186 protein-coding genes and 2 tRNA genes (2 of these 188 only partly in view) are annotated in these 230686 nt (G+C 65.7%); 97 read left to right on the forward strand and 91 right to left on the reverse strand.

All coding sequences use genetic code 11. The annotated features are described in order from the left end of the window. A protein-coding gene (locus V6F88_RS24285; RefSeq protein ID WP_332612778.1) for a DMT family transporter crosses the window boundary here: on the reverse strand, positions 1-178 show its 5' portion. It extends 737 nt beyond the left edge of the window; only the first 178 of its 915 coding nucleotides appear in the window; its start codon is at positions 176-178; its stop codon lies off the left edge, out of view. Positions 179-487: 309 nt separating this feature from the next. Between V6F88_RS24285 and V6F88_RS24290 the strand changes: the two genes are divergently transcribed. Beyond that, positions 488-1009: a hypothetical protein gene (locus tag V6F88_RS24290; RefSeq protein WP_332612780.1), complete on the forward strand. Its 522-nt coding sequence runs from the start codon at positions 488-490 to the stop codon at positions 1007-1009. A 79-nt stretch (positions 1010-1088) separates the two neighbouring features. Here V6F88_RS24290 and V6F88_RS24295 read toward each other — a convergent pair whose 3' ends face one another. The 7 genes from V6F88_RS24295 to V6F88_RS24325 all read right to left on the reverse strand — a co-directional run bounded on the left by V6F88_RS24295 (position 1089) and on the right by V6F88_RS24325 (position 7758). Then, on the reverse strand, positions 1089-2078 hold the full coding sequence (locus V6F88_RS24295) for an ABC transporter ATP-binding protein (RefSeq protein ID WP_332612781.1): 990 nt from the start codon (positions 2076-2078) through the stop codon (positions 1089-1091). After that, positions 2075-3055, reverse strand: a complete 981-nt coding sequence (locus V6F88_RS24300) for an ABC transporter ATP-binding protein (protein WP_046803502.1) — start codon at positions 3053-3055, stop codon at positions 2075-2077. The genes V6F88_RS24295 and V6F88_RS24300 overlap by 4 nt, the downstream gene beginning before the upstream one ends. Positions 3056-3062: 7 nt before the next feature. Beyond that, the gene (locus V6F88_RS24305) at positions 3063-3977 is read right to left on the reverse strand and encodes an ABC transporter permease (RefSeq protein ID WP_104143527.1); all 915 of its coding nucleotides are present in this window, start codon (positions 3975-3977) and stop codon (positions 3063-3065) included. Further along, positions 3977-4966: an ABC transporter permease gene (locus V6F88_RS24310; protein ID WP_046803504.1), complete on the reverse strand. Its 990-nt coding sequence runs from the start codon at positions 4964-4966 to the stop codon at positions 3977-3979. The genes V6F88_RS24305 and V6F88_RS24310 overlap by 1 nt, the downstream gene beginning before the upstream one ends. A gap of 64 nt (positions 4967-5030) precedes the next feature. Then, entirely contained in the window at positions 5031-6602 is a 1572-nt protein-coding gene (locus V6F88_RS24315; RefSeq protein WP_332612782.1) for an ABC transporter substrate-binding protein, read from the reverse strand. A gap of 260 nt (positions 6603-6862) precedes the next feature. Beyond that, positions 6863-7369, reverse strand: coding sequence for a MarR family winged helix-turn-helix transcriptional regulator (locus tag V6F88_RS24320; protein WP_332612783.1), 507 nt, complete (start codon positions 7367-7369; stop codon positions 6863-6865). Between the two features lie 26 nt (positions 7370-7395). Continuing rightward, the gene (locus V6F88_RS24325; protein ID WP_332612785.1) at positions 7396-7758 is read right to left on the reverse strand and encodes a hypothetical protein; all 363 of its coding nucleotides are present in this window, start codon (positions 7756-7758) and stop codon (positions 7396-7398) included. Between V6F88_RS24325 and V6F88_RS24330 the strand changes: the two genes are divergently transcribed. The 14 genes from V6F88_RS24330 to V6F88_RS24395 all read left to right on the forward strand — a co-directional run bounded on the left by V6F88_RS24330 (position 7739) and on the right by V6F88_RS24395 (position 25065). Next, a complete protein-coding gene (locus V6F88_RS24330) occupies positions 7739-9976 on the forward strand; it encodes an indolepyruvate ferredoxin oxidoreductase subunit alpha (protein WP_332612786.1) in 2238 nt (745 codons plus the stop codon). The two genes, V6F88_RS24325 and V6F88_RS24330, sit on opposite strands and share 20 nt — an antisense overlap. 13 nt (positions 9977-9989) lie before the next feature. Then, entirely contained in the window at positions 9990-11534 is a 1545-nt protein-coding gene (locus V6F88_RS24335) for an indolepyruvate oxidoreductase subunit beta family protein (RefSeq protein WP_332612787.1), read from the forward strand. Positions 11535-11584: 50 nt separating this feature from the next. Continuing rightward, complete coding sequence (locus V6F88_RS24340; RefSeq protein WP_332612789.1) at positions 11585-12562, forward strand: PDR/VanB family oxidoreductase; 978 nt, start codon at positions 11585-11587, stop codon at positions 12560-12562. 30 nt (positions 12563-12592) lie between these two features. Continuing rightward, the gene (locus V6F88_RS24345; protein ID WP_046803509.1) at positions 12593-13912 is read left to right on the forward strand and encodes an aromatic ring-hydroxylating dioxygenase subunit alpha; all 1320 of its coding nucleotides are present in this window, start codon (positions 12593-12595) and stop codon (positions 13910-13912) included. Continuing rightward, positions 13909-14400: an aromatic-ring-hydroxylating dioxygenase subunit beta gene (locus V6F88_RS24350; protein ID WP_313464295.1), complete on the forward strand. Its 492-nt coding sequence runs from the start codon at positions 13909-13911 to the stop codon at positions 14398-14400. Before V6F88_RS24345 ends, V6F88_RS24350 begins: the two co-directional genes overlap by 4 nt. A gap of 9 nt (positions 14401-14409) precedes the next feature. Continuing rightward, positions 14410-16044: an AMP-binding protein gene (locus V6F88_RS24355; protein WP_332612790.1), complete on the forward strand. Its 1635-nt coding sequence runs from the start codon at positions 14410-14412 to the stop codon at positions 16042-16044. Continuing rightward, positions 16041-17210, forward strand: coding sequence for a thiolase family protein (locus V6F88_RS24360; protein WP_332612791.1), 1170 nt, complete (start codon positions 16041-16043; stop codon positions 17208-17210). Before V6F88_RS24355 ends, V6F88_RS24360 begins: the two co-directional genes overlap by 4 nt. Further along, positions 17207-18448, forward strand: a complete 1242-nt coding sequence (locus tag V6F88_RS24365) for an SDR family NAD(P)-dependent oxidoreductase (protein ID WP_332612792.1) — start codon at positions 17207-17209, stop codon at positions 18446-18448. Before V6F88_RS24360 ends, V6F88_RS24365 begins: the two co-directional genes overlap by 4 nt. A 97-nt stretch (positions 18449-18545) precedes the next feature. Continuing rightward, the gene (locus V6F88_RS24370; RefSeq protein ID WP_332612793.1) at positions 18546-19331 is read left to right on the forward strand and encodes a cyclase family protein; all 786 of its coding nucleotides are present in this window, start codon (positions 18546-18548) and stop codon (positions 19329-19331) included. A 45-nt stretch (positions 19332-19376) separates the two neighbouring features. After that, positions 19377-20105: an SDR family NAD(P)-dependent oxidoreductase gene (locus tag V6F88_RS24375; protein ID WP_332612794.1), complete on the forward strand. Its 729-nt coding sequence runs from the start codon at positions 19377-19379 to the stop codon at positions 20103-20105. A 192-nt stretch (positions 20106-20297) separates the two neighbouring features. Next, complete coding sequence (locus V6F88_RS24380) at positions 20298-21449, forward strand: ABC transporter substrate-binding protein (protein ID WP_332612796.1); 1152 nt, start codon at positions 20298-20300, stop codon at positions 21447-21449. 18 nt (positions 21450-21467) lie between these two features. Then, complete coding sequence (locus tag V6F88_RS24385) at positions 21468-22508, forward strand: branched-chain amino acid ABC transporter permease (protein WP_332612797.1); 1041 nt, start codon at positions 21468-21470, stop codon at positions 22506-22508. After that, entirely contained in the window at positions 22505-24298 is a 1794-nt protein-coding gene (locus V6F88_RS24390; protein WP_332612798.1) for a branched-chain amino acid ABC transporter ATP-binding protein/permease, read from the forward strand. The genes V6F88_RS24385 and V6F88_RS24390 overlap by 4 nt, the downstream gene beginning before the upstream one ends. Beyond that, on the forward strand, positions 24298-25065 hold the full coding sequence (locus tag V6F88_RS24395) for an ABC transporter ATP-binding protein (RefSeq protein WP_332612799.1): 768 nt from the start codon (positions 24298-24300) through the stop codon (positions 25063-25065). The genes V6F88_RS24390 and V6F88_RS24395 overlap by 1 nt, the downstream gene beginning before the upstream one ends. Here V6F88_RS24395 and V6F88_RS24400 read toward each other — a convergent pair. Continuing rightward, positions 25062-25997, reverse strand: coding sequence for a glycosyltransferase family 2 protein (locus V6F88_RS24400; protein ID WP_332612800.1), 936 nt, complete (start codon positions 25995-25997; stop codon positions 25062-25064). The genes V6F88_RS24395 and V6F88_RS24400 overlap by 4 nt on opposite strands. Positions 25998-26253: 256 nt before the next feature. Between V6F88_RS24400 and V6F88_RS24405 the strand changes: the two genes are divergently transcribed. Then, positions 26254-27261, forward strand: coding sequence for a LysR family transcriptional regulator (locus tag V6F88_RS24405; RefSeq protein WP_332612801.1), 1008 nt, complete (start codon positions 26254-26256; stop codon positions 27259-27261). A gap of 56 nt (positions 27262-27317) precedes the next feature. Here V6F88_RS24405 and V6F88_RS24410 read toward each other — a convergent pair whose 3' ends face one another. The 4 genes from V6F88_RS24410 to V6F88_RS24425 all read right to left on the reverse strand — a co-directional run bounded on the left by V6F88_RS24410 (position 27318) and on the right by V6F88_RS24425 (position 30067). Next, positions 27318-27446 carry a hypothetical protein gene (locus tag V6F88_RS24410; protein WP_006226408.1) on the reverse strand — a complete coding sequence of 43 codons (129 nt, stop codon included), beginning with the start codon at positions 27444-27446 and terminating at the stop codon, positions 27318-27320. A 207-nt stretch (positions 27447-27653) separates the two neighbouring features. After that, the gene (locus V6F88_RS24415) at positions 27654-28619 is read right to left on the reverse strand and encodes a sugar kinase (RefSeq protein WP_332612803.1); all 966 of its coding nucleotides are present in this window, start codon (positions 28617-28619) and stop codon (positions 27654-27656) included. Beyond that, a complete protein-coding gene (locus V6F88_RS24420; RefSeq protein WP_332612804.1) occupies positions 28612-29259 on the reverse strand; it encodes a bifunctional 4-hydroxy-2-oxoglutarate aldolase/2-dehydro-3-deoxy-phosphogluconate aldolase in 648 nt (215 codons plus the stop codon). Before V6F88_RS24420 ends, V6F88_RS24415 begins: the two co-directional genes overlap by 8 nt. A 22-nt stretch (positions 29260-29281) precedes the next feature. Beyond that, the gene (locus tag V6F88_RS24425) at positions 29282-30067 is read right to left on the reverse strand and encodes an IclR family transcriptional regulator (protein ID WP_332612805.1); all 786 of its coding nucleotides are present in this window, start codon (positions 30065-30067) and stop codon (positions 29282-29284) included. 292 nt (positions 30068-30359) lie between these two features. On the opposite strand from V6F88_RS24425, the gene uvrA reads away from it, so the two are divergent. The 3 genes from uvrA to V6F88_RS24440 all read left to right on the forward strand — a co-directional run bounded on the left by uvrA (position 30360) and on the right by V6F88_RS24440 (position 38015). Continuing rightward, positions 30360-36131 carry an excinuclease ABC subunit UvrA gene (gene uvrA, locus V6F88_RS24430; protein WP_332612807.1) on the forward strand — a complete coding sequence of 1924 codons (5772 nt, stop codon included), beginning with the start codon at positions 30360-30362 and terminating at the stop codon, positions 36129-36131. 5 nt (positions 36132-36136) lie between these two features. Further along, positions 36137-37303, forward strand: a complete 1167-nt coding sequence (locus tag V6F88_RS24435; RefSeq protein WP_332612808.1) for an aminodeoxychorismate synthase component I — start codon at positions 36137-36139, stop codon at positions 37301-37303. 76 nt (positions 37304-37379) lie between these two features. Continuing rightward, positions 37380-38015: an aminotransferase class IV family protein gene (locus V6F88_RS24440; protein WP_332612809.1), complete on the forward strand. Its 636-nt coding sequence runs from the start codon at positions 37380-37382 to the stop codon at positions 38013-38015. On the opposite strand, the gene V6F88_RS24445 is transcribed toward V6F88_RS24440, so the two are convergent. Beyond that, positions 37996-38928 carry a LysR family transcriptional regulator gene (locus tag V6F88_RS24445; protein ID WP_332612810.1) on the reverse strand — a complete coding sequence of 311 codons (933 nt, stop codon included), beginning with the start codon at positions 38926-38928 and terminating at the stop codon, positions 37996-37998. The two genes, V6F88_RS24440 and V6F88_RS24445, sit on opposite strands and share 20 nt — an antisense overlap. Before the next feature lie 135 nt (positions 38929-39063). Here V6F88_RS24445 and V6F88_RS24450 point away from each other — a divergent pair, with 135 nt between their 5' ends. From V6F88_RS24450 to V6F88_RS24460, 3 genes are read left to right on the forward strand one after another with little or no spacing between them, the layout of a single operon-like run. Beyond that, positions 39064-40302: an aromatic ring-hydroxylating dioxygenase subunit alpha gene (locus tag V6F88_RS24450; RefSeq protein ID WP_332612811.1), complete on the forward strand. Its 1239-nt coding sequence runs from the start codon at positions 39064-39066 to the stop codon at positions 40300-40302. A 2-nt stretch (positions 40303-40304) separates the two neighbouring features. Next, a complete protein-coding gene (locus tag V6F88_RS24455) occupies positions 40305-40778 on the forward strand; it encodes an aromatic-ring-hydroxylating dioxygenase subunit beta (protein WP_332613038.1) in 474 nt (157 codons plus the stop codon). A 24-nt stretch (positions 40779-40802) separates the two neighbouring features. Further along, positions 40803-41114 carry a non-heme iron oxygenase ferredoxin subunit gene (locus tag V6F88_RS24460; RefSeq protein WP_046803552.1) on the forward strand — a complete coding sequence of 104 codons (312 nt, stop codon included), beginning with the start codon at positions 40803-40805 and terminating at the stop codon, positions 41112-41114. Between the two features lie 8 nt (positions 41115-41122). On the opposite strand, the gene V6F88_RS24465 is transcribed toward V6F88_RS24460, so the two are convergent. From V6F88_RS24465 to V6F88_RS24480, 4 genes are read right to left on the reverse strand one after another with little or no spacing between them, the layout of a single operon-like run. Beyond that, positions 41123-41965 (reverse strand): tRNA threonylcarbamoyladenosine dehydratase, encoded by an 843-nt coding sequence (locus V6F88_RS24465; protein ID WP_332612812.1) that lies wholly within the window; start codon positions 41963-41965, stop codon positions 41123-41125. 10 nt (positions 41966-41975) lie between these two features. Next, a complete protein-coding gene (locus V6F88_RS24470; protein ID WP_332612813.1) occupies positions 41976-43439 on the reverse strand; it encodes an efflux transporter outer membrane subunit in 1464 nt (487 codons plus the stop codon). Between the two features lie 5 nt (positions 43440-43444). Further along, on the reverse strand, positions 43445-45403 hold the full coding sequence (locus V6F88_RS24475) for a MacB family efflux pump subunit (protein WP_332612814.1): 1959 nt from the start codon (positions 45401-45403) through the stop codon (positions 43445-43447). Between the two features lies 1 nt (position 45404). Continuing rightward, positions 45405-46592: an efflux RND transporter periplasmic adaptor subunit gene (locus V6F88_RS24480; RefSeq protein WP_332612816.1), complete on the reverse strand. Its 1188-nt coding sequence runs from the start codon at positions 46590-46592 to the stop codon at positions 45405-45407. A 414-nt stretch (positions 46593-47006) separates the two neighbouring features. Here V6F88_RS24480 and V6F88_RS24485 point away from each other — a divergent pair, with 414 nt between their 5' ends. The 6 genes from V6F88_RS24485 (at position 47007) to purU (ending at position 52251) form a co-directional block, all read left to right on the forward strand. Continuing rightward, on the forward strand, positions 47007-48215 hold the full coding sequence (locus tag V6F88_RS24485; RefSeq protein ID WP_332612818.1) for an MFS transporter: 1209 nt from the start codon (positions 47007-47009) through the stop codon (positions 48213-48215). Positions 48216-48218: 3 nt separating this feature from the next. After that, complete coding sequence (locus V6F88_RS24490; RefSeq protein ID WP_332612820.1) at positions 48219-48881, forward strand: gamma-glutamylcyclotransferase; 663 nt, start codon at positions 48219-48221, stop codon at positions 48879-48881. A 170-nt stretch (positions 48882-49051) separates the two neighbouring features. After that, positions 49052-49681: a pyridoxamine 5'-phosphate oxidase gene (gene pdxH, locus V6F88_RS24495; RefSeq protein WP_332612823.1), complete on the forward strand. Its 630-nt coding sequence runs from the start codon at positions 49052-49054 to the stop codon at positions 49679-49681. Between the two features lie 39 nt (positions 49682-49720). Further along, on the forward strand, positions 49721-50245 hold the full coding sequence (locus V6F88_RS24500) for a flavin reductase family protein (RefSeq protein WP_332612825.1): 525 nt from the start codon (positions 49721-49723) through the stop codon (positions 50243-50245). Beyond that, the gene (locus tag V6F88_RS24505) at positions 50242-51351 is read left to right on the forward strand and encodes an NAD(P)/FAD-dependent oxidoreductase (RefSeq protein ID WP_332612827.1); all 1110 of its coding nucleotides are present in this window, start codon (positions 50242-50244) and stop codon (positions 51349-51351) included. The genes V6F88_RS24500 and V6F88_RS24505 overlap by 4 nt, the downstream gene beginning before the upstream one ends. 45 nt (positions 51352-51396) lie before the next feature. Beyond that, complete coding sequence (gene purU / locus V6F88_RS24510) at positions 51397-52251, forward strand: formyltetrahydrofolate deformylase (RefSeq protein ID WP_046807880.1); 855 nt, start codon at positions 51397-51399, stop codon at positions 52249-52251. Positions 52252-52287: 36 nt separating this feature from the next. Here purU and V6F88_RS24515 read toward each other — a convergent pair whose 3' ends face one another. Then, positions 52288-53232: a LysR family transcriptional regulator gene (locus V6F88_RS24515; RefSeq protein WP_332612829.1), complete on the reverse strand. Its 945-nt coding sequence runs from the start codon at positions 53230-53232 to the stop codon at positions 52288-52290. 114 nt (positions 53233-53346) lie between these two features. Here V6F88_RS24515 and V6F88_RS24520 point away from each other — a divergent pair, with 114 nt between their 5' ends. The 4 genes from V6F88_RS24520 (at position 53347) to V6F88_RS24535 (ending at position 58782) form a co-directional block, all read left to right on the forward strand. Continuing rightward, positions 53347-55095 carry an acyl-CoA dehydrogenase family protein gene (locus V6F88_RS24520; RefSeq protein WP_332612831.1) on the forward strand — a complete coding sequence of 583 codons (1749 nt, stop codon included), beginning with the start codon at positions 53347-53349 and terminating at the stop codon, positions 55093-55095. Between the two features lie 51 nt (positions 55096-55146). Next, on the forward strand, positions 55147-56130 hold the full coding sequence (locus V6F88_RS24525) for a Bug family tripartite tricarboxylate transporter substrate binding protein (RefSeq protein WP_332612833.1): 984 nt from the start codon (positions 55147-55149) through the stop codon (positions 56128-56130). Between the two features lie 11 nt (positions 56131-56141). Beyond that, entirely contained in the window at positions 56142-57278 is a 1137-nt protein-coding gene (locus tag V6F88_RS24530) for a CaiB/BaiF CoA transferase family protein (protein ID WP_332612834.1), read from the forward strand. A 97-nt stretch (positions 57279-57375) separates the two neighbouring features. Then, entirely contained in the window at positions 57376-58782 is a 1407-nt protein-coding gene (locus tag V6F88_RS24535) for an APC family permease (protein ID WP_332612835.1), read from the forward strand. Positions 58783-58887: 105 nt separating this feature from the next. Here V6F88_RS24535 and ggt read toward each other — a convergent pair whose 3' ends face one another. Beyond that, the gene (gene ggt / locus V6F88_RS24540; protein WP_332612836.1) at positions 58888-60654 is read right to left on the reverse strand and encodes a gamma-glutamyltransferase; all 1767 of its coding nucleotides are present in this window, start codon (positions 60652-60654) and stop codon (positions 58888-58890) included. Positions 60655-60775: 121 nt separating this feature from the next. Between ggt and V6F88_RS24545 the strand changes: the two genes are divergently transcribed. Further along, complete coding sequence (locus V6F88_RS24545; RefSeq protein ID WP_332612838.1) at positions 60776-61681, forward strand: LysR family transcriptional regulator; 906 nt, start codon at positions 60776-60778, stop codon at positions 61679-61681. Between the two features lie 166 nt (positions 61682-61847). On the opposite strand, the gene V6F88_RS24550 is transcribed toward V6F88_RS24545, so the two are convergent. After that, positions 61848-62840: a tripartite tricarboxylate transporter substrate binding protein BugE gene (locus V6F88_RS24550; RefSeq protein WP_332612839.1), complete on the reverse strand. Its 993-nt coding sequence runs from the start codon at positions 62838-62840 to the stop codon at positions 61848-61850. A gap of 245 nt (positions 62841-63085) precedes the next feature. Between V6F88_RS24550 and V6F88_RS24555 the strand changes: the two genes are divergently transcribed. Further along, a complete protein-coding gene (locus V6F88_RS24555; RefSeq protein WP_332612840.1) occupies positions 63086-63985 on the forward strand; it encodes an AEC family transporter in 900 nt (299 codons plus the stop codon). Between the two features lie 110 nt (positions 63986-64095). Here V6F88_RS24555 and fumC read toward each other — a convergent pair whose 3' ends face one another. After that, entirely contained in the window at positions 64096-65490 is a 1395-nt protein-coding gene (fumC, locus tag V6F88_RS24560) for a class II fumarate hydratase (RefSeq protein WP_332612841.1), read from the reverse strand. A gap of 163 nt (positions 65491-65653) precedes the next feature. Here fumC and tsaE point away from each other — a divergent pair, with 163 nt between their 5' ends. Continuing rightward, positions 65654-66193, forward strand: a complete 540-nt coding sequence (gene tsaE / locus V6F88_RS24565; RefSeq protein WP_332612842.1) for a tRNA (adenosine(37)-N6)-threonylcarbamoyltransferase complex ATPase subunit type 1 TsaE — start codon at positions 65654-65656, stop codon at positions 66191-66193. After that, the gene (locus V6F88_RS24570) at positions 66121-67503 is read left to right on the forward strand and encodes an N-acetylmuramoyl-L-alanine amidase (RefSeq protein WP_332612843.1); all 1383 of its coding nucleotides are present in this window, start codon (positions 66121-66123) and stop codon (positions 67501-67503) included. Before tsaE ends, V6F88_RS24570 begins: the two co-directional genes overlap by 73 nt. A 125-nt stretch (positions 67504-67628) precedes the next feature. Here V6F88_RS24570 and V6F88_RS24575 read toward each other — a convergent pair whose 3' ends face one another. Then, positions 67629-68264, reverse strand: a complete 636-nt coding sequence (locus V6F88_RS24575; RefSeq protein ID WP_319307652.1) for a VTT domain-containing protein — start codon at positions 68262-68264, stop codon at positions 67629-67631. A gap of 102 nt (positions 68265-68366) precedes the next feature. On the opposite strand from V6F88_RS24575, the gene mutL reads away from it, so the two are divergent. Together mutL and miaA are read left to right on the forward strand one after the other, a co-directional pair. After that, a complete protein-coding gene (mutL, locus tag V6F88_RS24580) occupies positions 68367-70478 on the forward strand; it encodes a DNA mismatch repair endonuclease MutL (protein WP_332612848.1) in 2112 nt (703 codons plus the stop codon). A 2-nt stretch (positions 70479-70480) separates the two neighbouring features. Further along, positions 70481-71455 carry a tRNA (adenosine(37)-N6)-dimethylallyltransferase MiaA gene (gene miaA, locus V6F88_RS24585; protein WP_332612849.1) on the forward strand — a complete coding sequence of 325 codons (975 nt, stop codon included), beginning with the start codon at positions 70481-70483 and terminating at the stop codon, positions 71453-71455. Positions 71456-71615: 160 nt separating this feature from the next. Here miaA and purM read toward each other — a convergent pair whose 3' ends face one another. After that, a complete protein-coding gene (gene purM, locus V6F88_RS24590; RefSeq protein WP_332612850.1) occupies positions 71616-72665 on the reverse strand; it encodes a phosphoribosylformylglycinamidine cyclo-ligase in 1050 nt (349 codons plus the stop codon). 391 nt (positions 72666-73056) lie between these two features. Here purM and hda point away from each other — a divergent pair, with 391 nt between their 5' ends. The 4 genes from hda to V6F88_RS24610 are packed head-to-tail and all read left to right on the forward strand — an operon-like array spanning position 73057 to position 76336. Then, entirely contained in the window at positions 73057-73758 is a 702-nt protein-coding gene (gene hda / locus V6F88_RS24595) for a DnaA regulatory inactivator Hda (protein ID WP_046806465.1), read from the forward strand. Further along, a complete protein-coding gene (locus V6F88_RS24600) occupies positions 73755-74453 on the forward strand; it encodes an HAD family hydrolase (protein WP_120153950.1) in 699 nt (232 codons plus the stop codon). Before hda ends, V6F88_RS24600 begins: the two co-directional genes overlap by 4 nt. Then, positions 74453-75844 (forward strand): polynucleotide adenylyltransferase PcnB, encoded by a 1392-nt coding sequence (gene pcnB, locus V6F88_RS24605; protein WP_332612851.1) that lies wholly within the window; start codon positions 74453-74455, stop codon positions 75842-75844. The genes V6F88_RS24600 and pcnB overlap by 1 nt, the downstream gene beginning before the upstream one ends. Positions 75845-75847: 3 nt before the next feature. After that, positions 75848-76336: a 2-amino-4-hydroxy-6-hydroxymethyldihydropteridine diphosphokinase gene (locus V6F88_RS24610; RefSeq protein ID WP_332612853.1), complete on the forward strand. Its 489-nt coding sequence runs from the start codon at positions 75848-75850 to the stop codon at positions 76334-76336. A gap of 33 nt (positions 76337-76369) precedes the next feature. Here the strand turns inward: V6F88_RS24610 and V6F88_RS24615 are convergent, their stop codons facing one another. The 4 genes from V6F88_RS24615 to V6F88_RS24630 are packed head-to-tail and all read right to left on the reverse strand — an operon-like array spanning position 76370 to position 80113. Further along, positions 76370-77266 carry a sugar kinase gene (locus V6F88_RS24615; RefSeq protein WP_332612854.1) on the reverse strand — a complete coding sequence of 299 codons (897 nt, stop codon included), beginning with the start codon at positions 77264-77266 and terminating at the stop codon, positions 76370-76372. Continuing rightward, positions 77263-78096: an HpcH/HpaI aldolase/citrate lyase family protein gene (locus tag V6F88_RS24620; RefSeq protein WP_332612855.1), complete on the reverse strand. Its 834-nt coding sequence runs from the start codon at positions 78094-78096 to the stop codon at positions 77263-77265. The genes V6F88_RS24615 and V6F88_RS24620 overlap by 4 nt, the downstream gene beginning before the upstream one ends. Continuing rightward, complete coding sequence (locus V6F88_RS24625) at positions 78093-79286, reverse strand: CaiB/BaiF CoA transferase family protein (protein WP_332612856.1); 1194 nt, start codon at positions 79284-79286, stop codon at positions 78093-78095. The genes V6F88_RS24620 and V6F88_RS24625 overlap by 4 nt, the downstream gene beginning before the upstream one ends. Continuing rightward, positions 79283-80113 carry an FAS1-like dehydratase domain-containing protein gene (locus V6F88_RS24630; RefSeq protein ID WP_332612857.1) on the reverse strand — a complete coding sequence of 277 codons (831 nt, stop codon included), beginning with the start codon at positions 80111-80113 and terminating at the stop codon, positions 79283-79285. Before V6F88_RS24630 ends, V6F88_RS24625 begins: the two co-directional genes overlap by 4 nt. A gap of 182 nt (positions 80114-80295) precedes the next feature. On the opposite strand from V6F88_RS24630, the gene V6F88_RS24635 reads away from it, so the two are divergent. Then, positions 80296-81189, forward strand: coding sequence for a LysR family transcriptional regulator (locus V6F88_RS24635; protein WP_104143472.1), 894 nt, complete (start codon positions 80296-80298; stop codon positions 81187-81189). 30 nt (positions 81190-81219) lie between these two features. Here V6F88_RS24635 and paaG read toward each other — a convergent pair whose 3' ends face one another. From paaG to V6F88_RS24650, 3 genes are read right to left on the reverse strand one after another with little or no spacing between them, the layout of a single operon-like run. After that, a complete protein-coding gene (gene paaG, locus V6F88_RS24640) occupies positions 81220-82038 on the reverse strand; it encodes a 2-(1,2-epoxy-1,2-dihydrophenyl)acetyl-CoA isomerase PaaG (RefSeq protein ID WP_332612860.1) in 819 nt (272 codons plus the stop codon). Beyond that, positions 82035-83183 (reverse strand): acyl-CoA dehydrogenase family protein, encoded by a 1149-nt coding sequence (locus V6F88_RS24645; protein WP_332612862.1) that lies wholly within the window; start codon positions 83181-83183, stop codon positions 82035-82037. Before V6F88_RS24645 ends, paaG begins: the two co-directional genes overlap by 4 nt. Positions 83184-83214: 31 nt before the next feature. Further along, complete coding sequence (locus tag V6F88_RS24650) at positions 83215-84405, reverse strand: acyl-CoA dehydrogenase family protein (protein WP_332612863.1); 1191 nt, start codon at positions 84403-84405, stop codon at positions 83215-83217. Positions 84406-84622: 217 nt separating this feature from the next. Here V6F88_RS24650 and V6F88_RS24655 point away from each other — a divergent pair, with 217 nt between their 5' ends. From V6F88_RS24655 to V6F88_RS24675, 5 genes are all read left to right on the forward strand, one after another. Next, a complete protein-coding gene (locus V6F88_RS24655) occupies positions 84623-85027 on the forward strand; it encodes a Zn-ribbon domain-containing OB-fold protein (protein ID WP_332612864.1) in 405 nt (134 codons plus the stop codon). After that, the gene (locus V6F88_RS24660) at positions 85024-86196 is read left to right on the forward strand and encodes a thiolase (protein ID WP_332612865.1); all 1173 of its coding nucleotides are present in this window, start codon (positions 85024-85026) and stop codon (positions 86194-86196) included. The genes V6F88_RS24655 and V6F88_RS24660 overlap by 4 nt, the downstream gene beginning before the upstream one ends. A gap of 63 nt (positions 86197-86259) precedes the next feature. Then, positions 86260-87780 (forward strand): class I adenylate-forming enzyme family protein, encoded by a 1521-nt coding sequence (locus V6F88_RS24665; protein WP_332612867.1) that lies wholly within the window; start codon positions 86260-86262, stop codon positions 87778-87780. Positions 87781-87888: 108 nt separating this feature from the next. Further along, positions 87889-88812 carry a Bug family tripartite tricarboxylate transporter substrate binding protein gene (locus V6F88_RS24670; RefSeq protein ID WP_332613041.1) on the forward strand — a complete coding sequence of 308 codons (924 nt, stop codon included), beginning with the start codon at positions 87889-87891 and terminating at the stop codon, positions 88810-88812. 19 nt (positions 88813-88831) lie between these two features. Beyond that, entirely contained in the window at positions 88832-89800 is a 969-nt protein-coding gene (locus tag V6F88_RS24675) for an NAD(P)H-dependent flavin oxidoreductase (protein ID WP_332612869.1), read from the forward strand. 15 nt (positions 89801-89815) lie between these two features. Here the strand turns inward: V6F88_RS24675 and V6F88_RS24680 are convergent, their stop codons facing one another. The 6 genes from V6F88_RS24680 to V6F88_RS24700 all read right to left on the reverse strand — a co-directional run bounded on the left by V6F88_RS24680 (position 89816) and on the right by V6F88_RS24700 (position 98693). Further along, positions 89816-91282: a type VI lipase adapter Tla3 domain-containing protein gene (locus V6F88_RS24680; RefSeq protein ID WP_332612870.1), complete on the reverse strand. Its 1467-nt coding sequence runs from the start codon at positions 91280-91282 to the stop codon at positions 89816-89818. A gap of 176 nt (positions 91283-91458) precedes the next feature. Next, a complete protein-coding gene (locus tag V6F88_RS27935; RefSeq protein WP_442880388.1) occupies positions 91459-92283 on the reverse strand; it encodes an effector protein Tle3 domain-containing protein in 825 nt (274 codons plus the stop codon). A 36-nt stretch (positions 92284-92319) separates the two neighbouring features. Continuing rightward, complete coding sequence (locus V6F88_RS27940; RefSeq protein ID WP_442880389.1) at positions 92320-93789, reverse strand: T6SS effector phospholipase Tle3 domain-containing protein; 1470 nt, start codon at positions 93787-93789, stop codon at positions 92320-92322. Positions 93790-93886: 97 nt separating this feature from the next. Then, the gene (locus tag V6F88_RS24690) at positions 93887-96397 is read right to left on the reverse strand and encodes a type VI secretion system Vgr family protein (RefSeq protein ID WP_332612872.1); all 2511 of its coding nucleotides are present in this window, start codon (positions 96395-96397) and stop codon (positions 93887-93889) included. Positions 96398-96560: 163 nt separating this feature from the next. Next, positions 96561-97556, reverse strand: coding sequence for a Bug family tripartite tricarboxylate transporter substrate binding protein (locus tag V6F88_RS24695; RefSeq protein WP_332612873.1), 996 nt, complete (start codon positions 97554-97556; stop codon positions 96561-96563). A 231-nt stretch (positions 97557-97787) separates the two neighbouring features. Continuing rightward, positions 97788-98693 carry a LysR family transcriptional regulator gene (locus V6F88_RS24700; protein WP_332612875.1) on the reverse strand — a complete coding sequence of 302 codons (906 nt, stop codon included), beginning with the start codon at positions 98691-98693 and terminating at the stop codon, positions 97788-97790. Positions 98694-98843: 150 nt separating this feature from the next. On the opposite strand from V6F88_RS24700, the gene V6F88_RS24705 reads away from it, so the two are divergent. Genes V6F88_RS24705 through V6F88_RS24715 form a run of 3 tightly spaced genes read left to right on the forward strand, consistent with a single transcriptional unit; the run spans position 98844 to position 101855 of the window. Further along, on the forward strand, positions 98844-99758 hold the full coding sequence (locus tag V6F88_RS24705) for an SDR family NAD(P)-dependent oxidoreductase (RefSeq protein WP_332612877.1): 915 nt from the start codon (positions 98844-98846) through the stop codon (positions 99756-99758). A gap of 7 nt (positions 99759-99765) precedes the next feature. Next, entirely contained in the window at positions 99766-100626 is an 861-nt protein-coding gene (locus tag V6F88_RS24710; RefSeq protein ID WP_332612878.1) for a MaoC/PaaZ C-terminal domain-containing protein, read from the forward strand. After that, complete coding sequence (locus V6F88_RS24715) at positions 100623-101855, forward strand: CaiB/BaiF CoA transferase family protein (protein WP_332612879.1); 1233 nt, start codon at positions 100623-100625, stop codon at positions 101853-101855. Before V6F88_RS24710 ends, V6F88_RS24715 begins: the two co-directional genes overlap by 4 nt. 82 nt (positions 101856-101937) lie before the next feature. Here the strand turns inward: V6F88_RS24715 and V6F88_RS24720 are convergent, their stop codons facing one another. Beyond that, a complete protein-coding gene (locus tag V6F88_RS24720; protein ID WP_332612880.1) occupies positions 101938-103461 on the reverse strand; it encodes a fumarate hydratase in 1524 nt (507 codons plus the stop codon). 162 nt (positions 103462-103623) lie between these two features. Next, on the reverse strand, positions 103624-104391 hold the full coding sequence (locus V6F88_RS24725; RefSeq protein WP_046806488.1) for a crotonase/enoyl-CoA hydratase family protein: 768 nt from the start codon (positions 104389-104391) through the stop codon (positions 103624-103626). A 277-nt stretch (positions 104392-104668) separates the two neighbouring features. Here V6F88_RS24725 and glyQ point away from each other — a divergent pair, with 277 nt between their 5' ends. Genes glyQ through def form a run of 8 tightly spaced genes read left to right on the forward strand, consistent with a single transcriptional unit; the run spans position 104669 to position 112121 of the window. Further along, positions 104669-105580 carry a glycine--tRNA ligase subunit alpha gene (gene glyQ, locus V6F88_RS24730; RefSeq protein WP_046806489.1) on the forward strand — a complete coding sequence of 304 codons (912 nt, stop codon included), beginning with the start codon at positions 104669-104671 and terminating at the stop codon, positions 105578-105580. Beyond that, complete coding sequence (glyS, locus tag V6F88_RS24735; protein WP_332612884.1) at positions 105581-107719, forward strand: glycine--tRNA ligase subunit beta; 2139 nt, start codon at positions 105581-105583, stop codon at positions 107717-107719. Beyond that, positions 107716-108255 carry a D-glycero-beta-D-manno-heptose 1,7-bisphosphate 7-phosphatase gene (gmhB, locus tag V6F88_RS24740; protein ID WP_314357448.1) on the forward strand — a complete coding sequence of 180 codons (540 nt, stop codon included), beginning with the start codon at positions 107716-107718 and terminating at the stop codon, positions 108253-108255. The genes glyS and gmhB overlap by 4 nt, the downstream gene beginning before the upstream one ends. Before the next feature lie 4 nt (positions 108256-108259). Beyond that, positions 108260-108988, forward strand: coding sequence for a lysophospholipid acyltransferase family protein (locus tag V6F88_RS24745; RefSeq protein WP_046806492.1), 729 nt, complete (start codon positions 108260-108262; stop codon positions 108986-108988). Next, positions 108975-110006 carry a M48 family metallopeptidase gene (locus tag V6F88_RS24750; protein WP_332612888.1) on the forward strand — a complete coding sequence of 344 codons (1032 nt, stop codon included), beginning with the start codon at positions 108975-108977 and terminating at the stop codon, positions 110004-110006. Before V6F88_RS24745 ends, V6F88_RS24750 begins: the two co-directional genes overlap by 14 nt. A 20-nt stretch (positions 110007-110026) precedes the next feature. Then, complete coding sequence (locus tag V6F88_RS24755) at positions 110027-111169, forward strand: 2-aminoethylphosphonate--pyruvate transaminase (protein ID WP_332612889.1); 1143 nt, start codon at positions 110027-110029, stop codon at positions 111167-111169. 11 nt (positions 111170-111180) lie between these two features. Further along, positions 111181-111576: a lactoylglutathione lyase gene (gene gloA, locus V6F88_RS24760; protein WP_046806494.1), complete on the forward strand. Its 396-nt coding sequence runs from the start codon at positions 111181-111183 to the stop codon at positions 111574-111576. 11 nt (positions 111577-111587) lie between these two features. Next, a complete protein-coding gene (gene def, locus V6F88_RS24765) occupies positions 111588-112121 on the forward strand; it encodes a peptide deformylase (RefSeq protein ID WP_332612891.1) in 534 nt (177 codons plus the stop codon). Here the strand turns inward: def and V6F88_RS24770 are convergent. After that, positions 112118-114427, reverse strand: a complete 2310-nt coding sequence (locus V6F88_RS24770; protein ID WP_332612892.1) for an acyl-CoA dehydrogenase — start codon at positions 114425-114427, stop codon at positions 112118-112120. The two genes, def and V6F88_RS24770, sit on opposite strands and share 4 nt — an antisense overlap. A gap of 148 nt (positions 114428-114575) precedes the next feature. Here V6F88_RS24770 and V6F88_RS24775 point away from each other — a divergent pair, with 148 nt between their 5' ends. Then, entirely contained in the window at positions 114576-115805 is a 1230-nt protein-coding gene (locus V6F88_RS24775) for a nucleoside recognition domain-containing protein (protein WP_332612894.1), read from the forward strand. A 51-nt stretch (positions 115806-115856) separates the two neighbouring features. Here the strand turns inward: V6F88_RS24775 and pyk are convergent, their stop codons facing one another. Beyond that, positions 115857-117299 (reverse strand): pyruvate kinase, encoded by a 1443-nt coding sequence (pyk, locus tag V6F88_RS24780; RefSeq protein WP_332612895.1) that lies wholly within the window; start codon positions 117297-117299, stop codon positions 115857-115859. A gap of 105 nt (positions 117300-117404) precedes the next feature. Between pyk and V6F88_RS24785 the strand changes: the two genes are divergently transcribed. After that, the gene (locus tag V6F88_RS24785) at positions 117405-118547 is read left to right on the forward strand and encodes a glycerate kinase (protein ID WP_332612896.1); all 1143 of its coding nucleotides are present in this window, start codon (positions 117405-117407) and stop codon (positions 118545-118547) included. An 88-nt stretch (positions 118548-118635) separates the two neighbouring features. On the opposite strand, the gene rsmA is transcribed toward V6F88_RS24785, so the two are convergent. From rsmA to V6F88_RS24800, 3 genes are read right to left on the reverse strand one after another with little or no spacing between them, the layout of a single operon-like run. Further along, positions 118636-119421 carry a 16S rRNA (adenine(1518)-N(6)/adenine(1519)-N(6))-dimethyltransferase RsmA gene (rsmA, locus tag V6F88_RS24790; protein WP_332612898.1) on the reverse strand — a complete coding sequence of 262 codons (786 nt, stop codon included), beginning with the start codon at positions 119419-119421 and terminating at the stop codon, positions 118636-118638. 18 nt (positions 119422-119439) lie between these two features. After that, complete coding sequence (locus V6F88_RS24795; protein ID WP_332612901.1) at positions 119440-121032, reverse strand: peptidylprolyl isomerase; 1593 nt, start codon at positions 121030-121032, stop codon at positions 119440-119442. After that, a complete protein-coding gene (locus V6F88_RS24800; RefSeq protein WP_332612902.1) occupies positions 121029-123419 on the reverse strand; it encodes an LPS-assembly protein LptD in 2391 nt (796 codons plus the stop codon). The genes V6F88_RS24795 and V6F88_RS24800 overlap by 4 nt, the downstream gene beginning before the upstream one ends. Positions 123420-123587: 168 nt before the next feature. Between V6F88_RS24800 and V6F88_RS24805 the strand changes: the two genes are divergently transcribed. From V6F88_RS24805 to V6F88_RS24830, 6 genes are all read left to right on the forward strand, one after another. Then, entirely contained in the window at positions 123588-124628 is a 1041-nt protein-coding gene (locus V6F88_RS24805; protein ID WP_332612903.1) for an aminoglycoside phosphotransferase family protein, read from the forward strand. After that, positions 124628-125314 carry an N-acetylmuramate alpha-1-phosphate uridylyltransferase MurU gene (gene murU, locus V6F88_RS24810; protein ID WP_332612905.1) on the forward strand — a complete coding sequence of 229 codons (687 nt, stop codon included), beginning with the start codon at positions 124628-124630 and terminating at the stop codon, positions 125312-125314. Before V6F88_RS24805 ends, murU begins: the two co-directional genes overlap by 1 nt. A gap of 148 nt (positions 125315-125462) precedes the next feature. Then, positions 125463-126161 carry a DUF6776 family protein gene (locus tag V6F88_RS24815; protein ID WP_332612906.1) on the forward strand — a complete coding sequence of 233 codons (699 nt, stop codon included), beginning with the start codon at positions 125463-125465 and terminating at the stop codon, positions 126159-126161. Between the two features lie 128 nt (positions 126162-126289). Beyond that, the gene (locus V6F88_RS24820; RefSeq protein ID WP_332612908.1) at positions 126290-127915 is read left to right on the forward strand and encodes an FAD-dependent monooxygenase; all 1626 of its coding nucleotides are present in this window, start codon (positions 126290-126292) and stop codon (positions 127913-127915) included. Beyond that, the gene (locus V6F88_RS24825) at positions 127912-128172 is read left to right on the forward strand and encodes a hypothetical protein (protein WP_332612910.1); all 261 of its coding nucleotides are present in this window, start codon (positions 127912-127914) and stop codon (positions 128170-128172) included. The genes V6F88_RS24820 and V6F88_RS24825 overlap by 4 nt, the downstream gene beginning before the upstream one ends. Then, on the forward strand, positions 128169-128633 hold the full coding sequence (locus V6F88_RS24830; RefSeq protein ID WP_332612911.1) for a MarR family winged helix-turn-helix transcriptional regulator: 465 nt from the start codon (positions 128169-128171) through the stop codon (positions 128631-128633). The genes V6F88_RS24825 and V6F88_RS24830 overlap by 4 nt, the downstream gene beginning before the upstream one ends. Here V6F88_RS24830 and V6F88_RS24835 read toward each other — a convergent pair. From V6F88_RS24835 to V6F88_RS24900, 14 genes are all read right to left on the reverse strand, one after another. Continuing rightward, positions 128630-128956: a 4a-hydroxytetrahydrobiopterin dehydratase gene (locus V6F88_RS24835; protein WP_332612913.1), complete on the reverse strand. Its 327-nt coding sequence runs from the start codon at positions 128954-128956 to the stop codon at positions 128630-128632. The two genes, V6F88_RS24830 and V6F88_RS24835, sit on opposite strands and share 4 nt — an antisense overlap. 10 nt (positions 128957-128966) lie before the next feature. Beyond that, positions 128967-129614, reverse strand: a complete 648-nt coding sequence (locus tag V6F88_RS24840) for an OmpA family protein (RefSeq protein ID WP_046807634.1) — start codon at positions 129612-129614, stop codon at positions 128967-128969. 108 nt (positions 129615-129722) lie between these two features. Beyond that, a complete protein-coding gene (locus V6F88_RS24845; RefSeq protein ID WP_332612915.1) occupies positions 129723-130331 on the reverse strand; it encodes a hypothetical protein in 609 nt (202 codons plus the stop codon). Between the two features lie 12 nt (positions 130332-130343). Then, the gene (locus V6F88_RS24850; RefSeq protein WP_332612916.1) at positions 130344-133478 is read right to left on the reverse strand and encodes a T6SS effector BTH_I2691 family protein; all 3135 of its coding nucleotides are present in this window, start codon (positions 133476-133478) and stop codon (positions 130344-130346) included. Further along, positions 133475-134422 carry a hypothetical protein gene (locus tag V6F88_RS24855; RefSeq protein WP_332612918.1) on the reverse strand — a complete coding sequence of 316 codons (948 nt, stop codon included), beginning with the start codon at positions 134420-134422 and terminating at the stop codon, positions 133475-133477. The genes V6F88_RS24850 and V6F88_RS24855 overlap by 4 nt, the downstream gene beginning before the upstream one ends. Continuing rightward, on the reverse strand, positions 134419-137151 hold the full coding sequence (locus tag V6F88_RS24860) for a type VI secretion system Vgr family protein (RefSeq protein WP_332612919.1): 2733 nt from the start codon (positions 137149-137151) through the stop codon (positions 134419-134421). Before V6F88_RS24860 ends, V6F88_RS24855 begins: the two co-directional genes overlap by 4 nt. A 16-nt stretch (positions 137152-137167) precedes the next feature. Continuing rightward, the gene (gene tssH / locus V6F88_RS24865; protein ID WP_332612920.1) at positions 137168-139861 is read right to left on the reverse strand and encodes a type VI secretion system ATPase TssH; all 2694 of its coding nucleotides are present in this window, start codon (positions 139859-139861) and stop codon (positions 137168-137170) included. A gap of 25 nt (positions 139862-139886) precedes the next feature. Further along, positions 139887-140978, reverse strand: a complete 1092-nt coding sequence (gene tssG, locus V6F88_RS24870) for a type VI secretion system baseplate subunit TssG (RefSeq protein ID WP_046807639.1) — start codon at positions 140976-140978, stop codon at positions 139887-139889. Beyond that, complete coding sequence (tssF, locus tag V6F88_RS24875) at positions 140942-142780, reverse strand: type VI secretion system baseplate subunit TssF (RefSeq protein ID WP_332612922.1); 1839 nt, start codon at positions 142778-142780, stop codon at positions 140942-140944. Before tssF ends, tssG begins: the two co-directional genes overlap by 37 nt. Positions 142781-142832: 52 nt before the next feature. Further along, positions 142833-143318, reverse strand: coding sequence for a type VI secretion system baseplate subunit TssE (gene tssE / locus V6F88_RS24880; protein ID WP_046807641.1), 486 nt, complete (start codon positions 143316-143318; stop codon positions 142833-142835). Positions 143319-143385: 67 nt separating this feature from the next. Further along, entirely contained in the window at positions 143386-143889 is a 504-nt protein-coding gene (locus V6F88_RS24885) for an Hcp family type VI secretion system effector (RefSeq protein WP_006226591.1), read from the reverse strand. Positions 143890-143934: 45 nt separating this feature from the next. Next, positions 143935-145434, reverse strand: a complete 1500-nt coding sequence (gene tssC, locus V6F88_RS24890) for a type VI secretion system contractile sheath large subunit (RefSeq protein WP_332612924.1) — start codon at positions 145432-145434, stop codon at positions 143935-143937. Continuing rightward, positions 145427-145942 (reverse strand): type VI secretion system contractile sheath small subunit, encoded by a 516-nt coding sequence (gene tssB, locus V6F88_RS24895; RefSeq protein ID WP_006226593.1) that lies wholly within the window; start codon positions 145940-145942, stop codon positions 145427-145429. Before tssB ends, tssC begins: the two co-directional genes overlap by 8 nt. A 72-nt stretch (positions 145943-146014) precedes the next feature. Then, positions 146015-146770: a tetratricopeptide repeat protein gene (locus tag V6F88_RS24900; protein WP_332612927.1), complete on the reverse strand. Its 756-nt coding sequence runs from the start codon at positions 146768-146770 to the stop codon at positions 146015-146017. Between the two features lie 156 nt (positions 146771-146926). On the opposite strand from V6F88_RS24900, the gene tssJ reads away from it, so the two are divergent. From tssJ to V6F88_RS24925, 5 genes are read left to right on the forward strand one after another with little or no spacing between them, the layout of a single operon-like run. Further along, positions 146927-147544, forward strand: a complete 618-nt coding sequence (tssJ, locus tag V6F88_RS24905) for a type VI secretion system lipoprotein TssJ (RefSeq protein WP_332612929.1) — start codon at positions 146927-146929, stop codon at positions 147542-147544. A gap of 60 nt (positions 147545-147604) precedes the next feature. Next, the gene (tssK, locus tag V6F88_RS24910; protein WP_332612931.1) at positions 147605-148951 is read left to right on the forward strand and encodes a type VI secretion system baseplate subunit TssK; all 1347 of its coding nucleotides are present in this window, start codon (positions 147605-147607) and stop codon (positions 148949-148951) included. 13 nt (positions 148952-148964) lie between these two features. Then, on the forward strand, positions 148965-149744 hold the full coding sequence (gene icmH, locus V6F88_RS24915; RefSeq protein ID WP_052946138.1) for a type IVB secretion system protein IcmH/DotU: 780 nt from the start codon (positions 148965-148967) through the stop codon (positions 149742-149744). Beyond that, positions 149741-158296 (forward strand): type VI secretion system tip protein TssI/VgrG, encoded by an 8556-nt coding sequence (gene tssI / locus V6F88_RS24920; protein WP_332612933.1) that lies wholly within the window; start codon positions 149741-149743, stop codon positions 158294-158296. The genes icmH and tssI overlap by 4 nt, the downstream gene beginning before the upstream one ends. 25 nt (positions 158297-158321) lie before the next feature. Continuing rightward, entirely contained in the window at positions 158322-158822 is a 501-nt protein-coding gene (locus tag V6F88_RS24925) for a hypothetical protein (protein ID WP_332612935.1), read from the forward strand. 39 nt (positions 158823-158861) lie between these two features. Here the strand turns inward: V6F88_RS24925 and V6F88_RS24930 are convergent, their stop codons facing one another. From V6F88_RS24930 to V6F88_RS24950, 5 genes are read right to left on the reverse strand one after another with little or no spacing between them, the layout of a single operon-like run. Then, positions 158862-161180, reverse strand: coding sequence for a phospholipase effector Tle1 domain-containing protein (locus V6F88_RS24930; protein WP_332612937.1), 2319 nt, complete (start codon positions 161178-161180; stop codon positions 158862-158864). After that, positions 161173-161952: a hypothetical protein gene (locus V6F88_RS24935; protein WP_332612939.1), complete on the reverse strand. Its 780-nt coding sequence runs from the start codon at positions 161950-161952 to the stop codon at positions 161173-161175. Before V6F88_RS24935 ends, V6F88_RS24930 begins: the two co-directional genes overlap by 8 nt. Further along, entirely contained in the window at positions 161945-162937 is a 993-nt protein-coding gene (locus tag V6F88_RS24940; protein ID WP_332612941.1) for a DUF4123 domain-containing protein, read from the reverse strand. Before V6F88_RS24940 ends, V6F88_RS24935 begins: the two co-directional genes overlap by 8 nt. Before the next feature lie 5 nt (positions 162938-162942). Next, entirely contained in the window at positions 162943-165873 is a 2931-nt protein-coding gene (locus tag V6F88_RS24945) for a type VI secretion system Vgr family protein (protein ID WP_332612942.1), read from the reverse strand. Positions 165874-165932: 59 nt separating this feature from the next. Next, entirely contained in the window at positions 165933-166832 is a 900-nt protein-coding gene (locus V6F88_RS24950) for a hypothetical protein (RefSeq protein ID WP_332612944.1), read from the reverse strand. Positions 166833-167058: 226 nt separating this feature from the next. On the opposite strand from V6F88_RS24950, the gene V6F88_RS24955 reads away from it, so the two are divergent. The 5 genes from V6F88_RS24955 (at position 167059) to V6F88_RS24975 (ending at position 175039) form a co-directional block, all read left to right on the forward strand. Beyond that, positions 167059-167910 (forward strand): M15 family metallopeptidase, encoded by an 852-nt coding sequence (locus V6F88_RS24955; protein ID WP_442880390.1) that lies wholly within the window; start codon positions 167059-167061, stop codon positions 167908-167910. 69 nt (positions 167911-167979) lie between these two features. Beyond that, positions 167980-169404, forward strand: coding sequence for a hypothetical protein (locus V6F88_RS24960; protein ID WP_332612945.1), 1425 nt, complete (start codon positions 167980-167982; stop codon positions 169402-169404). A gap of 119 nt (positions 169405-169523) precedes the next feature. Next, entirely contained in the window at positions 169524-173261 is a 3738-nt protein-coding gene (tssM, locus tag V6F88_RS24965) for a type VI secretion system membrane subunit TssM (RefSeq protein WP_332613046.1), read from the forward strand. Further along, a complete protein-coding gene (tagF, locus tag V6F88_RS24970) occupies positions 173258-174241 on the forward strand; it encodes a type VI secretion system-associated protein TagF (protein WP_332612947.1) in 984 nt (327 codons plus the stop codon). The genes tssM and tagF overlap by 4 nt, the downstream gene beginning before the upstream one ends. Before the next feature lie 3 nt (positions 174242-174244). Then, entirely contained in the window at positions 174245-175039 is a 795-nt protein-coding gene (locus V6F88_RS24975) for an OmpA family protein (RefSeq protein ID WP_332612949.1), read from the forward strand. Positions 175040-175129: 90 nt separating this feature from the next. On the opposite strand, the gene tssA is transcribed toward V6F88_RS24975, so the two are convergent. Beyond that, the gene (gene tssA, locus V6F88_RS24980; protein ID WP_332612951.1) at positions 175130-176257 is read right to left on the reverse strand and encodes a type VI secretion system protein TssA; all 1128 of its coding nucleotides are present in this window, start codon (positions 176255-176257) and stop codon (positions 175130-175132) included. A 185-nt stretch (positions 176258-176442) separates the two neighbouring features. Here tssA and V6F88_RS24985 point away from each other — a divergent pair, with 185 nt between their 5' ends. Together V6F88_RS24985 and V6F88_RS24990 are read left to right on the forward strand one after the other, a co-directional pair. Further along, entirely contained in the window at positions 176443-176697 is a 255-nt protein-coding gene (locus tag V6F88_RS24985) for a hypothetical protein (RefSeq protein ID WP_104143413.1), read from the forward strand. Between the two features lie 16 nt (positions 176698-176713). Continuing rightward, a complete protein-coding gene (locus V6F88_RS24990; RefSeq protein ID WP_046804224.1) occupies positions 176714-176983 on the forward strand; it encodes a PAAR domain-containing protein in 270 nt (89 codons plus the stop codon). 99 nt (positions 176984-177082) lie between these two features. On the opposite strand, the gene V6F88_RS24995 is transcribed toward V6F88_RS24990, so the two are convergent. Both V6F88_RS24995 and V6F88_RS25000 read right to left on the reverse strand, forming a co-directional pair. Then, positions 177083-177158: transfer RNA gene (locus V6F88_RS24995), tRNA-Lys, on the reverse strand. Positions 177159-177320: 162 nt separating this feature from the next. Beyond that, positions 177321-178067, reverse strand: coding sequence for an SDR family NAD(P)-dependent oxidoreductase (locus V6F88_RS25000; protein WP_332612953.1), 747 nt, complete (start codon positions 178065-178067; stop codon positions 177321-177323). Positions 178068-178181: 114 nt separating this feature from the next. Between V6F88_RS25000 and V6F88_RS25005 the strand changes: the two genes are divergently transcribed. Together V6F88_RS25005 and V6F88_RS25010 are read left to right on the forward strand one after the other, a co-directional pair. Further along, positions 178182-178826, forward strand: a complete 645-nt coding sequence (locus V6F88_RS25005; RefSeq protein ID WP_332612954.1) for a TetR/AcrR family transcriptional regulator — start codon at positions 178182-178184, stop codon at positions 178824-178826. An 11-nt stretch (positions 178827-178837) separates the two neighbouring features. Continuing rightward, the gene (locus V6F88_RS25010; RefSeq protein ID WP_332612956.1) at positions 178838-180433 is read left to right on the forward strand and encodes a sensor domain-containing diguanylate cyclase; all 1596 of its coding nucleotides are present in this window, start codon (positions 178838-178840) and stop codon (positions 180431-180433) included. A gap of 126 nt (positions 180434-180559) precedes the next feature. Here V6F88_RS25010 and V6F88_RS25015 read toward each other — a convergent pair whose 3' ends face one another. Continuing rightward, positions 180560-182635 carry an AsmA family protein gene (locus V6F88_RS25015; protein WP_332612957.1) on the reverse strand — a complete coding sequence of 692 codons (2076 nt, stop codon included), beginning with the start codon at positions 182633-182635 and terminating at the stop codon, positions 180560-180562. 355 nt (positions 182636-182990) lie between these two features. Between V6F88_RS25015 and V6F88_RS25020 the strand changes: the two genes are divergently transcribed. Further along, complete coding sequence (locus V6F88_RS25020; protein WP_332612958.1) at positions 182991-184916, forward strand: LTA synthase family protein; 1926 nt, start codon at positions 182991-182993, stop codon at positions 184914-184916. A 20-nt stretch (positions 184917-184936) separates the two neighbouring features. Here the strand turns inward: V6F88_RS25020 and V6F88_RS25025 are convergent, their stop codons facing one another. Then, complete coding sequence (locus V6F88_RS25025) at positions 184937-185542, reverse strand: DNA-3-methyladenine glycosylase I (RefSeq protein WP_332612959.1); 606 nt, start codon at positions 185540-185542, stop codon at positions 184937-184939. Between the two features lie 223 nt (positions 185543-185765). On the opposite strand from V6F88_RS25025, the gene V6F88_RS25030 reads away from it, so the two are divergent. Beyond that, positions 185766-186227 carry a YkgJ family cysteine cluster protein gene (locus V6F88_RS25030; RefSeq protein ID WP_046804230.1) on the forward strand — a complete coding sequence of 154 codons (462 nt, stop codon included), beginning with the start codon at positions 185766-185768 and terminating at the stop codon, positions 186225-186227. Positions 186228-186246: 19 nt separating this feature from the next. Here the strand turns inward: V6F88_RS25030 and V6F88_RS25035 are convergent, their stop codons facing one another. After that, on the reverse strand, positions 186247-187032 hold the full coding sequence (locus tag V6F88_RS25035; protein ID WP_332612960.1) for a helix-turn-helix domain-containing protein: 786 nt from the start codon (positions 187030-187032) through the stop codon (positions 186247-186249). A gap of 106 nt (positions 187033-187138) precedes the next feature. On the opposite strand from V6F88_RS25035, the gene V6F88_RS25040 reads away from it, so the two are divergent. The 7 genes from V6F88_RS25040 to V6F88_RS25070 all read left to right on the forward strand — a co-directional run bounded on the left by V6F88_RS25040 (position 187139) and on the right by V6F88_RS25070 (position 198218). Continuing rightward, positions 187139-187576 (forward strand): Fur family transcriptional regulator, encoded by a 438-nt coding sequence (locus V6F88_RS25040; protein WP_332612961.1) that lies wholly within the window; start codon positions 187139-187141, stop codon positions 187574-187576. Continuing rightward, positions 187573-187992, forward strand: a complete 420-nt coding sequence (locus V6F88_RS25045; RefSeq protein WP_332612962.1) for a hypothetical protein — start codon at positions 187573-187575, stop codon at positions 187990-187992. The genes V6F88_RS25040 and V6F88_RS25045 overlap by 4 nt, the downstream gene beginning before the upstream one ends. Before the next feature lie 283 nt (positions 187993-188275). After that, a complete protein-coding gene (locus V6F88_RS25050; protein ID WP_332612963.1) occupies positions 188276-189187 on the forward strand; it encodes a LysR family transcriptional regulator in 912 nt (303 codons plus the stop codon). A gap of 160 nt (positions 189188-189347) precedes the next feature. Next, the gene (locus V6F88_RS25055) at positions 189348-190976 is read left to right on the forward strand and encodes a methyl-accepting chemotaxis protein (RefSeq protein WP_332612965.1); all 1629 of its coding nucleotides are present in this window, start codon (positions 189348-189350) and stop codon (positions 190974-190976) included. 182 nt (positions 190977-191158) lie between these two features. Continuing rightward, complete coding sequence (locus V6F88_RS25060; RefSeq protein ID WP_332612966.1) at positions 191159-191446, forward strand: MSHA biogenesis protein MshH; 288 nt, start codon at positions 191159-191161, stop codon at positions 191444-191446. Between the two features lie 411 nt (positions 191447-191857). After that, positions 191858-194878 carry an autotransporter family protein gene (locus V6F88_RS25065; protein WP_332612967.1) on the forward strand — a complete coding sequence of 1007 codons (3021 nt, stop codon included), beginning with the start codon at positions 191858-191860 and terminating at the stop codon, positions 194876-194878. Between the two features lie 298 nt (positions 194879-195176). Beyond that, complete coding sequence (locus tag V6F88_RS25070; protein ID WP_332612969.1) at positions 195177-198218, forward strand: autotransporter outer membrane beta-barrel domain-containing protein; 3042 nt, start codon at positions 195177-195179, stop codon at positions 198216-198218. Positions 198219-198314: 96 nt separating this feature from the next. Here V6F88_RS25070 and V6F88_RS25075 read toward each other — a convergent pair. From V6F88_RS25075 to mnmC, 6 genes are all read right to left on the reverse strand, one after another. Beyond that, a tRNA-Lys gene (locus tag V6F88_RS25075) sits at positions 198315-198390 on the reverse strand. A gap of 135 nt (positions 198391-198525) precedes the next feature. Continuing rightward, on the reverse strand, positions 198526-199323 hold the full coding sequence (locus tag V6F88_RS25080; RefSeq protein ID WP_332612971.1) for a MetQ/NlpA family ABC transporter substrate-binding protein: 798 nt from the start codon (positions 199321-199323) through the stop codon (positions 198526-198528). Positions 199324-199422: 99 nt separating this feature from the next. Next, positions 199423-200076 carry a methionine ABC transporter permease gene (locus V6F88_RS25085; RefSeq protein ID WP_006226291.1) on the reverse strand — a complete coding sequence of 218 codons (654 nt, stop codon included), beginning with the start codon at positions 200074-200076 and terminating at the stop codon, positions 199423-199425. Next, entirely contained in the window at positions 200033-201121 is a 1089-nt protein-coding gene (locus V6F88_RS25090) for a methionine ABC transporter ATP-binding protein (protein WP_332612974.1), read from the reverse strand. The genes V6F88_RS25085 and V6F88_RS25090 overlap by 44 nt, the downstream gene beginning before the upstream one ends. A gap of 228 nt (positions 201122-201349) precedes the next feature. Beyond that, positions 201350-203575 carry a glycoside hydrolase family 31 protein gene (locus tag V6F88_RS25095; RefSeq protein WP_332612975.1) on the reverse strand — a complete coding sequence of 742 codons (2226 nt, stop codon included), beginning with the start codon at positions 203573-203575 and terminating at the stop codon, positions 201350-201352. A 269-nt stretch (positions 203576-203844) separates the two neighbouring features. Then, positions 203845-205719 (reverse strand): FAD-dependent 5-carboxymethylaminomethyl-2-thiouridine(34) oxidoreductase MnmC, encoded by a 1875-nt coding sequence (gene mnmC, locus V6F88_RS25100; RefSeq protein WP_332612977.1) that lies wholly within the window; start codon positions 205717-205719, stop codon positions 203845-203847. Between the two features lie 145 nt (positions 205720-205864). Between mnmC and V6F88_RS25105 the strand changes: the two genes are divergently transcribed. Continuing rightward, positions 205865-206749, forward strand: a complete 885-nt coding sequence (locus V6F88_RS25105) for an inositol monophosphatase family protein (protein WP_332612979.1) — start codon at positions 205865-205867, stop codon at positions 206747-206749. A gap of 2 nt (positions 206750-206751) precedes the next feature. On the opposite strand, the gene V6F88_RS25110 is transcribed toward V6F88_RS25105, so the two are convergent. Beyond that, positions 206752-208491 (reverse strand): AMP-binding protein, encoded by a 1740-nt coding sequence (locus tag V6F88_RS25110; protein ID WP_332612981.1) that lies wholly within the window; start codon positions 208489-208491, stop codon positions 206752-206754. 76 nt (positions 208492-208567) lie between these two features. Between V6F88_RS25110 and V6F88_RS25115 the strand changes: the two genes are divergently transcribed. Next, on the forward strand, positions 208568-209764 hold the full coding sequence (locus tag V6F88_RS25115) for a M20 aminoacylase family protein (protein ID WP_332612983.1): 1197 nt from the start codon (positions 208568-208570) through the stop codon (positions 209762-209764). 2 nt (positions 209765-209766) lie between these two features. Here V6F88_RS25115 and V6F88_RS25120 read toward each other — a convergent pair whose 3' ends face one another. Then, a complete protein-coding gene (locus V6F88_RS25120; RefSeq protein WP_332612985.1) occupies positions 209767-210660 on the reverse strand; it encodes a LysR family transcriptional regulator in 894 nt (297 codons plus the stop codon). 120 nt (positions 210661-210780) lie between these two features. Here V6F88_RS25120 and V6F88_RS25125 point away from each other — a divergent pair, with 120 nt between their 5' ends. The 4 genes from V6F88_RS25125 (at position 210781) to pagP (ending at position 214588) form a co-directional block, all read left to right on the forward strand. After that, a complete protein-coding gene (locus tag V6F88_RS25125; protein ID WP_332612987.1) occupies positions 210781-211875 on the forward strand; it encodes a YeiH family protein in 1095 nt (364 codons plus the stop codon). A gap of 105 nt (positions 211876-211980) precedes the next feature. Continuing rightward, positions 211981-212391, forward strand: coding sequence for an acyl-CoA thioesterase (locus V6F88_RS25130; protein WP_332612989.1), 411 nt, complete (start codon positions 211981-211983; stop codon positions 212389-212391). A 10-nt stretch (positions 212392-212401) separates the two neighbouring features. Further along, positions 212402-213874 carry a magnesium transporter gene (mgtE, locus tag V6F88_RS25135; protein ID WP_332612991.1) on the forward strand — a complete coding sequence of 491 codons (1473 nt, stop codon included), beginning with the start codon at positions 212402-212404 and terminating at the stop codon, positions 213872-213874. 159 nt (positions 213875-214033) lie between these two features. Further along, complete coding sequence (gene pagP / locus V6F88_RS25140) at positions 214034-214588, forward strand: lipid IV(A) palmitoyltransferase PagP (RefSeq protein ID WP_332612992.1); 555 nt, start codon at positions 214034-214036, stop codon at positions 214586-214588. Between the two features lie 16 nt (positions 214589-214604). On the opposite strand, the gene V6F88_RS25145 is transcribed toward pagP, so the two are convergent. The 9 genes from V6F88_RS25145 to V6F88_RS25185 form a co-directional block, all read right to left on the reverse strand. Then, positions 214605-215216, reverse strand: a complete 612-nt coding sequence (locus V6F88_RS25145; protein ID WP_332612994.1) for a gamma-glutamylcyclotransferase — start codon at positions 215214-215216, stop codon at positions 214605-214607. Between the two features lie 162 nt (positions 215217-215378). After that, positions 215379-215837, reverse strand: a complete 459-nt coding sequence (locus V6F88_RS25150) for an Lrp/AsnC family transcriptional regulator (RefSeq protein ID WP_046804345.1) — start codon at positions 215835-215837, stop codon at positions 215379-215381. Positions 215838-215915: 78 nt separating this feature from the next. Further along, positions 215916-216698, reverse strand: coding sequence for an SDR family oxidoreductase (locus V6F88_RS25155; RefSeq protein WP_332612996.1), 783 nt, complete (start codon positions 216696-216698; stop codon positions 215916-215918). Positions 216699-216837: 139 nt separating this feature from the next. After that, the gene (locus tag V6F88_RS25160; RefSeq protein WP_332612998.1) at positions 216838-218532 is read right to left on the reverse strand and encodes a thiamine pyrophosphate-binding protein; all 1695 of its coding nucleotides are present in this window, start codon (positions 218530-218532) and stop codon (positions 216838-216840) included. Between the two features lie 59 nt (positions 218533-218591). Then, positions 218592-219578 (reverse strand): tripartite tricarboxylate transporter substrate binding protein, encoded by a 987-nt coding sequence (locus V6F88_RS25165; protein WP_442880391.1) that lies wholly within the window; start codon positions 219576-219578, stop codon positions 218592-218594. Then, entirely contained in the window at positions 219578-220330 is a 753-nt protein-coding gene (locus V6F88_RS25170) for a GntR family transcriptional regulator (RefSeq protein ID WP_332613000.1), read from the reverse strand. Before V6F88_RS25170 ends, V6F88_RS25165 begins: the two co-directional genes overlap by 1 nt. 240 nt (positions 220331-220570) lie before the next feature. Then, positions 220571-221290 carry a VOC family protein gene (locus V6F88_RS25175; protein ID WP_332613002.1) on the reverse strand — a complete coding sequence of 240 codons (720 nt, stop codon included), beginning with the start codon at positions 221288-221290 and terminating at the stop codon, positions 220571-220573. A 15-nt stretch (positions 221291-221305) separates the two neighbouring features. Next, complete coding sequence (gene secA / locus V6F88_RS25180; RefSeq protein ID WP_332613003.1) at positions 221306-224041, reverse strand: preprotein translocase subunit SecA; 2736 nt, start codon at positions 224039-224041, stop codon at positions 221306-221308. A 174-nt stretch (positions 224042-224215) separates the two neighbouring features. Further along, on the reverse strand, positions 224216-225202 hold the full coding sequence (locus tag V6F88_RS25185; RefSeq protein ID WP_332613050.1) for a M23 family metallopeptidase: 987 nt from the start codon (positions 225200-225202) through the stop codon (positions 224216-224218). A 127-nt stretch (positions 225203-225329) separates the two neighbouring features. On the opposite strand from V6F88_RS25185, the gene V6F88_RS25190 reads away from it, so the two are divergent. Beyond that, the gene (locus V6F88_RS25190) at positions 225330-225737 is read left to right on the forward strand and encodes a DciA family protein (protein WP_006217476.1); all 408 of its coding nucleotides are present in this window, start codon (positions 225330-225332) and stop codon (positions 225735-225737) included. A 203-nt stretch (positions 225738-225940) separates the two neighbouring features. Here the strand turns inward: V6F88_RS25190 and lpxC are convergent, their stop codons facing one another. The 5 genes from lpxC to V6F88_RS25215 form a co-directional block, all read right to left on the reverse strand. After that, positions 225941-226864, reverse strand: coding sequence for a UDP-3-O-acyl-N-acetylglucosamine deacetylase (lpxC, locus tag V6F88_RS25195; RefSeq protein WP_046804311.1), 924 nt, complete (start codon positions 226862-226864; stop codon positions 225941-225943). Positions 226865-227105: 241 nt separating this feature from the next. After that, positions 227106-228290: a cell division protein FtsZ gene (gene ftsZ, locus V6F88_RS25200; RefSeq protein ID WP_046804312.1), complete on the reverse strand. Its 1185-nt coding sequence runs from the start codon at positions 228288-228290 to the stop codon at positions 227106-227108. Positions 228291-228484: 194 nt separating this feature from the next. Beyond that, entirely contained in the window at positions 228485-229711 is a 1227-nt protein-coding gene (gene ftsA / locus V6F88_RS25205; RefSeq protein ID WP_006217473.1) for a cell division protein FtsA, read from the reverse strand. Positions 229712-229715: 4 nt separating this feature from the next. Beyond that, a complete protein-coding gene (locus V6F88_RS25210; protein ID WP_046804314.1) occupies positions 229716-230540 on the reverse strand; it encodes a cell division protein FtsQ/DivIB in 825 nt (274 codons plus the stop codon). A 12-nt stretch (positions 230541-230552) separates the two neighbouring features. After that, positions 230553-230686, reverse strand: partial view of a D-alanine--D-alanine ligase gene (locus V6F88_RS25215; RefSeq protein ID WP_332613008.1) — the 3' portion only. The gene runs 817 nt beyond the window's last position; 134 of the gene's 951 nt are visible here — the last part of the coding sequence; its start codon lies beyond the right edge, outside the window — the gene reads right to left on this strand; it ends in the stop codon at positions 230553-230555.

Below are 230686 nucleotides of genomic sequence, written 5' to 3' on the forward strand. Positions count from 1 at the left end.
ATGCGAACGGCGTGAGGACCGCGCCGGCCAGCGCCCAGCGGTAAAAGCCGATGACGGCAGGCGAGATCACGCCGGCGGCCATCTTCGTGACGATCATGTTGACGGACCAGATCAGGGCGGCCAACAGCGGAAACAGCAGGTAGCGGGCGGGAACGGCGGAAGGGTCGGATCGCGACATGGATGGGTGATGCGAAAGAGGAATATAAGAACAGGGCGCAAGTGTAGGGCCTGTCCGAATGACGGTGTGCCGTTGCCGCGGTACGTCATCGGGATACGGCCGCTGGTCGGGCATTGCCGGCGGATCAAGGGCTGAACACCTGACGCCGGCAAGGACATTGAGCCGCCGGCCCGCGCGGGCCTGACAGCCTTGTAACGCCGCGTCATCCAAGCGCCTGATGCAACGCAGCGCCGATCGCGCGACAATAGCGCCTGACTTTATGTATCTTGCCGTGCCGTCGCGGCTTCATCGCGCCCAGGAACCCCCTTCATGTCCGCCTCTGCCACTCCCCCAGCCTCCGTCACCCACTTCAGCACGTCCGAGCTGGACATGCTGGCCAAGACCGCCGACGCCCTCAGCGCCTATCTGGGCAAGCCGGTGCTGGCCGAAGTCATCCTGGGCGACGAAGGCACCGAGTGGGTCACCTATGGCGTGCCGATGGACGAAGGCGCGGAAGCGGACGAAGAGCAGACTCACGTCCAGATGGGCGGCGCGGGCTCGCGCCTGCTGGGCAATCGCGGCGGGCTGCCGCATGCCGATGACGACACCTACGACTGCCTGTACCTGTGGGCCGTGCAGATTTCGTTGAACGAAGGCGAACGCTTCATCAAGCTGGATCACGACGGCGAAGAATCCGCGTGGTCCGACAACCTGGAAGACGTCCTGCCCTTTGCGCTGACCGAAGAACCGCAAGCGGACCCGAGCACGGAAGACGCAGAGGACGAAGACGAGGACGAGGACGATGAGGACGACGACACGCCGTACGACTCGGTCCACGAACCCCGCCATTGATACCCGGCGGGGTCGGGTCCGGCCCGTGACGGCTTGGGCGCCATTGCAGCGCGCCCTTATCGTTCGGGCGCATCCTTCCTCAGGCGCGCCCTTCCTCTACCGCATGGCAGGCCACCACGGAAACCCCGGTCAACATGGCGACCGGCGCTTCGGCCCGGCAGCGGTCATTGGCGTGGGGGCAGCGCGGATGAAACGTGCACCCTGACGGCGGGTTCAGCGGATTGGGCACTTCGCCGGCCACCGCCGTGCGCGGCTTGCCGGCCCCGTTGATATCCGGAATCGCCTCAAGCAGCATCCGCGTGTACGGATGCCTGGGCCGCGCAAAGAGTTCATCGCGCGGCGCCACTTCCACCATCCGGCCCAGGTACATCACGCCCACCCGGTCGGCCACATGGTGCACCACCGCCAGGTTGTGCGAAATGAACAGATAAGTCAGGCCCAGCTTGCGTTGCAGGTCCTTCATCAGGTTCAACACCTGCGCCTGCACCGACACGTCCAGCGCCGACGTCGGTTCGTCGCACACCAGGAATTCCGGGTTCACCGCCAGCGCCCGCGCAATCGAGATGCGTTGACGCTGCCCGCCCGAAAACTGATGCGGATAACGCCCCTGGTCCGCCGGGTCCAGCCCCACCTGCAACAGCAATTCGCCGACGCGCGCCACACGTTCGGCGGGCGTCATGGTGGTGTGCGTCAGCATGGGTTCGGCGATGATGCGGCCCACGCGCCAACGCGGGTTCAGGCTAGCGTACGGGTCCTGAAAAATCATCTGCAAGCGCTTGCGCAGATTGCGGCCACCTGTCTCCGACATGCGTGACAGCGGCTGGCCGTCGAACCGGATGTCGCCACGCGTCAGCCCGTACAGGCCCACCAGCATGCGCGCAACCGTGGACTTGCCACAGCCCGATTCGCCCACCAACGCCAGCGTTTCCCCGCGCGCGATGTCGAACGACACGCCATCCACGGCGCGCAGCATCACGCGGGGCTTGCCCGCCAGCTTGCGTTCCAGCCACGGCGGCGACACATCGAACCAGCGCGCGGCATCCTTTACTTCAACCAAGGGCGCGTTCATGCGGCCACCATCGCTTTGTCGTCATGCAACCAACAGGCCGCGCGGGACGTGCCCGCCGGCAGTAATTCCGGGCGCTCGGTCGCGCAGCGCGGCAGGCGCTGACCGCAACGCGGATTGAACGCGCAGCCCGGCGGAATGGCGTTCAAGCGCGGCATGCTGCCGTCGATCTGCACCAGCCGTTCCGTGTGCCCGTCCATTGACGGGATGGACCCCATCAGCCCAGCCGTATAGGGATGACGCGGCTTGTGGATCACGTCGGCCACCGGCCCGATCTCGGCCACGCGGCCCGCGTACATCACCGCCACGCGGTCGGCGGTTTCGGCGATCACGCCCATGTCGTGCGTGATCAGCATGACCGCCGTGCCGTGGTCGCGGCACAGGCGTTTCAGCAGTTCGATGATCTGCGCCTGAATAGACACGTCCAGCGCCGTGGTGGGCTCGTCGGCCACCACCAGCTTGGGCTCGGCGGCCAGCGCCAGCGCGATGACCACGCGTTGCCGCATGCCGCCCGAGAACTGGTGCGGATAGTGGTCGATGCGTTCGCGCGCGGCCGGGATGCCGGTGGACGCCAGCAATTCCACCGCGCGGTTGCGCGCCTGCGACCACGTCATGTCCAGATGCGTGACGATGGTTTCCGCCAGCTGCCGGCCCACCGTGTACAGCGGGTTCAAGGACGTCAGCGGGTCCTGGAACACCGCGCCGATTTCGCGGCCGCGCACGCGGCGCATCTGCTCGTCGGGCAGGTTGTCGATGCGGCGGCCCGCCAGCAGGATTTCGCCGGCCGCGATACGGCCGGGCGGTTCCAGCAGGCCGATAATGGAGGCGCCGGTCAGCGATTTGCCGGCGCCCGATTCGCCCACCACGCCCAGCACTTCGCCGGCCTGGATGGAAAAGGACACGTCGTCCAGGGCGCGTAGCGTGCCGCGGCGCGTGGGAAATTCCACGCGCAGATTGCGGACTTCCAGAAGTGCGCTCATGGTTACCTCAATTCAGCCGCGGGTTGAGCGCATCGCGCAGCCAGTCACCCAGCAGGTTGACCGACAGCACCAGCAGCACCAGCGCCGCGCCCGGGAAAATGGTGATCCACCATTCGCCGGAAAACAGAAAATCGTTGCCGATGCGGATCAGCGTGCCCAGCGACGGCGCGGTCGGCGGCACGCCCACCCCCAGGAACGACAAGGTCGCCTCGGTGATGATGGCGGTGGCCAGGTGCACCGTGGCCAGCACCAGCACGGGCCCCAGCACATTGGGCAGCACGTGGCGGAACATGATGACGGGCGAGGCCACGCCGATCACGCGCGCCGCCTGCACGTATTCGCGGTTTTTCTCCACCAGCGTGGAGCCGCGCACGGTGCGTGCGTACTGCGGCCAGCCGGCCAGCGCAATGGCGCCGATCAGCACGGGGAAGGCGATCAGTTCGTGCATCTCGCGCGGCACCGCGGCGCGCGCCACGCCATCGATCAACAGCGCGATCAGAATCGCCGGGAACGACAGCTGCACGTCGGCCACCCGCATGATGAACGCATCGATGCGCCCACCCGCATAGCCCGAGATCAACCCCAGCACGATGCCGATCAGCATCGACAGCAGCACCGACGCCAGCCCGATCAACAGCGACACGCGCGTGCCGTACAGGATGGCCGAATACAGGTCGCGGCCCTGGCTATCCGTGCCCAGCAGGTACGTGGCCTGGCCGTTGGCCTCCCAGGCGGGCGGCAACAGGGCGTCCAGCAATTCCACCGTGGTCAGGTCGAACGGGTTGTGCGGCGCGACCCAGCCGGCGCCGAACGAGCCGATCAGCAGCGTCGCCAGCAACAGCGTCGCGATGATGGCCACGGGCGCGCGGCGCCAGGCCCAGGCAATGTCGCTGTCCCACCAGCGTTTGAGTGCGGCGCGCATCAGTGAGCCCCTCCGGCGCGAGTCATCCCGGAACGCAAGCGCGGGTCCACGACGAAATAAAGAAGATCGACCACCAGGTTGATCACCACGAACACCAGCGCGATCAGGCACAGGTACGCGGCCATGACCGGCACGTCGGCGAATTGCACCGCCTGGATGAACAGCAGGCCCATGCCCGGCCACTGGAATACGGTTTCCGTCACGATGGCAAACGCGATGATGCCGCCCAGTTGCAAGCCGGTGATGGTGATGACGGGCACCATCGTGTTCTTCAGCGCATGGCCAAAGTGGATGGCGCGGCGCTTCAAGCCCCGTGCGCGGGCGAACTTGATGTAGTCGGACCGCAGCACTTCCAGCATTTCAGATCGCACCAGGCGCAGCACCAATGTCATCTGGAACAACGACAAGGTGATGGACGGCAGGATCAGGTGCTTCCAGCCGGTAGCGGTGAACAGCCCCGACGTCCACCAGCCCACGGCGACGGTATCGCCCCGCCCGTAGCTGGGCAGCCAGCCCAGCTGCACCGAGAACACCAGGATCAACAGGATGCCGATCAGGAAGGTCGGCAGCGACACGCCCAGCAAGGAACCGGCCAGCAGCAGCTGCGAAACCAGGCTGTTGCGCTTGAGCGCGGTGTACACGCCCAGCGGCACGCCCACTACCAGCGCCAGCAAGGCGGCCACCATGGACAGCTCCAGCGTGGCGGGCAGGCGGGACTTCAGCAAGGTGGAAACGGGTTCGCTCTGGCGCAGCGAAATGCCGAAATTGCCCTGCGCGGCGTTGGCCACGAAATGGCCGAATTGAACGATGGCGGGCTCGTTCAGGCCCAGGCGTTCACGCAGTTCGACGCGCTCGGCATCGGTGGCGTCCTGCCCCAGCATGATGGTGACAGGGTCGCCGACGTATTGAAAAAGCACAAAAGCCAGTAGCGCGACGGTGAGCATCACCGCTACGGCCTGCAACAGGCGGCGCAGTATGAAAGCAAACATAGGGGAACAACCAAAAACAGACGGCGCGAGCCGGGTGGGCTCCGCGCCGTCTGGTTAGCCGGGATCAGTCAACCTTGACCCAGTCGGCAACAAGGCGATTGTCGGCACGGTGGATAACCGTGACGTTCTTGCGCATCGCCCAGGGGATGACCTGGTCATGCAGCGGGATGTGGCCGAAGTCCTTGGCGTGCCCTTGCAGCACGGTGATGATGTCGGCGTCGCGCTTGGCGGGATCGGTCTCGGTCTTGATGCGGTCGATGATGACGTCAAGTTCCTTGTTGCTGTAGCCGCCCAGGTTGTACATGCCGTCCGCGCCTTCGCCCTTGGTGCGGATCAGGTTCTGCAACGAGTACATGGCGTCGAACGTGGGCACGCCCCAGCCGAACAGGTAGGCGCTGGTGTCGAACGATTGCACCTTGGGGAAGTACGTGGAACGCGGCATGGCGTTCATCGTGGCCTTCACGCCCACCTTGGCCCACATGCCGACCACGGCCTGGCAGATGGCTTCGTCGTTGATGTAGCGGTTGTTGGGGCAGTCCAGCGTGAAGTTCAGGGTGCCGTCGTAGCCGGCTTCCTTGAGCAACGCGCGCGACTTTTCGGGATCGTACGGCACGCGCTTGTGCACCGATTCCGCCCACCCATGCACCTGCGGCGCGATCATCGTGCCGGTGGGCGCGGACAGGCCGCGCATCACGGCGCGCTTGATGGCGTCCACGTCGATGGCGCGGTACAGCGCTTCGCGCACGCGGATGTCCTGGAACGGGTTTTTGCCCTTGATATTCGAATACTGCAATTCCGGACGCTTCTGGTCCAGGCCCAGGTAGATGGTGCGGTATTCGTTGCCTTCGACCACCTTTTGCGCCTGGCGCAAACGCTCCAGATCCTGGGCGGCGGGGTCCAGCACGAAGTCGATTTCGCCGGACAGCAACGCGGCGGTGCGCGTGGCGTTCTGCTTGATCGGCGTGAACACCACCTCGGTCACGTTGCCGACCTTGCCGGCCTTGTTCCACCAGTCCTTGTTTTCTTCAAAGACGGTGCGCACGTCCACTTCGCGCGTCTTCAGCTTGTAGGGGCCGGTGCCGTTGGTGTTGCGCGCGCCAAAGGTTTCTTCTTTGTTGACGTAGTCCTGCGGCTTGGCGATGTTGTTCTTTTCGGACCAGGCCTTGTTCATGATGAACACGTTGGTCAGCTGGCGCAGCAGCACCGGGTTGGGCGCCGACGTTTCGATCTCGATGGTCAGGTCGTCGATCTTGCGCGCTTCCTTGATGCCGGTCGTGTAGGCCTTGTAGTTCGACGTGGGCGCCATCGCACGGTGAATCGAGAACACCGCGTCGTCGGCCGTGAAGGCCGCGCCGTCATGGAACTTCACCCCGGGGCGCAGTTTGAAGCGATACAGCGTCGGCGACACCTGTTCCCATTCCGTAGCCAGGCGCGGCACCACCTTGAACGTCTTGTCGTAGTCAACCAGCGGCTCGTAGATGTAGCTGTTGGCGGCGATCGTCATGCCCTCGTTTTGCGAGTGCGGGTCGAACGTAAGGATGTCGCCTTGGGCGGCCCAACGGAAGGTCTTGGCGTGCCCGATCGAGGGCACGGCCACGGCGGCGGCGATCGCGATAGCAATCAAAGTGCGGCGCATAGGGGTTAACTCCTGACATTAGTCTGAATACCGGCGCCGAGTGTGCCTACGCGTATGACCCCAGTCAATTCAGGGTTTATGCGTACCGTGGCCCCTTTTCACAGAGAGCGATCTATTAAGGGACGTATAAGCATGTAACAAAATAGTTGGATCGAACAATGTTCGAGTGCGCGGATGCAACGTCCGCCATCACCGCCGGAATCACCGCCCGAATCACCGCCCGAATCACCGCCCGAATCACCGCCCGAATCACCGCCCACTTATTCCTCGGCGTCGATCGGCAATTCCAGCGGCACGTGCTCGGTCATCAACACTTCCAGCATGTCGATCAGCAGCGCCGCCTTTTCTTCGCCGAACGGCGCCAGCACGGCCTTTTGATGCTGCAACGCCTGTTCGCACAGCGCCGCGATCAGGTGGGTGCCCTTGGTGGTGATGCACACGCGGGTCTGGCGGCGGTCGGCCCGCACGCCGGTGCGGGCCACCAGCCCCTCGGCTTCCATGCGCTGCACCACTTTGCTTAGCGTGGGTTGCTTGGTGATGGCCAGCACCGCCAGGGTGCCGATGGTTTCGCCGGGGCTGCCTTCCAGGCTGGCCAACACCCGCCATTCCGTCACCGAGAGCCCGGCCGCCTTCACCTGCAGATGAAATTCAGCCGAGATGCGCTGGCTGGCCTGCGCCAGCAGGTATGCCAGATAGCCGTCAACGAAACGGGGGCCGCCCGTGCCGCGCCCCGTCAATTGTGTGTCCCGCTGCTTGTCCAACCGCATGTTGCTTTGCTCCCACGCACCGGAATTCATGTTTGGCCGACGGCCGAAAAAACGCATTGCACCACGACGGCGCAAACGCGCGCCATGATGCACGGCAATGCTGTTGCGCAGCACAGGGTATACCCCGAATCGCGACCCGTTTTTGCACCATGGCGGGGCCGAAAACCCGCCATGAAGCTAGAGAACAACCAGTATATACATCCTTGTTTTCGCGTGATATTTTTTGATTTCCATGAAATTTCATCTTTTTTGTTGACAGCTAAAACGTTGACTCCTAAAGTATTTTTCAGACGACAATTTCGTGGCACGACGATGCTGCACGGCAGCAAGGCTTGAGGACCGGTCATCCGGCCCCACCAGGAGTTCGAGATGGCTGAAAGGTCTTTCAAGAAAGAAGTCCAGCAGTTGCGCATCGGCGCCGGCGAAGAGTTTCGCGGCGAGGGCATTCTTGCCGTCACCAAAGCGTTGCTGCAATCGGGCGTGGGCTATGTGGCGGGCTATCAGGGCTCGCCCATTTCGCATTTGATGGATGTGCTGGCCGACGCCAACGACATCCTTCAGGAACTGGGCGTGCACTTCGAGGCCAGCGCCTCGGAAGCCACCGCCGCCGCCACCTTGGCGGCATCGGTCATGTACCCGATACGCGGGGCGGTCACGTGGAAGTCCACCGTGGGCACCAACGTTGCTTCGGACGCGTTGGCCAACCTGGCATCGGGCGGCGTCACCGGCGGCGCGCTGGTCATCGTGGGCGAAGACTACGGCGAAGGCTCGTCCATCATGCAGGAACGCTCGCACGCGTTCGCCATGAAGTCACAGATCTGGCTGCTGGACCCGCGCCCCAACCTGGAAAGCATGGTCAAGGCCGTGGAAGACGGCTTTGAATTGTCGGAAGCCAGCAAGACGCCCGTGATGCTGCAACTGCGCATCCGGGGTTGCCATGTGCATGGCCGCTTCATGGCCAAGGAAAACAAGCGGCCCGCGTTTTCACTGGCCCAGGCGCTGGAAAGCCCGGCGCGCGACACCAGCCGCATCGTGCTGCCGCCCGCGTCCTTCCTGCACGAGCAGGAAAAAATCAAGGATCGCTGGCCCGCAGCCATCCGCTATATCAAAGAACACAAGCTGAACGAGCACTTTGACGGCGACCAGGACGACATCGGCCTGATCCTGCAAGGCGGCCTGTACAACGGCGTGATCCGTTCGCTGCAACTGTTGGGCCTGGCCGATAACTTCGGCAACAGCCGCATTCCGCTGTACGTCATGAACGTGACCTATCCCGTTATCGAAGACGAGGTCACGGAATTCTGCCGGGGCAAGCGCGCGGTGCTGCTGCTGGAAGAAGGCCAGCCGGATTACATCGAACAGAACCTGCACGCCGTGCTGCGCAAGGCGGGTATCGACACGCATCTGTCCGGCAAGGACGTGCTGCCGATGGCTGGGGAATACACCACGCAGGTCATGCGCGACGGCGTGCGCGAGTTCCTGAAGCGCCATCGCCCCGAATCGCTACAGACCCATCCGGCGGTGGCGGTGGATGCGGTGGCCCAGGCCCAGGCCCCCAGCAGCCAACTTGAAATCACCGAAGTCGCCCGCCCCAAGCCCGCCGCCAAGCCCGTCGAGCAGCCCATCACGTTCCACAAGCAGGTGGACGGGCTGGCGTCGGTGGTGCCGCCGCGCCCCGCCGGGTTCTGTACCGGCTGCCCTGAACGACCGATCTTTTCCGCGTTGACGCTGGCACAGGAAAAGCTGGGGCAGCATCACATTTCGTGCGACATCGGCTGCCATCTGTTCTCTATCCTGCCGCCCTTCAACCTGGGCGCCACCACCATGGGCTACGGCCTGGGCGCGTCCAGTGCAGCGGCCTTCAACGTGCCCGCCGCCAAGCGCCCCATTTCCATCATGGGCGACGGCGGCTTCTGGCACAACGGCCTGTCGTCCGGCATCGGCAACGCGGTGTTCAACAAGTACGACGGCGTCATCGTCATCGTTGACAACTTCTATGCGTCGGCGACCGGCGGGCAAGACATTTTGTCGTCACGCGCCGACAACCCCGACCGGTCCACCAACAACCCCATCGATCACGCCGTGCGCGGCGTGGGCGTGAAGTGGGTGCGCACGCTGGACCGCACCTACGACGTGGCCAAGGTGCGCGCCACCATTGAAGAAGCGCTGACCACGGACATCAAGGGTCCGAAGGTCATCATCGCGCAGTCCGAATGCATGTTGAACAAGCAGCGCCGCATCAAGCCGCTATTCAACAAGGCCGTCAAGGAAGGCCGCCGCGTGGTCAAGGAACGCTTTGGTGTGGACCCCGACGTGTGCACGGGCGACCACGCCTGTATCCGACTGTCGGGCTGCCCATCGCTGTCCATCAAGGACAGCGGCGACCCCTTGAAGGAAGACCCGGTAGCCCACGTGGAAAGCAGTTGCGTGGGCTGCGGCAACTGCGGCGAAGTGGCCCATGCCGCCGTGCTGTGCCCGTCTTTCTACCGCGCCGACATCGTGCACAACCCCACCGGCACCGACCGCTTCCTGGCGCGCATGCGCGGTGCGGTCATCGGTTTCCTGCAACGCCGCCGCGCCGCGCGGCTGGCCCAATACGCCCTGTAAGGACTAGCCCTTCATGAACCCGCCGGCAATGCAGCAAGGCAACCCCATCAAGATCGCCATCCTGGCCATGGGCGGCCAGGGCGGCGGCGTCCTGGCCGACTGGATCGTCGACATGGCCGAACACGCCGGCTGGTGGGCGCAAACCACATCGGTGCCCGGCGTGGCGCAGCGCACCGGCGCCACCATCTACTACCTGGAACTACTGCCCGAAGCGGACGTGGCGCGGGCCGGACGCCCGCCCGCGCTGGCGCTGATGCCCACCCCCGGCGACGTGGACCTGGTCGTGGCCGCCGAACTGATGGAAGGCGGCCGCGCCATCCAGCGTGGCCTGGTCACGCCGGAACGCACCGTGCTGTTGTCCTCGTCGCACCGCAGCTACGCCGTCAGCGAAAAGTCCGCGCCCGGCAACGGCATTGCCGACCCCAACAAAGTGCTGGAAGCCGGCCGCGCCGCCGCCAAGCGCTTCCTGTGCTTCGACTTGCAAGACCTGGCCGACCGCGCCGGCAGCGTCATCAGCGCCAGCCTGTTTGGCGCGGTGGCCGGCAGCGGCGCCCTGCCCTTCACGCGCGAAGACTACGAGGCCACGGTGCGCCGCGCGGGCCTGGGCGTGGAAGCCAGCCTGCGCGCCTTTGCGCTGGGCTTTGACGCCGCCCATGCCGCGCCCGCCCAACCCGCGGCCATCGACCTGACGCGCCCCGTGGCCGACGTGCCCGAACGCGCCGCCAGCCCGCGCACGCAAGCGCTGCTGGACACCATCAAGCGCGACTTTCCGGCCTGTGCCCAGCCCATGCTGACGGCCGGCGTGCGCCGCCAGCTGGAATTCCAGGACGCCGCCTACGCCGCCGATTACCTGCGCCACATGAAAGCGCTGCGCGATCTGGATGCCCGGCACGGCGGCGACGCCCAAGGCTGGGCCCTGACCTGTGCCGCGGCGCGCTACGTGGCCACCGCCATGGCTTACGACGACGTGATCCGCGTGGCCGACCTAAAAACGCGCGGCACCCGCTTCGAACGCGTCCGCCGTGAAGTGGGCGCGCGCCCCGAACAGCTGGTCATGACCACCGACTACATGCACCCACGCCTGGAAGAAATCTGCGGCACGATGCCCACCCGCATGGGCCGCTGGCTGGAAGGGTCCAAGGCCTTCGGCGGCTTTGTAGAACGCCGCCTGGGCAAAGGCCGCTTGATGCAAAGCGGCACGCTGAGCGGCTTCCTGATGCTGTATTCGCTGGCCGGCATGCGCCGCTTTCGCCGCCGTACGTTGCGACATCAAATCGAATCGGAAGGCTTGCAGCAATGGCTGGACCTGATCGCCCGGCTGGTGCCGCAGGACTATGCACTGGCCGTTGAAACCGTTAACTGCCGGCGCCTGGTCAAGGGCTATAGCGATACGCACGTGCGTGGCGGCGGCAAATACCGGCAGCTGATCGCGGCGGCGGCGCAGTTGGTTGGCCGTCCCGATGCCGCCCAGACGCTTCGCGGGCTGCGCGAAACCGCGCTGGCCAACGAAAGCTGCGCCCCGATGGAACGCCAGATGGCCGAAAAGCTGGCGGCCTGATCCAGATACCCGAATACCGGAATACCGGAATACCGAAAGAGACAAACGCCGTGCAGACACTGAAACTGATCGTCCGGGAAGTCCGGCAAGAATCGCCGTTGATCCGATCGTTCCGGCTGGCGCGCGAGGACGCGGGGCCGCTGCCCGCCTTCGGCCCCGGCGCGCACCTGAAGGTCACCGTGCCCGGTTTGCGGGAACCGCGCTGCTATTCGCTGGTGCAGCTGACGCCCGAGGCCGGCCAGTTCGCGCAGCCCACCGAATACCGGCTGGGCGTACGGCTGGAAGAAACCAGCCAGGGCGGCTCGCGCCACATGCATGCGCTGGCCGAAGGCGACACGCTTAGCGTGGAAGGCCCCAAGAACGATTTTCCGCTGCATGAATCCCCGGCGGGCGACGAACCCGTGGTGCTGATCGCGGGCGGCATCGGCATCACGCCGGTGGCCTCGATGGCCGCCGCCTTGAAAGCCGCCGGCCGCGCCTTCCATCTGCACTACTGTGGCCGCAGCAAGGACCAGCTGGCGTTCCTGGGCGAGCTTGAAGTGCTGGCGGGCGGGCACCTGACCGTACACGCGGATGACGACCCTTCCTGCCGCTTCGACCTGCAAGCGCTGCTGGCTGCCTCCAACCCCCGCCAGCACCTGTACGTGTGCGGCCCCAAGGGATTGATCGACGCCGTCATCGCCGGCGCCAAGGCCCGCCACTGGCCCGACGCCCACATCCACTTCGAGCTCTTCGTCACCGCCGCCGCGCAAGCCGGCGACCAGGCCTTTGAAGTCGAACTGCGCCAGTCCGGCCGCACGCTGAGCATTCCGGCCGACAAGACCATCGTCGACGTCATGGAAGAAGAAGGCTGCGACCCGATGTACGACTGCAAGCGCGGCGAATGCGGCGTGTGCCAGGCAACGGTGCTGGAAGGCGAGCCCGATCATCGCGACTACTACCTCTCGGACACCGAGAAGGCCAGCGGCAAGATCATCCAGATTTGCATCTCGCGAGCGAAATCCGCCCGCCTGGTGCTGGACCTGTAACGCTGCCGCCCCGACGACAAGGAAGCGACCATGGCCAAATACCGTGACAACCCCGACGCCATCCGCGCCCTGGTGCGCGACACCGAAGTGCACAAGGACCTGTTCATCGACCAGGAACTGTTCGACCTGGAAATGGAGCGCCTGTACGCCAACACCTGGGTCTACGTCGGCCACGATAGCCAGGTGCCCAACAACGGGGACTACATCACCACCACTGTCGGCAACCAGCCCGTGGTGATGGTGCGCCACAGCGACAAGACCGTGCGCGTGCTGCACAACCGCTGCCCGCACAAAGGCACGATGGTGGCCGGCGACGCCTGCGGCAACACCGGCAAGTTCTTTCGCTGCCCGTACCACGCCTGGACGTTCAAGACCGACGGCAGCCTGCTGTCGATCCCGCTGAAGAAAGGCTACGAGAACACCGGCCTGGAAAACTGCGAAGCCAGCCAGGGCATGGCCGCCGTCAAAGACGTAAAGAATCATCGCGGCTTTGTGTTCTGCCGCCTGAATCCGGAAGGCCAGTCGTTCGAGGATTTCTTCGGCGATTCCTTGTCCACGCTGGACAACATGGTCGACCGCTCGCCCGAGGGCCGGCTGGAAGTGGCCGGCGGCGTGCTGCGCTACATGCACCGCTGCAACTGGAAAATGCTGGTCGATAACCAGACCGACACCTGCCACCCGATGGTGGCGCACGAATCGTCGGCGGGCACGGCCGTGAAGGTCTGGGAGCAAGCGCCCGAAGGCACGCCCAAGCCGATGGCGGTGGAACTGTTCGCGCCCTTTATCTCGCCGTACGAGTTCTTTGAAAACATGGGCATCCGCGTCTGGGAAAACGGCCACGGCCATACCGGCGTGTCGGATTCGATTCACGCGTCGTACTCCGGCGTACCGGGCTACTGGGAATCCATGGTGGCCGCCTACGGCGAGGAACGCGCCAAGCAGATCCTGGGCGACGTGCGCCACAACACCGTGTATTTCCCCAACATCATGGTGAAGGGCCCCATCCAGACGCTGCGCATCTTCAAGCCCCTTGCCGCCGACCGCACACTGGTCGAATCCTGGACATTCCGCCTGGTCGGCGCGCCTGACCTGCTGCTGGAACGCACGCTGATGTACAACCGGCTGATCAACGCGCCCACCTCCGTTGTCGGCCATGACGACCTGGAAATGTACGAACGCGCGCAAGACGGCCTGAACTCCCGCGCCCGCGACTGGGTCAACGTGGGCCGGCTGTATACGCCCGACGAAGCCGGCCAGAAAAACGTCACCACCAACGGCACCAACGAATGGCAGATGCGCAACCAGTACCGCGCATGGGGCCGCTACATGACCGGATCGGAGTCGGTATGAGCGCAAGCGACCGCGAGTTGATCGACTTCGTCTACGCCGAAGCGCGGCTGCTGGACGAGCTGCGCTTTGAAGACTGGCTGAACCTGTACACCGAAGACGGCTATTACTGGATGCCGCTGGCGCATGGCCAGACAGACGCCAAGCTGCACGCGTCCCTGATGTACGAAGACAAGCTGCTGCTGCGCGTGCGCGTGGAGCGGCTGGCGGGCCAGCGCACGTTTTCGCAGCAGCCAAAAAGCCGCTGCCATCACCTGCTGCAAGCGCCCACCGTCGAACACGGCCACCCCGATGCCGCGCCCGAAGAAGGCCGGCATGTGGTGCGCACCGCCTTTCACTATGTTGAAACGCGCCAGGACATGCAGACGCTGTACGCCGGCTGGGCCACGCACCACCTGGTGGAACAGGACGGCGCACTGCGCATCCGTTTGAAGCGCGTTGACCTGGTCAACTGCGACGCCGCCTTCGGCAACATCCAATTGTTCATGTAGGAGCGGCTTGTGAGCACCACTGTCCACCAGGCATTCGCCGACACCGCTTCGCGCTACGGCGCGCAGCCCTTCCTGTGCATCCTGCCGGAAACGGCAAGCGTCTATGGCATAACCGCCGGCGAACTATCGTATGGCCGCGCGGCCGACGCGATTGAAACGCTACGCGCCGCCTATGTGGCGGCGGGCTACGGCCACGGCCACCGCGTGGGGCTGCTGCTGGAAAATCGCCCTGCCTTCTTCTTGCATTGGTTCGCCTTGAACGCGCTGGGCGTGTCCGTCGTGCCGATCAACCCGGACCTGCGCGCGGCCGAACTTGAATACCTGACCGGCCATTCCGAGATCGCCCTGGCCGTTGCCCTGCCCCACCGCCACGCCGACCTGCTGGCCGCCGCCGAACGCGCCGGCCGCCCCTTGCGCGTGATGGGCCCCGACGACGCACCGCCGCCCGCGCCCTTCACCGCGCCGCTGGCCGACACCGCGCCCACCGAACTGACGGAATGCGCCCTGCTGTACACATCCGGCACCACCGGCCGGCCCAAGGGCTGCATCCTGCCCAACCGCTATTTCCTGCACGCGGGCGGCTGGTATGCGCGCATCGGCGGGCTGGCAATGCTGCGCCCCGGCCAGGAACGCATGCTGACGCCGCTACCCCTGGTGCACATGAACGCCATGGCGTATTCGGCCATGGCCATGGTGCTGACCGGCGGCTGCCTGATTCCGCTTGACCGCTTCCACCCCAAGACGTGGTGGGACAGCGTGCGCGACTCCGGCGCCACCGTGTTGCATTACCTGGGGGTGATGCCCGCTATTCTGATGAAGGCGCCGCCGTCCGACCGCGACCTGCAACCGGCCATCCGCTTCGGCTTCGGCGCGGGCGTGGACCGCAAGCTGCATGCGCCGTTCGAAGCGCGCTTCGGCTTCCCCCTGCTGGAAGCCTGGGCCATGACCGAAACCGGCGCGGGCGCCGTCATCATCGCCAACCAGGAACCGCGCCACGTCGGCACCAGCAGCTTCGGCCGCGAAGAAGACGACGTGCAGGTGCGCATCGTGACCGACGCGGGCCAGCCCGCCGCCGTGGGGGAACCCGGTGAACTGCTGGTGCGGCACGCCGGCGACGACCCCCGCTACGGCTTCTTCGCCGGCTATCTGAAAGACGAGGCCGCCACCGACGAGGCCTGGCAAGACGGCTGGTTCCATACCGGCGACATCGTGCGCCGCGAAGCCGACGGCGCACTGCGCTTTGTGGACCGCAAGAAAAACGTGATCCGCCGCAGCGGCGAGAACATCTCGGCCGTGGAAGTGGAAAGCGTGCTGATGCAGCACCCGCTGGTCAAGGCCGTGGCCGTGGCCGCCGTGCCCGACCCGGTGCGCGGCGACGAAGTGCTGGCCTGCGTCGTGGCCGACGCCCTGCCCGCCGATGACGCCGCCATGGCCGATGCCGCGCGCGATATCGTGCAGTGGTGCCTGCAACAGCTGGCCTATTACAAAGCGCCCGGCTATGTGGCCTTTGTGGACAACCTGCCGCTGACCACCACCAACAAGATCCAGCGCGGCGAAATGAAAACGCTGGCGCCGACCCTGCCCGGCACGGCGCGCTGCATTGACACCAACGCCATGAAAAAGCGCCAGGAGCCCGCCCGATGAGCCGCCTGGGCTATGACGGCATCGTGGCGGCCCTGCCCGTCACCATTCCGTACGAACGCTATTCCACGCACGCTGCCCACTGGTGGCTGGGTCGCGCGCTAAGCGCGCTGATCCGGCAATCCGGCGTGGCCAAGACCGATGTCGATGGCCTGTGCGTGTCCAGCTTCACCTTGGCGCCGGACACCGCCGTCGGCCTGGTCCAGCACCTGGGCATGAGCCCGCGCTGGCTGGATCACATTCCCATGGGCGGCGCCAGCGGCGTGGCCGCCCTGCGCCGCGCGGCCCGCGCGGTGCAGGCGGGCGACGCGAACATCGTCGCCTGCATCGCGGGTGACACCAACCACGTGGACTCGTTCCGCAATACCGTCAGCCAGTTCTCGCGCTTTGCGCAAGACGCCGTCTACCCCTATGGCGCGGGCGGTCCCAACGCCAGCTTCGCGCTGCTGACGGCGCACTACATGCGCACCACCGGCGCCACGCGCGAGGATTTCGGCAAGCTGTGCGTGGCGCAGCGCGACAACGCCTTGCGCTACCCGCACGCGCTGATGAAAAAGCCGCTGAGCCTGCAACAGTACCTGGACGCGCGTGTCATCACCGACTCCATCCATCTGTTCGACTGTGTGATGCCCTGCGCGGGCGCCGATGCCTTCCTGGTCATGCGTGAAGAGCAGGCCCGCGCCTTGAACCTGTCCTTTGCCCGCATCCTGTCCACCATCGAGCGCCACAACGCCTGGATCGAGGACCCCATCCAGACGCGCGGCGGCTGGACCATGGACGTGGGCGAACTGTACGGCCTGGCCAATGCCACGCCGGCCGACATGGACTTCCTGCAAGCCTATGACGACTACCCCGTCATCAACCTGATGCAGATCGAAGACCTGGGCTTTTGCAACAAGGGCGACGCGCCGGCGTTCATCCGCGCTCACACCTTCACCGTGGACGGCAGCTTTCCCTTCAACACCAACGGCGGCCAACTGTCCGTGGGTCAGGCGGGCGCGGCCGGTGGCTACCTGGGCATGGTCGAAGCGCTGCGGCAATTGACCGGCACGGCGGGCGGTACGCAAGTGGCCGACGCGCGCCTGGGCATGGTCAGCGGTTTCGGCATGATCAATTACGACCGCGGCCTGTGCACCGCCGCAGCCATCCTGGCAAGGAGCGACGCATGACCGAGCCGCTAGCCAAGCCGCCCCGGAAGAACCCGGTTGCGCGCACCCGCCAGCCCACGCTGCCGCCCGGCTCGCGCAGCCGCGCGGCGCTGGGCCTGACGGCCGCCGCCGCCGAAGGCCGCTTTGATTTGCAGACCTGCGCCGATTGCGGCGCGGTGCAGTATCCGCCGCGCGAAGTGTGCGGCCACTGCCTGTCCGAACACCTGCCCTGGCGGCCGGCCGACCCTAACGGCACGTTGCTGGTCAGCACCACGCTGCATCACAGCAACGACCTGTACTTCCGCGAACGCCTGCCGTGGCGCGTGGGCACGGTGGTGATGGATGCCGGCCCCTCCGTGGTCGCGCACGTGCACCAGGACTGCGCCGACGGCGCCCGCGTGCGGCTGGCGCTGAAGCTGGACCGCAGCGGCCAAGCCGTGATGATCGCCCTGCCTGAAAGGAATACGCCCAACATGGAAGACGACAAGACTCTGCGCGAAACCTCGTGCGACCCGAAGTTCCGCCGCGCGCTGGTCACCGACGGCAAATCGGCGGTGGGCCAGGCCGTGGCGCGCGCGCTGCTGGACGCGGGCTGCCCCACGGTGTTCCTGGGCGATGCGCAAGCCTGGAAGCGCGACGCCGCCTTCGACGCGCTGGCACAAGACCCGCGCGTGCAATCGGTGGCCTTGGACGTGACCGATTCCAATTCCGTCGACCGCCTGGCGGCGTCCATCGGCGGCAAGGTGGAAATCCTGGTGAACACGGCCGACCTGGAACGCGAAGGCGGCCTGCTTGACCGCAAGGACGTCAACACGGCGCGCGACGCCATGGACGTGAACGTGCTGGGGCTGATGCGCCTGGCGCAGAGCTTCGGCCCCGCCCTGTGCGGCCGCGCCGCCGACGGGGTCAACAACGCCACCGCCTGGGTCAACGTGCTGTCCATCTACGCGCACATGAACCTGCCGTCGCGCGGCATGTGGTCGGCATCGAAAGCCGCCGCCTTGTCGCTGGCGCAATGCCTGCGCGCGGAAATGCGCGGCGCCGGCGTGCGTGTGGTGAACGTGTTGCCCGGCCCGGTCGATCACGAATGGGAACAGCGCACGCCGCCGCCCCGCGTCGCGCCCGCCGCCATCGCCGCCGCCATCGTGCGCGCGCTGAGGGACGGCGTGGAAGACGTGTATGTAGGCGACGTGGCGCAGGAATTCCGCGCCCGGCTGGCCGACAACCCGAAGGGGCTGGAACGCGAGCTGGGCGCCTAGGCGCGCCCGCCACGATCCCGCCGCCTCGCCCAAGACAACGCCCCAGATTCCCTCCGGCGCATCGCAACGCGACGCGCCCACACCCAGGAGCCGCAGCATGAGCCAGAACATTCTTGCCCAATTCATGACGGAACTTGTCACCGGCCGCATCGGCCTGGTGGACTTGACCGAGACGCTGACGCCGGAATTTCCCACCATCGTCCTGCCGCCGGAATTCGGCCAGGCGTGGCCTTTCCGCATGGAAGAAATCTCGCGCTATGACGAGCGTGGCCCGGCTTGGTACTGGAACAACTTTTCGTGTTCCGAACACACCGGCACGCACTTCGACGCGCCCGCCCACTGGGTCAGCGGCAAGGATCAGCCCGACAACACGGTTGACACGATTCCCATCGACGCCTTCATCGCCAGCGCATGCGTCATCGACTGTTCCTCCGAGGCCCGCGACAACCCCGACTTTCTGCTGACCATCGACGTCGTCAAGGCCTGGGAGGAAAAGCACGGCCGCATCCCCGCGCGTTCGTGGGTGCTGATGCGCACCGACTGGTCCAAGCGCGCCAAGCCCGTTGAATACCTGAACATGCAGGAAGACGGCGCGCATTCGCCCGGCCCCGACGCCGATGTGGTGCCGTGGCTGATCAAGGAACGCGACGTGCATGGTTTCGGCACGGAATCGGTGGGCACCGATGCGGGGCAGGCCCACCACCTGAACCCGCCCTACCCCTGCCACTACTACATGCACGGCAATAACCGCTACGGCCTGCAATGCCTGACCAACCTGGACCAGTTGCCGCCCACCGGCGCCGTGATTTTCTCGGCCCCGCTGAAGATCCGCAGCGGCTCGGGCAGCCCGCTGCGCGTGCTGGCGCTGGCGCCCCGCGCCTGAGCCCCGCCGGACCTGGCCTATACGGCAACCCAACCAAGGACACGCATGACACCACAACACGTAGCGCTGGTCACCGGCGGCAGCGCCGGCATAGGCGCCGAGATCTGCCGCAGCATGCTGGACGCCGGCTATGAAGTGATTTCGATGGCGCGCCGCGCGGCGGACTTCAGCCACCCGCGCCTGCACAACATGCAGGTGGACCTGCTGGATGCGGACGCCACGGCGCAGGCCGGCCAGGAAGCCGCGTCCCGATTTCCGATCAGCCACGTTATCCACAACGCGGGCGTGATCTGGCCCAACCTGCTGCCGCAAGTCACGCAGGAAGAACTGCACGGTCTGACGCAGATTCACCTGGGCGCCGCGATCAGCCTGGTGCAGGCAGCGCTGCCCGGCATGCAGGAACGCCATTTCGGCCGCATCGTGATGATGTCCTCGCGCGGCGCATTGGGCCTGCCCACGCGCACCGCCTATTCGGCCACCAAGGCCGGCATGGTCGGCATGGCGCGCACCTGGTCGCTGGAACTGGCGCCCCATGGCATCACGGTCAACGTGGTGGCGCCCGGCCCGATCCAGACGGACATGTTCTACGAGGTGATCGAGCCCGGCAGCGAACGCGAAAAGCAGCTGGCCAACGGCATTCCGGTCAAGCGCCTGGGCCGCTCCGACGACGTGGCGCGCGCCGTGATGTTCTTCGCCGACCCGGCCAACAGCTTCGTGACCGGCCAGACGCTGTTCGTCTGCGGCGGCGCCAGCGTCAGTTCCATCACCATCTAGCGGTCGTTGCGCCATGCATGCTTCGGGTTTTGACGGATAGGTAAGCACCAAGAGCCCGTCTACAGTGCTGATCCTTGCAGGTTAGAAATTTTAAGCAACAAGTAATTCTGCGATTCCCAAGATTTTCGCTGTTCCCGTTTTCTCCGCTTTTCAGCTGCACCCCCACCCTGCTCCCTATCCGGAGGTTTTGCCATGCTGTCGAAGAAGCTCCCCCTGGCCGCGGCCGCTGCCGTTGCCGCCCTGTTCGCCCTGCCCGCGTTGGCCCAAGTGAAGGTCGGCGTCGTCACCTCGTCCACGGGCCCGACCGCGCTGGTCGGCATTCCCCAGAAGAACACCGTGCCGCTGTTGCCCAAGAAAATCGGCGACCTGACGGTGGAATACATTTCGCTGGACGACGCCAGCGATTCCACCAACTCGGTGACGGCGTTCAAGAAGCTGATTTCTGAGCAGAACGTGGACGCGCTGATCGGCCCGTCGGGGTCGCCCAACGCCATGGGCGTGATCCAGTTTGCCGCCGAGGCTGGGGTGCCAATGCTGGCGCCGGTGGGCACGGCGGCCGTGGTGCTGCCGATGAACGAGCAAAAGAAGTGGGTGTTCAAGACCACGCAGAACGACGACATCATCGCGCGCGCGCTGGTCGACCACATGGCCAAGACCGGCATCAAGACGGTGGGCTTTATCGGCCTGAACGATCCGTATGGCGAGAACTGGTACAAGGTCTTCTCGGGCCTGGCCACCGAGAAAGGCATCAAGATCACCGCCAACGAGCGCTATCTGCGCTTTGACAGTTCGGTCACGGGCCAAGCCTTGAAGATCCTGGCCGCCAAGCCGGACGCCGTGCTGGTGGCCGCCCCCGGCGCCGCCAGCGTGCTGCCGCAGACGACGCTGTTCGATCAGGGCTACAAGGGCAAGTTCTACCAGACCCACGGCGCGGCGCTGCCCGACTTCCTGAAACTGGGCGGCAAGAAGGTCGAAGGCACGGTGCTGGCCGCCAGCCTGATGCTGGTGCTGCCGGAAATGCCGGACAGCAACCCGTCCAAGAAAGTCGCCACCGACTACATCGCCGCGTACGAAAAGCTGAACGGTTCCAAGCCCGCCACCTTCGGCGCCAACGTCTACGACGCCGGCCTGCTGCTGGAAAAGGCCGTGCCGATTGCCGAGAAGGCCGGCAAGCCGGGCACCAAGGAATTCCGCAGCGGCTTGCGCGATGCGCTGGAACAGACCAAGGAGCTGGTGGGCACGCAAGGCGTCTACAACATGAGCGCGGCCGACCACAGCGGTTTCGATGATCGCGGCCGCGAGCTCATCACCGTCAAGGACGGCAACTGGACGCTGGTGAAGTAACGGCCTGGACCTTTTCGCATGAATGCTCAGATCGCCTTGATACTCGGGCAGGACGGCATCACCAACGGCGCTATCTATGCGTTGTTGGCGTTGTCGATCCTGCTGGTTTTTACCGTTACCCGCGTGCTGTTCATCCCCCAGGGCGAGTTTGTCGCCTTTGGCGCGCTGACCATGGCGGCCATCCAGGCCGGCAAGCCCGTGCTGCTGGTGTGGCTGCTGCTGGCCTTTGCGCTGGCCGAAGCCGTGGCCGACCTGATGGCGCGGGCCAAGCGCCCGGGCCGCTCGCGTGGGCTTTGGCGCATCGGGGCCAAGGCGATCTACCCGCTGATCCTGGCGGGGCTGTTGTACCAACTGCCGCTGGCGCAGCTGCCGATGGCCGTGCAGGCGCTGTTGACCCTGCTGCTGGTGGTGCCGATGGGGCCGCAGCTGTATCGGCTGTTCTATCAGCCAATTGCCTCGGCGTCCACGCTGGTGCTGCTGATCGTGTCCATTGCCGTGCACCTGGCGCTGGTGGGCCTGGGCCTGCTGGCGTTCGGCGCCGAGGGCGCGCGCACCGCGCCGTTTTCCGACGCCAGCCTGGCGCTGGGCCCCATCAACGTCAACAGCCAGGCGCTCTGGGTGGTGGCGGTGTCGGTGGTGCTGATCGTGGTGCTGTACCAGTTCTTTGAACGGTCGATGTACGGCAAGGCGCTGCGCGCCGCGGCGTTCAACCGGCTGGGCGCGCGGCTGATGGGCATTTCACCCGTCTTCGCCGGCCGCGCCACCTTCTTTCTTGCCGCGCTGATCGGCACGGTGTCGGGGATTCTCATCGCCCCCATCACCACCATGTATTTCGATTCCGGCTTCATGGTCAGCCTGAAGGGCTTCGTGGGCGCCATCATCGGCGGCCTGGTCAGCTACCCCTTGGCGGCGGCCGGCGCGGTGCTGGTTGGGTTGATCGAAGCGTTCTCGTCGTTCTGGGCCAGCGCGTACAAGGAAATCATCGTATTCACGCTGATCATTCCCGTGCTGCTCTGGCGCTCGTTGAAAAGCCATCACGTCGAGGAAGAAGACGAATGAACCCCCGCATCATCCTCGTCGCGTTCCTGGCGCTGCTGGCGCTGGGGCCGCTGGCCCTGCCGCCGTTCTATATCACGCTGCTGAACTACATCGGCCTGTACGCGCTGGTGGCGCTGGGCCTGGTGCTGCTGACCGGCGTGGGCGGCCTGACCAGCTTCGGCCAGGCCGCCTTCGTGGGCGTGGGCGCCTACACCACGGCGCTGTTGACCACGCGCGCCGACTCCCTGCCGTCGTGGCTCGCCTGGCTGGGCGCCTCGCCCTGGCTGACGCTGCTGGCCGGCCTGTTGCTGACGCTGGTCATCGCCTACCTGCTGGGCGCGATCACGCTGAAGCTGTCTGGCCACTTCCTGCCGCTGGGTACCATCGCCTGGGGCCTGTCGCTGTACTTTGCGTTCGGCTCGGTGGAAGGGTTGGGCGGCCATACCGGCATCCCGGACATCCCGGCCATCAACCTGTTCGGCTGGACGCTGAACCAGGGCGGCAACATCTATTACCTGATCTGGGCGTTTCTGATGGTGGCCGTCTGGTCCACGCAGAACCTGCTGGATTCGCGCGAAGGCCGCGCCATCCGCGCGCTGAAAGGGGGCCGCGTCATGGCCGAATCCATGGGCGTGAACACGGCGCGCTCGCGCATGGTGATCTTCATCATCGCGGCGTTGCAAGCCTGCGCGTCCGGCTGGCTGTACGCGCACATGCAGCGCTTCGTGAACCCGAATCCGTTCGGACTGCAAATGGGTATCGAATACCTGTTCATGACGGTGATCGGCGGCGCGGGCCAGGTCTGGGGCGCGTTGGTGGGCGCCGGCGTGTTCACGGTGGCCAAGCAATGGTTGCAAGACTGGTTGCCCAAGGTACTGGGGCAGACGGGCAACTTTGAAGTCATCGTGTTCGGCTTCGGCATGGTGCTGTTGCTGCACCGCGCACGCAGCGGCCTGTGGCCGGTGCTGACGCGCTGGGTCCGCGTGAAGAAAGCGGTGCGCCGCGTGGACATGAACGCCGAGCCCCTGCCGCGCAAGCCCATGCCGGCGCGCGGCGAGGTGGTGCTGAAAGCGGTGGACGTGACGCGCAAGTTCGGCGGCCTGGTCGCCAACAATGCCATGAACCTGGAGATACGCGCCGGTGAGATCCTGGCGCTGATCGGCCCCAACGGCGCCGGCAAGAGCACGATGTTCAACCAGATTTCGGGCGTGGACACGCCCACCTCGGGCCAGGTCACGCTGCTGGGGCAATCGGTGGCGGGCGCCGGTGCGCGCAATATTGCACGCCTGGGCCTGTCGCGCACGTTCCAGCATGTGCGCCTGCTGGGCCGCATGAGCGTGCTGGAAAACGTGGCCATCGGCGCGCATCTGCGCGGCCATCGTGGCGTGCTCCCGGCTGCCTGGCGCCTGGACCGGGCCGAGGAAGCGCGCCTGCTGGCCGAGGCCGCGCGGCAGGTCGAACGCGTGGGGCTGGGCAAGCACCTGCACGACGAAGCTGGATCGCTGGCTTTGGGGCAGCAGCGCATTCTTGAAATCGCGCGGGCGCTGGCGTCGGACCCTTGCATCCTGCTGCTGGACGAGCCGGCCGCCGGGCTGCGCTATCAGGAAAAATGCGAACTGGCCGAGCTGCTGAAGAAGCTGCGTTCGGAAGGCATGGCCATCTTGCTGGTCGAGCACGACATGGACTTCGTGATGGGCTTGGTGGATCGCGTTGTGGTCATGGACTTCGGCGAAAAAATCGCCGAGGGTCTGCCGGCCGAGATCCAGCACAACCCCGCGGTGCTTGAAGCCTATCTGGGCGGAGTGGAATGATGAGCACGAATCTGCTGGAAGTGCGCGACTTGCGCGTGGCGTACGACAAGGTCGAAGCGGTGTCGGGCGTGAGCCTGACGGTGGGCGAAGGCCAGATCGTGACCGTGATCGGGCCCAACGGCGCGGGCAAGACCACCTTGCTGTCGGCCATCATGGGCGTGCTGCCCTGCACGGGCCAGATCGTGTTAGGCGGGAAGCAGCAAGCGCACGCCGAGATCGAGGAAATGGTGGCGGCCGGCATGAACCTGGTGCCCGAAAAGCGCGAGCTGTTTTCTGAAATGACGGTGCACGACAACCTGATGCTGGGTGGTTTCCACCGTTTTCGCACAGGCTTGCGCGACCAGGACAAGACGCTGGCCGAGGTCTACGAGCTGTTCCCGCGCCTGAAGGAACGCCATGCGCAACTGGCCGGCACGCTGTCGGGCGGTGAACGCCAGATGCTGGCCGTGGGACGCGCGTTGATGGCCAAGCCGCGCCTGCTGATGCTGGACGAACCCAGCCTGGGGCTGGCGCCGCGCATCGTGCGTGAAGTATTCAAGATCGTGGCGCGGCTGCGCGAGATGGGCGTGTCGATCCTGCTGATCGAACAGAACGCCCGCGCGGCGCTGCAAGTGGCCGACTACGCCTACGTGCTGGAAACGGGCGCCGTCACGCTGGAAGGCCCTGCCGCAGAGGTTGCGGTGGACCCGCGCGTGGTCGAGGTGTATCTGGGCCTGGGGCATGGCGCAACCGCGCCTGTCGTGCCCGCCGCCCCCACGGCGGCCTAGGCCACGCCGCGGCGCCGGTCCCGCCGGTACAGGGCATAGCCCACCGGCCACATCGCCGCCACCATGAAGGTCGCCATGGGGTTGGTCAGGCGATAGGCGCCCACTGCCGTGGGCACGCCGGAATGCTTCAGGTGCAGCCGAAAGCGCGTGTAGCGCGCGGCCGCCATGATGAATTCGCGCGGCCGGTAGCGAAAGAATTCCAGGTGATGTTGCAGCATGTCCCAGGCCAGCAGGTACAGGCCCTGGGCGTTGTTGCTGACTGACACCGCGCCCTGGGACAAGCCGCCCGGGGTGTCGTGGTACGTGCGCACCACGCGGTTGATGAAGCGGCTGAGATAGCCCGCGCGCGCAATCGCCCACCACACCAGGCTTTCCGGCACGAAGCCGGCCACGTCTTCAGGGAAGGGATATTTGCGCAGGATGTCGGTGCGCATACAGCCGAACTTCTCGCCCTTGATGCGATAGCGGAAGTACACGTCCACGGCGGTGCTGTCGAACACGTCTTGCGGATAGCGGTCGCCGACGATGCTGCCATTGGGCCGCGCGCACAGCCCCGTCACCGCCACATAGGAATCGCGGCGCGCGGGCGGGATGGCGTCCCAGGCTTCCTTGAAGATGGCCAGCGCATCGGGCGGCATTTCGTCGTCGCTGTCCAGTCCGACGATCATCTGGCCGTGGGCCTCGCGCACGCCCCGATTGAAGGCGGTTTTCTTGTGCTGGTTGTTCTGCCAGATGTAGCGGATGGGAAAATCCGCGCGCGTCTGCCAGTCCAGGATGGATTCGTGGGTGTTGTCGGTGGAGCCGTCGTCCACCACCACCCATTCGAAGTCCCTGAATGTCTGCCGGGAAAGAGATTCGTACACCCGGTGCAGCGTACCCGCCCGGTTGTAGGTGGGCGTCAGAACGGTGAAAAACGTTGGTGTATCGGTCATGCCTGCTATGCCCCTTTGCGATCTCCGTGCCACCGCTGCGGTCTTGGTCTGTCTGTTTTCGCCTGAAGTGTAGGGGATATGCCAACGTGAACCGATGCCACGGCATTCAAATTTGCAATCAAATCTGTCAACCCATGCGCTTTTTAGGCAATATCGCGCGGTTGTGGCGCGGCGTTGGCGGATTTATCGCGATCTTTTGACCAAGCGCTGCCATGCGCGCTTGGCGTAAACTCGTGCGGCCAAATCCGGAACGCCTATGGAAGCTTCGACCGTCCAGCTCAATGACATTGCCTTGTTTGTAGAGGTCGCCAAGCGCAAGAGCTTCAGCATGGCCGCGCGCGCGCTGGACATGCCCACCTCCACGCTGTCGCGGCGCATCAACGAACTGGAACGCGCGATCGGCTTGCGGCTGATCAACCGCAACACCCGGCGGCTGGACCTGACCGAAGCAGGCGCCGCCTATATGCGCCGCTGCCAGGGCCTGATCGACGAAGCCCGGCTGGCGCACGAGCAGCTGCTGTCGCTATCCGGCGGCCCGTCGGGCAACCTGCGGGTGTCGATGCCGTACAGCCTGGCCATGTGGCTGCTGCCGGAAACCATCAAGGACTTCACCGACCAGTACCCCGACGTCGAATGCGAATTCGACCTGAGCATGATGACGGCGTCCGACGCGCAAGGCACGCCGTTCGACGTGGTGCTGCGGTTTGGCCGCGATGGGGATATTTCGCCGACGACGCTTGATTCCGGCAACGGCAATGGCAACGGCACCGGCGGCGACGCGGGGCGTCCGGTGGGCGCCGTGGTGCAGGAACTGGTGTCCCTGGACAACTACCTGTACGCGTCCGAGCGCTACCTGCAACGCCATGGCGAACCCAGGACACCGCGGGAATTGACGCAACACCAGTGCCTGCGCACCACGATCGACGACGCGCATTCGTACTGGACGCTGCACGACGGCACGGTCAGTGAAGTGGTGCCGGTCAGCGGGCATCTGGCGGCCAACAACATGAGCATCGCGGGCACGCTTGCCGGCCTGGACCTGGCGATCACGCGCATGCCGAACTGCCTGGCGCTGGACCCGATCATCAAGCGCAATTCGCTACGCCGCGTGCTGCCGGGCTGGTCGGTGGACCCGATCTCGATCTACGCGGTGTACCCGTCAAGCATTCAACCAGCCAAGACGCGCGCGTTCATGGACTTCATCAAGCCCAAGCTTGGCCCTGCGCCTGCATCGGACCTTACCGCTGCATCGGACCCTACATAAAAAAATCCCCGCAAGGCACGAAGCCCTGCGGGGATTTTTCAGATCCAGAACGTCGATTAGACGCGCTTGATCTTTTCCAGCATCTTGAAAACACCCTTGGGCGACTTGACGAACAAGCGCTTGAAGGCCTTGCCCAGGCAACGGCGTTCCAGGGTGTTACGACGCACGCGTTTGCGTTCAGCCATGTTGATTCTCCTGTTGAATTTGCGGAAAAAAAGTCACCGCACAACCGGGGATCAGGCTGGCGGAAAAAATTCGGATAACTTGGCATTTTAGCCTGAAATTTCCGGCCCGCGCCAATGGTGGATGTTTGGGGCACGTTGGGACGCGACGAGATCCGTCCCCGAATCAGCCCAAACCGCATCAACCGCCTTCGCCCGTGCTACCGCCCCTCAGGCTTGCCGCACCGCCGCCGCGCCCTGCCCCGCCAGCGACGCCAGGCGTTCCCGAACCTGTTCGGCGCGCGGCAGCGGGTCCACCGCGCCATAGCCCAGCGTGGACAATGCAGCCGCCGCGTTGGCATAGCGCACCGCCTCTTCCCAACTATCGCCCTGGCAGCGGCGTGCCAGCAGGCTGCCGGCAAAGCAGTCGCCCGCCCCGGTGGCGTCCACGGCGTCCACGCGCAGGGCGGCCATCGGCGTGCGGGTCTTGCCGTCGTCGATGATGGAGCCGTCCTTGCCCAGTTTCAGCACGACCACGCCGCTCGCGCCGCCGTCGCGGATCCAGTCCAGCGTGCGTTCGGGGTCGTCATTGCCCGTCAGGTGCTGCATGTCGTCCATGCTGGGCAGGAACAGATCGGCCTGCCGCATCGTTTCGCGCAGGATGGCGCGGGCGCGATCCACGGGCCACAGACGCAGGCGCAAGTTCGAATCCAGGCTGATCTGGGTGCCCGCCGCCCTGGCCCGTTGCATGGCCGCAAATACCGTGTCGCAGGCGCTGGTGCTGATCGCCATGCTGATGCCCGACACATGCAGGAAGCGGCTGCGTTCGATCAGCCCGCTGTCCAGCAGGGCCGGCGTCATCTGACTGGCGGCCGAGCCCCGGCGCAGGTAGCTGAACGCATGGCCGTCGGGGCCGTGCTGCACGAAATACAGGCCGGTGTGCGCGTCGTCGTCATGCTGCACGCCGGACGTGTCCACGCCTTCCGCCTGCCACAGGTCCAGGAACTGCGCGCCGAAGGCGTCGTTGCCCACCCGGGTCAGATAGGCGCAGCGCGCGCCTTGCCGGGCCGCCGCGATGGCCGCGTTGGAGGTATCGCCGCCAAAGCCTTGCAGGTATTGAAGCTGGCCCTTGTGGGTCTGGTTCAGTTCGATCAGCGGTTCGCCCAGCGCGACGATATCGAAGTCGAAGTCAGCCATGGGAAGCCTCCAGGGTGCGGGTGATCTGTGCCACCAGCGCGGCCGTATCGCGCGCGGCGAAGGCCGCCTTGTCATACAGGTTGCTGCCAATGCCGACCAGGCCGGCGCCGGCCGCGAAATACGTGCCCATGTTTTCCTGCGTGACGCCGCCCGTGGGGCAGAAGATGGTGTCGGGAAACACGGATTTCAGTGCGGCCAGATGCTTGGGGCCGCCCGTGTCGGCCGGAAAAACCTTCACCACGTCTACGCCCGCGCGCCGCGCCGCCAACACTTCGGTGGGGGTGAAGGCGCCCAACAGGCACAGGGCGTCAGCCGCATGGGCCATGTCGACAATATCGGTGGCCAGGCCCGGCGACACCAGGAAATCGGCGCCCGCCACCAGCGCTTCGCGCGCCTGGGTGTCATCCAGCACGGTGCCTACGCCCAACAGCAGGCTGGGGCCGTGCTTGTCACGCAGCGCGCGCACCAGGTCGGTCACGCCGGGAATCGTCCAGGTCAATTCCAGGGTGCGGCAACCGGCCGCCACCGCCACTTCGGCGGCATAGGCGGCGGTGGCGGCGTCGGTATAGCGCAGCACGGGCACGACCCGGGCCGCCAGCAAGGCGGATAGCTTGGACGCGAGGGGAGCGGATGCGGTCATGGGATTCCTCTAAGGCTGACGGTCAGGCGCCGCCGGTGGACACCGGCAACACGGCAAGTTTGGCCACGGCGGCATCGCGCAGCCGGAGCAAGGGGTCGATATAAGCGGATTGCGGGTCGTCTTGGCGCCGGAACAGCAGGGTGCTGACGCTGACGCCCGCCACCGGCCGGCCGGACGCGTCGCACAGCGCCACGCCATAGCAGACGATACCGGCTTCGTTTTCTTCGTCGTCCATGGCGTAGCCCCGGCCTCGCGCTTCGTCCAGCACGGCGCGCAGCGCCGGCAGGCTGGTGACGGTGCCCGGCATGCGCGCCGGCAGGGGCAGGCCGCGCAGCAACTGTTCGCGGGCACCCTCGTCCAGCGCGGCCAGATAGGCCTTGCCCACCGCGCTGGAATGCAGCGCCACGGACGCGCCCACGCGCGAGACCATGCGAACGGGCCCCGGGCTTTCCAGTTTGTCGATATAGATCATTTCGTGGCCCGCCGGCACGGCCAGGTGAACCGTTTCGCCGGTGGCATCGCGCAGGGCTTGCAGGTCGGGCGCCAGTGCGGCGCGCAGGTCAAACCGCGACCACGCCCGGCTGGCCAGCGACATCAGCCGCGTGCCCAGCCGATAGGCGCCGCCCGTTTCGGCCACCATGCCCTGCTCGGCCAGCGCGGCCACGATGCGGTAGACGGTGGGACGGGGATAACCGCAAACGCGCGCCAGCGCGGCGGCCGTGGGCGGCTCGGGCGCGTCGGCAACGGCTTGCAGCACGGCCATGAATTTCCCGAACGCGGCAGCGCCCGCGACCTTGGTTTCCGACAAGAACGTCCCCAGATAAGACGAATGCGCCGTTCTTGGACGGCACATGGAACGGCGTAGACCTTCAACTTAGAAATTCGAAGAAGTCCTAAGAACGCCACAGATTCGAAATGCAGGCAGCGCGGATTTCAGACGAATCTGCGATACTGTTTATTTGTACAGCTAGACCGCCTGGCGGTGTCCATAATGTGGGCAGCCGCATCACAATATAGGCAATTATTCCATATCGCCGCGCTTGGAACCAGCGATGGGTTATCGCTCGGGCAGGCGGCTTCCTCAGGCTACGATACCGTCCATGAGCTCCCAAATCCGCATCGTTGGCGCACGCCAGAACAACCTTAAAAACCTGGACCTGACCCTCGCCACCGGCGAATTGGTCGTTGTGACCGGCGTGTCGGGGTCCGGCAAAAGTTCGCTGGCTTTCGACACCCTGTACGCCGAGGGCCAACGGCGCTACGTGGAAACCTTCTCGCCCTACGCGCGCCAGTTCCTGGACCGCATGGACAAGCCCCAGGTAGACCGCATCGAAGGCATCCTGCCCGCCATCGCCATCGACCAGACCAACCCGGTGCGCAGCTCGCGCAGCACGGTCGGCACGATGACCGAACTGAACGATCACCTGAAGCTGCTGTTTGCGCGCGGCGCGCGGCTGTACTGCCGGGGCTGCGGCAAGCTGGTCCGCCGCGACACGCCCGAATCCGTCTATCACTCGCTGGCCGAACGCGCCGCCGTTGCCGGCGACCCGCGCCTGGTGGTGACCTTTCCCATTGCCGTGCCCGCCAACTTCACCGAAGACGAAGTGCGCGGCTTTCTTGAGCAGCAGGGCTACACCCGCGTGCACGCCGAAGAAACGGCCGTACCGCGCGCCACCGTGGCCAAGCCGGCCAAAGGCGCCAAGAAGGGCAAGGCCACCAAGGACGCCGGCGAAGAACGCCGCATCCTGCACGTTATCCAAGACCGTTTCCGCTTCGCCGGCACCGAACGCGAACGCGTGATGGAAGCGCTGGACACGGCGCTGCGCATGGGCGCCGGGCATTTGGCCGTCTACGTCATGAACGCCGAGGGCCAGAACGCGGACATCTGGAAATACAGCGACCGCCTGCACTGCGCCGACTGCAACATCGAATACACCGACCCGCTGCCCAGCAGCTTTTCGTTCAATTCCCCGCTGGGCGCCTGCGAGGCGTGCCGCGGCTTTGGCCGCGTGATCGGCATCGACTTCGGCCTGGTCATCCCCGACGAAAACAAGACGCTGATGGAAGGCGCCATCAAGCCGTGGACCACGCCGTCCTACAAGGAATGCCAGGACGAACTGCAAAAGTACGCCCCGCGCGCGGGCGTGCCGCTGGGCGTGCCCTGGAAAAGCCTTAGCGAAGAACACAAGCGCTGGGTGCTGTACGGCACGCCCGACTGGAAGGGCGGCAACGATGCCTGGAAGCACCAGTGGTACGGCGTGCAGCGCTTTTTCGACTGGCTGGAAACCAAGGCGTACAAGATGCACGTGCGCGTGCTGCTGTCCAAGTACCGCAGCTACACGCCCTGCCCCACCTGCAACGGCGCGCGCCTGAAACCGGATGCGCTGCTGTGGCGCCTGGGCACCAAGGAAGAGGCCGACACCGTGCTGCCGCCCGAAGACGGCCGCTATCAGCGCTTCATGCCGGTCGGGGCCAATTGGTCGCGCGATCAGCTCAACAACATCGGCGGCCTGTCGATTCATGACGTGATGCTGCTGCCCATCGAACGGGTACGGCGCTTCTTTGACGGGCTGTCGTTCTCGGGCGCCCTGGATGCAGCCACCGACCTGCTCATGACCGAGGTGCGCGCACGCCTGAAGTTCCTGTGCGACGTGGGCCTGGGCTACCTGACGCTGGACCGCCAGAGCCGCACGCTGTCCGGCGGCGAAGTGCAGCGCATCAACCTGACCACCGCGCTGGGCACGTCGCTGGTGAACACGCTGTTCGTGCTGGACGAGCCGTCCATCGGCCTGCACCCGCGCGACATGCACCGCGTGGTCGAAGTCATGCACCGGCTGCGCAACGCCGGCAACACGCTGGTAGTGGTGGAACATGACCCGCAAGTCATGGTGGCGGCCGATCGCATCATCGACATCGGCCCCGGCCCGGGCGAACGCGGCGGCTACATCGTGTTTGACGGCACGCCCAAGCAGCTGCGCGCGGCCGACACGCTGACGGGCAACTACCTGGGCGGACGCCAGCGCGTGGAAGCGCCGCGCCCCATGCCGGTGGCGGCAAACACGCCGCGCCTGCTGCTGGAAGGCGTCAACGCGCACAACCTGAAAAACGTGTCCGTCGAACTGCCGCTGGGCCGGCTGGTCTGCGTGACCGGCGTGTCCGGCTCAGGCAAGTCCACGCTGGTGCAAGACGTGCTGTACCCCGCGCTGCTCAAGCAGAAGGGCAAGCCGTCGGAAACGCCCGGCGCGTTCGACCGCCTGTTGGGCGCCGAGCAGATCGCCGACGTGGTCATGGTGGACCAGACGCCCATCGGCAAGACGGCGCGCTCCAACCCCGCCAGCTACGTGGGCGCGTTCGACGCCATCCGCAAGCTGTTTGCCCAGGCCCCGCTGGCGCGCGAACGCGCCTACACGGCCGGCACGTTCAGCTTCAACGGTGGCGACGGCCGCTGCCCCACCTGCGGCGGCACCGGCTTCGAACACGTCGAAATGCAGTTCCTGTCCGACGTCTACCTGCGTTGCCCCGACTGCGACGGCAAGCGCTTCCGCCCCGAAGTGCTGGAAGTGCGCGTCGAGCACCTGGGCAAAAGCGCGTCCATCGACGAAGTGCTGGCCATGACGGTCAGCGAAGCGCTGGACTTCTTCAAGGGCCTGCGCGACGTGCAGACCGGCCTGGCGCCGCTGGCCGACGTGGGCCTGGAATACGTGCGGCTGGGGCAACCCGTGCCCACGCTGTCCGGTGGCGAGGCGCAGCGCCTGAAGCTGGCCGGCCACCTGGCCGAGGCCGCGCGCAGCGGCATTTCCACGGCCAAGGTCGCCAAGAAGGGCAGCCTGTTCCTGTTCGACGAGCCCACCACCGGCCTGCACTTTGACGACGTCGCGCGGCTGATGCGCGCGTTCCGCAAGCTGCTGGCCGCCGGCCACACGCTGCTGGTCATCGAACACAATCTGGACGTGATCCGCGCGGCCGACTGGCTGATCGACCTGGGCCCCGAAGGCGGCGACGCCGGCGGCCTGCTGATCGGCGTGGGCACCCCGCAAGACCTGATGGACAACCCCAAGTCGCACACCGGCGCGGCGCTGCGTGACTACGAAGTCAGCATCCTGCCGGCCGACGTGGTGGTCACCAGCGACATCGACGCGCAGGAAGTCGAACAAGCCGGCCTGACCGCCCGCATCGCCGAGCCCGCCGCCGTCTACAACGGCGCCGGCGAAGGCACGCCGTTGCAGTCGGTGATGCGCGCGCGCCGCCAAGGCAACATGGCCATCGAGATCCGCAACGCGCGCGAGCACAACCTGAAGAACATCAGCGTTGAAATCCCGCACGACAAATTCACCGTGATCACGGGCGTGTCGGGCTCGGGCAAGTCAACGCTGGCATTCGACATCCTGTTCAACGAAGGCCAGCGCCGCTACCTGGAATCGCTGAACGCCTACGCGCGCGCCATCGTGCAGCCGGCCGGCAAGCCCGACGTGGACGCCATCTTCGGCATTCCGCCCACCGTCGCCATCGAACAGCGCACCAGCCGTGGCGGCCGCAAGTCCACCGTGGCCACGATGACGGAAATCCACCATTTCCTGCGCCTGCTCTATGTGAAGCTGGGCACGCAGTACTGCCCGGATTGCAACGTGGCCGTTGAACCGCAGAATACGGACCAGATCGTGGCCCGGCTGCTGCGCGACCACAAGGGCGTGCACATCGGGCTGCTGGCCCCGCTGGTCACCGCGCGCAAGGGCTATTACACGGACCTGGCCAAGTGGGCCGGTTCGAAGGGCCATTCACATCTGCGCGTGGACGGCGAGTTCATCCCCGTGGCCCCGTGGCCCCGCCTGGACCGCTACAAGGAACACACTATCGAGCTGCCCGTGGCGGACGTGGTGGTGGACCCGGCCAACGAGGCCGACCTGCGCGCCGCCGTTAAAAGCGCGCTGGAAAACGGCCAGGGCGTGATGTCGGTGGTGTGGCCGGTGAACAAGCTGCACGAAGCGCTGAACAGCGAATTGCAGCAGCAGCATTTTTCAGTCAAGCGCGCGTGCCCGTCCTGCGGCACCAGCTTCCCGGAACCCGATCCGCGCCTGTTCTCGTACAACTCCAAGCACGGCTGGTGCACGGGCTGCTACGGCACGGGCCTGCAATTGCAGGGCTTTGACGAAGAGCAGACGGGCGAGGAAACCGCCTGGAACGCCTGGTACGAAGGCGAGGCCAAGGCGTGCACGCAGTGCGACGGGCAACGCCTGAACCGCGTGGCGCGCGCCGTGCGCTGGCGCGACAAGTCCATTGCCGAACTGGCGTCGCTACCGGTGTCGGACGCGCACACCTTCTTTACCGGACTGGTGGCGCGTGGACGCGAAGGCGAGATCGCCCGCGACATCCTGACCGAGATCCGTGGCCGCCTGAACTTCATGCAGGAAGTGGGCCTGAACTACCTGGCGCTGGACCGCGCCGCGCCCACGCTGTCCGGCGGCGAAGCGCAGCGCATCCGTCTGGCCGCGCAGCTGGGTTCCAACCTGCAAGGCGTTTGCTATGTGCTGGACGAGCCCACCATCGGCCTGCACCCGCGCGACAACCGCATCCTGCTGGACGCGCTGGCGCGCCTGGAAGGCAACGGCAACACGCTGGTGGTCGTGGAACATGACGACGACACCATCCGCCGCGCCTCGCACGTGATCGACATCGGGCCGGGCGCGGGCATCCGTGGCGGCCGGGTCGTGGCGCAAGGCACCGTGGAAGACGTCATGAACGCGCCGGAATCCATCACCGGCCGCTACCTGAAGACGCCGCTGGCGCATCCGTTGCAAGGCCGCCGTCCGGTCGAGGCCGACACGCCCATGATCGAAATCCGCGGCGCGCGCCTGCATAACCTGCGCAGCGTGGACGCCAAGATTCCGGTGGGCCGTTTGAGCGTCGTGACCGGGGTGTCCGGTTCAGGCAAGTCCACGCTGGCGCGCGAAGTGCTGCTGGATAACCTGACGCAAGCCGTGTCGCAGGGCAAGGCCCCGGGCTGGGCGGGCTGCGAAAGCATCAAGGGCTGGGAAGCCATCGACCGCGTGCTGGAAGTGGACCAGACCCCCATCGGCAAGACGCCGCGCTCGTGCCCGGCCACGTATGTGGGCTTCTGGGACGACGTGCGCAAGCAGTTCGCCGACACCCGCGAAGCCCGCATGCGCGGTTGGACGGCGGCGCGCTTCTCGTTCAACACCGGCGATGGCCGCTGCCCCATCTGCGAAGGCCAGGGCATGCGCACCATTGAAATGAACTTCCTGCCCGACGTCAAAGTGCCGTGCGACGCCTGCAACGGCGCGCGCTTCAACAGCGACACGCTCAGCGTGCAGATGCGCGGCAAGAACGCCGGCGAGCTGCTGTCCATGGAAGTAGACGACGCCATCGGCTACTTCGCCGCGCACCCGAAGATCCATCGCCCGCTGCAATTGATGCAGGACGTGGGCCTGGGTTACCTGACGCTGGGCCAGCCGTCGCCCACGCTGTCGGGCGGCGAGGCGCAGCGCATCAAGCTGGTGACCGAGCTATCCAAGGCGCGCCTGACCGACGGGCTGATCAAGACCGGCCGCGCATCCCGCATCCCGCACACGCTGTACGTGCTGGACGAGCCCACGGTGGGCCTGTCGATGGCCGACGTTGAAAAGTTGATCCACGTGCTGCATCGCCTGGTGGAAGCCGGCAATACGGTGGTGGTGATCGAGCATAATCTGGACGTCATCGCCGAAGCCGACTGGCTGCTGGACCTGGGCCCCGAAGGCGGCACGGGCGGCGGGCAGCTGGTTGCCGAAGGCTCGCCGGAACATGTGATGACCCTGGCCGACCATTCCCACACGGGACGCGTCCTGACGGAATTCCTGGCTCATCAACATCCGTAGCAAGCATGCATTGTCGTTTTGAAGACCGGCTGGCCGGTCGCGCGCTGAAGTTCGAGGGCTTTTGCTCGCGAATTGAGGCGCGCAGCGCCGCCCAGGTCGGCCCCGCGCTGGCCGCCATCGAGGCCGCGCGGCAACAGGACCGCTGGGTGGCCCTGTTGCTGGACTACGAATTGGGCGAATGGCTGCTGCCCGAAGCCACGCGGGCGGCGCCGGCCGGCTCTTGGACCCCCCCGCAAGACGACGGCCGCCCGCGCCTGACCGCGCTGGTGTTCGAACGCAAGGTGGACGAAGCGCCGTGGGACGCACCCGACGCGGCCAGCGCCGACGCGGCCAGCGCCACGGCGACAAGCGTCGAGGCGGCTATCAGCCTGCCCGCGCCGCGCATGACCCAAGCCGACTACGTGCGCCAGGTCAACGCCATTCGGGGCCTGATCGAAGACGGCGAGCTCTACCAGGTCAACTACACCCAGCCGCTGGACGTGCAGCTCCAGGGGGATGCGGCCAGGCTTTACCGGCGCATCGCCGCCCGCAACCCGGTCGCCCACGCCGCCTTCATCCAGGACGGCGCGCGCACGGTGCTGTCGTTTTCGCCCGAGCTTTTTGTACGGCGAGACGGCGCGCGGCTGACGACCCGCCCCATGAAGGGCACCGCGCCACGCCATGCCGATGCCGGGGAAGACACGCGGCTGGGGCAGGGCCTGCTGGCCAGCGAGAAAAACCGCGCCGAAAACCTGATGATCGTGGACCTGCTGCGCAACGACCTGGGCCGCCTGGCCCAGCCGGGCTCGGTCAAGGTCGATGCGTTGTTTTCGCTGGAGCGCTATCCCACCGTCTGGACCATGACGTCCACCGTGTCGGCACAGGCGCCCGACGCCACCCTGGAAGACGTGCTGCGCGCGCTATTCCCCTGCGGTTCGATTACCGGCGCCCCCAAGGTCGCGGCCATGCGCCGCATCCGCCAGATGGAAACGGGCCCGCGCGGGCTGTATTGCGGCAGCGTGGGCTGGCTGGCGCCGGATGGGGATTTTTCGTTGAACGTGGCGATCCGCACCCTGGTGCTGGATGACGCCGGCCACGGCGTCTACAGCGTGGGCGGCGGCATCGTGCACGATTCGGACCCCGCCGAGGAATGGCAGGAGTGCCATTGGAAAGCCCGGATCCTGCGCGTTTGACGCCGCGCTGGAACTTCCGGTGACGGCGGTAGTAGCATAGAGCCCGGCCACACCCGCGAACTACCAGGAGCGTCCCATGCAACCCGAATTGATCGAGACCATCCTGGTTGATGCCGAACAGCGCGTGCCCTTGCTGGACCGCCACCTGAAGCGGCTGGAGGCATCCTGCAAGGACCTGGGCTACGCCTGGGCCGGGCGGCGCGCCGTGGAAGGCGACATCATGATCGCCGCCACCAGCCTGGTGACCCCGGGCGCGCATCGGCTGCGCCTGCTGGTGGCCCGCGACGGCAGCCGCCAGATCCAGACCGCCATGCTGCCGCCGCTGCCCGCCGTGCAGGAAGTGATGCTGGCGCCCGAAACGCTGCGCTCGACCGAGCCGCTGTTGCGCTACAAAACCACGCACCGCCCCTGGTACACCAAGACCATCGAATGGCTGCCGGCGCATCCGCACATCTTTGACCTGCTCTATCTGAATGAACGCGGCGAACTGTGCGAAGGCAGCCGCAGCAACGTGTACCTGCGCCTGGACGGCCGCTGGTACACGCCACCGGTGGACAGCGGCTGCCTGCCCGGCGTGCAACGCGGCGAACTGCTGGACACGGCCAACGTGCGCGAACGCGTGCTGACGCTGGCCGACCTGCATGCCGCCGACGAAATCCGGCTGTCGAATGCGTTGCGCGGCTGGTTCAACGTCACGCTGCGGGAAGCCTGACCCGCCCGTCCGGGTCCGCGAACTGCTCTACCACCACCTGCCGCAGCCACTGATTGGCGGGATCACGATGGTTGCGCGCGTGCCAGAACACATTGATGACCGATTCCGGAATCTTTACCGGACAGGGCGCCGTCGCCAGCCCGAAGGGAGCACAGGCGCAATCGGCAAAGCGCTGCGGCACCACCGCGATCATGTCCGTGGCCTGCAACACCGGCCCCACCGCAATGAAGTGCGGCACCGTCAGCCGCAAGCGGCGCTGGATGCCGGCGCGCGCGATCACCTCGTCCACCACGCCATGCCCCGTGCCCTCGGACACGATGGCCACATGCTCGGCCGCGCGGAATTGCCTGGCTGACACGCCCGAATGCGCCAGCGGATGGTCGCGCCGAAAAATGCACACATAGGGCTGGCTGAACAGCTTGCGTTGGAAAAAACCGCTTTGCAGGCCGGGCAAAAAACCCATCGCCACATCGATGCGGCCGCGCTCCATTTCGTCGCGCACGTCAATCGACGTGGTGCGCACCGTGCGGATGGTGACGCCCGGCGCAGCGGCGTCCAGCGCCCGCATCAGGCGCGGCAGGAAATAGGTTTCACCCACATCGTTCACGCCGATCACAAAGGCCCGTTCGCTGCGCGCCGGGTCGAACAAGGCGCGCGCGTTCAGCGTGCCATGCAGCGCGGCCAGCGCGTCCGCGATGGGCTGGGCCAGCGACTCGGCGTAGGGCGTGGGCACCATGCCGCGCGACGTGCGCAGGAACAGCTCATCGCCCAGCAGCTTGCGCAGACGGGTCAGCGCGTTGCTGACGCCCGGCTGCGAGATACCCAGGCTGTGCGCGGCGGCAGACACCCGGCCATGCCTGTGCAGTTCGTTGAAGACCACCAGCAGGTTCAGGTCCACGTCTTTGAGGTTCATGCGCTTGTCTCCACCAATATTGATTCTGGTGATGCGTTCTATTGAGCAGATTCTATTTATTTATTTCTGCGCGTGGCGGAAGATGAAGCGATAAAAGCTGCGACAAACGCCGCGACAAAGACCCGGAGACAAATCATGCCCCTCGGCCCCGCCTGGGCGGACGACGGTTCCCACCGTATTCCGTTTGGCGTCTACACCGACGCCGCGCTCCACCAGCGTGAACTGGAACGTTTTTTCTACCAGGCGCACTGGTGCTATGTCGGCCTGGAAGCCGAAATCCCCAACCCCGGCGACTTCAAGCGCACCGCCGTCGGCGAACGATCCGTCATCCTGCTGCGCGACAACGACGGCCAGGTCCGCGTGGTGGAAAACGTATGCGCCCACCGTGGCGTGCAGTTCTGCCGCGAACGTTCCGGCAACCGCAGCGAATTCGTCTGCCCGTACCACCAATGGAACTACGACCTGCAAGGCAACCTGATCGGTGTGCCCTTTCGGCGCGGCGTCAAGCAGGACGGCAAGGTCAACGGCGGCATGCCGCCCGACTTCAACACGGAAGAGCACGGCCTGACCAAGCTGGCGGTGGCCTGTCGCAACGGCGTGGTGTTCGCCTCGTTCGACCACGACGCCGAACCGCTGGAAGACTATCTGGGCCCCGACATCCTGCATTACTTCGACCGCGTGTTCGACGGCCGCCGGCTGGTCATCCACGGCTACAGCCGCCAACGCATACCCGGCAACTGGAAGCTGATGCAGGAAAACATCAAGGACCCCTATCATCCGGGCCTGCTGCACACCTGGTTCGTCACCTTTGGCCTGTGGCGCGCCGACAACCGGTCCGAATTGAAGATGGATCGCCATTTCCGCCACGCCGCCATGATTTCCACGCGCGGCCAGGGCGGCAAGGGCAGCGTGACCAGCGGCGTGTCCAGCTTCAAGGAACAGATGTCGCTGAACGACGATCGCTTCCTGGACATCGTGCCGGAGCCCTGGTGGAACGGCCCCACCGCCGTGCTGATGACCCTGTTTCCCAGCGTGATCATCCAGCAGCAGGTCAATTCGCTGTCCACCCGCCACATCCAGCCCGTGGGCCACGACGCCTTCGACTTTGTCTGGACGTACTTCGGCTTTGCCGACGACACGCCCGAGATGACGCAGCGGCGGCTGCGCCAGGCAAACCTGTTTGGCCCGGCCGGCTTCGTGTCGGCGGACGACGGCGAAGTGATCGAATTTTCGCAATCGGGTTTTCAACAGAAGCCGTGGCACCGCAGCGTGGCGGAACTGGGCGGCAAGACGGCCGAGAACACCGACCACATGGTGACGGAAACGCTGATACGCGGCATGTACGCGTATTGGCGCCGCGTGATGGAGGCATGAGCATGCTGGACTTTCCGCTTTATTACCGGCTGACCTGCCTGTACACCGACTACGCCGCCGCGCTGGACGCAGAGCACTGGGACAAGTGGCCGGACTTTTTCCTGGAAGACTGCGTCTACAAGGTGCTGCCCCGTGAAAACCACGAGCGCGGTTACCCGCTGGCCACCATGGCGTTCGAAAGCCGGGGCATGCTGAAAGACCGCATTTACGGCGCCACCGAAACGATCTTTCACGACCCGTACTACCAGCGCCATGTCGTGGGCGCGCCGCGCGTGCTGTCCATACAGGGCGACCGCATCGAATCCGAAGCCAACTACGCCGTCTTTCGCACCAAGCCCAACCAGCTGACCACGGTATTCAACGTGGGCCGCTACCTGGACGTGGTGCGCGACACGCCGGACGGCCTCAAGTTTGAATCGCGCCTGTGCATCTTCGACAGCGAGCTGGTGCCCAATTCGCTGATCTACCCCATCTGACCGGACAGGACCACCGCCATGACCATGACTACCCAATGGATCCAGGCCATCGCCCATGCCGATGTGCCGGAAGACGACGTGATTGCCGTGCAGGCCGGCGACCGCGAAATTGCGCTGTACGGCGTGGACGGCCAGGTCTACGCCACCGACAACCTCTGTACGCACGGCAATGCCCGTCTGTGCGACGGTTTTCTAACCGGCCATGAAATTGAATGCCCGCTGCACCAGGGGCGTTTCGACGTGCGCGACGGCCGGGCGTTGTGTTCGCCCTTGCGCGAGAACGTGGCCACTTATCCGGTCAGGATCGAGGACGGAATGGTGTTCGTGGCGCTGTAACGCCGCGTTCAGATCGCCATGCGCAACGCTTCGTTGGCCGCCGCCATTCCCATGGCCGCCGTCACCGTGACCACCGAACCATAGCCCGCGCAAGACAAGCCTTGCGGGGCCACCGCCTGACCGGCTGCGCCGACATCGTCCTCGCCTTCAGTGGGGCGCGTCCAGGCGTCGGGCAAAATGGCCGGCTGGTCGAACCACAGCGCATGCACGCCCATCTTCGGCACGCGCTTGAGCGCCTTGCCGTTCTGGTCGGACGCGCGCGGAAACCCGTGTTCGCGGCGCAGCTTGTTGCGCAGCTTGGACAGCAAGGCGTCGTTCACCGCCGCCGACAAATCCCCTGCCCGCAACGCCAGCGGATCGGTCTTGCCGCCCGCGCCGCCGCACAGCAGCATCGGCACGCCCAGCGCACGCGCGTGCAGGATCATCGCGATCTTGGCGGCGGCCTGGTCGGTGCAATCGATGATGACGGTATAGGGGCCGGGCAGCACCTCGGCCACGTTCTCGGGCGACACGAAGTCATCCACCCGCGTCAGCCGGCATTCGGGGTTGATCTCCAGCACCCGCTCGGCCATTGCGTCCACCTTGGACTTGCCCAGCGTGGACGTCAGCGCGTGCAATTGCCGGTTGACGTTGGATTCCGCGATATGGTCCAGGTCGATCAACGTCAAGGCGCCCACGCCGCAACGCGCCAGCGCCTCGACCGTCCACGATCCTACGCCGCCCAAGCCGGCCACGGCCACGTGCGCGCGCTGCAAGTGCGCGGGCGCTTGCGGGCCGTACAAACGGGAAAGGCCGCCGAAACGGCGGTCCAGGTCGGCGGCGGGGGCTGGGGTGGGGTCGGGAAAGTCCATGGCGGCTATTTTAGGGCAAGGGCCGGGCCAAAGCCGGAGCCGGAGCCGGAGCCGGAGCCGGAGCCGGAGCCTGAGTCTGAGCCTGAGTCTGATCGTCCCCGCCCAGCGCCCGGTACACCGTCACCTGGTTCACCAGGCGGTTCAAGCCGTTCTCATCGCGCGCGATCTCGGCGGTGCGGCGCTTTTCCTGCGCGTCCAGCCAGTCCTTGAGCGACACCGCCCCTGCCCGGTACCGCACTTCATACAGGCGTTCGGCATCGCGCGCCGCGCGCAGCGACACCGCCAGCTGCTCGGCCTGCAAGCTCAACTGCGTCCGGTTCGACAAGGCGTTTTCCACGTCAGCCATGGCCTGATACAGCGTCTGCCGGAAATTGACAACGCGCTCTTCGTAGTCGGCCTTGGATATCTTGATGTTCAGCTGCATCTGATTCCATTGCAGGAACGGCAGCGTCAGGCCCACGCCCAAGGCGGCGACGGGGTTTTGCAGCACGTTCGACAACGTGGGGCTGGCGCTGCCCACCGCGCCCGTCAGCGTCACGGGCGGATAGAAGCTGGCGCGGGTGGCGTCCACGGTGGCCAGCGCCTCGCGCAGGCGCAGTTCGGCGGCGCGCAGGTCGGGGCGACGGCCCAGCAAATCGGCGGGCACGCCGGCGCGGGCCTCGGGCAACGGGTACGGCGGCAGGCGCGGCGGGTTGGCCATGCTGCGGTCGGGCGGGCCGTCGAACAGGATGGCCAGCGCGTTGGTGTATTCCACGCGCTGCTGCACTAGCAGCGTGTGCGCCGCCTGCTGGCTGGCCACGGTCTGTTCGGCTTCGGCCAGTTCCAGCGCCGACGCGCCGCCCGCTGCGTACTGCGCGCGCACCAGGTCCTGCGTGCGGCGTGCGTAGGCGATGCTTTCCTCGCTGCTGGCGATGCGCTGGTTGATGAACGCCGTCTGCCAATACAGCGTGGCGGTGGTGCCCACCAGCGACAAGGCGGCGGACTGGCGGTCATGCTCGGTGGCCAGCGCTTCCCACTGGGCGGCATCGCGCTGGCGCGACAGCTTGCCCCACAGGTCCGCTTCGTAGCTGACCGTCAGCTGGGCCTGGTTGTTGCGCGTGATGAGGCGGTCGCCATACAGGTTGCGGTTGCGCGTCACGCTGGCGTCGCCGCCCAGTTGCGGCATCAGCTGGTCTTCGGTCAAGCCGGCCTGGTATTGCGCCCGGCGCACGCGGATCGCGGCGGCCGCCAGATCGTTGTTGCGCGCCAGTACGGCGTCGATCAAGCCGTTCAGCACCGGGTCGTTGAAGTTGCGCCACCACTGGCCGCCCTGGGCCAGGGGCGCGTGCAGGTTTTCCAAGCCGCCATGGGTCCAGGCGGCGGGCGTCTGGGTCATGGGGGGCTCGTAGTCACTGCGCAGCAGGCTGCCGCATCCGCCCAGGGCAACAAGCAGCGCCAGCGCGACGGGTTTGCAAATCGGGGAAACCGCTTTCATCGTCCTCATTCCCGGGCCAAGGCCTCGACGGGATCCAGGCGCGCCGCGTTGCGCGCCGGCAAATAGCCAAAAAGCACACCGATCAGCGTCGAGCACGTAAATGCCGCCACCATCGATGCCGTGGAATAAATCATCTGGAACGAGCCGCCCGTGGCCTTGGACACCAGCACGCCCAAGGCCAGCGACAGCATGATGCCCACCGCACCGCCGATCAGGCAGACCAGCACGGCTTCAATCAGAAACTGCTGCATGATGTCGCTGCGCCGCGCGCCCACCGCCATGCGCACGCCGATCTCGCGCGTGCGTTCGGTGACGGACACCAGCATGATGTTCATGACCCCGATCCCGCCGACCATCAGCGAAATCAACGCAATCAGTGACACCAGCAGCGTCATCGTGGCCGTGGTGCGCTCGATGGTCTTGCGGATGGCGTCCGTGTTGAACACGAAGAAATCCTTCACGACGTGGCGGCGCATCAGCAGCCGTTCGATGGATTTCTCGGCGGCGGCCGGCGGCGTGGCGTCGCTGACGCGCACCGTGATGCTTTTCAGATGCTGTTGCCCCAGCACACGCGACAAGGCCGTGGTGTAGGGAATCCAGACGTTCAGCGATTCGTTGTTGCCGAACACCGAATCTTTCTTGGCGGTCACGCCGATCACGCGCGCGGGCATGGACCCCAGGAACACTACCTGCCCGATGGGCTCGGTGTGCGAGCCGAACAGCGCGCGCCGCGTGCCCTCGTCGATCACCACTTCCTGCGCGCGGCGCACCACGCTGGTCTCGTCGAAGAACTTGCCTTGCGCCAGCTTGATGGCGCGCACGCGGAAGTACTGTTCGCCCACGCCCTGGATCGACCCGTTCACCGACACGTTGCGATAGCGCAGCGTGTTGCTGGTGGCGACCTCGGGCGTGACGCTGTCCACATAGGGCTCGCGCGCCAGGGCGTCGGCGTCCGCCGCGACCAGCGTGCGGATGTTGACGGCCTTTTCGTCGCCAAAGTCCTTGCCGGGAAAGACTTCCACCGTGTTCGTGCCGATGGCGCTGATGTCTTCCAGGATCTTGCGGCGCGACCCTTCGCCCAGCGCCACCACCGACACCACGGCGGCAATGCCGATGATGATGCCCAGCATGGTCAACGAGGTGCGCAGGCGGTGCGCATTCATGGACAACAGCGCCATGCGCAAGGCTTCGCCGCAGCGGTCCAGGTACGCCTGCCACGCGGGGCGCTTGGGCAGTTCGGGGGGTGCATCGCGCGCGGCGTCCCGGTGCGGGGCGTCGGGGTTGCGCTTGTCCGCCACGATTTCGCCGTCGCTGATCTCGATGATGCGCTGCGCGTGGCGCGCCACGTTCATGTCGTGCGTGACGATGATGATGGTGTGCCCGGCCGCATTCAGCTCTTCCAGAATGCGCATCACTTCCTGGCCGGTGTGCGTGTCCAGCGCGCCGGTGGGCTCGTCGGCCAGGATGATGTCGCCGCCATTCATCAGCGCGCGCGCAATGCTCACGCGCTGCTGCTGGCCGCCGGACAATTGTCCGGGCCGGTGCTCGGACCGGTCAGCCAGGCCCAGCCGCGCCAGCAGTTGTTCGGCGCGGTCCATGCGGGCTTCGCGGCGCTTGCCGGCATACACGGCGGGCATTTCGACGTTGCCCTGCGCGGTCAGGTCCGACAGCAGGTGATAGCGCTGGAAGATGAAGCCGAAATGTTCGCGGCGTAGTTCGGCAAGCTCGTCCGGACCCAGCTCGCCGGTGCCGCGGCCGCCCACGCGGTAGTCGCCCCGGGTGGGGCGGTCCAGGCAGCCCAGGATGTTCATCAGCGTGGATTTGCCGGAGCCGGATGCGCCCACGATGGCAACCATCTCGCCGGCCTCGATGGTCAGGTTGACGTCTTTCAGGACGGCGATGGTCTGGTCGCCGGCGGGAAATTCACGCCGTACGCCGGACAACGCAATCAGCGGACCGCTCATGTCAGGCCCCCGGCGCGGCAGCGGCGGCCGGGGCGGAATCCGCCGACACGACCCGCTCGCCTACCTCCAGCCCTTCCAGCACCTGCGCCTGCACGTTGTTGTTCATGCCGATCTTGACGTGGCGCACCTCGGTCTTGTTGTCCTTCAAAACAACACGCACGGCATAACGGCCGTCTTCGCCGCGCTTGCCCAGCGCCGAGGCCGGCACCACGACGGCGTCGCGCGCCTCGCCCAGCACGATGAAGACCTGCGTGGTCATCGAGATGCGCAGTTTTTCGTCGGGGTTGGGCACATCGAACAGGCCGTTGTAGTAGACGGCGGCGGTGGACGAGCTGCCGCTTGACGCGGTCAGCGAGGTGGTGGCGTCGTCTTTCTGGATGGAATCGGGCGCGGGTTCCACGGCGCGCAAGGTCGCGTGATAGCGCTGGTCGGGCTCGCCAAGAATCGTGAAGTACACGGGCAGGCCGGGCTTGACGCGGGTGACGTCGGCTTCGGAGATCTGCGCCTTGATCGTCATGGTGTCCACCTGGGCCACCTTGATGATGGTGGGCGCGCTTTGGATCGAGTTGACCGTCTGCCCTTCCTTGGTCACCACGGCCACCACCATGCCGTCGATGGGCGAGACGATGCGGGTGTAGCCCAGGTTGACCTTGGCCGTGTCCACCTGGATCTCGGCCTGCGCGATCTGCGCATCCAGCGACGCGATCTCGGCGCGGGTCACGCCCAGCGTGGCCTCGGCCGATTCATAGGCTTCGCGCGAACTGGCGTCGGCGGCCAGCATCTGGCGCTGACGCTTGAACGCCAGTTCGGCCTGCTTCAGCATCGCGACCTTGGCTGCCCGTTCGGCGCGCCGGGTCTGGAGGGCGGCTTCGGCGTTGCGCAAATCGTTCTGCTGGGTCAGGTCGTCGATTTCGGCAACCAGCTGCCCTTTCTTGACGCGGTCGCCCAGTTGCACTTTCAGGGATTTGAGCTGGCCGGTGGCCTGCGCGCCGACGCTGACGCGCTCGATGGCGTCCAGCGTGCCGCTGGCCAGTACGCTGTCTTCCAGGTTGGCGCGGGTGACCTCGGCCGCGGCGAAGGTGGGCGGCGGCGGGGCCGAGAAGAACATGGCGCGCACCGCCAGCCCCCCCAACACGACGACGACGGCGATCAACGCATAACGCTTGAACTTACTGCGGGACTTTTTCATTGCACCTGAGAATGAGTGACCGGCGGGGCGGCCATAACGTAACGCCACGCCATCGCAGCGCCACGCCATCGCGCCACGCCGGGCCGCCATCCTAAACGGGGCAAGGGTGTGTTGCGATGACCGATTGCGGCGAAACGGTGAAAAACAGTAAAGCGGGTTCCAGTCTGAACACCGGAATGAACGATTGTTCCGTTGCGTGAACGATACAACGGCGACGGCGCAGAAACGAAACCGCCGCGCCACGCCCGCCCGGATCGTGCGGCCAACGTGCCGCATCTTGATGCGTAAGGCCGCGACTTGGCCGCTAGATGGCCGCTATCTTGTTCGCGCCGCCTGAAACATTTTGCCGCGCCGCAAAATAACCGCGCCTCGACATAGACCGACGATCCGCACAGAATGATTGCAGTTAACGCCGTGTCTACCTCCAACAGATCCCCCTCCTTGCCCTCTGGTTCCCCGGAATTTTCCGGGGCGGTCCTGCTGTGTCTGTTGGCGATGATGAACCACGTGGCGCTGACGGGCGGCCGGATCACCGTGTCGCTGACCGCGCTGCAAATGGGCCTGTCCACCTTCAAGGTCGGCACGCTGGTGGCGGTGTTTGCCGTGCTGCCGATGCTGTTTTCGGTGCGTGCGGGCCGCTGGGTGGATCGCGTGGGCATCGTGCGCCCACTGGTCATCGGCACGTCTTTGGTCGCCACCGGCACCGCTTTGCCGTTTATCTTCCAGACCCAGACGGCGCTGCTGGTGGCGTCCTGCTGTATCGGCATCGGTTTCATGCTGCACCAGGTTGCCACGCAAGACCTGCTGGGCCACGCCGAGCCGGCGCAGCGGCTGCGCAATTTTTCCTTCATGTCGCTGGCCCTGGCCGGTTCCGGGTTTTCTGGGCCGCTGATTGCGGGTCTGGCAATCGACAACCTGGGCACGCGGACCGCGTTCGGCCTGTTGGCCCTGGGCCCGATCCTGTCCGGCATCGGGCTGTATGCCTTGCGCCACCAGTTAAAGGCGGTGGATTCGCAGTTGTCCGGCGCCAAGGAAGCGCAGCGCCGCCGCGTGACGGAACTGCTGGCGGTGCCGGCGTTGCGCCGCATCCTGATGGTCAACACAATTTTGTCGGGCGCCTGGGATACGCATCTTTTCGTGGTGCCGATCTTCGGCGTGGCGATCGGGCTGTCCGCCACCACCATCGGCGTCATTCTGGCGTCCTTCGCGGCGGCAACGTTCGTCATCCGGTTGGTATTGCCGCTGATCATGCGCCGGGTGCGTTCGTGGACGCTGGTGCGCGTGGCGATGGCCACGGCCGCCATCGACTTCATGCTTTACCCGCTGTTCACCGATGTTACCGTGCTGATCGTGCTGTCGTTCATTCTTGGGCTGGCGCTGGGCTGCTGCCAACCGAGTATGCTGTCGCTCTTGCACCAGCATTGCCCGCCCGGCCGCGCGGCCGAAGCCGTGGGCCTGCGCATGGCGCTGATCAACGGTTCTCAGGTGTCCCTGCCGTTGACCTTCGGCGCGCTGGGTGCGGTAATTGGCGTTGCCCCCTTGTTCTGGGCCTATTCGCTGGCCCTGATGGCGGGCGGGTGGGCCAACCGAAATCCCCCGCTCGAGTCTGACCGGAAGCCTTAAGTCGTGAACACGCAGTCCCCTCCCTCCGCCCCCGGCGTCGCCGGCGCCAGCTTGCCATTTCGCCTGTGGACGCCCGAAGAAAGACAGGCCTCGCTGGACGACGCGCTGCGCCATTGGCAGGCGGGAGACGACGTCTGGGTATATGGATATGGGTCACTGATCTGGCGCCCGGACTTTGACTTCATGGAGCGCCGGCTGGCGACCTTGCGCGGCCACCACCGGGCGCTGTGCCTGTGGTCGCGGGTCAACCGGGGCACGCCGGAATGCCCCGGCCTGGTGTTCGGGCTGGACCGGGGCGGCTCCTGCCGCGGCGTCGTCTACCGCCTGGCGGGCGACCAGGTGCCCACGTATTTCCCTGCCCTATGGGAACGCGAGATGTCCACGGGCGCCTACCTGCCCCGCTGGATCAACTGCACCACCGACGCCGGCACCGTCCGCGCGCTGGTGTTCATCATGAACCGTGACAACCCCGCATACATCCGCGCGCTGCCCCAGGACGAGCTGCTGGCCATCGTGCGCCGGGCGGCCGGCCGCTACGGCCCCTGCACGGAATACGTGGTGCAGACGGCCCAGGCGCTGCGAGCGGCGGGCATCCACGATGCCCGGCTGGACGCCATCGCGCGGCTGCTGGAAGAAGACGGACACAGGCTGCCTGAAGGGGCCTGAAGGCGCCTGAAAGCTCCTGAAGGCACCTGAAGGGCGGCCTGACAGGTGGCCCGAAGCGTGGCCGGGGCGCGCCCGGGCAGGAAACATCCCGAGGTCTGCGCGGGGTCAAAGGGCGGGTGGTAGTGCGGGCGGTATAAACTCCCTGTTATCCACCCTGAATCCCCATCCTCATGTCCGTCTCCGATCTGCGTCAAAGCTACGAAAAGAACGTCCTGTTGGAAAACCAGGCCGCCGCCTCGCCGTTCGAGCAATTTTCCCGCTGGTTCGACGAAGCCCTGGCCGCCAAGGTGCCCGAGCCCAACGCGATGACGTTGGCCACGGTTGACGCAACCGGCCAGCCCAGCGCCCGCATCGTCCTCATCAAGGGTTTTGACGAGCGCGGCTTCACGTTCTTCACCAACTACGAGTCCCGCAAGGGGCAAGACCTGTTGGCCGAGCCGCGCGCCAGCCTGCTGTTTTTCTGGCAGCCGCTGGAACGCCAGGTCCGGATTGAAGGCGTGGTGGAAAAAGTGGCCCCCGAAGAGTCGGACGCCTACTATCACAGCCGCCCCGCCGGATCGCGCATCGGCGCGTGGGCGTCCCCCCAGAGCCAGCCCATTACCCGCGAAGCGCTGGAAGCCCGTGAAAAGGACTTCCGCGAACGCTTTGGCGATCAGCCCCCGCGCCCGCCGCACTGGGGCGGTTACCGCTTGAAGCCCACCGCCATCGAATTCTGGCAAGGCAGGCCGTCGCGCCTGCACGACCGCCTGCGCTATGTCGCCGACGGCCCGGCCTGGAAGATCGAACGCCTGTCGCCCTGATGTCGGGCGCGTTTGTGCGCCCGCCCAATTACCGATTGCATGCCCGCCTCCTCCCCTGATTTTGACGCCGCTTTTTTCCGCACCGCGCTGGGCCGCTACGCCACGGGCGTAACGGTCGTGACGGCCGCCGGGCTTGATGGCGCCCCCATCGGCCTGACGGTCAGCTCGTTCAATTCGGTATCGCTGAACCCGCCGCTGATCCTGTGGAGCCTGTCGCGCACGTCGTCCTCGCTGGCGGCGTTCGAACAGTGCGAACGCTACGTGGTCAACGTGCTTAGCGCCGAGCAGATCGCGCTGGCGCGCCGTTTCGCCACGGGCAAGACGCCCGACCGCTACGCCGGCCTGACGGTGCATTACGCGCCGGGCGGCACGCCGATGCTGGACGGCCATTGCGCCGCCTGGTTCGAATGCCGCAACCGCAGCCGCTACGAAGAAGGCGATCACATCATCATGGTGGGCGAAGTGGAACGCTGCGGCCACAGCAACGAACCCCCGCTGGTCTTTCACGCCGGCGGCTTTGACCTGACGCCCGCGGGCAGCCGGTCCGAAAGGAAGACGCCATGAGCGTGGACGTAGATTGCGTCGTCATCGGCGCGGGCGTGGTAGGGCTGGCCGTGGCCCGCTCGCTGGCGCAGGCCGGCCGCGAAGTGCTGGTGGCCGAAGCCACCGAAGCCATCGGCACGGGCACCAGCTCGCGCAATTCCGAAGTGATCCACGCCGGCATCTATTACCCGGCGGGCAGCCTGAAGGCGCGCCTGTGCGTGCGTGGCAAACACCTGCTGTACGCGTACTGCGCCGAACGCGGCGTGCCGCACAAGCGCCTGGGCAAGCTGATCGTAGCCACCAACCGCGAACAGGCCGCCCAACTTGAAGGCATTGCGCAGCGCGCGCGCGCCAACGGCGTGGACGACTTGCAATTCATTTCCGGCGAAGAAGCCATGCGCCTGGAGCCCGCGCTGCAATGCACGGCCGCGCTGGTGTCGCCATCCACCGGCATCGTCGACAGCCATGCCCTGATGCTGTCATTCCAGGGCGACGCCGAAAACGCCGGTGCGCAGTGTGTTTTCCATACGCCCCTAGTGTCCGGCCGCGTGCGCCCCGAGGGCGGCTTCGAGCTGCAATTCGGCGGCGACGAAGCCATGACGCTGACCTGTAACGTGCTGATCAATTCGGCCGGGCTGCAAGCGCCCGCGCTGGCCCGCCGCCTTGACGGCGTGCCGCCCGCCACCATCCCGACCGATTACCTGTGCAAGGGCAGCTACTTCACGCTGGCCGGCCGCGCGCCCTTCACGCGCCTGATCTACCCCGTGCCGCAACATGCCGGCCTGGGCGTGCACCTGACGCTGGACATGGGCGGCCAGGCCAAGTTCGGCCCCGATACCGAATGGATCGGCACCGAAGACTACACGCTGGACCCGGCCCGCGCCGAAGTGTTCTACGACGCGGTGCGCAGCTACTGGCCGGCGCTGCCGGACAATGCGCTGGCGCCCGGCTACACCGGCATCCGGCCCAAGATCTCGGGCCCGCACGAACCCGCCGCCGACTTCGTCATTGCCGGCCCCGCCGTGCATGGCGTGCCCGGCCTGGTGAACCTGTTCGGCATTGAATCCCCCGGGCTGACCTCCAGCCTGGCCGTGGCGGAAGAAACCCTGGCGCGCCTGACCGCCTGATTCCGCCCATCCCCCCTTATCCTTACCTCGGCCTATTCCCGCACCATGCAGCACAACGACTACATCCTGACCCTGTCCTGCCCTGACCGCACCGGCATCGTCTACCGCGTCAGCGGCCTGTTGTTCGAATTGGGTTGCAACATCCTGGATTCGCAGCAATTCGGCGACGAGGAAACGGGCCAGTTCTTCCTGCGCGTGCACTTTGACCTGCCCGTGGCCGTGAACCCCGACGACCTGCGCGGCCGGCTGGATACGCTGTCGGCGGACTACGGCATGGACCTGAAACTGCATGACGCGCGCCGCAAGCAGCGCCTGTTGATCATGGTCAGCAAGCAGGGCCACTGCCTGAACGACCTGCTGTTTCGCGTGCATAGCGGGCATTTGCACGCCGAAGTGGCCGCCATCGTGTCGAACCACAACGACTACGCCAGCCTGGCGGCGTCCTACGGCATCCCGTTCCATTACCTGCCCGTTACCGCCGACACGAAGGCCGAGCAGGAAAAGCAGGTCTTGCAGATTGCCGACCAGTCCAACACCGATCTGGTGGTGCTGGCCCGCTACATGCAGATCCTGTCGGCGGACATGTGCCGCGCGCTGAACGGCCGCGCCATCAACATCCACCACAGCTTCCTGCCCAGCTTCAAGGGCGCGCGCCCGTATCACCAGGCGCATGCTCGCGGGGTGAAGATCATCGGCGCCACCGCCCACTACGTGACGTCGGACCTGGACGAAGGCCCGATCATCGACCAGGACATCGAACGCGTGGACCACACCATGACGGCGGCCGACCTGACCCAGGTGGGCAGCGATATCGAATCGCTGGTGCTGTCGCGCGCGGTGCGCAGCCATGTCGAACACCGCATCCTGCTGAACCGCAACAAGACCGTCGTGTTCCGCTAAGCCTGGCCAGGCCCGGACAGGCGGGCTGATCCAGCGCTACAGCTGCTCGTTAGCCGCGGCGCCGTCCGGGGCAAGCGCTGCCAGCTGGCCCGAAGGCGGCGGAAATTGCCGCGTCACCAGCGCCATGGCCCGACGCTGCAAAGGCGACTGCGCGCCGGCTTGCCAGATCACCTGGCTGACCGAGCGCGCCTCGTGATCGAACGCAATGAAACGCGTGCCGGCCAGCCCGCTGCGCGACAGGCAGGACGGCACGATGGACACGCCCAGCCCCTGCGACACCAGCGACGCCACGCTAAGCCAATGCCGCACCTCGTGGCGCACCACGGGCATGAAGCCCGCCGCCACGCACATCGACAACACGGTTTCGAAATAGCTGGGTGACGCCGCGCGGGCGAAGAAGACAAAGTCGTCGCCCGCCAGATCGGCCAGCCGCAAGGACGCGCGCGTGGCCAGCGGATGGGAATCCGGCAGACACACGACGAAGGGCTCCGCGATCAGGTCGCGCGCCAGCACTTCATCGGGCACCGGGTTGGCATGAATGAACCCCAGGTCCTGCTCGCCGCGCCGCACGGCTTCAATCTGCTCGTGCGAATTCAGCTCCGTCAGCACGTGCTCCACATCGGGCAGTTCGGCGCGCATGGCGTTCAGCAGCACCGGCAGGCCGCGATACAGCATCGACCCCACGAAGCCGATGCGCAGCCGCCCGCGCAGCCCCGCGTCTACCCGGCGCACCAGCGTACGCACTTCCTCGGCCTGCCGCAGCAGTGTCAGCGCCTCGCGGTACAGCACGTGGCCGGCGTCGGTCAGTTCCACATGGCGGCTGGTGCGGGCAAGCAGGCGCGCGCCCACGTTGTCTTCCAGCTGGCGGATGGCGTAGCTGAGCGGCGGCTGCGAGATATGCAGGCGGGTGGCGGCGCGGCTGAAATGGCGTTCTTCGGCCACCGCGATGAAGTAGCGCAACAGGCGCGGATCCAGATCCATGGTCTCCCCCTATCTATATTTTTTATGGATTGTTCTACACCAAAACGGTATTTGCATAGATTAATCCACCCGCGCAACATCGGCCATCTTCCCGATTTTTCGCAGGATGCCGCCATGGACGCCACTGCCCGCCCCCGTATTTCCGCCTCTGCTTTTGCTTCTGCTTCCGCCTCCGGTCTGGCTGCCACTTCCGCCTCCACTCCGGTCCCGGATTCGCGCGGCCTGAACCTGTTCACCGCCGACCCCTACGCCGCCGCCCTCAGCCAGCGCTACCTGCCCGCACCGCTGCACGCCCATCTGCTGCCCCACCTGGAACGCCTGGGCGGCCTGGCGGGTGGCGTCATGGATGAGCTGGCCGCCACGGCGGACAAGCATCCGCCCACGCTGTCGGTGCGCAGCCGGGCCGGCGCGGACGAATCGCGGGTGGACAAGCACCCCGCCTATGTGGAACTGGAACGGCTGGCCTATAGCGAATTCGGCCTGGCCGCGCTGTCGCATCGCGGCGGCGTGCTGGGCTGGCCCGAGCCCATGCCGGCCGCCGCCAAGTACGCGCTGAGCCATTTGTTCGTGCAGGCGGAATTCGGCCTGTGCTGCCCGGTCAGCATGACCGATTCGCTGGCTCGCACGCTGCGCAAGTTCGGCGACCCGGCGCTGGTCGAACGCGTGCTGCCGCAGGTCACCACGCAGGATTTCGACGCGCTGCGCCAAGGCGCCATGTTCATGACGGAACAAGGCGCGGGCTCGGACGTCAGCGCCACCGAAGTCACCGCCGACCTGCAAGCGGACGGCACCTGGCGCATCCATGGCGACAAATGGTTTTGCTCGAATCCCGACGCGGGTTTCGCGATGGTGCTGGCGCGCAGCGAAACCGCGCCCGGCCTGAAGGGCGTCTCGCTGTTCCTGTTGCCGCGCGACCTGGCCGACGGCAGCCACAACCACTACCGCATCCTGCGCCTGAAAGACAAGCTGGGCACGCGCTCCATGGCCAGCGGTGAAATCCGCCTGGAAGGCGCCGTGGCCTGGCTGGTGGGCGAGCGCGGCCGGGGCTTCAAGCACATGGCCGACATGATCAATAACTCGCGCTTGTCCAACGGCATGCGCGCGGCCGGGCTGATGCGCCGCGCGGTGACCGAAGCGATCTTCGTATCGCAGCAGCGCCGCGCCTTCGGCAAGCGGCTGGTCGACATGCCGCTGATGCAACGCCAGCTGGTCAAGATGACGGTATGGGCCGAGCAGGCGCGCAGCGTCATGTTCCAGACGGCGCGCGCGCTGGCCGACGCCGACCAGGGCACGGCCGACCCGGCGCTGGCACGCATCCTGACCCCACTGATCAAGTTCCGCGCCTGCCGCGATGCGCGCAAGGTGACGGGCGACGCGATGGAAGTGCGCGGCGGCTGCGGCTATATCGAAGAATGGACCGAGCCGCGCCTGGTGCGCGATGCGCACCTGGGTTCCATCTGGGAAGGCACCAGCAACATCGTCGCGCTGGATGTGCTGCGCGCCATCAAGAAAGAAAATTCACTGCCCGCGCTGCGCGGCCACATCGACCAACTGCTGGCCGATGGCGCGCCCTGCCCGCCCGCGCTGGCCGCGTTGCAGGCCGATGCGCTGGCCAAGACCTTTGCGCTGGCCGAGCACGCCGCCATGGGGGACCACGCCGAACTGGCCCGCCAGGCGGCGTCCCTGCTTTATCACGCCGTGTCCATGGCCGCGCTGCGCTGGGAAGCCACGGGCGCCGGCATGGAAAGCCGCGCGCAACTGGCCGACCAGGTGCTGCTGCACCGCCTGGCGCCGCGCGACCCCTACGCCATTCCCCCTAACGAAAGCGCCGCCTGCCAAGCCATCTTGCAATACGCGCTGTAACCCGCGACGCCGGCGGCACAGCCGGCGCGCCCCCTCACAGGAGACACCACCATGAAACGCCTATTTGCCCCCTTGCTGCTGGCCGTGGCCACCGCCGTGGCGCCCGCCGCGCCCGCGCTGGCGGCCGACGCCTACCCCAGCGCCAAACCCATCACGTTGATCGTGCCGTTCCCGCCGGGCGGGCCCACCGACGCCATGGCGCGCCGCCTGGCCGAAAAGCTGCGTGAACCGCTCAAGCAGAACGTCATCGTCGAAAACCGCAGCGGCGCGGGCGGCAACATCGGCTCTGAATACGTGGCGTCGGCCAAGCCGGACGGCTACACGATTCTGTTCGGCACGTCCGGCCCGCTGGCCATCAACGTCAGCCTTTACAAGCGGCAGGGCTACAACCCCGAGACCAGCTTCGCCCCGATCATCCGCCTGGGCCACCTGCCCAACATCCTGGTTGTGAACCCGTCGGTGCCGGTCAACAACGCGCAGGAACTTATCGCCTACGCCAAGCAGAATCCGGACAAGCTCAGCTACGCCTCGTCGGGCAACGGCGCGTCGTCGCACCTGGCCGGCATTCTGTTCAACCAGATGGCGGGCACCAAGATCATGCACATCCCGTACAAGGGCACGGGGCCGGCGCTGAACGATTTGCTGGGCGGGCAGGTGTCGATGTCGTTCACCGACATCCTGACCGCGCTGCCCTACATCAAGGCCGGCAAGCTGCGCGCCATCGGCCTGGCCAGTGCGCAGCGCTCTGACGCGTTGCCCGACCTGCCCACCTTGTCCGAGCAAGGGCTGACGGGCTACGACGTCAGCGTCTTCTTCGGCATCGTCGCGCCCAAGGGCACGCCGGCCGACGTGGTCGATACCTTGAACCGCGCGTTCAAGACCGCGCTGTCCGACCCGACCGTGGAACAGACGCTGCGTTCGCAAGGCATCGTTGCCGCGCAGGACCAGACGCCGCAAGGGCTGGCCACCTTCATCACCACCGAAGTCCCCAAGTGGCGCGAGCTGATCAAGAGCGCCAACGTTTCCATCGACTGAAGCAGACATCCATGGCCCCTACCCTACCGAACGCCGGCGCGCTTGCCGGCTGCAAAGTCATTGACCTGTCGCGCGTGCTGGGCGGCCCGTATTGCACGCAGATCCTGGCCGACCACGGCGCCGACGTGTTGAAGATCGAGCCACCGGGCGGCGACGAAACGCGCGGCTGGGGGCCGCCTTTCCTGGGCGACACGGCCTCGTACTTCATCGGCGTGAACCGCAACAAGGAAGGCATGACGCTGGACCTGTCGCAACCGGCCGGCCAGGAACTGCTGCGCCATCTGCTGGCGGACGCGGACGTGCTGGTCGAGAACTTCAAGCCCGGCACCCTGGAAAAATGGGGCTTGGGATTTGACACGCTGAGCCAGGCGTTTCCCAAGCTGGTGCATTGCCGTGTCAGCGGCTTCGGCGCCGATGGCCCCTTGGGCGGCCTGCCCGGCTACGACGCCTGCGCGCAAGCCATGTGCGGCCTGATGAGCGTGAACGGCGAAGCCGACGGCGACGCCACGCGCGTGGGCTTGCCGGTGGTGGACATGGTGACCGGTCTGAACGCCGCCGTCGCCATCCTGCTGGCGCTGAACGAACGCCATCGCAGCGGGCTGGGCCAGTTCCTGGACATCACTTTGTACGACTGCGCGCTGTCGCTGCTGCATCCGCACGCCGCCAATTTCTTCTACAGCGGCAAGGTGCCCAAGCGCAGCGGCAATGCGCATCCGAACATCGCGCCGTACGAAACCCTGCCCACCGCCAGTGGCCCGATCTTCCTGGCCGTGGGCAACAACCGCCAATTCGCGTTGATGGCGCAGGTGCTGGAGGCGCCGGAACTGGCCGCCGACCCGCGCTTTGCAACCAACGCCGACCGCCTGCAAAACCGCCAGGCCTTGCGTGACGCGCTGTCGGCCTTGCTGGCGCGGCAACACGCCGCGCCCTTGGCCGACCGCTTGCTGCGCGCCGGCGTGCCCGCCGCGGCGGTGCAGACGGTGGACGAGGCGCTGGCGCATCCGCACACACGCCATCGCGGCATGCTGGTGGAACAGGGCGACTACAAAGGGGTGGGTTCGCCCATCAAGCTGTCGCGCACGCCCGCCACCTTGCGCAAGCTGCCGCCCGCGCTGCAAGAGGCGCCATCAACGAATACCAACAACTAAGACATTTCGTTGCACCGCTGTAGCATCGGCTGCTACGTCCTCCCCTTAGACTTTTCGGGTCGCCTCCCGCGAGTGAAAGAAAGAGGAGAAAAAGAAGATGGCTACAACCGATGTAAAAGCCCCATCGCAATCGGAAAACGCGCCGCTCAAGCGCGTGATGGGCCCCAAGCTGCTGTTGCTGTTCATTGTTGGCGACATCCTGGGCACAGGCGTTTATGCATTGACCGGCCAGGTCGCCGCCGAAGTTGGCGGCGCCGCCTGGCTGCCCTTCCTGGTGGCGTTTGCCATCGCGCTGTTGACCGCGCTGTCCTACCTGGAACTGGTCACGAAATACCCCAAGGCGGCCGGCGCCGCGCTGTACGTGCACAAGGCGTTCGGCGTGCACTTTCTGACCTTCATCGTCTGCTTCACCGTCATGTGTTCGGGGCTGACATCCGCGGCCACGGCGTCCCAGGCTTTCGCCGCGAACCTGTTCGCCGCGTTCGGCATCAAGGCCGAGAAGACGTGGATTACGTTCGGCGCGCTGGGCTTCATGCTGGTGGTGATGCTGGTGAACCTGCGCGGCGCGGCCGAAAGCGTGAAGGCTAACGTGGTGCTGACGCTGATCGAGCTGACGGGCCTGCTGATGGTGATCCTGCTGGGCTTTTATGCCATCGCGGGTGGGCAGGCGGATTTCTCGCGCGTGATTGCGTTCGACACGCCCGAAGATAAAAGCGTGTTCCTGGCCGTGACGTCGGCCACCGCGCTGGCGTTCTTCGCCATGGTCGGCTTCGAGGATTCGGTCAACATGGCCGAGGAAACGCACGAGCCCAGCCGCATCTTTCCCAAGGTGATGTTGACGGGGCTGGGCATTACGGCCGTGATCTACGTGCTGGTGTCGATCTGCGCGGTGGCGCTGGTGCCGGTGGGCGAACTGGCCAAGAGCTCGACCCCGCTGGTGCTGGTGGTCAAGCGCGCCGCGCCGGGCCTGCCGGTGGAGTACATCATGCCGATCATCTCGATGTTCGCCGTGGCGAATTCGGCGCTGATCAACATGATGATGGCCAGCCGCCTGCTATACGGCATGTCGCGTCAGGGCGTGTTGCCGGCCTTTCTGGCGCACGTGCATCGCAAGAACCAGACGCCGTGGACGGCCATTCTGTTCACGACCGTGCTGGCCTTCGGCCTGATCATCCTGGTCTCGCTGGCCGACTCCGAAGCCATCCGCGCGTTGGGCGGCACCACGGCGCTGTTGTTGCTGGGCGTGTTCGCCTTCGTCAACGTGGCGGTGCTGGTCCTGCGCCGCGATAAGGTCAAGCATCAGCACTTCACCATCAACCGCATCGTGCCGTGGCTGGGCGCGGCGGCCTGCCTGTTCATGGTCACGCCGCTGACCGGCCGCGACGTCATCCAATATCAGGTGGCGGGCTGGTTGCTGTTGCTGGGCGTGGTGATGTGGGGCGTGACGTACATGGCGCACCGCAAGGAAGCGCGCATGGAGATCGACCCGGCGTCGCTGGATTAATGCGGCATCGTTGGAGTGGATGCGGCATCGCGGGATCGCCCCCGCATTGTTGGACTGACGAGGCGGGTGCGCATCGCGCGCCCGCCGTTGTCCGGCCTTTCGGGGTCAACCTCCTTTCGCCAAGCCTTCGCGGCGCGGGTCCACGCCGCCTTGCAAGCCGTTGGCATCGATCACGATGCCGTGGATGCCGCTGGGAAATTCAGTGATGCGCACCGGGTGGCCCATCGCTTCCAGCGCGGGCGCCAACGCTTCCAGCGCAGTGCCCTTTTCCAGTTCGGTTTCCTTGTTGCGGCTGCCCATGTTGGGCAGCGCGATGGCGGCCTGCATGTCCAGGCCCCAATCCAGCACGCCCACGATGGTCTTGGCCACGTAGTTGATGATGGCGCTGCCGCCGGGCGATCCCACCAGCATCACGGGTTTGCCGTCACGCAGCACGATCATCGGCGCCATCGAACTGCGCGGGCGTTTGCCCGCTTCGACGCGGTTGGCCACAAGCCGGCCTTCGGGGTCTTTGAACGACGAAGAAAAATCCGTCATTTCGTTGTTCAGCAAAAAGCCGCGCACGAAGATCTTGCTGCCGAATTCGCTTTCGATGGTCGTCGTCATGGACAGCGCGTTGCCCTTGGCGTCCACCGCCACCAGATGGCTGGTGGACGGCACTTCCAGCGCGTTGTCGCGGCCCAGGGTCAGCAGCTTGCCTTCGGGGTCGCCGGGCAGGGCCACCTTCATGCTGCGGTCGGGCTGAATCAACGCCCCGCGCGCGCGCAGATAGGCCGGATCCAGCAGCGCGCGCACCGGCACGTTGACGAAGTCCGGGTCGGCCACGTAGAAGTCGCGGTCGGCAAAGGCCAGCCGGCCCGCCTCGGAAAAATAATGCACGGCCTGCGTGGAGCCGGGCGCGTAGGTGGCAACCGGATACTGTTCCAACTCGCCCAGCATCTGCAACACCGCGATGCCGCCGCTGCTGGGCGGCGCCATGCCGCACAGCTGGTAGCCGCGATACGGGCCGCACACCGGGTCGCGCGTCTTGGCGCGGTAGTTGGCCAGGTCCGCCAGGGTCAGGTCGCCCGGCTTGGCGTGGCCACGCACGGCAGCCACGATGTCGCGCGCAATGTCGCCTTGATAGAAAGCGTCGGCGCCTTGCTGGGCCACGGCGCGCAAGGTGCGAGCAAATTCAGGATTCTTCAGCACATGGCCTACCGGCCAAGGCGTACCATCGGGCGCATAGAAATACGCGGCGGCGGCGGCCTGCGTGGGCAGCGCCTTGTTGCCGGCCAGCAGCGTGTGCAGACGGGGCGACACGGCAAAGCCCTGTTCGGCCAGGTCGGTGGCGGGCTGGAACAGGTCGGCCCAGGGCAGCACGCCCGCTTCTTTGTGGGCCAGCTCCAGGCCGCGCAACAAGCCCGGTACGCCCACCGACATGCCGTTGTTGACGGCCTGCGCAAACGGCAGCGGCTTGCCGTCGGCGTCCAGGAAACGGTCGGGGCGCGCGGCGGCGGGCGCGGTTTCGCGGCTATCGACGGTCTGGATGCGCCCGGACTTGGCTGAATACCACACGATGAACGCGCCGCCGCCGATGCCGGACGATTGCGGTTCGACCAGGTTAAGCACGAGCTGCGTCGCGATGGCCGCGTCGATCACCGAGCCGCCCTTGCGTAGCATGGCGTCGCCCGCCTCGGTGGCCAGCGGGTTGGCCGACACCATCATGTAATGCGAGGCGCGCACCAGTTTGCGCGCTTGGGCACCGCTGGCGGCTTCGGGGTTGATGTCTTCGGTGGCCGGCGTGCGGGCCCAGGCGGCCGGAACGGGGGCCACGCTGGCGGCCAGGGTGGCGGCAAACAAGATGGCGGCGGCGTGGCGGCAAGCGCGCATGATGAGCTCCAGGGTGGCGCCGGGGGGTCCGGCAGGCGTTCATGATGATCGGCCAGCGGGTCGCGCGCCGTCAACCGCTTAGAATCGCGGTTCCGGTTCCCGCCCCCTATCCCGTCCTGCCATGCGCCTGCGCCACATCGAAATTTTCGAAGCGATCCGTCGTACCGGTTCCCTGACCGAGGCCGCAGCCGCGCTGCATATCTCGCAGCCGGCCGCCAGCAAGCTGCTGGCGCATGCCGAGGCGCAGCTGGGCTTCAAGTTGTTTGATCGCGTCAAGGGCCGGCTGGTGGCCACGCGAGAAGCCGAGATCCTGACGCCAGAGGTCGCCCGGCTGAACCAGGATCTGAACAGCGTGCGCCGGCTGGTCGCCAACCTGCGCGACCGGCCGCATGGGCATTTGCGGCTGGGTTGCGCGCCCGCGCTGGGCCTGGGCCTGCTGCCCGGCGTGGTGCGCGACAGCCGCGACGCGCAGCCCGGCATCACGTTCGACATCCACACCCATCACAGCGCGGAACTCGTGCAGGGCCTGCTGACGCGTGAACTGGACCTGGCCATTACCTTCGACACCAACGACTATCCGGGCCTGACGCGCACCGGCCTGGGCCACACCGAACTTGTGCACTTGAGCCGCCGGCCGACCACGGGGCCCATGCGCCTGGCCGAGCTGGCCGATCCCACCGCTGAAACGCTGATCGTGCTGGATGCGGGCGACGCATCTGGCGCGTTGCTGCAAATGGCCCTGGACGCGCAGGGGCTGGCGCCGCAGGTCTCCATCCAGGTGCAGACGCATTACGTGGCCTGCGCGCTGGTGGACGCCGGTTGCGGCGACGCTATCGTCGACGCCATCACCGCGCAGGCCATGCTGCGCCCCGGCATGCACCTGCGCCGCCTGGAGCCCGCGCTGCGCGTGCCCATCAGCATCATGGTGCGCAACCAGGACCCGTTGTCGGCGTTGCATGGCGACCTGATCGAGCGGCTGCGCGCGGCCTGCGCCGCCCGCGTGGCGTCTCTGGATGGGGCGCAGTAGCGGCGTAGCGTCGTAGTGGCCCGGCGTCGCGGCATCGCGGCCGTGCGCGCGTACCGCATGCCTCGTGGGCCGCATCACGCCGCGACATAAAAAAACGGGCGCCTGTCGGGCGCCCGTTTTCATTTCAGCATCAAGGACCGGCTTGGCGGCCAGCCCCCAAGCCGCATCAATCCAGCTTGATGTTCTGCTTCTTCACCACGTCTTGAGCCCAGTCGTACTGCTCTTTGATTTCCTTGGCGAACTCTTCAGGCGTGTTGCCCGACGGCGCCGAGCCCTGGTCGTCCAGCGCCTTGATGACCTTCGGGTCCTTCAGGGCCACGACGGCAGCGTCACGCAGCTTGTTCACGACGTCCATCGGCGTGCCCTTGGGGGCCAGCAGGCCGTACCAGACGGGCTGGTTCAGCACCGGGAAGCCGGCGTCCTTGAACGTGGGCACACCCTTGACGGCGGGAATCTGCTCGGGCCAGGCGATGGCCATGGCGTTCAGCTTGCCCGCCTGGATCTGCGGCATCGAGGACGGCAGGTTGTCGAACAGGATTTCGATCTGGCCGCCGACGGCGTCGGCCACGGCCGGGCCCGAACCCTTGTAGGGCACGTGCACGATGTCGGTGCCCGTGGCCATCTTGAACGATTCGCCCATCAAGTGCAGCACGCCGCACGTGCCCGAGCTGCCATACGAGTACTTGCCCGGGTTCTTCTTCAGTTCTTCGATGAAGCCCTTGAAGTCCTTGGCCGGGAACTTCGGGTTCACGGCAACCACGTTCGCCGTGTTGGCGAAGTTGGTGACCGGCTGGAAGTCCTTGATCGGGTCGTACGGCAGGTCCTTCGGACGGCAGGCCGGGTTGACGGCCATGGTCGAGACCGTGGCGATCGACAGCGTGTAGCCGTCGGCATCGGCGCGCGCGGCTTCAGAGGCACCGATGGCGCCACCCGCGCCGCCCTTGTTTTCCACGACCATCGGCTGGCCAAGTTCCTGGCTCATGCGTTGCGTCACGAGGCGCGCGATGATGTCGGTGGAACCACCGGGCGCGAACGGAACGATCACGCGGATGGGCTTGCTGGGGTACTTGTCGGCGGCATGCGCAACAGAGGCGCCAAGCGTGCCGGCGGCGCCGGTAGCCAAAGCGATAGCCACGGCCAGGGAGCGAACTTTATTCATAGGTGTGTTTCCTCCAAGAGTGCGAGCCCGTATGTAAACGGACCGTTTTGAGATGGTCTCCGCCTGTGGACGGGCCAGCAGATAACGGTGGGAGCGCATTGCTTCTGTGCAGCGTGTGTGGCGCTGCTTTTATAAGGTGCTTGTGGCAGACGCGCCCGCCAGAATGACGGAGAATAGCAGCAAATGCTTACACCCGCATAGCGTGCCGATCCCCGGCCAACGCGCTGTTAAAACACCCTTTCCTCATGTCGGTCGCCTTTCTGGTTTTCCCTGATTTCATGCTGGTAGCGCTCGGCTGGGCGCTGCGTCACAAGCTGGGTTTTTCGCGCGAGTTTTTTGCCGGCACCGAGCGTCTCGTCTACTTCGTCCTGTTCCCCGCGCTGCTGTTCCAATCGATTCTGCGCACGCCCATCACCGCCGGCAACGCAGCCATGTTGCTACAGGCCACGGCGGCGGTGGTGGTGGCGGGTGTGGCAATGTCGTGGCTGGCCGGCTGGGTGTTGCGGCCGTCGTCGGTGGGACTGGCGTCGTCGGCCCAATGCGGATATCGCTTCAACACGTATATCGGCCTGGCGCTGTCGGCAAGTCTTGCCGGCACGCAGGGCCAGACGGTGATGGCGCTGATCATCGGCTTTGCCGTGCCCATGGCCAACGTGGCCGCCGTCTACGGCCTGGCGCGCCACAACGGCGGCAATCTGCTGCGCGAACTGGCGCGCAACCCGCTCGTCGTGTCCACGCTGCTGGGCCTCGCGTGCAATCTGGCGGGCCTGCACCTGCCCGGCCCCGTCGACACGGTGTTGGGACGCCTGGGCGCCGCCGCGCTGGCGCTGGGCATTATTTGCGTGGGCGCCAGCCTGGCCTGGGAAGGCGGCAAGGGTTACGGCACCTTGATTGCCTGGATGCTGGCCGTGAAGCTGGTCGCCCTGCCCGCCGTGGCGCTGGGCGTGGCGCTGCTGCTGGGCCTGCCGCCGCTGGAAGCGCGCATGCTGCTGCTGTTCGCCGCCCTGCCGACGGCGTCCGCCGCTTATGTGCTGGCGATGCGCATGGGCGGCGACGGGCGCATGGTGGCCGTGCTGATTTCGCTGGGCACGCTGTTCTCGGCGGTCACGATTCCGATGTGGCTGCTGCTGGCCGGGCAGCCCTGACCCGACGAAAAAAAAGGCTGCCGGGATAGCCGCCCTGACCCGACGAAAAAAGGCTGCCGGGATGGCAGCCTTCTCAGGTTTAAGCTTGGCCCAGGCTTGGGCCAGGGCGCTTAGGACTTGCGCGCGTTGGTCATCGACCCGGGCACCACCCATTCGGCGAACTGCGCTTCGGTCACGTAACCCAGCGCCAGCGCCGACTCCTTCAGCGACAAGCCTTCCTTGTGCGCCTTCTTGGCAATCTGCGCGGCCTTGTCGTAGCCGATGTGCGGGTTCAGCGCCGTCACCAGCATCAGTGACCGGTCCACCAGTTCAGCGATGCGCTCGTGGTTCGGCTCGATGCCGGCCGCGCAGTGCGCATTGAAGCTGGCCATGCCGTCCGTCAGCAGGCGCACCGATTGCAGGAAGTTGTGGATCACGAGCGGCTTGAACACGTTCAGTTCGAAGTTGCCGCTGGCGCCGCCGATATTGATGGCGACGTCGTTGCCCAAGACCTGCGCGGCCAGCATGGTGATGGCTTCGCACTGCGTGGGGTTGACCTTGCCCGGCATGATCGAGCTGCCCGGTTCGTTTTCCGGAATGCTGATTTCGCCCAGGCCCGAACGCGGCCCGCTGGACAGCCAGCGCACGTCGTTGGCGATTTTCATCAACCCCGCCGCCAGCGACTTCAACGCGCCGTGCGCGAACAGCAAGGCCTCGTGCGAGGCCAGCGCCTGGAATTTGTTGGGCGCCGACACGAAGGCGGTGCCGGTGGCATGCGCCAGGTCGGCCGACACCTTGGCGCTGAATTCGGGATGCGCGTTCAGGCCCGTGCCTACCGCCGTGCCGCCGATGGCCAGCTGATGCAGGCCGGGCAGCGTGGCGCGGATCTGCTGTTCGGCCAGATCCAGCTGGGCGACATAGCCGGACAGTTCCTGGCCCAGCGTCAACGGCGTGGCGTCCTGCAAGTGCGTGCGGCCGATCTTGACGATGTCGTAAAACGCGGCGCTTTTCTCGGCCAGCGTGGCGCGCAATTGCTTCAGCGAGGGCAGCAGGTGATGTTCGACTTCAACGGCGGCGGCCACGTGCATGGCGGTCGGGAACGTGTCGTTGGACGACTGGCCACGATTGACGTGGTCGTTCGGGTGCACCTTGCGCTCTTCGCCGCGCACGCCGCCCAGCAGTTCCGACGCGCGGTTGGCCAGCACTTCGTTCATGTTCATGTTGCTTTGCGTGCCCGAGCCCGTCTGCCAGACCGACAGCGGAAATTCGTTGGGCCACTTGCCGGCGATGACTTCGTCGGCCGCGCGGATGATGCCGTCGGCGATCTTCGGGTCCAGCTCGCCCAGCTCGGCATTGACCTTGGCGGCCGCGCGCTTCAGGCGCGCCATGGCGTTGACCAGCGGGACAGGCATCTTTTCCGTGGAAATCGCGAAAAAATGCAGCGAACGTTGCGTTTGGGCGCCCCAGAGGTGATCCTCGGGGACCTCGATAGGCCCAAACGTGTCTTTTTCGATGCGGGTCTTCATGGCGCGTACAACTCCCGTGGCGGCTGACAGTCGCAAAGCGCGGCGTCGGCCGCAAGCGACTTATTGAGAATGACAATCACTAATAAGATTAGCAGAAACCCGCATTCCTATAATTGCGGAAATCCGTAATCCCTTCACCGTTTTTTACCACTCGCCCCGCGCCATGTCCGCCCCTCTTTGCAGCCTGACCTTGCACCTGCCCGACGAAGCCGCCACGGAATCGCTGGCGCGGCAGCTTGCCCCTCTGGTTTCCGGGGGACAGACCGCGCCCGCCGGCGCCTGCATACACCTGCAAGGCGACCTTGGCGCGGGTAAAACGGCCTTCACACGCGCCCTGTTGCGGGAATGCGGCATCACCGGTCGAATCAAAAGTCCCAGCTACGCGCTGCTTGAATCCTATAAAGTTTCTAACTTATACTTCTATCATCTTGATTTTTATAGATTTAGTGATTCGCGCGAATGGTTGGACGCAGGATTTCGGGATTTACTGCGTGAAGACGCGGTGGTTTTGATCGAATGGCCGGAGCGGGCCGAGGGCCTTTTGCCCCCGCCCGACTTGCTGATTTCCCTGGCTTATGCCGATGAGGGCCGCGACGCCACCCTGACCGCGTACACCGCACGAGGACAAACATGGTTGAACGCGATTGTCCCCCCGCCAAAGACGGCGCCCTTCCCTCGGCAGGCGCCACCCGACGACGCCTGATCAGCGTCGCCGCCACTCTGCTCGTCCTGCCGGTTTTGCCGCGCCTGGCGCAGGCGGCAACGATCCTGGCTGTCCGCACCTGGCCGGCCGACGAATACACCCGGGTCACGCTGGAGCTCGATAGCGAGCTGAAGGCGGAACAATTCACGCTTGAAAATCCCCATCGGCTGGTCGTCGATATCGAGGGACTGACCCTTAGCGCGGCCTTGAACGATCTGGTTTCCAAGGTTCGCCCCGACGATCCCTATATTCAAAGCCTGCGCGTGGCCCAGAACCGCCCGAACGTGGTTCGGCTGGTGTTCGACCTGAAGCAGCCCGTGGCGCCGCAGGTATTCACGCTCAAGCCCGTGGCCGACTACCAGTACCGCCTGGTGCTGGACCTGTACCCGAAGATCGCCCAGGACCCGCTGGTGGCGATCCTGAACAAAAGCGGCCCGGACGTCGACGACCCCCTGGCGCGCATCCTGGAAGACATCCAGCGCAACCCGGTTACGCGCGCCGACCCGCCCGAACCGCCGCGCGTGCGAGGCCAACAGCCCGCCCCGCCCTTGCCCACCGCGCCCAAGTCGCCCCCGGCCACCGCCGGCCGTGGCAAGCAGCGCATGCTGACCATCGCACTGGACCCCGGCCACGGCGGCGAAGACCCTGGCGCCATCGGCAGCAGCGGCCTGCGCGAAAAAGACGTGGTGCTGCGCATCGCCCGGCGCCTGAAAGCGCTGATCGACAGCCAGCCCTACATGCGCGCCTACCTGACCCGCGACGACGATTACTTCGTGCCGCTGCACGTGCGCGTGCAAAAGGCCCGCCGCGTACATGCCGACCTGTTCATCTCGATCCACGCCGATGCCTGGGTCAAGCCGTCGGCCAACGGCTCGTCGGTGTTTGCGCTGTCGCAACGCGGCGCGTCCAGCGCGCAGGCGCGTTGGATGGCCGACAAGGAAAACGCGGCCGACCTGATCGGCGGCGTCAACCTGGGCAGCCACGACCGTCAGGTGGCCAAGGTACTGCTGGACTTGTCCACCACCGCGCAAATCAATGATTCGCTCAAGGTGGGCAACGCCTTCCTGGACGAAATCAAGAAGATCAACCGCCTGCACAAGAACAGCGTCGAACAGGCCGGTTTTGCCGTGCTGAAAGCGCCGGACATTCCTTCGGTGCTGGTCGAAACCGCCTTCATCAGCAACCCGCAAGAAGAAGCCCTGTTGCGCAGCAATTCGCACCAGGAGAAGCTGGCGCAAGCCATGATGACGGGCATTCAACGCTACTTCACGGCCAACCCGCCGTTGGCGCGCCTGGGCGACGTCAGCTGAACCCGCCGGCGTAACAACCCACAACCGCGACAACGGTCAGAATAAAAAAGGGCGATGCGCTTGACGGCGCATCGCCCTTTTTTCGACCCCGCGCAGCGTCGCGCGCCGGGGTTTCCCGAAGCTTTTTACGCCCGGCGTGACTTGATGATCTTGAACACGCCCGCGCCCACCACCGGCACGATGGCAGCGGCCAGGCCCAGCAGGACGATGGTGTTCAGGTGTTCGCGCACCAGCGGGATGTTGCCAAAGAAATAGCCGGCGGCCACCAGGCTGATCACCCAGAACAAGGCGCCCAGGATGTTGAACATCTGGAAGCGCGACATCGACATATCGGCCACGCCCGCCACGAAGGGCGCGAAGGTGCGCACGACGGGGATGAACCGCGACATGACGATCGTCTTGCCGCCATGCTTTTCATAGAACGCGTGCGTGCGCATCAGCGCGCCGCGGTCCAGAAAGCGCAGGTTCATGGAAAACACACGCGGGCCGATGTAGCGCCCTATCATGTAGTTCAGCGTGTTTCCGGAAATGGCGGCCACGATCAGCAGCACGGCCATCAACACCGGGTCGATATGCCCCGTGGCGCCGAACGCGCCCGCGATGAACAGCAGGGAATCGCCGGGCAGGAACGGCAGCACGACCAAGCCGGTCTCGGCGAATACGATCAGGAACAGCACCAGGTACACCCACACGCCATATTGCGCGACCCAGACGCCCAGCGTCTTGTCGATGTGGAGGACCATATTGAAAAATTCAAGCATTCAGCGGCCTGGAAGTCGGAAGGAAGGTTAAACCTTCGCGACTATAGCCGACCCGCCCATGACGCTAAAATCGTCCACACAGCACCACCAGACCTAAGCCTAATGACAGAACGCCGTTCCATTCTTGCGCTTCCCGACTTGCTGATCAGCCAGATTGCCGCTGGAGAAGTCATCGAGCGGCCCGCCTCCGTACTCAAGGAAATTCTTGAGAACGCCATCGATGCGGGCGGCCGCGCCATCGAAGTGCGCCTGGAAGGCGGCGGCATCCGCCGCATTGCCGTCACGGACGACGGCGGCGGCATTCCGCCGGACGAGCTGCCGCTGGCGCTGGCGCGCCATGCCACCAGCAAGATCCGCTCGCTGAACGAGCTGGAATCGGTTGCGTCGATGGGGTTTCGTGGAGAGGCCCTGGCCTCGATTGCCTCGGTGGCGCAGGTGACCATCATTTCGCGCACCCGCGACGGCGAACACGCCTGGCAGATCGATGCGGGCAGCATGCAGGTCAGCCCCGCTTCCGGCCCACCGGGCACCACCGTGGACGTGCGGCAGTTGTTCGACGCCGTGCCGGCCCGGCGCAAATTCCTGCGGTCCGAGGCCACCGAATTTGGCCATTGCGTTGATGCGATGGAACGCATCGCACTGGCGCATCCCCAGATTGCGTTCCGCCTGTTTCACCATGATCGCGCGCAGCGGCAATGGTTGCCGGCCGAACCGCCCCAACGCATCCGGGACGTGCTGGGCGCGGAATTCGCCGAGCACGGGCTGCTGCTGTCGCACTCGGTGGGCACCGTCAGCCTTGCCGGCATGATCACCCGCCCGACCGCCGCCCGCGCCCGTGCCGACCGCCAATACCTGTACGTGAACGGCCGCTACGTGCGCGACCGCACGGTCAGCCACGCGCTGCGCGCCGCGTATGCCGACGTGCTGCACGGCGACCGCCAACCTGCCTACGTGCTGTTCCTGGACATCGACCCGGCCGCCGTGGACGTGAACGTGCACCCGGCCAAACACGAAGTCCGCTTCCGCGACAGCGGCGCGGTGCACCGCTTTGTGTCGCACGCCGTGGGCCAGACGCTGGCGCAGACGGGCGGCTCGTCAGCCGTCACGCCTTCGCGGCAGGAACAGGAAGAAGACGGCGGATTCGAGACGGTGGCGTCCGGCGCTGCCAGTTCGGCTTCGGGATCCGGCCCGGGCGTGGGCTCGGGCTTGTCTCTCGGCTCGGGCTCGGGCTCGGGCTCGGGCTCGGGCTCGGGCTTGGGCTCAAACTCTGGCTTTGGCCCCGCCTCGAATATTGGCTCAGGCCTGGGCACTGGCTCCGGGCCGGGCGCGACAACAATCGCGGACACCGCCTCCGCCCACGCGCGCCCCCACGACGGCCACGAAGCCTCCGGCACCGCACCGAACACCATCCGCCCCGGCTACACCGGCCAGAATGCCGCCTACGGCCTGCGCCCGTCGCCCGCGCCGCAACGCGCGCACACGCAGGTCCCGTTCCGCCTGCATGCCGAGCCCGCCGGCAACCCCGTCGCCGACTGGCAATCGCTGTATCGCCCGCTGAACGACGACACGGCCGCCAAGGTCACACCCGTCAGCGAACCCCGGCCCGCGCCCTCCCTGCCCATGGACGAGGAACATCCGCTGGGCATGGCGCTGGCGCAACTGCACGGCATCTACATCCTGGCGCAGAACCGCCGGGGCATGGTGCTGGTGGATATGCACGCGGCGCACGAGCGCGTCGTCTACGAACAGCTCAAGCAGGCGCTGGATGCGCGCAGCCTGCCACGCCAGGACCTGCTGGTGCCCGTGGTGTTCCACGCCCAGGAAAAAGACGTGGCGCTGATCGAGGAATTTGAAGAGCAGCTCAGCGACCTGGGTTTCGAGATGCGCCCGTCCGGCCCCACGTCCATCGCCGTGCGCTCGGTGCCCGCCATCCTGGCGCGCGGCGACATCGAAACGCTGGCGCGCGCGGTGCTGCGTGATCTTGGCGCCGTGGGCGTATCGCGCCTGTTGACCGAACAACGCAACGAACTGCTGTCCACCATGGCGTGCCACGGCTCCGTGCGCGCCAACCGCAGGCTGACCATCGAAGAAATGAACGGGTTGCTGCGCCAGATGGAAGCCACCGAACGCGCCGACCAGTGCAACCATGGCCGTCCGACCTGGGTGCAATGGTCGGTGTCCGACCTGGACAAGCTCTTTCTGCGCGGACAATAAGCTTGGCCTCTTCCCTGCCCCCCGATACCCCGCTGGTGATCTGCCTGGCCGGCCCCACGGCCGCCGGCAAAAGCGCGTCCACCCTGGCCCTGGCCGAGCGCTGGCCGATGGAAATCGTCAACGTCGATTCGGCCACCATCTACCGCGGCATGGACATCGGCACCGCCAAGCCCTCGCCAGAGGAACAGGCGCGCGTGCCGCAGCACCTGCTGGACATCCTGGACCCCGCGCAGTCGTATTCCGCCGCCGAGTTTCGCGCCGATGCGCTGCGATTGATCGACGAGATCCGCGCGCGGGGCCGCATCCCGCTGCTGGCCGGCGGCACGATGATGTACTACAAGGCGCTGCGCGACGGGCTGGACGACCTGCCCCAGGCCGACCCCGCCTTGCGCGCCGAGATCGAAGCCCGCGCCGCCATCCAGGGCTGGCCCGCGCTGCATACCGAATTGGCGCGGCTGGACCCGATCACGGCGGCGCGCCTGGCGCCCAACGACAGCCAGCGCATCCAGCGCGCGCTGGAAATCTGCCGGCTGACGGGTCAACCGATGTCGGCGTTGCTATCGCGCGGCCAGCAAAAGCCCGACGACGACGCCAACCACTACCTGACCATCAGCCTTGAACCGTCGGAGCGCGCCGCGTTGCACGCGCGCATCGAACAGCGCTTTGACGCCATGCTGGCCAACGGCCTGCTGGACGAAGTGCGCGCGCTACGCGCCCGGGCCGATCTGCATCCGGGGCTGCCGTCCGTGCGCTGCGTGGGCTATCGGCAGATGTGGGCGCATCTGGACGGCGAGGTCGACCTGCCCACCGCGCGTGAACAGGGCATTGCCGCCACGCGCCAACTGGCCAAGCGCCAGATCACCTGGCTGCGCGCCCAGCCCGACCGCGTCATCGTCGATTGCCTGGCCAGCGACGCGGTGGCGCAAACCATCGACGCGGTAGCGCTGGCGCTGGCGCTGGCGGGCAAGCGCTTGTAGCAGAATGACGCTTGCCCAAGTCGCGCCTTGCGCGTGGCAAAACGTGGCGCAACGCGGCGAAACGCTGGCGACAGCACGAGTTGCTTCGGGCCCGCCCATGAAAAAACCCGCCAGCGGCGGGTTTTTCATGCTGATGCACGCGAAGCGAAACCAGTCGGGCTTACACCACGAAGGTTTGCGCCATGCCTTCGGTCTGCTCGACGATTTCACCGATCTTGTTGACCGTTTCACCTTGCTCGCGCAAGGTCGCGGCGATGGCGTCGGCCTGGGCCGCGTCCACCACCAGCACCATGCCGATGCCGCAGTTGAAGACGCGGTGCATTTCCGTGTCTTCCACGCCGCCCTGCTCTTGCAGCCACTGGAACAGCTTGGGCATTTCCCAGCCGTCGCGATGCAGCTTGGCCGACAGACCGGCTTGCAGGATGCGCGGCACGTTGTCCAAGAGGCCGCCGCCGGTAATGTGGGCCAAGCCTTTGATGTCGGTGCCGTGCTTGGCCAGCGCGGCCAGCACTTGCTTGACGTAGATGCGCGTGGGCGCCATCACCACGTCAACCAGCGGCTGGCCGTGGAAGTCGTCCGTCGGCTTGGCGCCGGCGCGTTCGATGATCTTGCGCACCAACGAAAACCCGTTGGAATGCACGCCGCTGGAGGCCAGGCCCAGCACCACGTCGCCCGGCTTGATGGACTTGCCGTCGATGATGGCGGACTTTTCCACCGCGCCCACCGCAAAGCCGGCCAGGTCGTATTCGCCGTCCGGATACATGCCCGGCATTTCAGCGGTCTCGCCGCCAATCAGCGCGCAGCCCGACAATTCGCAGCCCTTGGCAATGCCGCCCACCACCGACGCCGCCGTGTCCACCGAAAGCTTGCCGCAGGCAAAGTAGTCCAGGAAGAACAGGGGCTCGGCGCCCTGCACCAGGATGTCGTTGACGCTCATGGCGACCAGGTCGATACCCACGGTGTCGTGGCGGTTCCATTCGAACGCCAGGCGCAGCTTGGTGCCCACGCCGTCGGTACCCGACACCAGCACGGGCTCGTTGAACTTCTTGGGCACTTCGAACAGCGCGCCAAAGCCGCCGATACCGGCCAGCACCCCGGGGCGCATGGTGCGCGCGGCGAGGGGTTTGATACGGTCGACCAGGGCGTCGCCTGCGTCGATGTCGACACCGGCATCGCGGTAGGTCAAGGGGGCTTTAGGTTGATTCGTCATGAGAAATGCCGTGGGGTATGTAACAATTGCTGGGAATTTGGTGGAACGCCCCGCATTTTACGATGTTGCGGGCCTGTGCAGGGTTCGGACTGGCCGGGCGCCGCGAAAGCGGCAGGGGCGGGTCGGGCTGGCCGGGGAGCAAAAAGGGCGCAAACCCAAGCCTGGCAAAGCCCTTGAGCGCGACACCATCCCCCCAGGTGGTTTAAAGTGTTGGGTTGGCCGGGTTGGATTTTGCCAGTTTCTGGCGGGCAATACCCGAATCGGCCGCGTGTATCACCGTTTTTTGGCTTTTCCGGCAACACCGGCATGCCCATCGCGCCGCAGCGAGCCTTGCGCAGACATACCGCGCAGGGCATTGGAAGTACCGAACAAGCCTGATTGATAACCTCTCATGAACCGCCAGCTGCTGCTCGACGTTCTTCCCGCGCCAGCGCCATCGCTGAACAACTATATCGCCGGCCCCAACGGGGAAGCGCTGGCGGCCGTGCGCGCGCTCAATCCGGGTCGCGCGCTGTATATATGGGGCGCTGCGGGGTGTGGCCGGACCCATCTGCTGCGCGCCCTGACCGCGCGGCCGGACGCCGTCTTCGTTGATCCGGCCAAGGGCGAAACCATGCTGCGCCGCCTTGCCGAGGCCGATTCCAAATCGCCCATGCCGAAGTTCGTGGCCGTTGACGACGTGCACCGCATGGACGACAGCCGCCAGGCCGCCCTGTTCGCGCTGTACAACCGCTGGCGTGAATCCGCCGCCACGGGCCGCGCCTTTGCGCTGGCGCTGGCCGGCGACCGCGCCCCGCTGTCCATGCCGCTGCGCGAAGACCTGCGCACCCGCCTGGGCTGGGACCTGGTGTTCCGCCTGGACCCGCTGTCCGACGCCGACAAGCTGGCCGCGCTGTCCGCGCAGGCCGCCGAACGCGGCATGCACCTGGCGCCCGAAATCATCAACTGGATGCTGATTCATCACGAACGCGACATCCGCAAACTGGCCGCGTTGATCGACGCGCTTGACCGCTATTCCCTGGCCACCGGCCGTCCCATCACCCTGCCATTGCTGCGCGCCATGCTCGCAGATCCTGATTCGCAACGCACATGACATCCCGACGTCTCGCCCTGTTCGACCTGGACCACACCCTGTTGCCGCTGGACAGCGACTATCAATGGGCCGACTACCTGGCCCGCACAGGCCGCGCCGGAGACCCCGTCCAGGCCCGTCGCCAGAACGACGACCTGATGGACCGCTACAACCGCGGCGAACTCACCGCCGAACAGGCAGCCGAATTCATGCTGGGCCTGCTGGCGGCGCATTCGCCCTTCGACCTGGCCGACTGGCATGAAGAATTCATGCGCGAGGTCATCCGCCCGTCCATCACGGCCGACGCGCGCGCGCTGGTGCAATCCCACCTGGACGCCGGCGACCTGTGCGCCATCGTCACGGCCACCAACAGCTTTGTCACCGCCCCCATCGCGCGCGCCTTCGGCGTGCCCTACCTGGTGGCCACCGACGCCGAATACCTGCGCGGTCGCTACACCGGCCGCATCCTGGGCACGCCCAGTTTCAAGGAAGGCAAGGTAGTGCGCGTGAACGAATGGCTGTCCAATCTGGGATTGGCGCTTGCGGATTTCCCCGAATCGTTTTTCTATAGCGATTCGGTCAATGATGTGCCTCTGCTGGAAAAGGTGACCCGTCCGATCGCCGCCAACCCCAGCCCGACCTTGCGCACCATCGCAAAGGACCGTGGCTGGCAAGTGATCGACTTGTTCGACCACATGGAAGACTCGAAGTCCTAATGATCACTGAAACCATAAAAAAATTCGTCGGCCGCTTGTTCGCGCCGGCACCCCGGGGGCCGTTGCGCATTGGGCGCGACAAGCACGGCATTGATCGCCGTAACGTTTCTCGCCACGCCATCAAGGTCTGCGAAGTCTTGCGCCAGCACGGCTACGAAGGCTATATCGTGGGCGGCGCGGTGCGCGACCTGATCGTCGGACTGGAACCCAAGGATTTCGACGTGGCCACCAACGCCACGCCCGAACAGATCCGCCCGCTGTTTCGCCGCGCGCGCATCATCGGCCGCCGCTTTCAGCTGGTGCACGTGGTGTTCGGCCAGGAAATCATCGAAACCTCCACCTTCCGCGCCCCGGCGTCCGAAGAGCAGGAAACCGATGAACACGGCCGCATCTTGCGCGACAACGTGTTCGGGTCACAAGAAGAAGACGCCAAGCGCCGCGACTTCACCATGAACGCGCTGTACTACGACCCGCACACCGAGGAAGTCATCGACTACCACAACGGTGTGGCCGACCTGAAAAAACGCCAGGTCCGCATCATCGGCGACCCGGTCAAGCGTTACCGCGAAGACCCGGTGCGCATGCTGCGCGCGGTGCGCTTTGCCGCCAAGCTCAACGGCACGATCGACCCCGCCACGCGCGAGCCCATCAGTACCATGGCCGAGCTCATCGAAAACGTGCCGGCCTCGCGCCTGTTCGACGAAATGCTCAAGCTGTTGACCTGCGGCCACGCCATGGACTGCCTGCGCCAGCTGCGCGCCGAAGGCCTGCACAACGGCCTGCTGCCCTTGCTGGACGTGGTGCTGGAACAGCCCGGTGGCGAACACTTCGTGGAACTGGCGCTGGAACGCACCGACGCCCGCGTGCGCGCCGGCAAGACGGTCAGCCCCAGCTTCCTGTTTGCCTCGCTGCTGTGGCAGCAGGTGGACGTGCGCTGGAAGCAGTTGCGCGCGCAGGGCGAACACACCATACCCGCGCTGTCGCAAGCGGCCGATTCGGTGCTGGACGAACAGACGGAAAAGCTGGCCATCCAGCGTCGCTTCTCGTCCGACATGCGTGAAATCTGGTTCATGCAGCCGCGTTTCGAGCGTCGCATGGGCAAGACGATTTTCCGCATGATCGAACAACCGCGCTTCCGCGCCGCCTGCGACTTCCTGCAATTGCGCGCAGCGGCCGGCGAATTCGACAGCGTGCTGGCGCAGTGGTGGATGGACCTGGCCAATGCCGATGACGTGACGCGCGCCGACATGATCGAAGAAGTCGCGCGCCTGCCGCGCGAAGCCGGCGATGGCGGCATGGGCGGCATGGGCGGTGCCGCTACGTCGACCGGCACGCGCAAGCGCCGGCGTCCGCGCCGTTCGCCGTCGCGCGGCCCGGCCACCCCCGAGTAAACCGTGTCGCCCGCTTTGGTCCGCGCCTATATCGGCCTGGGCGCCAACCTGGGCGACAGCGCGGCCACCTTGCGCCGCGTGCTGGCCCAATTGCAGGCCACGGACGGCATCGACGCCGTGACGGCGTCGCCGTTCTACCGCAGCGCGCCGGTGGACGCCACCGGCCCCGACTTCGTCAATGCCGTGGCGGCGCTGGACACGCGGCTGCCGCCGCTGGCATTGCTGGATGCGCTACAGGCGCTGGAAAACCAGCACGGGCGGCTGCGCCCTTACAAGAACGCGCCGCGCACGCTGGACCTGGATCTGCTGACGTACGACGACCAGCAGCTGGACCACCAGCGGCTGATCCTGCCGCATCCGCGCATGCATCAACGCGCGTTCGTGCTGCTGCCACTGCAAGATCTGGCGCCGGACATGCAGGTGAATGGCCGGCCAATTTCAACGTGGATCGCCGAGATCCAGGATCAGGCGATCGAACGCCTGCCGGGTTGATCGGGCAGGCAGCCCCCAGCTAGGGGCCGGCGCCTACGCTTTAGGCGCAAACGCCATCATCGCGCGTTCCACGTCTTCCACTTGCGGCAACCCGGCCTCATTACCCAGATGCTGGATCTTGTGCGCCGACGCCGCGCGCGCAAAGGTGAAGTGTTCCAGCCAGGGCAATTCGGGCCGGTTCAAATACGACCACACATAGGCGCCGTGGAACACGTCGCCCGCCCCCGAGGTATCCACGATGCGTTCGCCCGGCACATCCAGCGATGGCAACGTATCGACGCGCCCCGCCTCGTCGTACCAGAGCATGCCGCGTTCGCCCATCGTGACCGCGCCGATGCGGCAGCCGCGGGCCTTCAGCAAGTCCAGCAGCCCGGCCGGGCTCAGCGCCAGCTGTTCGCACATGCGCTCCGCGCACACGGCCACGTCGATATGGCGCAGCAGTTCGTCGGTGTTCTCGCGCACGCCGCCGCCGTCCAGCGACGTCAGCACGCCCGCCTGCCGGCATGCGCGCGCATAGTGCAGCGCGGCGTCGGGCTGATGGCCGTCCAGATGCAACGCGCGAAATGCGCCGATATCCAGCCGGGGGAAATCGTTCAGATATTGCACGTCGCGCGCGCGCACAATGGCGCGCTTGCCGTGATTGGGCATGATGAACGACAACGATGACCGGCGCACATGCCGCGCATGCAGCGTGATGCCGTGCGCGGCGGCCATGTCGGTGTACATGTGGCCCAGCCAATCGGGCGCCAGCGAACAGATCAGGTCGGGCGGCGTGCCCAGCTTGCCGCAGGTAAACGCCGCCGTGACGGCGTTGCCGCCAAAGGACACGGCGTAGTCACGCGCCACGCTTTTTTCGTCGCCGGTGGGCCATTCGTCGGCCAGTATGGTGACGTCGATGTAGGTGTGCCCGATAAAGAGCGCATCGCTCATGTGGGAGCCTGTTCGCCGGCCTGAGCAAGCACCAGGCGCGCGCGCGCGATGACGGGTGCATCCACCATTTTTCCGTCCAGCATGAAGGTGCCCGCCGCCGTCTCGCGATGCGTGGCCACCACGCGCCGCGCCCAGGCCAGTTCTTCGCGCGCCGGCACGAACGCCGCGTGAATCACCGGCACTTGCGCCGGGTGGATGCACAGCATGCCGCCAAAGCCCATCTGCTGGGCGCGCCCCGCCGCCGCCGCCAGCCCGGCCGTGTCCTGCACGCCGGGAAACACGCCGTCCAGCGCGGGCGCGAGCCCGGCGGCGCGGTTGTGCAGCAATACCTGCACGCGGGCCTGATCCAGCACGGTTTCGGCGCCGGGGGTGTCCGGCGTCAGGCCCATGTCCAGCGCGTAGTCCAGGCTGCCGAAGGCCAGCCGCGCCACGCCGGGCGTGGCCGCGACTTCGGACGCGTTCAACAGCCCGCGCGCGGTTTCGATGATGGGGATGACCGGCAACCCGGTCTGCGCCACGTGCCGCACCTGCGCCAGCGTTTCAGCCTTGGGCAGCAGGATGCCGGCAATGTTCGGCCGGCCACGGCAGGCTTTCAGGTCGTCGTCGTGCCAGGATGTGGACGCGTCGTTGATGCGCACCCACAGGCGGGCGTCGCGATGCGTCCCCAGGAAGTCGCACAGCGCCTCGCGGGCGGACGCCTTGGCCAGATGCTCGACGGCGTCTTCCAGGTCCACGATAACGGTGTCGGCCCCGGCGGCCAGCGCTTTGGGGATGCGCTCGGCGCGCGAAGCCGGCACGAATAGGGCGCTACGAACGACGGAATGCGTCACACGACCTCCGAAGCATGCAGTTGCGCCACCTGATCGGGCGCGTATCCCAGCGATGCTAGCACCGCATCCGTGTTTTCGCCCACGGCGGGCACGGCGGCCATGCGCGGCGCGAACGCGCTGCTGCTGGCGGGCGGCAACAGCGCGGGCACCATGCCGGCCGGGCTGTCGACCTGGCTCCAGCGCGCGCGCGCCTGCAATTGCGGGTGCGCCCAGACGCCGGCCATGTCATTGACGCGGGCGTTGGCAATCTGCGCATCCTCCAGCCGCTGCGTCACCTGTTCGATCGACAGGTCCGCAAACGCCGCCACGATCAGATCGCGCAGCGCATCGCGGTTGGCGGTGCGCTGCGAATTCGAGATAAAGCGGGCGTCTTCGGCCAGCGTGGGCTGACGCAGCACCTGCGCGCAGAACACGCGCCATTCGCGTTCGTTTTGCAGGCCCAGCATGATGGTCGAGCCATCGCCCACCGGAAACGGCCCATACGGATAGATCGACGCATGCGCCGCGCCCGCGCGCACGGGCGGCTTGGCGCCCTCGAATGCGTAGTACATCGGAAAGCCCATCCACTCGACCATGCTTTCCAGCATGGACACGTCCAGGCGGCTGCCCAAGCCGGTTTTCTGGCGCAGCAACAAGGCATTCAGGATGGCCGAATACGCATACATGCCGGCCGCGATATCGGCGATGGAACACCCGGCCTTGACCGGGTCGTCCTGCGTGCCCGTTACCGACAGAAAGCCGCTTTCGCTTTGGATCAGCAGGTCATACGCCTTCTTGTCCTGATACGGGCCGCCTTCGCCATAGCCGGAAATATCGCAGACGATCAGGCGCGGATAGCGCGCATGCAGGGCCTCGAACGACAGCCCCAGCCGGGCCGCCGCGCCGGGCGCCAGGTTTTGCACCAGCACGTCGGCCGATTCCAGCAGGCGCTCCATGATGCCGCCCGCCTCGTCGCGCTTCAGGTCCAGCGTCAGGCTTTCCTTGGACCGGTTGGTCCAGACGAAATGCGAGGACAGGCCGCGCACGCGTTCGTCGTAGCCGCGCGCGAAATCGCCGCTGCCGGGGCGTTCAATCTTGATGACGCGCGCGCCCATGTCCGCCAGCTGGCGGGTGCAAAAGGGGGCGGCGATGGCGTGTTCCAGGCTGACGACGGTAATGCCATCCAACGGGCGGGATGCCGGTGTGCTCATTCGGTAAACCTCAGTTCGGCTTGATGGGCCAGCGTGCCGTCCTGCTCGGCCCACAGCTGGGCGAGGCCCGGCTCGGTCAAGCGGCCGGCCACCTGGAAAGGCGTGGGCGAAATCAGCGGACGCAGGCCGCGGTAGCTTAGATGCGTGGGGCGCAGCCGGGGATGGGCGCGCGTAAAGGCGGCAACCATTTCGGTGGCAATCAGGGGGCCGTGCACGACCAGCCCCGGGTACCCTTCAACGCCCGTGACATAGGGGTGGTCGTAATGGATGCGGTGGCCGTTGAAGGTCACCGCCGAATAGCGGAACAGCAGCACCGACGTGGGGTTGACGGTGTCGCTCCATTGCGCCTGGGGCGCGGGCTCGCTGCCCGCCAGCTTCGGTGGCGACGGCTGGCGGTAGACGATGTCCTGCTCTTCTTCGATGACGACGTCACCAGCCTGGTGATATTCGTGGCGCACGGTGACGAACAGCAGCGCGCCGGTACGGCCCGCCTTCTCTTCCACCTTGATCACCTTGGATACCCGTTCGGCCGGCACGCCCACCTTCAAAGGCTGATGCCATTGCACCCGGCCGCCCGCCCACATGCGGTTACGGTCCTGGGCTGGTGGCAAAAAACCGCCGCGCGCGGGGTGCCCATCCGTCCCCAACCCGTCCATGCCCACGGTGCTGATGAAAAACGCCCATTGCCACAAGGGCGGCAGGGCCTCGCCCACGCCCGGCGCCTGACCGCCCAGGGTGGCCGCAATGCGGGCCGCGTGGCCGGGGTCCATGGCGTCCGGCTTGCGTTCGCCGCTGCCGATCCAGGCTGCCGGATCTGTAGAAGTCATGCCCATATCCTTTGGTGGGGTTGTTGGGTGGGGGATTTGGTGGGATTTCTCGTAAGCGTCAAGGATGCCCGCAAGCCGTCCCCGTTGTGAATTCGTTTTTCCTCAAGGCGGGGTTTGCGGCGCCTGAATCGACAGCCCACGCCCAGGCCCGGCGCGGCGCGGCGCGCCGTAATATATGGCCCATGCACTTCGACCTAGCCGACCTACGCCTGTTCATCCACATCGCCGAATCCCCCAGCCTGACCCAGGCCGCGAAACGAGCGCATCTGTCCCTGGCCGCCGTCAGCGTGCGGATCAAGGCGCTGGAGAACCAGCTCAATTCCCGCCTGCTGTACCGCGACAGCCGGGGGGTGGAAATCACGCCCGCCGGGCAGAAACTGCTGCAACACGCCCGCGTCATCATGCGGCAGGTGGACCACCTGAAGCACGACTTCCAAGAGCAATCCGACGGCGATGCCGGGCACATCCGCATCTTTGCCAACACCACGGCCGTGACCGAATTCATGCCGGACATCCTGGCGCAGTTCCTGTCGGGGCACCCGGGCGTCACGGTGGACCTGCAAGAACGCCTGACGCGCGACATCGTGCGCGGCGTGCTGGACGGCACTACCGACCTGGGCATCGTGGCCGGCCCGGTCGATGCGCCCGAGCTGCAAGCCATACACTTCAGCACCGACCGGCTGGTGCTGGTGGTGCCCAACGGCCATCCGCTGCAAGACCAGGACAAGGTCAAGCTGGTGGATGCCGTGCGCTACCCGTTCATCACCATGCATGAAGGTTCCACGCTGGTGGCCTTTTTGCGCGACCAGCTGGAACGCAGCGGCCAGCGTCTACCGCAACGCATCCAGCTGTACAGCTTCGACTCCATCTGCCGCATGGTGCAAGCGGGCGTGGGCATCGGCGTGATTCCCGATTCCGCCGCGCGCCGCTATGGCGCCGACACCAAGTTGCGCGTGGTAGAGCTGGATGAACCCTGGGTGGTGCGTGAACGCAAGCTGCTTGTGCGCGACATCGACGCCCTGCCCGGCTGCGCGCGCGACCTGATCGAACAGATCCAGGTCCCGCGCGCGCCCTGACCTTCAGGGCGCGACACAAGCTCCCGTCGCTCAGGTTCCGGTGAACGCGGGCGGCCGCTTTTCGGCAAAGGCGCGCATGCCTTCCAGGTAGTCGTCCGTGTAGCCAAGCTCGCGCTGCAACCGGCATTCCAGATCGAACTGCTGGGCCAGCGTATTGCCGCTGGACGCGTGCAGCGCCGCCTTGGTGGCCGCGTAGGCCCGCGTGGGCCCGGCGGCCAATGTGGCGGTGATGTCCGACACGGTGGCGGCCACCGCATCGTCAGGCACGACACGCCAGATCAGCCCCCACGCGGCGGCCTCGGTGGCGCTGACGGCTTCGCCGAACAACGCCGCGCCCATCGCGCGCGCCGAGCCCACCAGCCGGGGCAAGAACCATGTGCCACCCGCATCCGGCAGCAAGCCGATCTTGCTGAACGCCTGCACGAAGCGGGCCGACTGCGCGGCAAACACCACGTCGCAGGCCAGCACCAGGCTGGCGCCCGCGCCCGCCGCCACGCCGTTCATCACGCACACTACCGGCACCGGCAGCGCGCGCAAACGGGTGATCAACGGGCGATAGCATTTTTCCAGCATCAGGCTCAGGTCGCGCCGCGAGCCGTCCTCGGAGGGCTTGCGCTCGCTTAGATCCTGCCCCGCGCAAAAGCCCCGCCCCGCGCCGGTGATGACCAGGCCGCGCAGACCGGCGTGCGACTCCATCACATCCAGCGCGCGCGCCAGTTCGGCATGCATGACTTCGGTAAAGCTGTTGAGGCGGTCCGGCCGGTTCAGGGTGATGACGCCCACGCCGTCTTCCAGCGTGAACCGGATCTGCGTGTAGCCGTCGGCTGCGTTGTCTTGCGTTGCGTTCATGCCCGCTCCTCCTGCATTGCCGCTTCCTCCAGCATGGCCACTTCGGCCAGCACCGCCAATTGCTCGGCCGTGTCGCCCAGCAACGGATCCACCATGGTCAGCCGCTTGAAATAATCGCCCACCTCCAGCTCGTCGGTCATGCCCATGCCGCCGTGCAGCTGCACCGCCATCTGCGCCACCTGGCGCCCGGCGCGCGCGGCTTCCAACTTGGCCGACGCGATCATGCGGCGGCGCTGCACGGCATCGGGTTCGGTCAGCGCGGCCACGGCCACATAGGCCATCGACAGAGCCAGTTCCTTGGCCACCAGCATCTCGGCCAATCGGTGTTGCAGCGCCTGGAACGAGGCCAGCGGCTGACCGAATTGCTTGCGCGTCTTCAGATAATCAACGGTGATTTCCAGCAGCCGGTCGATCGCGCCCGCTGCGTGCGCGCACAGCGCCGCCGTGCCCCACTGCAACGCCTGGGCCAGGGCGTCGTCGGCCTGCGCGCCTTCGGCCAGCAAGGCATCGGCGGACAGGCCCACCGCGTCGAAATCCAGTCGGGCGCAGCGCGCGCCGTCCAGCGTGGGCGTGTCGGTGACGCGCACGCCGGCAACGTCCGACGGGACGGCCAGCAACACGGTCTGGCCCTCGGCGCCCAATGCGCTGACCAGCCACACCTTGGCCGCCGCGCCGTGCCACACCAAATGCTTGGCGCCATCCAGCCGCCAGCCCTGCCCCGTCTTTGCCGCGCGGCAATCGCGTGGCCGCGTGTCGTAGCGTCGGCCCGGCTCTTGATAGGCCACGCTAACGATCACCTCGCCCGAGGCTATGCCCGGCAACCACCGGCCACGCGCCGCGTCGCCACACGCGTCCAGCAATGCCGCACCCATGACGGCGCTGGGAATGACGGGCTCGGACACCAGCGCGCGGCCCAGTTCCACATGCACGGGCAGCAGGCTGGCCGGCACTTCGCCAAAGCCGCCGAAGTCCTGCGAAATGGTCAGGCCCAGCACACCCAGTTCGGCCAGCGCGCCCCAGGCGCGGGCATCCAGCGTGCCGGTGGCCTGGCGCGCGCGGCGTTGGGGAAATGTCCATGCCTGGACCACCAGGCGGCGCAGGCTGTCGGCCAGCATGCGCTGTTCTTCGGTATAGATGAAATCCATGCGTGTCTTCCTGTCGGATGGCGCGGCGGGCCTACAGGCCCAGCACCAGGCGGGCGATGATGCCCTTCTGCACTTCGGTCGTGCCGCCGTAGATGGACGTCTTGCGCATATCGGCATAGCCCGCGCCCGATGCCGCGGCCATCGCCGGGCCCGGCCCGTGATCGTCGTGGTCGGCCAGCAGCCAGTCGGGGTCGTAGGGCCAGGCGTCCGGCCCCGCCACTTCCATTTGCAGCATCGCCAGATCCTGCTGGATCTCGGACCCGCGAATCTTCAGCACCGAGGCCTCGGGGCCGGGCGTGCCGTCGTTGCTGGACGCCACGCGCAGCAGCAGCATTTCCAGCGCCATGATGTCCACTTCAATGCGCGAGATGCGGTCGCGGAAACGGCTGTCGGCCAGCAAGGGCTTGCCGCGCGATTGCGCTTGCGCCGCCATGTGTTTCAAGATGCCCAGTTCGCGATGGCAATGGCCCAGCCCGGCGATGCCGGTGCGCTCGTGGCCCAACAGATACTTGGCGTAGGTCCAGCCCTGGTTCTCCTCGCCCACCAGGTTTTCCACCGGTACGCGCACGTCTTCCAGCCAGACTTCATTGACGTCGTGGCCGCCGTCCAGCGTGCGGATGGGGCGCACCGTCACGCCCGGCGCTCGCATGTCCAGCAGCAGCATCGAGATGCCGCGTTGGGCACGCGCGTCAGGGTCGGTGCGGGCCAGGCAGAACATCCAGTCGGCGTACTGCGCCAGCGTGGTCCAGGTTTTCTGGCCGTTGACGACGTAATCGTCGCCATCGCGCACGGCGCGTGTTTTCAGCGACGCCAGGTCCGACCCCGAACCCGGTTCGGAATAGCCCTGGCACCACCAGTCCTGCACGCGAGGGATGCGTGGCAAAAAGCGCGATTGTTGCTGCGCGCTGCCGTATTTCATCAGCACGGGGCCAATCATCGACAAGCCGAACGGCAGCAGGCGCGGCGCGCCGGCCTTGAAGCATTCCACTTCGAAGATCAGGCGCTGCAAGGCGTTCCAGCCCGTGCCGCCGTGCGCTTCCGGCCAGTTCGGGGCGCCCCAGCCCTGGGCTGCCAGGATGTTGTGCCAGCGCACGTAGTCGTCGCGTTCCAGCCGCTGATGGCGCAACACCTTGTCTCGGATATCGGCGGGCAGGCGGGTGGCGGCAAACGCGCGCACCTCGTCGCGGAATTGGCGCTCTTGCGGCGTCCAGGTCAGGTTCATGGTCTACCTCCTTTGCCCGGTATCTAGCCATGGCGCAGGCGGCCCCACAATCTGCCTCTTCCGAAGACCCGCTTCGCGCTGGATGTAGGGCAACGCAACGCGCCGCCGGGTGGCCCACTACCGCTTCGCAAAAGGCCTGCTTCAGCAATGAAGAATGGCAGAACCTTGGCGCAGTGCCGACACTAGCAGCCGTCATCCACTGGAATCCCATCGCACCATGACTGTTTCCGATCACAAGGAAGGCGTGTCGCAGGGCGTCGAGGCGCAGTACCGCCAGGCGCTCGACCAGGGCCGCTTTCTTATCCAGCACTGTGGCGGTTGCGACCGCGCGGTCTTCTATCCCCGCATGGTCTGCCCGCACTGCGGCGCGGACAAACTGACCTTCACGCCGGCCGACGGTCGCGGCGCCGTCTATTCCACCACCGTCGTGCGCCGCAAACCCGAGGCGGGCGGCGACTACAACGTGGCGTTGATCGACCTGCAAGAAGGCGTGCGCATGATGAGCCGAGTTGAAGGCGTTGCGCCGGCCGACGTGCGCATCGGCATGGCCGTGCGCGCCCGAGTGATTCAACAGGACGGCCACGGCCTGGTGGTCTTTGACGCTAAGCAGGAGGCGGCATGACGCTTGACGATTTGCGCGGCGCGGTGGCCGTGGCCGGGGTCGGCCATGCGGGCCTGGGACAGGCCAACGGCTTTACCGAAATGGAAATCCTGGTGCAGGCGGCGCAGCGCGCCGTGGCCGATGCAGGGCTGACCCTGCGTGACATAGACGGCATCTGCACGGCCAGCGTGGCCGCGCCGATGTGGGCCATGCCGGTGATCGAACACCTGGGCATCCGCCCCACCTTCATCGACAGCACCATGCTGGGAGGCTCCAGCTTCGTGGCGCACCTGTTGCCGGCCATGCACGCGCTGGCGTCCGGCCAGTGCAACGCCGTGCTGGTCTGCTATGGCAGCACGCAGCGCACGTCCACGCTGAGCCGCGCCGAAGTGGGCCGCGTGCGCAAGCAGTTCGACCCCCAACCCTATGAAACGCCCTACGACCCGCTAAGCCCGCTGTCCTCGTACGCGCTGGCGGCGGCGCGCCACATGCACCAGTACGGCACCCGCCGCGAGCATCTGGCGCAGGTAGCGCTGGCGGCCAACCAATGGGCGCAGCTGAACCCCGAGGCGCAGCTGCGCCAACCCACCACGCTGGATGAAATTCTGTCGGCGCGCATGGTGTCCGACCCCTTGAGCGTGCGCGATTGCTGCCTGGTTACCGACGGCGCGGGCGCCTTTGTGCTGGTGCGCGCCGACCGTGCGCGCGACCTGCCGCGTCCGCCAGTCTACGTATTGGGCAACGCCACGGCAGTCTGGAACCGGCAGATTTCGTCCATGCACGATTTGACGGTGACCGCCGCCGCGCAGTCGGGCAAGCAGGCCTTCGACATGGCCGGCGTGTTGCCGCGCGACATCGACGTGGTCGAACTCTACGACGCCTTCACCATCAACACGTTGCTGTTCCTGGAAGACCTGGGCTTTTGCGCCAAGGGCGAATCCAAGGACTTCATCGCGGATGGCGCCATCGCGCCGGGCGGCCGCCTGCCGGTCAACACCAACGGCGGCGGTTTGTGCTGCGTGCATCCCGGCATGTACGGCGTCTTCATCATGATCGAGGCCGTGCGGCAATTGCGCGGGGAATGCGGCGACCGGCAGGTGGCCGATGCGCACCTGGCGCTGGTGCACGGCAACGGCGGCACCTTATCCAGCCAGTCGACCGCCATCCTGGGCACCCAAGCCACGCTTTGATCCCCGCGTGGATCCACGCTTTGACCGGTTCACTCTTGCACTTTGACTTGCACGCCACCCTCGATGCCTCAAGCAGAAACCCTTACCCGCATCCATGAACTGCTGGCCCGCCAGGCGCGCCAGCAACCCGACGCCATCGTGCTGTACGAAGAAGGCGGCGGCACCGTCACCTATGCGCAGCTATGGCAGCGCGTACAGGCCGTGGCCGACTGGCTGCGCGGGCAAGGCGTGCAGCCCGGCCATCGCGTGCTGCTGGTGGGCGAAAACTGCACCGCGATGATCGCGGCCTTGTTCGGATGCGGCGTGGTGGGCGCGTGGCCGGTGGGGGTGAATGCGCGGCTGTCCGCCCGCGAGGTGGACAACATCCGCCAGCACGCGCAGCCCGAACTGCTGCTGTACACCACCGGCGTGTCGTCCGCCGCTGCCGCGCATGCCGCAGACGCGAACGCGGTGGACGCGGACGCCGCCGTGTGGGGGCCGGGCGTGCAGGCCGCGCGTGCCGGCACGCCCACCGCTGCTGAAACCGATGCGCTGGCCTCGGAAGTGGCCACCGTCATCTACACGTCCGGCACCACGGGCGCGCCCAAAGGCGTGCTGGTGCCGCATCGCGGCCTGCTGCATTTTGCGCGCGTGTCGGCAGCGTCGCGGCGCTTGACGCCGCACGACATCGGCTACGCGGCGTTGCCCATGTCGCACATCTTCGGCATCGCCACGGTGCTGATGGCGACCGTGCACGCGGGCGCCAGCCTCGTGCTGCGCAGCCGCTTCGACGCCGACGACGCCTTCAAGGCGCTGGCGCATCCCGGCGTCAGCATCCTGCAAGGCGTGCCCACCATGTTCAGCCGCATGATGGCCGTGGCGCCGCCGCGCGCCGAACTGCGCGCCCCCGCCCTGCGCTATCTGTACACCGGCGGCGCCGCGCTGGACCCCACATTGAAGCGCGACGCCGAACGCTACTTTGGCGTGGCGATGCATCACGGCTACGGCATCACCGAATACGCGGGGTCGATGTTCATCACGCGCATCGACGAGCCGCGCGATGACTGCTCGGCCGGCTATGCGGTGGACGGCGTGGAAATGCGCCTGGGCAGCCCCGATGCGGGTGCACCGAAACCCGGCCAGCGCGGCGACATCCTGATCCGAGGCCCCGGCGTCATGCTGGGCTACTACCGCAACCCGGAACAGACCGAGCAGGCGCTTCTGCCCGGCGGCTGGCTCGACACCGGCGACATCGGTTATGTGGACGACAGCGGCGCGCTGTTCATCGCCGGCCGCTCCAAGGACCTGATCATCCGCTCGGGCTTCAACGTCTATCCCATCGAAGTGGAGTCGGTGATCAACGCCTTTCCGGGCGTGCGCCTGTCCGCCGTGGTCGGCCGCAACACGGCGGACCAGAACGAAGAAGTGATCGCGTTCGTCGAGCCCCTGCCCGGCGCGCGCGTGGATACCGACCTCTTGATGCTGCACCTGCGCGCCCAGCTGGCGCCGTACAAGCGCCCCGCGCGAATCATTTCCATCGACACGATTCCCACGACCGTCAGCGGCAAGATCCTGAAGCAACCGCTGAAAGAAAGGCTGGCGTAGGCGCGGACTCGCTGTTCCGCTCCACGACCGGCCACTTAACCACAAGGAGACAACAGCGTGAAACTCAAGACTTTCTTTGCCGTGGCCACCGCCACGGCAGCCTTCGCCATGGCGTTCAGCGCCGGCGCGCAGACGTACCCCGACCGCCCCATCCGCCTGCTGGTGGGCTACGCGCCCGGCGGCCCGGTCGACACCACGGCGCGCGTCTTCGCCAAGTATCTGGGCGACAAGCTGGGCCAGCCCGTCGTGGTGGAGAACCGCGCGGGCGCCAGCGGCATGATCGCCTCGGACGCCACCGCCAAGGCCACGCCCGACGGCTACATGCTGGGCTTTGCCGCCAGCCCCACACTGACCATGTCGCCACTGGTTCAGCGCAGCACGCTGTTCGACCCGCGCCGCGACTTCTCATTGATCGGCCTGGTGGTCGATTACGCCAACGTGCTGCTGATCGGCCCGCAGATTCCCGCCAGGAACGTGGGCGAGCTGGTCAGCTATGCGCGCTCGCATCCCGATGCCGTGTCGTTCGGATCCGCCGGCATCGGCGCGTCCAACCACCTGTCGGCCGAGCTGCTTAAAAAGCAGGCCGATGCGTCGATGCTGCACGTGCCGTATCGCGGCAACTCGCCCGCCATGATGGACGTGATCAGCGGCAAGGTCACGTTCATGTTCGACATCACCAGCACGGCGATCCCGTTCATCAAAAGCGGCAAGGCCCGCGCGCTGGCCGTCACGTCCAAGACCCGCAACCCCGAGCTGCCCGACGTGCCCACCATGATGGAAGCCGGCATGAAGGACTACGAAGTGGTGGGCTGGTATGCGCTGGTCGGCCCCAGGAAATTGCCCGACGCCGTCTCGGCCCGCCTGACGCGCGCGCTGCAAGACGTGTCCAAGGACCCCGCGTTCCGCAAAGCCATGACGGAAGGCGGCTACACCATCAACGCAGGCGACGCCACCGCCCTGCAATCCCGCATCGACCGCGAATACGCCTTGTGGTCGGACGTTATCCAAAGCGCCAACATCCAGGCCAACTGACCCTTACCGGAGCCCACCGATGCCCGCCCCGCTTGCGCTACGCGCCCAGACCCGCCTGCCGATCATCGGCGCCCCCATGTTTCTGGTCTCTGGGCCCGAGCTGGTCGTGGCGCAATGCGCGGCGGGCATCATCGGCACCTTCCCATCCCTGAACGCCCGCCCGCAGGAGCAGTTGCAAGACTGGATCACGCGCATCGAAGGCGGGCTGGCCGCCACACGCCGCGCCCATCCCGACGCCAAGGTGGCGCCCTACGGCGTGAATCTGATCATCCACCCCAGCAACCCGCGCTGGCAGGGCGATCTGGCCATCTGCGCCGAACGCCGCGTACCGCTCATCATCACGTCGCTGCACGCGCCGGAAGCGGTGGTGCGGGCCGTGCATCCTTACGGCGGTCTGGTCTATCACGACGTCACCAACGTGCGGCACGCCAAGCGCGCGCTGGAGGCGGGCGTGGACGGCCTGATCCTGGTGGCGGCGGGCGCGGGCGGCCACGCGGGCCAGATCAATCCGATTGCGCTGGTCAACGAAATCCGTGCGTTCTATGACGGCCCCTTGGCGCTATCGGGCTGCATCAGCCATGGCAAGGACGTGCTTGCCGCCGAGGTGCTGGGCTGCGACTTCGCCTACATGGGCACGCGCTTCATCGCCACGCAGGAATCGCTGGCGGGCGATGCCTACCGCGAGATGGTGCTGCAAGCACAAGCCGCTGACGTGACGTACACGCCATACTTTTCTGGCGTGCCCGCGAACTACCTGTCGGCCAGCATTCTGGCGGCGGGATTGGACCCCGTGGCCTTGTCCCGAAATGGCGAAGCGCCCCCCGCCAACATGGACAAAAACTCACGGCCCAAGGCGTGGAAAGATGTCTGGAGCGCCGGCCAGGGGGTAGGGTCAGCGCAAGAGATCCTGGCCATCGCGACGCTGGTGGATCAGCTGGAAGCCGAATATCTCAGCGCGCGGGCGGCGTTGGTGGCGGCAGCGGGCTAGCTTGCTTCAGCCGCATCACTTTTCCGACTCCCCCAGCAAATCCATACTCGGCCCGCCAGCGATGAACTGATCCAGCAGGCGCTGCTCGGCCGCGATTCTCTCCGGGTCCACATACCGCGCGGGTGGCGGGGCGTTACGCGCGCTTTCTTGCGTCAGTTCCGCAAACCGCTGCAAAAACTCCGGTGACGGCGCTTCGCTCAAGGTGCGGGTTTGCGGGCGCAGCTGCACGCCGAAGGGATCGTTCGCCGGCTTCTGGCCCGGCGTCGGTGAACTGATGGTGATCACCGTTACCCGGTCGTCACGGCGCAGCGGGACGATGGCGCTGGTGTCGGCGTTCAGATAGCTGGCCATGGTGGCTAGCGCAATACCCACAAAGGGAGACGCCGCCCCCGTGTCGCCCAGGCGTTGCGTCAGGTCGTAGCTTTGGTCCGAAATCAGCAAGTCGAGCGAGCTGTCGGCCATCTGCAAAGCGGGAAGCAGATCGGCCAGGGCGGAACGGTTCAAGCCTGCGTCGTAGAAGACTCGCGTGGGCGCGTGAGCCAGAGGCGTCACGGCCCGCGTCCAGGCGTTTGCGATGGCCGCATGGCGAGCCTCGCCTTTCAGGGGGATGCCGTCGGAGTGCAGCGAGACTTCCACCGGGCGGTGCAGCCGCGCCAACGGCGTCAGGCGGTCCCATTGCTGGAAGCCGCGTTCGGTGATGGGCTGAGGGAACCAGGGGCTGGGTTGGAAGGAATATGGCGGGTTGCGGCGCCAGCCGGTGAAGGCGGGGTCAATGTCGTTCTTGTGCGGTTTGGTGTACTTGGCAAAGCCGCGCAACCAGTCCAGGCGCTCGGGGCGGGCAAAGACGATGGCGGTGACGGCGTCTGTCAGCTCGCCGGGTTGGCGGGGGCCGGAACCCAGGCCGATGGGCTTGTCGTCTCGGGTACCCAGGGCGGAGTGCATTGCATAGGAGTCCAACGCATAGACAAGAAGCGCCGGCATATCGGGATTCTGCTCAAAGACTCTAAACAAATAGCCCACAAATTCCTCGGGCGTGTTGTTGCAGATCACCCCCGGTCTGAGCGGCTTACTGCGGTGCCAATGTAAGCCCGCAGGCCCCATCGTTCGATCGGCCATCCCGCCCAGGAAAATTGACACCCTTTCCGGAGAAAAGCGCAATCGATCCAGCTTTGGATCGTAATCGCGTACGACCGTCAAAGAGGGGATCACCCAGCGCTCAGGAAAGCCTCGCAGCGTCAACTCCAACGCGTTGGCCTTACGCTGCGCCCAAGCCGTCGTCCTGTCTTCCGCAATGGTTGGATAGAACGTGGTGTCCAACTGCAACGCCGTTCCAACGAGCAACACATCAGCTTGCGCGGAATTTTGTTGTAGCAGTTGCGCCCACACCTGGCCTTGACGATAAACGTCAAGGCTCAAGCCAACGCGGATGATGTCCAACGTCTCCAGGCGTGGGGACGAGGAGGACGCAGAGAAAATAGGCATTACAACTCCGGGGGATTGCGGAATGGGATCAACGGGAATCCACGCATCAGGCGCTGGGGGCAATTCGCAAGCCACTTCCTTCCGCTCGGAGGACTCCCTTGAACTATCGGCCTCGGCGAGTACCTCTTGCTGAAACGTAGCAGCCAACATAAGAGCCATAGCGCAAGATATGAGCTTCATTCCGACTCCCCGTCACCAGCCGTGAGATTGCGGCCAGCATCTCTGTCCTTTCGGGTCTGCGTAGACACCAATGTGGGCAACTTCATTTGATGGATCGAGGCAGGCACGCTGCCTCCTCCCCTACGCGACAACTTCCCATCTTCGCCATAGAGCGTAATCTTCCTGCTTCGATAGAGATCGGTAGCATTGACGAGTTCGAGGTTGTCGGCGCTTTCATTTTTGTAGTACTCCTGGATCGCTTCGTCTGGAAGTTTTCCTGTATCCGCTTCTTCATCCAACTCCACCCAAGCCATCCTCCAATCCGCCACCCGACACAAATACGCATAGAACGGCTCATCATCAATACTGCGTGCCTGCCCTATCGCCAGGTCGTACGCCATCGCGCGTTGGCTATGCATCGAATTCGCGGGGATTGATGAATGAAAGGAGATCGGGCTTTGCTCGTCCGCCCCCGCGTCCATTCTTCGCCGACGCGCCTCGTTCGGGCTTTCCTGATATGTCACCTTAAAGCGACGCCCGCCCACATGGTCGACCCCGGTGATCCGGTGCCAGTCCGCTGCCCAATCGTTGTTTTCCGGTGCGGTGTACGGGTTGCGCAGCGGGTCGTTCAAGTCCGTGAGTTCGGCTTCAAGCAATGGCGCATACGCCATGCTTGCACTGCGGGAGCTATAGGTTTGCGGGACCGGTCCGGCGCTTTCCGGTAAGGTCACCACGCGGGTACCCGCCACACGTATGCCCTTGTTCGTAATGGCAATCGATGCATCTATCGGATCGTCCGGCGCGTGTACCGGTGCGATACCCGCCGATGCCTGCTCGGCCATCACCACGCCGCCCGACCTGAAGTCCGCCACAAACGGCTACGGCAGGGCTGGCGCATTGATGGGCACCGACTGGCCAGGCGCGAAGTCGGCGTTGGCCGCCCATCGCTGCGGCAAGCCCATGCCCGAACCCTCCCAGGTGCTTTCATGCTGTTGGCGCAAGACGTAGTTTTGAGTTGGCGGCAGACCAATGGGTTGGCTCTTGCCGTCCCGCGCTCGCATGGTGAAGACGCGTTGATGAAAATGGCTACCCAGTGCGGACAATCCGGGGCCGTCAATATCACCCACCCACTGCTTCGCCATGTTGCCCACCATCGTGGGCACGAAATCCACCGTCGTCCGCGGCTTGCGCGCAGGCATGGCTTGGTAAGTCAAGGTGTCGGCAACGCCTTGCCAGCCGATACCCTGCACGTTGCGCATGCCGACGGTTTTGTCCTCGGGGGAGAAATAGAGGAACACGCGGCCGCGATTGTCACGCTCGGAAAAGGCAACGTCTTTGCCGTCCAGCGTGGTCTGGCACTGCACGCCATTCCAACGCAATCCACCGATGCAGGAAGGGCTTGAGGGGTCGGCCATCTGAGCGAAGGTGGGCACCGGGTTGGGATTTGCGCCGATGAAGCCGACGATATTCGCAAGCGTTGTCACGCGCGCCTGGGTGGTCTGCTGCGCCTCGGACATCTCCATGCGCTCGAAGCGAGACTCCAGCAGGCTGTATGGCGGGTTCATCATGATGACCGCATCCACGGGGCGCTTGCCTTCGTCCTTGAGCAAAGCGTCGGCCAGCAGGGTGATCAGCGTGCCCTGGCTGTGCCCGACCACATTGATCGTGTCGTTCTCGCCGGTGGTCTTGCCGCCAGGATGGCGATAGGCGCGAATCATATTCACCAGCATGGCCAGGCGCTTGGCCGCCAGCAGCATGTACTTGCGGCTGGGCGCCATGACCAGCGGATGGTCGGGGGACCCAAATAGCGGGTTGATCGGCAGCAGGCCAAGCAGCTTGCCGGAGAAACCCTCACCCCACATATCCGGAATGGAAGTCGTGGCATTCGCGAACATCCCGCCCTGCTTGATACCGTCTTTGTCGAGCCTGTTGTGGTAGCGGTCCAGCCATTCTCCGTGCTCGGTCTTCTTGTCGATGTATTGCTCTTCTTCGCGAAAGCCCCAATAGAACGGGATGACGACACTGCGCGACGCGCCGCCGAACTTGCCCGCGGATGCTCGGCGGCGATAGTAGACGGCGTCAGGATTGGGCGCCGCGCCCTGATCCTCGGCGGGCAATCGGTAACTGGCGGGATTCAGCGCGGCGCAGCTTCTACTGCCGTCCGCGGCCTTCAAATGATCCAGGCGCTCATTCAAGCCCACGCAGATGCCGGTTTCCAGGTCGTCATACACGCCGGCCAGATCATTCACCCCGTGAATCAGAATCACCACGCAGGGCTTTGCCTGTTGTACCCGCACGATCGCAGGGCGCGCGCCGGGCAACAGCAGCGCCTCGGGCTGGCCCGTCAACGGGACGGAATGTGTTGCCATGGAACCTCCTTCGTCGAAGTGAATTGGCCCGCCGGCAGCCCGGCCAATCGCATCAGGGCCCGCCCCCGTGGCCGCGTCAATCGGCGTCGTGCAAGGTCAGCGTCGCGATGTGCATCGCGTCGCTTTCCATCAACTGCGTCGCGCCTTGCGCGTCGGTGATGCCTTGGACGGTTTCGCCATTGTTCAATGTGATCGTGTAGCGGCGGTGGGCCACCGGGCGCACGCCGTCCGGCAGAGTCACGATGAATTTTCGTTGGGTCGGGCCAAGGTCGAACCGGGGGAGTTCCGCCGCCAAGCTGGCCGCCCCCAGCATCTGATGGCTGGCCGCCTTGACCGTGAACGCACCGGGGCAGCCAAACTCAATCGCGCCATCCTGCATCTTGATGTAGGCCCCGCCGCACAACAGCGTGATGTGCTTGTCGGCAACCGCCAGGACATGCGCGGCGGCCGAGGAAATTTCAACGCTTTTCTCGGCTTGCACGCGGACGCTGCCATGCTGCGCCTGCAACAGCATCTGGCCTTGGTGGGCGATGTGCCGCATATTCCCGCCCTGTGTGAAGAGGCTGATTCCCTGCCCCGCATTCATAACGACGGATTGCCCCGCCGTCAGGTGCAGGTTCTTCTGCGCAACGGTATCCGCGTTGCCGCCCGCCGCCACGGTGATCGACGCCGGCGCGCCCACGGCAAGGCCCGCCGGGCTGCTCAACGCAATAACGGGTTGGCCGCCGTTGCTGCCCCCGGCTTCGTCGTTGGCGCCATGCCCCAGGTCCCGCACGTTGTCCGTCAGCTGCTGCTGGCGCGTTGGGTCAAGCGGCAGCGCCTCGTGGCGGGCGGCATATGCGCCCAGGTTACGGGCCAGTTCCAGAGCGCTTTCCAAGCGCTGCACCATTTCGTTACGGGATAGCTGCCCGCCCTTGGCGTGTGCTTGTCCGTCTGTGGTCAGCAATATTCCCTTTGCGGCGCGCACCGCGCCCTGTCCGTCCGTGCGCAGCTCAAACCCTTCACCACGGGGCGCCCCGCCTTTGGGCCGGGGCTGCGTCAAATAACCCAGATGCAGTTGGGAGGCGGCATGGTCGCTCATCAGCGCCGCGCTGATCTGGGCCAAGGTGTCGTCCAGCCGCAGTTCGTTCGCGCGTTGCCCTTTGTGCTCTTTGGATTTGATGGTGGCAATCGTGTTGTGCCGGGGCAGCGCGTAAGGCGGCAGGTTGGTCGCGCGGAATAGCCGCCCCATGGCAATTGGCTGGTCGCAATCACCGTTCAAGAAATTCACGACGACCTCTTGACCGATACGCGGAACCGCCATATGCCCCCACTGCGCGCCCGCCCAATCCTGCGCCACGCGTATCCAGCACGAGCTGTGTTCATTGTTGCGGCCGAGGCGGTCCCAGGGAAATTGAACCTTTATCCTGCCAAAGTCGTCGCAGTAGATTTCTTCGTTGGGCGGGCCGACAACGGTGGCCGTTTGTGAGCCATCGATGCACGGTCTGCCGCGGGGCGACGGCTTCCAGTCCGTCTTGGCAGGCACGAGTTCAGCCGTGTAGCCGTAGTGCGTGCCTGACTGGGCGTCCGGGCTGTCCTGCTCCTGGCTGACATGCTGAACCCCATGGTGACGCATACGTACCGGACGCCACTTTTGGTTCCACTCGTCGCGCGCGTGGCCTTGCAACAAAAAGGCCAGGCCGGGAACAAGACGCGGGTCGTCGCCTTCGACTGACGCGCTGCAAGCGTCGTTACGGCGCCCCAGCAAGCGGGTCCGCGCAAAGGGCTCGCCCGCCTCATCGCGCTTGTAGCGCCCGGGATAGTCGTAACGCTCGTAGCCCATGTCTTGATGGGGCTGATCCGCGGCGACAGCGCTGTGTTCCAGCTCATACCGAGGGTGCGTATAGGTGTAGTCGCGCTGTGTCTGGATAGCGGTGCGTACGCGCTCGGTATAGCTAAAGCGCTGCAAGCCGGGCGTGGGTGGGTCGCCGCCGGAGGTGGCGTGGTAAATGACCGGGTCGCCCGGGATGTCGTCGTTGAGGGTGATGCGGTCGCCGTGTATCAGACGATGCCCACCGTCGGAATGCGCGTAGTAATAGAAATAGCCTTCCTCGGCAGCAAGCCGGTCCAGGAAAGCGAGGTCCGTGTCGCCTGCCTGCACGCAATACTCGCGCGGCAGGTGTTCGAAGGTGCTGATCTGTTCGTAGTCGGTGATGCCCTGGCGTTTGATCACGTCGGCCATGATCTCGGGCACGGATAGATGCTGATAAATGCGCCAATCGGAACAAAGGGCGGCACGCGCCAAAGACGGTTCGACGACTGCCCGATAGCGGGTACGGCGAAAGCCGGTAGCGGCTTGTTCAAACTCAGTGACGATGCCGTGTACGTGGCGCGCGGCTTGCGCACCCTGCCAGATGGTGAACAAGGCCGCTTCGTCCAGCATGGCGCCGATATCCATGTCGGATTCCGTGCTGGATAGCCACAGCGTCAAGCGATACGTTTCCGACAGCGCTTCGTCCAGCGTGAACTCGACAACGTCGAAGGCAACGCCGATCGCCCTTGCCTTCACAGGCTGAAAGGTGAAACGGAAAGTCGGCTGGCTGGGCATGGCAGAGTCCGTATGGATTTCCTGCCAGGAGCCTAGCCGACCCCACGCCAAACAGATATAGAACAAATCTGAAATGCGGGGCCGCAATCCGAAGCCCCTATCCGGCATTCATCAATCTGCCCGATGCGGTCTGCCTTATTTCATCTGCTCTATCTCATCTGCCTTATTCCAGCTTGATATTCGCCGTCTTGATCAGGTCGCGCCATTTCACGATCTCGTCGCGCACGAACGCGCCGAACTGTTCGGGCGTGCCCGGCTTGGGCTCGGCGCCCGCCGCGATCAGGCTCTTGGCCGTGGCCGGGTCGGACAGCACCTTGACCATGTCGGCGTTGATGCGCTTGACGATATCGGGCGGCGTGCCCTTGGGCGCCATCACGCCGCTCCAGGAATAGGCCTCGTAGCCGGGCAGGCCCGACTCGGCGATGGTGGGCACGTCGGGCAGCATGCTGGAACGCGTGGGGTTGCCGACGCCCAGCGCGCGCACCTTGCCACCCTTCAAGTGCGGCACGGCGGACGGGCCATCGGCGAACATCACCTGCACCTGTCCGCCCAGCAGGTCCTGCATGGCCGGCGCGCTGCCGCGATACGGCACGTGCTGGATGCGGATGCCGGCCATGGCGTTGAACAATTCGCCCGCCAGGTGCGTGCCGCCGCCCGTGCCCGACGACCCGAACGACAGCTTGCCCGGGTTCTTCTTGGCGTAGGCGATCAGTTCGCCGACGGAGTTCACGGGCAGCGCTGCGTTCACCACCAGCACGATGGGAAACACCGCTGCCATGCCGACCGGCACGAAATCGGTGGTGATGTCGTAGGTCAGGTTGTTGCGCAGGCTGGGCAGCACCGCGTGGTGGATGGACGCGAAGAAGAAGTTGTAGCCGTCGGGCTCGGCCTTGGCTGCGAATTGCGCGCCGACGATGCCGCCCGCGCCCGACTTGTTGTCCACCACGGTGGGCACGGACCACATCTGCCCCAGCGGCTGCGTGGTGAAGCGCGCGGTGGTGTCCACCGGACCGCCCGCCGGAAACGGCACGATGAAGGTCACGGCATGGCCTGGCCACGTGGCGGCGCGTGCCGGCGATGAAAACAAAGTGGGCAGCACGGCCGAGGCGCACGCGGCGCCCAGCCCCGCGATGACGCGGCGGCGTTGAGGATCAATCACTGCGGTCTCCTGGGTCTCGGTGTTGTTCGCGATCAGGCGTTGGATGCTGCCGCCCGCCGCTCTTTTTCTTCGCGTGGCTCGTCTCACGCTTTTTTATTATTTTCCGAGAGCCCGGATTCGCCGCTACACATTTTCAAAAGCCCCTCTTTCGCACCCGCCCCAACGTTCGATCATCGGACAGGAATTTCCCTGAGTCCCGTCGCGGATACGACATACGGACGAGGGCCCGGCTTAGGCCGACTGCCCGCGCGCCGCGCGTTGCACATGTTCGATAAAGCACTCGGCAAAGCTGGGCAGGTCGCGGCCGCGCTGGCGGCACAGCAGGCGGTCGCGCAGCGCCCAGGCGTCTTCCAGCTTCAGCACGTGCAGCGCATCGGGGCGGCTGTAGCGCGCGGCGCAGGCGCGTGGCACCACGGCAATGCCCGCGCCCGCCTCGACCATGCGGCACACCGCCTCGAAGCTGCCCACGTGCACGCGCTGGCACAGGCGCTTGCCCAGGCCGCTGGCAATGTCTTCCAGAAAGGTCTGGATGGCGCTGTTAGGGTGGATGCCCACGAACTGGTAGGCGTCGACCAGGTCCGCGAAGTGCGCGGACTTGGACGCGGCCAGGGGATGCTCCAGCGAGGTCACCACGGTGAGCTCGTCGCGAAACAAGGGCGTGACGTCCAGCCCCGCCACGTCAATATTGCCCGCCACCAGCCCGAGATCGCCCGCGCCCGCGCGGATGGCGATGACAATGTCGCCAGAAATTTTCTCTTCGAGCTCGACGTCCACGTCAGGGTTCTCCGCCAGGAACGTGGATAAGGCATCGGCCAGGAATGAATTGGTGGCCGTGGTGTTGGCCAGCAGGCGCAAGCGCCCTTTCAGGCCGCTGGCATAGGGTTGCAGATCGGCATTCAGGCATTCCAGTTGCCGGAAGACGGCATTGGCGTGTTTAAGCAGCACCTCGCCCGCCGGCGTCAGCGCCACGCCCGTGGCCAGCCGCACCAACAGGCGCGCCTTGAACGCTTCTTCCATGTGCTTGACCCGGGCGCTTGCCGCCGGCAAGGACAGGAACGTGCGTTCCGCGGCCCGGGTCAGGTTGAGGGTTTCGCCCACGTTCAAGAACAAACGCAGGTCCGTCAGATCATGTCTCATGTTCCACCACGCAGAAGGGGGGCATTTCTAATTTTGAATTCTTCGAATGCCGCCACGAATCTACCATGGGGCATTCCCATGAACCAGACCGGTTGATGCGGAACTGTTTTCCAACGACGGCGCGTGCGCCGCAGCAAAGGAGTCAGGGCAATGAGCGGCATCGTTTCCGGAAAGGTAGTGGTCGTCACCGGCGCGGGCGGAGGCATCGGGCGCAGCATCGCGCTGGCGATGGCCCAGGCGGGCGCCAAGGTGGTGGTGAACGACATCGGCGTGTCGCTGACGGGCGAAGGCGGCGGCGAGGGCCCCGCACAAGCGGTCGTGCGCGAAATCACGGCGGCAGGCGGACAGGCGGTGGCCAACACCGACAGCGTGGCGGCGTACGACAGCGCCAGCCGCGTCGTGCAGACGGCCATCGACGCATTCGGACGCATCGACGCCGTGGTCAACAACGCGGGCAACCTGCGCGACCGGGTTTTCCACAAGATGAGCGAAGAGGAATGGCGCCAGGTGATCGACGTGCACCTGAACGGTTCGTTCTTCATGAGCCGCGCGGCCGCGCCGTATTTCCGCGAGCAGGAATCCGGCGCGTTCGTGCACATGACATCCACCTCGGGCCTGATCGGCAACTTTGGCCAGGCCAACTACGCGGCCGCGAAATTGGGCATCGTGGCGCTGTCCAAATCCATCGCGCTGGACATGGCGCGCTACAACGTGCGTTCGAACTGCATTGCGCCCTTCGCCTGGAGCCGCATGACGAGTTCCATCCCGGCGGAAACCGACGCAGAAAAGGCACGCGTCGAAAAATTGAAGAAGATGGAAGCGGGCAAGGTTGCGCCGATGGCCGTGTTTCTGGCCAGCGATGCGGCCAGCGAGATCACCGCGCAGATCTTCGCGGTGCGCGCCAACGAAATCATGTTGATCAGCCAGCCGCGCCCGCTGCGCACGGTGCACCACAGCGAAGGCTGGACGCCCGAACGCATCGCCGACATCGCCGTGCCCGCCATGCGCAAGCACTTCTACGCGTTGGAGCGTTCGCCCGACGTGATCGACTGGGACCCCATCTGAGACCGCCATGCCGCTGGATTACGCGACCGTAAAGAACTGGCGCTTTGACGAGGTCCGTCAGCGCTATGACCACAAAGACACCATGCTGTACGCTTTGGGCATCGGGTTGGGCCAGGACCCCGAGGACACCCGCCAGCTGCGCTACGTGTACGAAGAAGATCTGCAAGCATTTCCCACGATGGGCGTGGTGCTGGCGTACCCAGGCTTCTGGGTGCGCGACCCGCGCAGCAGCATCAACTGGGTCAAGGTGGTGCATGGCGAACAACGCCTGACCGTGCACGCGCCGCTGCCGGCCGCGGGCCAGGTCAGCAGCCGCAGCCGCAACACGCATGTGATCGACAAGGGCGCGGACAAAGGCGCCATCGTCATCACCGAACGCACGCTGCACGGCGAGGACGGCGCCTGCCTAGCCACCTTGCGGCAAAGCACCTTCTGCCGAGGCGACGGCGGCTTTGGCCAGGGCGATGCCAGCCCCGAGCCCCTGCCCGCCACGCCGCAGGGCGACCCGGACCTGCGCTGCGAATTGCGCATCGCCCCCAACGCCGCGCTGTTGTATCGCCTGAACGCCGACCCCAACCCGCTGCATGTCGACCCCGAGGTCGCGCGCCAGGCCGGGTATCCGCGCCCCATCCTGCATGGGCTGTGCTCGTATGGGGTGGTGGCGCACGCGATCGTGAAAAGCTGCTGCGACTACGACGCATCGCGGCTGACCAGCCTGAACACGCGCTTCTCGGCGCCGGTGTATCCCGGCGAAACGCTGCAATGCGACATCTGGCGGCTGCCGGACGGGCAGATCCAGTTCCTGGCGCGCTCGCGCGAACGCAACGTCGTGGTGATGAGCCACGGTACCGCGACGGTGCAATCATGACGCGCGCGCCCGCGCTGGACGGCATCCGCGTGCTGGACCTGTCGCGCATCCTGGCCGGCCCCTGGTGCACGCAGAACCTGGCCGACCTGGGGGCCGACGTCATCAAGATCGAACGCCCGCGCGTGGGCGACGACACGCGCGCGTGGGGGCCGCCATACCTGAAGGATGGCGACGGCCAGGACACCAGCGAGTCCGCGTACTACCTCAGCGCCAACCGCAACAAGCGCTCGGTGGAAGCGGACATGGCCACGCCGGAAGGCGCGGCGCTGATCCGCGAACTGGCTGCCGTCAGCGACATCCTGGTCGAGAATTTCAAGGTGGGCGGCCTGGCCAAATACGGGCTCGACTACGACAGCCTGAAGGCCGTCAACCCGCGCCTGATCTATTGCTCGGTCACGGGCTTCGGGCAGGACGGGCCCTTTGCACAGCGCCCCGGCTACGACTTCATGATCCAGGGCATGGGCGGGCTGATGAGCATCACCGGCGAACGCGACGACCTGCCCGGCGGCGGCCCGCAGAAGGCGGGCGTGGCGGTGACCGACATCGTTACCGGCATGTACGCCACGGTAGCGATCCTGGCGGCCTTGCAGGAGCGGCATCGCAGCGGCTTGGGGCAGCATCTGGACATCGCCTTGCTGGACAGCCACGTGGCATTGCTGGCAAACCAGAATTCCAACTACTTCAACTCGGGCGTGGCGCCCACCCGCGCGGGCAACGCCCACCAGAACGTGGTGCCGTACCAGGTGTTCGCCGCCAGCGACGGCCACCTGATCGTGGCCACGGGCAATGAATCGCAGTACCGCGCGTACTGCCGCGCCATCGGCGTGCCGGAATTGGGCGACGATCCGCGCTTTGCCACGAACCGGTTGCGCGTGACGAATCGCGAGGAACTGATCGGCATCCTGACGGGGATCATGCACGAGGGCCGCCGTGACGACTGGATTGCCAAGCTGGAAGCGGTGGGCGTGCCGTGCGGCCCGATCAACAATATTGCGCAGGCTTTTGCGCATCCGCAGGCGCAGGCGCGGCAGTTGCGTCGGGACATGCCGCATCCGTTGGGCGGCGTGGCGCCGGTGACGGCAAGCCCGTTACGCTTTTCAGGGTCGCCGGTGGTGTATCGGCGCGCCCCGCCGCTGCTGGGCGAACATACGGAGGAAGTGCTGCGCGAGGTGCTGGGCAAATCGCCGGACGCGATAGCGGCGTTCACGAAGGGTACGCGCGGCGCCTAGGCGCCATGCCATGCCGCGTCAAAAAAAAAGGCCGCTGATTTCTCAGCGGCCGTTTTTATGTCAGCGTGGATCGGTGCGAGGCTTACGCCACCGCCACCGGGATCTTGCCGATCTTGGCTTGCCATTCCTTCGGCCCCGTCGTGTGGACCGACGTGCCCTGGGCGTCCACCGCCACGGTCACCGGCATGTCCTTGACGTCGAATTCGTAGATGGCTTCCATGCCCAGGTCCGCAAAGCCCAGCACCTTGGCGCCGCGAATTGCCTTGGACACCAGGTACGCCGCGCCGCCCACGGCCATCAGGTAGGCCGAGCCGTGCTTCTTGATGGCTTCGATGGCGACCGGGCCACGTTCGGACTTGCCGATCATCGAGATCAGGCCCGTCTTCTCAAGCATCATGTCGGTGAACTTGTCCATGCGCGTGGCGGTGGTGGGACCCGCGGGGCCGACCACTTCATCGCCCACCGGGTCCACCGGGCCCACGTAATAGATCACGCGGTTGGTGAAGTCCACCGGCAGCGGCTCGCCCTTGGCCAACATGTCCTGGATGCGCTTGTGCGCGGCGTCGCGGCCGGTCAACATCTTGCCCGACAACAGCAGCGTCTGGCCCGGCTTCCAGCTGGCCACTTCTTCCTTGGTCAGCGTGTTCAGGTCGACTTGCTTGGACTTGTTGTAGTCCGGCGCCCAGTGCACTTCGGGCCATTCGGACAGCGACGGCGGGTCCAGGCGCGCGGGGCCCGTGCCGTCCAGTTCGAAGTGCGCGTGGCGCGTGGCGGCGCAGTTCGGGATCATGGCAACCGGCTTGGACGCGGCGTGCGTGGGGAAGGTGCTGATCTTGACGTCCAGCACGGTCGTCAGGCCGCCCAGGCCCTGCGCGCCGATACCCAGCGCGTTGACCTTTTCGTAGAGCTCGATGCGCAGCTCTTCCAGCTTGTTCTGCGGGCCGCGGGCCAGCAGTTCGTACATGTCGATGTCTTCCATCAACGACTGCTTGGCCATCAGCATGGCCTTTTCCGCGGTGCCGCCAACGCCGATGCCCAGCATGCCCGGCGGGCACCAGCCGGCACCCATCGTCGGGACGGTTTTCAGCACCCAGTCCACCAGCGAATCGCTGGGGTTCAGCATGGCAAACTTGGATTTGTTTTCCGAACCGCCGCCCTTGGACGCGATCTGCACGTCGACCTTGTCGCCTTGGACCAGTTCGACGTGCAGGATACAGGGCGTGTTGTCGCGCGTGTTCTTGCGGGCGAACAGCGGGTCGTCCAGCACGGAAGCGCGCAGCGGATTGTCCGGGTTCAGGTAGCCACGGCGCACGCCTTCGTCACACAGTTCCTGCAAGGTGCGCTTGGTGTCAAAGCGCACGCTCATGCCGATCTTCAGGAAAACGTTAACGATGCCGGTGTCCTGGCACAGCGGGCGCTTGCCTTCGGCGCACATGCGCGAGTTGGTCAGGATCTGCGCCATCGCGTCACGCGCGGCGGGGCTTTCCTCGCGCTCGTACGCGCGCGCCAGATGGCGGATGTAGTCCACGGGGTGGTAGTAGCTGATGAACTGGATGCCATCGGCTATCGACTGGATGAAGTCTTCTTCTTTAATGATGACGGACATGGCGATTTGCGGGTCTAGATGGAAAACTGGATATTGAAAACGCGGCTGGCACTAACTGCCAACCGCTGTGGAAAGAACAATTTTTGCCGCCGGGCCGCCCCAAGGCAAAAAACGCCCCCTCGGGGGGCAGCAAGCGAGCGGAGCGAAGTGCGGCGTGGGGGCTCATTTACCTTGCCAGACCGGCTTGCGCTTTTCGGCGAAAGCCGTCGCGCCTTCCTTGGCGTCGGCCGACGAAAAGATATGGGCGATCAACGGGCGTTGGCGGTCGAACATGCCGTCCTGTTCCCAATCAACGGCCTGCGACACGATGCTCTTGGCGGTCTGCACGGCCAACGGGCCGTTTTCAACAATGGCGCGCGCCAGTTCCAGCGCGCCGGCCAATGCGCCGCCCGGTTCGGTCAGGCGGTTGACCAGGCCGAACGAGTAGGCGCGTTCAGCGGTCAGCATTTCGCCCGTCAAGATCACTTCCATCGCGATGTGGTACGGCAGGCGGCGCGGCAGGCGTAGCATGCCGCCGGCGCCGGCCACCAGGCCGCGCTTGACTTCCGGCAGGCCGAACTTGGCGTTGTTGGCAGCCACGATCAGGTCGGAAGCCAGCGCCATTTCGCAGCCACCGGCCAGCGCATAGCCTTCCACGGCGGCGATCAGCGGCTTCTTGGGCGGGCGTTCGTTCAAGCCGGCAAAACCACGGCCTTCAACGTAGGGGCGCTGCCCGGATTTGGCGAATGCCTTCAAGTCCATGCCCGACGAGAACGTGCCGCCGCCGCCCGTCAGGATGCCGATGCGAATGTCGTCGCGGCTGTCCAGCTGGTCCAGCGCGGCGGCCATGGCCTGGGCGGTTTCCAGGTTGATGGCGTTCTTGGCTTCGGGGCGGTTGATCGTGATGATCTGGATGCCGTCGGTGACTTCCACCGTGATCAGGTCTGACATAGGACTGCTCCTTCCGGGATTTCTCGGAATCGGGTTCCGGGTTTTATATAAGACTTGGGACGTAACCCGGAATCATACGACCATTGGTTTCCAGGCGCAGCGGGGCCGCCCCCAAGCGTCCGCCAGGGGCACACTGGCCCGCCCGGGGGATGCCGTCCGGGCATAGATGTAACCGCGCGGCGGCGCCCGCCAAACGGGACGGCCCCGGGCCAGTTAAAATGCCCGGTTTCCCACGCCCACGGCAGGCCTTGCCCGGCGGTCGAATTCCAAGAATCCTATGCTCACCTTTCAGCAAATCATCCTTACGCTCCAGGAATACTGGGACAAGCAGGGTTGCGCCCTGCTGCAACCCTACGACATGGAAGTCGGCGCCGGCACCTCGCACACGGCCACGTTCCTGCGCGCGATCGGCCCGGAGCCGTGGCGCGCCGCCTACGTGCAGCCCTCGCGCCGCCCCAAGGATGGCCGCTATGGCGAAAACCCCAATCGCCTCCAGCACTATTACCAGTACCAGGTGGTGCTCAAGCCGGCGCCGCCCGACATCCTGGACCTGTATATCGGTTCGCTGAAAGCGCTGGGCATCGACCCGACGCAACACGACATCCGCTTCGTCGAAGACGACTGGGAAAACCCCACGCTGGGCGCCTGGGGCCTGGGCTGGGAAGTGTGGCTGAACGGCATGGAAGTCACGCAATTCACGTACTTCCAGCAGGTGGGCGGCCTGGATTGCACGCCCACCACCGGTGAAATCACCTACGGCCTGGAACGCCTGGCCATGTACCTGCAAGACGTGCAAAGCGTCTACGACCTGGTCTGGACCGAGGGCGCCAACGGCAACCGCGTGCTGTACCGCGACGTGTTCCACCAGAACGAAGTCGAGCAATCGACCTACAACTTCGAGCATTCGTCGGCCGACATGCTGTTTGCGCACTTCAACGACTACGAAGCCGAGGCCAAGCGGCTGATGGAAGTGCCGCTGGCGCTGCCGGCCTACGAGGCCGCGCTGAAAGCCGCGCACACCTTCAACATGCTGGACGCGCGCGGCGCGATCAGCGTGACCGAGCGCGCCGCCTACATCGGCCGCATCCGCAACCTGTCGCGCGCCGTCGCGCAGGCTTATTTCGATTCCCGCGAACGACTGGGCTTTCCCATGCTGCGCCGCAACCAGGCCGCCGGGGAGGCAGCATAAATGACGACGAACATCCGCCCCCTGCTGGTCGAACTGCTGACCGAAGAATTGCCGCCCAAGGCCCTGCAAAAGCTGGGCCAGGCCTTTGCCGAAGGCGTGCGCGCCACGCTGGAACGCCACGGCCTCTTGGCCGAAGGCTGCGCCGTGACCGCGTATTCCACGCCGCGCCGCCTGGCCGTGCACCTGTCCGCCGTGCTGGCGCAAGCGCCCGACCAGCCCTATGCCGAAAAGCTGATGCCCGCCAAGATCGGCCTGACCGAAGACGGCAAGGCCACCCCGGCACTGCAAAAGAAGCTGGCCGCCAAGGGCCTGGAAAACATAGACCTGGCCACGCTGGACCGCGAATCCGACGGCAAGCAGGACTACCTGGTGGCACGCGGCACCGCCACCGGATCGTCGCTGGCCGCCGGCTTGCAAGAAGGCATCGACACGGCATTGAACAGCCTGCCGATTCCCAAGGTGATGCGCTACCAATTGGCCGACGGCGTCACCACCGTCAAGTTCGTGCGCCCGGCGCACGGCCTGGTTGCCCTGTTCGGCGCCGATGTGGTGCCCGTGTCCACGCTGGGCATGCAGGCCGGCCGCGACACGCTGGGCCACCGCTTCATGTGCGCCGGCCCGGTGTCGTTTGCCGATGCCGATTCGTACGCCGCCACGCTGGCTGAAAAGGGCCGCGTCGTGGCGTCCTTCGAAGGCCGTCGCGATGAGATCCAGCGCCAGTTGCTGGACCACGCCGGCCGCCTGTCGGCCACGCTGGGCGATGACCCGGAAGTGGCCGCGCTGCTGGACGAAGTGACGGCGCTGGTCGAGCACCCCACCGTATATGTGGGCCAGTTTGAAGAGCAGTTCCTGCAAGTGCCGCAGGAATGCCTGATCCTGACCATGCGGCTGAACCAGAAGTACTTCCCGCTGTTCGACCCGGCCACCGGCCGCCTGACCCACCGCTTCCTGATCGTGAGCAACATGCACACGGACAACCCGGTGAACATCGTCGAAGGCAACCAGCGCGTGGTGCGCCCGCGCCTGGCCGACGCGCAGTTCTTCTTCGAAACCGATCGCAAGACGCCGCTGGCTTCGCGCGTGGAACAGCTGGGTTCCATCGTTTATCACAACAAGCTGGGCACCCAGCTTGAACGCGTCGAACGCGTGCGCGCCATTGCGCGCGGCGTGGCCGAACAGCTGGGTGGCGACGTTGCCGCCGCCGACCGCGCCGCCATGCTGGCCAAGGCCGACCTGGGTTCGAACATGGTGGGCGAATTCCCCGAGCTGCAAGGCATCATGGGCGCCTACTACGCAGCGGGTGACGGCGAGCCGGCCAGCGTCGTCGAGGCGCTGCGCACGCAGTACCGCAACCGCTACGACGCGCCCGTCACGCAAGACACGCTGACCGCCGCCACGCTGTTCATCGCCGAACGCGTGGAAACGATGGTTGGCATCTGGGCCATCGGCCTGGCGCCCACGGGCGAACGCGACCCCTTCGGCCTGCGCCGCGCGGCGCTTGGCCTGATCAGCGCGTTTGAACAGCTGGCGGCCGGCGGCTGGCTGAAGGTCAGCCAGGACGGCCCGCTGTCGCTCGACGGCCTGCTGGCCCTGGCCGCCGGCACCTTCGCCGCCGGCAAGATCCCGGCCGACACGCTGGCCGAAGTGCGCACCTTCATCTACGAGCGCTATCGCAACCAGCTCATCAACGATTTCGACCGCAACGCGGTGGAAGCCGTGATTGCGTTGACGCCGCCGCTGCACCAGGTGGCCGAGCGCGTGCGCGCCGCCGCCGCGTTCGCGCAGTTGCCCGAAGCGGCCAGCCTGGCCGCCGCCAACAAGCGCATCGGCAATCTGTTGAAAAAGGCTGAAGGCGAGATCGGTGCGGTGAACGACGCCACGCTGGTCGAACCCGCTGAAAAGGCCCTGGCCGCCACCGTCGCCAAGCTGCGCCCGCAGGCGCAAGCCCAGTTGGCCGCCGGCGACTTTGCCGGCAGCCTGTCCACGCTGGCGCAAGCCCGCGAACCGGTGGACGCCTTCTTTGCCGATGTCATGGTCATGGCCGAAGACCCGGCCGTGCGCGCCAACCGGCTGGCGTTGTTGAGCCAGCTGCATGGCCTGATGAACCAGGTGGCCGACATTTCCAGGCTGGCACAGTGAAACTGATCATCCTAGACCGCGACGGCGTCATCAATCAGGACAGCGATGCGTTCGTCAAGAATCCCGACGAATGGATCGCCCTGCCCGGCAGCCTGCAAGCCATTGCGCGGCTGACGCAGGCCGACTGGAAAGTGGTGGTGGCCAGCAACCAGTCGGGCCTGGCGCGCGGCCTGTTCGACATGGACACGCTGACCGCCATCCACACCAAGATGCGGCGCGAACTGGCCGCCGTGGGGGGCGCCATCGACGCCGTGTTCCTGTGCCCGCACGGGCCGGATGACAACTGCACCTGCCGCAAGCCGCGCCCGGGGCTGTTCGAACAGATCGGGCACCGCTACGACATCAGCCTGGCCGGCGTGCCGGCGGTGGGCGATTCGCTGCGCGATCTGCAAGCGTCGGCGGCCGTAGGCTGCGCGCCGTGGCTGGTGCACACCGGCAACGGCAAGAAGACGCTGGCCAAGGGCGGCCTGCCCGAGAACACCCGGGTCTGCGAAGACCTGTCGGCGGTCGTCGACATTCTGCTTCAGGACAATTGATTCAATGGCCCGGCTACGTTCGCTGCTGTATTTCCTGTTTTTGGCCATCACGGTCATCCCCTACGCGTTCCTGTGCATCCTGTGGGCGCCGCTGCCGCTGCATTGGCGCTACAAGCTGACGGTGGGCTGGCCGCGCCTGGCCATCTGGGGCGCCAAGGTGTTCTGCGGTATCCGCTGGCAGGTCAAGGGCTGGGAAAACCTGCCCGACGGCCCGGCGGTGATTCTGTCCAAACACCAGTCGGCCTGGGAAACGCTGTTCTTTCCCGCGCACATGCCGCGCGAAGTGTGCTTCGTCTACAAGAAAGAACTGCACATGGTGCCGTTCTTCGGGTGGGGCCTGGCGCTGCTGCGCATGATCGCCATTGACCGCTCCAAGGGCCGCGACGCCTTCGACCAGGTGGTCAAGCAGGGCCAGACGCGCATGGACGAAGGCCGTTGGCCGCTGCTGTTTCCCGAGGGCACACGCGTGCCGCCGGGCAAGACGGCGCGCTTCAAGATGGGCGGAGCGCTGCTGGCCTCGCGCACCGGCGCGGTGGTCATTCCCGTGGCGCACAACGCCGGCGAGTGCTGGCGGCGCAACGCTTTCGTCAAATATCCCGGGCTGGTCACCCTGTCGATCGGTCCCGCGATAGAATCCAAGGGACTCTCCCCCGACGAACTGAACCAGAAGGTTCAGGAATGGATCGAAGGGGAAATGCGGCGTCTGAATCCTGAAAGGTATGCCCAGCACTGATCAGCTCGAACTCTTGTTCGACATGCAAGAACACGACGCGCCCCACGGCGCGTCGCCGCTGATCGCCACGCCAACGCCAACGCCGCCGCCTCAGCCCAGGCTTGAACCGCGGCCTCAGCAGCAGCAACCCCAGCCGCAGCCCCAGCCCGTCACGCCCGTGAACCTGTTCCCCGACGCCGCCGAAGGCGACGCCGGCAAGGGCGAGCCGCTGCTGACGCTGTCGCCCAATGCCGCCTCGCGCGTGCCCACGCCCTGCCCCGATCCGCTGCCGCCCGGCGCGCGCTGGCGCGAAATCCCCACCGATCAACAGCCCATCGGCTTCGTGCTGCTGCGTTCGCGTCGGCGCAGCATCGGCTTTGTCATCACCGACGACGGCCTGCGAGTCACCGCGCCCAGTTGGGTCACGCTGGCGCAGATTGACGACGCCGTGCGCGAAAAAGCGCGCTGGATCGTCACCAAGCTACGCGAATGGCACGCCCGCAAGCAGCAGCTGGCCATGGCGCACACGCGCTGGCAAGCGGGTGGCGAACTGCCTTACCTGGGCAAGCGCATCGTGATCGGCGTGGGTGGCGACAGCCGCCAGTCGCGCCTGTCGGGCGATGCCGACGCGCCCGAGGACGGCGACACGCTGTGGCTGGCGCTGCCGTCCACGGCCGACCAAAGCCGTATCCGCGACGCCGCGCAAGCCTGGCTACAACAGCGCGCGGGCGCGTGGTTCGGCGCGCGGCTGGCGCACTTCCTGCATATCAGCGGCTTGAAGATCCGCCGCTGGCGGCTGTCGTCCGCCGCCACGCGCTGGGGCTCCTGCACCAGCGACGGCAACATCATGCTGAACTGGCGCCTGATCCATTTCGCGCCCGGCATCATCGACTACGTCATCGCGCACGAGCTTGCGCATCTGCGCGAGATGAACCACAGTCAGGACTTCTGGCGCGAAGTCGGCCAGATCCTTCCCGACTTCGAAGACGCCAAGAACATCCTGCGGCGCCACGACCCCGCTTCGCTGCCTCAGTTCTGAGGCGCACTGGAGACAAGACAATGTTGCTGCTGATTCCTGGCCCGGTCACGACCGACGCGCGGGTGAAGGCCGCCATGGCGCAAGACTACGCGCCGTGGGACAACGATTTCCGCGCAGCCTACCGGCAGGTGTGCGACGGCGTCTTGCACGTGGCCCAGGGCTCGGCGGACGAGCACGTGGCGCTGGCGCTGCCCGGCTGCGGCCACTTTGCGGTGGAAGCCGCCGTACGCACCTTCGTGCCGCCCGGCGGCCGCCTGCTGGCGCCGTCCACCGGCGCGTACGCGGCGCGCCTGCAAAAGCTGGCTAGCGACGCGGGGCGCATCGCCGTGCCGCTGGCGGTGGGCGCCACCGAACGGCTGGAGCCGGCCGCCGTGGCCGCCGCGCTGGAACAAGACCCCACGCTGACGCACCTGGCGCTGGTCTATAGCGAAACGGGCAGCGGCATCTGCCACGACGTGCCGGCATTGGCGCGCATTGCCCACGCGCTGGGCCGCCGCGTCATCGTCGACGCGGTGTCCGCCTTTGGCGCCTTGCCGCTGGATGTGTCCGCCCTGCCCGCCGTGGATGCCGTGGTGCTGACGGCCAACAAGTGCCTGGAAGGTCTGCCCGGCGCGGCGTTCGTCGTGGCCCGCCGCGACCGCCTGGAAGCCGCCCGCGGCAACGCGGGCAGCTGGTCGCTGGATCTGGCCGACATCTATCAACACACGCTGGCGCCCAATGCGGGCCCGCGCTTCACGCCCCCGGCGCCCACGCTGGCCGCGCTGGCCGTGGCGCTGGACCTGTACCGCCAGGAAGGCCGCGAGGCGCGGCTGGCGCGTTACACGGCCAACATGCGCACGCTTTATGATGGCGTCAGCGAACTGGGCTTGACGCCCTATCTGTCGCGCGATCTGCAAGGCCCCATCGTCGTCAACGTGCATGCGCCCGATTCCCCTAACTGGCATCTGCAATTGTTCGTGGACGCCCTGAAGGCGCGCGGCTACGTGCTCAGTAATTTCTTCAACACCGAACAACCCACGTTCCGGGTCGGCTGCATCGGCGCCTTTGGCGCGGACCAGATGCGGCAGGCAGTCGCCGCCATGGGCGGCGCACTGCGCGACATCGGCATTACGCGGCAACACTCGGGCAACCCCGGGTTCCTGCCACAACCCCTCATCGCCTAAGGAAGATCTCCATGCGTATGCTCCACACCATGCTGCGAGTCGGCAACCTTGATAAGTCCATCGATTTCTACACCAACGTGCTCGGCATGCGCGTCCTGCGCCGCAACGACTACCCCGAAGGCAAGTTCACGCTGGCCTTCGTCGGCTATCAAGACGAGTCCGAAGGCGCGGTCATCGAACTGACCCACAACTGGGACACCGAAAAGTACGACCTGGGCAACGGCTACGGCCACATCGCGCTGGAAGTGGACAACGCCTACGAAGCCTGTGACAAGGTCAAGGAACGCGGCGGCAAGGTCACCCGCGAAGCCGGTCCGATGAAGCACGGCAAGACCGTGATCGCCTTCGTCGAAGACCCGGACGGCTACAAGATCGAGTTCATCCAGAAGAAAGGCCGTCAAGACTGACGCGTACCGCCATGATCCACCCCATCCTGAAAATGGGCGACCCGCGCTTGCTGCGCGTGGCCCCGCCCGTCGATAAATTCGACACGCCCGAGCTGCACGCCCTGATCGACGACATGTTCGAAACCATGGCGGCGGCACAAGGCGTGGGGCTGGCGGCGCCGCAGATCGGCGTGGACCTGCAAGTGGTGATCTTCGGCTTTGACCGCAACGACCGCTACCCCGACGCGCCCCCCGTGCCGCAGACCATCTTGTGCAACCCCGTCATCACCCCCTTGTCGGACGAGATGGAAGACGGCTGGGAAGGTTGCTTGTCGGTGCCCGGCCTGCGCGGGCTGGTGCCGCGCTATCGCCACATCCGCTACAGCGGCCGCGACCCGTATGGCCGGCTGATCGAGCGCGAAGCCGAAGGCTTTCACGCCCGTGTGGTGCAGCACGAATGCGATCACCTGATCGGCCGGCTGTACCCGTCGCGCATCCAGGATTTCACGAAGTTCGGCTTCACGGAAATCCTGTTCCCCGGCATGGACCCGAACGCGGACGATTAAGCGTCGGGTTTGGGGGCTGGGTCGGAAACGGACGTCGAATCAGGGCTTGCCGCCTGGGGCGACAGCGCTTGCGGCGCAAAATCATCCACCTGCAAGACCTTGGACACCACCGCGTCCGCCGCCTCCAGCTGCGCCGCCTGCGCGTCCGTGATAGCGCCCAGCTGATGCGCCTCGCGCCAATTGCGCACGTTCGACTGGCGCAGGCGGTCGCGGATGGGCTGCACCGCGTCAACCAGCGCAAAGGCGCGGGTCAAGTCCGCCAAGGGGTCGCTACCCGCGCGGCCACCGCCCAGCAGTACGCCGGCCGCCGCGCCGCTGCCCGGCTCGCGATGCAGGTCGGCCGCCAGCCGGTCATGGATGGGCGACGGCTTCAACAGCAGTTCGGCGCAGGCGCGCGTCAAGGCGTCGTTCGGCCCGCGCGCCAGGCGCCACGGCAGGATGGCGGCGCGCAGGCCCCACGCCAGCACGCGGCCCGGCAGGTTGCGCAGCACTTCGTCCAGGCTTTTCTCGATGCTGGCGTAGCCCTGTTCCATGCACCAATGCACCAGGGGCAGATCGTCGTGCTTGCGGCCTTCGTCTTCCCAGCGCTTGAGCACCGCCGACAGCAAATAAAGCTGCGACAACACATCGCCCAGCCGCGCCGAGATCATTTCGCGCCGCTTCAGCCCGCCGCCCAATTGCGCCAGTGTGGCGTCGGCCAACAACGCAAAGCCGGACGCATAGCGTCCCAGCCGCCGGTAGTGCCCCGCCGTGGGGCCGGACACCGGCGACGGCGCCAGCAAGGCGCCCGACCAGGCGCGGCCGATCGCGCGCAGCGTGTTCTTGCCGGCGTGCCGCAGGTGGCGCCAGAACACATCGTGGAAGACCTCGATGCCACGTTCTTCGTCGGGGTTGGCCAGCGCCAGCATTTCGGGCATTAGATAGGGATGCGCGCGGATGGCGCCCTGCCCGAAGATGATCAGGTTGCGCGTCAGGATGTTGGCGCCTTCGACCGTGATGGCGATGGGCACCGCGCGATACAGCGCGCCCAGGTAGTTGCTGGGGCCGTCGATGACCGCGCGGCCCGCGTGCACGTCCATCGCGGCGTTGACCGAGTCGCGCATGCGTTCAGTGGCGTGGTATTTCATGATGCCGGACACGACGGCCGGCTTCACGTCCTGGTTCAGCGCGGCGCAGGTCAGGCGGCGCGCCGCCTCGACCAGATAGGCGTTGCCCGCCAGCCGGGCCAACTGTTCCTGCACGCCTTCGAACTTGCCAATGGGGATGCCGAACTGCTCACGCACCCGCGCGTACATGCCGGTGGTGTGCGCGCACATGACGGCGGCGGCCGCTGACAGCGACGGCAGCGAAATGCCGCGCCCGGCGGCCAGGGCGCTCATCAGCATCTTCCAACCCTGGCCGGCGCGGGCCTCGCCGCCGATCAGCGCATCCAGCGGCACGAACACATCGCGCCCTTTGTTCGGGCCGTTCTGAAACACCTGCATGGCCGGCAGATGGCGCCGGCCGATTTCCACGCCCGGCGCCTCGGTGGGCACCAGCGCCACCGAAATGCCGATGTCTTTCGGGCCGCCCAGAATGCCGTCGGGGTCGGACATCTTGAACGCCAGCCCCAGCACCGTGGCCACGGGCCCCAGCGTGATGTAGCGCTTGTGCCAGTTGAGCCGGATACCGATCAGTTCGCGGCCATCGACCACCTGGCGGCAGACAACGCCGGTGTCCACCATGGACGCGGCGTCCGAGCCCGCCTCGGGGCTGGTCAGCCCGAAGCACGGCACCTCGCGGCCATCGGCCAGGCGCGGCAACCAGTAATCACGCTGCGCGGGCGTGCCGAACTGCATCAGCAGTTCGCCGGGGCCTAGTGAATTGGGCACCATGACGGTCACGCCCGCCGTGATGGAATAGGCCGATATGCGGCGCACGACTTCGGAATGCGCGTAGGGGGAAAAGCCCAGCCCGCCGTAACGGCGCGGGATGATCATGCCGAAAAAACGCTGCGATTTCAGAAAGCTCCAGACTTGCGGCGGCAGGTCGCGCCGGTTCCAGGTGATGTCCCATTCGTCCAGCATCGTGCACAGCTGCGCCACGGGGCCATCGATAAAGGCCTGCTCTTCGGGGGTGAGGGTGGCGGCGGGCACGTCCAGCAGCTTGCGCCAATCGGGGTTGCCGGTGAACAGGTCGGCGTCCCACCAGGTGTCTCCGGCCTCGATGGCCTCGCGTTCGGTGGCCGACATGGGGGGCAAGGCGTTGCGCGCCCAGCGGTACGCGGGTTCCGAGATGCGGCGACGGCGCCAGGCATTGAAATCCATGAGTGTCCCTCACTGTTATGGCCCTAGGGCGGTTCGGCCCAAAGTACCAGAATTGGCGCCGCGCGGCCAAGCTGGCCAGGGCTGACTCTGCGACAATGAGCGTCCCCGCGCTGGTGCGCAATCAACCGCTGTCCGGGCATCGTCACGCATGCTGAACAAACTCTGGCTGGGCTTCTTCCTGACCGCCGCCGCCGCCGCGCTGTACCGCTGGCTGGCCATCGGAGACCCCGACGTCTTTCGCCTGATGGTGGCCAGCCTGTTCGACATGGCGCGCGTGTCGGTCGAAGTGATGGTGCTGCTGTTCGGCACGCTGACCTTGTGGCTGGGCTTCCTGCGCATTGCCGAAGCCGCCGGGCTGGTGGAAAAGCTGGCACGCCTGCTGGGGCCGCTGTTTGCGCGCCTGATGCCGGGCGTGCCGCGCAATCACCCCGCCATCGGTCTTATCACGCTGAACTTCGCGGCCAACGGTCTGGGGCTGGACAACGCGGCCACGCCCATCGGCCTGCGCGCCATGCGCGAACTGCAATCGCTGAACCCCACGCCCGACACCGCCAGCAACGCGCAGATCCTGTTCCTGGTTTTGAACGCGTCATCGCTGACGCTGCTGCCCGTCACGCTGTTCATGTTCCGCGCGCAGCAGGGCGCGGCCGATCCCACACTGGTATTCCTGCCCATCCTGCTGGCAACCAGCGCGTCCACGTTGGCGGGCTTTCTGGCCGTGGCCGTGTGCCAGCGCCTGCGGCTGGCCGACCCGGTGGTGATGCTGTGGCTGGGCGGCGCGGCCTTGCTCATGGGCGGTTTCATGGCGCTGCTGGCCGGCATGTCGGCCGCGGCCATCGCGTCGCTGTCTTCGGTGATGGGCAACCTGGCGCTGTTCGGCATCCTGCTGGCGTTCCTGGTCGTGGGCGCCTGGAAAAAGGTGCCGGTCTATGAAACGTTCATCGAGGGCGCCAAGGAAGGCTTCGACATCGCCAAGAGCCTGCTGCCCTATCTGGTGGCCATGCTGTGCGCGGTGGGGGTGCTGCGCGCATCGGGCGCGCTGGATTTTTTGCTGGACGGCATCCGCTGGCTGGCGCTGCAAGCCGGCTGGGACACGCGTTTCGTCGACGCGCTGCCCACCGCGCTGGTCAAGCCGTTTTCCGGCAGCGCGGCGCGCGCGATGATGCTGGAAACCATGACGCACTTCGGCGTGGACAGTTTCCCCGCCCTGCTCGCGGCCGTGATGCAGGGCAGCACCGAAACCACGTTCTACGTGCTGGCGGTGTACTTTGGGTCGGTGGGGATATTGCGCGCGCGCCACGCGGTGGGCTGCGCGCTGATCGCCGATGCGGCCGGCGTGCTGGCCGCCATTGGCGTGTGCTACTGGTTCTTTGGCTGAAGCCGGCCAGGCGGGCGTAGCGGGGCCGGGTCGCGGCCCGGCCAGCCCCGGTCAATCCACCAGCAGGATCTTCATGCCGTTGGTGCCGCCGCTGTCGCGGTAGAAATCGCCCTTGGTCAGGATCACCCAGTCGCCCGTCTTCACCAGGTTGCGCTTGCGCAGTTCGTCAATGGCGGCCTCGCTGAGTTCGGCCGGCTCGTAATCCGACGGCGCGAACGGAATGGTGTAGACGCCCCGGAACATGGCCACGCGGTTCTGCGTCAGGCTGTGCGGGCTGTAGCAGTAGATCGGCACGCCGGAACGGATGCGCGACATGATCAGCGGCGTGTGCCCGCTTTCGGTCAGGGCGATGATGGCCTTGACGCCCGGAAAGTGGTTGGCCGCGTACATCGCGGCCAGCGCAATAGTTTCATCACAGCGCGTGAAGGTCTCGCCCATGCGGTGGTGCGACACGGTGGACGTCGGGTGCTTTTCCGCACCCAGGCAAACGCGCGCCATCGCTTGCACGGTTTCAACGGGATACTGGCCCGACGCGCTTTCCGCCGACAGCATCACGGCGTCGGTGTAGTCCAGCACCGCGTTGGCCACGTCCGACACTTCGGCGCGCGTGGGCATGGGGCTGGAGATCATGGATTCCATCATCTGCGTCGCGGTGATGACCACTTTGTTCAGCGTGCGCGCGTGCTGGATGATGCGCTTCTGGATGCCGACCAGTTCGGCATCGCCCACTTCCACGCCCAGGTCGCCGCGCGCCACCATCACGCCGTCGCTGGCGCGAATCAGCGAGTCCAGGGCTTCGTCGTCAGCCACGGCTTCGGCGCGTTCGATCTTGGCGATGATCCATGCCTGGCTGCCGGCTTCGGCCAGCAGGGCGCGGGCCTCGTCGATGTCGCTGCCATAGCGCGGGAACGACACGGCCACGTAATCCAGTTCCATTTCGGCCGCCAGCTTGATGTCGACGCGGTCCTTGTCGGTGAGGCTGGGTGCGGACAAGCCACCGCCACGGCGGTTGATGCCCTTGTTGTTGGACAGCGGGCCGCCAACGGTGACGGTGGTGTGGACTTCGTCGCCTTCGACGCGATCCACCACCAGCACGACACGGCCGTCGTCCAGCAGCAGTTCGTCGCCCACGCGGCAGTCGGTCACCAGTTCCGGATAGTCGATGCCGACGATGCTGGCTGTGCCCGCCTCCTTGGGATGCACGCGCGACAGCGTGAATGGCTGGCCGACGTGCAGCTGCACCAGCTTGTCGGTGAAGCGCGCAATACGGATCTTGGGGCCTTGCAGGTCGCCCATGATGGCGACGAAACGGCCCTGCTTGGCGGCAATGTCGCGCACCAGGCGCGCGCGGTCGCGGTGATCGTCCGCGCTGCCGTGCGAGAAGTTCAAACGGGCCACGTCAAGGCCGGCGCGGATCAGCGCTTCAATGCGTTCGGGCGTCGAAGTCGAAGGGCCCAAGGTGGCAACAATTTTGGTGCGGCGCAATACAGGCATGACGGTCCACTCTCGCAAAAACAACGAAAGCGCTATGGTACGCCGCCTGCGTCGGCGCGGGTATCATGGCCCTTACTCCGACCGACATCGAGGCGACCCAAACCCGTGAAAATCGTCATTGCTCCCGACTCCTTCAAGGAAAGCGTGTCCGCGCCCGACGCGGCGGCAGCCATCGCGCGCGGCGTGAAAGCCGCCTGCCCCGGCGCCCACACGATATGCGTGCCCATGGCCGACGGCGGCGAAGGCACGGTCGAGGCCGTGCTGGCCGCCACCGGCGGCAAGGAACAGCAGCTGACGGTGAACGACGCGTTGGGTTACAAGGTCGACGCCGTGTGGGGCCTGCTGGAAGACGGCACGGCCGTGATCGAAATGGCCGCGGCGGCGGGGCTGGAACTGATCTCGCCGTCCAAGCGCGACCCGATGCGCGCCAGCAGCCACGGCGTGGGCGAACTGATGCTGGCGGCCGTGAACGCGGGCGCCACGCGCATCATCCTGGGCTTGGGCGGGTCCGCCACCAACGACGCGGGCGCCGGCATGCTGACGGCGCTGGGCGTGCGCTTGCTGGACGCCGCCGGCAACAGCCTGCCGCCCGGTGGCGGCGCGCTGGGCAAGCTGGCCGCCCTCGACACGCGCGGGCTGGATCCGCGCCTGGCCAACGTCCACATCGATATCGCATCGGACGTCGACAATCCGCTGTGCGGCCCGCATGGCGCATCGCACGTGTTCGGGCCGCAAAAAGGCGCCACGCCGGAACAGGTGCTGGCGCTGGACCAGATGCTGTCGAATTTTGCCGATGTGTGCGCGCGCCACCTGGGCGTGGACCATCGCGACGAACCCGGCGCGGGCGCGGCGGGCGGTTTGGGCTTTGCGGCCAAGGCGTTTTTGCAGGCGCACTTTCGCCCGGGCGTCGAAATCGTGGCGGAACTGGGCGGCCTGGCCGACGCCATCGAAGGCGCCACGCTGGTGTTCACCGGCGAAGGCCGCATGGACGCGCAAACACTGCGCGGCAAGACCCCGGCGGGCGTGGCCAAGATCGCGCAGCAGGCGGGCGTGCCGGTGGTGGCGTTGGCGGGGTCGCTGGGCGAGGGCTACGAAGCGCTGCACGCGGGCGGCATCACCGCCGCGTTCAGTTTGGCGCCCGGTCCCATCACCTTGCAGCAAGCACTGGCCGACGCGGAAAAGCTGCTTGCCGAGCGTGCGCGCGACGTCATGCAGCTATGGATGGCCGCGCAAAAACGGATGTTGTGATGCGCGTGGCGCGGATAGCGTGGCATGCGCCACGCCTGCATTGCGGGACACGCGCCGCGCCTGCTTGCAACGCTCCGCCGCTTCGCGCTTACTGAAGCAGGCCCGCTGCCACCAGCGCATCCGACAGGCGGATATACCGGTCCACCGAAATGTCCTCGGCGCGCGCGGTAGGCGCAATGTCCAGCGCTTCCCAGGGCACTTGCGGCGCCCAGTCGGCCAACACGCGACGCAGCATCTTGCGGCGCTGCGAAAAAGCGCGCGCCACCACCGTTTCAAAGGCGCGCACGCTGACCGGTTGCAGGCGGTCGGCCGGCAGCGGCACCATGCGCACAATCGCCGACACCACCTTGGGCGGCGGGTCGAACGCTTCCGGCGGCACATCGAACAGCTTGTGCATGCGATAGCGCGACTGCAACATCACCGACAAGCGGCTGAAATCACCAGAGCCCGCTTGCGCCACCATGCGGTCGATGACCTCGCGCTGCAACATGAAATGCTGGTCGCGAATGTGGTCGGCCCACGTCATCAGGTGGAACAGCAGCGGGCTGGAAATGTTGTAGGGCAGATTGCCCACCACACGCAGCGCGCTGCCGAATTGCGAGAAATCCACCGTCAACGCGTCGGCTTCGACCACGGTCAGGCGCGACGCCTCGAACTGCTTGCGCAGGCGCGCGGCCAGGTCGCGGTCGATTTCCACGGCGGTGAGATGGTCCAGACGCTCTAGCAGCGGCCGGGTCAAGGCAGACAACCCTGGGCCGATCTCGACCACGGCATCGTCGCGGGCGGGGGCAACCGCCCGGACGATGGACTCGACGACGCTTTCGTCGGTCAGGAAGTTCTGGCCGAAGCGCTTGCGCGCCTGGTGTTGAGACATGAAAAGCCCGTAATGCGTTTAGCGGTTGTTCTGCTGGATCTTTTGCTGCTTTTCAAGCCGGTTGTCGACGTAAGCCTGAGCACGCAGTTGCTCCAGCCAGTCTTCAAAAGCAGGCTGGGCGCGGCGCTCGAACAGAATCTGGCGCGCCTTCATGCGGGCCAGGTCGTCGGTGGCGTCGTGTTCGCGGCGTTCTTCGACTTCAATCAGGTGCCAGCCAAAAGGCGACTGGATCGGCGGGCTGATTTCGCCCGGCTTCAGCGCATTCATGGCGGCTTCGAACGGCGGCACGGTTTCACCCGGGTTCAGCCATCCCAGTTCGCCGCCCTGTGGTGCGGTGGCGTCCTGCGAGTACTGGCGCGCCATGTCTTCAAACTTGGCGCCACCCGACACCAGGCGCTGACGCACCTGTTCCAGGCGCTGACGCGCGGTTTCGTCGCTCATGACGGTGGACGTCTTGATCAGGATGTGGCGCGCGCGGGTCTGCATGACCTTGGTCGGGCCTTGCTGCGCGGGCGCTTGCGGACGCGCGGCGGGCTGCGGGGCAGGCGTGGGAGCCGGCGCGCGGGCGGTGCGGCTGGGCGCCGGCTGGGCCGTGCCGCGGTCCATCACCTTGATGATGTGGAAACCGTTGCCGCTCTGGATCAGGTTGCTGACCTGGCCCTTTTGCAGATTGCCGATGGCCTTGACGAACAGGTCGGGCCAGCCGTCCAGCGGACGCACGCCCATCACGCCGCCTTGCAAGGCTTCGGGACCATCCGAGGACGCTGCCGCCAGGCTGGCGAAATCGTCGCCGCGCTTGGCGCGGGCCAGGATGTCTTCGGCCTTCTTGCGCAGCACCGCCAGCTGTTCCGGGGAGGAGCCTTCGGGCACGCGGACCAGAATCTGGGCCAGCGCGTACAGCATCGGACCCGAGGGCGCGGCGGCCTGCTCGGGCGCGGGCTCGGGCTGCGCCTGCGGTTGCGGTTGGGGTTGCTGCTGCGCTTGCGGCGCGGCGCCAAACGCCGGGTTGCGGCGCTGGTCCTTCAGGAACGCATCGACTTCGGTGTCGGAAATGACGATGGTGGAATCCACCGCGCGCTGGCGCAGGCGATCCGTGCGGATCTCGTCGCGCAACGACTTCCGATAGGCGTCCCAGTTGGTGCCGGACTTTTCGATTTCGCCGCGCAGTTGCGCCACGCTGATCTTGTTGCGCGACGCGATGGTCTGGATGGCCTGGTCCACCTGGGCATCGTCGACCCGAATACCAAGGCGGTCGGCTTCGTGGCGTTGCACCCGTTCCATGATCAGACGCTGCAACACCTGGTGCTGCAAGGTCTGGTCGTCGGGCACCTGGATGCCGCGCGACTTCAATTCGGACGAAATGCGGACGGACGCGTCGCGCAGTTCGCGCAACGTGATCACGTCCTTGTCGACCACGGCCGCGATGCCGTCCACGAACTGCTCGCCCTGGGGCGCCGGCGCGGTTTTCTGAGCGGCGGGCGCGGCCTTGGCGCCATTGTTCGCGGCCCGGCCTGTTGGCTCGGCCGCGTGCGCGGCGGGAAGGCCGGCGCATAAGGCCAACAACAGCGCACTGCCGGACAGGCGGCGCAAAGAGTGCAACCTACGCATCATTCATACCTTTCAAATGTGGTCCCAGCCGGCACGGGCGGTGTAATGCTGGTGTAGCCGGGGATACTTCTGTTCAGCAGGTTCATCGGGTCGGTTCCCAGGGAACCCAGACCGGTCAGCTCAAGCTGGAAGAACACAGCGGAGTTCGCGTCCGTTGCCGATACAGCATAGCGCTGGTAGACCACGCGGCCCACCCAGCAGCAATCGCCCTTGTACTCGACGCCGGCGATGGCCTGCGTGACACGGGGGGATTCCGTCGTGTTGGCCACCGTGCTGGACGGCCCGGAGCGCAAGGAATAATCCACGCGACCCACGCCGTACCAACGCTTGTTGAACGGCCATTGCAACGCCAGGCTGACCTGGTTCTGGCCTTGGGGCTGATACTGAACGCCCGGTTGCGGATCGCGCTGATAACGATACGACAGCGCCACCGTGGTCAGGCGCTGCGGCGACCAGCGTGCGCTGACCAAGCCGCGCGACCACTGGTTCTGGTAAGGATTGTACTGAGCGGCCACGTCGGTGCTCAGCGTGTCGGTCAGTGCCGCGCTGGCGCCCACCAGGAAGTCGGAACGCACGTTTTCACGCGGCGTTTCGCCCGGCAGCGTGACTTTTTGATCTTCAAAATACAGGCGCTGCGCCACAGCCAGCGACATGCGCTCGAAGCCGGTATTGGCGTCCAGCCAGCGCGTGGTCAAGGCGGCCGTCAGCTGGTTGGCGTTCGAGATACGGTCCCAACCGCCGGTGTAGATGTTCTCTTCAAAGGCTTGCGAGAAGCTGAAGTCGGCCAGCGACGTGTCGTAGACCGGCATCTTGGACTGGTCGCGATACGGCACGCGCAGGTAGTACAGGCGCGGTTCGAGCGTTTGCGTGGACGCCTTGCCGAACAGCGACGTGTCGCGTTCGAAGATCAGGCCGGCGTCCAGCGACATGATCGGCACGGTGCGCGATTGCGAACGCGGCAGGCCGTCGGCCGAACCGCCGTTCAGGCCCAGCGCATCCACGCCATACCATTTGGTCTGGTACTGGGTGTAGTTCACGCCCGCCTTGGGGATGATGAACCAGCCCGGGCGCACGATCGGGTACGACACTGTCGGGTAGGACTGCAAGCGGTCGCCATCCGGATAGCGAACCGTCGAGCCGAAATCGGGACGGCGGAAACGCACGGCGGTGGATGTCCAGTCGACATCGAAACCGCCCCAGTCATAGCGCGCGCCTCGCAGGTAGAGCTCGGGTTCCTTGTCGTACGGCGGCACCAGCGGCGCGTCCGGGTCCTGCAGCGTCTGGTACTTGTAGACCTGTGCGTACGTGCTCCAGTAGTTGGACGCCCAGCCCACGCGGCCGCGCTGCGGCAGGTAGGTGGTCGACGCCTGGTTCAGGCCCAGCTGCGAGATGTCGCGGAAGTAGTCGTCGTCTGAAACCTTGGCGATGTCCCAGTCGGCGTAGAAGCCGTGCGAGAACGTCTGTTGGTGGCGCCACCAGTACATCCAGCGGTCTTCGCTGGTGACGTTGTCGTTGGGCAAATAGGTGCCGTCCAGGGTGCCCAGATAGGACGAGCCCAGGTAGCGGAATTCGCCGCCCAGCTGCATGCCGCGCTTGGAGAAATAGCGCGGCTGGACCGTCATGTCGTAGTTGGGCGCCAGGTTCAGGTAGTACGGCAACGAAATGTCGAAGCCGCCCTGGCTGGTGGTGCCGTACGTCGGCATCAGGAAGCCAGACTTGCGCTCTTTCTTGACCGGGAAGGTCATGTAGGGCGACGCCAGGATCGGCACGTCCTTGAAATACAGCACGCCGTTGCGCGCCACGCCTTCGTTTTCGTCGAAATCGATATCGACGGTGTTGGCCTTGATGTACCAGGACGGCGTTTCGCACGCGCAGCCGCTGTACGTAACCGTATGCAGCCGCATCTGCGACTTGCTGAAGATGTCGGCGTGTTCGGCAACGGCGAAACCGCCGGTGGCGCCCATCCAGAAGTTGGGCTTTTCGACCTGGCCTGAATATTTGTCGACGTTGAACTTGGCGTTGGGGCCGGTCACCAAGGTGCCGTCGCGCATCATGCGCGCACTGCCCTGGACATCGACTTCGCCGGTGTCCTTGCGGTAGTTGATGCGGTCGCCCTTGATCACGCCGTCGATGCGGCGCACTTGCGCGCTGCCGTTCAGCGTCAGGTCGGAATCGGGGTCGCCCTCGATGCTGTCGGCTTCCAGGTACGCGGGGATGCTTTCATCCGGCAGGCGGTGAATTCGCAGACCCGGCGACGTACGCAACACGGGCGCTGCGGGGGTCACGGTTGCTGCGGACGCCGCGGGAGTCGAACCTTGGCTGCCTTGAGCCTGGACGGCTCCGGCGGCCACGCTGACAGCAGAGAGGATCAACCACCGAACCTTGCGCACGAGTGAAAACAGCCCTTTTTGACAATGGGAAAACCTGGCATCGGCGGCGGAGAACGGCCGATGCTGGTGGAAACGAGCCGGTATTATAGAGAAGCCGCGCCATACGCCCAGCCTTATGTGCGCCGAACGCAAATTTCAGCAATATTGCCCTTCTGACACGGATCTTCCTTGAAAAACGATCACGACCCCCGCCTGGTGCAGATTCGCAACTGGCTGGAAAGCCTGCCCAAAGCCTTGAACCTGGCCGTGGACACATTGCGCCCGGCCTCCGCCGACGCCAGTTTTCGCCGTTATTTCCGTTTGGACGCCGGTGAGCGCACCCTGATTGTCATGGACGCGCCACCCGCGCACGAAGACTGCCGCCCCTTCCTGCACGTGGGCCAACTGCTGGCCGATGCCGGGCTGAACGTGCCCCAGGTGCTGGAACAGGATCTGGACCAGGGCCTGCTGCTGCTGTCCGACCTGGGCGAGCAAACCTACTATCAGCGCATCCAGGCCGGCATTTCCGATAGCGACTTGCAGACGCTCTACCGCGAGGCACTGGCCGCGCTGGTCCGCTTGCAGCAGGCGTCCACGGCCGGTCTGGCCACCTACGACACGGCCCGGCTGGCCGACGAGCTAAAGCTTTTCCCCGAGTGGTACGTCAACAAGCACCACGGCGTCACGCTGGACGACAAGACCGCCAACGCCCTGGAGAAGATCTTTGCCCTGCTGTCGACCAGCAACGGCGGCCAGGCGCAGGTGCTGGTGCATCGCGACTTCCATTCGCCCAACCTGATGGTGTGCGACCAGCCGCAGTACGGTCCCAACCCCGGCGTCATCGATTTCCAGGACGCGCTGGTCGGCCCCATCACCTATGACCTGGCCTCATTGGTTACCGACGCCCGCACCACCTGGGAAGAACCGCAGCAGCTGGACTGGGCCATCCGCTATTGGGAAATGGCGCGCGCGGCAGGCTTGCCCGTGGATGCCGACTTTGCCGAATTCCATCGCGCCTACGAATGGATGGGCCTGCAACGCAACCTGCGCATCATGGGCGTGTTTGCCCGCCTGAACCACCGCGACGGCAAGGCGCATTACCTGGCGCACATGCCGCGCATGAACGGCTACGTCCGTCAGGTGGCCCAGCGCTACGGCGTTTTCACCCCGCTGCTGCGCCTGCTCGACCAACTGGATGACCGCCAGGTCAGCGTCGGATACACCTTTTGATGCAAGCCATGATTCTTGCCGCGGGGCGCGGCGAACGCATGCGACCGCTGACCGATCGGCTGCCTAAACCGTTGCTGGCGGTGGGCGGCAAGCCCCTGATCGTCTGGCACCTGGAACGCCTGGCGGCGGCGGGCATCCGCCAGATCGTCATCAACCATGCCTGGCTGGGCCACGAGATCGAACGCGCACTGGGTGATGGCAGCGCGTTCGGCGCGCAGATCCGGTATTCAGCCGAAGGCACCGCCCTGGAAACCGCCGGCGGCATCGCGCAGGCGCTTCCCCTGCTGGGCGATGCGCCGTTCCTGGTCGTGAACGGCGACGTCTGGTGCGACTGGGACCCTGCCCTGGCGCCGTCCCTGGCGGCCACTGTGCCGGATGGTGGCGTGGGCTTGTTGATGGTCGACAACCCCGTGCAGCACCCGGCCGGTGATTTCCGGCTATCGCCCGATGGCGCCTTGCATGCCGACGGCGAGCCGCGTTTGACCTATGCAGGCATCGGCGTCTACCATCCTTCGTTGTTCGCGGATGTCCAGCGCGGCACGGCGGCGCCCTTGGCGCCCCTGCTTCGGCAGGCAATGGCCAGAAACCTGGCGCGCGGCGCGCGCCACGACGGCCGCTGGGTAGATGTCGGCACCCCGCAACGGCTTGCCGACCTGGACGCGGAGCTCCTCGCAGCAGCACGCTGACGCTCACATATTTCACAATATCAAGGTGCGCAACCAGGCTTGTCCGCGCACCCAAGCCCCCCGGCTAACGGGGTATTCTCTGACGCTTTGGCGCGCGCGGGCACCCGCGCGAACAAGCACATACACAGGAAGTTTTCTAGGAATGGGGATGTTTGGAAGATCGCAACGGGCTGTATTCAAGCCCTCCGTGTACCAACCCGGTCAACGCACGCGGCGCCTGCCGCGCTGGCTTGTCCTGCTGCTGGTGGGAATTGCCCTGGGTGCGGGCGGCGTGCTCTTCCTGCAAACGAACTACGGCCCGCAACGCCTGACGGTCGAGCAGTCCGAGTCCCTGCATAGCGAGCTCAGCGCGTCCAACCTGGAACGCCAGCGCCTGCAAACCCAGCTGGAAGAAGCCACGCAACAGCGCGACGCCAACAAGTCCGGCCACGAAAAGCTGACCACCGACCTGGCCGAAGCCCGCGCCAAGATCGATACGCTGAACAAAGAACTGGTCCTGTTCCAGGACGCCATGCCGCCGGACCCGCGCGGCGGCAACCTGGGCATCCGCTCGGCCACGTTCAAGCGCGCCCCCGGCCAGCTTGACTACCAGGTTCTGGTGATGCGCGAAGAGCGCACCGGCGCGCCGTTCAAGGGCACGCTGACGTTCAGCATTGAAGGCAGCTATTCCAATGGCCGCGCCGCAACCGTCACGCCGGAAGGCCCCACGCTGAATGTCGACCGCTACGACTACGCGCTGGGCCAGCTGAAGCTGCCCGACGGCTTCAACGCCCGCGTGGTGGTGCTGCGCGTTATGGACGCCAACCAGAAGCAACAGGCGATGCGCATCTATAACGTGCGCAACTAAGCGCGCCGCGCTTGCGAAAAACCCGCCCGATTCGATCCGGCGGGTTTTTTTACGCGCAACCAAAGTAGTTGCGCACGCAACCTATCAAGAATATAGTTGCGCAAACAACCAAATATCCTGGAGACAAGATGCCGCTACCCGCGCATGTACCCGTGTTGATCGCCGGCGGAGGCCCGGTCGGCCTGACGCTGGCCGCCCTGCTGGCCGAGTACGGCATCGCCTCGCTCACGGTCGAGGCGGACGACGACTATTGCAGTGGCAGCCGCGCCATCTGCATATCGCGCCGATCGCAGGAAATCCTGGGCTGGGTCGGCGCCGACAAACCCCTGATGGAAACCGGCCTGGCCTGGACGGGCGGCCGCAGCTACTACCGCGACCGCGAAGTGCTGCACTTTCAGATGCCGCACGACCCCTTGCAGCGCTATGCGCCCATGGTCAACATCCAGCAATACTCGGTCGAGAAATACGCGCATCAGGCCATGCAGCGCCACCCCGATCTGGCCGCATTGCAGTGGTCGGCCCGCGTGGCCGGGCTGCGCGCCGACAACGATGGCGTCACCGTCGAGATCGACACCGACGGCGTGCGCCAGACCGTGCGCGCCGACTGGCTGATCGCCTGCGACGGCGGCCGCAGCACCGTGCGCGAGGCCATGGGGCTGAAGCTGGAAGGCATGCAGTACGAAGGCCGCTACGTCATCGTCGACATCGAACAGGCATCGACCCGCCCCGTTGAACGCCTGGCGTGGTTCGACCCACCGTCCAACCCCGGCTCGACCTTGCTGATGCATCGCCAGCCCGGCAACGTGTGGCGCGTGGACTACCAGATCCGCGACGACGAAGACCCCGACGAAGCCGTCAAACCGGAAAACGTCTTGCCGCGCGTGCAAAGCCATCTGGACATGATCGGCGAAACCGCGCCGTGGAAAGCCCTTTGGATTTCGGTCTACAACGCCAAGTGCCTGACGCTGGCGCAGTACCGTCACGGACGCGTATTGTTTGCCGGTGACGCCGGCCACCTGGTCCCGATCTTTGGCGTGCGCGGCCTGAACTCCGGTCTGGACGACGCCGGCAACCTGGCCTGGAAACTGGCCTGGGTCTTGAAGCGCCAGGCCCCCGACAGCCTGCTGGACAGCTACAGCATCGAACGTGTCCACGCCACGCGCCAGAACCTGGCTTATGGCGCCAAGAGCACGGAATTCATGGCGCCGCCGGACTTCGGCTTCCGCTTGATGCGTGAAGCCGCGTTGCGGCTGGCGTTGGTGGACGAGACGGTGCGCCCGCTCATCAACCCCCGGCAGTCCGCGCCCATTTCGTACGACCCATCACCCTTGAACCTGCAAGACGGCGCACCGCAAGCCGGCCCCGCCGCCGCCCCGGGCCAACCCGTGCCCGATGCGCAGTTGCAAGACGGCTCCGCTGTCCGCTACCTGAGCCAGAGTTTCGGCCGGGGCTTCGTGCTGCTGGCGGTATCGCCCGGCCCCGCGCTGGCCCGTGAACTGGACGCCCTGGCCACGGCCACGCAAAGCGCGCCGCACCCCTTGCAGATCATCCAGGCGGGCGCGGGTGGTCTGGACGACGCGCATGGGCAGTTGCGCCAGCGCCATGGCGCCCCCGATGGCCTGGTCACGCTGATCCGCCCGGACGGCTACGTGCTGGGCCGCTGGTCCGCGCCTGACACCGAACAGCTACGCGCCGCGTTGGCGCCCTATTACCCTTCGATCGCCCTGCCCGCAACCCAGAAAGGCCAAGCATGAACAACGACGATCTAGACCACGTGTACACCGGCATGGCGCAAGCGCTGACACGCGTGGGCGAATCCCAGGCGCCGCTGTTTCTTTCGATATTGGGCTTGTCATTGCTGTCACGCCAGCCCGATGCGGCCACGGCGCTGGCGCTGTTGGCGCAGGCCGAAAGCGCCTGCCTGGAGCAGGCCGCTGTGGCAAACTATCCCGCCACCAGTACCGTCCACCCTACCGCCCCTACCGCCCCCCCCACCGCCCGCCCGACGTGAAACCGCCCGCCCTGGAACGATTCCTAACGTATCGCCTGCACGTGCTCAACAAGATCACGGACCGCGACACGAATCGCGCCTACCTGGAAGACTGCGGCATTCCGCTGGGCGAAGCCCGCTGCCTGGCCGCCATCGGGCGCTATGCGCCGCTGTCGGTCAATGACCTGGCGCGCGCGGCCAACCTGAACAAAGGCCAGGCCAGCCGATCGGCGCAGGCATTGGTGGAACGCGGTCTGGTGGAAAAGGCGTTGTCGGCCTCGGATGGGCGCGGCGTGGTGCTGACGCCCACGCCCGAGGGCATGGCGCAGTATCAACGCATCATTGAATTGATCGCGCGCCGAAACGACGAAATATTCGGCTGCCTGGATGCCGACGAACAACGCGCGCTGGGGCAGATGCTCGATCGCCTGATCGAGCATCTGCAAGCGCGCGAAGACGTCGCGGCGGACAGCGACGGCTAGGCGTCGGCCTTCGGCGCCGTGGCGCCCATCTGCGTGGCCGCCTCGTCCATAAACTGCGCCATGCGCACGTCCAGTTCAGTCACCCCCCCCGCATCATGCGTGGTCAAGGTCACGTCCACCCGGTTGTAGACGTTGGTCCACTCCGGATGGTGGTTCAGCTTTTCCGCGAACATGGCCACGCGCGCCATGAACCCGAACGCCGCGTTGAAGTTCGGAAAGCGGTAGCGCTTTTCAATGGCGTCGCGCGTGGCCGCGGCCTGCCAACCGGTCAGCGCGGCCACGGCGGTATCGGTGCCGATACGGGCGGGGGGAAGCATGCTCATGAGACGGACCTTATTGCTTGACGGCGTACAAGTAGATTTCCACGCGCCGATTCAGCGCGCGCCCTTCGGCGGTCGCATTGTCGCCGATCGGGTCGCTGGGGCCGCGCCCTTCCACCGCCATGCGGCCGGACGCCACGCCCTGCTTGGCCAGGTAGTCCGTCACGCTCTTGGCGCGGTTGATCGATAGCGTCTGGTTATGCGCCAGCGCGCCCGTGCTGTCGGTATGGCCGACCACCTTGGTGCGCAATTCGGGATGCTGGTTCAGCGAACGGGCCACGCTGTCCAGCACCGGCAGCAACGCCGGCTTGAGCTGCGTCTTGTCCGTGTCGAACGACACGCCGCTGGGGATATTGACCTTGAGACTGCCATCGGGCATTTCGACCACGTCGATGCCCAACGAGGATGCGCCGGACTGCTGCACATCTTCCTTGACCACCTTCCAGTTGTAGCCGACCAACCCGCCCGCCACGGCGCCAATGCCGGCGCCAATCGCCGCGCCCTTGCCGTGTCCGATCAACGCGCCGATGCCGGCGCCCACCGCCGCCCCCGCGCCCGTCCCGACGGCGGTGTTGGTTTGCTGCTGCGTTGCACAACCCGCCAGCAACGCCCCTGCCGCCGCCACCACGGCCATCCGGTTGATCATTGTTCTTGAGTTCATGGCAACCTCCAACTATTGCATCGTTCAGCCGGGTGATTCCGGCTGAACCATGCTAGCAAGGGGATGCGGGGCGACAAGCAACATTTTGTACTGCCGCAGGCGGTGCTTTCAGCCGCGCCTGCCCAGCAGCATCGTCAGGCCGAACAGCGCGCCCAGGCCGCCCACGATTGCCAACGAGATCGACGGCTCGCGCAGGTTCATGGCCAGCGCCGCGGCCGCCACGCCCACCGCGGTGATGAAGCCACCCACCACGCGGCCGCCGGCGGACCCGTAGAAATGCGTGCGGCGCGCACGTTCAGCGCCGGCGGGCTGGCGCTGTTGCCAGGCGTTCAACGCCTGCTCGAAGTCCCGCAGCAACCGTTCGCGGCTGGGCAGGTCAACCGGGCTGACCAGCAGCGTGGGCAAGCCCGGGCGGATCAGTTTCAGATAATCGTCCGTGCCCCAACTTTTCAGATCGGCAAACGCAATCGGCCCGCGCCGCGAAAACTCCAGGCCGTCGGGCGTGACCTTGACGGCATTACGGGTGGGAAAGCCGCGAAAGGCGATCAACGGCGGCACCAGCAAACCCAGCACGGCGAGCACGATCGCCATGACCATCGGCCCCCGGTTGAAGACGATCAACATGAAGCTGCCTGCCGCCAGCGCAAAGCCCAAGGGCACCGACAGCTGGTGCCAGCGCGTATACACGGCGGCCTGGACGCCTTCATTACTTTGCATGCTTGAACCCTGTCAGTTTTTTGCTTTCACCAGATTGGTCCCATCGCTGCCCACCGGCAACGCGCGCACTTCCGGCATGCGTTCCGGATCCGGCCAGAACTCGATCTTCAAAAACGCTTCGGTGAAGATATCGTCGTCGACCAGTACCTCGGTGCGCAGCGTCGCGTAGCCATTGTGAACCTGGAACTGCACCGAATCTTCCCACGGTTTGCCCGTGAATTCGATTGCCTGGCTGCGGTCCTTGCGGACCCAGCGCCAGATGTCGGCCCAGCCCGGCCGCGCGCTCAAGCCGTCCACATAATCATCAACCTTGTCCATCCACGTCCTGGGGTCGGGCCGACCCGCCACCATCTGCGCCTGCGAGGGCGCGCGCGGTTGCAGATCCGGGTCCCGCGCGCGTGGCGAGCCCCGGCTCGACACCACGGCCGTCACGCCGGCGCCGCCCAGTTTCAGGCAGTACGCGTAGTCGCTGCTTTGCGTGTAGCCGGGCATGACCACTTCCAGCAGCAGCCGGTCGCGGCCCGCCACTTCGCCACTCCAGAAGCCATACCATTGCAGCGTCACGCGCACGCCGAACACCGCGGTGTTGAAATCCTCCAGCTCTTCTTCGCGGTTGGGATACAGCTCGCGGCCTTGCACGCCTTCGAATTCTTCCGCGCGCATGCAGCAGCGCGTATACCAGACCTCCAGCTGGCTTTCGGTCGCGCTGTCGCCCCAGAACTTGAAGTACAGGCCGGCCACCAGCAGGCACAGCCCCAGCGCAATCCAACCCCACACCGGAATGCCCAGCAGCACCGTGCCGCCGCTGGTCAAGCCGACCATCGCCCCGCCGAAACCGCCCGCGCCCGCCGCCACGCCGGCCGTGCTGAACGCGCCGCCCACGGCGATCACGGCCGTGGCCACGCCGGTCAGGCTGGACATCAACAAGAACGCGGACGACGTGGCATAGGCCCCGCCCGCTTCATAGTTGTGCACGTCGTACTGGTCCTTGGCGTTCATGGCGTTGTTGGCGCTGTCCACGAACGTCGCGGCGGTGGCGAACACCGCGCCCGCCGTGCGGAACGTGGCCAGCCGCAAGTTCAGCCGCAGGTTCATCGTGAACGCGGTGTTCGCGCCGACCCGCGCGCCGATTGCGCCCGTCGTGACTTCAATCGCCACGCTGCCCACACCCAGCACGCCCGTGGTGATGCCGAACCAGGCCTTGCGTTCTTTTTTCGCATCCCCGAGCGCTTGCGCGGCGTTCAGATCCGACACCGACGTGTAGATCGCCACCAGCGCCATCACCCCCGTCGCGCCCGCGAACTGTGCATCGCGCGATTTGGCGTATTTGATCAGCCCCGCCATCGGCGACATCGTGGGCGCGGGCAACGCCAGCATCGGCGGTGGCGCGGGCAGGCCCAACGGCGGCGCTGCCGTGGGCGTCGGCCGTGGCCGCCCCGTCGGCGCCGCATTCAGCTGCGCATCGACTTCTTCGGGAATCACGTAGTTGACGGTGACCGGCCGCGAAGCCTCGGATTGCGTGCCGATCCAGCCCGAACTCATGTGCTGGGTTGCGGTGACGCCGCCCCCCGCCGTGATCGCCAACGACGGGTTCTTGGAGTCCCAGATGATGTTGTGCATATCCGCGATCATGCGCGGCACCGTGGTGGTGTGGCTGCGCACCACCAACACGGTGTTCATGCGCGCCGCCATCGTCATCTGTACGCGCGCCGCCACCCGTTCCGCGATGGGGTCGCGCGCCAGCGTCAGCCGCAACAGCTGCGTCGCCATGAACCGGCCGATGGCGGTGGTGGCCGCGCGCGTCGGCGTCGGCAGGCCCTTCGCCCGGCGCTCCTTGAGCCAGTCGTTATAGCTCTTGATCATCTTGCGCACGGTGGACACCTGCTTGGCCAACTTGCCGCGCGCTTCTTTTTGCAGGAAGGCCAGCAGCTCGCCGTCGTTCGAGGCCAGGCCGCGCCAGATCGCCTCGTACAGCCCGTCCCTGTCGTCTTCCTTCAGCGATTCGTCGATGGCCTTGTGTTCGCTGTGGACCGCGCCCGCGCCGTCCACGCACAGCGCCAGGTCCTCTTCCAGCCGCGCGCCCGCCGCCGCGTCGTTGGGCGAGTACGCTTTCAGCGTCATCCAGAACGCTTCGCGGCCATACCACCACGCCCAATCCTTGCCCGCGCCCTCGATCAGGTCTTTCATGCGGTCGATGCTGGCGCGGTTGTCGCGGATGGTCTTGGTGACCTTGCTCATGTTGATGCGCTGGTGCATCCGCTTGATCTCATCGCCCGATGCGTCCATCTGCTTTTCCAGCCCCTGGATGATCTGCGCCACGCCCACTTCACGCAGCCGCGTCGGGTCCAGATGGTGTTCGGCCAGTTCCCCCATGCGCTTGTTGCGCCACGTGGAGATGTCCGCCAGCAAGCCGACCGGGTCGCGCAGCGCCAGCACCACGCCGCCCTTGGACGACATCTGCCGCATCTTTTCCGCCATCGCGCCGGCCTTGCCGCCGAAGGTGGACACGGCCGGACTCAGCGTGTTGTTGAACAGCGTCGCGGCGCCTGCGGCATCGCGGAACTCCACCGAATGCGCGGCCAGGTTGGCGCCATCCGCCGTCACGCGGTAGCCGGTGTCGGGCTTGGGATGCCCACCGCCCCAGACCGCGCGCGCATCCAGCTCGACCATGATCTTGCTGCGCCAGCGTTCATTGCGCGTGAGTTCGCGGCGGATATCGCGCGTCCACCACACCCGCGAATAGCCGACCCACACCGGCCGCGACGCATTGGCCGGCGCTTCCACGTTGATCAAGGCCGATTCCAGGCCGTGCCCTTCGCGCGTGCAGGTGAACGTGGGTTGCTCGGACGGACGATTGTCGTCGTCCACCGGCACCTCTTTCATCTGGCCCGTGGCCGTGGCGGCAAACGCGCGCCAGCCGTAGCTGCGGCGCGGGTCCCACACGTACACATAGCCGGCGGTGATGGCGCGCAGCATGTAGGCGCCCTGGCGCATGGTTTCGTAATGCAGCTCGGCGTCCGCGTACACGCCGTTGGGCAAATCGTTTTTGCCGCCCGGCACGTAGCCGATCCGCATCGGCAGGATCGGCAAACCCGGCCGGCCGCAAAACTTGCCCTTGCAGGGAAGCGCGTCGTAGTCAGTCGTCATGCTTGTCGATCCTCCGGGGCCTGCGCCTGCCGCGCAAACCTCCACCAATCCTCATCGTCCATGTCTTCGACCGCGCTGCGCAGGCGGCCGCCCTCTTCCTGCACCTCGCGCAGCAGCGCGGCGAATGACGGCGCGCGCTCCAGCGGCGCATCCAGCCGCACGCGCCAAGCCGCGAACAAGGCGGCGTCTTCGTCGTCTGTGATGCCGCGGTCGGCGGCCACATCCAGCGCGCGGCGGACCGGCTCCAGCGCCGACGGGCCAACGGCAAGGCCGCCGCCGTTCAAGCGTTGCAGCACCGCGTTCACCAAGCCCAGCCGCGCCAGCCGGGGCCAATCCGGCGTGGCCGTCTGCATCGGGCCGGGCGTGTCCGGCAGCGCCTGCCAGCGCGCGAACCCGTCAATGCTCATCCACGTGGCGCCCGCGATCCATGACGCAGGCGCGCAACCCGCATACAACTCGCTTTGGAATTGCGTCGTGCGCGGGTCCCAGAACCGCAGGATGCGCATGCGACCCTGGGCATCGCGCAACCGCGCGCGCAAGATCAGGCGCTGCGCCACTTCGGCCAGCGGCAGGTCGGTGGCCAGCCACGCCGACATCGATCGCGCGCGCTTGATCGCGGGCGCGGGCTGCATGGCCTCGGCTACGGCCAAACGGATGCTGGAGTTGACCAGCCGTTCATGGGCGATCTCATCGGGCACTTCGGCCAGGTACAGGGGCGGCGCGGATGCGCCTTGCGACAGCAGGTCCACCGCCCGCCGCTGCAATCCCGCGCGGGCAATGTCATCCGCCAGCGGATCGGCCAGCGTGGAATCGCACAGCAGCAGCACGCGGCGGTTGGCGCGTGCGTCGAGCACGGCGCGCAGGCCGGCAATCGCCTGTTCGACGGCGGCTTCAGTACGCGATTGCCCGGGTGGCGTGGCGGCTGGCTTCGCGTCGGTCCTCATGCCGCCAACGCCCCGCTGCCGGCCGCGTCTTCCAGCGCGGCGGCGCAGCCTTCCAATTCCCCTTGCGGCAGTTGCGCCGGCCCCGCTCCGCTTTGCGGACCGACCCAGTTGTGCACACCCGCCTTCAGCTCGACCTTGCCGGGCGCGTGCAGCTGAATGCCGCCGCCCTCGATACGCATGTATGCCCCCGCCGCCGTAGCCAGCACTTTTTTCGATGCCGTCACATCCACAGCCCCCTGCGCGGACACCAGCGTCACCGCTTTCTCGGCGATCAGCCGCATGCGCGCCTTCTGGCTTTGCAGGCGCAGCTTGCCGCCCGCCGCATGCAGCCGGATGCCTTGTTCCTGCACCGCCCGGCCGCTGCCGCCCAAGCCCTTGGTGAACAACACCACGCCTTGCGCAACGCACACCGCCAGATTCGCGCCCGCCGCCCAGTTCACGTCCGGCGCCACCTGGCACAGCGTGGTGCCCGCCACCGTGTAGGCGTTGTGCGGCGTGTACTGGCCGATGCCCTTGGGCGCGCTGACCTGGATGTGCGGCTGCGTGTAGGCCGGCACGTTCACGTCCTGCTCGGCCTGCGTGCCTTCGATGATCTTGCGCACCGCGTCCAGCTCATCCAGCGCGCGCGTCTTGTCCGCATCGCCGGGCAACGCGGCTTCCTGGCGCGCCGCTGCCTTGGACAACTCAGCGGCCTGCTCGATGGATTTTTCCATCTGCGTGATGGCCTCTTCGCTATCCAGCAAGCCGCCGGCCGCCCCTTCGCGCTTGTCGGCGCTGATCAGCAGGCCTTCACCGGCGCGCAGGGCCAGCGCTTCGCTGGTGGCCAGCTCGGCGCCATGGCCCAGGTCCGACAGCCGCTCGTTGTCGCGCTGCTGCTTCAAGTGGCCCAGGCTCAGCCGGGCGTCCGCCTGCGTGGTCGAAGCCATCAGCCGCGACTGCCCCGGTGTGTCGTCCTGCACCAATTGGTTGTAGCCACCCATGCCCTGGCCGCTTTGCGCCAGCGCCTGCGTCTTGAAGCCGGACATCACCACGTTGTGCGCATGGCCGTCCTGCGTGCCCGCGAACCATGCGGGCGCATTGCCCGTGGCCTTGGCCGCGCCGCCCTGCACCTGGTTATTGGCGGCATTCTCACTGCCGGCGCCGTTATATAAAGCGCCCACCACAACGGGGCGGTCGATGTCGCCGTGCAAAAACTGCACCAGCACTTCCTGGCCCAGGCGCGGAATGAAGTGCCCGCCCCAGTCTGATCCCGCCACGGGCTCGGCCACGCGCACCCACGTGCCCAGCGAGTCCGAGGCCGGCGCGTTGTCCTCGCCGGCCGGATGCGCCTGCCGATTGCTGGACGCGCTGCCGCGTTGCCAATGAAACTGGACCTTGATGCGGTGATCGCGGTCGGTATGGACCGGGTCCTTGGCGCCCACCACCAGCGCGGTCTGCGCGCCATGCACCGTGGGCCGGGGGTGCAGCCGCGCGCCGTGGCCATCGCGCGTGCGGGGCCGGTATTCCACCGTGGCGGCAATGGCCTCGAAGCGGTTGCGATAGAAGTCGGCGTCCGAAGCACCCGCGGCCGCCGTTGCCGCGTCCCCACCCGCGCCCAACGCCGCCGCCACCGCTTGCCCCAGGCTTTCGTCAAAGTTGTTGCGCGCCTGGTGCTCGATACGCATCACCACAAAATCGCTGCCTTCGCCTTGCGACGGCGCCCAATGGCCCGTCAGCGCAAAGCGCAAGCCCGGCGCCAGCGTGCGCACCGTGCCCGCGCCTTCGTACAGCGACTGCCCCACGCGCTGCGCGGCCAGCGCGTTGTGCGCCAGCCGATCCCCCTGGTTGCTGTCTTCGAACAGGTATTGCCCGGGATAATCGGCATCCGCCAACTCCAGCGTGTTGGGCACCTTGTCATCCACCTGCGCGCTGACCTGGCGGGCCTGCATGGCGCGGTAGTCCCAGGTGGCCAGCCGCAGCGCGTTGGTGCGCCAGGCGCGTCGCTTGCGCCACGCCTGGATGGTGTCCTCGGTTTCGGTGGCGTCGGCACGCTGGAATTTCACGCTGTCTTGCGGGCCGCTTTTGAAGGCCCCGTTGTGGTCGGCAATGACGACGGTATGCGTGCCGGGTTCGCCGTCACCCGCCTCGTGCTCGACCCAATAAAACAGCCCTTCCTCGGCCAGCAGCCGTTCGACGAAGGCGTAATCGGTTTCGCGGTATTGGATGGTCAGGCTGCGCTTGGCGTAGACGTCGCGGTCTTTCAATTCCCAGCGCCATTGCGCGGCCACCGCGCCTTGCCCGCTGTAATCGCCGAACACGCTGTCCACGATATCGATCACGGACTGGTCCTGAAAGGCATAGCTGTCGCGCCGTTGGCGCAGCAAGGCCAGCCACGGTTCAATGCGCAGCCGGTAGCGGGCGAAGCCGCCGTTGGCGCCTTCAAAGCGCGCCTCGGACACCAGCCCGCACCAGAGGCGACGTTCGTCGCGGCCCAAGGCGGTTTGCAATGTCAGCTGCACCGGTTGGCCGATCAGGGTTTTCAATGCGATGTGCGCATCGTCGGACAGCGCATCCACTTGCAAGGCAAAGCCGCCGTCGCTCAACTGCTCGGTGCCATGCAAGCGTTCGGCCAGCAGCTTGTCCGGTCCCAGCGGCGTGCTCAGGTCCAGCAATCGATCCGCTTGGGTAAAGGCTGCGGCAAGCGGGCTTGCGGCAAGCGGACTTGCGGCGGCGGCATTTTCACGGAGCATGGTCGGCGTCTCCCGATCAGCTCATGCGAAAACGGAAGTCGCCGTTCTTGCCCGCGCCCACGCGGATCTTGGCAATGGCTTCACCCTGCGCCATGCGGCCAAGCACCTGCTCGGCAATCTCGGGCAGCAGCGCTCCGTTCAAAATGTGGTCCACGTTGCGCGCGCCGGTGTCCACCTCGGTGCAGCGCGCCAGCACGGCCTCGACCAGGGCGTCGTCCCATTCGAACTCCGCGCGGTGCGTGGCCTGCACGCGGCGGGCAATGCGCGCCAGCTTCAGGCCGATGATGTGCGCCAGCGCGTCGTCATCCACCGGGAAGTACGGAATGGTCTTCATGCGGCCCAGGAAAGCGGGCTTGAACGCCTTGTACAGCTGGGGCGCCAGCAGCTCGGTCAGCTGTTCCTGCGTCGGGCGTTCTTCGGCGGGCTTGTTCAGGCAGGCCTGCATGATCGTGCCGGACCCCACGTTCGACGTCAGGATGATGAGCGTATTGCGGAAGTCGATCTCGCGCCCCTCGGCGTCGTCCATCACGCCCTTGTCGAACACCTGGAAGAACATCTCCAGCACGTCCGGATGCGCCTTTTCGATTTCATCCAGCAGCACCACGCTGTAGGGTTGGCGCCGCACGGCTTCGGTCAGCACGCCGCCTTCGCCGTAGCCCACGTAGCCGGGCGGCGAGCCCTTCAAGCCCGAAATGCTGTGGGCTTCCTGGTATTCGCTCATGTTGATGGTGATCAGCTTGCGCTCGCCGCCATACAGGATGTCGGCCAGCGCCAGCGCCGTTTCGGTCTTGCCCACGCCCGACGGGCCGACGAACAGGAACACGCCCTTGGGCTTGTCCGGGTCTTCCAGCCCCGCGCGCGCCGTGCGCACGCGTTGCGCAATGGCATGCAGCGCGTGATCCTGGCCGATTACGCGTTCGGCCAGCATGGGTTGCAATTGCAGCACCGTACGGATTTCGTCGTTGACCATGCGGCCCAGCGGGATGCCGGTCCAGGCCGAAATGATCTCGGCCACGATCTGCGCATCCACGCATGCGGGCACCAGCGGCTGTTCGCCTTGCAGCGCGCGCAGCTCGTCCATCAGGCCGGCCAGGCGCTGCTGTTCCGGCGTCAACGTGGGCGCGGCTGCCTTGCGGCGCGCGGCGGACGGCACGGCGGTGGCTGGCGTTGCGTCTTGGCCTTGCGCTTCCAGTTCGGCGCGCAACGCATGGATACGTTCCACCAGGCCGGTTTCCGCTTGATGGCGCGCTTCGGCGTCCGTCAGCGTCTGCTGCACCGTGGTTATTTCCTGTTCCAGTTCGGCCAGGCGCGATTGCGGCGTGCCGGTGGCGGCCTCGCGGCGCAGCGCCGCCTGCTCGGTGCGCAGGCGAGTCAGCCGGTGACGCGCATCGTCGATCAATGCGGGCGTTGCACTGCGGCCCAGGGCCACGCGCGCGCACGCCGTATCCAGCACGCTGACCGCCTTGTCGGGCAGCTGCCTGCCCGTAATGTAGCGGTGCGACAAGCGCGCCGCCGCGCTGATCGCCTCGTCCAGGATGCGCACGCCAAAATGCCGTTCCATCAGCGGCGCCATGCCGCGCAGCATCGATGCGGCCAGGGCCTCGTCCGGTTCCTCGACCTTCACAACCTGGAAGCGTCGGGCCAAGGCCGCGTCTTTCTCAAAGTACTTTTTGTATTCGCTCCACGTCGTGGCCGCGATCGTGCGCAATTCGCCACGCGCCAGCGCGGGCTTGAGCAGGTTGGCCGCGTCGTTCTGGCCCGCCTGCCCGCCCGCGCCGATCATCGTGTGCGCCTCGTCAATGAACAGGATGATGGGCGACGGGCTTTTCTTGACCTCGTCGATCACGTTCTTCAACCGATTTTCGAATTCGCCCTTGACGCTGGCGCCGGCCTGCAACAGGCCCATGTCCAGCACGCGCAGCGTCACATCGGCCAAGGCGGGCGGCACATCGCCCGCCACAATGCGCAGCGCCAGGCCTTCCACCACGGCCGTCTTGCCCACGCCCGCCTCGCCGGTCAGGATGGGGTTGTTCTGCCGCCGCCGCGTCAGGATATCGATCATCTGGCGGATCTCGGCATCGCGCCCGATCACCGGGTCGATCTTGCCGTCGCGCGCGCGCTCGGTCAGGTTCGCGGTGTACTGGTCCAGCGCGGGCGAAGCCGACAGGCCCGGCGCGGGCTGCGCGGCGTCGCCCTGGGCCGGCGCGCCGTCGGCGAAACCGACCGCCTGCCCGCCCTCTTCCGATCCCTCGGTCAGCGCCGCGAAGTCGTGTTTCAACGCATCCAGGCGGAACGATTCAAACATGGGCGAACCGCGCCGCGCCAACTGGGCCAGATCGGGTTCGGTCAACAAGGCCAATAGCAGATGCCCCGAGCGAATGCGCGTCGTCTGCGTGTCCAGCGAAGCAATCAGCCAGGCGTGTTCAAACAGCTTGGGCAGATGCGCCGAGAACACCGGCGTGCGCGTATTGCCGCTTTTGAAACGGCCGATCTCGGCCTTCAGATCCGCTTCCAACGCGTCCGTGGGAATGTGGCAGCGCCGCGCAATCATGGCCAGGTCGCTGGCGGGCTTTTCCAGCAGCGCCAGGAACAGGTGTTCCAGGTCCACCTCGTAATGGCCCTGCGCCATGCACAGGCTGGCCGCGCGTTCGGCGGCCTGGCGGCAGGTCTGGTTCAGCTTCCCGATCAGGGTTTTCAGCGGTGTGGCCATGGATTTGTTTTTCTAAGTCGATGGATCAGTGAATCGTGTGCAGTTCGTAGCTGGCGTCGTCGCGGTCGCGCGTGGCCGGTTCGGTGGACAGGAAGGAATTCCAGCCCAGCCGCACATCGCCATCCCCGCCTAGTTGGCTGGGCCCGATGCTGTCGCGCGCCAATACCAGGCGCACTTCGTATTCAAAGGTCATGCCGCCAAACATCGTCAGTAGTTTTTCCAGCGCCTGGGCGCGCTCGCCGCCCGGCAGAAAATCGGCAAAGGCCTGGCGTGACAGCGGGCCGATCCACAGGCGGATCCGCAGGTCGCGCTGCCAGATGCGATCGCCCGCCAGCGCCGACACGCCCAGCACCGCGCCGGGCCGGCCCAGCTGCGTGCGGTTCTGCGGGGGCACGTCGTACCAACGCCCCACGAATTGCTCCACGCGTAGCGGCACGCCGAAGTAGTCCTGCAACACGCGCTGCAAGAACGGCGCGGACACGGGCCGCTGGCGCGCGGCGGCCGCGTAGTGCGCAACGGATTCATCGAACACGCGGCCGGCGCCGTTGTGCAGGCGGTCGCGCAGCGCCGGATGGCCGATGCCGCCCAGCGCCAGCAGCAACGGCAGGTAGTGGTGATCTTGTTCGGCTTCGTGCCGCAACGGCATGCGATATTTCTTCCAGGCCGCATAAAACAACGCCGCGGCACGGTTGGAAAAAATATCGAAGAAAGCGCGTGCGCCCCGGTCGCGCCGCAGGCTTTCGCGGGTGGCCAGCATTTCGGAATAATGCAGCGGCAACGCGCCTTGCGCGCCCAGCAACCCGAAGAACGCGGGCGTCACATCCACGCGGCCAAGCCGCCCTTCCGACACCGCCGCCCGGCGCGCGGCTTCGTCGGCCAGCACCTCGCCATTCTTGTCATAGGCCACGGCGTCGACGATTTCGCTGGGCGGAAACCCCAGCCCCGGCGCGTTCGGAAAGCGCAGGTGCACCGGCACCGTATGCCGCGTGCCGCCGCGCTCCTGGCGCGCAAAGCACTGTTCAAGCAGACGCACCGCCTGGAAAAACTTGAAGCGCTGCGGCTCTGCCAGCAGCGCATCCATCACGCTAGTATGGCGTCGCCGTTGCATGGGGGGCATCGTAGAAGTTCCTCTGCGCCACGGCGCGACAGCACTACCAATTGCACGAAGCTGTTGGCGTGCACGTACAGGCCGAAGAAGCGGTTGATGACGGCCACGAAGGTGTGCAGGCTGGTGCCCACGAAGTGGTCTTCGTTGACGGTCAGGCGGATTTCAATGCCGCGCACGAAGGTGGCGAACGGCTCGCCCGGCATCCAGTGCGTGGCGGGCTTGTAGTCCAGCCCGACCAGCCCTTCGATCTGGCGCGCGGCCACCGCCGAGCCGGACAGGTCGTACAGGCGCAGCGTTTCCTTCAGGGCGGGCAAACCGCTTTGCACCAGCGACAAATGGTTCAGCGCCAGATGCGAAATCAAGCGCCAGTGCGCCGCCCGCCCCTGCTGAAAGCGATGGCTGTTCGTGGGGCGCCGCAGCATGCGGATCGCGCGTGCCACCGTGCCGCCTTCCATGAACAGGTCACCGCCCGACTGCCCCACCGCAATCTGCGCAGGCAGGTCGCGGTTGGTGCAGGTCAGGTCCAGGCTCAACGTTTCGGTTTGCGGTATGGACGGGTCGAAATCGATATCCACAATCGATATTTCGGTTTCATAGCCGGGGCTGCGCTGCGCCAGCGCGGCGTCGCGGCGCATCGTCCAGTAATGCCCTGCCGTCTCGGGCGATTCGCCATGGTGCAGCGAATAGAACGGCCGGAAATCCACTACGGCATCGCCCTGCGCGTTCTGCCGCACCTGGCGCACCCGGTCGATGGAATAGACCTCGTAGCCGTAGGCGCGGCGCGCGTCGGCCACCACCGGGTACGAGGCCGATGCGTGCGTCACGCGGATCGGGTCGGCGCGCTGGGTAAACAGGTTCACCACCGGCGTGCAGCCCAGCCGCAGGTTGTCCGCCGTGATGGATTCCAGGAGGCGCGCGGTATTGGAGTCGGCGCGCACGCCGGCCACCGGCAGATGCAGCGTGAACTGGCGCACGGTGCCCAGGTAAGGGCGCAGCGCGGCCAGGTCGATATCGACAAAGTTGAATTTTTCGGAGAAGACGAAGTACTCGGCCAGCAAGCGATAAGCCGGATGCGAACTGGCCGGAAAGTCGATCAGCGCGTCTTCTTCAGCCAGCCCCACCTGCGCCAGCGGAATTGCGGGCAGGCGGTCCCAGCGCCCGGGTTGCAGCTCGACATAAGCGGCCGCCGTGCGCAGGAACAGCGCATCGCGCAGCGCCGCCACGAAGGACGGTTCGCCGTGCAGATACACGCGCAGCTTGTCCAGCCCCGGCATGCCGAAATGCTGGTTCTCGCCCTGGCATCCCAGCGTGACGGCAAAGCGCCCCGTCACGCCCGCCGGCAGCTTGGCCGTGGCCGGCGCGTTGGCGCTGGAAAAATAGCCCGCGCGCTGCACCTCTATGGGCGCCAGCGTCACGTCGTACGCGGTGCGAAAGCGGCACGACACGCCGCGCACCGGATGCGATTTCAGTTCCGTGCCGCGCGCCACGCGCACGGCGGCGGACAGCTGCGCGCCGGCCCCGCCCAGGTCAAACTGCGCCACGCTGCACGAAGGAAAGGGCCGCAGATAATGCGGGTACATCACCTCGAATAGCGCTTCGGTGAATTCGGGGTAATCGTCGTCCAGCTTTTTGTTGATGCGGGCGCTCAACAAGGCGAACGATTCGATCATGCGTTCAACGTGCGGGTCCTCGCAGGTTTCACCCGACAAGCCCAGCCGCGCGGCGATCTTCGGATACTGCTGCGCGAAGTCGCGCGACGACGTCCGCAAGAACCCAAGTTCGCGCTCGTAATAAGGCAGCAATTCTTCCATTGTTGTCTTCCTTTCCAGCGCGCAAGCAGCACCTGCACTACAGGTTCATTCTTCAGACCGTGGCGGGCGTCTTGGCCCAGCCACGGGTCACGGAGTACTGCAACGTCGACGGCTGCAAGGTGGCGTCAAACGTCACGGGTTCGTGGGCCGGGCCCACGTCCAACATGGCCGTAATCGCAAAATACAGCACCGACGTCGCGCGGCTGTCCACCTGCAACATCACCCGGACGTGGGTCAGCCGGGGCTCGTGCCGCGCAATCGCCTGCTCCAGCGAGCGGCAGATGAATTCGCGGTCGTAATGGCTGGCCAGGCTCAGCCCGGAAAAATCCGATAGCCCGTAGGTCAGCAACGAACGCTGGCAATTCGGATAACGCCGCAGGTCTTCCTCGGTGAACACCATGCGGGTGTTCAGCAGCGCTTCGATGTCGCGCGCCACCGTTTCCTTCATTTCCTCGATCGACAGGCGCCGAAGCGCGTAGGGCGATTGCCCCTCGCCTTCGAACAGCTTGTCAAAGAGGCTCGGTTCGAAACCTTTCATCGGGGCCTCACATAAAAAAAGACGGCGACCCGGCTCGGGCCGCGGTCTTTTGCGTGCCCGGCTGTGATCAGACCGAGTAGGTCTTGTCGTTCTTGGTCAGGCTCCAGGCGCCCTGGGCGTTACCGCCCTGGTTGCCGCCCACCTTCTGCTGCGTGTACTTCCACTGCACGGCGGCGTACTTCAGCGAGAACGATTCATGCGGCAAGCCTTCGGCGACCACTTCGGGCGCAACGCGCGCGATGATCACGTACTTGAGCTTGATTTCCAGGTACTTGACGCGGTTGCCTTCGCCGTCGGCGCGCAGGAAGTCGATGGTGACTTCGTCAAAGGTCGTGCCGCCCGAGGCGTGCTGATACAGCAGCGGGCTGACCACGTCCAGGTCCTTGGTGAAGACCATTTCGCCATGTTCGGTACGTTCGGCGGTATGGCCACCCGAGGTCGAGGCGGTAGCGGAACGCGGCTGAATGATCTCGTGACGCCACGAGCTGACTTCGATCCAATCCGGGTGGTCCTTGTCTTGCGACTCGCCCTTGAGCGCCGGATTGCCGAACTTGACGTAGATGTCCTTCATTGTTGTAAACCTCTTTGAATGGATGAGTTGTCAGTGCAACGACGATCAGGATTTCTGAGCCTGCGCCGGCAATTCGGCGACCAGACGCAACGAGATCGAGAGTTCGTCAAGCTGGAAATGCGGCCGCAAAAACGCCACGGCCCGGAAGACGCCAGGACGTCCAGGAACCTCGGCCACCTGCACCGAGGCTTCGCGCAGCGGGAACTGCGCTTTTTGTTCCTGCGTCGCGTTGTCGTCCAGCAGCACGTACTGCGACACCCAACGATTCAGGAAACTCTCTACGGACTGCGCCGACGCAAAGCTGCCGATCTTGTCGCGCATCATCGCCTTCAGGTAATGCGCCACGCGCGATACCGAGAAGATGTATTGCAGCTGCGCCGACAACACCGCGTTGGCGTTGGCGCTGTCCGTGTTGTATTTCTTTGCCTTCTGCACCGACTGCGCGCCGAAGAACGCCGCATAGTCCGAGTTCTTGCAATGCACCAGCGGGATCAGGCCCTGATCGCTCAGTTCCTTTTCGCGGCGGTCGGTGATGGCGATTTCCGTCGGGCACTTCAGCGCGATTTCGCCGTCGTCCGTCTTGAAGGTGTGGGTCGGCAGGTTCTCGACCAGGCCACCGCCCTCGACGCCACGGATGGCGGCGCACCAGCCGAAGTCCGCGAATGCGGCCGTCAGGCGCGCACCGAACGCCCAGGCGGCGTTGCACCACAGGTACTTGGAATGGTCGGTGCCGTCCACGTCTTCCACAAAGTTGAAGCCTTCGACGGTGGTGCCTTCCACGGGGTCGTACGGCAAGCGCCCCAGAAAGCGCGGCATGGTCAGGCCAACGTAACGCGAATCTTCCGAATCGCGGAAGCTGCGCCACTTGGTGTATTCCACCGTGTCGAACACCTTGGCCAGATCGCGCGGGCGACCCAGGTCGGCAAAGCTGTCCAGCCCCAGCAGCTCGGGCGAGGCCGACGCGATGAAGGGCGCGTGCGAGGCCGCGGCCACGTGCGACATCTGCTCGATGAAGTACATGTCCTCGGGCTGGCGCGTGATTTCGAAGTTGCCCAGCAGGGCGCCAAAGGGCGCGCCGCCGAAGGTGCCGAATTCTTCTTCGTAGACCTTCTTGAACATCAGACTTTGATCAAAGTCGATCGCAGTCTGGAAGTCGCGAACCAGATCACGCTTGGTGGTGTTCAGGACCTTGATCTTCAGCATCGGGCTGGTGTCGGTCTCTTGGCAAAGGTAGTGCAGGCCGCGCCAGGTGCTTTCCAGCTTCTGGAATTCCGGGGCGTGCATCACCTCGCTAAGCTGGGCCGAGATCAGTCGATCAAGCTCGGCAACGCGCGCGTCCAGCATGGCCGACAGGTTGTCGGAGACGACCACGGTGCCCTTCATCACTTCGCGCACCAGCTCGCCGATGATGTCCTTGGCGCGGTCGTGTTCGGCGGTGGACTTGGCGACGCGGCTTTGCTCGACGATCTGGTCCAGCAGGCCGCTCTGGCCGTCGGCGGAAGCGGCGGCGGTGGCGGTGTTCTGTGCGGCGGCGGAATTACTCATTGCGGCCTCCCTTGTCGGTCTCGCTGGTCAGCTGTTGCAGTTTTTCGGTGCTGGTCAGCACTTCGCCCAGCAGGTCCTCCAGCTTGTCGTTACCGGCAAGCTTGTTGCGCAGGTCGGCCAGCTTGGTACGGATATCCAGCAGCTCGCGCAGCGGGTCCACCTGCTGCACGACGGCTTCGGGGCGGAAGTCCTCGATGGAACGGAACTTCAGGTCCACGCCAAACGTGCCGCCTTCCTCGGTCAGGCTGTTCTTGACCCGGTAGGCGGCGCGCGGCTCCAGGCCACGCATCACGTCGTCGAAATTGTCGACGTCGATGTTGACGAACTTGCGGTCTTTCAAACGCGGCAGTTCGGCTTCGGACTGCGCGCTGAAATCCCCCACTACGCCGACCACGAACGGAAGTTCCTTCTGTTCGATGGCGTCGCCCTTCTCAACGTCATACGTGAGCTGAACGCGCGGCGGACGGACTTTCTGCAGTCGTTTCTGAACGCTTTCTTTCTTGGCCATGGAAGGCTCCGTGCAAAGGATCGTGTCTATCGGTCAGCCGTAAGCCGCAGGGCGCGGCGCACGATGAGGCGTTTACTTGGTAAGCAGGTCGCCGAACGGATTTGGCGCGCGGTTGGGCTGCTGGGCAGGCGTAGGAGTAGGTGTTTGCGTGGCGGGCTGGCGGCTGGGCTGCGCGGCGGGTTGTGCAGCGGGCGCGGCGCCAGACGATGCGGCTTGGGACGCGGGCATACCGGCTGCGGGCATACCGGCGGCGGGCGTACCGGCGGCGGGCGTACCGGCTGCGGGCGTACCGGCTGCGGGCGTACCGGCTGCGGGCGCAGTCGGATCTACCTTGCGCGGCTGACGCGGGCGCGGCGGCGGCGGGCGGCGGCCTTCCGGGAACAACACGTCCTGACCCAAGGTCTCGCGCATCGAGGCGGCCAGCGCCACGGCGTCGGCGCGGGCATTGCCAGCCAGCAAGGCGTCGGCACGCAGATCGGCCAGCGACTGCATTGCCACGCGCAGCCCGCCCACGGCGCGCACGGTCTTGGCCACGAAGTCGTCAGGGTTGCGGCTTAACGTTTCATCGGCAGCCACGATGGCCTGGCCATATTTCTGTTCGTCAAAACGAATTTTCGCGATGTAGGACCACGGCTCGCCCTGCGTCGGATTGCGCTGGGCGATTTCTTCGAATTGCGCGACGGCCTGCTCCGCGCCCTTCTGCGCCAGCGTCTTTTCCGCGGCGGCCATGGACTGTTTGTATTCCGCTTCCGACTGCGGTTTTACCGACGTACAACCGGCCATCAAAGCGACGACGCCGGCGACTACGACGAGGCGGGAAAAGGGCATGTTTAAGCACCTAGCAGGGGTTGTAACTAGGGGCCGTATTTCAACAACCTTTTGTTAGCGCGGCGCTACAGCGCGTGACTTCATGTTACTTGCGTCGAAACTGCACGCAACGTGTCGCGATCTGTATTGCTTCACACAGTTCCGGTATAAAGGGCCATGTCCAAACATATCCATTTATCACGTTTGTTCGCAGCGGCAGCATGCATGCTGGCAAGCACCGCCATCACTGGATGTGCAGCGGTTTCGGCCATCGGCGCGGTGGCTGGTTTGACCGGGAATGCGATGGAGATGGCGGGCCTGAAAAAGCAGGAAAACGCGCCCGTGGAAGTGAAATTAGCGATTCATGCGGGAGAAAATTTGAACGCCGGCGCGGGGCAAGCGATGGCCGTAGTTACAAAAATATACTACCTGAAGAATCCTGAGCAATTCCAACGTGCGCCGCTTACGCAATTGATAGACACTGCGCAAGAGAAAGCCACGCTGGGGGAAACCGTGCTGGGTTCACGCGAGCTCCCGCTCACGCCGGGACAGCGCATCGAGAGCATTGAAAAAGTCCCCAAGCAAGCGGAGTACATCGCAGTCGCCGGCCTGTTCTATGCGCCGGCGCCGATGCGTTGGAAGTACGTATTCAAAGTCGACGACGTGAAAGACAGCGGCATTGTTCTGGGCGCGCACGCTTGCGCGCTGACGGTGGCCACGGGCAAACCCACGTTGCCGGCAGGCATACCCAGCTACGACCCCGCGCGCCTGTCCGGCGTGCAGTGTCCTGGTTGACGCGCGCCGCGCGATTGCCCGCCTTCTATATATAGAGATAGAAAGACAAGGAGCGCCAACTTGAGTTATTCAGCCAAAGTCCTGTGGGGCGAGGGCCTGTTCCTCCGGCCGCAACATTTTCAGCGGCAGGACGCGTATCACGAGGACCGCTTGGCCGAGATGGCCCGCGCCCTGCATCCCTATGCATGGGGGCTGCGATCCGCGCGTTTCGATGCGTCGGCACTGGCCAACGGCATGCTGCGCGCCATTGAAATGACGGCCGTGTTTCCCGACGGCGAACTCTACAACGCACCGCATGGCGACGAGCTGCCCCCGCCCGTGGCGCTGACGGCGCTGGATGGCGTGAGCGAAGCGGTTTTCTATCTGGCCATCCACCCGCTCAAGGCGATTGGGGGCAATTATCGCGACGGCCAGACCGCCGGCAATTTCGATACCCGCTACACGCACGACAACGCCCCCGCGCCCGATCTGTACACCGGCGCAACCACGGCCGAGCTGACATTCCTGCGCAAGGACGTGCGGCTGATTTCGGAGTTTGAACCGCGCGACGAACTGTTGGCGATTCCGGTGGCCCGCGTGCGCCGCACGGCCAGCGCCGGTTACGAGCTGGACAATTCCTTCATCGCCCCCAGCCTGTCGCTGACGGCTTCGGGCGCGCTGCACGAACAGCTGCGCCGGCTGCTGGACGCGTTGCAAGCCAAGGTCAATGCGCTGTACGGCTTTCATCGCGAGCCCAGCAAGAACATCATTGAATTCCGCTCGGGCGATGTTGCATCATTCTGGCTGCTGCACACGGCCAACGAAGCCTACGCCACGCTGTCGCACTTGTTCCACCACCCGCAGTTGCACCCCGAACGCCTGTTCCAGGAACTGGCGCGGCTGGCGGGCGCGTTGATGACATTTTCGAAGGTGCACACGCTGGCCGACCTGCCCGTGTACCGCCACGATGCGCCTGGCCCGGCGTTTGCGCGCATGGACGAAATCCTGCGCGACCTGCTGGAAACGGTGATCTCGACGCGCTACTTTTCCATCGTGCTGGAAGAGCTGCGGCCCTCGTTCCACATGGGCCGGCTGGATTCCGAAAAGCTCGACGAGACCACGTCGCTCTATCTGTCGGTGGAGGCCGCCATGCCGGCCCGCGAGCTGTCAGAAAGCGTGCCGATGCGCTTCAAGGTGGGCGCCCCCGAAGACGTCGACAAGCTAGTGCTGTCCGCCATGCCCGGCGTGCCGCTGACCTATACGCCGCAGGTGCCGCCGGCCGTGCCCGTGAAACCGGGCGCGGTGTATTTCGCGCTACAGGCGCGCGGCTCGCTCTATGACCGCATGCTGCAAGCACGCAGCATTGCCATCTACGCCCCCGCAGGCATTCCCGAACTGAAGTTGGATTTGATCGCAGTCACCCGCTGACAGGAACCGTGCCATGACCGCCGACGCCCCTTCCCTGATGTCCGGCGCGACGCTGCCTCAGCGCGCCGCCGACTTCCATGCCAGCCGCCCCGCCAAGTCATTGCTGGACCTGTTGTACGACGGCTTCCTGATGTTGTTCCTGGTCAAGAGCGGCCAGGAACCGACCGACGCCGCCGCCTTCTCGGCGCGCGTGCAGCAGTTTCTGGCGGACTACGAACGCGCCGCCAAGAAGCTGGATATTCCGGCCGAAGACGTCTACGCGACCAAGTACGCCTTTTGCGCCGCCGTCGATGAAACCGTGTTGAATTCCGGCTTCGCGATTCGTGACGCCTGGATGTTGCAACCGCTGCAACTGACGCTGTTCGGCGAGCAGCTGGCGGGCGAGAATTTTTTTGCACGTCTGGAAGACCTGCGTGCGCAAGGCGCGCCTCGCCTGCAATCGCTTGAGATCTACTACATGTGCCTGCTGCTGGGCTTCCAGGGCAAATACCTGATCGAAGGCCAGGAAAAACTGGGCTACCTGACCGCGCGGCTGGGTGATGAGATTGCCCTGCTGCGCGGCAAGCGCACCGGCTTTGCGCCGCATTGGCAACTGCCCGACAAGATTGCCCACACGCTCAAGCGCGACGTGCCGCTATGGTCGATCATGGCGGTGTTTGCGCTGCTGGGCCTGCTGGCATTCCTGGGCATGGGCCACTTTCTGAATTCCGAAATGCAGACGGCGATGGCGCCGTACCACGACATCGTCAAGCTGGGTCCGCGCGCCGCGCACCTGACCATTTCGCTGCCATGAACGCTACGCCTTCGAACCCGTCGAGCGCCTCGGCCTACTCGTCGATGAACATCGCCACCTTGTCGCAACAGGCGCGCATGCTGCGCGTCAGCACGCCGCTGGACGCCGAATTGGTGCCCGAACGGATGACGCTGCGCGAAGGCGTGTCGCGCCTGTTCGCGTTGACGCTGGACTGCCTGGCCGCTAGCGCCGAGCTCGATGTAAGCGGCCTGCTGGGCAAGGAAATCACCGTCAGCCTGTTGCAGGCGGATGGGTCGATGCGCCGCTGGCATGCCGTGGTCGAAGGCGTGGACGCGCTGGGCGCCGATGGCGGTCTGGCCCGCTACCGCTTGCACGCCGCGCCATGGATGGCCGCGCTGGCGCTGCGCCGCGACAGCTTCATCTACCAAGATCAGTCCGTGCAGGACATCGTCAGCGACATCTTTGCGGATTATCCCCAGGCGGCCTTTGCGTTTGAAGTCACCGAGGCACTACCCGCGCGCGCGGCTTGCACGCAGTACCGCGAATCGGACCTGCAATTCGTGCAGCGCATCCTGGCCGAGGCAGGCCTGTCGTATCGCTTCGAGCACCAACAGGACGACGGCCAGGCGGCCGGCGGCGGAGCACGCCATCGCGTCGTGATCTTCGATGCGGGCGCGGCGCGGCCCGAAGACCCGGCCTCGCCCCTGCGTTTTCATCGCAGCGACGCCACCGAAACCCGCGACAGCATCACGCATTTCTCAGCGGCCCAGTCCGTGCGCCCGAACGCCGTGGCGCGCGCCGCCTGGAACGAACGCACACTGACCGCGCATGCCGCGCAAAGCCGCTCGTCGGTGCAGGTGGAAGCCTTGCCCGTGCTTGAGGATTACGACTACGCCGGCCATGGCCGCTACGCCGACGACGACGCCGCCGAACAAAGCGCCGCGCGTTCGTTGCGCGCCCACGAATCGCGCATCGTCCGCTTCAAAGGCGCGGGCACGGCGCGGTCGCTGGCCCCCGGGCGCTTGTTCGCCATGACGCAGCACGAACGCTATGCCGAGGGCGGCGGCGGGCAAGCGGTGGATGAGCTGGGCGGCAACCGTTACGTGGTGCTGGAGGTAGTGCACGAAGCCACCAACAACCTGGAGGCACAGGCCACCCCGGTGGCAAGCAGCGCCGACATGGAACGCGGCACCTATCGCAACCGCTTCACCGCGCAGCCCGAGGCGGCCGCGCTGATGCCCGCGTGGCGCCCGCGCCCGACCGCGCCCGAAGGCCTGGTGGCGGTGGTGGTCAGCGCCGGCGACGCCCCCATCACGTCCGACCGCGACCTGCGCGTGAAAGTGCAGTTTCCCTGGCAGCGCGGCGACAAGCCCGTCACCGGTGGCCTGCCGCACAAGACGCACGGCGACGCCAGCGGCAACGCGCCGGGCGACGACCGCTCGGGCACGTGGCTGCGCGTAGCCAGCGCGCAAGCGGGCCCCAACTGGGGTGCGCATCATTTGCCCCGAGGCGGCACGGAAGTCATCGTGGAATTTATCGATGGCGATATCGACAGGCCCGTGGTTGCCGGTCAGCTTTATAACGACGCGGACCTGCCGCCCTGGTCCGCCGGCGAGAACGCCGAAGCGAATCACGCCGGCGTACTGAGCGGCTGGCATAGCCACGGCCTGGACGGCGCGGGCCGCAACCAGTGGGTGTTTGACGACACGCGCGGCAAGCTGCGCACGCGGCTGGCCAGCTCGACCGCCGCCACGCAGCTGGGCCTGGGCCATCTGGTCGAACAGGACCTGGACGACGCCAACCGGGGCCAATGGCGCGGCACGGGCTTTGAACTGCGTTCGGACGCATGGACGGTCGTGCGGTCGGGCCAGGGCATGCTGGTGTCGGCCACCGCGCGCGAACAAGCCAAGTCCACGCAGGCGGATGCGCAGGAGGCCTTGCTGTTGCTGCGTGGCGCGCAAGACGCATCGCGCCGTTTGAACGACAGCGCTGGCCAGCATCAGGCGCGCACGATGGCGGCGGCCGACGGCTATGACGAACTGCTGGCGACGCTGGACCCGGAGCAGGACGGCCGCTATGCTGCCCAGATCAACGGCCAGGCCGCCGGCAAGGCGGCCAACGGCCAGCGCACGGATTCGGCCGCCGTCGAACGCATCAACGGCCCCCACCTGCTGATCGATTCCCCCAATTCCCTGAACCTGGCCACGCCGGCCAGTGCCGTGCTGCATGCGGGCAAGCACCTGCACGCCACCGCGCAATCGGACGCGCACGTGTCCGCGCAGCAAACGTATTCGGCGGTGTCCGCGCGCTCGGCCAGCGTGTTCGCGCAGCAAGGCCCCATCCGCGCCATTTCGGCGCAAGCGCCAGTGTCGCTGCACGCACATACCGACATCCTGGAAGCGCTGGCGGGCCAGGACATCACCGTGACGTCGTCGGCCGAAGGCATCGAGATCCTGGGCAACCAGCGCGTGACCCTGCAAGCCGCGGGCGGCAGCGTAACGCTGGACGGGGCCGACATTGTGTTCAAGGGACCGGGCCTGTTCTCGGTCAAGGGCGCCACGCACAATTTCGTGGGCCCCGGCAGCGACGCCGCCAACTTGCCGGCCTTGCCCAGCACCACGGTCGACGATCCTCTGATCGTCAGCGCCGAACTGGTGCACAAGGACGGCGCCATGGCGTCCGCCGTCAAGAAAGCCGCGTCCGGACTGATGGCCGGTTTCGGCGGCGCGGCGGGAGCCGGCGCCGGGACCGGGCTGGGCGCGCTGGGCGACGCCATGCCCAGCGGCCTGGCCAGCCTGGGCCAGACGGCGGCAGGCGCCGCCTCCAAGCTGTCGCAGCTTGCCGGCCAGGCCAACACGCTGGCAGGGCTTGCCAAGAACCCGATGGGCGCGCTGTCCGCCGCCCCGGGCCTGCTGGGCAACACCAGCCCCGCGATGGGCGGGCTGCTGAACACCGCCAAGAACACCATGGGCATGGTCTCGCAAGCGCAAGGCATGGTCGCGCAGGCAAAGGCCATGGTCGCAAACCCCATGTCGGCACTGCCCGCCGCGTCGGGCATGCTGGGCTCGGTGGCCCCGGGCGCCAGCGGCATGATCGATTCCGCCGCGTCGGCAGCGGGCACCGTGTCGCAAGCGGCGGCTTTCATCAAGGACCCTTCGGCGGCATTGCCCGCCGCGACGGACATGCTGGCTTCCGTCGCGCCGGAAGGCGCGTCGGGAATGATTTCCGGAGCGGCGACGTTCGCGGGCGTGGGATCGGGGGCGGGAGCGACGTCCGTGGCAAGCGCCACGCCGGCGGCGACTGGTACGCCAAGCGCGGCAACTGCCGGTACAGCGTCTGCGCCACAAGCATCTGCCGCGAGTTCCGCTGCGAATCCCTCCGGTGCGCCCTCGCCTGCGGTTGCGAGCGCATCGCCTGACGCATCGGCATCGCCCGACGGGGCTGGGGCTGGGGCTGGGGCTGGGGCTGGGGCTGGGGCTGGGGCTGGGGCTGGTGCTGGTGCGGGCGGTGGAACTGTTGCTGGTGCTAGTGCTAGTGCTAGTGCTAGTGCTGGCGCTGGCGCAGCGCCGGTCGCAAACAGCAGCGTGTCGGTCGCGCCCGCGCCAACGACAGGTGCAGCGTCGACGGCTGCGAACGCTACCGCGACCGCCGACGCAGGCGGCGCGACCAGCGCCTCCGGTCCAGCTGGCGTCGTAGCGTCTGCCCCGCCAACTGCCGGCACGGGCACACCCGTGTCCAGCGCTTCCGCCGCAGGTACGGCACCCGTCAACGCAACCGGTACCTCGTCCGTTGCGACGTCGGCCCCGTCTGCTGTCGCAACACCCGATGCGCCCGCCAGCGATTCCCTGATCGCGAACACTGGGGCGCCTTCTGTTGCCGATGCGGCCGGCCCGTCGGCCGCCCCTTCGATTGCCGTCGCAAGCGCATCCACGGTCGCGCCTTCGATTACCGCTGCTGGTGCGTCGACGGTCGCGCCTTCGATCGCCGCTGCCGGTGCGTCGACGGTCGCGCCTTCGATTGCTGCTGCCGGTGCGTCGACGGTCGCGCCTTCGTTCGCTGCTGTCGGTGCTGCGTCGGCCACGCCTTCGATTACGGCTGCGAGTGCGTCCGCGGTCATATCGGGCGGCGCGTCTTCTGGCGCCGCCTCGATTGCGGCAGCTGGGGCGGCTACCGGTGCTTCGTCATTCGCCGCTTCGGTAGCGTCGACGACGCCTTCATTCGACTCGTCCGCGGTTGCAGGCGCTTCAGACACTTTCGTATCTCCCACGGCGGACGTTGCCGTGTCGCCGGCTTCGGCGGCTCTCGTATCGGCGTCCACGGAAAGCATCGCGTTGCCGGGCGACGTTGTGTCGGCCGCGTCAGTGCAAGCCGGACCGGCAGCCGGCGACTTCACCGGCGCCGCCACGTCGTCGCCACCATCCATCGCGACAGGCCACGGCATGACCGCCGCGACCGCCGCGACCTCCGTGAACGCGGCCTACAGCGGGGCAGTCTCCTCTGGCGACGCGTATAACGCCGCCTCCTCTCACGCCGCCTCTTCTAACGTCGACTCTTCTCACGTCGGCTCTTCTCACGCCGCCGCTTCTAACGTCGCCGCACCTAACGCCGCCCCTTCTAACGCGGCATCTATCAACAGCGCATCCACTCCCCCCGCGACCTTAGCGGCAGCATCCGCCCACGCAGCATCGCAAGTCGGCGCGCTGGCGGGTTCCGGAGTTGCATCGGTGGCCGCAACCGCCGCCCGCGCGTCGACCACGGCGGCGGACGGAGCTTCGCCGCTGACGACGGATCTGCCGCCGGGGTCCGCCGCGCCCGACACCCACCTCGCCCAGACAAGCGCCGACGTCGACCGGCGGAAGCGGGTCGACGAGACATCGGCCGCCGCAACAACGCAGCCATCGCCCAGCTTCGGGACCGCCGCGGCAACCACGCAGTCGTCGCGCACTTCCGCGTCCGCAGCGGCAACAACGCAATCGTCGCCCACCTCCGCGCCCGCCTCCGCCTCCGCGTCCGCCGCAGTGGGGACGCAATCGTCGCCCTCTTTCGCTGCGTCCGTGTCTCCCGGCCAACAAGGCGCGGCCTCAGTCACAGCATCCGCGCACCCACGCGACACGCGCGACACGTCGACTTTGCCGAACGCTACGCTGCTCGCGACCGTGACCGCCAGCGCGGGCACGCTGCTGGCCGGCGCCGCAAACGCGGCCGGCAATACGGCTGCCGCAGCATCTTCGGCAGCCGTTGCTGGCGGCGCGCTGTCTGACCCGGCTACGCTGGCCACCGTCGTTCCGCAGTCCTCTGGCGCCATGCAAGGATTCAGCTGGCCCGGCGCCGTGAACGGCGCATCGCCGTCCTCTGCCGGGACCGTGACGCAAGGCGACCAGCTTGCGCAATTAACGAGCACCGGCCACGCAGGTTCGGCAACGGGACCTTCGGCCGACATCTCCTCCGGTATCCCCGCTGGTATGTCCGCTGAGGTTCCCGCTAACGTCCCCGCTGGTATGCCCGCTGAGGTTCCCGCTAACGTCTCCGCTAACGTCCCCGCCGACGTCTCTGCAAACGTCTCCGCCCATGCCGCTGGCGTTGCAGCCCCGGACGGCGGCGCGTTGACCGCATCCAGCGACACCCTGCCGGCGACGGGCGGCCTGTCTGGCGACGGCCCTGCCGTGGCCGCCGGCATCCCCACGCAAACGCCTGGCTTCGTCCCTGCCTCGCAAAGCACCCTGCCGCAGGGCGCGGGCCTGCCGGGCGGCTCGGGTGAAGGCGGCTTGACCTTCCCCAGCAACCCCTCATCAGCGGGGGCCAGCGCGACATCCGGCGTTGGCGGGATCGGCGCAGGCGCAGGCGGCATCGGCGCAGGCGCGGCAGCGGGCCTGGGAGGCTCCGGCGGCAGCGCGGCTGGCTCGACTACGGCAGCGACCAGCGCCGCGACGGGCTCCGCCGGCAGCGCTGCGACCTCCGCCGCCGCGCCTGCCGCAGCCTCACCTGACGTAGCGACAAGCGCAGCCGGAGCAACCCCGGCAAGCGTCACCGCGACGACCGCCGCCGGGGACTCGTCCGTCGCCAGCGTCGCGGGAAGCGAGTCCGGCTCTGCGGCGTCGGCAGGCGCGGGCGTCAACACGGCGCCCTCCGCAGCGGACGCTAGCTCGACCGGCACCGTCGGCGGTACCGCGAACGCAGCTACTGTGGCTGGTGCACCGGCGACCCCCTCGGCGGACGCTGCTTCCAGCGCCAGCGCCGGCACTTCGACCAGCGCGCCAGCCCATGCGGCCGGCGGCCCATCGGGCGGCGCGACAACAACAGCCGGCGGCCCATCGGGCGGCGCGACAACAACGGCCGGCGGCCCATCTGGCGGCGCGACGACAACGGCCGGCGGCGCATCGGGCGGCGCGACGACAACGGCCGGCGCCGCCTCGGCCAACGGCGCGTCCACTCCCACATCGGCTTCGCCCGCCGGCAGCGCGCCCTTGGGCAAAGCCCCCGCCGCAACGCCACCGGCATCGGCCGGCACGGCAGCCACCGCGGCACCTGCCACGCCGGATGCGAACCTGGGTAGCGCCACCGCGCGCGCGGCGGGCATGTCCGACAGCACGCCCGCCACCAGCGCCACTGACCTGTCCGCCGCCGCAGGCGCGGGTGCGGGCGCGTCCGCCGCCGCTTCCAGCGCCGGCAGTTCCGGCGCAGTAGGCTTCGGCGCCGTTGCGGCCGGCGGCGGGCTGGCGACCTTTGCGCAGCAAGCCAGCGCCGCGTCCACTGCGCTGTCCAGCGCTTCCACCTTCGCGGCAGGCGGCGTCAGCGCCAACGTGGGCGCGGCCATCGTGCCGGTCATGACGCAGGCGCTGAACGCCGGCGGCGACCGCATGGCGGCCTTGAGTTCGGCCGTTGACACGCTGTTCACGTTGCCCGACGTCAAGCAAGCCAACATCCCGTCGGTGGCGGGCGCCATCCTCAGCATGCCGGGCCTGTCATCGTCGTCGGTGCCCAGCGTGATCGGCGCCATCCTGCAATCGCCCACCTTGGCCACCGAGACGCTGCCCAAGGTGGCCGAGGTGCTGATGAAGATACCCGGCGTGGCCGAGTCCCCGCTGCCGCAGATCGCGCGCGACGTGCTTGACTCGGTCGGCCTGGGCCCCGTGGCGCGCACCCAGGGCACCAACCTGCCCGGCGGCGCGCCGCCCGCCGACGGCTCCGGCCGCGCGGTGCCCGGCGTGTCCGCCTACCGCGCCCGCCAGGACGGCGCGCGCCTGCAATACGTGAACCTGGAACAGGTTGCCGAACGCTGGAACGACGGCAGCGCGCTGACCACCACCGAACGGCAATCGAACCGCCCGCGCATCCACGTGGAATTCAATCGCCCCGGCCAGCACCGCTTCACCATCACCGTGAAGGCCGACTCCGCCAACATCCCCTACTCCGCGCGCGAACGTGGCCGCCGCGCCAGCTATCAGGAACCGCACAGCAACCCGCGCAGCTACGTCACCAACGCCGACGGCACCCGCATCGTCGACGACATCACGCTGCCCGCCGCCGGCCTGAACCTGTACCTGTTCGAAGTGCGCGACGAACGCGGGCAATTGATCAAGACCGAACGCGTTGAAACCGTGCGCCGCCTGTACATCCAGGAGGTCATGTGCATCAGCGCGCATCCGGCCGGCCACCTGGCCGACGTCACGCCCGTCACCGCGGAATTCGCACGGCACGGCATCGACATGATTCAGCTTCCGCGCCTGCAATTCCGGGGCCGCTCGGCGGTTGACGCCGCCGACACCGTCGAGTCGCAGCAAGCCATCATGGACGCCGTGCGCGCGGTCTACACCCCGTCCCCTGGCAAGCAGCGCGAACCCTATACGCTGGTCGTTTGCCACGTTGACCGCCTGGCCGCCCCGGGCATCAGCGGCGACATGCGGCTGCCGGTGCCCGCCGGCCCCGGCGGACGCGTCATGACGGTGCCCATCGTCAACGACGACCGCAGCCGCTCCAGCCTCTGGTACGAATTCGACGCCAGCGACGACTGGCTGGTGCACGCGCGCTACATCCACACGGATGCCTCCGGCGCCGAGCGGTCCATTCCGATTCCGCGCCACCTGATCACCCCGATCCGCGAAAGCAATGGGTCGGTCTGGTCGGTGTCCGTGGACCTGACCCGCATATCGCCCACGCCGCTGACCGGCATGCTGAACATCCAGTTCAACACCGTGGCCGCCAGCTACGCCGGGCTTGCCATCACGGGTTCCAACCTGCTGTTCGTCTCGACGCTGGACCCCTACGAACCCAACTCGCAGGCCTACCTGACCGAGACCCTTGCCCACGAAATGGGCCACTTGCTGGGCATGGTGCCCAGCGGCCCCGACTGGCCCGGCCTGCGCAACCAGGACGAGTCCGCCGACGATTCAAAGCTGGACCCTCCGCCGCACTTCTACTACAACGCGGGGGGGCACTGCTATTACGGCCTGCCGGACCAGAATGGCGAGTACGGCGAGGAGATCGGGCAGTGCGTGATGTACGGCATCACCTGCGCGAACATTCATTTCTGCCCCAGTTGCAGCAAGGCCGTGCGCAAGGTCGACTGCTCCGAAGGCTGGACGACGTTCTGACGCCGGCCCTTTTTAGAAAACCGACATGCCCATCATGACGACCGATTGGATTGAACCCGCCACCTTTGCCTCAGTGCCCTCGCACTCGCAAAAGGAACACGCCTGCATGCCGCCGCTGCAAGGCTACGACGCGCAGATGCGCATCGCCGCGCCCACCCGCGTCACGATCCGCGACGGCAGCACGCTGACCATTCCCATCTGCGCGCGCGGCATCCTGCCCGTGGTAGACGAGCCGCAGCTACCGCGTTTCGTGGCGGTGGACACGCGCACCGGCAAGGTCTATCGCGGCATCGCGTTCAACTACGTGCGGCCCAAGCTGCCCAACGTGTCGGTGGACCCCAGCGAAGGCGCGGCCCCGCCCAAGATTCCGCTGCCGCCCGGCATGACCGTGGAAACGCGCTTCACCACGGATATGGCGGGCGTGCTGCACCTGCCCGCCACCCCCGCGACGTACGAGGTGTATATCGAGGCAGAGAACGTGAAGTCGAATACGGTGACGATAGCGGTCGAAGCGGGGAAGAAGTAGCGGCATCGAAGGCGCTACGCGCGTCCTTCATTCGCCGCGTCACGGCCGCACCGGTGTCATCTGTTGAATGTTCTGCTCTGCCCGGGCGGCCTGGGCCTCGACCTTTTCCGCGTTGCGCATGTCCTTGGCTCGCTGCGACATTTCGGCCTTGGCGTCGGTCTTGGCGAATACATCCTTATCGCGAACACGGAAGTACATCGTGGTGCTGGCCAACAGGTGATCGGGCCAACTGCTCAACATGGCATCGTGCACCAGCCAGTCGAACAAGGTCATGACTTTCGGGGGCAATTGCGTTTTGCCGTCGCGCGCCTCGCGCCAGGCAGTCAGCAGGCGTTGCTGAACCGCGCGCTCGGCCTTGATGTCGGCCATGGGGTCGGCTGCCTTTTCCGGCGTGCCGCCGCCGCGCTTGATCAGTTCATTGCGCATGTTCTCGCGGTCGCGCATGTCCTTGTCCATCAGCTCCATGGTGCGCAGCACCTGCGGGCTATTACGCTCCAGGTCCGCGCGGCGCTGCGCGGTATCGGCATCCTGCTGTTCCGCGTGCTCCAGGCTCTTGTATTCCTCTTCCAGGCGTTCCCACAGCGGCTTGAAACGTTGCGGAGGCAATTCGCCACGGCTTGCCGAGGCGCGTTCCCAACGCTCATTCTTAAGCGCCTCCAGCTCGCGCAGGCGGGCCGTATTCTCCGGCTTGTTGCGTTCCTCGGCGGGCAATGTCGACACGCGTCGCAGTTCTTCGTTGTATTCCTGTTCCGGCGTGAAGTAATCCCGGTCCTTGATCCACGCCTCAGCCGGGTCCGACAGTTCGGCGCGAAACGTGGGGTCCTGGTAACGCACGGCCAGCCAGCGCAGGAATGCCTCCATATGCGGCATGAAGTCTATGCCCGGCTCGTACTTGACGACCTCGCGATACGCTTTGACCAGATCCAGAATCTGGTTCTTCGTACTGCCATCCACAATCGGTTCGGACAGCGAAAACTGCAAATAGGTATCGGGCTTCAGGTCGGCCAGCCTTTCCATGCTGTGAAAGGCCGCGCCGTGAGACAGCGCCTGGTTCATCATGTCGCGCAGCGCCACGCGCGACAGCTCTACGCGCGCATTCAGCGACCCGGGCGGACTGACGCCCGTCACGTCGCCACTGGACCCGGGATACAGATACTGCAGGCCGCGCGTCTTTTCCAGGCTGTCCATGCGCTGATTGCGGCGCAGCTCATGCGCGGCCGCGAAATGCACGCACGTCTGCACGGCGGCTGGCACCGTCAACGTCCTGTCCTTGTGCGTCTGCTTGATAAGGTCCGTGACGGGCAAAAAGCCCAGGAACGTGTTTTCGTCCATGATGGACGCGACCGAATCCAGCAAGCCCATGAAGCGGATCTGGATATCGGCATCTGACTTGTTCTTCGTTCGGTCGCCAATCACCGCCAGGTCGGCATCGTGACGACGGCGGTACTTCTTGACCAGGTCATTCACGAACTGGCGGGCGACCACTCCGCCCCGGTCCGCCCCGAACACGGTGATTTCAATGCGGCGCACATTCTGCCCTTCGCTCACGGCGTCATAGGCCGCCTTGAACTGGCGCAATGCCGAGTCCACGCGCACGTCTACGCCCGTGCCCATCAGGTAGGCCACCGTTTCCTGATCGCGGATGATCGGCACCGTTTCCATCATGGTTGACTTGGCGGCTTCCTTGCCGGCCGTCCAGGCGACCTTCAGGGGATTTTTCTTGAAGCCGGCCCAGAAGCCGCGAACGGTTGCGCGCGCACGGTTCACCACGCGCTCGGGGTCCCACGCATTCCAGATCCGGACCGCCTTTTCGGGCAGCGTCCGCACATCTTTCACGACGTCCTTGTACGCCTTGACCATGGGCTGATACGAGGACTCACGCAGCGACTTCTTCACGGCGGCCGTCAGGCGCCCGGTGAGCTTATGGTTCGGAATCTCGTCCGTGCGCAAGACATTGCCGACGTTGGCCGATATCGCCTTTTGCGCGTTGCCAGCGGCTTTCATGCCCGCCTTCGCGGCGGCATAAATCATGTCGTCGTTTTCCGCGTCGGCATTCAGATCGGTGCCCAGGCCCGAGTAGTAAAACCGAAACCAGTGGTGTTTTTCAGGGCGGCCGGGATCGCTCTGGACATAGTGCGCTTCCCACAAGCGGCAGATGTTCGAATAGTACGTGGGGTGCTTGGCATCTTCGTCGCGGCTACGGCCGAAACCATCAAAAAAGAACCCCATCCGCAGGACCGCACCGCATTCATTGCAGTCGTCCTTGGGGTACGCCGCCTCGTTCTGGGCCATTGCCTTCAGCACCGATGCCGGCGTACGGTTCTCCGGCGGCAAGTCACTGGATTGCGCGTCAGACATTTTTATCTCCCGCCGGGGCGCCCATGGCTTTGATCTGCTCCAGCTTTGCTTGCGGCAACGCCGCGACTTCCCGGGCGAAGTCGCCCGGCGCGCGACCCGGCTTGTCCAGAATCGCCTTCACCTGTGCATCCGAATCGAAGTTCGACGCCACCGTGAAGTACAGCAACATGTATTGACGCAGATCTTGCTTGTCTTCAATACGGTATTTATTCCATGCCGGCTGCAACGCCTTCGCCGTCGCGCGCAGCAGTTCGGCGTCGCTGCGGTAAGCGCCAAGCGATGCGCGATGCTCGCGCCATAGCCAGTCCACGGTATCGACAATGGGAATCCGCGTCTGGCCCAGCAGCTTGCGGCTTAGCGCCAGTTCCATGTGTTCGTCGGGATAGATGTGCAGCTCCAGATACAGCGGACCCTCCCCCGCCGGGATCTCGGCGGCCGGAAATTTGATGGCGCCCTGCCGATCGAAATAGAGCGAGTCGGCCTTGCCATCATGCAAATGCTTGCGCAGCAACTCGGCATCAACGCCGCGCCAGTCCACCGTGAAATCGGTGCCCTTGAGCGTGAAGCAGCAGGTAACCGAGCCCTCGCCGCCGCCCGGGCTGACCTGCATCGTCGACGCCACGCCTTCGCCCTTGTCCTTGACGCTGATGCTGCGGATATTCCACGGCGTGTAGTTATAGGCGATGAAACTGACGCCTTGGTAGACCGGCTCGCTATTGCAACCCGCCAGCATGCCCAGCCACAACAGCGCGGCGATCAATCCCTTACGCATTCATCTCTCCTGAAGGCCCATCCTGACCAGCCCAATGCAAGGCCTGCACCTCGTCCCACACCGCGTCCGGCACGCCCGCCAGCGCCTTTGCCAGCGCGCCGTCGTCACCGGGCTGATACCCCTGCAAGCCCGCACGGATCAGCGAATGCTCATCAAAGCGCGGGGATATCGATACGCCCCACGCCACATAATCGAACATGTCCTTGTCGCCCGCCACGCCGTGTGCGCGCGCGCGTTCCAACTGCACTTGCACGCGCGGCACCAGCGCGTCCTGATCCGGGTCGCCGGGCAGCAGGCCGGGATACAGGCGGCGTAGCTGAACCGCGAGTTTGTCTGGGTAGTCCAGGTCGAACAGCATCTGGTGCTGCTCGGGCGTGAAGCGTTGGATGCCGTCGGGCGGGTTTGCGGGCAGCCTGCCGGTGCCCGACAGCTCGGCCTGCGAGCCATCGCGCAGCGCGTAGCGCAAGGTGATCAGCGGCGAGGCGAAGCAGGTGCGTTGTTCGGCGGTCCAGACTTGCAGGGCGCGCGCCAGGATGCGCGTGTCGTACCAGTGCAGGAAGAACTCGGTATCGTCGGGCAAGGCGTAGTCGCAAAACCGTCCGAAATGCGCGATCAGTTTTTCCAGGGGCACGGCGGACGCGAAGCTCATCATTGCGTAGCGGCCCCCGCTGCGTTCGTGCAGGGCGTTCAACACGCGCACGAGCGGCGTACTGAAATCAGGCCGGCGTGGCCCGCGCAGCACGCCTTGCGATGCGCCGTCCACTTCAATCAGCAGTGGCGCCACGTCGCCATAAATGTCCAGCCCGGTTTGCGCCCAGATCGAGCCAAAACTCAGGTCTTCGGTGGCACTGATGCGCGCCAGCAGATCGGGGTGGCCCCGAAAATCCACGATCACATACGCGCGCGCGGCTTCGCCATAGGGCCCGCGGTGATGGGGCAATTGCGCGAAGGTCGAAAGCAGCGCCTGCTGCCAGGAATAAGCCATCGCCGTCACGCCTTTTCGGTAATGGATTGCACGCTGTCCTGGGCGTCCAGCACGCAGCTTTTGCATACCGTGAACTGCGGAAAGGGATACGGCATCTGGGTGGGGCCGGCGAACTGTTTGTTGCCGGTCTTGACGTCGATACGGCCCGGCGCGGTGACGGTGATGTTGCCGCCTTCGATGACGATGCTGGCGCCCGCCGCGTTGGCGATGCGGATGCGCTTGGGCGATGCGTATTCGATGCCGGCGTTGGCGCTGACCATGCGCAGGTCCTGCTGCGCCTGCACGGTCAGCACGTCGTGCTGCGACATCACGTCGACTTCGCCCGTGCCGGCAATCAGGTCCAGGCCGGATTCGGCGCCGCCCTTCTGCACGCCGGCCACGATGCCCAGCGCCTGGCCGGTATGCACGCGCAGCGAGCCGATGACGGCCAGGTTGTGGTCCAGCCCCGATGACCAGTGCACCAGTTCGCCGGCCGATATCTGCACGTTGCGTCCGGCCGCTTGCGTCAGCCCCGCGCGGCCCGCCATCAGCACCAGCGGGTCGGTCAGGTGCGGGACCTTGCCGTCGACCACTTCCGTGTGCTTGGCAGAGGCATCGCCCGCCGCGCCGCTGATCGCCTGGCCGTCCACGGTGCCGGAGACGGCGCGCGTCATCGCGGCCAGGGGCGCGCGTTCACCGTCCAGTCGGCTGGCGCCTGTTGACGTGGTGCCGCGTGCCGAAGCCAGGCGCACGCCCTGATGCGCGCCGATCACGCCGTCAAACGACTGCGCCATGATGTCGGCCTGCCCGGCCAGCGCCAGGGGCGCCGCCGCGTCGCCTGCCGGTTCGCCGCCGCCGGCCGCGTAGGTGGTCAGCAACACGCCCGCGCCGCCCCGCAGCGCGCCGAACGCATCGGTGCGCAATTCCGCGCCCACGCCGCGCACGTTGCCGCGATAGTTGCCTGCCTGGTGGATCAGATGGCCCAGGTTCAGTTCGCTGGCCGACTGGGTGGACTTGATCTGCATGCGCAGCTGGCCGTCGCTGTCGTCGAAGACGATCTGGTTGTAGCCGTCGCCGCCAAATTCCTTGCTCTTGAAGCCGCTTAACGCGGCCGCATTGCGATGCTGTTCGTCGCCCGCCGCCGCGCCGTGCCAGGCGGGAGCATTGCCGCTGGCCAGGTTGGCCTGCGCGCTGGGCTTGCCGTCGATGGCCGCCGCGTACACCTCGGTGTTCATGGGCTCGCCGGACTTGCCGCCTGGCGTAGCCGGTATGCCGCCCTCGCCGCGCCCGTTGTAAAGCGCACCGACGACCAGGGGCTGGTCGATGTCTTCGTCCAGAAAGCGCACCAGCACTTCCTGCCCGATACGCGGCACGAAGCTCATGCCCATGCCCGCGCCCGCCTGGCGCTGCGCCACGCGTGCCCAACGGCTTTTCGCCAGACCCTGGCCGTCGGCCTGCCAATGAAAGCGCACGCGCACGTCGCCCCGCGCGTTGCGGTGGATTTCGTCTTCGCCGCTGGCCTCGGTGGCCCCTTCGGCGTTGGTGACAATCGCCGTGTGCACGCCCACGGCCGACGGCGCGCCGGCCAATCGGGCACCGCGCGCGGCGGCCGGCAAGGCGCGCCAGGGGCGGTCGCAGCGCACAGCGCAAAAGCGGTTGGCGTAGCCCACTTCATGCGCCCGCGCCAACACGGCGGCGTCGGGCCGGCCGACGCCGATCAATGCGTCGTCAGTGGGGTAGGCAGAGTCGTCCTCGGCCGGGTCGTAGTGATAGGCACGCTGATCGTCTGCGTCGTTATTCAGCGCGGCGTCTTCGTCGTCAAAGCACAGGAAGTCGTCCAGCGCGCCCATCTGGCCGGACAAGTTGGCGTCGGCCTGACCCGGCAGGTTGTTGACGCCGACGTGTTCGATGCGGTCCAACGCGAACACGGGTTCGAAGCCGGCTTCGCCCTTGGGTCCCAACGGTGACATGTCTTGCAGCGTGAAGCGAGTGCCCGACCGGAATGTGCGCACGTTGCCACGCCCGACGAAGGTTTCGGCGCGCGCCTGCGCGGCCTGCATCAATAGCGTGGCCTGAAACTGCGCGTGCGCCTGGTTCAACAGGCCGCCATGGCCCAGGGGCTCGAACCATTCCAGCCCGGCGGCTTCGTCGTCGGACCCGCTGGCCGGCCCGGCCAGCGCCTGGCCCGTGATGGCGTGCTTGCCGCTGTCGTGCCAGCCAAGAACGGTGACGCGTTCCACCGCGCGCCGCTGCCTGCGCGCCAGGGCCTGCACACCGTCGCGCGTCTCGGTGGCATGCGCGCGTTGAAAGCGCACGCCGCCGCTCAAGGACTCTTCGTCTTCCGGCAACGTGCGGCTGTCAGCAAAGATCAAGACGGCATGGCGCGAGGGCGCGGCCGCGTCCTCGACGGTGGTCCAGCCCAAGCCGGATTCCGTCAGCAGGCGCGACAGAAAGGCGTAGTCGGTCTCGCGATATTGCGTGGTGTAAGGCCGCGTGGGCAGGTCGGCAAGGTGGCGCTCGACGTCGTCGGCAAGCTTGTAGGTGTAGCCCTCGTAGCTGTCCAGCAGATGCCGCACGATTTCCAGCACGGGCTGGTTTTCATAGATGCGGCTGGCGCGCCGCTGCGTGGCCAGCCATAGCCAGGGCGCCAGCGTGATGCGATAGCGCGCCTTGCCCGCGTTGCCACCCAGCATCTCGGCGGCACGCACGACGCCGCTGCGGCCAATCTCGCTGCCATCGGCGCGCGTGGCCCACAGCGTGGCGGGCCGCGACACCATGTCGTTAAGATCCAGCGAAGCGTCGTCGGCCAGCGCGACGATGCGCGCTTCGCTCAAATCCGACAGGCCTTCACGCGCCACCCAGCCTTCCACTTGCAGGGACGCGATCGCGCCCTCGCCATCCAGGCGATACAGCCGGGATGGGGCGCTGGCACCGCCGTTGCTTGCGTTCACAGCCATGGAGCAAAAACCTCGCGGGGGGACAGGGGCGATAAAAGCCGGAGTGGGGCGTTGCGCATTCAGGGTTCGACGTTGGCTTGCGGCGTCGGGCATTCAGCGGCCGTGCCCCATTGGCCGGCGCACACGCGCAGGCGGCATTGTTCGCCTTCAAAGAAACTGAGCTTGCGGCATTCCTTCAAGCGTTCGGACAACGGCGAGCCCGGCATCTCGCGCATGAAAATGCCATCGGATTTATAGACGCGCGCGCCGGGCGGAGACGCGGGCGGCAGGCCGTAATTCATCAGTGCGGACAACAGCGCCGCGTCAGTGTCGGACGGCTGTGCGGCCTTGCGCGGCGCGGCGGCGGGTTTGACGGCGCGCGGGGCATTGTTATGCGGGACCACGGCTTCGCGCGCGCGTTGTTCCGCCGCCTGGCGCGTGGGCCCGGGTGCGGTGGCGGCAGGGGCCGCGGTGGCCGGCGGCGTCATCGCCAGCACGGACAAAGGGTTGTTGGGTTCGCGCGATGGCTCGGGTTCGCCACGGCCCACATCCGCATCCCGCGCGGGCGGGGATTCATCGATGATGGCGGCTACCGCGGGCGGCTTGTCCGACGCGTCTTGCATCGCGTTGGCCTGCGGCGCGGGCGCGGCTGCGGACGGGTTTCCCGTCGCCGTTCCCGATGCTGTTGTGGACGCGGACCGATTCGGCTGCGAAGCATCAGCCGCCAATCCCGCCGCGCCGGGCGTCCGGGCCTGCATTGCGCCGGTCGGGTCTTCGTGAATGAACCACGTGATGCCACCGGCCAACAACGCCAACAGCAACGCCAGCGCAAGCCAGCGACGGGCGCGCGGGTCGCGCCGCGCGGCCAGGTGCTTGACCTCGGCTTCGGGCGCGCGCCCTTCCAGCGCCGCCAGTATTCGTGTGGACTCGGCCTCGCCTCGCGCGGCTGTGGAACCGCTGAGCAGACTCGGCGCGGTCATCGTAGGGCGAGCTTCTTTTTCGTCTTCTGCCATGCGGGTTCCCGTGTCAGCAGGAGGCGTGTGCAGCCCCCCTGTAACCAAGCCCGTCGAGAATACCCGAACACCTCATTTGGAACATCGATTCTTGTTACGATTTCTAAGGGTCCGACGCGGTTTGCAACGCCGGATCGCTTGCCTCCCGCACGAATAGAACAAAAGATGACGCCTTCCGCATGAGGGACTGATCTTGTTACTGCTACTGCCCCTGTATTTTTTGCTGGCGGTGGGCGTTTCCGCTCTCCTGTTTTTCCCTGCACTGCGCCAAGGCGCGGTGCGGGGTTTGCGCGCGTGCGCACAGGGCGTGGCACGCGGCGCAACGCGTGGCGCAAGCCAGGCGGGCGGTGCGGTGGGCGGCACTGCCGGGGCCCTGCACAGCGGGGTGAAAACGTCAGCGGGATGGGTTTCGCGGCATCGCTGGCAAGTGGCAATCGGCCTTGCAATTGTGTTGCTGCCGTCACTTTTCGCTTTCCTCATGCGACACAATCACACATTCATTTACAGCCCTCAAATGACCGGTCCGGACCGCCGGATTCAGGCCTTGCTGGAAGGCGAAAGGTTGGCCCCGCCGGCGCCCTTGCCGCCCGAAGCGTTCACCACGCGCGAGGTGGAACTGGTGCGCCCGAAGCTGGGTGGCGCAAGCCGCAATTGGGATCTGCTGGATGCGGATTTCCGCCAGCGTCTGCTGCTGGCATATCGCATCATGCGCGAGCAGCACGGCTACGAGATGGCGCTGATCGAGGGCTATCGCAGCCCGCAGCGGCAGGACGAACTGGCGGGCATGGGCACGCACGTGACCAACGCGGGCGCGTTCCAGAGCTATCACCAATTTGGCCTGGCCGCCGACAGCGCGTTCTATCGCGACGGCAAGATCGTCATTTCGGAAAAAGACCCATGGGCCATGCGCGGCTACGAGCTGTTCGGCCAGACCGCCGAGCTCGTCGGCCTGACCTGGGGCGGCCGCTGGAAGATGATGGACTTCGGTCACGTAGAGCTGCGTCGGCCCGGCGCCAAGCAGCGCGCGGGAGACGCGGCGAAATGAAGGCAACGCTCTGCAAGGCGCGCGCGGGCGCCCCGATAACAACAACACCATTTCTCTGACCGGGCGCACATGGCACGTTTGCTGAAAAAAGGCTTGCTGGTTCTGGCGCTGTTCGCGGTGGTGTGGCTGGCCGTCATCATCTGGTGGCAAGAGTCGCGCACGCTGCCGACCGGCGTGGACATCGGGCTGTATTTGTTTGCGCTGCCGCTGGCGCTGTTGGGCGCGCTGTGGCTGGGCGCGCGCATCGTGCGCGCGGCGCGTGCGCCCAAGCCGCAACCGGTGGCCTCTGCGCCGGCCGCCAAGGCGGCGCCGGCGGCTCGGGCCGAACTGCGCGTCGTTGCGTTCGCGGCGCGCGCGGGGGCCGGGCCGGATGCCGCATCGATTGCCGAGGCGCTGATCGAACAACAGCGCCCCGAGCTGGATCCCGAACTGAAAACCTTGCAGGGTTTCCCGGTCTTTGCAGCGCGCGTGCCGCCGTTGGACGACGTTGAGCTGTACGCCGCCGCACGCGAACGCGGCGCGCCCGCCGACGCGTTGGCCACGGCGGGCCTGCGTGCAACGGCCTTGCTGGTTGATGTCGCGTCCACGCTTACCAACGAAGCGCATCGTCGCGTCACCGAACTGGATGTGCCAGAGCGCGACGAAGACTGGCCGTTGTTGCGCTTTGACATCCTGCTGCCCGCGACCTGGTCGCAGCCCGCGCGCGAGCGCGCGCGCGCCGAAGTGCTGGCGGCAGCGGGCGTCTGGCCCGATAGCCGCGTCAGCGCCACGGAACATGCCGCGCACGACGTGATGGCCACCGAGACACTGCTGCGTGAATTGGCGTCACAGCCCGCCGGCACCAACGCCGCCCCGACGTGGCGCATTGTGCTGGCCGGTGACGGCTACATCGATCAGGATCAGGTGGCGCAATGGGACGCGGACGCCACGCTGCTGACGCACGCCAATCCGCAGGGCCGCGTGCCGGGCGAGGCGGCTGCCGGCTTGCTGCTGAGCTTGGTGGATGCCCGCGCGGGTGTGGCCGCCCCAGGGGCAGCCGCATCGAACGCCGCTGCGACGGCCCTTTCTTCCGCGTCCACCGACTTGCGCGTCGCCCTGTCCCCCTTGATCCAACGCCAGAAGCCCGCCGACGCCCGGGGCGCGTTGCCGGAGCCCGCGCTGGCCGAGCTGGCGCGCGACCTGTTGCAGCGCGCGGCCGTTGCGCCGGACAGCGTCGTGCATGTGGTCAGCGACGCCGATCATCGCGGCAGCCGCCCGTTGGAAGCCTTGGGCGTGACGTCGCAATTGTTTGAACACCTGGATGCCAGCAAGGACTGCCACGCGGTGGGCGTGGCCTGTGGCCATACCGGCGTGGCCGCCTCCTTGCTGAGCTTGGCCATCGCCGGTGAAGCCTGTATGCAGGCCGAACATCCGGTGCTGACCCTTACCCTGCAAGACCCCGCATTGCGCTGCGCGTCCCTGGTCTATCGACCGGCCGCCGGCACTACCGCCTGACTCGGAAAATAACAGCGAAAACCATGCGTAGCCCCTCAGGATTCCTATCTTCTCTTTCCAGTTCCCTTAGCGACCTACGCTACTGGGGCGCGCGCGTATTCGCCAACCCGCGCACCTTCATGGTGATCGGGTTGATCGCGCTGATCGTCTTCCTGTTTCTGTTCGCGGACACCATGCAGATCGGGCTGATATGGGCGGGCACCGCGCTGGGCGTATTGCTGTTGCTGTGGCTGTGCGTGCAGCTGTGGCGGCGGCGCCGTACGCGTCGCGCCAACCAGCAGCTGGGCGACATGCTCGAGCAACAGGTGCAGACAGGGGCCGTGTCCAGCCCCGCCGCCAACCGCAACGACATCGATGCCTTGCGCCAACGGCTGACGCAGGCAGTGCGCACGATCAAGACGTCCAAGATCGGCCAGACGTCGGGCAACGAAGCGCTGTACGAACTGCCCTGGTACATCGTCATCGGCAACCCGGCGGCGGGCAAGAGCAGCGCGGTGATCAATTCGGGCCTGCAATTCCCGTTTGCGGACAAGAACGGCGCGGCCGTGCGCGGCGTGGGCGGCACGCGCAACTGCGACTGGTTCTTCACCACCGAAGGCATCCTGCTGGACACGGCGGGCCGCTATTCGGTGCACGAAGAAGACCGCAACGAATGGATGAGCTTTCTGGACCTGCTCAAGCGCCATCGCCCGAAGGCGCCCATCAACGGCATCATCGTGGCGGCCAGCATCAGCGAGCTGACCGATTCAGGCCCGGAATTTGCCATCAACCTGGCCAAGAACCTGCGCCAGCGCGTGCAGGAACTGACCGACCGGCTGGAAGTGTTTGCGCCGGTGTATGTGATTTTCACGAAGGCGGATCTGATTGCCGGCTTCTCGGAATTTTTCGCGGACGCTGACCCGCGAGAGCGGGATCGCGTGTGGGGCGCCACGCTGCCGTATGGCGCGGACGAAAGCCGCGACGTGCTGACCCAATTCGACGAACGCTTCGACGAGCTGTATGAAGGCCTGAAGGAGATGGGCACGGCGCAGATTTCGCTGCGGCGCAGCGGCGCCCTGCCCCCGGGCCTGCTGACATTCCCGCCGGAATTCGCGGCGATCAAACCCGCGCTGCGCACGTTCCTGTCGACCTTGTTCGAGACCAATCCGTTCCAGTACAAGCCGGTGTTTCGCGGCTTTTACTTCACCAGCGCCTTGCAGGAAGGCGCCTCGCGCAGCACGTCCACGGAAAAGCTGGCCGAACGCTTCAGCCTGCGTCCGTCCACGCGTGGCGCGGCGCGCAACACGGCATCGCACAACGGCCTGTTCCTGCGCGATCTGTTTTCCAACGTGATCTTTGCCGACAAGAAGCTGGTGCGCCAACACGCCAGCCCCAACAAGATGCGCATGCGTTACCTGACCTTCTTCGGGCTGGTGCTGGCGCTGGGCCTGGTGCTGGGCGGCTGGAGCTGGTCGTACCTGGGCAACCGCCAGCTGGCCACCAACGTGCAGGCGGATCTGGACAAGGTGGTGCGCCTGCAAAGCGAACGCACCGATCTGCAAAGCCGTCTGGAAGCGATGGAGATCCTGCAAGACCGCATCGAACAGCTGGACCGCTATTCGTCCAGCCGCCCCCTGTCGTTGGGCCTGGGGCTGTACCAGGGCGACGTGTTGCGTGAACGCCTGCTGGCCGAGTATTACAACGGCCTGCGCCAGTTCATGCTGGTGCCGGTAAAGGCCAGCCTGGAAGAGTATCTGGGTCGCGTGGATACGTCGAAGGCCGCGGCATCCGGCGCGACGGCTACGCCGGTATCCGCCCAGGCGTCTGCTCAGGCACAGGGACAGCCGGCGCGCGCCAATGCCGGCGACACCTTGTTCCAGGACGCCTCGCCCACCAACGTGGACGACGCGTACAACGCGCTCAAGACGTACCTGATGATGGCCAACCGCGAGCACGTGGACCCCACCCACCTGTCGGATCAGATCACGCGCTTTTGGCGCGGCTGGCTGGAAACCAATCGCGGCGCCATGCCGCGCGACCAGTTGATCCGCAGCGCGGAGCGGCTGATTTCGTTTTACGTGGCGCGCGCCGCCGATGCCGATTGGCCGCAGATCGAGACCAATCTGGCGTTGGTGGAACGCACGCGCGGCAATCTGCGCAGCGTGATGCAGGGCATGCCGGCGCGCGAACGCGCCTATTCCACGCTGAAAGCGCGTGCCGCCACGCGCTTCCCGGCAATGACCGTGGCGCGCATCATGGGCGAAGCCGACGCCGCCGTGGTGGCGGGCAGCTACGCCGTGCCCGGCACCTTCACCCGCGAAGCGTGGGAGCAATACATCGAGCCCGCCATCGGCGAGGCCGCGCGGCGCGAAGTGCAGACCAGCGACTGGGTGCTGGGCGTGAACGCGCGCGACGATCTCACGCTGGAAGGCAGCCCGGAACAAATCCAGAAAAGCCTGGCCACGATGTACAAGACCGAGTACGCGCAGGAATGGCAGAAGATGCTGCGCGGGGTCACGATCAAGCCGTTCAACAGTTTTGAGCAAGCGGTGCACGGCATGAACCGCCTGGGCGATCCGCAGAATTCGCCGCTGGTCAAACTGATCAACACCACCTACGAGCAAACGTCGTGGGACAACCCGTCGTTGATCAACACCGGCATTTCGCAAGCGCAGACGGGTGTGGTGGCGTGGTTCAAGCGCGTGATCCTGCGCCAGGGCCAGCCCAAACCCGCGCAGGCGCAGACGGCGGCCAACGGCGAACAGATTCCGATGGGGCCGGTGGGACGCGAGTTCTCGGACGTGGCCCGGTTGGTGGTCACGCGCGACAACCAGTCGTTGATGGGCAACTACATGACGGCGCTGTCGAAGATCCGCACGCGCTTTAACCTGATCAACAACCAGGGCGACCCGGGCCCCGGCGCCTTGCTGCTGATGCGCCAGACCCTGGAAGGCAAGGACTCGGAGCTTGCCGATGCGCTGAAGCTGGTTGACGAGCAGATGCTGGCCGGCCTGACGCCCGCGCAACGCGAGACGCTGCGCCCGCTGCTGGTGCGCCCGCTGATCCAGGGCTATGCCGTGGCCATGCAACCGGCCCAGACCGAGCTGAACAAGGTGTGGAACGCGCAGGTCTATCAGCCCTTCAGCCAGGGCCTGGCCGACAAGTATCCGTTCTCGACCAAGGCCGGCATCGAGGCCAGCGGTGAAGAAATCGGCCAGGTGTTCGGCCCGCAAGGCAGCATCGCCAAGTACGTGAATGACACGCTGGGGCCGCTGACCGTGCGACGCGGCGACATTCTCACGGCGCGTACCTGGGGCGACATGGGCATCGATTTGCAGCCCTCGTTCACCGCCAACTTTGCACAGTGGGTGGCCCCGCTGGCGGGCGGGGCGGCAGGCTCGGGCGCCGCGTCGCAGCCGCAGACGCTGTTCCAGATCCAGCCCAAGCCGGCGGGCGGCGTCACGGAATACACCATCGAGATCGACGGCCAGCAGCTGCGCTATCGCAACACGCCGCCGCAGTGGGTCAACTTCGTGTGGCCCAATGCGCAGGGCGCGCCCGGCGCGCGCATCACGGCCACCGCGTTCGACGGCACCGTGGTCGAGGTCATCAACGAGCCGGGCCGCTTCGGCCTGGAACGCCTGATCTCCGGATCGCAACGCAAGGCCAATCCCGACGGCAGCTTCGACATGAGCTGGACCAAGTCGAACATCACCGTGCCGGTCAAGCTGCGCATCATCAGCAACGCGCAAGCCGCCAGCGCGGGCGGCACCGAACCTGGCAGCCAAGGGCTGCGCAACCTGCGCCTTCCCGCCACGGTGGTGGGCGCGTCCTCTCAACCCCCCGTCGCCCCGACGCCTGCCGGAGCGCAGCAATGAGCCATCCGCAGTCCCCCATGTTCCGTACGGCCTACTTCGGCAAAATCCCGTCTCGCGGTGATTTCGTGAAGAACACCTCGCACCCCCAGCTGATGGCGACGCTGGATGCGTGGGTGGCGAACACCATGGAGATCCTGGCGCAAGACCCGCACTGGAAGACGCTGTACGACGAGGCGCAGCCCGTGCCCTTCGCAGTGTTGGGTTCGCGCGGCAAGCTGGCCATTGCCGGCCACCTGCAACCCAGCCGCGACCAGTCCGGGCGGCGCTTTCCGTTCATCAGCGCGACGTCGGTTGAGGTTGCGCGTCCGCTGGATTTCATTGCGCGCAGCCCGCTGGCGTTCAGCCGCATGTGGAACCGCATGGGCGCGGCCGCCGCACAGTTGATGCAGGACGGCGACCCCGCCCCCGCGCTGCAAACGCTGAACGACCTGGAAGGCGAGATCCGCACGGCGGCCGACGACGGCTTCGATGCGTTCATCGACCTGCAAACGATCGAGCGCGTAGAGGCCATGCTGCGCAACAACGGCCACGCGGCCAGCATGCACGACATCGTGCTGGCGCTGGGCATCCTGCTTGCACCCGTGATGTCCAGCGGCTCGTCGCAGCTGGACACGGGGCTGGCGTTGCCGCTGCCGGACGACCCGCTCTACATCAACCTGGTGGCCACGTATTGGATGACGCTGATCGCGCCCTTTCTGACACGCGCCGACTTTGAAATCGCCATGTTCATCGGCAGGGTGGCGGGCAAGCATCGGCTGGTGGTGGGCTTTCGGGGCGCATCGCCGCAGACGCTGGCCAGCCTGTTGTCCACGCCGCAGACCTTGTCGCAGCACTACATCGTGCTGGAGGGCGCGCCGTGGGTGCGCGACCATGTCAGCGCCAGCCACGGGCTGGCCAAGCTGTCGAGCTATCTGGATCAACCGCGGCTTTCCTTGCGCCAGGCGCTGGAAACGTTCCGCGAAGTTTTCATCGGAGCCTAGCGCATGCGCACGCTTATTCTTGCCCTGGCCGCCACGCTGTCGTGCGCGGCCCATGCCCAGGATGCCGCAACGGTGGTGCCGGCCAACGTCATCCCCCAACCCGGCCAGGTGGTGGCCAGCGGCGCGGTGCCCGACGAGGCCACCAAGGCCGACGTGCTGGCGCGTTTGCAGAAGGTCTATGGCGTGGGCAACGTGATTGATCGCATCGACGTGGGCGGCGTGGTCGCGCCGGCGAACTGGTCGCAACACGTCAGCAAGCTGCTGGACACCCCGCTCAAGCAGATCAACCGGGGTCAGCTGGAGATCGACGGCACGCAGATCCGCTTGCGCGGCGAGGTGGACAACGAAGCGTCGCGGCAACAGATCGCCAGCACCTTCGCCACGTCGCTGAACCCCACCTACAAGATCGTCAATGGCCTGCGCGTATCGGCCGGCAAGGACGAACAGGATGTGCTGGACAACCTGCTGAGCAACCGCGTCGTGGAATTCGAAACGGGCAGCACGCGGCTGACGGCACGCGGCCGCGAGTTGCTGGACCGCGTGGCGGATGCGGTGCCCAAGCTGCGTGCCGACAAGATCCAGATCATCGGCCACACCGACAGTTCAGGCAGCCGCAGCACCAACCTGGCGCTGAGCCAGGCACGCGCGGATGCAGTGCGGGATTATCTGGTGGACAGGGGCTTGCCGGTGTCGCGCTTCGAGGCGATGGGCGCGGGCCCGGATCAACCGGTCGCGACCAACGCCACGGCCGAGGGGCGGGCCAAGAATCGCCGCATCGAATTCCGCGCGGCGCGATAAGGCTGGCGGTTGGCCCGAGGTCTGTTGCCTGAAGTCTGTTGCCTGAAGTCTGTTGCCTGACATCGGCGGGCAGACCTCGGCCGCCACACATCAGCCGTTCTCGCCGGCCTTCTTGATGCCCAGCAGCTCTTCGAGCCCCGACAGGGTCTCGTCGTTCTTGACCACCGTGCGCAGCCACAGGTGCAGCGACATCTCGCCCCAGCTGGCGGCCTTGTCGGCCAGGTAGGCGACCGGGCTGTGCGGTTCGGTGCGACGGAAGAAATCAGCCACTTCGCGCAGCTGCGCCAACGCCTGCTCGCGCGTCTGGATCGGTCCGCGCACGGCGGGCGTTGAGGGCAGGCCGACGGGCGCACCGGCGGCAGGGAAGGAATCGTCGGCGGGCAAGGTCGGCTCCACACGGGTGGGAACGGCGGGCGCCACGGGCGGCTGTGGCAAGGTCGGCGCCATATCGGCGCGCACCAGCAAACCGGCGTCGCGGGCAAAGCGGTGGACCAGTTCGGTCACGTTGCGCAGCGCCTCGCGCACCCTTGAAAACGCCGGGCTTTCGTCACCCAGGCGTTCGTCCAGCGTGCGTTCCAGCTGCGCCAACGCCTGCGCGCAACCTTCCAGCTGGCCGTCCAGTTCGGAATAGAACGACGGCGGCGTATCGCGCCGCGCCGCATCAAAGCGGTCTAGCGTCAGCTTGCCCCGGGTCAGCTCGTTGGCGTTGTCCGGCGTGCGTTTGACGGCGTTGGCCAACTGGCTGGCGGCCTCCCAGAGCACCGCGCCATAACGCGCGCCGTCCGCCTGCGTCAGCGGAATCTCGCCAATCAGTTGCTGCGACCGCGACAGCAGCCACGCCAGGTTGCCCACGCGTTGCTGCACGTCGCCATCCTCGGGCACGGGGTGCAGGCCATCCCAATAGTTCTGACACAGGCCGTCGATCAACAGATAGCCGTCGCGCAAGCCCGCAAAGCCGCGCGTCTTGGCCCACGCTTCCGCCAGCCACGACGCAATGCGTATGTCCTTGCTACGGTTGCGCAGCGCCTCGGAACAGATGCGCGCCACTTCCGGCCAGTCGGCCTCTTTCAGATCGATGATCCAGTCGCCTTGGTCCAGCTGCGGATCATCGTGCCGACGCGCTTCGCGTATGGCGTCGAATTCAGGCGAGAACACCAGGTCCACGCCGCAGGGCGCATCGCCGGGTATCGGAAGCAACAAGGCGTTGATGTCGGTCATAGTTTGGGGAAGCGGTAGCGGGGCTGGCGGCGTCAGAACCAAAGGCGAAGACAACGCTGCCAGCGGCGGGAATGGCGGAAATGATCCCACATTCGCTTACGCATAACGTTCAAAGATGACACGTCCTATTACAAGGCGCATCACGATGCATCGTTATGATTTCGGCTCCTACCCAAGGAGCGTCCATGACGACGAAATCCATCCGCATGTTGCCCGACGGGCACTTCATTGCCGGCACCCCGCGCCGAGCGCCCGACGGCACCTATGTCGGCGGCGAAGGCCCCATCACCCGCGCCCCTGACGGCACGTACGTGGCAGGCACCCCGCAACGCGCGCCGGACGGCAGCTACAAAGGCGGCGGCGGCCCCGTGCGCATGGCGCCCGACGGCACGTTCGTGGTCGGCCCTGCCCGGCGCGCGCCGGACGGCACGTATCTGTAAACAGATATCTCGCGCCATGTCCCAACGCCCCGTCATCCGCAAAGGCGACAAGACGTCGCACGGCGGCGTCGTCGTGACCGGCGATGAAACCGTCATCATCTTCGGCCAACCCATGGCCCGCGTCGGCGACCGCGTCACCTGCCCCAAATGTGGCGACACGCACACCATCGTCGAAGGCGTGCACAACGTCAGCTCCGACCGCATGACCGCGCTGGAAGGCATGCGCACGTCCTGCGGCGCGACGCTGATCGCGAGCCAGAGTTTTTATCAGTTGGAGTTTGGGTAAAGAAGCACTCGGCGCCCAAGCCGGAAAGCAAAAAGCCCACCGCATGCGGTGGGCTTTTTTGCCTGGTGCACCAAGTTTCCTGGGTACGACCAAAAATTTTGGTGGGCTGTGAGTGGCTCGAACACTCGACCTACGGATTAAGAGTCCGCTGCTCTACCAACTGAGCTAACAGCCCTGCAATGCACGCATTTCGATTCGTTTTCAACCGCGCGGCTATCTGTTGATGGCCTTGCTGCTGACTGCGTTTCGCTATGTGTGTAGTGCGAAGAAGCAAGATTATATGTAGGTTTTTTTGTTTGTGCAAGTCGGCTGCAAAAAAACTTTCACACCCGCTGCGTCAGGCTGCGTAGCCGCCGTCTACCGACAGGCTGGCGCCCGTGATGTATCGCCCTTCCGGGCCGGCCAGGAAGGCGACCATGCCCGCGATGTCGCGCGGTTCGCCATAGTGGGGCAGCGACAGCACGGCGACGAGGTCGGCTGCGTGGTCACCGCTCGCCGGGTTCATGTCGGTGTCGATCGGGCCGGGGTGCACGACGTTGACGGTGATGCCGCGTGCGCCCAGGTCGCGCGCCAAGCCTTGGCTGAGCCCGATCAGCGCGGTCTTGCTGGCCGCGTACAGCGCCACGCCGGGGCGGCCGGCGCGTTGGGCCAGGCAGCTGCCGATGTTGACGATGCGGCCGCCGTCCGGCATGGATGCCTGCGCGGTGCGGATGGCCACGAACGGAGCGCGCACGTTGATGTTCATCGTGCGTTCGTATTCCTCAAGGCTGGTGTCGCCGATGACGCCGGTAACGAAAATACCCGCGTTGTTGACCAGCACGTCCACCGGTCCAAGCAGCTTGATCGCTTCTTCCACGGCCTGCCTGACGGCCAGCGCATCTTCCGCATCGGCCTGGATGGCGCGCACGTGGCGCGCGCCGGTGGTCAGTTCCGTTGCCAGTGCCTTGGCTGCATCAGCCGAAGAAGGGCTGACGTAGGTGAAGGCGACGTGCGCGCCCTCGGCGGCCAGCCGGCGCACGATGGCCGCGCCGATGCCGCGACTGCCGCCTGTCACGAATGCGACCTTTCCGTTCAAGTTGCCCATGGTTCATCCTTATTTGTAGTGATCAATACAAATATCATCGCCCCGAAATATTTCTGCCGTCAACAAATTTTTTATCGATCAACACAGAATAGGCGTCGCGGGTAAAATCCCGCCATGGCAGAACGTGGGCGCCCCCGGAGCTTTGACCGGGCCCAGGCCTTGCAAAAGGCAATGGAGGTTTTCTGGTCGAAGGGATATGAAGCAGCATCGCTGTCCGAACTCACGGAAGCGATGGGCATCAACTCGCCCAGCCTTTATGGCGCGTTCGGCTCCAAGGAAGACCTGTTTCGTGAAGCCGTCGAGCTATACCGTGAGACCGCCGGCGGGGGATCGCGGCGCGCATTGCAAGACGGCGCAACAGCCCGTGAAGGCGTTCAGGCCATGCTGATGGTGGCCGCCGAACGCTTCACGGCGCCAGGCACGCCGCCCGGCTGCATGATCGTATTGGGCGCGCCGTCCGGCAGCGTCAACCACGCCAGCGTCGGCGAATTCCTGTGCGATAGCCGGCGTGACATGCAGGCCCGGATTCAGGCCCGCCTTGCCGCCGGCGTTGCCGACGGCGAGCTGCCTGCCGGCACCGACGTGAAAGGCTTGGCCGCGTTCTACACGACCGTGTTGCACGGCATGTCGATCCAGGCGCGCGACGGCGCCAGCCGCAAGACTTTGCAATCGGTGGCGCGGCAAGCGATGTGCGCCTGGGACGCCCTGACGGGCAGCCGGCCGCCTTCAGGCGTGCCTCCGGGCAACGCCCGTTCCTGACGGACACGACCATGTTCCGCATCGACCTTCGGCGCCTTATCCTTTGGATCTGCCTGCTGTCGGTCGTTTTGGTGCTGGCCGGCGGATTGCACGCCAGCTACCTGGTTCAGCGCGACCTGCTGCTGCACAACGCACTTGAGGTCAACCGCGTCTACGCGTCCAAGCTTGCCGTCACCACCGACCTTTTTCTGGCGGACGTGCGGCGTTACCTGGCGTATAGCGCCGACGTGCTGACCGACATGGAAGCGCGCCCCGGCTTGATGGTCGAAGAAACGCGGCGCCAGCAAGCGCAGATGGGGCAGTTCAATTCCACCGTGGTGGTCTCGCCGACCGGCAAGGTCATTGCGGCATCGTCGGCGTATCCGCAACTGCTGGGCCAGCAACTGACCAGCGAGCCGTCGCGCAATGCCATCCGCACGCAGCAGCCGAATATCAGCGAACCCTATCAGGCCAGCAACAACCGCTGGCTGATTCTGTATTCGCATCCGATTTTCTCGCGTGATTACCGTTACCTGGGGTACATCGCCGGCACGCTGTATCTGCACGAAGACAACGCGCTGGATCGCCTGCTGGACAAGCATTTCTATCGCGATGATTCGTTCGTGTACGTGATGGATCGCAACGGCACGCTGATCTATCACCCGGATCGCAGCCTGCTGGGCCACAAGGCGCCGGACATCGACGCATTGGCGGCGGCGCGGCGGGGTGAAACGGGCGAAATGCGGTTTACCGATCAGCAAGGCCGCGACATGCTTGCGGGTTACGCCCCCGTGCCCAGCACCGGCTGGAGCGTCATCGCGCAGCGTCCGGTGGCGGGCACCTTGCAGCCCCTGAGCGACCTGCTCATGGCCACCGCCCGCAATACCCTGCCCTTGCTGCTGTTGTCGATCATCACGATCTGGGTGTTGTCAGGCTGGATTGCCCGGCCGCTGGGCGAACTGGCGGGCATCGCCAAGCGCATGGAAGACCCGGATTCCGCTGACCGCATCCGCGACGTGCGGTCCTGGTATTTCGAGGCGGCGCAGCTCAAGCGCGCGCTCATCATCGGCTTGGCGTCGATCCATCACAAGATTCGCGATTTGCGCCGTGAAAGCACCACCGACACGTTGACGGGCCTGCTGAACCGGCGCGGCCTGGACGAGGCCATGGCGCTCTTGCAAGCGGGCGAATCGCCCGTGGCGCTGCTGGCCATCGACATCGACCACTTCAAGACCATCAATGACCGCTACGGCCACACGGCGGGCGACCGGGCCTTGCAGGCGTTGGCGGCCGTCATGGGCGAAGGCTCGCGGGTGGGTGACACCTTGGCGCGTGCGGGTGGCGAAGAATTCGTGGTGCTGATGCCGGGCGCCTCGCTACAGTCAGCGGCGGCCGCCGCCGAACGGCTGCGACAGCAGATCGCCTCGCGGCAGCCGCCGGATTCCATCGGGTCGCCGCTTACCGTATCGGTGGGCGTGGCGCGCTACCCCGAGCATGGCGCCACGCTGGAAGCCGTGTACCGGCGCGCGGACCAGGCGCTTTACCACGCGAAGAACAACGGCCGCAACGCCGTGTGCGTGGCGGATGACGCCGAACCGGAAGGTGCCCGGCGCGTGTCGCCGAAGTAGCGATGACGCAGGTGGCGGCACGGTGGCGGCGCGGCGGGGGTACGGCGGCGGCGCGGCGGCGGCGAGGCGGCGAGGCGGCGAGGCGGCGCGGCGGCGCGCTAGCCGAGGGCCGCCATCCTTACCGGCCTACTTTCCCTTCTGCGCCGGCGCGGTCGGCGGCTTGCGCATCTGTTCCAGCAACGGCCCACACGCGTTTTCGTCGTTGGTGCTGGGCGCGATCAAGGCCAGCAACCCGGCGGCCGGGGTCAGCAACACGCCCAACGCCACCATGCCCGCGCCGCGCGCGGCCAGCGGACCGACGTGCACGCCGACATCGGGGTCGCCGAACGTACCGCGCACGTACAAGGGCGAACGCAGCGAAAAGATGCGGAAGCCCTTGCTGTCGGGCGTGACGTCCATATCCATTTTTTCGTTCTTGAAATCGGCGGTGCCGGTGATGGTGATCAGGGCGTTTTCAGTGTCGAACACAAAGACGCGCGGCGTCATCACGCCATTCTTCATGGCAAGGTCGGCGGCGCCGCAATTGATCTTGACCTCGTCATCGCCAAACAGCTTGGACACCACGTAGTTGCCCACGTTCAGGCCGGCGATCTCCATCAGGCTGCGGCTGATGACGCCATCGTTGACCAGCATTTTGATGTCGCCGGTGGACGTGCCCAGCAGCGCCGCCACGGAGTTGCCGGTGCCGCTGACGGCAAGATCTCCGTTCAGTTCGCCCAGCGTCTTCTGCATGGCTTCGGTGGCGGGGAACAACTGCTTGAGTCGCAGGCGACGCGCATGCAGGTCCACGCGGCCGGCCATGGTCTCGTGGGCGCCGTCCAAATTGATGGTGCCGTTGATGTTGCCGCCCGCGATACCGAACTTGAAGGGGTCCAGCGTCAGCTTGCCGTCCTGCAAGACCACATGCACCGACAGGTCCGACAAGGGCAGCTTGCTGTCGTGGATGATGCGACCGGCGTCCAGCGAGACATCGGCATCCATGTCGCGCCAGCGGTCAGTGCGAAACGCCTGCGTGGGCAGCACCTTGCCGCCTTTGGGCTTGGCCGGCGCGTCCTTGGTCTTGTCGGCGGGAGCGGCGGCGGTGCCGTCTGCCGGCACCCCGATTAGCGGACCCAGGTCGACCATGCGCAATTGCTTGGACGACAACTTGCCCGTCAGCTTGGGCCGAGGCGCGCCCAGGGCAAAGGTGATGTCGCCATGCAGGTCGCTATTGCCGACCTTGCCGTTGAAATCGTTGTAGTCAAAGACGGCGCCGCCGGGGTTTTGCAGCTTGGCCACCAAGTGCCCGTCCGTGGAATACGGCGGCGTGTCCGGCAAGGTCACGCCGGTCAGGGGGTACAACTGCGCCATCGATGCACCGGCCAGCTTCAGGCGCAAGTCCAGCGCGCCCAGGTTGGCGGGGTCGGTCACGGTGCCGGTGATCGACGCCTTGGTGCCGCCCACGGCCACATCCGCCTGGACCGGGAAGGGTTGCTTGGGGTCTTGCAGCGCAAGCATGCCGCCAACCTTGCCTTCGCCCTTGGTGTTCAGACCTTTGTATTTGCCGTCGACCTTCAAGCCAAAGACGTAGTCGCGCGGCGCCGGAGCCTGGCCGTCCCGCGGCACGACGGCGGCGCCCGCCACATCGGCGAACGGCACGGGCTTGCCCAGCGGATCGACCAGCACCGTCAGGTCGGCCTTAAGCGTTTCGTCGACGAAGCCGACGCGGCCCTTGTCAAAACCGATCTCGTTGATGTCCAACACCCACGGCGACGGCTCGCCGGATTCGGGCAGCGTGAACACCCAGTTCGCGCGGCCATCGGCCAGCCGTTGCAAATCGGCGGCCGGCTCGGTCAGCTGGATTCTGCGGATGACGACGCGCTGGCGCAGCAACGGCAAAGGCGCCAGGCTGAATTCGCCGCGCTTGAGGGTGGCGAAATATGGGGCCTTTGCCCAGGGCGCGTTGCCGATCGAAATATCGTTGGCCACCACGTGCGGCCACGGCACCCAGGCCCGCCAACCGCCCTCGTCCTGTTCACGCTGCCACTTGACGCTTAGATCGCCATTGATGGCAAACGGCCGGCCGATGGCGGCGCTGGCGCGTTCGTTGATCATGGGCTTGGCGCGGTTCCAGTCAAAGGTGGCGATCACCACCACCAATACCAGCACGATCAGGGCCAGTGCCCCTACAATCCCGATCGCTATTTTTCTTGTTCGCGTCATGGCATTCATCCTTGGCGTTATGGCCGGCCCGTCACTGCCGACCCTATTTACCAACAAGGGTATCGCGGCCTGGGGGAAGGGTTAAGCTTGCCGGCCCCATAATGTGTGCGGATCTTTCCAAGCGGCGGCGCTACATGCCGGACGACATGGCGGTTGTCGCCTTGCCTGACGCAGCATGCGGCGTGCCCGGCAAAGCTGAAGCACAATAAGGCCCGTTACAAACCGAAATAGCCGAATCCATGACCGGCGTGGCCGGGCGCGCGGATTCGCTGAATTTTCCACGCGGCCGCTGATCCAATGCCCGCAAGATTTGTTTCGGCCCACCGGGCCGGATGCAGAACAACCTGGAGGCCCAATGCGGCATTCAACCCTGATTTTCGTAGTGGCGGCATTTGCGCTGCTGACGTTAAGCCGCTTGACGCTGGCCGCCTGGCAATGGCAGCGCGTGCGCAATGCCGGTGGCCTGGTCCCCTTGTTGCTGGGCGGTTTGCGCATCGACGCGCATCAGATCGCCGTGCTGGCCGCGCTGCCGGCGGTGCTGTCGCCTTTCTTTGGCCACTTTCCGATTGCCGCTTCGCTTGCCGGGTATTGGTACCTGGTGGCCTTCATGCTGCTGGCCTTTCTGGAAGTGGCCTCGCCGCCCTTCATCCTGGAATACGATTCCCGGCCCAACCGCCTGTTCGTGGAATACCTGAAGCACCCGCGCGAAGTCTCGGGCATGCTGTGGCGCGGCTACAAGCTGGTGCTGCTGGGCGCCTTTGCCGCCCTGGCGCTGATCGGCTGGGGCGCGTTCTCCCTGTTCGGACACGCCCGGGCCGACGCGGCGCTGACCTGGTGGCAGATGCCGATTGCCAGCGTGGTGATCCTGGCGGTGGTGATCCTGGCCATACGCGGCACGCTGGGCCATCGCCCGATCAACCCGTCGTCGGTGGCCTACTGCTCGGACGGCCTGCTGAACACGCTGGCGCTCAATTCGCTCTACAACGTGTTCTACGCCGTCTACAGCATGAAGAACGAAAAGTCCGCATCGGCGGTGTACGGCGGCATGGACGATGACCAGATGCACGACCTGGTGCTGGCGCAAGCCGGCCTGCCCAACCCGCCCGCCAATCCCGACTACCCCAGCCTGCATCGCCAACCCGCCACGCGCAAGACGGCGCGGCCGCTGAATTTGGTGATCATTCTTGAAGAGAGCCTGGGCGCGCAGTACAGCGCGGGCCTGGGCGGCGCCAACCTGACGCCGGAACTGGATGCGCTGGCGCGCGAGGCCTGGGCGTTTACGCGGGCCTATGCCACCGGCACGCGCTCGGTGCGCGGGCTGGAAGCCGTGGTGACGGGCTTTTTGCCCACCCCGGCCCAGGCCGTCTTGAAGCTGCCCCGCTCGCAGCGCGGTTTTTTCTCGCTGGCTGACCTGCTGGGCCGCCATGGCTACCATTCGCGCTTCATCTACGGCGGCGAATCGCACTTTGACAATATGAAGGGCTTTTTCCTGGGCAACGGCTTCAAGCAGATCGTTGACCGCGCCGACTTCGTCGACCCCGCGTTCGTCGGCACCTGGGGCGCGTCGGACGAAGACATGTTCAATCAGCTTGACCGCCTGCTGCGTGAAGACGGCGACAAGCCCACCTTCACGCTGGCGTTCAGCGTATCGAACCACACCCCTTGGGAATACCCCGCCGGCCGGATCCAGACAGAAGGCAACCCCGCCACCGTGGAAAACACGGTGCGCTATGCGGATTGGGCGCTGGGCCGCTTCTTTGAACGCGCCAAGGCGTCGCCGTACTGGGAGAACACCGTGTTCCTGGTGGCGGCCGACCACGATTCACGCGTATTCGGTGCCAGCCTGGTGCCCGTGCGCCACTTCCATATTCCGGCGGTGATCCTGGGCGCCGGCGTCGAGGCACGCCGCGACGACCGCCTGATCAGCCAGATCGACCTGCCGCCCACCCTGCTGTCGTTGATCGGCGTGGATACCGAACACCCGATGATCGGCCACGACCTCACGCGCAGCACGCCGGGCCGCGCCATCATGCAGTACGACAACACGTACGGGTATCTGAAGGAAAACGACCTGCTGGTGCTGGCGCCCAACAAGACGCCGGTGCAGTACCGCTACACCGCGCCTGAAGACTACGCGCCCGTTGCTCTGAACCCCGAGCTGGCCACCGAAGCACTGGCCCATGCGCTATGGCCCAGCTGGGCGTATCGCGAAGGCCGCTACAGCCTGCCCGGGCTGACGCCCGAAATGGCGGCCACGCCGGTGGACGCCGGCAAGCGCTGATCCCCGCGCCCCGGCGCGGATCAGCGTGGCCGCAGGAACCCCTTGCGCGCCTTGTCGCTGGGCGCATGGCAATGGCAGTCGGGGGTGTGGTCGTTGACCATGCCCACCGATTGCATGAAGGCGTAGACGGTGGTGGGCCCCACGAACTTCCAGCCCAGTTTTTTTAACGCCTTGGACAGCGCGATGGATTGCTCCGATGTCGACGCGCCCAGCGTCGAGGGTGACCCGTCGGGCGCTTCAAAGCGCCAGAAGAACGCGGCCAGTGACCCTTCCCGGTCGATCATCTCCAAGGCGCGCGCCGCGTTGTTGATCACGGCTTCGATCTTGCCCCGATGGCGCACGATGCCGGCATCGGCCAACAGCACCAGGATGTCTGTCTCGCCAAACTTCGCGACGCGAGCGGGGTCGAAGTCGGCGAAGGCGCGACGAAACGCCGCGCGCTTGTTCAGGATGGTGCGCCAGCTGAGGCCGGACTGAAAACCTTCAAGGCAAAGCTGTTCGAACAGCGCGCGATCATCCCCTTGCGGGCGGCCCCATTCGGTGTCGTGATAGGCCATGTATTCGGCGGATGTATCCACCCAGCCGCAACGGGCCAGGCCGTCGGGGAAGTCGTTTTTGGCGTTCAAGGCAAAGCTCCAGGCTGCGGTCAGGTACCGATGCTAACGCAGCAACGTCCCCGAAAAAAGTCGTAGCAGCCGCGGTCTGAATCCAGCTACTATTTGCGCTCTGATCCCGTGCCGGCCCTGTCCGCGCGCGCCCCGGATCCCAAACGGGCTTGCACCAACAGCAAGCCCGTTTTGCGTCCATCCCGGGGTTGGGCAGGCTTGCCAAACTTCCCCCCCCTCTCTCATGTCGCTGCTAGAGACCGCTGTTCTGACGTTCGTGTCGCCCGCCATCCTGGCCGGTGACAAGGCCGATGCCAACCCTTGCCTGGATTGCGGCGCCTGTTGCTCGCACTTTCGGGTGTCGTTCTATTGCGGCGAGCTGGCGGGCGAAAACGGCGGCCACGTGCCGGTGGAATTGGTCACGCAGATGAGCCCGCTGCGCGCCTGCATGAAGGGCACCGAAATGGGAGGCGGCCGCTGCATTTCGCTGCGCGGCGAACTGGGCAAGCCCGGCATCCACTGCGCCATCTACGAAGACCGCCCCACGCCCTGCCGGGAATTCGATATCTGGATGCCCGATGGGTCGCCCAACCCGGACTGCCAACGTCTGCGCGCAGGCCTGGGGCTGGCACCCGTTGCGCCCCGCCCCGACGCGGAAAACGACCCGCAAGGCCCGATGCATCCGGATCAACCCGCCGCGGCGTAGCAACGCATCCGCCGCACGGTCAATGCGGTTGCAGCCCCGCCAGATAACGCGTGGGCGTCATGCCGAAAGCCGCCCGAAAACTGCCGATGAAGGCGCTGGTGCTTTCGTAGCCCACCGACAAGGCCGCCTGCGTTACCGAGCCGCCCCGGCACAGCATTTCCAGTGCGCGCAGCAGGCGCGCCTGCTGCCGCCACTGCCCCAGCGTGACGCCAGTTTCTTGTCGGAACCTGCGCATCAAGGTGCGCGACGACATGTTCAGCCGCTGCGCCCATTCGTCGATGCCCGCCATGTCGTCAGGCGTATCCAGCAGCGTGTTGGCCAGGTCCTGCAGACGCGGGTCAACGGGCATCGGCAACAGTTGCGGCGTATGCGCGCGCGAGTCCAGTTCGTGCAACAGCACGTCAAACAACTGAGTCTGATAGGCGTCGGACATCTCGCCCGGCTGGCTGGCGCTGAACCGGTCAACCAGCGCTTCGATAAGTTTGGATGACGGCCATGACCGGCAGTGCGCCGGCAACCGGTGGCAGATGTCGGGCCGCACGTAAAGGAACGTGCCGCGCGCATCGCCGAACCAGCGCGCCCCGTGCGGCGTGCCCGGGGGAATCCAGCCCAGGCTGCCCGGCATCACCGTCCAGACCTGCGAGCCGGCCTGAACCACCACCAGGCCTTCGTGCACCAGCGTCAGCATGCCTTCGTCATGCACGTGCAAAGGCACGGCGATGCCCTTGGACTCGCGCCGCCCTTGCACGCTGAACGACGTCAGCGGCGTGTCGGGGCGCGCGTTGGCGATGGCCATGTGAAGCATGGTTGGCAACTTTGAGCTACAGGTTGACGGGTTCCCGTTAGCGGGCGAAGTTGAAAATGTACATCATTCTCATCAGTCGGGCATCAGCCCCCCGAAGGAGAAAACGATGGACACTACCCGGCTGCGCGACGCCGGCATCAAAGCCACCTTCCCGCGTCTGAAGATTCTTGATCTGTTTTATCAGCACGCCGGGCAACACATGAGCGCGGCAGACGTCTACCGCAATCTGATCTCGGACCGCAGCAGCATCGGCCTGGCCACGGTGTATCGCGTGATCACGCAACTTGAAGACGCCGGCCTGCTCAAACGCACTCAGCTCGACGCGCACAACACCGTGTTCGAGCTTAACGACAAAGGGCACCACGACCATCTGGTCTGCAAGCACTGCGGACAGATCCTGGAATCCAGCGATCCCGCCATGGCGCAACTGGTGCGCAAGATCGCCAAGCGCAGCGGTTTCCTGCTGGACTCCTACAGCCTGGTGCTCTACGGCAGTTGCGGCTGCAAAGCCGCCGCGCCGATCGCCCACGGAGAATTCGAATGAACCGCGACCATTTTTTCTTTCATGATCTATCGCGCTTTCCCATCGTGACCGCCAAGCACGGCGGCGCCCCCGACGGCTATTCGGCCAGCTGGATACGCGAGATGGAAATGCTGGTGGACAACCCGCAGAGCTTCGTCATGGTCATGCCCGACATGCGTATGGAAGCGGGCCACGACGACCGCAAGGCCATGATCGATTGGCAGACGCGCAACATGCAACGCCTGAAGGCACGTTGCCGCGCCTTTATTGCGGTTGAACGGGAACCGGACGCGCTGGACCGCATCCGCAAGCGCGGCGAGAAAATGGCGCGTGCGTTCGGCATGCCGTTCCTGGCGGTGGCCACCAGCGCCGAAGCCCTGCAATGCGCGCGAGAACTGCTTGGCCACAGCGGCCCCGGTGGATTCGTCGTGGATTGAATTTGCGTGTGATGCCGTAGTACCTGCGCGCCTTCGGGCGCGTTTTGCATTTGTGGCGCTACGCAAAAACGCGGCGGTTGCCGAAATTCGAATGCAATATTGATTATTTTGCGATTGTGGCAAAAGGTGTTGCTGGCATAAATTCCGTGTTTGGCACTTCCGCTGGTCCCTGCCCGCCGGGACTTGCGTGCGACGGCCGTTTCCGATGCCATCCGCCCCGCGCGCCATTTTTGCGGCTGCCAACCGCTTGGACTCGACATTGAGATTTACGGCATCCACGTCAATGAAGCGATTCCACTTCGATAGCACCGCGCTTCGTTATTTTCTTACCGTCGTCGACACCGGGTCCGTCAATGGCGCCGCCGCGCGGCTGAACGTTGTGAGCTCGGCGGTCAGCCGGCAGATCGCGGGGCTGGAACAGCGCCTGCAAAACCAGCTGTTTGAACGCCATCCGAAAGGCATGCGCGTGACCGAGGTAGGCCGCATTCTGGCGGACCACGCACGGCGCGTGGAAGCCGATGCCGCACGCACATACGCCGAGATCGGCGGCCAGAACGGGCGTTACACGCAAACCGTGAAGATCGCCGGCGCCCACGGCATTGCGGCGCGCGAGCTGCCGCCCAAATTCGCCGCATTCCAGGCAGAGCACCCATCGGTGCGCTTTAACCTGACCGTGCTGGACGCCGGCCTGGTGACCGAAAGGGTGCGCTCGGCCCAGGCCGACATCGGCGTCACGTACAGCCACGCGGCCGAACAGGACATTGCCGTCATCTGTGCACGGCCGGCTGAGATCGTGGCGGTGATGCGGCCCGGCCATCCCCTGGCCGCCCATGGCTCGTTGCATTTGACGCAGTTGTCGGGCTATCCGCTGGCGCTGCCCGAGGGCGGCAGCGCGTTGCGTCGGCTGCTGGACATGGCCTCAAGCCTGTACAACACGACCCTGTCGCCCGCCTTCACCTCCAACCATCCCGATGCGGTCTACCACTATGTGCAGACGGGCAACGCGGTGACCTTGTGCGCCCGCTTGACCGCCGCCGCCCAGCTGACGGCCGGCACATTGGTTTGCCGGCCAGTCGAAGACGCCCTGTTGAATGGCGGCCAGATCCAGATCCAGACCCACGTATCGCGCCCGCTGCCCGACGCGGCCCAGCGGTTTTTGCGCTATCTGCGCAGCGACACCGAAGGGTTGTTCTAGGCGCGCGCGCGCCACCGCCTGCTGCGTTGCCGAAACGACAACGGGGCGCTGAGAAATGATCAATTGTTAAATTTGTAATCTAACTTTACAGTCGTCGCGGGTTTATCACTTGATCTTGGCGGCGGGCCTCGCACCGACCGCCTTCGCTGGAGTCTCGCGCATGCTTAAGAACCTGAAAATTCGGACCGGGCTGCTGTCCGTCCTTACGCTGTTCGTCCTGGCGCTGGCCGCCGCCACCGGCATGGGCTGGTCGTTCGCCAAAGTGGCGGATGAAGCGGTCGACAACCTGAATCTGGTGTCCACCGAGCAGACCCGCCCGCTCTACGAGACCCAAGTCCTGCTGTTGCGCACCCGCATCACGCTGGTGGCCGCCTATCTGGACGTGCAGGCCGGGCGCACCGCCCAGGCGCAGGCCAGCGTCGAGCAGGCAAGCAAGTTCCTGGCTAGCGCGCGCAAGCGCTACGCCGTGTTCCAGACGGTACCCAAGCTGACGGAAGCCGCCCGCAAAATGACGGCGGACATGGATGGCGTATTCGACGCCTATGTCCGTAGCATCGATGCCCTGGGCGATGCGTTGCAGAAGCAATCCGCCGAAGGCTACGTCGCGGCGGTGGCCGAGGCCCGCGTCGCGGACGCCCGCTTCGAAGAGCGGCTTGGCGCCATCCTGACCCACACCGAGCGGCGCGCCATGGAGATCAACGACGCGTCGGACCGACGCTATGTGCAGGCCGAAACCGCCGCCATCGTCATGTTGAGCCTGGCGTTGCTTCTTGCCATCGGTTGCTGGCGCTTCATCAGCCGCCAGGTGTTGTCCCCGTTGAAAGAGGCCGCGGTGCATTTCGACCGCATCGCCTCGGGCGACCTGACGCAGCGCGTCAACACCGGGGCCGACAACGAAATCGGCGTGTTGTTCTTGGCCTTGAAACGCATGCAGGAAAGCCTGACGCGCACCGTGGCCGAAGTGCGCCGCAGCGTGAACGAAATCAACACGGGCGCGGCCGAGATCGCGTCGGGCAACACCAATTTGTCTTCACGCACGGAAGAGCAGGCCGCGTCGCTGGAAGAAACGGCCGCCAGCATGGAAGAGCTGGCCACGGCGGTCAAGCAGAACACCGAACACGCCCACCAGGCCAACGCGCTGGCGGCGGAAAGCCGCGGGGTGGCGATGCGCGGCGGCGAAGCGGTGCACCAGGTGGTGGAAACCATGTCGCGCATTTCGGATAGCTCGCGCCGCATTGCCGAAATCGTTTCGGTCATCGACGGCATCGCGTTCCAGACCAATATCCTGGCGCTGAACGCCGCCGTGGAAGCGGCCCGGGCCGGTGAGCAAGGCAAGGGTTTTGCGGTGGTGGCGGGCGAGGTGCGGTCGCTGGCTCAACGCAGCGCGCAGGCCGCGCGCGAGGTCAAGGACTTGATCGAACAGTCCACCACCAACGTGGACAGCGGCGCCGAACAGGTGCGCCAGGCGGGCGAGACGATGCAGGAAATCGTGTCGTCCGTGCAGCGCGTTACGCAGATCATGGCGGAAATCACCGAAGCGTCGACCGAACAATCGCAGGGCATCGACCAGATCAACCGCGCGGTCACACAGATGGACGACGTGACGCAGCAAAACGCCGCCTTGGTCGAGCAAGCCGCCGCTGCCGCGTCGTCGCTGGAAGACCAGGCTAAGCGGCTGGCTGCCACCGCCGCGTTCTTCAAGGTGCCGGCCGAAACCATTATCGACGTCACGCCGCAACCGGTCGCGTTACGCCACGGGCACGCGCACGCGCACGCGCACGCGCACTAAGGCGGTTACCGCCGCCTCATGCAAATGGCGGATACCGCCCTGCCATACCCTCCATTTGTATGAGTATTTTTTCCCTAAGCCGTTTTCCGGTTTAAGACTTCCCGGCTGGTGGCCGTTGTTAAAGGCGTGGGCGCTGTTATCCATGTGGCGCCCTGCCCCCACCACAACGAGCCGCCCGCCCAATGAACCGCGCCCTTGCCTGCATTTTCTGCCATTCCACGCTGGCCCAGGGCGCGCCGTTGCTGGAAAAAAACGGCGCAGCCATCTGTAAGGGCTGCGTCGACCAATTCTCCGAACGCTTTTCCGAACGCGCCTGGGTCATGGCGGCTACGTTGGAAGAACAGCTGGACGTGCTGCTGGAAGAAAGCCGGCGCGCGTTGACGCAAAGCGAATCGCTTTCAGAACGCGCGCGCAGTTGCGGCGTAAGCCTGCATATGCTGTCTGGCGCATCGGCGCGCACGCCTTCCTGACGCAAAACGGGAATATCAAGACCGCCCAATTCTCATTCTGGGTGGCGCGGGATTATTCGGCTGCGCAACGCAGCGGATATCTGCACGGGATTATTCCGGGGACGCATGGCATTGGGATATATGGACGCTTATATCGGCCTTCCTTAGGGTATTGAAGCTGTCAGCTGTCCGTAAGATCGCCTGCGCACGTTGAAAAAACACCGTTGGGCCAATTATTCAAAATCTGAACGCCCCCAGCGTTTTGTTTTTTGTCGACATTATTCGACGTGCCGTCCTGCCCGATTTCCCTTTGTCTGTGAAATGGCCATCCAGCGTCAAGTTCCAAGCACTGCTACTAAGCACTGGTACTACGCATTGATTATTAAGCTTGCGCCATTTTGCCGTCGCCCATGTCATTACCGAAAAGCGAAAATGCCTTCCTACGAAATGAAAAAAAGGGCGATTTGTCTTGCCCTGCAATCACTTGGCCTTAGCGGCGCGTGGTCGTTAAGCCTGCTGGCCGCGACGCCTGCGCTGGCCCAGAACATCACGTGGACGGGCACGCACAACAGCGATTGGCAAGACGCGCAAAACTGGTCCACCGCGACGCTACCTGGCCCCGCCGGTTATTTATTCATCAATAGCGTGGCACCCAGCGCGCCGGTTATCAACAACAGCGCTGGGCAGGCTGGCGTATTGTTTCTTGGCGCAATCGGCGGCCCATCGTTGACGTTGATAAATGGCGGGACGTTAAACAGCGGCAGCGCCATCGTCGGCAATTCGAATAATGGTTTTACGGCCGGCACGTCCGAGCTTGAATCTGGCGCGGCCACGATCAGCGGTACCGGCTCGCAATGGAACGCCACCTTTTTGACCCTCGGTTTATACGGCGCGGGCACGTTGAACATTACAGCGGGCGGCAAAGCCGTCACGGCCAACACTGTGACGCTGGGCGCGCACGTTTCGTCCAACGGCACGCTGAGTATTTCGGGCGTGGGCAGCGCGTTGCAGGCTGGGCAGATTACCGTCAGCGACAAGGGCGCCGGCGTGTTGCGGATTTCGGATCACGGCACGGCGCAGGGTTCCTCCTTGCTGGTGGGCAATAGCGCTGGCTCGGTGGGTACTGTCGAGATCACGGGCGCCGAAGCCTCACTACAGACCAGCGGCGGCATGACGATCGGCGGGCGCGGCACGGGCACCGTCACCATCACCGGCGGCGCGTCGGCCACATCGGCAGCCCGAACCTATTTGGGCTCATATGCCGGCGGTGTCGGCAAACTGACGGTGTCCGGCGTTGGCAGCCGGTTCTCGTCGGTGAACGATATGGCCGTCGTTGGCATGGACGCAGGGTCGAAAGGCGAACTGACGGCAACGGACGGCGCCCTGGTGGACACGTTTCAGATCGTGGCGGGATACAGCGCGGCAAGCGAAGGCACCATCGCCGCCGACGGCCCGCAAACCAAGGTCAGGACGACCAGCGCATTCCTGGTGGGCTATCAGGGCAATGGCACCGTCACCTTGTCCAACGGCGCTATTTTGGAAACGGCTAATCGCGTCCGGATCGGCGATGTGGCCGGCTCGACCGGCACCTTGAACATCGGCGCCGCCGCCGGCGATGCCGCCACGGCGCCCGGCGTGGTGCAAGCGGCGCTTGGCGTGCGCTTTGGCAATGGGACCGGCAAGCTGGTCTTCAACCACACCGGCACGGATCATGTCTTTGCCCCTTCGATCAGTTCCTTTTCGCCGGGAATGGGCACGATCGACGTGCTGGCGGGCACGACCGTCTTGACGGGCGATTCGGGCGCCTTCAGCGGGCAGACCCATGTGCAAGGCGGCGCGCTGACGGTGAACGGCATCCTGGGCGGCACGTTGAACGTGGCCGGTGGCGCGTCATTGCGCGGGGTTGGCCAGGTTGGCACGACCACGCTGCAAAGCGGCGCCATCCTGTCGCCCGGCAAGCTTGGCGGCGTGCTGACCGTGGCGGGCGACCTGACTTTCTCTCCAGGATCGGTCTACCAGGTGATGGCGGATTCGCAGTCGGCGGCAAGCAGCCGCGTGGTGGTCAGCGGGACGGCGAATCTGGCGGGGTCGGCCGTCCATATCGGGCCGGACGGCGGTTTCCAGACGCAGCGCGAATACACGATTCTTAGCGCCGGCACGATCAACGGGCGGTTCGACACCTTGTCGTCCAACTACGCTTTTCTGGACCCGGCGTTGCGTTATGACGCCCAGAATGTCGTGATGCAGCTTGGCCGCAAGCAGGTGCCCGTGGACCCGGGCACCCCGGAAACGCCGACCCGCCCCATCGCCTTTGCCGACGCGGCGCAAAGCGGCAATCAACGCGCCGTGGCCAACGCGCTGGACAGCCTGCCCGCCGGCAACCCACTGCACGACTACATCCTGACGCTGCCGGAAGGCGCGACCAGCGCCGCGTTCAACAGCCTGTCCGGCGAGACGCACGCCAGCGTCACGTCCAGCTTGACCGGCTTTAACAACACGGTGCGCACCGTGCCGCTGGCCTATCTGCGCGCCAATATGGGCGCGGGAATGCGGCCGGGCGCCCCCACCGCCCAGGCCGGCGGCACGCCCTTGGCGTCCGCCCTGCCTTCGTCGAACGCGCAGCCCGCCTGGGCGGAAGTGATCGGCAACTGGCAAACCTTGAAAGGCAACAGCGATACCGGGCAAGTTCGCCAGAAGACAGGCGGCGTGTTCGCCGGCGTGGACCATGCCCTGGGCGACGGCTGGCGCCTGGGCGGCGCGCTGGGCTTTACCGACGCCGACATACGCGTTGACGACCGCTCGTCCAAAGCCGATGTCGCCGGGTACAGCGCAGCCGTGTTCGGCGGCAAAGTGTTTGAGGTGGGGCCGGGCAAGTTGAATCTGATGCTGGGCACGTCGTACACCTGGCACGACATATCCACCGAACGTCACGCCAGCGTGGCGGGCGCTACGCAAAAGCTGACGGCCGATTATGGCGCCAGCACAACGCAATTGTTCGCGGAACTGGGCTACGCCTTGCCCGTGTCGGAACACGTCAGCGTCGAGCCCTTTGCCGGCCTGGCATGGAGCGACACGCGCACCCGTGGCTTCTCGGAATCGGGTGGCTCAGCCGCGCTGCGTGGCCAAAGCGACAGCACCACGCAAACCAGCAGCACGCTGGGCTTGCGCGCGCTGACGAACTTTACGGTGGGCCAAACCGAAGGCCGCCTGCAAGCGACCTTGGGCTGGCGGCATGCTTTTGGAGACGTGCAGCCCCAGTCCGTGATGTCTTTTGATGGCGGACAAGCCTTTACCGTGGCTGGCGCGCCCATCGCACGCAATGCCGCGCTGGCCGAGTTGGGCGTCGAAACCGCCGTCACCAAAAACGCGACGATTGGTTTGACCTACAGCGGCCAATTCGGCGGCGGCAATCGTGAAAACGCGGGGTCGCTGCATATGACGTGGAGATATTGATCGCTGCGTTTTGTCTTTTAATAATAATTAATGTTTCAAACTTCGCGTTTTATATAACAGGACTGTATCCATCGTCTATTTATTAATACTGCGGATGGTATCCAACACGCAGGTATTTTGGATATGGATGGTATCTGTTAACAAGCGTTTTGTTATATAAAAGAACTGGTATAAATTGCGTCCTTTTTTTCGTTAACCCATTCGGTTCAATCATATTGGTCTGTTACGTAGCAATACGTTTAAAACAATCCAGCAATGTTTGTGCAGTGGATTATTAATCGAGACAAAGGACGCAGTTTTGATATACGGCACGAAGAAGTGGCTGACGGCGACACTGGCGCTGGGTACGACGTATTGCGGCGGCGTCATGGCCGCCGACTTGACGGTTTCGCCCGGTAATACGCAAGTGTTCGACGGGTCCGCCAATTACACGGGTGGCGTGGACGTCAACGGCGGTACGTTGGTAATCGGTGGCAATGGCGGTGGCGCGGGCGTCACGCTGGGCGGCAACGTCAACGCATCATCGAATGGCACGGTGGCGGGCTTCGGCACCGTCAATGGGGACTTGAACGTCTCGGGCGCGCGGGTTGCGCCGGGGTACGAAGTCGGCACGCCAACCGGCGTTTCCAACGGCAACCTGGTCGTCAACGGCAACCTGTCGATGAACAACAGCGTGTTTGCCTTCGAGACCGGCTACGCGGGCCTGCCCATCACCCAACCCGGCACGGGCGACAACATCACGGTCCGTGGCGACGCCGCCATCAACAACACGACGCTGAACGTCACGGTGAATACCTTGGGCGTGAACGCGGGCTATTACCGCATCTTGTCGTACGGCGGCAGCTTGTCGGGCAACGGACTGACGCTGGGTAGCGTCACCGGCGACTCGGCACCCGGGGCCACCATCCAGTCGCTGACGGGCGATAAGCAAATCAACCTTATCCTTGGCCCCAGCACAACCAATCTGTGGAACGGCAACGGCGCGGCATCCGCCACGCGCGCGGGCGGCGGCAACGGCACCTGGAGCGCCTCAAGCACCAACTGGAACAGCCCCGGCAACGCCACGGGCGCCCTGCCGGATGGCGGCTACGCGATTTTCACGGGCGCGGCCGGCACGGTTACCGTGGACGGCGGCGCGGGCCCCGTCCGCGTGTCCGGCATCCAGTTCGCCACCGACCGCTACCGCCTGCAAGGCGCGCCTATCACGCTGGTGGGCAATGGCGGCAACCCGCCGGCGATCGTCGTGGGCGATGGCACCTATGCCTCGGGCCAGTTCGTCGACATCATCGACAACCCCTTGCAGGGTACGCAGGGCTTCGTCAAGACCGGCCCGGGCTCGGTCATCCTGACTGCCGACAGCAGCGGCTTGACCGGCCCCATCCTGATCGCGGACGGCGCGCTGGAAATCGACGGCAAGTTGAACGGCCCGGTGGATATCGGCCGCGAAGTCGTGCTGGCCGGGGTGGGTCAATTGGGCAGCACCACGCTTTACCCCACCGCCGTGGTGTCGCCGGGCAATGATGGATCGCCCATCGGCACGCTGACCATCAACGGCAACCTGAACTTTGGCCAGGACACGATCTATCGCGTGCACGCCGACCCGGCCAGCAGCGCCAGCGACCGCATCCACGTCACCGGCGTTGCCTACCTGGACGGCAGCGTCGCGCACGTGGGTCCGGACGGCAACTACGCGCCGCGCACCACGTACAACATCCTGACGGCGGATGGCGGCATCCAGGGTCGGTTCACAGGGGCGTCCAGCGGCTATGCGTTCCTGACGCCCACCCTGAGCTACGACGCCAAGAACGCCTTCATGACGCTGACGCGCAACGACGTGCCGATCGGCAGCGTGGGCAACACGGGCAACGAAAACAGCGTGGGCGGCGCACTGGACCAGGAAGCACCGGCCACGGGCGGTAACGGGTCCGCGTCGGCCGGCAATGGGTCTGCGTCGGCGGGTAGTGGATCGACGCCGGCAGGCAATGGTTCGGCGTCCACCGGCAATGGGTCGACGCCGGCCGGCAATGGCTCGACGTCCGCCGGTACTGGTTCGACGCCGGCCGGCAATGGTTCGACGTCCGCCGGTAGTGGCTCGGCGACAGCTGGCAATGGTTCGACGTCCGCCGGCAACGCGACGACCGCAACCGGTGATACCTCCACCTCCACTTCGTCGACGACGCCCCCCGCCACCGGCAACGGCGCCACACCGACCGCCCCCGGTTCCACGGTTGTCGCCAGCGGCAGCACATCCGGCAAAGCCACGGCCGCCAGCCAGGTAACCGACGCGGTGCTGGCCATGACGCCGGGCCAAGCGCGAGCGGCCCTGGCGATGCTGTCGGGCGAAGCCTACGCCAGCACCACCAGCATCCTGCAAAGCCAGTCGGATGCCGTGCGCACCCTGCCCCTTTCGCACCTGCGCGCCAACCTGGACGCACCCGCGATGGCGGGCCGGCCCACGGCGCAACTGGGATCGTCCACGTCCGACGCGCTGCCACAAAGCGGCGCCTACCCGGTGTGGGCGCAGGCGTTCGGCAACTGGAGCACGTTCAAGGGTGACGGCAACGCGTCCAGCGTCAACCAGTCGGCCGGCGGCTTCTTCTTCGGCGCCGATGGCGACGTGGGCAATGGCTGGCGCATGGGCGGCGCGTTGGGCTACATCGGCAGCCACAACTCGATGTCTGACGTTTCCTCGCGCACGAATGTCGACAGCTACACGGCATCGTTGTTTGGTGGACGCAATTTCAGCGCGGGCCCGGGTGCCATCCGCTTCATGGCGGGCGCGGCCTACACCTGGCACGACATCGACGCCAAGCGCAACGTGGCGGCCGGCAGCTTGAACCAACGGCTGGAATCGTCTTACCACGCGTCGTCAACCCAGCTGTTCACGGAACTGGGCTACAAGCTGCCGATGAGCGACACGACCAGCATCGAGCCCTACGCCGGGTTGGCGTGGAACCAGCTGCGCACGCGCGACTTCAAGGAGACGGGCGGCACGGCGGCCTTGCACGGTTCGGGCAACACGGACGACGTGACCAGCACCACGCTGGGCCTGCGCGGCTCGTGGGATTTCGCATCCAACCGCGCGCCGGGCCGACTGACCGCAACGCTGGGCTGGCGCCATGCCATGGGCGACGTGAGCCCCAAGCAGGAATTGGCGTTTGAAGGCGGCAGCACGTTCTCGGTGACAGGCGTTCCCATCGCGCGTGACGCGGCGGTGGTGGGCCTGGGCGCTGAAATGGCCATCGCCCGGAACACCACGGCGGGCGTGGCCTACGACGCGCAGTTCGGCGGCGGCAACCGCCAGCAGTCGGGCGTGCTGAAGTTGGCGGTTAGGTTCTAAGAAGGAGAGTCCACGAACCACCGTCTCCCCGCAGACGAAAAAAAACGCCGCTAGTGATAGCGGCGTTTTTTCCATTGCGGGTCTTGCGGTGTTCTGTGGTGGGCTGAGCGAGACTCGAACTCGCGACCAACGGATTAAAAGTCCGCTGCTCTACCGACTGAGCTATCAGCCCGACCGAAGCCAGAAATTATGGCGGATTTCTTCGGACTTGTCAAAATAATGACGCCCCGATCCACTCGAGCGATCCGCGCATCCATAAAAAACGGCCGCTTGCGGCGGCCGTTCCCGGGCGGTGCGGCGTCCTGGATTACCAGGCGGCCACCACGGCGCCCTTGTACTTGGTTTCGATGAACTGCTTCACGGCCGGGCTGTGATAGACGCTGACCAGCTTGGCGAATTCGGCGCGGTCCTTGTCCTTTTCACGCACGACCAGCACGTTGGCGTAAGGCGAATCCGGCGATTCCTGGGCGATGGCGTCCTTGGTGGGGTTCAGGCCGGCTTCCAGCGCAAAGTTGGTGTTGATGGCCGACGCATCGGTGTCGTCCAGCGAACGCGGCAACTGGGCGGCGTCCAGTTCGATGAAGCGCAGCTTCTTCTTGTTTTCAACGACGTCGATCGGGGTTGCCTTCAGGCCGGCTTCCGGACGCAGCTTGATCAAGCCATTGGCTTGCAGCAGCAACAGGGCGCGACCACCGTTGGTCGGGTCGTTCGGCAGCGCAATGCGGGCGCCGTCTTTCAGTTCGGCCAGCGACTTGATCTTCTTGCTGTAGATGCCGATCGGGAAAATCACCGTCTTGGCGATGCTGACCAGCTTGTAGCCGCGGTCGGCGTTGGCGTTGTCCAGATAGGGCTGATGCTGGTAGCTGTTCAGATCCAGGTCGCCCGCGGCCAGCGCCACGTTGGGCTGCACGTAGTCGGTGAATTCGATGATCTGGATGTTCAGCCCTTGCTTGGCGGCTTCAGCCTTGACCACATCAAAGATCTGCGCGTGCGGGCCGGCGGTGACGCCAACCTTCAACGGCTTGTCTTGTGCCAGCGCGGGCTGGGCGAATACGGCGGCGCCAAGCGCGAATGCAGCCAGCGACTTCAAAACCTTGATGCTCATGTTGCGATATCCCGAGTAACGGAAGTAGAAAGAAGATTGAAGCAAGAGTGAAGCGAAATTGAAGCGATGTGATGCCAGACGAAAACGACGCTGCCGCGTTCAGCGATGCGACATGCGGCGTACGAAGCGGTCGCCCAGGCTTTGAATGGCCTGCACCAACACGATCAGCACGATCACGACCGCGGCCATGACGTCCGATTGAAAACGCTGGTAGCCGTAGCGGATGGCCAGGTCGCCCAGGCCGCCGCCGCCAATGGCGCCGGCCATCGCCGAATAGCCGATCAGGCTGACCACGGTGACGATGGTGGCGGCGATCAGGCCCGGCAAGGCTTCGGGCAACAGCACCTTCAGGATGATCTGCATCGGCGATGCGCCCATGGCGCGCGCCGCCGTGATCAGGCCAGGGTCCACTTCGCGCATGGCGTTTTCAGCAATGCGGGCCATGAACGGAATCGCGGCCACCGACAGCGGCACGATCGCGGCCGTGGTGCCGATGGACGTCTGCGCCACCAGCCGCGTGAACGGAATGATGGCGACCATCAGGATGACGAAGGGCACCGATCGCGTGGCATTGATGATGGCGCCCAGCACGTGGTTCACGGGCTGGTTCTCCAGCATGTTGCCGCGTGCGGTGACGGTCAGCGTCACGCCCAGCGGGATGCCGATGACCACCGCAATCGCGCTGGCCACGCCCACCATCAACAAGGTGTCAAGCAGCGACGTAATAAGCAGGTCGATCAGTTGCGGACTCATGAGCTATTTCTTCAACGGTAATGTCACGGGCGGTCAACGCGGCAATCGCGTCCTTGACCGCGGCGGGCGTGCCTTGGGCCAGCACGAACATCGTGCCCACGGCCACGCCCTGGATGTCTTCAACGCGGGCCTGCACCAGGCCCACGTCCAGCGAAAACTGCTTGGACAGATCGGTCAGGAACGAGCCCGACGAATCCGTGCCGGTCAGCGACAGGCGCAACAAGCGCACGGCCTGGCCCGGCTGCGCGGCGGTCAGCGCGGCGATGCGTTCTTTCACGGCGGCCAAGGTGGCGTCGGTCAGGTCGGACGCGGTGGCGGCCGACACCATGCCGCGCGTGACGTCATGGCGCGGCTGCGCGAACACTTCGCGCGTGCTGCCGATTTCAACCACTTCACCTTGCGACAGCACGGCCACCCGGTCGCACACCTCGCGCACCACTTCCATCTGGTGTGTGATCATTACGACCGTCACACCCGTCTTGCGATTGATGTCGCGCAGCAGCGCCAGGATGTTGTGCGTGGTTTCGGGGTCCAGCGCGGACGTGGCTTCATCGCTGAGCAGCACGTCCGGATTGTTGGCCAACGCGCGCGCAATGCCCACGCGCTGCTTCTGGCCGCCGCTGATCTGGCTGGGATAACGGTCACGCAGGTGTTCCAGGCCCACCAGCGCCAACAGCCGTTCGACACGCGCCGGGATTTCGGCCTTGGCCACGCCCGCGATTTCCAGCGGCAGCGCGACATTGCCGTACACCGTGCGGCGCGACAGCAGGTTAAAGCCCTGGAACACCATGCCGATACGACGGCGCTGACCACGCAGCTGCGCCTCGTTCAGTCCGGTAAGTTGCTGTCCGCCGATGGCAATCGTGCCTTCGTTCGGACGCTCAAGCAGGTTGATGCACTGGACCAGCGTGCTTTTACCGGCCCCGCTGGGGCCGATGATGCCGAAGACCTCGCCCTGCTCAATGTGCAGGTTGATGCCTCGCAGCGCCTGGAATTGTCCATGCGGCGTGGCATAGGTCTTGGATAGGTTCTCGATGTGAATCATGGCAAGCGATTTTGTATCTTTTCTCTTCTGAAGAGAACGACCGTTTTTTTCATTTTTAATAACTATAAGTAATATGGCGTACCGTTGCGCGCCCGCGAGTCATTGGCCCGCTTTACCCTATGAAGGAGGGCGACACGGCGACGGCAAAACGCGTAAAGGGCAGCCAGGAAGGAAAGCCCTCCTGACTGCCCCTTTATGACGATCGCCGGATTGCCGGCCGCGCCGATATCAGCGTGCGCGAGAAATGCGGACTTCCGCCCCCCGGCGCTTGACCTCAAGGCCTTCGGACGGCGAAATACGCAGCCCTTCCAGCCCCTTGATGTAGCTGGAGCCCTGCATCTGCATCACGCGAATCTTGTTGCGCATGACCACCGGGTTGTGCACCGGCATGCCGAACATCCAGACTTCGTCCAGGATACGGGCCGAATTGAATTCGCCCGTATGCTGCGCGGCGGGTCCCAGACAGAGCATGTGCCCTTCGCGGCCGAAAACCGGGAACTGGCCCAGCTCGCAGTCGATCGTCCAGGTGGTGCCGCCTTCGTAGCGGTGGCCGGTGTTCAGATCCCACCAGGCTTCGCCCTTGGGCAGATACACACGCACCTGCTTGCCCGGTTCGGTAACCGGCGCCACCAGCAGGGCCGGGCCCAGCAGGTATTGCAAGTCCCATTCGTGGGCGTGCGGGTCGTTGGGGAAGGACAGCGCCATGGAACGCTGCACCGGCAAACCGGTGCGGGCGGAATCTTCGATGGCGCCCAGCACATACGGCACCAGGCGATAACGCCATTGCATCCAGGTGCGGGCTTGCGCCAGGGTGTCTTCGTCGAAGTCCCAAGGCATCAGCCCTTCCACGCCCTGGAACGAGAAGTTGGCCGAGAACACACCGACGGTCAACCAGCGCAAATACAGTTCGGACGTCATGCCGGCGCGGTCGCGCGAGGCCGAACCAATGCCATGGACCTGCACGGGCAGGCCGCTGGCGCCGATCGACAAGGCGGTGCGCAAGGTATGGCGCAGGCCGGCCCAGGAGTTTTCCGCCTGCGGCCCCACCTGCCACGGCAAGCGCTGCGCGGCGGGGAACAGGTCAGAGCTGGGCACGACGCCTTCAGGCGGCACTTTCAGGCCGGCCACGGCATCGAACAGCGCGCGGCGCACCAGCAGCGGGTACATGGTGCGCAGCGCGGGGCCCGTTTCGCCGTTGCGTGCCGTCACGCCATCGGGGATGGCGATCTGGGCGTCGCAGGCGGGCGCGTCCAGGCCGTCGTCGATCAGTTGGCGATGACGCTCGACCCACAGGTTGTAGATGTCGCGATACGTCAGGTCCAGCAAGCCGAAAGGCTGGCCCGAGGTGGCGGCGATGCCGTCAAAGATCTGAGCGGCGCCGTCTTCCTTGGCCAGCAGCCAGCCGCGATCTTCCAGTTCTTCGAACAACGGGCTGCTTTTGAGCACGCCGGGAAAACCGGAGGCCGCAACATGCACGTTGTGCTTATGGAAAAGCGCCAGCATCTGCTTGGCGTCGGGGAAGCGCTGGGCATCCCATTCAAAAACCGCCTTGTCGGATTGGAAGCCCCACGCCACCGGCTGCGCCAGTGTGACGGCATCCACCGGGATCTGGTTTTCGCGCATGCGCGCCACCAGGGCGACCGTCTGCGTGGGCATTTCGCCGGCAGCCTGGGTCAGCCACGCGCCCATCGCCCACAGCACGGGCTGGCCGGCGCGGCCGGTCAACGCGGTGTATTGGTTCAGGATTTCGGCCGGCTCGCCTGCGAACAGGAACACGTCCAGCACGGCGTCGTCAACGGTCAGCACATAGGCTGAATCCGCCGGCGCAACGCCCACGGCATGTTCCACGCGACGCATCGTGTTGACGTAGACGCCCCAGCCGCGCGGGCTCCATGCCAAGGGCAAGGCGCGATGCTCGGGGTCGTCAGAGACGACGGATTCTTCGCGGCGGTTCAAGTCGCCCGGGGTTTCGCCCAGGCCGAAGACGCGCTCGTCGGCTTGCAAGGTAAACCCCGCCGTCCAGACTGCGTCGTCTTCCTTGTCCAGCGCGTTATGCCCGAACGCGGGCGTATGCGCCGAGACTTCCGACTCGAATACCCGTTCGTCGTTTCGGTACATCGCAACGCGCACGGGGTTGGACTGGATCTCCAGGGCGACGTCGCCCTGGGTGATGCGCCAGCCGTCGCCGCCATCGCGCGGGGCAATGGTGGCTTCGCCCACGGCCTCTTGGCGCGCGAGCAGCATCTCGGCCACGGCGCGCGCACGCGCGCCGGGCTTGTCATCGTTCAGGTGGTTCGCCTCGCCGCAGCGCAGGCGAAAAACACCAGGCGCATGCGCCTCGACTACCAGGTGCAACCCATCGCCCGCGTCGAAATCAAAACGACTGGGGCGGGACGTCAGCAGCTCGATGTTATCGAGCTGGGTAGTATGGGCAAAGTCGAACTTGGGCGGCACAGAGCATCCCCCGGCTTAAGCCAAAAACCATCAAAAGACGCTATTTTGACGGATTTGAGCTTTGAAATAAACTCGGTCCCTCTTCTGGATGGCTTTCTCATCCTTAAAAAGGGGTCGTAAAGCCCTCGGCCAACGCGTATCGGCCTAGTGCCGCGCGCCGCCGAAACGCCAACATCAGGCCCATTACGGCCTATTTGGCGCCAAATCCTGGCAATTACCGCAATTCTACGCCACCTGGGTTCGGCCCCTGCCAGAGAGCCAACTTTTTTTCACCTTGGTGAAATAAGTTGAGCCAGATCGGTTTCCAGCACGTCCGGCTCGCCGCTCAGGCGCGCTGCGATGACATCCCCCATCAGCGCCGACCACGACAAGCCCCGCGATGCATAGCCGACGGCCATCCACAGACCGGGCGCGTGCCGCAATTCCCCCACAGCGGGCAGCCGCCCTGGCAACACGGCGCGCCACCCCGCCCACCCCGGCAGCGACCCGGGCACCAAGGCGTCAAAGCCCGGAAAGTGGCCGCCCAGCAGCCCCGCCGCCTTGGCCAACGTGGTGCGTTGGCCCGGCTCGGTCACTACGGCCTGAGCCGCGCCGTGCGCGTAGGTGCTGCCGACCACGCAACCCGCGCCCACATCCGGCAGCAAATACCCTTCGCCCCCCACTATGCAGCGCGGGCCGCCGTCAAGCGCGGCAGCGGGCACCAACGTGACCTCGCCCGCCAGCGCGTGCATCTGCGCCACGCGCGGCAAGGGATCCAGCAAACCGCTTTGCTTCAATAACGCTTGCGCCCCAAAGGCATTGGCCAGGATGACGGTTTGCGCTTGCGCCAGCTCGTCGCCCAGGGCGTCCATGACACGCCAGCCCTGCCCCGACGCCTCGACCCGCGCCGCGTTGCCGGGCACGACGCTGACGCCGGGCGTTTGCAGCAGGGCTTCAATAAGACGGTTTGGCTGAACCAGCATGCCCTGCCCGAAGTACACGCCGCCCCGCGCCACCGGCAGGCCCGCCAAGGCGCCGGCTTCGTCGCGGTCCACGCACCGCACCCAGTCGCGGGGGAAGGCCAACGTTTCCAAGGTGCCGGCCAGCGCGGCCGACTTGCCGGCGTCGCGTTCAACCTGGACCGTACCGCAAACCCGGGGCGCGGCATCGCCGGCAAGCCCTTGCCAGCGGGCGAGCGCGCGTTGGCTTCCCGCGCGGGACAGGCGTGCGCGCGCATTGTCGTCGCGAGCCACCACGGGCGTCAGGGCGGCGGCCACATGGCCCGCATGCGCCGGCTTGCCCAGCGCCCATGCCGCATCCAGCACCGTCACGCGCCAACCGCGCCCGGCCAGCGACTGGGCGATGCCTGCGCCCGCCAGCCCTGCGCCAATCACCACGGCGTGCTTCACGGCCACCGGGCCCGCGATGGCGGCGGCCATTTGCCCCTGCGCGCGTGCGATGCCCTCGGTCATATGCCACTTGCCGCCGTAGCCCGGCGCGCGCCGCACGTCGAACCCCGCATCCTGCAGGGTCTGCCGCAGTTCGCCGGTGCATGCCCAAGTGGCCACCGTGGCGCCCGGTGCGGCCAATTGCGCCAGATCGCGCAGCAATGACGCCGACCACATGCCCGGATTGCGCTCGGGCGCGAAGCCGTCCAGGAAGAAAGCGTCCACGCGCGCCGACAGGCGGGGCGCAATGACCCCGGCATCGCCCAAGCCCAGTGTCAACGTCACCGCACCGCTTTCGAACTCCAGCCGATGCAGCCCCGGCAACAGCGCGGGCCATTGGTCCACCAGGCGCTGTGCCAGGTCGGCCAGCGGCGTGGCGGCGTAGCGGGCCAGCAAGGCGGCAAGGTCATCGCGGGTAAAGGGATGCCCCTCCATCGACACCACATGCAGCGCGGCAGGCCGCTGCGGGTCTTGCCGCCAGGCTTGCCACAGCGCCAGAAAGTTGAGTCCCAGGCCAAAACCGGTTTCGCAGACGGTAAATGCGTCGCGTCCACGCCAGCGCTCGGGAAGGCCGTTACCACGCAGGAACACGTGTTCGGCCTGGCCCACCGATCCGGGGTGCGGGTGATAGACGTCGCCGTACACGGCGCTGTAAAGCTTGCCGTCTGCGTCGAATTCGATCACTGCGGGGGTCAGGGGTACGTAAGGCGCGGACATGGGGTTTTTGAAAGAATGGACAGGGTTGTGACAGACGCGAATTATCGACGGGCCGCCGCGCAGACGTTGGATGGACACCACGCGTTGCCCGGCTTTCGCGCGGCAGCCGCGAGTTTGACGCAATCATGGGCTTACACTGGTTTACATGGACACCTATGATCAGCCCCGCTCACTGGCCCAGCCCATCGACCTGTGCGCCGCGATCGATGCGGCAGTTACCGCAGCGCATGGCGGCGCGGCCATCTTGCAATCCTACGCGCATCACCGCGCCGATCTCGTGATCGACCGCAAGGCGCGCAACGATCTCGTTTCGCAGGCGGACCGCGAAGCCGAGGCCGTGATCATTCAGGAACTACGCGAGCGAACGCCAAAGTTCGGCATCGTGGCCGAAGAGACGGGCGGCAAGCCGCAAGGCAGCGCCACCTGGTACATCGACCCGCTTGATGGCACCACCAACTTTCTGCACGACATTCCCCACTACGCCGTGTCCATCGCGCTGATCGCCCACGCGGGCACGGCGGTATCGGCCACCGAAACGCTGGCCGAAGATACGCCCGTGGTCGGCGTGGTGTACGACCCCAATCGCGAAGAACTGTTTACCGCCGTGTACGGCATCGGTGCCTGGTTGAATGGCCGGCGCATCAAATGTTCGCGTACGCAGACCCTCGAAGATTCCGTGCTGGCCACCGGCTTTCCGTTCCGCGATTTTTCCTTCGCCGACCAATACATGCCCATGCTGAACGACGCCATCAAACGCGCGCGCGGCGTGCGGCGCATGGGCGCGGCCGCGCTGGACCTGGCATGGACGGCTTGCGGCCGCTACGACGGGTATTGGGAAATGGGGCTGGCGCCGTGGGACGTTGCCGCCGGCACGCTGATCTTGCGCGAAGCGGGCGGCACGTGTTCAGACATGCACAAGCTGGACCCGTGGCCTATCGGTGGACGCGTCGTGGCGGGCAACCCCGCCATCGAACGCGCCCTGCACGACATGATCGCGCCGCACCTGGACAACGGGCCGGCTGCTTCCTGACCTTAACGCGTGGCCGCGCCTGCCTTCGTATCGACGGGCGCGGTGGCGGCTGACGCAGTGGCCGCAGTGGCGGATGCGTCCGGCCGCAGTTCGCGACGCAGGATCTTGCCCACGTTGCTCTTGGGCAGCTCATCCCGGAATTCCACGAAGCGCGGCCGCTTGTAGCCCGTGAGCTTTTCGCGGCACCAGTCCTGCACTTGCGCTTCGGTCAGCGACGGGTCGCTCTTGACCACGAACACCTTGACCGATTCCCCGGAACGTTCGTCCGGCACGCCGATGGCCGCGCACTCAAGCACGCCCGGCATCTGCGCCACCACGGCCTCGACCTCGTTCGGATAGACCTTGAATCCGGACACGGCGATCATGTCTTTCTTGCGGTCCACGATGCGCGTATAACCCTTGTCGTCCATGATGCCGATGTCGCCCGTGCGAAAGAATCCGTCGGCGGTCATCGACTGCTGCGTTTCTTCAGGCTTTTGCCAATAACCCAGCATGACTTGCGGCCCGCGTATGCCTACTTCGCCGCGTTCGCCCAGTGGCACTTCCTGACCGGCATCGTCAAGAATGGCCACATCGGTGGATGGCAACGGCAGGCCGATCGAACCGGAATACGCCGTGGCGTTGGTGGGGTTCACCGTCGCCACCGGCGACGTTTCCGACAAGCCATAGCCTTCGATCAACGGCCGCCCGGTGATCTTCAACCAACGTTCGGCCACCGACTGCTGCACGGCCATGCCGCCGCCCAGCGTCAAGCGCAGCGCCGAAAAATCCAGCTTGGCGAAGTCGGCGTTGTGGGCCAGCGCATTGAACAGAGTATTGACGCCGGGGAACAGATTGATCGGCACCTTGCGCCAGGCCGCTATCAGCGAAGGCTGATCGCGCGGGTTGATGATCAGCACGTTGCGCATGCCCGCATGCAGGCCATACAGGCCGCAAACCGTCATGGCGAACACGTGATACAGCGGCAGCGCGCTGATGATGGTCAGCTGTGAATTGGCAAGATCGTGCACGACGGGCTGGGCCACGGCTTCGGTCTGAAGCACGTTGGCCGTCAGGTTGCGGTGCGACAGCATCGCGCCCTTGGGCACGCCGGTGGTGCCGCCCGTGTACTGCAACACCGCCACGTCGTCCATCGTCAGCGCAGGCGCCGTGAATGGCAGGTTGGCGCCGGCGGCCAAGACCTTGGGCAAGGACTGCGCGCCATCGATGTTCCAGGCGGGAACGATCTTCTTGATATGGCGGGCCACGAAATTGACCAGCGGCGCCTTCAGACCACCCAGCAGATCGCCCGGCCCCGTCACGACCACATGCTTGAGCCGGCCGCGATTCTTCACGCCCTGCAAGGTGTGCGCGAAGTTTTCCAGGATCAGGATCACCGACGCGCCACTGTCTTGCAATTGGCGTTCAAGTTCGTCGGACGTGTACAGCGGGTTTACGTTCACCACGACCATTCCCGCCCGCAGCGTGCCCAGCATGCCGACCAGGTAGGCCGGCACGTTCGGCATCATCAGCGCCACGCGGGCGCCCTTTTCCAGGCCCAGGCTTTGCAGCCATCCGGCGAAGGCGCGCGCATGCCGATCCAGCTGCGCATAGGTGATATCGCTGCCCATCGCCGTGCAGGCGATGCGCGTGGCGTACTGCTTGCAAGCGCGGTCGAGCAGGTCGGCCAGCGAGGAATAGCCCTCGGTGGAGATCTCTGCCGGCACCCCTTGCGGGTAATGGGCAAGCCACGGACGCGTCATGGTGTTTGTCTCCATTAAATAGATTTTTGAATGATGATAACCTTGTTGCGTTCCCTTTTTCGCCCGACCTTTCCCCATGAAACTGCTCGAACCCATCGTCGCCTGGCACCCCGATATTTCGAAGATACGCCGCGACATCCACGCACATCCCGAACTGGCCTTCGAAGAATTCCGCACCGCCGACGTGGTGGCGGCCAAGCTTGAAGAATGGGGCATCGAGGTCGACCGCGGTTTGGGCGGCACGGGCGTGGTCGGCATCATCCGGGGCAACCAGCCCGGGGACCGCGCGGTGGGCCTGCGCGCCGACATGGACGCGCTGCCCATGCAGGAAGTGAACAGCTTCGCGCACGCCAGCAAGAACGACGGCAAGATGCACGCCTGCGGCCACGACGGCCACACGGCCATGCTGCTGGCCGCCGCGCAATACCTGGCGCAACACCGCGATTACGCCGGCACGGTCTACGTGATTTTCCAGCCGGCCGAAGAAGGCGGCGGCGGTGCCAAGCGCATGATCGACGACGGCCTGTTCAAGCGTTTCCCCATGGAAGCCGTGTTCGGCATGCACAACTGGCCCGGCATGAAGCCCGGCCAATTCGGCTTGACGCCCGGCCCCATCATGGCGTCCAGCAATGAATTTTCGATTGTGGTCAAAGGCAAGGGCACCCACGCCGGCATGCCGAACCTGGGCATCGACCCCGTCATGGCGGCCGTGCAGCTGGCGCAATCATTGCAGACCATCATCACTCGCAACCGCAATCCGCTGGACGCCGCGGTGCTCAGCATTACGCAGATTCACGCCGGCAGCGCCGACAACGTCGTGCCCAACCACGCAGAGCTGCGCGGCACCGTGCGCACCTTCACGCTGGACGTGCTGGACCTGATCGAACGCCGTATGGAAGATATCACGCGCCACACCTGCGCGGCCATGGATTGCGAGGTGGAATTCACGTTCCAGCGCAACTATCCGCCCACCATCAACCACGCCGAAGAGGCCGCGTTCTGCGCCGAGGTGCTGCGCGACATCGTCGGAGAGGCCAACGTCAACGATCACGTGCAGCCCACGATGGGCGCGGAGGACTTTGCATTCATGCTGCAGGAACTGCCGGGCTGCTACGTCTGGATCGGTAACGGCACGGGCGAGCACCGCGACAGCGGCCACGGCCTGGGCCCTTGCATGCTGCATAACGGCAGCTACGACTTCAACGACGAACTGTTGCCGCTGGGCGGCACGTATTGGGTCCAGCTGGCCTTGAAGCGTCTGGCCAAAGCCTGACGCTACCCGCCGTCCGCCGCCCCGACCGCCAGGCACATCGCCAGGAAGCGTTCAGCGGCGCGGGCGGCCGCATCCGCATGCGGCACCAGGATGCTCAAGGTGCGCGTCAACGGCCGGGGCAACAGGCGCAGCGCCGCCAAGGCGCCGTCTTCATGCCGCATCGACATGACCGACACAAATCCCACGCCCAGCCCCGCCCGCACCGCCTGCTTCACCCCTTCCACCCCCGCCAGTTCCAGGCCCACCGACGGCGCCAACCCGGCATCGGCGAAGGCGCGCTCGACCAGTCGGCGCACGCCCGAACCGGGCTCGCGCATCACCAGGGCAGAGGCCGCCAGGTCACGCAAGGTCACCGCGCCCTTCGAGGCCAGCGCGTGGTCGGCCCGCACGATTGCCACCACTTCGTCCTGGCGCCACGCGTGCACGGCCGTGTCGGCGGGCAGCCCCGAGGGCACATCGCCTTCAATAAAAGCCAGGTCCAGCGCGGGCAGCCGCTCGACGATTTCGCGGGTGTTTCCATCCGACAGATGCAGGCTGACCGCCGGAAAGGCGGACCGAAAATCAGCCACCAGCCGGGGTAACAGATAGCTGGCGGGCGTGGTACTGGCGCCCAGCCGCAACGCCCCCGTTTCAAGCCCGCGCCACGATTCCCGCACGGCCTGCGCCTGCCGGTACACCTGCCGTAGCTGCCTTGCCTGTTCAGCCAGGCGCTCGCCGGCCTCGGTCAGCGCAATGCCATGGCCCCTGCGCCGGTACAGCGGTTCACCAAACCAATCTTGTAGCGCGCGTAGCTGGCCGGATACGGCGGGCTGGGACAAATTCAGCACTTGCGCCGCGCGGCTGATGTTGCCGGTGTCGGCCACGCACGCGAAGGTCAGTAGTTGGTCGGGGGTCATGGGCGCCTGCGGCAATTATCAGAATTTCCGATATTACATATTCAAATTGAAGATTTTTCAAATAACGGCCAGGGACTTAATATTTCGCCTAGTTATTTAGATATGCCGCAAAGGCCCGTCATGAGCACCTCATCCAGCACCGCCGTACCCCTGCCCGCCTCGACGGCGCCTACCGCAGCCGCCACAGCGGGCACCACCGCCACGCCCTGGCGCGACAAGCTCAATGGCGTGTTGTTCGTGGGCCTGATGGCGGCCGCCGTGATGCAACTGGCCGACTTGCCCGCCATTCGTCAGCTGGGCTTTTCGCCGCTGGTCGTGGGCATCGTCTGCGGCATGCTGTACGGCAATTTCCTGCGCGGCACCATGCCGGCGGACTGGGGCGTGGGCGTGAACTTCACCGCGCGCCGCCTGTTGCGTATCGCCGTGGCGTTCTACGGTTTGAACATCAGCATCCAGCAGATCGCCGCCGTGGGCCTGCCGGGCTTGGCCGTGTCGGTGGCGGTGGTGCTGGGCACGTTGGTAATCGGCACGGTTGTCGGGCAGCGCCTGCTGGGTCTGGACCGCGATACCGCCATGCTGACGGCAGCCGGCAGCGCCATTTGCGGCGCGGCGGCGGTACTGGCATTCGAACCCACGCTGCGGGCGGCGCCCCACAAAAGCGCGGTGGCCGTGGCCACGGTCGTGCTGTTCGGCACGCTGTCCATGTTCCTGTACCCCATTCTTTATCACGCGGGCTGGCTCGGCCTGGACACGCAGGCGCTGGGCATCTATATCGGAGGCACCATCCACGAAGTGGCGCAAGTGGTAGGCGCGGCCAGCAATATCGACCCGGCCACCACCGAAGTCGCCACCATCGTCAAAATGACCCGCGTGGCGCTGCTGGTGCCGGTGCTGCTGGTATTGGGCATGTATCTGCGCAGCGCGGCCAGCCAGTCGGGCGGCCAGGCCAAGGGCGGCAAGCTGCCCATTCCGTGGTTCGCCGTCGGCTTCCTGGTGCTGGCCATCATCAATTCGCTGAACATCATCCCCGCCGACGCCATCGCCGCCATCCGCCGCCTGGACATCTTTGCGCTGACCATGGCGATGACCGCCCTGGGCATCGAAACGCGCTTTGCACAGATCAAGAAGGCGGGGCCCCGCGTGATGGCCCTGGGCCTCATTCTGTATGCCTGGCTGTTGGTTGGCGGCTACGGCATCGTGAAGTTGGCGACCTGATTTTCAGGCCGTCGCGGCAAAGCGCCGCGACGGCTTGCACCGCGCACGCCGCTGTCTCGTTTTTCCTGCATAATCGGCTGGTTCCCATGCATTGGAGTCGGCCGCATGACCTCCAGCCCGAAAACCCCGTTTACGACCTTGCCCGTCAATCGCGACGCGGTATTGCGCGTCATGCCGATGCCGGCCGACGCAAATATCCACGGGGACGTTTTTGGCGGATGGATCATGGCCCAGGTGGACATCGCCGGCTCGATTCCCGCCGCCCGCCGCGCCGCCGGCCGGGTCGCCACCGTGGCGGTCAACGCCTTCCAGTTCAAAGAGCCCGTTTTCGTGGGCGACCTGCTCAGCTTCTACGCGGCCATCGTCAAGACCGGCACCACGTCGGTCACGGTGTCGGTCGAGGTCTACGCCCAACGCCAGCGCCTGGACGCTGAAGTCGTCAAGGTCACCGAGGCCACGCTGACCTACGTCGCCACCGACGAAGCGCGGCGCAGCCGCCCCCTACCTTCTCTTTGAGCCGTAACGCATGACGCAGTCCGCCGCCGCGCAGAAACCGCCCGCGACGCCCCGCCGCCTCGACCCGGAAGACGCCCAAACCGCCTTGGCTGAAGTGCAGGAACGCCTGCGCCGCCAGCAGTTGGTGGCCGACCTGGTGCATCGCCAGGAAGAAGGCGACGCCAAGGCGCCGCTGGTCGAAGACCTGGTCCACCGCCAGCACGAAGCCGAACTCAAGACGCTGCTTGACGGCCTGCATCCGGCCGACATCGCCTTCATCCTGGAATCGCTGCCCAAGGACGAACGCCAGGCCATCTGGAAGCTGGTCAGCCCCGAGCACGACGCGGACGTGCTGCTGGAAGTCGAAGACTGGGTGCGGGAATCGCTGATCGAAGCGATGGACCGCCAGGACCTGGTTGCCGCCACCGGCAACATGGACGCCGACGAGTTGGCGGACTTGGCGCCCGACCTGCCGCCCGACGTGGTGGCCGAAGTGCAAAAGGGCCTGACCGAAGAAGAACGCGCGCAGCTGCTGGAAGCCATGGGCTATCCGGAAGACAGCGTGGGCGCGATCATGGACTTCGAAATGGTCCGCGTGCGCGAGGACGTCACGCTGGAAGTGGTGCTGCGCTACCTGCGCCGCCTGCACGAACTTCCCGATCACACTGACCAGATCTTCGTGGTGGACCGCCAGGACAAGCTGCAAGGCATACTGCCGTTGTCGCGCCTGTTGGTCAGCGAACCCGAGACCGAAGTGCGCGCCGTCATGAACTCGGACTTTCTGGCGCTGAACCCGCTGGATTCCGACGCCGACGCCGCCGGCGCGTTCGAGCGCTACGACTTGGTGTCCGCCCCCGTGATGGACGACCAGGGCCGCTTGATCGGCCGCGTCACCATTGCGGACGTCGTGGACGTGATGCGTGAAGACTCGCAAGAACAAGCGCTGTCGCGTGCCGGTTTGCAAGAAGAAGACATCTTTGCGCCCGTCTCCACCGCGCTGCGCAACCGCGCGCCATGGCTGCTGTTCAACCTCTGTACCGCCGCCACGGCGTCTTTCGTGGCATCCCAATTCGAAGGCACGGTCAGCCAGATCGTGATCCTGGCGTTTTTGATGTCGATCGTTGCGGGCATCGGCGGCAACTCCGGCAACCAGACCATGACGCTGATCATCCGGGCGCTGGCCATGGGCCGGATCACCGGACGCAACCTGTGGCAGCTGGTCAAGCGTGAGCTTTTCGTGACGTTGCTGGTCGGCCTGTGCGGCAGTTTGGTCGCCGCCTTGTTTGCCTGGGTGATCTCGCATTCGCTGTCGATCGCGCTGGTGATGATGGCGGCGATGATCTGCAATATGCTGGTCGGCGCCTCGGTGGGCGTGCTGGTGCCGATGGTGCGCGCACGGTTCGGCAAGGACCCGGCAATGGGGTCGTCGGTGTTGCTGACGTTCGCCACCGATTCATTGGGCTTCTTCATCTTTCTGGGCTTGGCCACGATCTTCTTGCTGTAGCTCGGCCACCACAGAAAATTCTTGTTCTTGCGTTGGCGTGCCGCGCCCTTCCTGGGGCGGTGGCTACGCACGCCGATGCATGACAGCCATCTGACAGGGATAAAGCGATGACTACATGTACAGTCATCGAATTGTCATCGTTACCCCTGTTTACCCGCAATGAACGCCACATTTCGAGCAGCGATCCTCTGTCTGCTGCTCTCGACTTTCACCGCCACCGCACAGGCCTGTGAAAGCCTGCCCTCGTGGGCGCAATCCGCTTGCAATCGCCTGGACCAGATCTGGACCGAAGGCGGCCACGACCTCTACGTTTCCGGCTACGCCTGGCACAACCGCGCCATGTACAGCAAAGAAAAAATCGACAGCTTCAACGAGCTGGCGTGGGGGGGCGGCTATGGCCGCAGCATCTACGACGAAGACGGCGACTGGCAGGGCCTGTACGCCATGGCGTTCCTGGATTCGCACAGCAAGGTCGAACCCATCGCCGGCTACGGCTTTCTGAAGATCGGGCAAGTCAGCGAGAACTTCCGGCTGGGCGCGGGCTACACGGTGTTCTTGACCGCGCGGCACGACATCATGAACTACGTGCCGTTTCCCGGCATCCTGCCGCTAGTGGGCGCCGGCTACAAAGACGCGATGTTCTACGCGACCTATATTCCCGGCGCGTCCGGCGCGGGCAACGTGCTGTATATGTTTGGGCGCTGGCACTTCTAGGGCGCCACGCCAGAGCTTAAAACGCCTGACCCAGCCTGCGCACCAGATCACCCAGCCGCCAGTCGTCGATCCCGTGCGCGCGCAACGCGCGTTCGGTTTCCACCACGTAATCCAGGCAGGGCCCCGAGTGGCCCACGGCACTGCGCACGGACGCAATCAGGCGATCGTCGCAAAGATCGGCGGCATATTCATCGCAGGCGCGATTCAGCAGGAATACCAGCCCCCGCACCGGCGCGGCTTCGGTGTGGCAAGTGAGCCAGCGGGGCGTGTAGGCGCCTGTCACCATCTCGCGCCGCCACAGTGCCTGAAACACGTCGGGCACATCGGCGGCGGCGATCTGATACGCCACGCCCCGGCAGCAACCGCCCCGGTTCAAGCCAAACACCAGCCCCGGATTGTCGGGAGAACCGCGATGATCACGCGACCACAGGCACAAGGACCGGTGATAGCCACGCACGGTGGCCAGGCGGCGTTCGCGCCACGCAAAGCCGGGATGCCAGATCAGGGAACCGTAGGCGAACACCCATAAGTCGTCGACGCCGTTCCAGCCGGCCAACAGGTCGTCCACCGATAGCGCTTGCCGCGTTTTTTCCAGACCGGCACAGCCGGCGGGTACTGCGAACGACATAGGGTCCTCTGATATCCCGATTCATTCCCCAGCAGGGAATGAACGATATCCTACGCCGACGGCCGCGCAAAAGAATTGCGAGATGGGCGTTTTGCAACGCGCCGAAAGGAATTTGCATCCGCCCGAGCTGCCCGCGACGAAAAAAATTTGCGCGCCGCGTCGCTACACCGCGTCCAGCGGTAATTCGGTGGTGCTTTTGATGATTTCCATCGAGAAGCTGGCGCTGACGTCCAGCAAATCCACGGCGCCGATCAGCCGGCGGTAGAAGCGGTCATACGCCGCCATGTCCTCGACCACGACCTTGAGCAGGTAGTCGATGTCGCCCGCCATGCGGTGGAACTCGACCACATTGGGCAAGGCCATGACCGCGTTGATCAGGCTTTGCGTCCATTTTTCGTTGTGCTGGCTGGTCTTGATGGACACAAAAACCGTCAGGTTCAAGCCCAGCGCACGCGGGTCCAGCAGGATGGCGTTGCGCGCGATGACGCCGTCGTCCTTGAGCTTCTGGATGCGCCGCCAGCATGGCGTGACCGACAGATTCACCTGTTCGGCAATTTCCGCGACCGAGCACGTGGCGTCCTTTTGCAGCAACCCCAATATCTTGATGTCGGTCTGGTCCATGGGCTTTTTCTCGAACGGCATGGGTGCCAATCTTGCCTGTTAGTCCCGCGCGCGTCCAGCGCGGAACCCGGCTTGCGACTAGTACGTGCCCGGGTAGCCACCGCCGTCGATCAGCACGCTTTGCGCGGTCATGTAGCCGGCCTGGGCCGAACACAGATACGCGCACAGGGCGCCCACTTCCTCGGGCTGCCCATAGCGGCCCGCCGGGTTGCCGCGTGCGCGTTCGTCCCATAGTTGCTCGAACGTCTTGCCGCCGGCCTCGTCCAGCATGCCCTGGATGTGGCGAATCTGTGCATCGGTGGCGAAGGCGCCGGGCAGCAAATTGTTGATGGTGACGTTGTGCCGCACGGTCTGGCGCGCCAGGCCACCCACGAAACCGATCAGGCCCGAACGCGCGCCGTTGGACAGGCCAAGTTCCGCATGCGGCGCCTTGACGCTGCGCGACACGATATTGACGATGCGGCCAAAACGGCGCTCGACCATGCCGTCCACCACGCGCCGGATCATGTCGATGGGGCCCAGCATCATGGCGTCCAGCGCCGCGATCCAATCGTCCCGGGACCAGTCACGAAAATCGCCGGGCAGCGGGCCGTCGGCGTTGTTGACGAGGATGTCCGGATGCGGGCACGCCGCCAGCGCCGCATCGCGGCCGGTTGCCTGGGTCAAGTCGGCCGACACCCAGCCCACGCCGATGCCGGTTTCCTTCGAGATCTCGGCAGCTGCCTGCTCAAGCGTCTGCGGGGTGCGTGCCGCGATCGTCACCGCCACGCCCTCGCGCGCCAATTGCAACGCGCAGGCGCGCCCCATGCCGCGGCTGCCACCAAACACCAAAGCCGTCTTGCCACTGATCCCCAGATCCATGCCCGATTCCCCGTTGACGTGTTGCAGACCACGCGGCGTCGCCGCGCCAAAGCGGATCAGTATAGGACCAGCAGCACGGCGCGCAGCCAAAAAAAGGGCCCCGAAGGGCCCTGGGTACCGCTGTACGATCAGGCGCGAATCAGCCCATCCACTGGCTGACCGGCGCGGCCGCGTCCTGCAAGGGCTGCGCCACCACGTCGATCAACGCCGGGCCATCATGTTCCATGGCGGCCTTGATGGCGGCGTCCAGCTTGGCCGGATCTTCCACGCGCCACGCCTTCACGCCATAGGCTTCGGCAATGCGGGCATGGTCGGTGCGGTTGAAGTCCACGCTGTAGTAGCGCTCGTCGTAGCCGGCCTTCTGGCTGGCCTTGATCCAGCCATAGACGGAATTGGAAAACACGATCATCAGCAACGGCGCCTTGTGGCGGACGATGGTTTCCAGTTCGCCCACGGTAAAGCCGAAGCTGCCGTCGCCCATCACCGACACGCACTTGGATTGCGGGCGGCCTACCCATGCACCCAGCGCGGCCGACATTGAGAAGCCCAGCGCGCCATGTGCGCGGTTGGTAATGAAGTGCCGGCCGGGGCGCGACACGTCGTAGTACGCCGAAAAGTACGGGCAAGGCGTGCCCGGGTCCGCGCACACCACGGCATCGTCGGGCAGCAGGCGGTTCAGCGATTGCACAACGCGCTCGGGGCGGATCGGGGCCTCAAGGCTGTTGGCAAGCGGCTCCAGCTGCGCCCGGCGCGCTGCCTTGGCGCGGCCGGCCAGCACGGCGCCATCCACGGCGTCCGAATTGCGGTGCGCCAGACGCGCCTGCACTTCGGCGCCCAGGGCCTCCAACGCCAACTTGGCGTCGCCCACCAGACCCACTTCGGTCAGGTAGTTGGCGCCGATCACCATCGGATCGACGTCGATATGCAGGATCGGCACGTCACGGTTCGGAAAGCGCCAATGTTCGGTGGACGTGGACCCGGCCCGGCAGCCCACGAACAGCACCACGTCGGCCGCCGCGACCACGTCACGCGTGGCCATCACGCCGCCGTTGGAACCGACCACGCCCGCGTTCAGCGGATGCGTGTCGGCCAGGCTGCCCTGCCCGCTGACGGTCACGCACACCGCGGCCTTCAGCGCCTCGGCCAATTCCTGCAATGCGCCGCTGGCGCCTGCGATGACCACGCCGCCACCACAAATGATCACCGGCGACCGCGCGCCCACCAGGCGCTGCGCGGCGCGCGCCACGTCAGCGGGGTCCGGCGCCACGCGCATGGCGGGAAAGCGCCCATGTTCGGGCTGCGCCCAGATGTCGGACGCGTCCACTTGCTGCTTCATCACGTCATACGGAAAGCACAGGTGCGCCGCGCCGGGCTTGCCGGTCGTCATCGCGCGGAACGCCGCGCGCACCATGCCGGGGATCTGGTCGGCACGGTCAATCGTGCGGTTCCACTTCGTCAGCGGGCGGTACAGCGCTTCCTGGTCAAGTTCCGTCAAGGGATACTTGCCGCGCGAGCCCACGGCGACGTCGGACGTGATGCCTAGCACCGGAATCGACGATTCATTGGCCTCGACCAAACCGGGCAACAGATAGGTGGCGCCGCCACCGCTGGGGCCTTCACACACGCCGACCTTGCCGGTCACGCGGGCGTAGGCGTCGGCCATGTAGCCCGCGCTACGTTCGTCGCGCGTCAGGATGTGCTGCATGCCGTGGTCCAGGCGGTACAGCGCGTCGTAGAACGGCAGGCTGGTGTCGCCGCACAGGCCAAAAATATGTTTGACGCCGTTGTGTTGCAGCATCCGCACCATGGCTTCGGCGCCGGTCAAATTTTCCATGTCATCTCCACGTGTATCGCGGTCGGGACCGGGCGGCGCACCGCCCGGTTTACCGTCGCTCAGTTATCCAGATTGATGTTGCTGCTCTTGATGAAGGCGCTCCAGCGGTCGTATTCCGACTTCACGTAGGCGTCCAGCTCGGGGCCGTTCGACGCCACGATTTCGAAGCCCGCTTCCGTTACCTTCTTCTTGATGTCCGGGTCCGCCAGCACGGCCTTGAAGTCGGCCGTCAGCTTCTTCACGGTGGCGTCGGGCGTGCCCTTCGGGGCGAACATGCCGCTCCAGGAATAGGCCACAAAGCCGGGAAAGCCCGATTCGATAACCGTGGGCACGTTGGGCAATTCAGGCAGCCGCTTTTCGCCGGCCACGGCCAGGGGCTTGATCTTGCCGCCCTGGATCTGCCCACGCAGCGCCGCAAAACTCAGCCAGGTCATATTGGCCTGCCCGCCCACCACCGCCTGAATGGCCGGGCCGCCGCCGCCATACGGCACATGCAGCAGTTCAACCTTAGACAGGCGCTTGAGCTCTTCGGGCGCCAGATGGTTTAGCGAACCGACGCCGGTAGACGCGTAATTGAATTTGTTGGGCGATTCTTTGGCCGCTGCGGCCAGGAACTCTTTCAGGTTATTGCCGGGCACATTGGGGTTGGCGCCAATGACCAGCGGAAAACGCACCGTCTGCGAGATCGCGACAAAGTCCTTGAAGGTGTCGTAAGGCAGCTTGGGCTTCACGGCCGGGTTGATGCCGTGGTTGTCGAAGCTGACCAATAGCGTGTTGCCATCGGGTTCGGCGCGCGCCACGAAAGCGGTGGCGATCTGGCTGGCCGCGCCGGGGCGGTTTTCAACCACGACCGCGCGCCCACCCAGTTGTTGCGACAGACGCGGCTGCAAGATGCGCGCCAGGATGTCGGTGCTGCCGCCCGGCGGGTACGGCACCACCAGGATCAACGGCCGTTCTTCGGCGGCGGCGGGTGCGGCCACCATGGCGCCCCCGGCGGCAGCCAGCGTGCATAAGCCCGCCAGGATCCGCTTCATTGTGTGAGTCATTATTTTTCCCCTGCTGTTGTGGTGTTGGCCGGCGCTACCGTGGCGGGTTCGGCCTGGTCCCGCATGTAAATGGTTGAAAATCCTGTGCGTATCACATCGGTGATCTGATCCAGGCGGCGGCCGATATGCGCGCCCATCAGCGCAGGCAGCGCATCCATGTCGCGCTGCTCCAGCGCCTGCACGATGCGCAGGTGTTCGCCCTGCGTGTGGCTGCGCCGGCCTTGCTGCATATCGATCCAGCGCACGAAATGAATCCGGGCGTTGACGCTTTCCAAGGCCCGCACAAATTCTTCATTGCGCGACAGCCCGGCCAGACGCAGGTGAAACGCTTCGTCCAGTTCCAACAGCCGGGTGGCGTCGCTGTCTTCCGGTACATCGCGCGACCGCTCGACGAACTCGCGCAACTGGGCCAGTTCATCATCGCTGGCGCGTTCGCAGGCGGCACGCACGATGCCGGCTTCTAGTACCGCGCGGTATTCGTACAGGCTGTGAATCTGTTTGGCGTCCAGCAAGCGGGCGATAAAGCCGCGGTTCACCGAGCGCGTCAGAAAGCCTTCGACCATCAATTGATTCAGCACTTCCCGCAGCGGCGTCCGGCTGACGTTCAAGCGGCGCGCCAGGTCGACCTCGTTAATGCGTTCGCCCGGCTTGAAGTCGAAACGCACGGCCATCGCCTTGACCGCGCCGTACAGCTCGGCCTGGCCCGCGGATGTACGGGCAGCGGGGCGATGGACGGTGGGCGACTGCGTCATGGAACGAAATCCGGCTGGGGAATAGAGGAAATCGGAATGAAGAAATGCGATGCGATGAAGTGCATACTAAAGTGCATACACTTTGCGTTGCAAGCAGGGTTTGCCCGCAAGCGAAGGGTCGGGGCGGCGCGGCGTAAAAAAGGGACGCAACGCGACACGGCTGCGCAAAAAATGCAGCCTGGGATCACAAGTGTGGAAGTAAGAACCGGGCGAGGCGCGACCGACACGCCCGTTGGGAAGCTACAGGCCGGTATCCAGCGTGTAGTGGGCGCCGTCGCGGTTTTCCAGCGTCAGCGTGGACAACACGGGTGTTACCGCTGCGGCGTCTTGCTGAACGTGAATACGCAGATTGGCCAGCGGCACGTCCCAGCCGCCCGAAGCGGCTTCGGCGGACACGTCCGCCACCAGCGCCAGGCGCTCGGCCACCGCTTGCGCGTGCGCCGCGCGCGCGTCGATGCGAATCAGGCTGCGCGCGCCATTCGGGTGCGCCATCAATGCCGGCGACCACACGCATTCCGGCGTCAGGTGTCGGCAGAAATACATACGGATGCCGGGCAGGGGCTGCTCGGCAAAACGCACGGTATGGAATTTGGCCTGCACTTCCTGACCATCCAGCATCGCCGGGCGGGTCAGTTCTTGGACGGGGTTCACGGCGAAGCCGGCGGCCTTCAGCCGTTCGTACGTGGCATCGGCGTCATAGGTGCGAAACACCAGCGCTTCCAGCCCGAACGGCGAATCCGCGATTTCCTTGCGGGTGGGCGGCGCCCCAGGCGGCCATCCCAGCAATTCCACATACGTGCCTTCCAGCACGATCAGCCGATTGCAGGAACCCAGGTTATGCACCGACTTGTCGCTCAGGTGAAAACCCTGGCGCTCGAAGTGCGGCGCCAGCGCATCCAGCCGGTCGCGCACCATCACGACGGCGTGGTCGAATTCGGTGCGGCCGACAGAATGCAGCATGGCGTTATCCCCTGATCAGACCAGTTTGCCGTGGCACTGCTTGTACTTCTTGCCGCTACCGCACGGGCACGGGTCGTTGCGGCCAACCTTGGGCAGCGCGTTGCGCACGGGCTGGGCGCTGTCGTCCGATTCCGTTTGGGCCAGTGCCTCGTCGTAGTCGGAGTGGTGGTATTGCACGTTTTGCACGTGCGATTGCGCCGCTTCCGCTTCCGCTTGCTCGACCTGCTCGGACGATTGCACGCGCACCGTCATCAAGACGCGCACGACGTCATCGCGAATGCGATCCAGCATGCCCGAGAACAATTCGAAGGCTTCGCGCTTGTATTCCTGCTTGGGGTTCTTCTGTGCGTAACCGCGCAGATGGATGCCCTGACGCAGGTAATCCAGCGACGACAAGTGTTCGCGCCAGTGCGTGTCGATCGATTGCAGCATGATCGAACGTTCAAATTGCGACCACGATTCAACGCCCACCTGATCGACCTTGGCCTGGTACGCATCGCGCGCCGCGGCCACCACGCGTTCGCGCAGGTCTTCGTCGGTCAGGTTGGATTCCTTCTCCAGCATTTCCGTCAGCGGCAGGTGCAGGTGCCAGTCACCTTCCAGCGCCTTTTGCAGGCCGGGCACGTCCCACTGGTCTTCGACCGATTCCGGCGGCACGTACGTGTTGAACAGTTCAACCACGGCGGCATCGCGCAGGTTGTTCACCGTGGCGCTGACGCTGGCGGCTTCCAGCACGTCGTTACGCTGCGCATACAGCACCTTGCGCTGGTCGTTGGCCACGTCGTCGTATTCCAGCAATTGCTTGCGGATGTCGAAGTTGCGGCCTTCCACCTTGCGCTGCGCGGTTTCGATCGACCGCGTCACCATGCCCGCCTCGATGGGCTCGCCCTCGGGCAGCTTCAGGCGTTCCATGATGGCGCGCACGCGGTCACCCGCGAAGATGCGCATCAGCGAGTCTTCCAGCGACAGGTAGAAACGGGACGAGCCCGGGTCACCCTGGCGGCCGGCGCGGCCGCGCAGCTGGTTGTCGATACGGCGCGATTCGTGGCGTTCGGTGCCGATGATGCGCAGGCCGCCGGCGGCCTTGACCTGCTCGTTCAGCGGCTTCCATTCGGCACGGATCTTCTCGATGCGCGCATTCTTTTCGGCTTCCGACAGCGATTCGTCGGCGCGGATCAGGTCAACCTGCTTGTCCACACTGCCGCCCAGCACGATGTCGGTACCCCGACCGGCCATGTTGGTGGCGATGGTGATGTGACCCGGCTTGCCGGCTTCGGCAACGATCTCGGCCTCGCGGGCGTGCTGCTTGGCGTTCAGCACTTCGTGCGGCAGCTTGGCCTTTTTCAGCAGGCCCGACAGCAGCTCGGAGTTTTCGATGCTGGTCGTGCCCACCAGCACGGGCTGGCCGCGCTCGTGGCAGTCGCGGATGTCTTCGAGGATCGCGTTGTACTTTTCCGGATCGGTCTTGAAGACCTGATCGTTCTGGTCCTTGCGGATCATGGGCTTGTTGGTCGGGATGATGACCGTTTCAAGCCCGTAGATTTCCTGGAATTCGTACGCTTCCGTATCGGCCGTACCGGTCATGCCGGACAGCTTTTCGTACATGCGGAAGTAGTTCTGGAACGTGATGGATGCCAGCGTCTGGTTCTCGTGCTGGATCTTCACGCCTTCCTTGGCTTCGACGGCCTGGTGCAGCCCATCGGACCAACGGCGGCCCACCATCAGGCGGCCCGTGAATTCGTCGACGATCACCACTTCGCCGTCCTGCACCACGTATTGCTGGTCGCGGAAGAACAGGTTGTTGGCGCGCAGGGCCACCATCAGGTGGTGCATCAGGGCGATGTGGCGCGGGTCGTACAGCGATTCGCCTTCCGGCAGGATGCCCAAACGGGCCAAAATGGCCTCGGCATTCTCGTGACCGGCTTCCGACAGGTAAACCTGCTGGCTTTTTTCATCGACCCAGTAATCGCCTTCGGGTTCCGGCTCTTGCGGCTTGGGCTCGCTGGCCATGCGCTTGAGCAGCGGCGGCACCGCGTTCATGCGGATGTAGAGCTCGGTGTGATCTTCGGCCTGGCCCGAAATGATCAGCGGCGTACGGGCTTCGTCGATCAGGATCGAGTCCACTTCGTCGACGATGGCGTAGAACAGCACGCGCTGGCGGCGGTCCTCAACACGGTATTCCATGTTGTCGCGCAGGTAGTCGAAACCGAATTCGTTATTGGTGCCGTAAGTGATGTCGGCGGCGTAAGCGGCCTTTTTCTCTTCGTTAGGCTGCTGCGGCACCACCACGCCCGTGGTCATGCCCAGGAAGTGGTACAGGCGCCCCATCCATTCCGCGTCGCGGCGGGCCAGATAGTCGTTCACCGTCACCACGTGCACGCCCTTGCCGGCGCATGCATTCAGGTAAACGGGCAACGTCGCCATCAGCGTTTTGCCTTCCCCCGTGCGCATTTCGGCGATCTTGCCGCTATGCAGCGCGATGCCGCCCAGCAACTGAGAGTCGAAATGGCGCATCCCGAACACGCGCTTGCCGGCTTCGCGCACGACGGCGAAAGCCTCGGGCAGCAGGTCGTCAAGCGACGTACCTTGGGCGTATCGGGATCGGAATTCGTCAGTTTTGGCCGCCAGCTCCGCATCGGAAAGCGCGGAAATCTTGGGCTCGAGCCCATTGATCTGGGTTACCAGCTTGCGATACTGCTTAAGCAGCCGGTCGTTGCGGCTACCTATGAGTTTTTTGAGCAGAGAAACCATGCGTATGTCGGCCGCACGAGCCACGCCGCGCCTGCAAAGGGCAAGGGCAGCGCCTCCCGTGACTTTGATTTATTGGTTGAGCGGGGTCCGCTGGGAAACGAACCAGTTTAACGCACCTGGCGCGTAATAGCCTGGCCCTATGGCCAGAGTGCTGAAGATGACCGGTTTGACCGGTCAGCGCGCCGCAGGTTCAGTCGCCGCGGCTTGGGCCACGGCGGGCGGCGCGTTCTGCTGCGATCCCAGGAACAAACGGGGGTCCAGCGGCTGTCCGGCAAGGCGGACCTCGAAGTGCAGATGCGGCCCGGTCGACCGTCCGGAACTGCCCACGCGAGCCACTTGCTGGCCGCGTTCAACCAACTGCCCCTGCTTGACCATCAGCGACGACGCATGCGCGTAGCGGGTGATCAGGCCATCGCCATGGTCGATTTCGACCATATTGCCAAAGCCGGGCTGGAACTTGGCTTCCAGCACCACGCCGCCGGAAGCGGCCAGGATCGGGGTTCCGGAAGGCGCCGCGAAGTCCAGGCCTTCGTGCATGGCGGTGCGACCCGTCACCGGATTGCGGCGCCAGCCGTAGGAAGAAGTCAGATAGGGGTAGTCGGTGATGGGCATCGCCGTGGGCATGCGGGCCTGGTCGGCCGACCGCCTGGTCAGCGCCGCGTCCAGCAGCTTCAGGTTGTCGGACTGCTGCGCCAGCCGCGCCTGAATTTCGTCCAGCTGGCGGCCCAGGGCTTCGGCGGATGCCGCGCTGGGCGGTGGGTGATCGGTGAACAGGTCATCCATGACCTGGGTCGCTTCCGGCTGGGTCAGCGCTTCGGGCTGCGCCACGGCCAACTGCTTGGCCAGTTCGGGATCGGTGTACGCCACGCCCGCCACCTTGGCCACGCGCTGGCCCAAGCCGTCGATACTGACCAGCTTGGCTTGCAGGGCGCCCACCTTGGCGGCCAGCAAATTCATGTTTCCACGCAGGAAATCGGTATCGCGGCCCGGCTGTTGCGCCAGGGGCCAGCCCACGGCGTGTACCGCGGGCAGGATGGGAGTAAGGTAGCGCTGTAGCGCGGCGCCGAAGATGGCGGCTGTCATCAGCGCGGCCCCAAGCAGCAACGCCAGCCGCGCGCCACCCAGGGTGAAATGCCCGTCCCGCCCGTCGCGGGCGTGCATAATCACGATTTTCAAGATTGCTTCCTAATTCTCTAGAGCCGGGATGAATAGACCCACTTCATACCGTCAACGTTCCAGTTCCAGCCGGCGGAAAGAAAATACCGCTCTGGGATGGCTGGGTCATGACATGCGGGGCGCCGGAGTGTTGGCGACTGCCCGCAAGCACTTGCAAATTCAGTATGCGGTGGCGGCAGTTCTGCCCGCCCCGCTAGGTGCCGTCTGCCAGGTGGGCAAACTGGAAAACCAGTGCCTGCATCTGGTGGTGCCCAGTGCCGCGCACGCAGCCAAGATGCGTCAGTTGGCGCCGCGCGTGGCGCGTGCCCTGGCCGATCAAGGCTGGAACCTTAACGAAATTGCCGTCAAGGTACAAGCGGGGTTACCGAAGCCCGGCGCCCGTCAGCCACGCCCTCCCAAAGAGGCGCAGCCCCTGGGCAATACCGCCTTGGGTGCGTTCGAAACGCTGCACGAAAAACTACGCCCCGGCCCGTTGGCCGACGCGGTTGCCAAGCTCTTGAGGCACCACAAGAGTAGCTGAAGCTATCCGGCTTTGTCCGGCGCGCACCGCGCTCGGAAACGAAGCGAAACCAAGTTCTTGTCGGACTACGACGATGGTTTGGAGCCGGATGGCGGCTGTTGCATCAGGGGATGGTGACCGGCCCCGTCCATTAGTGGGACAAGGCGGTAAGCGGACGGAATCGGGGCATCGCGCCCCGCCCGCATCCCATCAGGAACCCGGCGTTACGCCAGCTTCCATTCGTGGCGGAAGGCTTGCGGCGCTTCAGCCTGCGATTCATAGGTGATCAGTTCCCACGCGTCTTGCTGAGCAAGCAGCGCGCGGGCCAACTGATTGTTCAGGCCGTGGCCCGACTTGCACGCCACGTAGCGCGCCACCAGGGGCTTGCCCAACAGATACAGGTCGCCGATGGCGTCCAGGATCTTGTGCTTCACGAATTCATCGTCATAGCGCAACCCGTCGCTGTTCAGCACCCGGTATTCGTCCATGACGATGGCGTTGTCCAGGCTGCCGCCACGGGCCAGGCCCATCGAGCGCAGCGCTTCCACTTCATTGACGAACCCGAACGTGCGCGCGCGCGCAATTTCGCGCACGTACGAATGCGTGGCGAAATCGATCTCGGCAAAATTGGCGGTGGAATCAATGGCGGGGTGGCGGAAATCGATCGAGAAGGCCAGCGCGTAGCCTTCATGCGGTTCCAGCCGGGCCCATTTTTCGTTGCGGCCTTCGCCTTCGCGCACTTCCACCGTCTTTTTGACGCGGATGAACTGCTTGGGCGCGTTCTGCTCGACGATGCCCGCCGAGCGCAACAGATAAACAAAGGTTGCCGCACTGCCGTCCATGATGGGAACTTCTTCGGCAGTGAGGTCAATATGCAGGTTGTCGATACCCAGGCCGGCCAATGCCGACATCAGGTGCTCTACCGTGGATACGCGGACGTTGCCCTGTTGCAGGACGGACGCCATGCGCGTGTCACCGACACCGGTGGCCTGAGCAGGCAGGTCCACGACTTCGGGCAAATCAACACGGTGGAAAACAATGCCCGTATTGGGCTGTGCCGGACGCAGGGTGAGCTCTACCCGCCGTCCGGAGTGGACGCCGACGCCTGTCGTGCGGACTAGATTCTGAATGCTGCGCTGTCGGAACATGATGCTTGGGTATTAGAGCCAGGAAGCCGGCACGAAGAGTACAGATTGCCGGCGTAACTGACGTATTGTAACGCTGTCCGATCCTTGGCGCCATCAAGCAACCCAGATCGACCGATACTTCCGTCCCTTTATAGAACCGTGCAAGGGAAACACGGACCGCTCCGCCTCCGGCTCGCCCGCGGGGACAAGCGAGCCGGAGATGAGGGAGTTGCGATTCAGAGCCTGTCGTCGGCTCTTTCGTTCAATCCGCCTGCTTGCGCAGGAATGCCGGGATGTCGAAATGATCCATGCCCGAGCTTTCCAACGCACGCACCTGGGCCGACGCCTGGCTGCGCGGGTTGCGCATGACAGACGGCATATCCAGATTGCGGTAATCGCCACCTTGACCAGCCGGCATCGTGCCCATGGGCATGTTGTCGGTACCGGTACGCAGCACTTCAGCCGTGCTTTGCACCAGTTGCGGACGCGCTTGCGCACGGCCAAGGCCGGTTGCAACCACGGTCACGCGCAGGTTTTCACCCATGGATTCGTCGTAGGCCGTGCCGAAGATCACGGTCGCGTCGTCCGAAGCATAGCTGCGGATCGTTTCCATGATTTCGCGCGTTTCGCGCATCTTCAGCGAGCGGCTGGCGGTGATGTTGACCAGCACGCCGCGCGCACCATTCAAGTCCACGCCTTCCAACAACGGGCAAGCAATGGCGTGCTCGGCGGCGACACGTGCGCGGTCCGCGCCCGATGCCGATGCCGTGCCCATCATGGCCTGGCCCTGCTCGCCCATGATCGTCTTGACGTCTTCGAAGTCGACGTTGACGTTACCTTCGACGTTGATGATTTCGGCGATGCCCGCGCAAGCGTTGTGCAGGATATCGTCGGCCGAACGGAAGCAGTCTTCCTGCGTCGCGTCCTCGTCCATCAGTTCATAGAGGTTCTCGTTGAGCACCACGATGAGCGAATGCACGTGCTTGGCCAGTTCGGCAATGCCGTCCTCGGCCATCTTCAGGCGCTTGTTGCCTTCAAACGTAAAAGGCTTGGTGACCACGCCAACGGTCAGGATGCCCAGTTCCTTTGCCACTTCGGCCACGACCGGACCCGCGCCGGTGCCGGTGCCACCGCCCATGCCGGCGGTGATGAAGACCATGTGAGCGCCGTTCAGCGCAGCACGGATCTCCTCGCGCGCGGTTTCAGCCGACGCACGTCCCTGCTCGGGCTTGGCGCCCGCGCCCAGGCCGGTACGGCCCAAGCGAATCTGCACCGGGGCATTGGTTGCCGCCAGCGCTTGCGCATCGGTGTTGGCGCAGATGAAATCCACGCCGTGCACGCCGCTGCGAATCATGTGCGCGACGGCATTGCCACCCGCACCGCCCACACCAACGACCTTGATTACGGTCCCTTTGGTGTTGTTCTCAAGCATCTCAAAGTTCATCATGATGACTCCCTCACAAGTCCGATTTTGCAAATCACAAAAATTCCCCAACAACCTATATTTTGTGAATCGCCTCAAAGCCGATGCCGACTGCTATGGTCCGCGACGGGTTTGAGACGCCTCCCCTTTCTGGTCCGCCCCGCGATACTGCCGCGACGCATTCCAAGGAGCAGGCCCCAACCTGCCCCTTCCTCTCTTTAATTCATGAACCATTCCTTCATGCGCGCCAGCAGGCTTTTGAAATTGCCTGTCTGAGCGGCGACCTTGCGACCTCGCACACGCTGCATCCGTGCTTCCTGCAACAAACCCATGACCGTCGAGAAGCGCGGATTGCGCATCACGTCGGCCAAGCTTCCTTCGTATTCGGGTACCGCCACACGCACCGGCTTGAGGAACACGTCCTCGGCCAGTTCGATCATGCCGGGCAACTGCGCCGAACCGCCGGTCAGGACAACGCCCGATGCCAGCAGATCTTCGTAGCCTGAATCGCGCACCACCTGCTGCACCAGCGTGAAAAGTTCTTCGACGCGCGGCTCGATCACGGCGCCCAATGCCTGGCGCTTGACCTGGCGCGGGCCGCGATCGCCCAGGCCGGGCACTTCGACGGATTCGTCCGGGCTGGCCAGCACCTGCTTGGCGACGCCGTAGCGCAGCTTGATCTCTTCGGCGTCCGGCGTCGGCGTGCGCAGCATGGCCGCGATGTCGTTGGTGATCTGGTCGCCGGCAATCGGCAACACCGCGGTGTGGCGAATGGCGCCGCCGGTAAAGATGGCGACATCGGTGGTGCCACCGCCGATGTCCACCAGCACGACGCCCAGTTCTTTTTCGTCGGCCGTCAGCACGGCCAGGCTGGAGGCCAGCGGTTGCAGAATCAGGTCCTGCACTTCCAGGCCGCAGCGGCGCACGCACTTGACGATGTTCTGCGCGGCGCTGACCGCGCCGGTCACGATATGCACGCGCACTTCCAGGCGCAGGCCGCTCATGCCGATGGGCTCGCGGATGTCTTCCTGGCCATCAACGATGAACTCTTGCGTCAGCACGTGCAGCACTTGCTGGTCGGTCGGGATGTTCACCGCCTTGGCGGTCTCGATGACGCGGGCAACGTCGGTGGCGGTGACTTCTTTGTCCTTCACAGCGACCATGCCGCTGGAATTGAAGCTGCGGATATGGCTGCCGGCAATGCCGGTGTAGACGTCGCGAATCTTGCAATCTGCCATCAGCTCGGCTTCTTCAAGCGCGCGCTGAATGGAATTCACAGTGGTCTCGATATTGACGACCACGCCCTTGCGCATGCCGCGCGATTCATGCTGGCCAAGGCCGAGCACTTCGAATCGCCCTTCGGGCAAAATTTCAGCCACCACAGCCACCACCTTGCTGGTGCCGATATCGAGGGCGACGATAAGGTCCTTGATGTCACGGGTCATGGCGTTAGCGTTTCTTGGGAGGTTTCGGTGTGGATTTGGATTTGGTTTCCGACGCGGGCAACGGAGCCAGCGCCAGGGCGAAACCATTCGGATAGCGCAGGTCGGCCTGCGTGATGGTGCGCCCTTCCAGGCGCCCTGACACGACGGGCCACGCCTGCACAAAGCGTTGAATACGAGCCGCGAACGGCAAGGCGCCGGGCAGGCCATGCGGGTCCGGCGCGTCGGCGCCCGGGTCGCGGCCCAGGTCCAGCAGCATGCCGTTGGACAGCACCACCCGCCAGGCATAGCGCGGGCTCAGCTCCAACTGTTTGACATGCATGTCCAGCGGCGCGAACCACCGCGCCAATTCGGCGTAGCGCTGTACCACCAGCGATTCCGTGCCCTCGGGGCCCGAGAACTGCGGCAGTACGGTTTCGTCGTCCACCTCGCCCGTATTGGCCGTGAACGCTTCGCCCCAGGTGTTGATCATCTGGTTTTCGTTCCACAGCGCCAAGGGCTGCTGTTCCTCGATTCGCACGCGCAGCACGTTGGGCCAGATGCGACGCACGGTGGCATGGCGTACCCACGGCACCGATTCGAAGATCTCGCGCGCGTCGTCCAGGTCCACCGTGAAGAAGTTGCCCTTGAAGCGGCCCGCGATCGCCGAGCGCACCGCTTGCGGCGACACGTAGTGCAATTCGGTGTCCGGCATCGATTCCAGCTCGATGGCCGTCAGCGTGAAGAACGGGCGTTGCGCTACCCAGACCACGCCCGCGATCAGCATGGCGCAAACCGCCAGCACGGCTAGCGTGTTGGCGATCAGGTTGGTAGTGCGAGCGTCGTTCCACACGGATTATCCAGGTCAAGCGTTACGCGGGGCGCTGTGCACTTTGCACGAGGCCTCGGACAAAATCGCCACGCAGAGTTCGGCGTAGCTGATCCCCACGGCCTTCGCGGCCATCGGCACCAAAGAATGGCTGGTCATGCCAGGCGAGG

Origin of the sequence: Achromobacter sp. ESBL13 (assembly GCF_036668755.1) — a bacterium.
GTDB lineage: Bacteria > Pseudomonadota > Gammaproteobacteria > Burkholderiales > Burkholderiaceae_B > Achromobacter.

What these genes read in the sequence shown, in the direction of transcription:
- V6F88_RS24290 (WP_332612780.1), top strand. Translation starts at nt 488, where the DNA reads ATGTCCGCCTCTGCCACTCCCCCAGCCTCCGTCACCCACTTCAGCACG.
- V6F88_RS24295 (WP_332612781.1), bottom strand. Translation starts at nt 2,078, where the DNA reads ATGAACGCGCCCTTGGTTGAAGTAAAGGATGCCGCGCGCTGGTTCGAT.
- V6F88_RS24300 (WP_046803502.1), bottom strand. Translation starts at nt 3,055, where the DNA reads ATGAGCGCACTTCTGGAAGTCCGCAATCTGCGCGTGGAATTTCCCACG.
- V6F88_RS24305 (WP_104143527.1), bottom strand. Translation starts at nt 3,977, where the DNA reads ATGCGCGCCGCACTCAAACGCTGGTGGGACAGCGACATTGCCTGGGCC.
- V6F88_RS24310 (WP_046803504.1), bottom strand. Translation starts at nt 4,966, where the DNA reads ATGTTTGCTTTCATACTGCGCCGCCTGTTGCAGGCCGTAGCGGTGATG.
- V6F88_RS24315 (WP_332612782.1), bottom strand. Translation starts at nt 6,602, where the DNA reads ATGCGCCGCACTTTGATTGCTATCGCGATCGCCGCCGCCGTGGCCGTG.
- V6F88_RS24320 (WP_332612783.1), bottom strand. Translation starts at nt 7,369, where the DNA reads ATGCGGTTGGACAAGCAGCGGGACACACAATTGACGGGGCGCGGCACG.
- V6F88_RS24330 (WP_332612786.1), top strand. Translation starts at nt 7,739, where the DNA reads ATGGCTGAAAGGTCTTTCAAGAAAGAAGTCCAGCAGTTGCGCATCGGC.
- V6F88_RS24335 (WP_332612787.1), top strand. Translation starts at nt 9,990, where the DNA reads ATGAACCCGCCGGCAATGCAGCAAGGCAACCCCATCAAGATCGCCATC.
- V6F88_RS24345 (WP_046803509.1), top strand. Translation starts at nt 12,593, where the DNA reads ATGGCCAAATACCGTGACAACCCCGACGCCATCCGCGCCCTGGTGCGC.
- V6F88_RS24350 (WP_313464295.1), top strand. Translation starts at nt 13,909, where the DNA reads ATGAGCGCAAGCGACCGCGAGTTGATCGACTTCGTCTACGCCGAAGCG.
- V6F88_RS24360 (WP_332612791.1), top strand. Translation starts at nt 16,041, where the DNA reads ATGAGCCGCCTGGGCTATGACGGCATCGTGGCGGCCCTGCCCGTCACC.
- V6F88_RS24365 (WP_332612792.1), top strand. Translation starts at nt 17,207, where the DNA reads ATGACCGAGCCGCTAGCCAAGCCGCCCCGGAAGAACCCGGTTGCGCGC.
- V6F88_RS24370 (WP_332612793.1), top strand. Translation starts at nt 18,546, where the DNA reads ATGAGCCAGAACATTCTTGCCCAATTCATGACGGAACTTGTCACCGGC.
- V6F88_RS24375 (WP_332612794.1), top strand. Translation starts at nt 19,377, where the DNA reads ATGACACCACAACACGTAGCGCTGGTCACCGGCGGCAGCGCCGGCATA.
- V6F88_RS24380 (WP_332612796.1), top strand. Translation starts at nt 20,298, where the DNA reads ATGCTGTCGAAGAAGCTCCCCCTGGCCGCGGCCGCTGCCGTTGCCGCC.
- V6F88_RS24385 (WP_332612797.1), top strand. Translation starts at nt 21,468, where the DNA reads ATGAATGCTCAGATCGCCTTGATACTCGGGCAGGACGGCATCACCAAC.
- V6F88_RS24390 (WP_332612798.1), top strand. Translation starts at nt 22,505, where the DNA reads ATGAACCCCCGCATCATCCTCGTCGCGTTCCTGGCGCTGCTGGCGCTG.
- V6F88_RS24395 (WP_332612799.1), top strand. Translation starts at nt 24,298, where the DNA reads ATGAGCACGAATCTGCTGGAAGTGCGCGACTTGCGCGTGGCGTACGAC.
- V6F88_RS24400 (WP_332612800.1), bottom strand. Translation starts at nt 25,997, where the DNA reads ATGACCGATACACCAACGTTTTTCACCGTTCTGACGCCCACCTACAAC.
- V6F88_RS24405 (WP_332612801.1), top strand. Translation starts at nt 26,254, where the DNA reads ATGGAAGCTTCGACCGTCCAGCTCAATGACATTGCCTTGTTTGTAGAG.
- V6F88_RS24410 (WP_006226408.1), bottom strand. Translation starts at nt 27,446, where the DNA reads ATGGCTGAACGCAAACGCGTGCGTCGTAACACCCTGGAACGCCGTTGC.
- V6F88_RS24415 (WP_332612803.1), bottom strand. Translation starts at nt 28,619, where the DNA reads ATGGCTGACTTCGACTTCGATATCGTCGCGCTGGGCGAACCGCTGATC.
- V6F88_RS24420 (WP_332612804.1), bottom strand. Translation starts at nt 29,259, where the DNA reads ATGACCGCATCCGCTCCCCTCGCGTCCAAGCTATCCGCCTTGCTGGCG.
- uvrA (WP_332612807.1), top strand. Translation starts at nt 30,360, where the DNA reads ATGAGCTCCCAAATCCGCATCGTTGGCGCACGCCAGAACAACCTTAAA.
- V6F88_RS24435 (WP_332612808.1), top strand. Translation starts at nt 36,137, where the DNA reads ATGCATTGTCGTTTTGAAGACCGGCTGGCCGGTCGCGCGCTGAAGTTC.
- V6F88_RS24440 (WP_332612809.1), top strand. Translation starts at nt 37,380, where the DNA reads ATGCAACCCGAATTGATCGAGACCATCCTGGTTGATGCCGAACAGCGC.
- V6F88_RS24445 (WP_332612810.1), bottom strand. Translation starts at nt 38,928, where the DNA reads ATGAACCTCAAAGACGTGGACCTGAACCTGCTGGTGGTCTTCAACGAA.
- V6F88_RS24450 (WP_332612811.1), top strand. Translation starts at nt 39,064, where the DNA reads ATGCCCCTCGGCCCCGCCTGGGCGGACGACGGTTCCCACCGTATTCCG.
- V6F88_RS24455 (WP_332613038.1), top strand. Translation starts at nt 40,305, where the DNA reads ATGCTGGACTTTCCGCTTTATTACCGGCTGACCTGCCTGTACACCGAC.
- V6F88_RS24460 (WP_046803552.1), top strand. Translation starts at nt 40,803, where the DNA reads ATGACTACCCAATGGATCCAGGCCATCGCCCATGCCGATGTGCCGGAA.
- V6F88_RS24465 (WP_332612812.1), bottom strand. Translation starts at nt 41,965, where the DNA reads ATGGACTTTCCCGACCCCACCCCAGCCCCCGCCGCCGACCTGGACCGC.
- V6F88_RS24470 (WP_332612813.1), bottom strand. Translation starts at nt 43,439, where the DNA reads ATGAAAGCGGTTTCCCCGATTTGCAAACCCGTCGCGCTGGCGCTGCTT.
- V6F88_RS24475 (WP_332612814.1), bottom strand. Translation starts at nt 45,403, where the DNA reads ATGAGCGGTCCGCTGATTGCGTTGTCCGGCGTACGGCGTGAATTTCCC.
- V6F88_RS24480 (WP_332612816.1), bottom strand. Translation starts at nt 46,592, where the DNA reads ATGAAAAAGTCCCGCAGTAAGTTCAAGCGTTATGCGTTGATCGCCGTC.
- pdxH (WP_332612823.1), top strand. Translation starts at nt 49,052, where the DNA reads ATGTCCGTCTCCGATCTGCGTCAAAGCTACGAAAAGAACGTCCTGTTG.
- V6F88_RS24500 (WP_332612825.1), top strand. Translation starts at nt 49,721, where the DNA reads ATGCCCGCCTCCTCCCCTGATTTTGACGCCGCTTTTTTCCGCACCGCG.
- V6F88_RS24505 (WP_332612827.1), top strand. Translation starts at nt 50,242, where the DNA reads ATGAGCGTGGACGTAGATTGCGTCGTCATCGGCGCGGGCGTGGTAGGG.
- purU (WP_046807880.1), top strand. Translation starts at nt 51,397, where the DNA reads ATGCAGCACAACGACTACATCCTGACCCTGTCCTGCCCTGACCGCACC.
- V6F88_RS24515 (WP_332612829.1), bottom strand. Translation starts at nt 53,232, where the DNA reads ATGGATCTGGATCCGCGCCTGTTGCGCTACTTCATCGCGGTGGCCGAA.
- V6F88_RS24520 (WP_332612831.1), top strand. Translation starts at nt 53,347, where the DNA reads ATGGACGCCACTGCCCGCCCCCGTATTTCCGCCTCTGCTTTTGCTTCT.
- V6F88_RS24525 (WP_332612833.1), top strand. Translation starts at nt 55,147, where the DNA reads ATGAAACGCCTATTTGCCCCCTTGCTGCTGGCCGTGGCCACCGCCGTG.
- V6F88_RS24530 (WP_332612834.1), top strand. Translation starts at nt 56,142, where the DNA reads ATGGCCCCTACCCTACCGAACGCCGGCGCGCTTGCCGGCTGCAAAGTC.
- V6F88_RS24535 (WP_332612835.1), top strand. Translation starts at nt 57,376, where the DNA reads ATGGCTACAACCGATGTAAAAGCCCCATCGCAATCGGAAAACGCGCCG.
- ggt (WP_332612836.1), bottom strand. Translation starts at nt 60,654, where the DNA reads ATGCGCGCTTGCCGCCACGCCGCCGCCATCTTGTTTGCCGCCACCCTG.
- V6F88_RS24545 (WP_332612838.1), top strand. Translation starts at nt 60,776, where the DNA reads ATGCGCCTGCGCCACATCGAAATTTTCGAAGCGATCCGTCGTACCGGT.
- V6F88_RS24550 (WP_332612839.1), bottom strand. Translation starts at nt 62,840, where the DNA reads ATGAATAAAGTTCGCTCCCTGGCCGTGGCTATCGCTTTGGCTACCGGC.
- V6F88_RS24555 (WP_332612840.1), top strand. Translation starts at nt 63,086, where the DNA reads ATGTCGGTCGCCTTTCTGGTTTTCCCTGATTTCATGCTGGTAGCGCTC.
- fumC (WP_332612841.1), bottom strand. Translation starts at nt 65,490, where the DNA reads ATGAAGACCCGCATCGAAAAAGACACGTTTGGGCCTATCGAGGTCCCC.
- tsaE (WP_332612842.1), top strand. Translation starts at nt 65,654, where the DNA reads ATGTCCGCCCCTCTTTGCAGCCTGACCTTGCACCTGCCCGACGAAGCC.
- V6F88_RS24570 (WP_332612843.1), top strand. Translation starts at nt 66,121, where the DNA reads ATGGTTGAACGCGATTGTCCCCCCGCCAAAGACGGCGCCCTTCCCTCG.
- V6F88_RS24575 (WP_319307652.1), bottom strand. Translation starts at nt 68,264, where the DNA reads ATGCTTGAATTTTTCAATATGGTCCTCCACATCGACAAGACGCTGGGC.
- mutL (WP_332612848.1), top strand. Translation starts at nt 68,367, where the DNA reads ATGACAGAACGCCGTTCCATTCTTGCGCTTCCCGACTTGCTGATCAGC.
- purM (WP_332612850.1), bottom strand. Translation starts at nt 72,665, where the DNA reads ATGACGAATCAACCTAAAGCCCCCTTGACCTACCGCGATGCCGGTGTC.
- hda (WP_046806465.1), top strand. Translation starts at nt 73,057, where the DNA reads ATGAACCGCCAGCTGCTGCTCGACGTTCTTCCCGCGCCAGCGCCATCG.
- V6F88_RS24600 (WP_120153950.1), top strand. Translation starts at nt 73,755, where the DNA reads ATGACATCCCGACGTCTCGCCCTGTTCGACCTGGACCACACCCTGTTG.
- pcnB (WP_332612851.1), top strand. Translation starts at nt 74,453, where the DNA reads ATGATCACTGAAACCATAAAAAAATTCGTCGGCCGCTTGTTCGCGCCG.
- V6F88_RS24615 (WP_332612854.1), bottom strand. Translation starts at nt 77,266, where the DNA reads ATGAGCGATGCGCTCTTTATCGGGCACACCTACATCGACGTCACCATA.
- V6F88_RS24625 (WP_332612856.1), bottom strand. Translation starts at nt 79,286, where the DNA reads ATGAGCACACCGGCATCCCGCCCGTTGGATGGCATTACCGTCGTCAGC.
- V6F88_RS24630 (WP_332612857.1), bottom strand. Translation starts at nt 80,113, where the DNA reads ATGACTTCTACAGATCCGGCAGCCTGGATCGGCAGCGGCGAACGCAAG.
- V6F88_RS24635 (WP_104143472.1), top strand. Translation starts at nt 80,296, where the DNA reads ATGCACTTCGACCTAGCCGACCTACGCCTGTTCATCCACATCGCCGAA.
- paaG (WP_332612860.1), bottom strand. Translation starts at nt 82,038, where the DNA reads ATGAACGCAACGCAAGACAACGCAGCCGACGGCTACACGCAGATCCGG.
- V6F88_RS24645 (WP_332612862.1), bottom strand. Translation starts at nt 83,183, where the DNA reads ATGGATTTCATCTATACCGAAGAACAGCGCATGCTGGCCGACAGCCTG.
- V6F88_RS24650 (WP_332612863.1), bottom strand. Translation starts at nt 84,405, where the DNA reads ATGAACCTGACCTGGACGCCGCAAGAGCGCCAATTCCGCGACGAGGTG.
- V6F88_RS24655 (WP_332612864.1), top strand. Translation starts at nt 84,623, where the DNA reads ATGACTGTTTCCGATCACAAGGAAGGCGTGTCGCAGGGCGTCGAGGCG.
- V6F88_RS24660 (WP_332612865.1), top strand. Translation starts at nt 85,024, where the DNA reads ATGACGCTTGACGATTTGCGCGGCGCGGTGGCCGTGGCCGGGGTCGGC.
- V6F88_RS24665 (WP_332612867.1), top strand. Translation starts at nt 86,260, where the DNA reads ATGCCTCAAGCAGAAACCCTTACCCGCATCCATGAACTGCTGGCCCGC.
- V6F88_RS24670 (WP_332613041.1), top strand. Translation starts at nt 87,889, where the DNA reads ATGGCGTTCAGCGCCGGCGCGCAGACGTACCCCGACCGCCCCATCCGC.
- V6F88_RS24675 (WP_332612869.1), top strand. Translation starts at nt 88,832, where the DNA reads ATGCCCGCCCCGCTTGCGCTACGCGCCCAGACCCGCCTGCCGATCATC.
- V6F88_RS24680 (WP_332612870.1), bottom strand. Translation starts at nt 91,282, where the DNA reads ATGCCTATTTTCTCTGCGTCCTCCTCGTCCCCACGCCTGGAGACGTTG.
- V6F88_RS27935 (WP_442880388.1), bottom strand. Translation starts at nt 92,283, where the DNA reads ATGGCCGAGCAGGCATCGGCGGGTATCGCACCGGTACACGCGCCGGAC.
- V6F88_RS24690 (WP_332612872.1), bottom strand. Translation starts at nt 96,397, where the DNA reads ATGCCCAGCCAGCCGACTTTCCGTTTCACCTTTCAGCCTGTGAAGGCA.
- V6F88_RS24700 (WP_332612875.1), bottom strand. Translation starts at nt 98,693, where the DNA reads ATGAGACATGATCTGACGGACCTGCGTTTGTTCTTGAACGTGGGCGAA.
- V6F88_RS24705 (WP_332612877.1), top strand. Translation starts at nt 98,844, where the DNA reads ATGAGCGGCATCGTTTCCGGAAAGGTAGTGGTCGTCACCGGCGCGGGC.
- V6F88_RS24710 (WP_332612878.1), top strand. Translation starts at nt 99,766, where the DNA reads ATGCCGCTGGATTACGCGACCGTAAAGAACTGGCGCTTTGACGAGGTC.
- V6F88_RS24715 (WP_332612879.1), top strand. Translation starts at nt 100,623, where the DNA reads ATGACGCGCGCGCCCGCGCTGGACGGCATCCGCGTGCTGGACCTGTCG.
- V6F88_RS24720 (WP_332612880.1), bottom strand. Translation starts at nt 103,461, where the DNA reads ATGTCCGTCATCATTAAAGAAGAAGACTTCATCCAGTCGATAGCCGAT.
- V6F88_RS24725 (WP_046806488.1), bottom strand. Translation starts at nt 104,391, where the DNA reads ATGTCAGACCTGATCACGGTGGAAGTCACCGACGGCATCCAGATCATC.
- glyQ (WP_046806489.1), top strand. Translation starts at nt 104,669, where the DNA reads ATGCTCACCTTTCAGCAAATCATCCTTACGCTCCAGGAATACTGGGAC.
- glyS (WP_332612884.1), top strand. Translation starts at nt 105,581, where the DNA reads ATGACGACGAACATCCGCCCCCTGCTGGTCGAACTGCTGACCGAAGAA.
- V6F88_RS24745 (WP_046806492.1), top strand. Translation starts at nt 108,260, where the DNA reads ATGGCCCGGCTACGTTCGCTGCTGTATTTCCTGTTTTTGGCCATCACG.
- V6F88_RS24750 (WP_332612888.1), top strand. Translation starts at nt 108,975, where the DNA reads ATGCCCAGCACTGATCAGCTCGAACTCTTGTTCGACATGCAAGAACAC.
- V6F88_RS24755 (WP_332612889.1), top strand. Translation starts at nt 110,027, where the DNA reads ATGTTGCTGCTGATTCCTGGCCCGGTCACGACCGACGCGCGGGTGAAG.
- gloA (WP_046806494.1), top strand. Translation starts at nt 111,181, where the DNA reads ATGCGTATGCTCCACACCATGCTGCGAGTCGGCAACCTTGATAAGTCC.
- def (WP_332612891.1), top strand. Translation starts at nt 111,588, where the DNA reads ATGATCCACCCCATCCTGAAAATGGGCGACCCGCGCTTGCTGCGCGTG.
- V6F88_RS24770 (WP_332612892.1), bottom strand. Translation starts at nt 114,427, where the DNA reads ATGGATTTCAATGCCTGGCGCCGTCGCCGCATCTCGGAACCCGCGTAC.
- V6F88_RS24775 (WP_332612894.1), top strand. Translation starts at nt 114,576, where the DNA reads ATGCTGAACAAACTCTGGCTGGGCTTCTTCCTGACCGCCGCCGCCGCC.
- pyk (WP_332612895.1), bottom strand. Translation starts at nt 117,299, where the DNA reads ATGCCTGTATTGCGCCGCACCAAAATTGTTGCCACCTTGGGCCCTTCG.
- rsmA (WP_332612898.1), bottom strand. Translation starts at nt 119,421, where the DNA reads ATGTCTCAACACCAGGCGCGCAAGCGCTTCGGCCAGAACTTCCTGACC.
- V6F88_RS24795 (WP_332612901.1), bottom strand. Translation starts at nt 121,032, where the DNA reads ATGATGCGTAGGTTGCACTCTTTGCGCCGCCTGTCCGGCAGTGCGCTG.
- murU (WP_332612905.1), top strand. Translation starts at nt 124,628, where the DNA reads ATGCAAGCCATGATTCTTGCCGCGGGGCGCGGCGAACGCATGCGACCG.
- V6F88_RS24815 (WP_332612906.1), top strand. Translation starts at nt 125,463, where the DNA reads ATGTTTGGAAGATCGCAACGGGCTGTATTCAAGCCCTCCGTGTACCAA.
- V6F88_RS24820 (WP_332612908.1), top strand. Translation starts at nt 126,290, where the DNA reads ATGCCGCTACCCGCGCATGTACCCGTGTTGATCGCCGGCGGAGGCCCG.
- V6F88_RS24825 (WP_332612910.1), top strand. Translation starts at nt 127,912, where the DNA reads ATGAACAACGACGATCTAGACCACGTGTACACCGGCATGGCGCAAGCG.
- V6F88_RS24835 (WP_332612913.1), bottom strand. Translation starts at nt 128,956, where the DNA reads ATGAGCATGCTTCCCCCCGCCCGTATCGGCACCGATACCGCCGTGGCC.
- V6F88_RS24840 (WP_046807634.1), bottom strand. Translation starts at nt 129,614, where the DNA reads ATGAACTCAAGAACAATGATCAACCGGATGGCCGTGGTGGCGGCGGCA.
- V6F88_RS24845 (WP_332612915.1), bottom strand. Translation starts at nt 130,331, where the DNA reads ATGCAAAGTAATGAAGGCGTCCAGGCCGCCGTGTATACGCGCTGGCAC.
- V6F88_RS24850 (WP_332612916.1), bottom strand. Translation starts at nt 133,478, where the DNA reads ATGACGACTGACTACGACGCGCTTCCCTGCAAGGGCAAGTTTTGCGGC.
- V6F88_RS24855 (WP_332612918.1), bottom strand. Translation starts at nt 134,422, where the DNA reads ATGAGGACCGACGCGAAGCCAGCCGCCACGCCACCCGGGCAATCGCGT.
- V6F88_RS24860 (WP_332612919.1), bottom strand. Translation starts at nt 137,151, where the DNA reads ATGCTCCGTGAAAATGCCGCCGCCGCAAGTCCGCTTGCCGCAAGCCCG.
- tssH (WP_332612920.1), bottom strand. Translation starts at nt 139,861, where the DNA reads ATGGCCACACCGCTGAAAACCCTGATCGGGAAGCTGAACCAGACCTGC.
- tssG (WP_046807639.1), bottom strand. Translation starts at nt 140,978, where the DNA reads ATGCCCCCCATGCAACGGCGACGCCATACTAGCGTGATGGATGCGCTG.
- tssF (WP_332612922.1), bottom strand. Translation starts at nt 142,780, where the DNA reads ATGGAAGAATTGCTGCCTTATTACGAGCGCGAACTTGGGTTCTTGCGG.
- tssE (WP_046807641.1), bottom strand. Translation starts at nt 143,318, where the DNA reads ATGAAAGGTTTCGAACCGAGCCTCTTTGACAAGCTGTTCGAAGGCGAG.
- V6F88_RS24885 (WP_006226591.1), bottom strand. Translation starts at nt 143,889, where the DNA reads ATGAAGGACATCTACGTCAAGTTCGGCAATCCGGCGCTCAAGGGCGAG.
- tssC (WP_332612924.1), bottom strand. Translation starts at nt 145,434, where the DNA reads ATGAGTAATTCCGCCGCCGCACAGAACACCGCCACCGCCGCCGCTTCC.
- tssB (WP_006226593.1), bottom strand. Translation starts at nt 145,942, where the DNA reads ATGGCCAAGAAAGAAAGCGTTCAGAAACGACTGCAGAAAGTCCGTCCG.
- V6F88_RS24900 (WP_332612927.1), bottom strand. Translation starts at nt 146,770, where the DNA reads ATGCCCTTTTCCCGCCTCGTCGTAGTCGCCGGCGTCGTCGCTTTGATG.
- tssJ (WP_332612929.1), top strand. Translation starts at nt 146,927, where the DNA reads ATGTCCAAACATATCCATTTATCACGTTTGTTCGCAGCGGCAGCATGC.
- icmH (WP_052946138.1), top strand. Translation starts at nt 148,965, where the DNA reads ATGACCGCCGACGCCCCTTCCCTGATGTCCGGCGCGACGCTGCCTCAG.
- tssI (WP_332612933.1), top strand. Translation starts at nt 149,741, where the DNA reads ATGAACGCTACGCCTTCGAACCCGTCGAGCGCCTCGGCCTACTCGTCG.
- V6F88_RS24925 (WP_332612935.1), top strand. Translation starts at nt 158,322, where the DNA reads ATGCCCATCATGACGACCGATTGGATTGAACCCGCCACCTTTGCCTCA.
- V6F88_RS24930 (WP_332612937.1), bottom strand. Translation starts at nt 161,180, where the DNA reads ATGTCTGACGCGCAATCCAGTGACTTGCCGCCGGAGAACCGTACGCCG.
- V6F88_RS24935 (WP_332612939.1), bottom strand. Translation starts at nt 161,952, where the DNA reads ATGCGTAAGGGATTGATCGCCGCGCTGTTGTGGCTGGGCATGCTGGCG.
- V6F88_RS24940 (WP_332612941.1), bottom strand. Translation starts at nt 162,937, where the DNA reads ATGGCTTATTCCTGGCAGCAGGCGCTGCTTTCGACCTTCGCGCAATTG.
- V6F88_RS24945 (WP_332612942.1), bottom strand. Translation starts at nt 165,873, where the DNA reads ATGGCTGTGAACGCAAGCAACGGCGGTGCCAGCGCCCCATCCCGGCTG.
- V6F88_RS24950 (WP_332612944.1), bottom strand. Translation starts at nt 166,832, where the DNA reads ATGACCGCGCCGAGTCTGCTCAGCGGTTCCACAGCCGCGCGAGGCGAG.
- V6F88_RS24960 (WP_332612945.1), top strand. Translation starts at nt 167,980, where the DNA reads ATGGCACGTTTGCTGAAAAAAGGCTTGCTGGTTCTGGCGCTGTTCGCG.
- tssM (WP_332613046.1), top strand. Translation starts at nt 169,524, where the DNA reads ATGGTGATCGGGTTGATCGCGCTGATCGTCTTCCTGTTTCTGTTCGCG.
- tagF (WP_332612947.1), top strand. Translation starts at nt 173,258, where the DNA reads ATGAGCCATCCGCAGTCCCCCATGTTCCGTACGGCCTACTTCGGCAAA.
- V6F88_RS24975 (WP_332612949.1), top strand. Translation starts at nt 174,245, where the DNA reads ATGCGCACGCTTATTCTTGCCCTGGCCGCCACGCTGTCGTGCGCGGCC.
- tssA (WP_332612951.1), bottom strand. Translation starts at nt 176,257, where the DNA reads ATGACCGACATCAACGCCTTGTTGCTTCCGATACCCGGCGATGCGCCC.
- V6F88_RS24985 (WP_104143413.1), top strand. Translation starts at nt 176,443, where the DNA reads ATGACGACGAAATCCATCCGCATGTTGCCCGACGGGCACTTCATTGCC.
- V6F88_RS24990 (WP_046804224.1), top strand. Translation starts at nt 176,714, where the DNA reads ATGTCCCAACGCCCCGTCATCCGCAAAGGCGACAAGACGTCGCACGGC.
- V6F88_RS25000 (WP_332612953.1), bottom strand. Translation starts at nt 178,067, where the DNA reads ATGGGCAACTTGAACGGAAAGGTCGCATTCGTGACAGGCGGCAGTCGC.
- V6F88_RS25005 (WP_332612954.1), top strand. Translation starts at nt 178,182, where the DNA reads ATGGCAGAACGTGGGCGCCCCCGGAGCTTTGACCGGGCCCAGGCCTTG.
- V6F88_RS25010 (WP_332612956.1), top strand. Translation starts at nt 178,838, where the DNA reads ATGTTCCGCATCGACCTTCGGCGCCTTATCCTTTGGATCTGCCTGCTG.
- V6F88_RS25015 (WP_332612957.1), bottom strand. Translation starts at nt 182,635, where the DNA reads ATGACGCGAACAAGAAAAATAGCGATCGGGATTGTAGGGGCACTGGCC.
- V6F88_RS25020 (WP_332612958.1), top strand. Translation starts at nt 182,991, where the DNA reads ATGCGGCATTCAACCCTGATTTTCGTAGTGGCGGCATTTGCGCTGCTG.
- V6F88_RS25030 (WP_046804230.1), top strand. Translation starts at nt 185,766, where the DNA reads ATGTCGCTGCTAGAGACCGCTGTTCTGACGTTCGTGTCGCCCGCCATC.
- V6F88_RS25035 (WP_332612960.1), bottom strand. Translation starts at nt 187,032, where the DNA reads ATGCTTCACATGGCCATCGCCAACGCGCGCCCCGACACGCCGCTGACG.
- V6F88_RS25040 (WP_332612961.1), top strand. Translation starts at nt 187,139, where the DNA reads ATGGACACTACCCGGCTGCGCGACGCCGGCATCAAAGCCACCTTCCCG.
- V6F88_RS25045 (WP_332612962.1), top strand. Translation starts at nt 187,573, where the DNA reads ATGAACCGCGACCATTTTTTCTTTCATGATCTATCGCGCTTTCCCATC.
- V6F88_RS25050 (WP_332612963.1), top strand. Translation starts at nt 188,276, where the DNA reads ATGAAGCGATTCCACTTCGATAGCACCGCGCTTCGTTATTTTCTTACC.
- V6F88_RS25055 (WP_332612965.1), top strand. Translation starts at nt 189,348, where the DNA reads ATGCTTAAGAACCTGAAAATTCGGACCGGGCTGCTGTCCGTCCTTACG.
- V6F88_RS25060 (WP_332612966.1), top strand. Translation starts at nt 191,159, where the DNA reads ATGAACCGCGCCCTTGCCTGCATTTTCTGCCATTCCACGCTGGCCCAG.
- V6F88_RS25065 (WP_332612967.1), top strand. Translation starts at nt 191,858, where the DNA reads ATGCCTTCCTACGAAATGAAAAAAAGGGCGATTTGTCTTGCCCTGCAA.
- V6F88_RS25080 (WP_332612971.1), bottom strand. Translation starts at nt 199,323, where the DNA reads ATGAGCATCAAGGTTTTGAAGTCGCTGGCTGCATTCGCGCTTGGCGCC.
- V6F88_RS25085 (WP_006226291.1), bottom strand. Translation starts at nt 200,076, where the DNA reads ATGAGTCCGCAACTGATCGACCTGCTTATTACGTCGCTGCTTGACACC.
- V6F88_RS25090 (WP_332612974.1), bottom strand. Translation starts at nt 201,121, where the DNA reads ATGATTCACATCGAGAACCTATCCAAGACCTATGCCACGCCGCATGGA.
- mnmC (WP_332612977.1), bottom strand. Translation starts at nt 205,719, where the DNA reads ATGTCCGCGCCTTACGTACCCCTGACCCCCGCAGTGATCGAATTCGAC.
- V6F88_RS25105 (WP_332612979.1), top strand. Translation starts at nt 205,865, where the DNA reads ATGGACACCTATGATCAGCCCCGCTCACTGGCCCAGCCCATCGACCTG.
- V6F88_RS25110 (WP_332612981.1), bottom strand. Translation starts at nt 208,491, where the DNA reads ATGACGCGTCCGTGGCTTGCCCATTACCCGCAAGGGGTGCCGGCAGAG.
- V6F88_RS25115 (WP_332612983.1), top strand. Translation starts at nt 208,568, where the DNA reads ATGAAACTGCTCGAACCCATCGTCGCCTGGCACCCCGATATTTCGAAG.
- V6F88_RS25120 (WP_332612985.1), bottom strand. Translation starts at nt 210,660, where the DNA reads ATGACCCCCGACCAACTACTGACCTTCGCGTGCGTGGCCGACACCGGC.
- V6F88_RS25125 (WP_332612987.1), top strand. Translation starts at nt 210,781, where the DNA reads ATGAGCACCTCATCCAGCACCGCCGTACCCCTGCCCGCCTCGACGGCG.
- V6F88_RS25130 (WP_332612989.1), top strand. Translation starts at nt 211,981, where the DNA reads ATGACCTCCAGCCCGAAAACCCCGTTTACGACCTTGCCCGTCAATCGC.
- mgtE (WP_332612991.1), top strand. Translation starts at nt 212,402, where the DNA reads ATGACGCAGTCCGCCGCCGCGCAGAAACCGCCCGCGACGCCCCGCCGC.
- pagP (WP_332612992.1), top strand. Translation starts at nt 214,034, where the DNA reads ATGAACGCCACATTTCGAGCAGCGATCCTCTGTCTGCTGCTCTCGACT.
- V6F88_RS25145 (WP_332612994.1), bottom strand. Translation starts at nt 215,216, where the DNA reads ATGTCGTTCGCAGTACCCGCCGGCTGTGCCGGTCTGGAAAAAACGCGG.
- V6F88_RS25150 (WP_046804345.1), bottom strand. Translation starts at nt 215,837, where the DNA reads ATGGACCAGACCGACATCAAGATATTGGGGTTGCTGCAAAAGGACGCC.
- V6F88_RS25155 (WP_332612996.1), bottom strand. Translation starts at nt 216,698, where the DNA reads ATGGATCTGGGGATCAGTGGCAAGACGGCTTTGGTGTTTGGTGGCAGC.
- V6F88_RS25160 (WP_332612998.1), bottom strand. Translation starts at nt 218,532, where the DNA reads ATGGAAAATTTGACCGGCGCCGAAGCCATGGTGCGGATGCTGCAACAC.
- V6F88_RS25165 (WP_442880391.1), bottom strand. Translation starts at nt 219,578, where the DNA reads ATGACTCACACAATGAAGCGGATCCTGGCGGGCTTATGCACGCTGGCT.
- V6F88_RS25170 (WP_332613000.1), bottom strand. Translation starts at nt 220,330, where the DNA reads ATGACGCAGTCGCCCACCGTCCATCGCCCCGCTGCCCGTACATCCGCG.
- V6F88_RS25175 (WP_332613002.1), bottom strand. Translation starts at nt 221,290, where the DNA reads ATGCTGCATTCTGTCGGCCGCACCGAATTCGACCACGCCGTCGTGATG.
- secA (WP_332613003.1), bottom strand. Translation starts at nt 224,041, where the DNA reads ATGGTTTCTCTGCTCAAAAAACTCATAGGTAGCCGCAACGACCGGCTG.
- V6F88_RS25185 (WP_332613050.1), bottom strand. Translation starts at nt 225,202, where the DNA reads ATGCACGCCCGCGACGGGCGGGACGGGCATTTCACCCTGGGTGGCGCG.
- V6F88_RS25190 (WP_006217476.1), top strand. Translation starts at nt 225,330, where the DNA reads ATGCGGGGCGCCGGAGTGTTGGCGACTGCCCGCAAGCACTTGCAAATT.
- lpxC (WP_046804311.1), bottom strand. Translation starts at nt 226,864, where the DNA reads ATGTTCCGACAGCGCAGCATTCAGAATCTAGTCCGCACGACAGGCGTC.
- ftsZ (WP_046804312.1), bottom strand. Translation starts at nt 228,290, where the DNA reads ATGATGAACTTTGAGATGCTTGAGAACAACACCAAAGGGACCGTAATC.
- ftsA (WP_006217473.1), bottom strand. Translation starts at nt 229,711, where the DNA reads ATGACCCGTGACATCAAGGACCTTATCGTCGCCCTCGATATCGGCACC.